This is a genomic window from Streptomyces sp. NPDC014861, assembly GCF_043081625.1.
In the GTDB taxonomy this organism is placed as follows: domain Bacteria; phylum Actinomycetota; class Actinomycetes; order Streptomycetales; family Streptomycetaceae; genus Streptomyces.
The window spans coordinates 1-200,950 of the sequence record NZ_JBIBWV010000011.1 but is presented as its reverse complement, the minus strand read 5'-3'; the positions used below and the strand labels follow the sequence as shown (position 1 = coordinate 200,950).

Annotated in this window: 178 protein-coding genes, 3 pseudogenes and 1 riboswitch; of the genes and pseudogenes, 90 read left to right on the top strand and 91 right to left on the bottom strand. The window is 74.9% G+C overall.

Features of this window, described 5'->3' with window-relative positions; all coding sequences use genetic code 11:
* Both ACF1BN_RS23010 and ACF1BN_RS23005 read left to right on the top strand, forming a co-directional pair.
* Positions 1–437 (top strand): transposase family protein (locus ACF1BN_RS23010; RefSeq protein ID WP_392333465.1); only part of this gene is annotated, 437 nt, incomplete at its 5' end.
* Between the two features lie 215 nt (positions 438–652).
* On the top strand, positions 653–2,044 hold the full coding sequence (locus ACF1BN_RS23005) for an FAD-dependent oxidoreductase (RefSeq protein WP_392333464.1): 1,392 nt from the start codon (positions 653–655) through the stop codon (positions 2,042–2,044).
* A 41-nt stretch (positions 2,045–2,085) separates the two neighbouring features.
* Here ACF1BN_RS23005 and ACF1BN_RS23000 read toward each other — a convergent pair whose 3' ends face one another.
* Positions 2,086–3,426: a DUF2252 domain-containing protein gene (locus ACF1BN_RS23000; RefSeq protein ID WP_392333463.1), complete on the bottom strand. Its 1,341-nt coding sequence runs from the start codon at positions 3,424–3,426 to the stop codon at positions 2,086–2,088.
* Between the two features lie 181 nt (positions 3,427–3,607).
* On the opposite strand from ACF1BN_RS23000, the gene ACF1BN_RS22995 reads away from it, so the two are divergent.
* Positions 3,608–4,618, top strand: a complete 1,011-nt coding sequence (locus tag ACF1BN_RS22995) for a GntR family transcriptional regulator (protein ID WP_392333462.1) — start codon at positions 3,608–3,610, stop codon at positions 4,616–4,618.
* 19 nt (positions 4,619–4,637) lie between these two features.
* On the opposite strand, the gene ACF1BN_RS22990 is transcribed toward ACF1BN_RS22995, so the two are convergent.
* A complete protein-coding gene (locus ACF1BN_RS22990; RefSeq protein WP_392333461.1) occupies positions 4,638–6,176 on the bottom strand; it encodes an amino acid permease in 1,539 nt (512 codons plus the stop codon).
* Positions 6,177–6,394: 218 nt separating this feature from the next.
* A complete protein-coding gene (locus ACF1BN_RS22985; RefSeq protein ID WP_392333460.1) occupies positions 6,395–7,378 on the bottom strand; it encodes a hypothetical protein in 984 nt (327 codons plus the stop codon).
* Between the two features lie 356 nt (positions 7,379–7,734).
* On the opposite strand from ACF1BN_RS22985, the gene ACF1BN_RS22980 reads away from it, so the two are divergent.
* From ACF1BN_RS22980 to ACF1BN_RS22955, 6 genes and pseudogenes are all read left to right on the top strand, one after another.
* Complete coding sequence (locus tag ACF1BN_RS22980) at positions 7,735–9,246, top strand: FGGY family carbohydrate kinase (RefSeq protein WP_392333459.1); 1,512 nt, start codon at positions 7,735–7,737, stop codon at positions 9,244–9,246.
* Positions 9,243–10,808 carry an FAD-dependent oxidoreductase gene (locus tag ACF1BN_RS22975; protein ID WP_392333458.1) on the top strand — a complete coding sequence of 522 codons (1,566 nt, stop codon included), beginning with the start codon at positions 9,243–9,245 and terminating at the stop codon, positions 10,806–10,808. Before ACF1BN_RS22980 ends, ACF1BN_RS22975 begins: the two co-directional genes overlap by 4 nt.
* Positions 10,805–11,761, top strand: a pseudogene (locus ACF1BN_RS22970) (FAD-dependent oxidoreductase); the annotation flags it as partial. The gene ACF1BN_RS22975 and the pseudogene ACF1BN_RS22970, both read left to right, overlap by 4 nt.
* Before the next feature lie 102 nt (positions 11,762–11,863).
* A complete protein-coding gene (locus tag ACF1BN_RS22965; protein WP_392333457.1) occupies positions 11,864–12,340 on the top strand; it encodes an NUDIX domain-containing protein in 477 nt (158 codons plus the stop codon).
* A gap of 62 nt (positions 12,341–12,402) precedes the next feature.
* Positions 12,403–12,675: a hypothetical protein gene (locus tag ACF1BN_RS22960; RefSeq protein WP_392333456.1), complete on the top strand. Its 273-nt coding sequence runs from the start codon at positions 12,403–12,405 to the stop codon at positions 12,673–12,675.
* A gap of 432 nt (positions 12,676–13,107) precedes the next feature.
* Entirely contained in the window at positions 13,108–14,439 is a 1,332-nt protein-coding gene (locus tag ACF1BN_RS22955) for a D-alanyl-D-alanine carboxypeptidase family protein (protein ID WP_392333455.1), read from the top strand.
* Between the two features lie 58 nt (positions 14,440–14,497).
* On the opposite strand, the gene ACF1BN_RS22950 is transcribed toward ACF1BN_RS22955, so the two are convergent.
* Positions 14,498–15,070 (bottom strand): CGNR zinc finger domain-containing protein, encoded by a 573-nt coding sequence (locus tag ACF1BN_RS22950; protein ID WP_392333454.1) that lies wholly within the window; start codon positions 15,068–15,070, stop codon positions 14,498–14,500.
* A 57-nt stretch (positions 15,071–15,127) separates the two neighbouring features.
* Here ACF1BN_RS22950 and ACF1BN_RS22945 point away from each other — a divergent pair, with 57 nt between their 5' ends.
* Positions 15,128–16,444 (top strand): MFS transporter, encoded by a 1,317-nt coding sequence (locus ACF1BN_RS22945; RefSeq protein WP_392333453.1) that lies wholly within the window; start codon positions 15,128–15,130, stop codon positions 16,442–16,444.
* On the opposite strand, the gene ACF1BN_RS22940 is transcribed toward ACF1BN_RS22945, so the two are convergent.
* Positions 16,353–16,580 (bottom strand): DUF5133 domain-containing protein, encoded by a 228-nt coding sequence (locus ACF1BN_RS22940; protein WP_392333452.1) that lies wholly within the window; start codon positions 16,578–16,580, stop codon positions 16,353–16,355. The genes ACF1BN_RS22945 and ACF1BN_RS22940 overlap by 92 nt on opposite strands.
* Before the next feature lie 140 nt (positions 16,581–16,720).
* Here ACF1BN_RS22940 and ACF1BN_RS22935 point away from each other — a divergent pair, with 140 nt between their 5' ends.
* Positions 16,721–17,758, top strand: coding sequence for an NAD-dependent epimerase/dehydratase family protein (locus ACF1BN_RS22935; protein ID WP_392333451.1), 1,038 nt, complete (start codon positions 16,721–16,723; stop codon positions 17,756–17,758).
* A 24-nt stretch (positions 17,759–17,782) separates the two neighbouring features.
* Here ACF1BN_RS22935 and ACF1BN_RS22930 read toward each other — a convergent pair whose 3' ends face one another.
* Both ACF1BN_RS22930 and ACF1BN_RS22925 read right to left on the bottom strand, forming a co-directional pair.
* The gene (locus ACF1BN_RS22930) at positions 17,783–18,670 is read right to left on the bottom strand and encodes a glutathione S-transferase C-terminal domain-containing protein (RefSeq protein ID WP_392333450.1); all 888 of its coding nucleotides are present in this window, start codon (positions 18,668–18,670) and stop codon (positions 17,783–17,785) included.
* 139 nt (positions 18,671–18,809) lie between these two features.
* Positions 18,810–18,932 (bottom strand): hypothetical protein, encoded by a 123-nt coding sequence (locus tag ACF1BN_RS22925; RefSeq protein WP_392333449.1) that lies wholly within the window; start codon positions 18,930–18,932, stop codon positions 18,810–18,812.
* 223 nt (positions 18,933–19,155) lie between these two features.
* Between ACF1BN_RS22925 and ACF1BN_RS22920 the strand changes: the two genes are divergently transcribed.
* Positions 19,156–19,611, top strand: a complete 456-nt coding sequence (locus ACF1BN_RS22920) for an RrF2 family transcriptional regulator (RefSeq protein ID WP_392333448.1) — start codon at positions 19,156–19,158, stop codon at positions 19,609–19,611.
* A 502-nt stretch (positions 19,612–20,113) separates the two neighbouring features.
* On the top strand, positions 20,114–21,397 hold the full coding sequence (locus ACF1BN_RS22915; protein ID WP_392333447.1) for an acyl-CoA dehydrogenase: 1,284 nt from the start codon (positions 20,114–20,116) through the stop codon (positions 21,395–21,397).
* Between the two features lie 7 nt (positions 21,398–21,404).
* Here the strand turns inward: ACF1BN_RS22915 and ACF1BN_RS22910 are convergent, their stop codons facing one another.
* A complete protein-coding gene (locus ACF1BN_RS22910; RefSeq protein ID WP_392333446.1) occupies positions 21,405–22,301 on the bottom strand; it encodes a hypothetical protein in 897 nt (298 codons plus the stop codon).
* A 198-nt stretch (positions 22,302–22,499) separates the two neighbouring features.
* On the opposite strand from ACF1BN_RS22910, the gene ACF1BN_RS22905 reads away from it, so the two are divergent.
* On the top strand, positions 22,500–23,399 hold the full coding sequence (locus ACF1BN_RS22905) for a universal stress protein (protein WP_392333445.1): 900 nt from the start codon (positions 22,500–22,502) through the stop codon (positions 23,397–23,399).
* A gap of 177 nt (positions 23,400–23,576) precedes the next feature.
* Positions 23,577–24,521 (top strand): CAP domain-containing protein, encoded by a 945-nt coding sequence (locus tag ACF1BN_RS22900; RefSeq protein WP_392333444.1) that lies wholly within the window; start codon positions 23,577–23,579, stop codon positions 24,519–24,521.
* Positions 24,522–24,528: 7 nt separating this feature from the next.
* Here the strand turns inward: ACF1BN_RS22900 and ACF1BN_RS22895 are convergent, their stop codons facing one another.
* The 7 genes from ACF1BN_RS22895 to ACF1BN_RS22865 all read right to left on the bottom strand — a co-directional run bounded on the left by ACF1BN_RS22895 (position 24,529) and on the right by ACF1BN_RS22865 (position 32,641).
* Positions 24,529–26,145, bottom strand: coding sequence for a sigma-70 family RNA polymerase sigma factor (locus ACF1BN_RS22895; RefSeq protein ID WP_392333443.1), 1,617 nt, complete (start codon positions 26,143–26,145; stop codon positions 24,529–24,531).
* A 189-nt stretch (positions 26,146–26,334) separates the two neighbouring features.
* The gene (locus ACF1BN_RS22890; protein ID WP_360320318.1) at positions 26,335–26,625 is read right to left on the bottom strand and encodes a hypothetical protein; all 291 of its coding nucleotides are present in this window, start codon (positions 26,623–26,625) and stop codon (positions 26,335–26,337) included.
* A gap of 96 nt (positions 26,626–26,721) precedes the next feature.
* A complete protein-coding gene (locus ACF1BN_RS22885; protein ID WP_392333442.1) occupies positions 26,722–28,941 on the bottom strand; it encodes an NADP-dependent isocitrate dehydrogenase in 2,220 nt (739 codons plus the stop codon).
* 43 nt (positions 28,942–28,984) lie between these two features.
* Entirely contained in the window at positions 28,985–30,055 is a 1,071-nt protein-coding gene (locus ACF1BN_RS22880) for a phosphatase PAP2 family protein (RefSeq protein WP_392333441.1), read from the bottom strand.
* 250 nt (positions 30,056–30,305) lie between these two features.
* Positions 30,306–31,340 carry a LacI family DNA-binding transcriptional regulator gene (locus tag ACF1BN_RS22875; protein WP_392333440.1) on the bottom strand — a complete coding sequence of 345 codons (1,035 nt, stop codon included), beginning with the start codon at positions 31,338–31,340 and terminating at the stop codon, positions 30,306–30,308.
* A 127-nt stretch (positions 31,341–31,467) separates the two neighbouring features.
* Entirely contained in the window at positions 31,468–31,794 is a 327-nt protein-coding gene (locus ACF1BN_RS22870; protein WP_392333439.1) for a putative quinol monooxygenase, read from the bottom strand.
* A gap of 46 nt (positions 31,795–31,840) precedes the next feature.
* Positions 31,841–32,641, bottom strand: a complete 801-nt coding sequence (locus ACF1BN_RS22865) for an IclR family transcriptional regulator (protein ID WP_392333438.1) — start codon at positions 32,639–32,641, stop codon at positions 31,841–31,843.
* Between the two features lie 458 nt (positions 32,642–33,099).
* On the opposite strand from ACF1BN_RS22865, the gene ACF1BN_RS22860 reads away from it, so the two are divergent.
* The 4 genes from ACF1BN_RS22860 (at position 33,100) to ACF1BN_RS22845 (ending at position 38,095) form a co-directional block, all read left to right on the top strand.
* Positions 33,100–34,839: a VanW family protein gene (locus ACF1BN_RS22860; RefSeq protein ID WP_392333437.1), complete on the top strand. Its 1,740-nt coding sequence runs from the start codon at positions 33,100–33,102 to the stop codon at positions 34,837–34,839.
* 97 nt (positions 34,840–34,936) lie between these two features.
* Positions 34,937–35,974, top strand: coding sequence for a serine hydrolase domain-containing protein (locus ACF1BN_RS22855; protein ID WP_392333436.1), 1,038 nt, complete (start codon positions 34,937–34,939; stop codon positions 35,972–35,974).
* A 36-nt stretch (positions 35,975–36,010) separates the two neighbouring features.
* On the top strand, positions 36,011–36,541 hold the full coding sequence (locus tag ACF1BN_RS22850) for a hypothetical protein (protein ID WP_392333435.1): 531 nt from the start codon (positions 36,011–36,013) through the stop codon (positions 36,539–36,541).
* A 108-nt stretch (positions 36,542–36,649) separates the two neighbouring features.
* Positions 36,650–38,095 (top strand): glyceraldehyde-3-phosphate dehydrogenase, encoded by a 1,446-nt coding sequence (locus ACF1BN_RS22845; RefSeq protein WP_392333434.1) that lies wholly within the window; start codon positions 36,650–36,652, stop codon positions 38,093–38,095.
* Between the two features lie 76 nt (positions 38,096–38,171).
* On the opposite strand, the gene ACF1BN_RS22840 is transcribed toward ACF1BN_RS22845, so the two are convergent.
* The 10 genes and pseudogenes from ACF1BN_RS22840 to ACF1BN_RS22795 form a co-directional block, all read right to left on the bottom strand.
* Positions 38,172–38,888, bottom strand: a complete 717-nt coding sequence (locus ACF1BN_RS22840; RefSeq protein WP_392333433.1) for a GntR family transcriptional regulator — start codon at positions 38,886–38,888, stop codon at positions 38,172–38,174.
* A 50-nt stretch (positions 38,889–38,938) separates the two neighbouring features.
* A complete protein-coding gene (locus ACF1BN_RS22835; protein ID WP_392333432.1) occupies positions 38,939–39,877 on the bottom strand; it encodes an ornithine cyclodeaminase family protein in 939 nt (312 codons plus the stop codon).
* Complete coding sequence (locus ACF1BN_RS22830) at positions 39,874–40,929, bottom strand: proline racemase family protein (RefSeq protein ID WP_392333474.1); 1,056 nt, start codon at positions 40,927–40,929, stop codon at positions 39,874–39,876. Before ACF1BN_RS22830 ends, ACF1BN_RS22835 begins: the two co-directional genes overlap by 4 nt.
* Positions 40,917–41,921: a proline racemase family protein gene (locus ACF1BN_RS22825; protein WP_392333431.1), complete on the bottom strand. Its 1,005-nt coding sequence runs from the start codon at positions 41,919–41,921 to the stop codon at positions 40,917–40,919. The genes ACF1BN_RS22830 and ACF1BN_RS22825 overlap by 13 nt, the downstream gene beginning before the upstream one ends.
* Before the next feature lie 19 nt (positions 41,922–41,940).
* Positions 41,941–42,840 carry a dihydrodipicolinate synthase family protein gene (locus tag ACF1BN_RS22820; RefSeq protein ID WP_392333430.1) on the bottom strand — a complete coding sequence of 300 codons (900 nt, stop codon included), beginning with the start codon at positions 42,838–42,840 and terminating at the stop codon, positions 41,941–41,943.
* An 80-nt stretch (positions 42,841–42,920) separates the two neighbouring features.
* On the bottom strand, positions 42,921–44,318 hold the full coding sequence (locus tag ACF1BN_RS22815; protein WP_392333429.1) for an FAD-dependent oxidoreductase: 1,398 nt from the start codon (positions 44,316–44,318) through the stop codon (positions 42,921–42,923).
* Positions 44,299–44,511: pseudogene (locus ACF1BN_RS22810) on the bottom strand ((2Fe-2S)-binding protein); the annotation flags it as partial. The pseudogene ACF1BN_RS22810 and the gene ACF1BN_RS22815, both read right to left, overlap by 20 nt.
* A 255-nt stretch (positions 44,512–44,766) precedes the next feature.
* A pseudogene (locus tag ACF1BN_RS22805) lies at positions 44,767–45,906 on the bottom strand (NAD(P)/FAD-dependent oxidoreductase); the annotation flags it as partial.
* Positions 45,907–45,995: 89 nt separating this feature from the next.
* The gene (locus tag ACF1BN_RS22800) at positions 45,996–48,371 is read right to left on the bottom strand and encodes a collagenase (RefSeq protein WP_392333428.1); all 2,376 of its coding nucleotides are present in this window, start codon (positions 48,369–48,371) and stop codon (positions 45,996–45,998) included.
* A gap of 228 nt (positions 48,372–48,599) precedes the next feature.
* Positions 48,600–50,060 carry a tetratricopeptide repeat protein gene (locus tag ACF1BN_RS22795; protein WP_392333427.1) on the bottom strand — a complete coding sequence of 487 codons (1,461 nt, stop codon included), beginning with the start codon at positions 50,058–50,060 and terminating at the stop codon, positions 48,600–48,602.
* Between the two features lie 280 nt (positions 50,061–50,340).
* On the opposite strand from ACF1BN_RS22795, the gene ACF1BN_RS22790 reads away from it, so the two are divergent.
* The 7 genes from ACF1BN_RS22790 to ACF1BN_RS22760 all read left to right on the top strand — a co-directional run bounded on the left by ACF1BN_RS22790 (position 50,341) and on the right by ACF1BN_RS22760 (position 56,238).
* Entirely contained in the window at positions 50,341–50,817 is a 477-nt protein-coding gene (locus tag ACF1BN_RS22790; protein ID WP_392333426.1) for a GNAT family N-acetyltransferase, read from the top strand.
* 300 nt (positions 50,818–51,117) lie between these two features.
* Positions 51,118–51,906: an IclR family transcriptional regulator gene (locus tag ACF1BN_RS22785; protein ID WP_392333425.1), complete on the top strand. Its 789-nt coding sequence runs from the start codon at positions 51,118–51,120 to the stop codon at positions 51,904–51,906.
* A gap of 273 nt (positions 51,907–52,179) precedes the next feature.
* Positions 52,180–53,565, top strand: a complete 1,386-nt coding sequence (locus ACF1BN_RS22780; protein ID WP_392333473.1) for a rhodanese-like domain-containing protein — start codon at positions 52,180–52,182, stop codon at positions 53,563–53,565.
* A 108-nt stretch (positions 53,566–53,673) separates the two neighbouring features.
* Positions 53,674–54,246, top strand: a complete 573-nt coding sequence (locus ACF1BN_RS22775) for a rhodanese-like domain-containing protein (protein WP_392333424.1) — start codon at positions 53,674–53,676, stop codon at positions 54,244–54,246.
* On the top strand, positions 54,243–55,097 hold the full coding sequence (locus ACF1BN_RS22770; RefSeq protein WP_392333423.1) for a sulfite exporter TauE/SafE family protein: 855 nt from the start codon (positions 54,243–54,245) through the stop codon (positions 55,095–55,097). The genes ACF1BN_RS22775 and ACF1BN_RS22770 overlap by 4 nt, the downstream gene beginning before the upstream one ends.
* Positions 55,098–55,190: 93 nt before the next feature.
* Positions 55,191–55,436 carry a metal-sensitive transcriptional regulator gene (locus ACF1BN_RS22765; protein WP_392333472.1) on the top strand — a complete coding sequence of 82 codons (246 nt, stop codon included), beginning with the start codon at positions 55,191–55,193 and terminating at the stop codon, positions 55,434–55,436.
* A gap of 211 nt (positions 55,437–55,647) precedes the next feature.
* Positions 55,648–56,238, top strand: coding sequence for a TetR/AcrR family transcriptional regulator (locus tag ACF1BN_RS22760; protein ID WP_392333422.1), 591 nt, complete (start codon positions 55,648–55,650; stop codon positions 56,236–56,238).
* On the opposite strand, the gene ACF1BN_RS22755 is transcribed toward ACF1BN_RS22760, so the two are convergent.
* Positions 56,228–58,018: a BCCT family transporter gene (locus tag ACF1BN_RS22755; RefSeq protein ID WP_392333421.1), complete on the bottom strand. Its 1,791-nt coding sequence runs from the start codon at positions 58,016–58,018 to the stop codon at positions 56,228–56,230. The genes ACF1BN_RS22760 and ACF1BN_RS22755 overlap by 11 nt on opposite strands.
* Positions 58,019–58,380: 362 nt before the next feature.
* Here ACF1BN_RS22755 and ACF1BN_RS22750 point away from each other — a divergent pair, with 362 nt between their 5' ends.
* Entirely contained in the window at positions 58,381–59,097 is a 717-nt protein-coding gene (locus tag ACF1BN_RS22750) for a DUF2470 domain-containing protein (RefSeq protein ID WP_392333420.1), read from the top strand.
* Positions 59,098–59,151: 54 nt separating this feature from the next.
* Positions 59,152–59,946, top strand: coding sequence for a DUF817 domain-containing protein (locus ACF1BN_RS22745; RefSeq protein ID WP_392333419.1), 795 nt, complete (start codon positions 59,152–59,154; stop codon positions 59,944–59,946).
* Here the strand turns inward: ACF1BN_RS22745 and ACF1BN_RS22740 are convergent.
* Positions 59,889–60,530 carry a transcriptional regulator gene (locus tag ACF1BN_RS22740; protein WP_392333418.1) on the bottom strand — a complete coding sequence of 214 codons (642 nt, stop codon included), beginning with the start codon at positions 60,528–60,530 and terminating at the stop codon, positions 59,889–59,891. The two genes, ACF1BN_RS22745 and ACF1BN_RS22740, sit on opposite strands and share 58 nt — an antisense overlap.
* Positions 60,531–60,610: 80 nt before the next feature.
* Here ACF1BN_RS22740 and ACF1BN_RS22735 point away from each other — a divergent pair, with 80 nt between their 5' ends.
* The 6 genes from ACF1BN_RS22735 to ACF1BN_RS22710 all read left to right on the top strand — a co-directional run bounded on the left by ACF1BN_RS22735 (position 60,611) and on the right by ACF1BN_RS22710 (position 66,810).
* Positions 60,611–60,862: an EF-hand domain-containing protein gene (locus ACF1BN_RS22735; protein WP_376600013.1), complete on the top strand. Its 252-nt coding sequence runs from the start codon at positions 60,611–60,613 to the stop codon at positions 60,860–60,862.
* Between the two features lie 246 nt (positions 60,863–61,108).
* Positions 61,109–62,863, top strand: a complete 1,755-nt coding sequence (locus tag ACF1BN_RS22730) for an ABC transporter substrate-binding protein (protein ID WP_392333417.1) — start codon at positions 61,109–61,111, stop codon at positions 62,861–62,863.
* Positions 62,860–63,816 carry an ABC transporter permease gene (locus ACF1BN_RS22725; protein ID WP_392333416.1) on the top strand — a complete coding sequence of 319 codons (957 nt, stop codon included), beginning with the start codon at positions 62,860–62,862 and terminating at the stop codon, positions 63,814–63,816. Before ACF1BN_RS22730 ends, ACF1BN_RS22725 begins: the two co-directional genes overlap by 4 nt.
* On the top strand, positions 63,813–64,799 hold the full coding sequence (locus ACF1BN_RS22720) for an ABC transporter permease (protein WP_392333415.1): 987 nt from the start codon (positions 63,813–63,815) through the stop codon (positions 64,797–64,799). Before ACF1BN_RS22725 ends, ACF1BN_RS22720 begins: the two co-directional genes overlap by 4 nt.
* Positions 64,799–65,812 (top strand): ABC transporter ATP-binding protein, encoded by a 1,014-nt coding sequence (locus ACF1BN_RS22715; protein WP_392333414.1) that lies wholly within the window; start codon positions 64,799–64,801, stop codon positions 65,810–65,812. The genes ACF1BN_RS22720 and ACF1BN_RS22715 overlap by 1 nt, the downstream gene beginning before the upstream one ends.
* 65 nt (positions 65,813–65,877) lie before the next feature.
* Positions 65,878–66,810 carry an ABC transporter ATP-binding protein gene (locus ACF1BN_RS22710; protein WP_392333471.1) on the top strand — a complete coding sequence of 311 codons (933 nt, stop codon included), beginning with the start codon at positions 65,878–65,880 and terminating at the stop codon, positions 66,808–66,810.
* Positions 66,811–67,011: 201 nt separating this feature from the next.
* Here the strand turns inward: ACF1BN_RS22710 and ACF1BN_RS22705 are convergent, their stop codons facing one another.
* Complete coding sequence (locus ACF1BN_RS22705; RefSeq protein WP_392333413.1) at positions 67,012–67,485, bottom strand: hypothetical protein; 474 nt, start codon at positions 67,483–67,485, stop codon at positions 67,012–67,014.
* Positions 67,486–67,488: 3 nt separating this feature from the next.
* On the opposite strand from ACF1BN_RS22705, the gene ACF1BN_RS22700 reads away from it, so the two are divergent.
* Both ACF1BN_RS22700 and ACF1BN_RS22695 read left to right on the top strand, forming a co-directional pair.
* The gene (locus ACF1BN_RS22700; protein ID WP_392333412.1) at positions 67,489–68,019 is read left to right on the top strand and encodes a hypothetical protein; all 531 of its coding nucleotides are present in this window, start codon (positions 67,489–67,491) and stop codon (positions 68,017–68,019) included.
* Positions 68,020–68,064: 45 nt separating this feature from the next.
* Positions 68,065–68,562: a carboxymuconolactone decarboxylase family protein gene (locus tag ACF1BN_RS22695; RefSeq protein WP_392333411.1), complete on the top strand. Its 498-nt coding sequence runs from the start codon at positions 68,065–68,067 to the stop codon at positions 68,560–68,562.
* Positions 68,563–68,583: 21 nt separating this feature from the next.
* On the opposite strand, the gene ACF1BN_RS22690 is transcribed toward ACF1BN_RS22695, so the two are convergent.
* Positions 68,584–69,993: an amidase gene (locus tag ACF1BN_RS22690; protein ID WP_392333410.1), complete on the bottom strand. Its 1,410-nt coding sequence runs from the start codon at positions 69,991–69,993 to the stop codon at positions 68,584–68,586.
* 159 nt (positions 69,994–70,152) lie between these two features.
* Positions 70,153–71,259 carry a chitinase gene (locus ACF1BN_RS22685; RefSeq protein ID WP_392333409.1) on the bottom strand — a complete coding sequence of 369 codons (1,107 nt, stop codon included), beginning with the start codon at positions 71,257–71,259 and terminating at the stop codon, positions 70,153–70,155.
* Between the two features lie 634 nt (positions 71,260–71,893).
* Between ACF1BN_RS22685 and ACF1BN_RS22680 the strand changes: the two genes are divergently transcribed.
* From ACF1BN_RS22680 to ACF1BN_RS22665, 4 genes are all read left to right on the top strand, one after another.
* Positions 71,894–72,412 carry a toxin-antitoxin system HicB family antitoxin gene (locus tag ACF1BN_RS22680; RefSeq protein WP_392333408.1) on the top strand — a complete coding sequence of 173 codons (519 nt, stop codon included), beginning with the start codon at positions 71,894–71,896 and terminating at the stop codon, positions 72,410–72,412.
* An 87-nt stretch (positions 72,413–72,499) separates the two neighbouring features.
* The gene (locus ACF1BN_RS22675; RefSeq protein ID WP_392333407.1) at positions 72,500–73,342 is read left to right on the top strand and encodes a DUF4097 domain-containing protein; all 843 of its coding nucleotides are present in this window, start codon (positions 72,500–72,502) and stop codon (positions 73,340–73,342) included.
* Between the two features lie 142 nt (positions 73,343–73,484).
* On the top strand, positions 73,485–74,495 hold the full coding sequence (locus ACF1BN_RS22670; protein WP_392333406.1) for an ATP-binding cassette domain-containing protein: 1,011 nt from the start codon (positions 73,485–73,487) through the stop codon (positions 74,493–74,495).
* Positions 74,492–75,280 carry an ABC transporter permease gene (locus ACF1BN_RS22665; RefSeq protein ID WP_392333405.1) on the top strand — a complete coding sequence of 263 codons (789 nt, stop codon included), beginning with the start codon at positions 74,492–74,494 and terminating at the stop codon, positions 75,278–75,280. Before ACF1BN_RS22670 ends, ACF1BN_RS22665 begins: the two co-directional genes overlap by 4 nt.
* Positions 75,281–75,362: 82 nt before the next feature.
* On the opposite strand, the gene ACF1BN_RS22660 is transcribed toward ACF1BN_RS22665, so the two are convergent.
* Positions 75,363–79,415 carry a HEAT repeat domain-containing protein gene (locus tag ACF1BN_RS22660; RefSeq protein WP_392333404.1) on the bottom strand — a complete coding sequence of 1,351 codons (4,053 nt, stop codon included), beginning with the start codon at positions 79,413–79,415 and terminating at the stop codon, positions 75,363–75,365.
* Positions 79,416–79,684: 269 nt separating this feature from the next.
* Here ACF1BN_RS22660 and ligA point away from each other — a divergent pair, with 269 nt between their 5' ends.
* The gene (ligA, locus tag ACF1BN_RS22655; protein ID WP_392333403.1) at positions 79,685–81,772 is read left to right on the top strand and encodes an NAD-dependent DNA ligase LigA; all 2,088 of its coding nucleotides are present in this window, start codon (positions 79,685–79,687) and stop codon (positions 81,770–81,772) included.
* Between the two features lie 88 nt (positions 81,773–81,860).
* Here ligA and ACF1BN_RS22650 read toward each other — a convergent pair whose 3' ends face one another.
* From ACF1BN_RS22650 to ACF1BN_RS22620, 7 genes are all read right to left on the bottom strand, one after another.
* On the bottom strand, positions 81,861–83,570 hold the full coding sequence (locus ACF1BN_RS22650) for a DEAD/DEAH box helicase (protein ID WP_392333402.1): 1,710 nt from the start codon (positions 83,568–83,570) through the stop codon (positions 81,861–81,863).
* Positions 83,571–83,657: 87 nt separating this feature from the next.
* Positions 83,658–83,861, bottom strand: a complete 204-nt coding sequence (locus tag ACF1BN_RS22645; RefSeq protein ID WP_007502648.1) for a cold-shock protein — start codon at positions 83,859–83,861, stop codon at positions 83,658–83,660.
* Positions 83,862–84,055: 194 nt separating this feature from the next.
* The gene (locus ACF1BN_RS22640; protein WP_392333401.1) at positions 84,056–85,948 is read right to left on the bottom strand and encodes a helix-turn-helix domain-containing protein; all 1,893 of its coding nucleotides are present in this window, start codon (positions 85,946–85,948) and stop codon (positions 84,056–84,058) included.
* 293 nt (positions 85,949–86,241) lie between these two features.
* Positions 86,242–86,724, bottom strand: coding sequence for an NUDIX domain-containing protein (locus ACF1BN_RS22635; RefSeq protein ID WP_392333400.1), 483 nt, complete (start codon positions 86,722–86,724; stop codon positions 86,242–86,244).
* A 52-nt stretch (positions 86,725–86,776) separates the two neighbouring features.
* Positions 86,777–88,390 carry an apolipoprotein N-acyltransferase gene (gene lnt, locus ACF1BN_RS22630; protein ID WP_392333399.1) on the bottom strand — a complete coding sequence of 538 codons (1,614 nt, stop codon included), beginning with the start codon at positions 88,388–88,390 and terminating at the stop codon, positions 86,777–86,779.
* A gap of 142 nt (positions 88,391–88,532) precedes the next feature.
* Positions 88,533–89,093, bottom strand: coding sequence for a hypothetical protein (locus tag ACF1BN_RS22625; RefSeq protein WP_392333398.1), 561 nt, complete (start codon positions 89,091–89,093; stop codon positions 88,533–88,535).
* A gap of 73 nt (positions 89,094–89,166) precedes the next feature.
* Entirely contained in the window at positions 89,167–89,964 is a 798-nt protein-coding gene (locus ACF1BN_RS22620) for a glutamate racemase (RefSeq protein ID WP_392333397.1), read from the bottom strand.
* 58 nt (positions 89,965–90,022) lie between these two features.
* Here ACF1BN_RS22620 and ACF1BN_RS22615 point away from each other — a divergent pair, with 58 nt between their 5' ends.
* The 5 genes from ACF1BN_RS22615 to ACF1BN_RS22595 all read left to right on the top strand — a co-directional run bounded on the left by ACF1BN_RS22615 (position 90,023) and on the right by ACF1BN_RS22595 (position 96,294).
* Positions 90,023–91,270 carry a glycosyltransferase gene (locus ACF1BN_RS22615; RefSeq protein WP_392333396.1) on the top strand — a complete coding sequence of 416 codons (1,248 nt, stop codon included), beginning with the start codon at positions 90,023–90,025 and terminating at the stop codon, positions 91,268–91,270.
* 315 nt (positions 91,271–91,585) lie between these two features.
* Positions 91,586–92,104, top strand: coding sequence for a DUF6643 family protein (locus ACF1BN_RS22610; protein ID WP_392333395.1), 519 nt, complete (start codon positions 91,586–91,588; stop codon positions 92,102–92,104).
* Positions 92,105–92,159: 55 nt separating this feature from the next.
* A complete protein-coding gene (locus tag ACF1BN_RS22605; RefSeq protein ID WP_392333394.1) occupies positions 92,160–92,984 on the top strand; it encodes an MOSC domain-containing protein in 825 nt (274 codons plus the stop codon).
* Between the two features lie 106 nt (positions 92,985–93,090).
* Positions 93,091–93,699, top strand: coding sequence for a hypothetical protein (locus tag ACF1BN_RS22600; RefSeq protein WP_392333393.1), 609 nt, complete (start codon positions 93,091–93,093; stop codon positions 93,697–93,699).
* A 156-nt stretch (positions 93,700–93,855) separates the two neighbouring features.
* Complete coding sequence (locus tag ACF1BN_RS22595; protein WP_392333392.1) at positions 93,856–96,294, top strand: right-handed parallel beta-helix repeat-containing protein; 2,439 nt, start codon at positions 93,856–93,858, stop codon at positions 96,292–96,294.
* Here ACF1BN_RS22595 and ACF1BN_RS22590 read toward each other — a convergent pair.
* Positions 96,264–98,678 carry a hypothetical protein gene (locus ACF1BN_RS22590; protein ID WP_392333391.1) on the bottom strand — a complete coding sequence of 805 codons (2,415 nt, stop codon included), beginning with the start codon at positions 98,676–98,678 and terminating at the stop codon, positions 96,264–96,266. The two genes, ACF1BN_RS22595 and ACF1BN_RS22590, sit on opposite strands and share 31 nt — an antisense overlap.
* A gap of 134 nt (positions 98,679–98,812) precedes the next feature.
* Here ACF1BN_RS22590 and ACF1BN_RS22585 point away from each other — a divergent pair, with 134 nt between their 5' ends.
* The 3 genes from ACF1BN_RS22585 to ACF1BN_RS22575 all read left to right on the top strand — a co-directional run bounded on the left by ACF1BN_RS22585 (position 98,813) and on the right by ACF1BN_RS22575 (position 100,679).
* On the top strand, positions 98,813–99,631 hold the full coding sequence (locus tag ACF1BN_RS22585; RefSeq protein ID WP_392333390.1) for a DeoR/GlpR family DNA-binding transcription regulator: 819 nt from the start codon (positions 98,813–98,815) through the stop codon (positions 99,629–99,631).
* Complete coding sequence (locus tag ACF1BN_RS22580; protein ID WP_392333389.1) at positions 99,628–100,074, top strand: SRPBCC family protein; 447 nt, start codon at positions 99,628–99,630, stop codon at positions 100,072–100,074. Before ACF1BN_RS22585 ends, ACF1BN_RS22580 begins: the two co-directional genes overlap by 4 nt.
* An 86-nt stretch (positions 100,075–100,160) precedes the next feature.
* Positions 100,161–100,679: an SRPBCC family protein gene (locus ACF1BN_RS22575; RefSeq protein ID WP_392333388.1), complete on the top strand. Its 519-nt coding sequence runs from the start codon at positions 100,161–100,163 to the stop codon at positions 100,677–100,679.
* Here ACF1BN_RS22575 and ACF1BN_RS22570 read toward each other — a convergent pair.
* Positions 100,621–101,748 carry a PLP-dependent cysteine synthase family protein gene (locus ACF1BN_RS22570; protein ID WP_392333387.1) on the bottom strand — a complete coding sequence of 376 codons (1,128 nt, stop codon included), beginning with the start codon at positions 101,746–101,748 and terminating at the stop codon, positions 100,621–100,623. The two genes, ACF1BN_RS22575 and ACF1BN_RS22570, sit on opposite strands and share 59 nt — an antisense overlap.
* A 193-nt stretch (positions 101,749–101,941) precedes the next feature.
* On the opposite strand from ACF1BN_RS22570, the gene ACF1BN_RS22565 reads away from it, so the two are divergent.
* Together ACF1BN_RS22565 and ACF1BN_RS22560 are read left to right on the top strand one after the other, a co-directional pair.
* Positions 101,942–102,259 (top strand): hypothetical protein, encoded by a 318-nt coding sequence (locus ACF1BN_RS22565; protein ID WP_392333386.1) that lies wholly within the window; start codon positions 101,942–101,944, stop codon positions 102,257–102,259.
* Positions 102,260–102,448: 189 nt separating this feature from the next.
* Entirely contained in the window at positions 102,449–103,027 is a 579-nt protein-coding gene (locus tag ACF1BN_RS22560) for an ATP-binding protein (protein ID WP_392333385.1), read from the top strand.
* Positions 103,028–103,168: 141 nt separating this feature from the next.
* Here ACF1BN_RS22560 and ACF1BN_RS22555 read toward each other — a convergent pair whose 3' ends face one another.
* The 3 genes from ACF1BN_RS22555 to ACF1BN_RS22545 form a co-directional block, all read right to left on the bottom strand.
* Complete coding sequence (locus ACF1BN_RS22555) at positions 103,169–103,939, bottom strand: SAM-dependent methyltransferase (RefSeq protein ID WP_392333384.1); 771 nt, start codon at positions 103,937–103,939, stop codon at positions 103,169–103,171.
* 89 nt (positions 103,940–104,028) lie between these two features.
* Positions 104,029–105,255, bottom strand: coding sequence for an ROK family protein (locus ACF1BN_RS22550; RefSeq protein WP_392333383.1), 1,227 nt, complete (start codon positions 105,253–105,255; stop codon positions 104,029–104,031).
* 260 nt (positions 105,256–105,515) lie between these two features.
* Positions 105,516–106,226, bottom strand: a complete 711-nt coding sequence (locus ACF1BN_RS22545) for a TetR/AcrR family transcriptional regulator (protein WP_392333382.1) — start codon at positions 106,224–106,226, stop codon at positions 105,516–105,518.
* 204 nt (positions 106,227–106,430) lie between these two features.
* Here ACF1BN_RS22545 and ACF1BN_RS22540 point away from each other — a divergent pair, with 204 nt between their 5' ends.
* Complete coding sequence (locus ACF1BN_RS22540; protein ID WP_392333470.1) at positions 106,431–106,871, top strand: nitroreductase family deazaflavin-dependent oxidoreductase; 441 nt, start codon at positions 106,431–106,433, stop codon at positions 106,869–106,871.
* 94 nt (positions 106,872–106,965) lie between these two features.
* On the opposite strand, the gene ACF1BN_RS22535 is transcribed toward ACF1BN_RS22540, so the two are convergent.
* Positions 106,966–108,261 (bottom strand): geranylgeranyl reductase family protein, encoded by a 1,296-nt coding sequence (locus tag ACF1BN_RS22535; protein ID WP_392333469.1) that lies wholly within the window; start codon positions 108,259–108,261, stop codon positions 106,966–106,968.
* Positions 108,262–108,676: 415 nt separating this feature from the next.
* Between ACF1BN_RS22535 and ACF1BN_RS22530 the strand changes: the two genes are divergently transcribed.
* Both ACF1BN_RS22530 and ACF1BN_RS22525 read left to right on the top strand, forming a co-directional pair.
* Positions 108,677–110,044, top strand: coding sequence for a dipeptidase (locus ACF1BN_RS22530; protein WP_392333381.1), 1,368 nt, complete (start codon positions 108,677–108,679; stop codon positions 110,042–110,044).
* Between the two features lie 118 nt (positions 110,045–110,162).
* Positions 110,163–110,849, top strand: coding sequence for an MBL fold metallo-hydrolase (locus tag ACF1BN_RS22525; protein WP_392333380.1), 687 nt, complete (start codon positions 110,163–110,165; stop codon positions 110,847–110,849).
* 10 nt (positions 110,850–110,859) lie between these two features.
* On the opposite strand, the gene ACF1BN_RS22520 is transcribed toward ACF1BN_RS22525, so the two are convergent.
* Positions 110,860–111,897, bottom strand: a complete 1,038-nt coding sequence (locus ACF1BN_RS22520) for an NUDIX domain-containing protein (protein WP_392333379.1) — start codon at positions 111,895–111,897, stop codon at positions 110,860–110,862.
* 137 nt (positions 111,898–112,034) lie between these two features.
* Here ACF1BN_RS22520 and ACF1BN_RS22515 point away from each other — a divergent pair, with 137 nt between their 5' ends.
* Positions 112,035–112,235: a hypothetical protein gene (locus ACF1BN_RS22515; RefSeq protein WP_392333378.1), complete on the top strand. Its 201-nt coding sequence runs from the start codon at positions 112,035–112,037 to the stop codon at positions 112,233–112,235.
* 13 nt (positions 112,236–112,248) lie between these two features.
* Here ACF1BN_RS22515 and ACF1BN_RS22510 read toward each other — a convergent pair whose 3' ends face one another.
* Positions 112,249–113,208 (bottom strand): ROK family protein, encoded by a 960-nt coding sequence (locus ACF1BN_RS22510; protein WP_392333377.1) that lies wholly within the window; start codon positions 113,206–113,208, stop codon positions 112,249–112,251.
* A gap of 173 nt (positions 113,209–113,381) precedes the next feature.
* On the opposite strand from ACF1BN_RS22510, the gene ACF1BN_RS22505 reads away from it, so the two are divergent.
* Positions 113,382–114,428, top strand: a complete 1,047-nt coding sequence (locus tag ACF1BN_RS22505; RefSeq protein WP_392333376.1) for a LacI family DNA-binding transcriptional regulator — start codon at positions 113,382–113,384, stop codon at positions 114,426–114,428.
* Positions 114,429–114,434: 6 nt separating this feature from the next.
* On the opposite strand, the gene ACF1BN_RS22500 is transcribed toward ACF1BN_RS22505, so the two are convergent.
* From ACF1BN_RS22500 to ACF1BN_RS22480, 5 genes are all read right to left on the bottom strand, one after another.
* A complete protein-coding gene (locus tag ACF1BN_RS22500; protein ID WP_392333375.1) occupies positions 114,435–115,724 on the bottom strand; it encodes a DUF6986 family protein in 1,290 nt (429 codons plus the stop codon).
* A 156-nt stretch (positions 115,725–115,880) separates the two neighbouring features.
* Positions 115,881–116,843, bottom strand: a complete 963-nt coding sequence (locus tag ACF1BN_RS22495; RefSeq protein WP_392333374.1) for an electron transfer flavoprotein subunit alpha/FixB family protein — start codon at positions 116,841–116,843, stop codon at positions 115,881–115,883.
* A 57-nt stretch (positions 116,844–116,900) separates the two neighbouring features.
* The gene (locus ACF1BN_RS22490; protein ID WP_392333373.1) at positions 116,901–117,686 is read right to left on the bottom strand and encodes an electron transfer flavoprotein subunit beta/FixA family protein; all 786 of its coding nucleotides are present in this window, start codon (positions 117,684–117,686) and stop codon (positions 116,901–116,903) included.
* Between the two features lie 199 nt (positions 117,687–117,885).
* A complete protein-coding gene (locus tag ACF1BN_RS22485; RefSeq protein ID WP_392333372.1) occupies positions 117,886–118,410 on the bottom strand; it encodes a flavin reductase family protein in 525 nt (174 codons plus the stop codon).
* Positions 118,411–118,625: 215 nt separating this feature from the next.
* Positions 118,626–118,952 (bottom strand): TlpA family protein disulfide reductase, encoded by a 327-nt coding sequence (locus ACF1BN_RS22480; protein WP_392333371.1) that lies wholly within the window; start codon positions 118,950–118,952, stop codon positions 118,626–118,628.
* A 229-nt stretch (positions 118,953–119,181) separates the two neighbouring features.
* Here ACF1BN_RS22480 and ACF1BN_RS22475 point away from each other — a divergent pair, with 229 nt between their 5' ends.
* Positions 119,182–119,907, top strand: coding sequence for a lysophospholipid acyltransferase family protein (locus ACF1BN_RS22475; protein ID WP_392333370.1), 726 nt, complete (start codon positions 119,182–119,184; stop codon positions 119,905–119,907).
* 13 nt (positions 119,908–119,920) lie between these two features.
* On the opposite strand, the gene ACF1BN_RS22470 is transcribed toward ACF1BN_RS22475, so the two are convergent.
* From ACF1BN_RS22470 to ACF1BN_RS22450, 5 genes are all read right to left on the bottom strand, one after another.
* Positions 119,921–120,613, bottom strand: coding sequence for a B3/4 domain-containing protein (locus tag ACF1BN_RS22470; protein ID WP_392333369.1), 693 nt, complete (start codon positions 120,611–120,613; stop codon positions 119,921–119,923).
* Between the two features lie 168 nt (positions 120,614–120,781).
* A complete protein-coding gene (locus tag ACF1BN_RS22465; RefSeq protein ID WP_376606049.1) occupies positions 120,782–121,861 on the bottom strand; it encodes a threonine aldolase family protein in 1,080 nt (359 codons plus the stop codon).
* On the bottom strand, positions 121,858–122,616 hold the full coding sequence (locus ACF1BN_RS22460; protein WP_392333368.1) for an SDR family NAD(P)-dependent oxidoreductase: 759 nt from the start codon (positions 122,614–122,616) through the stop codon (positions 121,858–121,860). The genes ACF1BN_RS22465 and ACF1BN_RS22460 overlap by 4 nt, the downstream gene beginning before the upstream one ends.
* A gap of 35 nt (positions 122,617–122,651) precedes the next feature.
* Entirely contained in the window at positions 122,652–124,058 is a 1,407-nt protein-coding gene (locus ACF1BN_RS22455; protein ID WP_392333367.1) for a DUF6421 family protein, read from the bottom strand.
* Between the two features lie 156 nt (positions 124,059–124,214).
* Entirely contained in the window at positions 124,215–124,799 is a 585-nt protein-coding gene (locus ACF1BN_RS22450) for a GNAT family N-acetyltransferase (protein WP_392333366.1), read from the bottom strand.
* A gap of 169 nt (positions 124,800–124,968) precedes the next feature.
* On the opposite strand from ACF1BN_RS22450, the gene ACF1BN_RS22445 reads away from it, so the two are divergent.
* The 4 genes from ACF1BN_RS22445 to ACF1BN_RS22430 all read left to right on the top strand — a co-directional run bounded on the left by ACF1BN_RS22445 (position 124,969) and on the right by ACF1BN_RS22430 (position 128,118).
* Positions 124,969–125,559: a DUF5134 domain-containing protein gene (locus ACF1BN_RS22445; RefSeq protein ID WP_392333365.1), complete on the top strand. Its 591-nt coding sequence runs from the start codon at positions 124,969–124,971 to the stop codon at positions 125,557–125,559.
* Positions 125,560–125,669: 110 nt separating this feature from the next.
* The gene (locus ACF1BN_RS22440; RefSeq protein WP_392333364.1) at positions 125,670–126,614 is read left to right on the top strand and encodes a M56 family metallopeptidase; all 945 of its coding nucleotides are present in this window, start codon (positions 125,670–125,672) and stop codon (positions 126,612–126,614) included.
* A gap of 85 nt (positions 126,615–126,699) precedes the next feature.
* Positions 126,700–127,368 (top strand): phosphatase PAP2 family protein, encoded by a 669-nt coding sequence (locus tag ACF1BN_RS22435; protein ID WP_392333363.1) that lies wholly within the window; start codon positions 126,700–126,702, stop codon positions 127,366–127,368.
* Between the two features lie 132 nt (positions 127,369–127,500).
* Positions 127,501–128,118 carry a TetR/AcrR family transcriptional regulator gene (locus tag ACF1BN_RS22430; protein ID WP_392333362.1) on the top strand — a complete coding sequence of 206 codons (618 nt, stop codon included), beginning with the start codon at positions 127,501–127,503 and terminating at the stop codon, positions 128,116–128,118.
* An 11-nt stretch (positions 128,119–128,129) separates the two neighbouring features.
* Here ACF1BN_RS22430 and ACF1BN_RS22425 read toward each other — a convergent pair whose 3' ends face one another.
* On the bottom strand, positions 128,130–129,698 hold the full coding sequence (locus tag ACF1BN_RS22425; RefSeq protein WP_392333361.1) for an LVIVD repeat-containing protein: 1,569 nt from the start codon (positions 129,696–129,698) through the stop codon (positions 128,130–128,132).
* 176 nt (positions 129,699–129,874) lie between these two features.
* On the opposite strand from ACF1BN_RS22425, the gene ACF1BN_RS22420 reads away from it, so the two are divergent.
* The gene (locus ACF1BN_RS22420) at positions 129,875–130,531 is read left to right on the top strand and encodes a DUF305 domain-containing protein (RefSeq protein WP_392333360.1); all 657 of its coding nucleotides are present in this window, start codon (positions 129,875–129,877) and stop codon (positions 130,529–130,531) included.
* Here ACF1BN_RS22420 and ACF1BN_RS22415 read toward each other — a convergent pair.
* Complete coding sequence (locus ACF1BN_RS22415) at positions 130,509–130,898, bottom strand: ArsR/SmtB family transcription factor (RefSeq protein ID WP_392333359.1); 390 nt, start codon at positions 130,896–130,898, stop codon at positions 130,509–130,511. The two genes, ACF1BN_RS22420 and ACF1BN_RS22415, sit on opposite strands and share 23 nt — an antisense overlap.
* Positions 130,899–131,099: 201 nt before the next feature.
* Here ACF1BN_RS22415 and ACF1BN_RS22410 point away from each other — a divergent pair, with 201 nt between their 5' ends.
* Together ACF1BN_RS22410 and ACF1BN_RS22405 are read left to right on the top strand one after the other, a co-directional pair.
* A complete protein-coding gene (locus ACF1BN_RS22410) occupies positions 131,100–132,179 on the top strand; it encodes an NADH:flavin oxidoreductase/NADH oxidase (RefSeq protein ID WP_392333358.1) in 1,080 nt (359 codons plus the stop codon).
* 125 nt (positions 132,180–132,304) lie between these two features.
* A complete protein-coding gene (locus ACF1BN_RS22405) occupies positions 132,305–133,387 on the top strand; it encodes a WD40/YVTN/BNR-like repeat-containing protein (protein WP_392333357.1) in 1,083 nt (360 codons plus the stop codon).
* 34 nt (positions 133,388–133,421) lie between these two features.
* Here the strand turns inward: ACF1BN_RS22405 and ACF1BN_RS22400 are convergent, their stop codons facing one another.
* Complete coding sequence (locus tag ACF1BN_RS22400) at positions 133,422–134,099, bottom strand: uracil-DNA glycosylase (RefSeq protein ID WP_392333356.1); 678 nt, start codon at positions 134,097–134,099, stop codon at positions 133,422–133,424.
* A gap of 90 nt (positions 134,100–134,189) precedes the next feature.
* Here ACF1BN_RS22400 and ACF1BN_RS22395 point away from each other — a divergent pair, with 90 nt between their 5' ends.
* Both ACF1BN_RS22395 and ACF1BN_RS22390 read left to right on the top strand, forming a co-directional pair.
* Entirely contained in the window at positions 134,190–135,209 is a 1,020-nt protein-coding gene (locus tag ACF1BN_RS22395; protein ID WP_392333355.1) for an N-acetylglucosamine kinase, read from the top strand.
* A 171-nt stretch (positions 135,210–135,380) separates the two neighbouring features.
* Positions 135,381–136,298 (top strand): sirohydrochlorin chelatase, encoded by a 918-nt coding sequence (locus tag ACF1BN_RS22390; RefSeq protein ID WP_392333354.1) that lies wholly within the window; start codon positions 135,381–135,383, stop codon positions 136,296–136,298.
* A gap of 223 nt (positions 136,299–136,521) precedes the next feature.
* Here the strand turns inward: ACF1BN_RS22390 and ACF1BN_RS22385 are convergent, their stop codons facing one another.
* The 4 genes from ACF1BN_RS22385 to ACF1BN_RS22370 all read right to left on the bottom strand — a co-directional run bounded on the left by ACF1BN_RS22385 (position 136,522) and on the right by ACF1BN_RS22370 (position 141,025).
* The gene (locus ACF1BN_RS22385; protein ID WP_392333353.1) at positions 136,522–137,583 is read right to left on the bottom strand and encodes a lactonase family protein; all 1,062 of its coding nucleotides are present in this window, start codon (positions 137,581–137,583) and stop codon (positions 136,522–136,524) included.
* Positions 137,584–137,683: 100 nt separating this feature from the next.
* The gene (locus tag ACF1BN_RS22380; protein ID WP_392333468.1) at positions 137,684–139,186 is read right to left on the bottom strand and encodes an FUSC family protein; all 1,503 of its coding nucleotides are present in this window, start codon (positions 139,184–139,186) and stop codon (positions 137,684–137,686) included.
* A 233-nt stretch (positions 139,187–139,419) separates the two neighbouring features.
* The gene (locus tag ACF1BN_RS22375) at positions 139,420–140,127 is read right to left on the bottom strand and encodes an ankyrin repeat domain-containing protein (protein WP_392333352.1); all 708 of its coding nucleotides are present in this window, start codon (positions 140,125–140,127) and stop codon (positions 139,420–139,422) included.
* Between the two features lie 340 nt (positions 140,128–140,467).
* A complete protein-coding gene (locus ACF1BN_RS22370; RefSeq protein ID WP_392333351.1) occupies positions 140,468–141,025 on the bottom strand; it encodes a heme-binding protein in 558 nt (185 codons plus the stop codon).
* A 358-nt stretch (positions 141,026–141,383) separates the two neighbouring features.
* On the opposite strand from ACF1BN_RS22370, the gene ACF1BN_RS22365 reads away from it, so the two are divergent.
* Together ACF1BN_RS22365 and ACF1BN_RS22360 are read left to right on the top strand one after the other, a co-directional pair.
* Complete coding sequence (locus tag ACF1BN_RS22365; protein WP_392333350.1) at positions 141,384–141,878, top strand: Lrp/AsnC family transcriptional regulator; 495 nt, start codon at positions 141,384–141,386, stop codon at positions 141,876–141,878.
* Positions 141,879–142,454: 576 nt separating this feature from the next.
* Complete coding sequence (locus tag ACF1BN_RS22360) at positions 142,455–143,075, top strand: DinB family protein (RefSeq protein ID WP_392333349.1); 621 nt, start codon at positions 142,455–142,457, stop codon at positions 143,073–143,075.
* 22 nt (positions 143,076–143,097) lie between these two features.
* Here ACF1BN_RS22360 and ACF1BN_RS22355 read toward each other — a convergent pair whose 3' ends face one another.
* The gene (locus tag ACF1BN_RS22355; RefSeq protein ID WP_392333348.1) at positions 143,098–145,272 is read right to left on the bottom strand and encodes a SpoIIE family protein phosphatase; all 2,175 of its coding nucleotides are present in this window, start codon (positions 145,270–145,272) and stop codon (positions 143,098–143,100) included.
* Between the two features lie 587 nt (positions 145,273–145,859).
* Entirely contained in the window at positions 145,860–146,333 is a 474-nt protein-coding gene (locus ACF1BN_RS22350) for an SSI family serine proteinase inhibitor (RefSeq protein ID WP_392333347.1), read from the bottom strand.
* A gap of 1,091 nt (positions 146,334–147,424) precedes the next feature.
* Here ACF1BN_RS22350 and ACF1BN_RS22345 point away from each other — a divergent pair.
* Positions 147,425–147,985, top strand: a complete 561-nt coding sequence (locus tag ACF1BN_RS22345; RefSeq protein ID WP_392333346.1) for a carboxymuconolactone decarboxylase family protein — start codon at positions 147,425–147,427, stop codon at positions 147,983–147,985.
* Here the strand turns inward: ACF1BN_RS22345 and ACF1BN_RS22340 are convergent.
* The 11 genes from ACF1BN_RS22340 to ACF1BN_RS22290 all read right to left on the bottom strand — a co-directional run bounded on the left by ACF1BN_RS22340 (position 147,982) and on the right by ACF1BN_RS22290 (position 158,318).
* Complete coding sequence (locus ACF1BN_RS22340; protein WP_392333345.1) at positions 147,982–148,548, bottom strand: GNAT family N-acetyltransferase; 567 nt, start codon at positions 148,546–148,548, stop codon at positions 147,982–147,984. The two genes, ACF1BN_RS22345 and ACF1BN_RS22340, sit on opposite strands and share 4 nt — an antisense overlap.
* Positions 148,545–149,162, bottom strand: a complete 618-nt coding sequence (locus ACF1BN_RS22335) for an isochorismatase family protein (RefSeq protein WP_392333344.1) — start codon at positions 149,160–149,162, stop codon at positions 148,545–148,547. Before ACF1BN_RS22335 ends, ACF1BN_RS22340 begins: the two co-directional genes overlap by 4 nt.
* A 72-nt stretch (positions 149,163–149,234) precedes the next feature.
* Entirely contained in the window at positions 149,235–150,128 is an 894-nt protein-coding gene (locus ACF1BN_RS22330; RefSeq protein ID WP_392333343.1) for a hypothetical protein, read from the bottom strand.
* Positions 150,125–151,300, bottom strand: a complete 1,176-nt coding sequence (locus ACF1BN_RS22325) for a DUF2306 domain-containing protein (protein ID WP_392333342.1) — start codon at positions 151,298–151,300, stop codon at positions 150,125–150,127. The genes ACF1BN_RS22330 and ACF1BN_RS22325 overlap by 4 nt, the downstream gene beginning before the upstream one ends.
* 125 nt (positions 151,301–151,425) lie before the next feature.
* Complete coding sequence (locus ACF1BN_RS22320; protein ID WP_392333341.1) at positions 151,426–151,983, bottom strand: PadR family transcriptional regulator; 558 nt, start codon at positions 151,981–151,983, stop codon at positions 151,426–151,428.
* Between the two features lie 22 nt (positions 151,984–152,005).
* Positions 152,006–152,395, bottom strand: a complete 390-nt coding sequence (locus ACF1BN_RS22315) for an STAS domain-containing protein (RefSeq protein ID WP_392333340.1) — start codon at positions 152,393–152,395, stop codon at positions 152,006–152,008.
* Positions 152,396–152,886: 491 nt separating this feature from the next.
* Positions 152,887–154,326, bottom strand: coding sequence for a rifampin monooxygenase (rox, locus tag ACF1BN_RS22310; RefSeq protein WP_392333339.1), 1,440 nt, complete (start codon positions 154,324–154,326; stop codon positions 152,887–152,889).
* A 145-nt stretch (positions 154,327–154,471) separates the two neighbouring features.
* The gene (locus ACF1BN_RS22305) at positions 154,472–155,044 is read right to left on the bottom strand and encodes a GNAT family N-acetyltransferase (protein ID WP_392333338.1); all 573 of its coding nucleotides are present in this window, start codon (positions 155,042–155,044) and stop codon (positions 154,472–154,474) included.
* 95 nt (positions 155,045–155,139) lie between these two features.
* Entirely contained in the window at positions 155,140–155,346 is a 207-nt protein-coding gene (locus ACF1BN_RS22300; RefSeq protein WP_392333337.1) for a cold shock domain-containing protein, read from the bottom strand.
* Positions 155,347–155,452: 106 nt separating this feature from the next.
* Entirely contained in the window at positions 155,453–156,370 is a 918-nt protein-coding gene (locus tag ACF1BN_RS22295; RefSeq protein WP_392333336.1) for a glutaminase, read from the bottom strand.
* A gap of 52 nt (positions 156,371–156,422) precedes the next feature.
* A complete protein-coding gene (locus ACF1BN_RS22290) occupies positions 156,423–158,318 on the bottom strand; it encodes a flavin monoamine oxidase family protein (RefSeq protein WP_392333467.1) in 1,896 nt (631 codons plus the stop codon).
* A gap of 232 nt (positions 158,319–158,550) precedes the next feature.
* Here ACF1BN_RS22290 and ACF1BN_RS22285 point away from each other — a divergent pair, with 232 nt between their 5' ends.
* Positions 158,551–159,378 (top strand): N-formylglutamate amidohydrolase, encoded by an 828-nt coding sequence (locus tag ACF1BN_RS22285; protein ID WP_392333335.1) that lies wholly within the window; start codon positions 158,551–158,553, stop codon positions 159,376–159,378.
* Between the two features lie 97 nt (positions 159,379–159,475).
* Here ACF1BN_RS22285 and ACF1BN_RS22280 read toward each other — a convergent pair whose 3' ends face one another.
* Positions 159,476–160,888 (bottom strand): aminopeptidase P family protein, encoded by a 1,413-nt coding sequence (locus tag ACF1BN_RS22280; protein WP_392333334.1) that lies wholly within the window; start codon positions 160,886–160,888, stop codon positions 159,476–159,478.
* A gap of 157 nt (positions 160,889–161,045) precedes the next feature.
* Between ACF1BN_RS22280 and ACF1BN_RS22275 the strand changes: the two genes are divergently transcribed.
* Positions 161,046–162,029 carry a LuxR family transcriptional regulator gene (locus ACF1BN_RS22275; RefSeq protein WP_392333333.1) on the top strand — a complete coding sequence of 328 codons (984 nt, stop codon included), beginning with the start codon at positions 161,046–161,048 and terminating at the stop codon, positions 162,027–162,029.
* A 9-nt stretch (positions 162,030–162,038) separates the two neighbouring features.
* Here ACF1BN_RS22275 and ACF1BN_RS22270 read toward each other — a convergent pair whose 3' ends face one another.
* The 4 genes from ACF1BN_RS22270 to ACF1BN_RS22255 form a co-directional block, all read right to left on the bottom strand.
* Positions 162,039–164,066 (bottom strand): prolyl oligopeptidase family protein, encoded by a 2,028-nt coding sequence (locus tag ACF1BN_RS22270; protein ID WP_392333332.1) that lies wholly within the window; start codon positions 164,064–164,066, stop codon positions 162,039–162,041.
* Positions 164,067–164,094: 28 nt separating this feature from the next.
* The gene (locus ACF1BN_RS22265) at positions 164,095–165,834 is read right to left on the bottom strand and encodes a serine/threonine-protein kinase (RefSeq protein ID WP_392333331.1); all 1,740 of its coding nucleotides are present in this window, start codon (positions 165,832–165,834) and stop codon (positions 164,095–164,097) included.
* Between the two features lie 79 nt (positions 165,835–165,913).
* Complete coding sequence (locus ACF1BN_RS22260; RefSeq protein ID WP_392333330.1) at positions 165,914–167,635, bottom strand: acyl-CoA dehydrogenase family protein; 1,722 nt, start codon at positions 167,633–167,635, stop codon at positions 165,914–165,916.
* A 138-nt stretch (positions 167,636–167,773) separates the two neighbouring features.
* Positions 167,774–168,400, bottom strand: a complete 627-nt coding sequence (locus ACF1BN_RS22255; protein WP_392333329.1) for a PadR family transcriptional regulator — start codon at positions 168,398–168,400, stop codon at positions 167,774–167,776.
* A 215-nt stretch (positions 168,401–168,615) separates the two neighbouring features.
* Here ACF1BN_RS22255 and ACF1BN_RS22250 point away from each other — a divergent pair, with 215 nt between their 5' ends.
* Positions 168,616–168,987: a hypothetical protein gene (locus ACF1BN_RS22250; RefSeq protein ID WP_392333328.1), complete on the top strand. Its 372-nt coding sequence runs from the start codon at positions 168,616–168,618 to the stop codon at positions 168,985–168,987.
* A gap of 96 nt (positions 168,988–169,083) precedes the next feature.
* Positions 169,084–169,240: riboswitch (cobalamin riboswitch) on the top strand.
* 70 nt (positions 169,241–169,310) lie between these two features.
* Positions 169,311–169,754: an acyl-CoA thioesterase gene (locus tag ACF1BN_RS22245; RefSeq protein WP_392333327.1), complete on the top strand. Its 444-nt coding sequence runs from the start codon at positions 169,311–169,313 to the stop codon at positions 169,752–169,754.
* Between the two features lie 49 nt (positions 169,755–169,803).
* Here ACF1BN_RS22245 and ACF1BN_RS22240 read toward each other — a convergent pair whose 3' ends face one another.
* From ACF1BN_RS22240 to ACF1BN_RS22230, 3 genes are all read right to left on the bottom strand, one after another.
* Positions 169,804–170,295 carry a DedA family protein gene (locus ACF1BN_RS22240; RefSeq protein ID WP_392333326.1) on the bottom strand — a complete coding sequence of 164 codons (492 nt, stop codon included), beginning with the start codon at positions 170,293–170,295 and terminating at the stop codon, positions 169,804–169,806.
* 335 nt (positions 170,296–170,630) lie between these two features.
* A complete protein-coding gene (locus tag ACF1BN_RS22235) occupies positions 170,631–171,335 on the bottom strand; it encodes a helix-turn-helix domain-containing protein (RefSeq protein ID WP_392333325.1) in 705 nt (234 codons plus the stop codon).
* A 108-nt stretch (positions 171,336–171,443) separates the two neighbouring features.
* Positions 171,444–172,670, bottom strand: a complete 1,227-nt coding sequence (locus tag ACF1BN_RS22230; protein WP_392333324.1) for a Cmx/CmrA family chloramphenicol efflux MFS transporter — start codon at positions 172,668–172,670, stop codon at positions 171,444–171,446.
* Between the two features lie 591 nt (positions 172,671–173,261).
* On the opposite strand from ACF1BN_RS22230, the gene ACF1BN_RS22225 reads away from it, so the two are divergent.
* A complete protein-coding gene (locus ACF1BN_RS22225) occupies positions 173,262–173,477 on the top strand; it encodes a hypothetical protein (protein WP_392333466.1) in 216 nt (71 codons plus the stop codon).
* A gap of 140 nt (positions 173,478–173,617) precedes the next feature.
* On the opposite strand, the gene ACF1BN_RS22220 is transcribed toward ACF1BN_RS22225, so the two are convergent.
* Positions 173,618–174,040 carry a YjbQ family protein gene (locus tag ACF1BN_RS22220; protein ID WP_392333323.1) on the bottom strand — a complete coding sequence of 141 codons (423 nt, stop codon included), beginning with the start codon at positions 174,038–174,040 and terminating at the stop codon, positions 173,618–173,620.
* A gap of 70 nt (positions 174,041–174,110) precedes the next feature.
* On the opposite strand from ACF1BN_RS22220, the gene ACF1BN_RS22215 reads away from it, so the two are divergent.
* From ACF1BN_RS22215 to ACF1BN_RS22190, 6 genes are all read left to right on the top strand, one after another.
* Positions 174,111–174,215: a putative leader peptide gene (locus tag ACF1BN_RS22215; RefSeq protein ID WP_392333322.1), complete on the top strand. Its 105-nt coding sequence runs from the start codon at positions 174,111–174,113 to the stop codon at positions 174,213–174,215.
* Positions 174,216–174,352: 137 nt separating this feature from the next.
* On the top strand, positions 174,353–175,222 hold the full coding sequence (locus ACF1BN_RS22210; RefSeq protein WP_392333321.1) for an ABC transporter permease: 870 nt from the start codon (positions 174,353–174,355) through the stop codon (positions 175,220–175,222).
* On the top strand, positions 175,195–176,007 hold the full coding sequence (locus ACF1BN_RS22205; RefSeq protein ID WP_392333320.1) for an ABC transporter ATP-binding protein: 813 nt from the start codon (positions 175,195–175,197) through the stop codon (positions 176,005–176,007). The genes ACF1BN_RS22210 and ACF1BN_RS22205 overlap by 28 nt, the downstream gene beginning before the upstream one ends.
* Positions 176,008–176,015: 8 nt before the next feature.
* Positions 176,016–177,053: an ABC transporter substrate-binding protein gene (locus tag ACF1BN_RS22200; protein ID WP_392333319.1), complete on the top strand. Its 1,038-nt coding sequence runs from the start codon at positions 176,016–176,018 to the stop codon at positions 177,051–177,053.
* A gap of 3 nt (positions 177,054–177,056) precedes the next feature.
* Positions 177,057–178,232 (top strand): LLM class flavin-dependent oxidoreductase, encoded by a 1,176-nt coding sequence (locus ACF1BN_RS22195; RefSeq protein WP_392333318.1) that lies wholly within the window; start codon positions 177,057–177,059, stop codon positions 178,230–178,232.
* Between the two features lie 229 nt (positions 178,233–178,461).
* Positions 178,462–179,538 carry an NAD(P)-binding domain-containing protein gene (locus ACF1BN_RS22190; protein WP_392333317.1) on the top strand — a complete coding sequence of 359 codons (1,077 nt, stop codon included), beginning with the start codon at positions 178,462–178,464 and terminating at the stop codon, positions 179,536–179,538.
* Positions 179,539–179,761: 223 nt separating this feature from the next.
* Here ACF1BN_RS22190 and ACF1BN_RS22185 read toward each other — a convergent pair whose 3' ends face one another.
* Both ACF1BN_RS22185 and ACF1BN_RS22180 read right to left on the bottom strand, forming a co-directional pair.
* Positions 179,762–180,052, bottom strand: a complete 291-nt coding sequence (locus ACF1BN_RS22185; RefSeq protein WP_392333316.1) for a hypothetical protein — start codon at positions 180,050–180,052, stop codon at positions 179,762–179,764.
* A 332-nt stretch (positions 180,053–180,384) separates the two neighbouring features.
* A complete protein-coding gene (locus ACF1BN_RS22180) occupies positions 180,385–182,220 on the bottom strand; it encodes an ABC transporter ATP-binding protein (RefSeq protein ID WP_392333315.1) in 1,836 nt (611 codons plus the stop codon).
* 96 nt (positions 182,221–182,316) lie between these two features.
* On the opposite strand from ACF1BN_RS22180, the gene ACF1BN_RS22175 reads away from it, so the two are divergent.
* The 5 genes from ACF1BN_RS22175 to ACF1BN_RS22155 all read left to right on the top strand — a co-directional run bounded on the left by ACF1BN_RS22175 (position 182,317) and on the right by ACF1BN_RS22155 (position 191,720).
* A complete protein-coding gene (locus ACF1BN_RS22175; RefSeq protein ID WP_392333314.1) occupies positions 182,317–182,778 on the top strand; it encodes a MarR family winged helix-turn-helix transcriptional regulator in 462 nt (153 codons plus the stop codon).
* Positions 182,779–182,812: 34 nt separating this feature from the next.
* Positions 182,813–185,737, top strand: a complete 2,925-nt coding sequence (locus tag ACF1BN_RS22170; protein WP_392333313.1) for an FAD-binding and (Fe-S)-binding domain-containing protein — start codon at positions 182,813–182,815, stop codon at positions 185,735–185,737.
* A gap of 211 nt (positions 185,738–185,948) precedes the next feature.
* The gene (locus ACF1BN_RS22165; protein ID WP_392333312.1) at positions 185,949–187,895 is read left to right on the top strand and encodes an ABC transporter ATP-binding protein; all 1,947 of its coding nucleotides are present in this window, start codon (positions 185,949–185,951) and stop codon (positions 187,893–187,895) included.
* Between the two features lie 211 nt (positions 187,896–188,106).
* On the top strand, positions 188,107–189,942 hold the full coding sequence (locus ACF1BN_RS22160; protein WP_392333311.1) for an ABC transporter transmembrane domain-containing protein: 1,836 nt from the start codon (positions 188,107–188,109) through the stop codon (positions 189,940–189,942).
* Entirely contained in the window at positions 189,939–191,720 is a 1,782-nt protein-coding gene (locus ACF1BN_RS22155; protein ID WP_392333310.1) for an ABC transporter ATP-binding protein, read from the top strand. Before ACF1BN_RS22160 ends, ACF1BN_RS22155 begins: the two co-directional genes overlap by 4 nt.
* 198 nt (positions 191,721–191,918) lie before the next feature.
* Here ACF1BN_RS22155 and ACF1BN_RS22150 read toward each other — a convergent pair whose 3' ends face one another.
* Together ACF1BN_RS22150 and ACF1BN_RS22145 are read right to left on the bottom strand one after the other, a co-directional pair.
* The gene (locus tag ACF1BN_RS22150; RefSeq protein WP_392333309.1) at positions 191,919–192,644 is read right to left on the bottom strand and encodes a S1 family peptidase; all 726 of its coding nucleotides are present in this window, start codon (positions 192,642–192,644) and stop codon (positions 191,919–191,921) included.
* Between the two features lie 143 nt (positions 192,645–192,787).
* The gene (locus ACF1BN_RS22145; protein ID WP_392333308.1) at positions 192,788–193,579 is read right to left on the bottom strand and encodes a metal-dependent hydrolase; all 792 of its coding nucleotides are present in this window, start codon (positions 193,577–193,579) and stop codon (positions 192,788–192,790) included.
* A gap of 132 nt (positions 193,580–193,711) precedes the next feature.
* Between ACF1BN_RS22145 and ACF1BN_RS22140 the strand changes: the two genes are divergently transcribed.
* Positions 193,712–196,225, top strand: coding sequence for a DEAD/DEAH box helicase (locus ACF1BN_RS22140; protein WP_392333307.1), 2,514 nt, complete (start codon positions 193,712–193,714; stop codon positions 196,223–196,225).
* A 12-nt stretch (positions 196,226–196,237) separates the two neighbouring features.
* Positions 196,238–197,104 carry an acyl-CoA thioesterase gene (locus ACF1BN_RS22135; RefSeq protein ID WP_392333306.1) on the top strand — a complete coding sequence of 289 codons (867 nt, stop codon included), beginning with the start codon at positions 196,238–196,240 and terminating at the stop codon, positions 197,102–197,104.
* Positions 197,105–197,108: 4 nt separating this feature from the next.
* On the opposite strand, the gene ACF1BN_RS22130 is transcribed toward ACF1BN_RS22135, so the two are convergent.
* The gene (locus tag ACF1BN_RS22130; protein ID WP_392333305.1) at positions 197,109–198,179 is read right to left on the bottom strand and encodes an RNA ligase (ATP); all 1,071 of its coding nucleotides are present in this window, start codon (positions 198,177–198,179) and stop codon (positions 197,109–197,111) included.
* Positions 198,180–198,335: 156 nt separating this feature from the next.
* Between ACF1BN_RS22130 and ACF1BN_RS22125 the strand changes: the two genes are divergently transcribed.
* Positions 198,336–199,082 (top strand): hypothetical protein, encoded by a 747-nt coding sequence (locus ACF1BN_RS22125; RefSeq protein ID WP_392333304.1) that lies wholly within the window; start codon positions 198,336–198,338, stop codon positions 199,080–199,082.
* A 20-nt stretch (positions 199,083–199,102) separates the two neighbouring features.
* Here the strand turns inward: ACF1BN_RS22125 and ACF1BN_RS22120 are convergent, their stop codons facing one another.
* A complete protein-coding gene (locus ACF1BN_RS22120; RefSeq protein WP_392333303.1) occupies positions 199,103–199,321 on the bottom strand; it encodes a DUF6011 domain-containing protein in 219 nt (72 codons plus the stop codon).
* Between the two features lie 40 nt (positions 199,322–199,361).
* On the opposite strand from ACF1BN_RS22120, the gene ACF1BN_RS22115 reads away from it, so the two are divergent.
* Together ACF1BN_RS22115 and ACF1BN_RS22110 are read left to right on the top strand one after the other, a co-directional pair.
* Complete coding sequence (locus ACF1BN_RS22115) at positions 199,362–199,844, top strand: glutathione peroxidase (protein ID WP_392333302.1); 483 nt, start codon at positions 199,362–199,364, stop codon at positions 199,842–199,844.
* A gap of 222 nt (positions 199,845–200,066) precedes the next feature.
* Positions 200,067–200,858, top strand: coding sequence for a putative protein N(5)-glutamine methyltransferase (locus tag ACF1BN_RS22110; RefSeq protein WP_392333301.1), 792 nt, complete (start codon positions 200,067–200,069; stop codon positions 200,856–200,858).
* Positions 200,859–200,950: the final 92 nt, after the last annotated feature.

Sequence of the window (200,950 nt, the reverse complement as noted above, 5' to 3'; positions counted from 1 at the left end):
ACGGAACCTTGATCCCGGTCCGCGACCGCACCGTGGGAGTCTCCCCCCGCAACTACCGGTTCTCGGCGAACGTGCAGGTCATCATCGACGCGGACAGCCGCCAGGTCATCGCCTCGGCCCGGCCCGCGCCGGGCACCAAGGCTGACGCCCACGTGTGGCGGGAGTCGGACCTGCCGGCCACCGCGGCCGGGACGACGGTGATCGCGGACGGCGCCTACCTGGGCACCGGTCTGATCGTCCCGCACCGCAAGAGAGCCGGCCGTCCCCTCCTGCGCGGGCAGGAGGAGGACAACACCGAAAACCGACGCGTCCGTGCCCGCGTCGAGCACACCTTTGCCCGGATGAAGAACTGGAAGATCCTCCGCGACTGCCGCCAGAAAGGAGACGGCCTCCACCACGCCGTCGCCACCATGCACAACCTCGCCATGACACGGTGAAACAGCAGGTCAGGCGCCACTTCAGCCTGCCCGAGCCCGGCCTTCTACAACACCCTTTAGGCGGGTCCGGGGGCGGGCGCGGGCCGTGGGGGCTGAAGGGCCGCCGCTCGCGCCCCCGCCCCGCGCCCTTCCGCCCCCGCCGAGCGCGGTCCGCGCCCTTCCCGCCATGGATACTGGTCGGTATCACGTCTTGTCCACGACACGAAAGGGCGGGTATGGCCGACGACTTGGGGCGCCGCGGGACTCGTCACGCGGTGGTCATCGGGGGAAGTCTCGCCGGACTCCTGGCGGCGCGGGTCCTCGCCGAACACGCGGAGCGGGTCACCGTCGTCGAACGCGACCGGCTGCCGGAGGGGCCGGACGCCCGGCCCGGTGTGCCGCAGGGCCGGCACCTGCACGTGCTCATCGCGGGCGGCCAGCAGGCACTGGACGGGCTGCTGCCCGGCTTCATGGACGAGCTGCGGGAACAGGGCGCGCCCAGGGTCGCCATGCCGACGGACATGGTCCAGTGGCAGGCCGGCCAGTGGTTCACCCGGCTTCCCGCCTCCGCGCACTTCTACAGCGGACCGCGGCCCCAGCTGGAGCGGCTGGTGCGGCAGCGGGTGCTCGCCGACCCCCGGATCGAACTCGTGGAGGGCAGCGAGACGGTGGGCCTCACCGGCACCGCCGCCCGGGTCACCGGGGTCCGGCTGCGGGAGCGCGGCGCAGGTGCCGGGCAGGAGCCCCGTACGCTCGCCGCCGACCTCGTGGTGGACGCCTCGGGCAGGTCGACCAAGGCGGCGGACTGGCTGGCCGCGATCGGTGCGGAGGCACCGCACGAGGAGACCCTCGACACCGGCCTCGCCTACAGCTCGCGGGTCTACCGGGCGACCGACGCGGTGCCGGCCACGGACGCGCTCGGCTACTACATCGTGCCGGGCCCGCGGCAGCCCTACGGCGGAGTGATCGTCCCCCTGGGCGACGGCCTGCACATGGTCACCTTCTCGGGCCTGCGCGGCGACGAACCGCCCACCGAGGAGGGGGAGTTCGAGGAGTACGCGAAGCGGTTCCCGCATCCGGTGATCAGCGAGTGGCTGGCCGGCGCGGAGCCGGTCAGCCCCGTCCACGGCTTCCGGCGGACCGCCAACATCCGCCGCAGGTACGACCGTCCGGGCCGCCGCCCGGCCGGCTTCCTCGCCACCGGTGACGCGCTCTGCGCGTTCAACCCGATCTACGGGCAGGGCATGGCGACCGCGGCGCTCGCCGCGGTGGCGCTGCGCCGGGCGCTCGCGGACACCCGGCGGGTCCCGACCACCCGGCGGGTGCAGCGGGCGGTGCTCGACGCGTCCCGGCAGGCCTGGGACATCTCGGCGGGTGCGGACAAGAAGATGCCGGGCGCGACGGGTGACGCGGCCCGGTCCCGGCCGATGGACCGGGTGACCGGCTGGTACCTGGCGCGGATCCAGGAGCGGGCGGCGGGCGACGCGACGGTCGGCGTCCCGTTCCGCGCGGCCCTGACGCTGACGGCGCCGCTGAACGGCCTGTTCGCTCCCTCGGTGATGCGGGCGGCACTGTTCTCACCGGTCCCCGAGACCCCGGCGGAGCCCCCGCTGCACCTCGGGGGCTGACGGATGGCGGAGGGCGTCGGGCGTCGGGCGTCGGACCGGGGTCAGACTCCCGGGGCCGCCGTGATCATGCCGGCGGCGATGGCGGCGCCGAGGCTCCCGTAGTCGTCGGCGTTCTGCCCGGCGTAGGCGAGGGAGAAGTCGGCGACCGCGCGGTCGAAGACGTCGGAGGAGCCCAGGTAGGCGGCGATGGCGACGCGGTCGCCGGAGCGGGCGTGCGCGCGGGCCAGGGCGCGCCCGCACAGCCGGGCGTACTCCCGGAGCATCGCCGGCGTCATCGACTCCACCTCGGCGGAGCCCTTCATGTCGCGCAACTGGCGCCAGTAGAAGTGGCGTTGCTCCGGTCCGGTCATCCAGCCGAGGAAGATGTCGCTGGCGGCCTGGGTGAGGCGCTGGCCGCAGACGACGCGCCGGCCCTGGTGCGGGTAGGCGGTGGGCGGCAGATACGCCTCCAGCACCGAGCGGCTCGCCTCCTTGATCTGGAGGATCAGCGGGTCGCGCTCGTCTCGGCCCTCCAGGAGGACGACGAAGCAGCGGGTGCCGACGCTGCCGACGCCGACGACCTTGCGGGCGGCGTCCCGGAAGCGGTAGCGGTCGAGGAGGAGGCGGCGCTCCTCGGAGAGCGAGCTGCGGTAGTCGCTGAAGATCTTGCCGAGGGTGACCCGGTCCAGGTCGGCGACGCGCTCCAGGAGCGGCGGGTCGTCCGCGATCCGTCGGCCGCCGTCGCCGTCGGCGACGGTGAGCTTGTCGAGGGCCTGGAGGCTGGTGCGGCGGCGCGCCTTGGCGAGGCCGCGCGCCACCCGGTCGCGTTCGCCGGGGCGGACGAGGCCGGCGAGCTCGTCGGCGTCGATCCGCTCGTACCAGACGGTGAGCTCCCCCAGGCCGGCGAGGCGTCGCATGGTGGTGCGGTACGACTCGGCGGCGACGAGCGCGGCGCGGTGGGCCTTGGGGCGGGAGCCGCCGTTCTGGAGGGCGGCGACGGTGATGCTGGCCGCGAGGCGCTTGACGTCCCACTCGAAGGGGCCGGGCAGGGTCTCGTCGAAGTCGTTGACGTCGAAGAGGAGCGTCCGTTCGGGTGAGGCGTAGACGCCGAAGTTGAGCAGGTGGGCGTCGCCGCAGAGCTGGACGGTGAGTCCGGTGTTGCGGGTGGCGGCGAGGTCGGCGGCCATGACGGCGGCGGCGCCGCGCAGGAACGCGAAGGGGGAGGCGGCCATCCGCCCGTACCGCACGGGGGCGAGGTCGGGCAGCCGGTCGGCGGCCTGCCGCTCCAGGACGGTCAGCGGGTCGGGGCGCTGGGAGCTCGGTATCCAGCGGCCGTGCGAGGAGCGCGGGACCCGCTTGCGGGCCGCGCGGCCCCGGCGGGCCTGCTCCGAGGGCGTCGTCATCCGGCCTCACCCCTGTTCCGTCACCGGCTGGGCCGGTGCTGTCGCCTGGTCCCCATTACAGGGTGCGACGCGGGTTTCGGCCACTCTGCACGGTCGCCCTAGCAAAATGGTTTAGACCAATGATAGGAATTGATCACCCATACGGCCCACGCTGTCACGCTGAGCGAAGAAGGGGTTGATCATGGCCGTCCCAGAAGCCGTACCCGATTTCCCGCCCGCCTACCGGCCCGATTCCCGGCCCGGCCTCCGGTCGAGCCCCCGGCCCGGTCCCGGGCCCGACTCCCGGCCCGGTCCCGGGCCCGACGACGGACCCGATCGCAGGCTCGAACCCGGGCACGAACCCGGCCTCGAAGCGAGGCATCGACCGACGCACGATCGCGGGCCCGACGCCGGGCGCGATCGCTGCCTCGAAGCCGGGACCGACTCCCGGCCCGCACCCGATTCCGCCGAGGGGGAGGTCCCGCGCTATCTGCGGGTCGCCGCCGCCCTGCGGGACGACCTCGGCCGCCGGGCGCTCGCCCCCGGCGGCCGGCTGCCCTCGGAGCGTTCCCTGGCGCAGCGGTACCACGTGAACCGGCAGACCGTCCGCAGCGCGCTCCAACTGCTGCGCGAGGAAAGGCTGGTGGTGACCGACCGGCGCGGCACCTTCGCCACGACCGGGCCGGCGCCCGACGAGGACGCGCCGCCCGAGCCGCCGTCGGCTTCCGCCGCCCGGCCGGTCTTCCCGGGCGGTTCGCGCGCGGCGGAGGCCCTGGTGCGGGCCTCGCTCGGCTGGGAGCCGCCGCCGACGGCGCTGGCCCCGCGGCTGCTGCTGGCGCCGGGCGAGCCGACGCTGGTCCACCGTCACCGCGTGCTGGCACCGCACGGCCGGGAGCTCCAGCGGGCGGTGTCCTGGTTCTCCCGGCCGGCGCTGGACGAGATCCCGCAGCTGGCCCGCTACCGGCGGGCCCGGCCCCTGGTCGGCCAGCCCGACCTGCGGCTCCTCTACCACTGGATGCACCAGGCGGGGCTGCGGGCCACCCACCGGGAGTCGGTCCGGGTGCCGTCCTCCGCCGCGGGGACGGTGGCCGGGGGCCCGGCCCGGCTGAGCGTCCACCGGGTGGTGAGCGACCAGCACGGGCACGTCCTGGAGGTCACGGACATCGACTTCTCGGCGCAGGAGGCGGCGTGGACGTACGAGTACAGCCTCTGACCGCCCGGACCCGCTGCCGTCAGACGAGACCCTCGGTGATCTCCGCCTCCTCGCGGGCGCTGCCGCCGTACGGCGTCGGCGTGCCGTACGAGCGGCGGGCGACGTACCACCACACGGTCGCCAGGAGCAGCACGACGACGAGGGCGATCACGGCGTAGTTCATGGTGTCGACGGTCACGGGACTCTTCTGGGGCAGGCAGAAGAGGACGGTCACGACCGCGACCCAGCCGACCGCCACCCAGCCGATCGGCTTGCTCCAGCGGCCGAGGCTCCACGGGCCGGGCGTGAAGTCGCGCCCGGCCCGCAGGCGGAGCAGGATCGGGATGGCGTAGGCGGGCGTGATGCCGATGACGTTGATCGCGGTGACCGCGCCGTACGCGGTCGCGGAGTACAGCGAGGGCAGCGCGAGCACGGCGGCGGCGCCGACGGAGAGCCACACGGCCGGCACCGGGGTCCGGGTGCGCCGGCTGACCTTCCGCCAGGTCGCGGAGGCGGGAAGGGCGTTGTCGCGGCTGAAGGCGAAGACCATGCGGCTGGCGGCGGCGACCTCGGCGTTGCCGCAGAAGAGCTGGGCGACGATAACGACGAGGAGCAGGGCGGTGGCACCGCCGGTGCCGAGGGCGTCGAGGAGGATCTGGGCGGGCGGGACGCCGGTGGCGCTGCCGACGGTGCCCGCGTAGTCCTGGATGGCGAAGGTGAGTCCGGCGAGGAGCGCGAAGCCGGCGATCCAGGAGACCCAGATGGCGCGGACGATGCCCTTGGCCGCCGTGACGGAGGCGTTCGCGGTCTCCTCGGAGAGGTGGGCGGAGGCGTCGTAGCCGGAGAAGGTGTACTGGGCGAGGAGCAGTCCGATCGCGGCGACGTAGAACGGGTTGGCCCAACCGGTGTCGTTGACGAACTCGGTGAAGACGAACTCGGCCGACTGGTGGCGGTCGGGGACGATCGCGAGCGCGCCCACGATCACGGCGACGCCGGTGAGGTGCCACCACACGCTGATCGAGTTGAGCACGCTGACGAGGCGGACGCCGAAGAGGTTGAGGACGGCGTGGAGCAGCAGGATCGCCAGGAAGATCAGGAAGGTGGAGCCGGGGGTGGGGGTGAAGCCCCACTGGAGGTTGAGGAAGGCGCCGGTGAAGAGGGCGGCGCCGTAGTCGATGCCGGCGATGGCGCCGAGCAGGCCGAGCAGGTTGAGCCAGCCGGTGTACCAGCCCCAGCGGCGGCCGCCGAGCCGGTCGGCCATGTAGTAGAGCGCCCCTGAGGTGGGATAGGCACTGGTGACCTCGGCGAGGGCGAGGCCGACGCAGAGCACGAAGAGGCCGACGCCCGCCCAGCCCCAGAGCATGACGGCGGGGCCGCCGGTGCCGAGCCCGAAGCCGTACAGGGTCATGCAGCCGGAGAGGACGGAGATGACCGAGAAGCTGATGGCGAAGTTGCCGAACCCGCCCATCCGGCGGGCCAGCACCGGCTGGTAGCCCAGCTCGCGCAGCCGGGCCTCCTCGTCGGGTAACGCGGCGGCGGACGCCTTGCGGCGCCCGTCCGTGGGGGCGGTGCGGGACATCGGGTCAACCTCCGGGGGACGGGGCGGGTGAGCGGTGGGGCCGAGCGGCCGTACGGAGTCGGTGGCAGGCAGGCGGCGGGTGGGACGGGTGGGACGGGAGTGGTCGTACGAGGTCGGTGGTTCGGGAGCGGCGGGAGCGGTCGTGCGGAGTCGGCGGTTCGGGAGCGGCGGGCGAGGTCGTGCCGTGGCGGCGGGACGGAGGGCGGGCGGGCCCGGGGTCAGTCGCCGAGACAGCGGGCGCGGGCGCGCAGGAAGACCTCCTCGGCGAGGACACGGTCGTCCGGGCGCGGGGTGCGGTGGGCCCAGGGCACGGGGGTGTAGTACGGGCCGAGGGCCTCGAAGACGCGCGCCGCCTCGGTGAAGCGGAGCGCGCCGGAGAGCGCGTGCGCCAGGTGGTTGAGGTCCAGTTGGGACGCCTCCGGCACCGCGCAGAAGAGGAACCAGGCGTCCATCGCCCGCCGCGCCTCGCGCACCGCGTCCTCGGCGATCCAGTGCAGGTCGAGGGCGTGCTCGTGTCCCCGGTCGCGCCGGTAGCGTTCGACCCGCACGTAGAGCGGCAGGGCGTGCAGGGCGGAGCCCCGGGGGGCCGTGGAGGCCGCCCACTGGGCGTAGTTGACCGCCTCGGAGAGCGGGCCGTCGCGGCGCGCGTAGAGGAACTGGAGCATGCGGTGGTACGCCTCGCGGTTGTACGGGTCGCGCTTCTCGGTCTCGGCGAGCAGCCCCCAGGGGCCGGGCGGCAGCATGGGCGCGGGCGGCGGGACGCGGTGTTCGGGGCCGGGCCTGCGGGCGTCGAGGACGGCGAGGGCGAGGAGCCCGATCCAGGGCACGGGGTCGGCGGGGGCGCGGTCGGCTGCCTCCCGGCATGCGTCCCACGCCTCCTGCCGGAGCGTCCGGGTCCGGGCGTGGCCCGCGCGGTGGGCACGGACGGCGCGTTCGACGGCGACCCGGCCGTGCATCACGGCGGCGGCGGGGCTGGCGGGCTCCTCGGCGCGCCACGCGTGGACGACGTCGGTGCCGGCGGCGACGGTGGCGAGGATCTGGGTGCGGCGGGTCCAGGCGTCCCAGTGACCGGAGTCGGCCGTGCCCCCCAGGAGCCGCGCCATCTCGCCCCAGCGGCCGGTGCGCAGGTCCTGGAGCGCGTGGCGCAGGGCGTGGTCGTGGCCCGCGGGGTGGAAGACGGGGCGGAAGCCGGGGGCGGGCATCAGCGGGTGGGGCCGGGCGGTGCGGGCCGGGCGGTGGGCGTCGTCATCGGTCCTCGGTGGGGCGCGGTCGGTCGGCGGACGGCCCGCGGTCCGTCGGCGAGCGGCGCGCTCACTATAGGCACGACCGAAGGTGATCGTCCGGCTCATCTTCGTGACCGTAACTATCAGGCCAGTGTCATTATTTGAACTACCGTCAGGTTCGGTTCACCGACCTGACAGCCTCTCCCGGGAAGACTTGACGAGCCGCCGTCCGCCCGCGAGCCTGACCCCTTTCCGTGACCGGACGATCACCCGGCGGCGGCCCGGCGGGCCTGCCCCGGCCGGCGTCCGGCGGACTCCAGGACGGGAGCAGGTTCATGACGGGCGGCCCGGTACTCGCCGTCGATCAAGGCACCTCCGGCACCAAGGCGCTCGTCCTGTGCCCCGCGCGCGGGGTGCTCGGCACCGGCACGGCACCGGTCGCCCCCCGCCATCTGCCGGGCGGGCGCGTCGAGGTGGACCCCGGCGAGCTGTACGGTTCCGTGGTCGCGGCGGGTCGCGCGGCGCTCGCCGAGGCGGGCGTCCCGGTGGTGGCCGTGGGTCTCGCCAACCAGGGCGAGACGGTGCTCGCCTGGGACCCCGCCACCGGCGCCCCGCTCACCGACGCGCTCGTCTGGCAGGACCGCAGAGCGGCCGGCGTCTGCGCGGAACTGGGCTCTCACGAGGCGGAGTTGACCGCGCTGACGGGTCTGCCCGTCGACCCCTACTTCGCCGCGCCCAAGATGGCCTGGATCCGCCGTCACGCGACCGGCGCCGGGGTGGTGACGACGAGCGACGCCTGGCTGGTCCACCGGCTGACGGGCGCCTTCGTCACCGACGCGGCCACCGCGGGCCGCACCGGGCTGCTCGACCCGGCCGCCGTCGCCTGGTCGGGGCCCGCCCTCGATCTCTACGGGCTCGGCGGCGAGCGCCTGCCCCGGATCGTCGACTGCGACGAACCGGTGGGCACCACCACGGCGTTCGGCCCACGGCTCCCGCTCACCGGGCTCGTCGTGGACCAGCAGGCCGCCCTCCTCACCCAGAGCGCCACCGCGCCGGCCGCCGCCAAGTGCACCTACGGCACCGGGGCGTTCCTGCTCGCCCGCACCGGTCCGCTCCCCCGCCGCACCACGACCGGACTCGTCGGCTGCGTGGCCTGGCGGCTGCGGGGCCGTACCGAGCACTGCCTCGACGGGCAGGTGTACACGGCCGCGTCCGCCGTGCGCTGGCTCACCGACCTCGGGGTCGTCTCCGGCGCCGGCGAACTCGACGCCGTCGGCGGATCGGTGCCCGACAGCGGCGGCGTCACGTTCGTCCCCGCCCTGGCCGGACTCGCCGCCCCCTGGTGGCGCGGCGAGGCCCGCGGCACCCTCACCGGCCTGGGGCTCGACACCGGGCGCGGGCATCTGGTGCGGGCCCTGGTCGAGGGCATCGCGGCGCAGGTCGTCGAGCTCGCCGGGGCCGCCGCCACCGACCGGGGCGCGACGCTGGACTCCCTGCGCGCCGACGGGGGGCTGACCCGCTCCGCGCTCCTCATGCAGACCCAGGCCGACCTGCTCCAGCTGCCGGTGGAGGTGGCCGCGCTGCCGGACGCCACCGCGCTCGGCGTCGGCGCGATGGCACGCCTCGGCCACGAACCGGGCCTCACCGTGCCGGAGGCCGTACCGCCCTGGAAGCCGTCCGCCGTGTACGAGCCGGCGATCTCGGCCGACGAGGCGGCGGAACGCCTGGGACGCTTCCGCGCGGAGGTCGCGGCGCTGCTGTCCCGCCCCCCGGACCGCGACGGGAATCCCGTCACGGCGCCGCCGGAGGCGTCCGGGACTCCGACGGCGCCGGAGGGTCCGGCATGACCCGGCACGGGCACGTCAGGGAGCACGGACACGCCGGGGAGCACGGGCACGTCAGGGAGCGCGGGCACGTCGGGGAGCACGGGCACGGCAGGGAGCACGGACACGTCGGGGAGCGCGGGCAGGTCAGCGGGCGCGGGCTCGTCAGCCGGCGCGGGCCCCTGCCGGACGGGGCGGGGGGCGCCTACGACGTCGTCGTGGTGGGAGCCGGGGTCGTGGGGTGCGCGATCGCCCGCGCGCTGGCGCGGTACCCGCTGCGGGTCGCGCTCGTCGAGGCGGCGGAGGACGTCGGCGAGGGGAGCTCCAAGGCCAACACCGCGATCCTGCACACCGGTTTCGACGCCGCCCCCGGCACTCTGGAGGCCGGTCTGGTCCGCGCCGGCCACCGGCTGCTCTCCGGCTACGCTGCCGAGGCGGGGATCCCCGTCGAGCCCGTCGGCGCCCTGCTCGTCGCCTGGGACGAGGAGCAGCGGGCCGCGCTCCCCGGCCTCGTCGCGAAGGCCGCCCGCAACGGCCATCACGCCACCCGGATCCTCGGCGCGGCCGAACTCCGCCGCCGCGAACCGCACCTCGGCCCCGGCGCGCTCGCCGCGCTCGCCGTGCCCGGAGAGTCGCTGATCTGCCCCTGGACCACCACCCTCGCCTACGCCACCCAGGCGGTCCGCTCCGGCGTCCACCTGCTGCTCGGCTGCCGGGTGACGGACGTCGTCACGGTCCCCGGGTCGCCCCACCGGCTGACCACCGGCCGCGGAACGCTCACCGCGCGGTACCTCGTCAACGCCTGCGGGCTGTACGCCGACCGCTTCGACGCGCTGCTCGGCGTCGGAGACTTCACGGTCACGCCCCGGCGCGGCCAGCTGCTCGTGTACGACAAGGCCGCCCGCGCGCTGGTGCGGCACATCCTGCTGCCCGTGCCCGGCCCGCTCGGGAAGGGCGTCCTCGTCGCGCCCACCGTGTACGGGAACGTCCTGCTCGGCCCGACCGCCGAGGACCTCGGCGACCGCACCGCGACCGGCACCACCGCCGACGGCCTCGGCGGACTGCGGGAGCGGGGCGCCCGGATCGTGCCCGCGCTCGCGGAGGAGGAGGTGACGGCCGCCTACGCCGGGCTGCGGGCCGCCACCGGCCGGGAGGACTACCGCTGCGCGGCGCGCCCCGCACTCCGGTACGTCACCGTCGGCGGAATCCGCTCCACGGGCCTGTCCGCCTCCCTCGCCCTCGCCGAACACGCCCTCGGGCTGCTCGCCGAGTGCGGACTGCGGACCGGCCCCGAGCGACCCCTCGCGCCGGTGCGGATGCCGAACCTCGGCGAGGCCTTCCCCCGCCCCTACCGGGACGCCGAGGCCATCGCCCGGGACCCCGGCCACGGCGCGGTCGTCTGCCACTGCGAGCACGTCACCCGGGGCGAGGTGCGGGCCGCACTCGCCTCGGTCGTCCCGCCCGCGAGCCTCGAAGGGCTGCGCCGCCGCACCCGCGCCGGGGCCGGGCGCTGCCAGGGCGGCCACTGCCGGCCCGCCCTGCGCGCCCTGTTCGAGGAGCACGCGAAGGGGACGGTGGCCCGGTGAACCGGGAGCGGGCCGGGGGACGGGTTGCCCGCGCGGTGGACGTGCTGGTCGTCGGCGCGGGCCCGGCCGGGCTCACCGCGGCGGCGCGGCTCGCGGCGGCGGGCGCCGGACGGGTCGAGGTCCTGGAGCGGGAGCCGGAGGCGGGCGGCGTGCCCCGCCACTGCCTCCGCCCGGGCTTCGGCGCGGACGCCCGGGCCCGCGCCCTGGACGGCCCCGGGTACGCCCGGCGGGCGGTCCGCGCGGCGCGCCTGGCCGGAGCCGTCCTGCGTACCGGCGTGTCGGCCACCGGCTGGGCGGGCCCGCTCCGGCTGGAGACCACCGCGCCGACCGGACTGGAGACGATCGAGGCGCGGGCCGTCCTCCTCGCGACCGGCGCCCGCGAGCGCGCCCGCCCGGCGCGGCTGCTGCCGGGCACCCGCGCGCCCGGGGTGCTGACGACCGGTGAGCTCCAGCGGACGGTGGGGCTCTTCGGGCGGCGACCGGAGCGGATCGGGCGGCGCGCCGTGGTCGTCGGCGGCGGCCCGGTGGCCGGACACGCCGTCCGGCTGCTGCGGAGCGCGGGCGTCACGATCGCGGCCGTGGTGTGCGAGGAGGCGCGGGCGGCGGTGGGCGTCGGAGGCGTCCCCGTGCTGACGCGGACGACGGTGACGGAGCTGACGGGGCGGGGGCGGCTGGCCGGGGTGACGGTACGGGGCCGGGACGGGCGGACGCGCTCGCTCCGGTGCGACACGCTCGTGCTCACCGGCGACTGGATCCCGGAGCACGAACTGGCCCGCGCGGGCGGCCTGCCCCTCGTTCCCGGCACCCGGGGCCCGCGCGTGGACACGGCCCTGCGGACCGGGGTGCCGGGCGTGTTCGCGGCGGGCGCCCTGCTCCACGGCGGCGAGCCGGCGCTCCGCGCCGCCGCCGGGGGCCGCGCGGTCGCCGACGCGATCCTGGCCCACCTGGCCGGCGGGGCCAACGGCGGGTTCCGGTCCGGGGCCGCGCGCCCGGCCTGATTCCCCTCCCGGGACGCCTCCCCTGCGGAGGCGGTCCGGTGCGGGCAGACTGGCGGCATGGCGGTCACACGCAGCGCGGGTCTGCTGGTCTTCCGACGGACGGGGAGCGGCGGGATCGAAGTGCTCATCGGGCACATGGGCGGGCCGTTCTGGGCACGCCGGGAGGAGGCCGCCTGGTCGGTGCCCAAGGGCGAGTACGGGGCGGACGAGACGCCGGAGGACGCGGCCCGCCGCGAGTTCCTGGAGGAGCTGGGGCTGCCCGTTCCGGACGGCGACTGGATCGACCTCGGGGAGGTCCGGCAGGCGGGCGGAAAGACCGTCACCGTGTGGGCGGTGGAGGGCGACCTCGACCCGGCCGCCGTCGTGCCCGGCACCTTCACCATGGAATGGCCGCCCCGCTCGGGCACCACCACCGAGTTCCCGGAGCTGGACCGGGTCGGCTGGTTCACCCCGGAGGCGGCGGAGCCGCTGCTCGTCGCGGCGCAGCGGGCGTTCCTGGAGCGGCTTGTCACGCGGGTGCGCGGGCGGGCCTGAGGGGCGTTGTCAGACCCGTACGAGAGGGTGGGGTGCGTCAAGCCGTCGAGAGGGAGCCCGACATGACCACCATCACCGCCACCGAGCGCGCCGCGGCCCAGGCGTATCTGCGCCTCCTCGAATCCACGCAGGCCGTGCTGACGGATCCGCGCCTCGCCCCGTACGCGGGGGTGATGCTGACGAACCCCATGGCGGAGGCCGACGAGGCGCTGCGCGCGGCGGGTCTCGCGGGCAACGAGGACCGGCTGCTCCGCCTGGTCTCCACCCTCCGCTCCTCCCCCGCGTCCCCTCCCGGCGCGCCGACCCGCACGGCGGACCGGGGCCGCCGCGCCTGACCCCGCGCGGCGCGCCGGCCGCCGGCCGGAGGGGGAGGCGGGCGGCCGGGGCGGGGGCGGGGCGCCGGGGCCGGCGCGGGCGTGCGAGCGGGCCCCGCGGCCGGCGTGCGGCGGGTTGAGGGCGTTCCGGCCGGACGGGGGCCGTCATCGCGGGACGGCACGCGTCACGGAGCCGGACGGCAGGGGGAAGGGGACCGGACGGCAGGGGAAAGGTGCCGGACGGCAGGGAGAACGGGCCGGGCGGAAGGGGAAAGGTGCCGGGCGGAAGGGGGAGTGGAGCCGGGCGGCAGGGGGTGTGACGCCGCTCGACAGAGTTGGCGTTCATACGACCACCCGACCGGCGGCACGACGCGCCCGCTCGACGTCGGGTTCTTTGGGCCGGGTGGCGCACTCCGCCCGGCGCGTTTTCCACCTCGTTCCTACGGTGGCTGAATGATCGTCACGTCAGCCCTTCGTCATACCGCCGCGGGCTCCGCCGCGATGCTGCTCGTGCTCTCCGCCCCGGTGTCCGGCGTCGCCGCGACCCCGCCCCGCGCCCCGGCCTCCGTCCCCGCCCTCGTGTCCGGCTCCGTCACCGAACCGACCCCTCCCGCGCGGCGGTTCGTGGACCGGGCCCGGCTCGACCGGTCCGGGACGCAGGTGCAGCCGCTGTCCGGCGCGCCGGACGTCCCCTCCCTCTCGGCGCTGTCGTGGGTGGTCGCCGACGCCGGGACGGGCGAGGTGCTCGCCGCGCGTTCGGCGCACCGGAGGCTGCCGCCGGCCAGCACGCTGAAGACCCTGTTCGCGCTGACCGCACTGCCGCACCACGAGGCGTCCGAGCAGCACACGGTGGCCGACGAGGAGCTGATGGGGATCGGCGAGGGCAGCAGCCTCGTGGGGGTGAAGGAGGGGTACACGTACCGCGTCTCCGACCTGTGGAACGGCGTCTTCCTCAGCTCGGGGAACGACGCCGTGCGCGTCCTCGCGTCGATGAGCGGCGGCTGGCGGTCGATGGCCCGCCAGATGCAGGACAAGGCGCGGTCGCTGGGGGCGGTGGACACCCACGTGGTCTCCCCGGACGGGTACGACGCGCCGGGCCAGGTCTCGTCCGCGTACGATCTCGCGGTCTTCGGCCGGGCGGGCGTCCAGGACCCGGACTTCGTCCGCTACTCCTCGACCGCGTACGCGGACTTCCCTGCGGGCTCGTGGTCCTTCGGCATCGCCAACACCAACCGGCTCGTGACCGGCGAGGACGGCGTCGGCCGCTACCCGGGCATCCTCGGCATCAAGAACGGCTACACCAGCAACGCGGGCAACACGCTCGTCGCCGCCGCCCGGCGGGGCGAGCGCACCCTCGTCGTGTCGGTGATGAACCCTCAGTCGGGCGGCGGCCTCGCCGTGTACGAGGAGGCGCGTGACCTGCTCGACTGGGGCTTCGAGGCGGCGGGCAAGGTCCAGCCGGTCGGTTCGCTGCTGCCGCCGAAGTCTCCGGAGCCGGAATCGGAGCAGGTCGGGGAGTCGGAGCAGGTCGCGAAGTCGGAGCGGGGGCCGGGATCGGAGCCGGTGACGAAGGCGGAGCCGGAGCGGCCGGACGCGCGGCCCGTGTCGGTACGCGGCGGGGCCGGGGGCCCGGCCGCCGCGCAGGCCGCGGTCGCCCCGGCCGCGGCGACCGCGGACCCCGAGGGCGACGGCCCGTCGGTGACGGTGCCGCTGGCGCTCGTCGCCTCGGCCGGCGCGGCGGCGCTCGCCCTGTGGGCCTGGCGCCGCTGGGTGTCGCGCGCCTGACGACGGATCGCTCGCGTACGGCGTGGCCCCGGTCGCGTCCACGGCCCCCGGCCGGGTCTCAGCCCGCGCCGGGGGCCGTCGGCGTACGGGAACGGCGGTGGGCGGCCACCCTCTCCCGGGTGGCGCAGCGGCGGGAGCAGTAGCGGCGCTCGGGTCCGCTGCCGTGCGTGACGAAGACGTTCCCGCACGACGGGGAGACGCAGGTCCGGCCGGGCGGGGCCTGCCGCTCCCAGAGGAGGAAGGTGAGCGCCAGGCAGCCGGAGGAGAGGAACCACGGGGTCCAGGGCGCGTCGTCGTCGGCGTCCGCGTGGGGGTGCCAGGGTGCGGTGCCGCCGTGCGAGGTCAGGCGGAGGGGGCCGGTGTGGGCGGCGAGCAGGGAGTTGAGGAGGGCGGCGGCCTCGTCGGCGGATCCGGCGGCGAACACCTCCCGGAGGAGCACGGCGGCCGCCCGCATCGGGGCGACCTCCCCCGGGGTGACGGCGGCGGGCGGCGGCTCGCCGTGGGCGAGGAGCACGGCGGTGACCTCGCGGGGTCCGGCCGCGGGGTCGGCCAGGGCGTTGACGAGGGCGGCGGTGCGCAGCGCCATGGCGACGGCGGAGTGCCGGGTGGACCGGTCGGGGAGCACGGGCATCGGCCGAATGTAACGCATATTGCGAGCTTTTCAGTTACCTCCGTAGTCTCGGGCGCCATGCGCGTCCGTCCTCCAACCACCCGCCGTCCGTCCGTCGCCGCTCATCTGGCGGGGGCGCTCGCGGCCAGGACCGGTGACGAGATGTCCGGTCCCGCCCTCGCCCTCGCCGGTTTCGCCGCCGCGGGCTCGACGTCCCGTGCGGGGGCGCTGCTGGCGTGTGTGACGGTCTCGGCGGCGGTGGGCGCGCCCCTGCTGGGCGGGCTCCTGGACCGGTCCCGCCGGCCCGGCCGGCTCCTCGCCGGCACGGCGGTCCTCTACGCGGCGGGGCTCGGCGCCGTCCTGTTCGGGCTCGACCGGCTGCCGTTCGCCGTGACGGCGCTGCTCGCGGTGGTCACCGGGCTGGTGGGTCCCGCGCTCTCGGGCGGCTGGACCGCGCAGCTCCCCCGGATCGCGCCCGCCGACCGGATGCCCCGTCTGCACGGGCTCGACGCGCTGACCTTCTCCGTGGCGGCGCTGGCCGGTCCGGCGCTCGCGGGCGGCGCCGCGCTGCTGCTCGACGCGCCGACGGCGGTCGTCCTCGCGGCGGCCCTGGTCGCGACGGCGGCACCGGTCGCCTGGTCGCTGCCGGCGGCGGTGCCGGACGCACCCGAGGCCGGCGCCGCACGGCACGCGGACGGCCGGGGGCCGCACCGGGCCGCCGCCGGAGCGCCCGGGCGGCGGGGCCGTGACGGCGTCGTGGCCGTGTTCCGCCGGGGTCCTCTCCTGCGCGCCACGGTCACCTCGGTCGGCTGCGCCACCGCTCAGGGCGCGGTGGCCGCCTGCCTCCCGGTGCTGGGGGCGCGGGCGCTCGGCGGTTCCGGCCGGGGCGCGCTGCTGCTCTCCGTGGCGGCGGCCACCGCCCTCGCGGCGACCGCGCTGCACGCCCGGCCGCCCCGCGCCGTACCGCCGGGGCGGGTGCTGTGGGGCGGGGCCCTGGTGCAGGCGAGCGCGTGGGCGACGGCCTCGACGTGCGGACCGGCGGCCCTGGTGGTGGCGTTCGCGGTCGCGGGCGCCGCCGAGGGTCCGCAGCTGACCGCCCTGTTCACCGTCCGGCACGAGGAGACCCCGAGCCGGCTGCGCGGCCGGGTGTTCACCACCGGAGCCGGCCTGAAGATCACCGGCTTCGCGGTGGGCGCGGCGGTGGCGGGGCCGGTGGCGGCCTGGTCCGTCCCGGCGGCGCTGCTGGGTGCCTCGGCGGTCTGCGCCGTGTCGGCACTCCCGTACGCGAGGGGCCGGAACGGGGTCAGAGCGGAGACCGGGGAACTCGGGCGACCCGCGGAGCGACGTACCGCTCGGCGGCGCGGAGGGCTTCCGGGGTCGAGCGGACGCCCATGAGCACGCACAGGGTGTACGCGGTGTCCTCGCAGCGGCGGCGGAGGGAGGGGTCGCCGGGAGCGGCGAGGACCGTGCGTTCCTGGGCCCGGTAGTGCCGGAGGAGCCGTTCGACGGTGTTGCGGTCGGGCAGCAGCATTCTTCCTCCGTGGCGGCCCCGTGTCGTGCGTCGCTCCATGGTGCTCGCGGCCGGCCACCCGCGCGACCCCTGTGGTCACGTTCCGTCATTTCGGGACGGCCGAGGTGCGAGCTCCGCCCGAATGGCCGAGGGTCGAAGACATGAACCCGAGTACGCGACTGAGGGTGGTCGTCACGGGCGCCACCGGGAACGTCGGCACGAGCGTGGTGCGGGCCCTGGCCCGCGAGGAGCGGGTCGGTTCCGTGCTGGGACTGGCCCGGCGGCTGCCCGAGCTCCGGCTGCCGGGGGTCGAGTGGGCCGCCGTCGACCTGTCCGAGGCCCGTGACGAGCCCCGGCTCGCCCGGTACCTGGCCGACGCGGACGCGGTCGTCCACCTGGCGTGGCGCTTCCAGCCGACGCACGATCCCGTGACGACCTGGAACACCAATGTGCTGGGCACCCTGCGGGTCTGCGCCGCGGTCGCGGAGGCGCATGTGCCGGCGCTCGTCTGTGCCTCCTCGGTCGGGGCCTACTCCCCCGGCCCGGACACCGGCGCGCCGGTGTCCGAGGCGTGGCCGACGGACGGCTGGCCGGGCGCCGCCTACAGCCGGGAGAAGGCCTATCTGGAGCGGGTCCTGGACACCTTCGAGCGCGACCGTCCGCAGACCCGGGTGGTCCGGATGCGGCCGGCCTTCCTCTTCAAGGAGGAGGCGGCGAGCGAACAGCGCCGGATCTTCGCCGGCCGGTTCCTGCCCGGACCGCTCGTCCGGCCCGATCTGCTGCCGGTGCTGCCGGAGTTCGAGGGTCTGCGCTTCCAGGTCCTGCACACCGACGACGCCGCCGACGCCTACCTGCGGGCCGTGCTGCGGGACGTGCGCGGCGCGTTCAACCTGGCCGCGGAGCCGGTGGTGGACGCGGCGCTGCTCGGCGACCTGTTCGACGCGCGGCCGGTGCGGGTCCCCGCGGGCGCGGTGCGGGGCGCGCTGGCCGCCGCCTGGCACCTGCGCCTCGCCCCGGCCTCCCCCGGGCTGTTCGACCTGCTGCGCCACATTCCGGTGATGTCCGTCGCCCGCGCGCGCGAGGAGCTGGAGTGGACCCCCCGGGCGACCTCGGTGGAGGCCCTGGAGGCGTTCCTGCGCGGGGTGCGGTCCGGCGCGGGCGACGACACGGCTCCCCTGGCCGGGCGCCGCGCCGCCTGATCCCCTCCCGGGTGCGGCGGGCCGTCAGCGGCCCGCCGCACCCGCCGCGTCCCAGTCGACGATCCGGATGGCCGCGCCGGCCGCCTCCCGTCCCTTGCAGTGGGCGCGGTGGCGGCGGAGCACCGCGTCGACGTCGAGGTGGCGGGCGAACGCCGGGTGGCCCGCGAGCCGCTGGGCGTACGCCCAGAGCGCCCGGTGTCCGGCGACCCGGTGCAGGGCGGCGGCGTCCAGGTGCCAGCGGTGGACGGTGTCCAGCTGCACCAGGGCGCCCCACACGTGCACGTCGGCGAGGGTCGGCGCGGCCCCGAAGAGGTACGGCCGGCCGGTGAGCCGCGCGTCGAGGGAGGCGAGGGCCCCGAAGAGCGTGGCGAGGGCCTCCTCGGACTCCCGCCGGGCCCCCGCCTCCGGGTCGAGGCCGAGGGCGCCGGCCCGCTGCGCGGCCCGGTGGACGCCGCCCGCGCAGAGCACGGCGAGGGCGTCGATCTCCTGGCGGTGCTCCTCCGGCAGCAGTTCGGGACCGTCGCCCCGGAAGCGGAGGGCGAGGTCGCGGAGGATGTCGGGGACGTGGGTGCTGACGATCCGTCCGGTCCAGGCGTCGGCGAGGACGGGCGCGGCGGCGGGCCCGGTGTAGAGGTGTGCGGTGGCCTCGTAGAGCGGGCGGAGCGCGGTGTACGAGCCGTCCGGGGCGTCGGGGATTTCGGGCAGGAGCCGCAGCGGCAGGGTGGCGTCGAGGCCGAGGAGTCCGTGGGTGACGGCGATGCTCAGACAGTCGGGGTCGGCCGCGGCGAGGTGGAGCCGGTAGCGGTGCGGCACGGCGTAGTGGCCGCTGTCGGCGGAGCGGCCGATCCGGCCGCGGAAGGCGGGTGCCGCGGAGGCGGCGGGCAGCAGCGAGGAGGGGACGACGACGGGCATGGTGCTCCCAGGGTTGCTCGGTGCTGGGTCCGTGCGGGCTTCGTCGAGGCGTGCGGGAACGCCCGTGCGGCGGCAGCAGAGTGACGGGAAGGCGGGAGGTGGCGGCCGTGGCCCGGAGGAGCGGGCCGGCCGGGCGCGGTCAGGCCGCGCTGCACACCCGCAGCAGGTCGATGTGGCGGCGCGAGGTGAGGGGCAGGGAGCGCGGCAGGGGACGCGACGACGGGCGGGCCGTCCGGCCGCCGAGCCCGTCACCGTGAAGCATGTGGTTCCCTACCCGTCCGCTCGGATTCCCTGTCCCGAGTGTCCGGCGGCCGGCGGACGCCGTCAAGGGCGCGGACAGGACCGGCCCCGGGCGTTCCGGCCCCGCCGCCCGGCCGGGAGCGGAACGGCCGGGCGGCCGGGCGGCGGGACCCCGCACCGGCGGAGGCGCGACCCGGGCGGCTGCCGTCCGGCACCCCTCGGAGCCGTACGGAATAATGCGCCGCATGCGCATTTCAGCCAGGGCCGACTACGCCGTGAGGGCCGCCCTCCAGCTCGCGGCCGCCGGAGACAGCGGGCCCTTGAAGGCCGAGGCGATCGCCGAGGGGCAGGGCATCTCGCACAAGTTCCTGGAGGGGATCCTGGGCGACATGCGCAAGGGCGGCCTGGTGGAGAGCCAGCGCGGCGGGCGGGGCGGCTACTGGCTGGCGCGGCCCGCCGAGACGATCTCGGTCGCGGACGTCATCCGCTGCGTGGACGGCCCGCTGGTCTCGGTGCGCGGCCAGCGCCCGCCGGACCTGGCGTACACGGGCCCCGCCGAGTCGCTGCTGCCACTGTGGATCGCGCTGCGGGCCGGCGTCCGCGAGGTGCTGGGCGTCTCGCTCGCGGAGGTCGCGTCGGCCCGCCTGCCGGCCGAGATCACCGCGAAGGCGGACGACCCGGAGGCCTGGACGAACCCCTGACGGACGGCCGGGCCACACCGCCCGCCACCGCGCGCCCTGGCGCGGACGTCACCGGCGCGGTAAGACGTCACCATGCCGCCCCCGCCAGACCGGCACGCCCTCGCCACGCCGCCCCGGCCAATCCGGTACACCCTCACCGCACCACCCGCGTCAGACCGGTACACCGCCACCACGCCGCCCCCGCCCAGCCGGTACACCCTCACCGCACCGCCCCCGCACCGCCGGCACCCCGCCACCCTTCCCCCGGCCGGCCCGCCCTGCCGTTCCCGACACGACCGACCCGCTCCGCCGTTCCCGAGCCGGCCGGCCCGCCCCGCCGTTCCCGAGTCGGCTCGGCGGGCAATCCGCCGCCACCTGCCTCGACTTGACGCCGTCCCGCCCACCGACACACCCCCATCCACATAGCGGACGCCCCTTGGGCCTCGCGGGCTCCCTCTGCCACTATCCCTAGTGATCCAGTGGGATTAGATCCGGTGGAATGACGGAGAGCAGGCGGGGTGGGATGAGCAAGCAGCAGACGGCGCCGAGGGACGACACGCTCTGGCGGCGGGTCGTCCGGGAACTCGCCGACGACCTGGCGGTCGACGCGCACGCCCGCGACCGGGCCGGCAAGGCCCCCTTCGACGAGGTCGAACGACTCCAGGAGGCGGGGCTCCCCGCCTTCCTCACGGCCTCCGACCCGGCGCTCGGCGGCGGCGGGCACGGCGCCGATCTCCGCACCGCGTGTTCCGCCGTACGGGAGCTCTCCGCCGCGGACAGCTCGGTCGGCGAACTCCTCGCCCACCACTACGCCCTGTCGTGGACGACCCGCTTCCTCGCCGGCCCCTCGGGCCGGACCGCCGAGAGCTTCCCGCGCCTCGACGCCCGCACCGCGGCCGAGGGGTGGCTGCTCGCCGGGGCGACCGAACCCGCGCCGCCCGGCACGGGCACCGGCCTCACCCTCACCCGCGCCGACCGGGGCGGCTGGCTCCTCGACGGGCGGCGCTCCTTCGACTCCGCCGTGACCGTCGCCGACCGGCTCGTGGTCGCCGCCCGCCCGGCCGGCACCGGCGACCTGCTGGTGGTCCTGGTGGACCCCGCCCACCCCGGGGTGTTCGCCGAGGGGGTGGCCGACCGGGTCGGGCAGCGGCTGACCGGCGCCGGCACGGTCGTCTTCGACCACGTGCCCGTCCCCCGGGCGGGGGTCCTCGGCACCCTCCCGTCCGACGAGCACGCCGTGGCGCCCTTCACCGCGCTCGCGCCGCTCGTGCTCCGCCTGCTGCTCGTGCACGTGGTGCTCGGCATCGCGGAGGGCGCGCTCGCCGAGGCCCGGGACGTGAACCGGACCATCGCCCCCGAGCCCGACCGCGTCCCCCGGGACGGCACGCCCCTCCACGCCCTGCCGGGCCTGGGGGACGACCCGTACCTGCTGCTCTCCTACGGGGAGTTGGCGACCGCCGCGCACACCGCGGCCGCCGTCGCCGAACGCGCCACCGACGCCCTCACCAGCGGACTGCGCGCCGGGTGGACGCTCGGCTTCGAGGACCGCGCCGACCTCGCGGTGCTGGTCGCCGCCGCGGAGACCGTCACCGGCCGGGCCGCGGTCCAGCTGACCACCCGGATCCTGGAGCTCGTCGAGGGCGCCCCGCCGGCCGTCCCCGGCGCCGGGGGCGGCGGCCCCGGCTTCGACCGCTTCTGGCGCAACGCCCGCGCCCTCACCGCCCGCACCCGCCCCTCCCACCGGCTCCGCGACATCGGCGACCACTACCTCAACGGCACCCACGCCCGACTCGCCCGCAGCGCCTGACCGCGCGTCACGGACCGTCGCCGGCGCGCGTCAGCTCGTACAGGTCACCGGAGTCCGGGTCGCCGACGTACTGGTAGAGCGTGACCCGCTCCGCCGTGCCGCCGACGTACCAGGTGCCGTCCGCGCAGGAGCCCACCCCGAGCCCGACCTGCAGGCCCGACGCGCCGGACCCCGGTTCGTATGTCCAGGTGCCGCGACCGCCGCACTCCCGCTCCTCGTCGTCCCCGTCCCAGGAGTCGTCGAGGCCCGCGGCGGTGGCGGTGCCGTCCGCGGCCAGCTCCATCGAGCCGCCGCGCCCGTCCGTCCAGGTTCCGACGATGGCGGCACGAGCCGGGCGAGGCGGCCGGTACTCCTCGACCAGGCCACTCGCGAAGACTGCCACGCCGAGTGCGAGGACGACGGCCACGGCCAGCGCGCCCCGGCCCAGGACGGCCCGCAGCAGACGCGGCCGGCGCGAGCCGGAGACCGCGGCGGCCACGGCGAGCGCCGCCCCGGCCGGCAGCCACAGGACGGCGCCGGCGACCGCTCCGGAGCAGCCGGCCGTCACCGCCGCGCCCAGCGGGACCGCGGCGACGAGCAGCCCGCCCGGCAGCAGCCCGGCCGCTCCGCCCCCGAGGCGGGCCCACCCTTGCCCGAGCACGCCCGCGAACCGCTCACCGAGCCACACCGTGGGCAGCACGAGCACGAGGGCGAGACCACCGGCGAAGGCGACGGCGAAGGGCAGCAGCACGAACAGGAGGAGGATGCCCAGGGCGGAACCCCCTCCGGCGCCGGGCGACGGCTGGGTGAAGCCGTACAGCGTCAGCAGGACGGCGGCGAGCACCCCCTCCACGAGGAGCACCGCCGCCGCCGGCACCAGTCTCTCGGCGGCGCCAATCCGCTGCGCCTCCCGCGTCGCCGCCATGGCGATCACCCCCTTCGGCGAGATCCTGCCAGACCCCTGAACACGTTCAAATGACGGGTCCCCAACCCGGCGGGACGAACGGTCCGGCATGTCGGGCCGTCCGGCCCTCTCCCGGAGCGGCCCAAGGGCCCAAGCTGGGAGGCGAGGAGGGACCGGCGTCCGGGCCGGGCCCTCGGATGGTGTCTGGGAGGACGTCGGATGAGTCGCGAGGCCGGGGAGTTCCGGGGCGGGGAGATCGTGGCCGGGGTGGACGGTTCGCCGGAGAGCCTGGCGGCCGCCGACTGGGCGGCGCGCGAGGCGGAGCACCGGGGCGTCCCGCTGCGGCTCGCGCACGCCTGGCGGTGGGAACCGCTCGACCTGCCGCTCGTCCAGGACCGCGAGACGCAGGAGCGGGCCGCCGAGGAGGTGGTCCGCGCGGCCGCGGCGGAGATCACGGAGCGGCACCCGGAACTGACCGTCACCTCGGGGGTGCTGACCGACACTCCGGTCGCCGCGCTGCTCGACACGGCCGAGGACGCCGAGATGCTGGTCATCGGCTCGCGCGGGCACGGGGCGGTGGCCGGATTCCTGCTCGGCTCGTACGGGCAGCAGGTCATCGCCGCCTCGACCCGCCCGGTCGTCGCGGTCCGGGCGCGCGACGACCGGGCAGCCGAACCGCCCACCGGCGAGATCCTGGTGGGCCAGCAGGGCACCCCCGAGGACAGCGAGGCGGTGCTGCGGTTCGCCTTCGAGACGGCGGCGGCCCGGGGCGCCGCGATCCGCGCGGTGCGGGCCTGGAGCCTGCCGCCGCTCTTCGCGTACAGCCCGACGTCGCTGCGGCTCGCCGACGACGCCGGCGGCCTCGTGCCCTTCGAGGAGAAGGCGCTCCGCGAGGCACTGGCGCCGTGGCGCGAGCGGTACCCGTACGTGCCGGTGACCGAGCACGTCGAGCTCGGCAGCGCCGGCCAGGTCCTGCTCACCACCTCCGGCGCGGCGCAGCTCCTGGTGGTGGGCCGCAGGGCGAAGCGCGGGGCGCTCGGACAGCGGATCGGCTCGGTGGCGCATGCCGCGCTCCACCTGGCGCCGTGCCCCGTGGCGGTGATCCCGCAGGGCGCCTGAGCGGATACGGGTCAGGCGGTCCCGTCAAGTCGACGCGGCGGGTCGACGCACGGAGTTGACCCGCCGGGTTGACACGGGGTGTCGGGGCGGCGGAGCGCGGAAAGCCTTGACCCCGTCGCCCCGGTGGCCGAACGCCCGGCCGCCGGCCCGACGGCGACGCCGAGAGAGCGGAGCTCCATGCGGTACGACGGCCCCGACCCATCAGACCCATCAGACCCGTCCGACCCCTTCGAACATCCCCACCCCGACCACCCCGCCCCCGGCGCCCCCGCCTCCCCTACCGGTTCCGGCCGTCACCGCCGCGGCGGCCCCGCGCTCCACCGCCCGCACCGGCGCCCGCTCCGGCGCACGTCCTTCCAGGCGGCCGTCCTCACCGCGGGCACGACCGCCGCCGCCGTCACCGTCCTCCTCGGTCTGTACGTGGCCGCCCCGCCCTCCTCCTCCGCTCCCCGCGCGGCCGGGCCCTCCTCCGCCGAGGCCCGACCCCCCGCCCCTCCCACCCCGGCCCCCGGCTCGCCCGACGCCCGGGCCGAGGCCCGCCGCACCCCGTCCGCGCCCCCGGCAGCGCCGGCGATCACCGCCCCGACCGCGCCCGCGACCACGCCCCCGGGCGCGAGCGCGGGTGCGGACGCGGGCGACGCCACCGGGACCGGGGCCGGGGCCGGCAGGGCGGACGGCGGGCTCGCCCCGCAGACCGGGTCCGTCCTCGCCGCCCCGGTGACGGCCCCGGCCCGCGCGGCCCGCTACGTGCGGGACGTCGTCGCGCTCGCCAACGCCGAGCGGGACCGGGCCGGCTGCGAGCCGCTGCGGACCGAGGCACGGCTCACCGAAGCGGCTCAGGGGCATGCCGACGACATGGCGGCCCGTGACTTCTACGCCCACGACAACCCCGAGGGACACGACGGGGGCGACCGGATCAAGGCCTCCGGCTACGCCTGGTCGGCGTGGGGCGAGAACATCCACAAGGGGCCGAAGACCCCGGAACTGGCCATGGACGACTGGATCGGGAGCCCGGCCCACCGGGCGAACATCGTGAACTGCGCCTTCCGCGACATCGGGGTCGGCGTCACCCTGACCGCCGACGGGCCCTGGTGGGTGCAGGACTTCGGCACCAAGGGCTGACGTCCGCTCAGTTCGCGGGCGCGGCCAGCTTCTGCACCCAGACCGTGCCGTCCGGGCCGGGCACGGCGGCCACACCGGTGTCGCGGTAGGCGCAGTCGAGCAGATTGCGTTCGTGGCCCGCGTCGTCCCGCCAGCTCTCCACGACGGTCGCGGGGTCCGGCTGGCCCTGGGCGAGGTTCTCGGCCCAGGCCGACCACTGGTATCCGGCCGCGGTCATGCGGCTGTCCGCGAACTCGCCCTCGGGGCTGGCGTGTCCGTAGTAGCCGCGGGCCGTCATGTCCCGGGCGTAGGCGCGGGCGGCGGCGGTCAGCCGGGCGTCGGTGCGCAGCGGGCCGCAGCCGGCCTTCGCGCGCAGCCGGTTGACCAGTTCCGTCACCCGCTCCCCCGGGTCGGCCGGGGTCGGTGCGACGCTGCGGCTCGGGGTCGGCGCGGTGGTGGTGGCGGTGCGGGTCGGGGTCGGCGTCGGGCGGGTGGGGGTCGCGGTGGTGGTGTCGGGTGTGGGGGCGGGGGTCCGGGGCGGGGTGGTCGCCGGGGGCGCGGCGACGGGCCCGGGGGGCGCGGGGCGGGGGTCGGTGGTCTCGGGGAGGGTGAGGACGAGCGCCCCGAGGACGGCGACGGCCGCGACGCCGGCCGTCCCGGCCCGGCGCCCGAGGGTCCAGTACGGGGCGGCGTGCCCGCCGGATCCGGCGGAGGCCGACGCCCCGGGCAGGGTGTGCGGGTCGGGTACGGGAGGCTGGCCGGCCGGCGGTGATGCCGCCGGGCCGGGCGGCACCGCTTCGGCGGCCACCGCCGGCTCCGCGCCGCCGACCGGCTCCGCCGCGAACGCCGGGGTGGTGCCGGCGTCGAGGAGGGCTCCGGCGACGGGCGGGACGAGGCCGATGCCGACCAGCAGACCCTCGACGGGGGCGAGTCCGCGGCGGGCGCGGCCGGTCGCGCAGGTGCGGCACTCGCGCAGGTGGCGGGCGAGGCGCTTGCGCCACAGCGGGGACGGCCGGCCGTCCCACGGGGTGAGGACGGTTTCGAGGCCGGGGCAGCGGGGACGGGCGTCGAGGGCTCCGACGACGGCCCGGCCGGTCTCCAGTCGCTCCTTCATCCGCTGCACGCGGACGGCGGCGTGGGCCGGGTCGAGGCCGAGGGCCTCGGCGAGTTCGGCGCGGGTGAGTTCGCCGGCGGCCTCCAGCCACCACAGGGAGAGGAGTTCGCGGTCGTCCTCGTCGAGCCAGCGAGTGGCCCGGGCGACGTCGCGGCGCTGTCCGGTGAGGCCGAGGCGGAGGATGGTGAGGTCGGTGAAGTCGCCCGCCGGGTCGGCGAGCTCGACGGCCCGGTCGAGGCCGGGGACGGGGGCCTGCCGGCGTTCCCGCCAGCGGCGGCGGACGCCGTTCATGGCGATGGCGACGAGCCAGGACCGGAAGCGGGCGGGGTCCCGCAGCCCGGGCAGCCCGTCGAGGGCCCGGACGAGGGTCTCCTGGACGATGTCGTCGGTGTCGGCGTGCCCGTCGAGGGCCCGCCCCACGATGTTGTGCACGAGCGGCAGGCAGGCGCGCACCAGTTCGTCCCTGGCGTGCGGATCGCCCGCGCGCGCCGCCTCCACCAGGGCGGTGGTGCGCTGCTCGTCGCTGTGCATGGATGGTGCTCCCTCGTGCCCGGTTCGCGTCCCCGTCCAGGTGGAGACCCGGGAGGCCGGGCAGGGATAACACTTTTTTCGCTCGGCGGTCCGGGCGGGCCGCCGCCGTGACGGCGGCCCGCCCGGACCGGAGGCCAGGCCGCCCCTCCGGATCGTGCCGGGTGCACGGCACGACCCGGAGGGGCCGGCCTAGCCGGTCGGGTGGGGCAGGCGCGGGACCGTGGCCCCGTGGCCCTCCCGGACGGCCTCCACGACGGCGTCGTGGAGTTCTCGGCTCTCCTCCTCCGAGGAGCAGGGGACGGGACTGCCCGACATGGTGAACCAGTCGGAGGCGCCGCTGTACTGCACGGCCACACGTGCCTCACCGTCGACGAAGGTCGTGTGCACGGTCAGGTCGCCCGTGACGATTCCGCCCTCGACGGTCAGCACCCCACCACGCCCGGTGTAGACACCGGCGGTCGTCCAAGATGCCCAGCTCATGCCCTCCAGGGTCACACCCGGATGGCCTACGCGCCACCGACGGGACCGCCCCGGCCGGAATCGTTCCGGCCGGGGCGGTACGCGTCGGCCGCCCGATCAGGCGAGGGTGGCGACGGCCTCGTTGAACGTGGCGGAGGGGCGCATCACGGCCGCGGCCTTGGCCGGGTCGGGCTGGAAGTAGCCGCCGATCTCGGCCGGGGAGCCCTGGACGGCGTTCAGCTCGTCGACGATCTTCTGCTCGTTCGCCGCGAGGTTCTCGGCGAGCGGGGCGAAGGCCTTGGCGAGCTCGGCGTCCTCGGTCTGCGCGGCCAGCTCCTGGGCCCAGTACAGGGACAGGTAGAAGTGGCTGCCGCGGTTGTCGATGCCGCCGACGCGACGGGTCGGCGACTTGTCCTCGTTGAGGAAGGTGCCGGTGGCGCGGTCCAGGGTGTCCGCGAGGACCTGGGCGCGGGCGTTGCCCGTGGTGGTGGCCAGGTGCTCGAAGGAGGCGGCCAGCGCGAAGAACTCGCCGAGGGAGTCCCAGCGGAGGTAGTTCTCCTTGACGAGCTGCTGGACGTGCTTCGGGGCGGAGCCGCCGGCGCCGGTCTCGAAGAGGCCGCCGCCCGCCATCAGCGGGACGACCGACAGCATCTTGGCGCTGGTGCCCAGCTCCAGGATGGGGAAGAGGTCGGTCAGGTAGTCGCGGAGGACGTTGCCGGTGACGGAGATGGTGTTCTCGCCGCGGCGGATGCGCTCCAGGGAGAACTTCGTCGCCTCGACCGGGGAGAGGATCTTGATCTCCAGGCCCTCGGTGTCGTGCTCCGGCAGGTACTGCTCGACCTTGGCGATCAGCCGGGCGTCGTGGGCGCGCTCGGCGTCGAGCCAGAAGACGGCCGGGTCGCCGGTGGCGCGGGCGCGGGTGACGGCGAGCTTGACCCAGTCCTGGATCGGGAGGTCCTTGGTCTGGCAGGCGCGGAAGATGTCGCCCTCGGCGACCTCCTGCTCCAGGACGGTGTCACCGGCGGCGTCGACGAGGCGGACGATGCCGGCCGCGGCGATCTCGAAGGTCTTGTCGTGGGAGCCGTACTCCTCGGCCTTCTGCGCCATGAGGCCGACGTTCGGGACGGAGCCCATGGTCGACGGGTCGAAGGCGCCGTGGGCCTTGCAGTCCTCGATGACGGCCTGGTAGACGCCGGCGTAGGAGCTGTCCGGGAGGACGGCGAGGGTGTCGGCCTCCTGGCCGTCCGGGCCCCACATGTGGCCGGAGGTGCGGATCATGGCCGGCATCGAGGCGTCGACGATGACGTCGGACGGCACGTGCAGGTTGGTGATGCCCTTGTCGGAGTCGACCATGGCGAGGGCCGGGCCCTCGGCGATCTCGGCGTCGAAGGACGCCTTGATCTCGGCGCCGTTCGGGAGGGCGTCCAGGCCCTTGAGGACGGTGCCGAGGCCGTCGTTGGCGGACAGGCCGGCGCCCGCGAGGACCTCGCCGTACTGCGCGAAGGTCTTCGGGAAGAAGGCGTGCACGACGTGGCCGAAGACGATCGGGTCGGAGACCTTCATCATCGTGGCCTTGAGGTGCACGGAGAAGAGGACGTCCTCGGCCTTGGCGCGGGCGACCTGCTCCGAGAGGAAGGTGCGCAGGGCGGCGGCGCGCATCACGGAGGCGTCGACGACCTCGCCGGCGAGGACCGGTACGGACTCGCGCAGCACGGTGGTGGTGCCGTCGGCGGCCACGTGCTCGATGCGGAGGCTGCCGGCCTCGGCGATCACGGTCGACTTCTCGGTGGACCGGAAGTCGTTCTGCCCCATGGTGGCGACCTCGGTCTTGGACTCGGAGGTCCAGGCGCCCATGCGGTGGGGGTGGTTCTTGGCGTAGTTCTTGACCGAGCCCGGGGCGCGGCGGTCCGAGTTGCCCTCGCGCAGGACCGGGTTCACGGCCGAGCCCTTGACCTTGTCGTAACGGGCGCGGACGTCCTTGTCCTGGTCCGTCTTCGGGTCGTCCGGGTAGTCCGGGAGGGCGTAGCCCTGCGCCTGGAGCTCGGCGACCGCGGCCTTCAGCTGCGGGATCGAGGCCGAGATGTTCGGCAGCTTGATGATGTTGGCCTCGGGGGTCTTGGCCAGTTCGCCCAGCTCGGCGAGGGCGTCGTTGATGCGCTGGCCCTCCTCGAGGAACTCGGGGAAGCTCGCGATGATGCGGCCCGCGAGCGAGATGTCACGCGTCTCGACCGTGACGCCGGCCGTGGAGGCATACGCCTGGATCACGGGCAGGAACGAGTACGTCGCCAGGGCAGGCGCCTCGTCGGTGTGGGTGTAGATGATGGTCGAGTCAGTCACCAGGTGCTCCGCTCCACGTCTGCGTATGCGAGATTGCTCGACATCAAGATATCTCGTGATCGCGGTTCTCCGTAAAGGGCCCCACGAGCTCGCCTTGGTCGGGGGCTCCGGAGTCCTCCACGAAGGGCCCTCCGAGCCGGTACGAGGCGGGTCCGCCGTCGAGCTCGACGTGGCGGACGAGGAGGAGCAGGGCGAGGCCGGCGGCGGCGCCGACACCGGCGGCGAGTGCCTGGCCGCAGCGGTGGGCGAGGCGGAGCTCGGCCGGGTCGTACGGGGCGGTGGCGGGCAGGCCGAGGGTGTCGCCGAGCAGCAGGAACCCGGCCGCGAGGCCGCCCGCGGCGAGCAGCCCGAGCGCCAGGCCGACCGGGAGGCCGCGCGCGGTGGTGCCGCGCCGGGTGCCGGGGCGGACCTTGCCGCGGCGGGCGAGCAGGGCGATCAGGCCGCACTGGACGGCGAGGGCGAGCAGGGCGGCGGCGATGACGTCGCCGGGGCGGTGGTCGCCGTCGGCGACCGAGTACGCGCCGACGGCGACGGCCCAGAGGGTGGCGGCGCCGGTCGCGAGCTCCCGGGAGCGGCGGGACACGACCAGGGGGAGGGCGAAGGCGACACCGAAGGCGAGGGTGGCGGTGGCGCTCGGGAAGCCGCTGGGGGCCAGGGCCCCGACTCCCTCGGCGGTCCGCGGGCGGGGCGCGTACAGCTGGAGCAGGCCGGTGACGGCGAGCGAGACGGCGACGGCTCCGACGGCGGCTCCGGTGAGCCCGTACCGCCTGCGCAGCACGCCGAGGCCGACCAGGAGGAGACAGGCGAGGACGAGGGAGAGGGTGACGGCCCCGTCCAGTGAGGGGTGGTCGCGCAGGAAGGCGGCGACGCGGGTGTCGGCGCGCCGGCCGGTGACGGCGGCGTCGCCCCAGCGGCGGCCGGTCGCCGTCAGCACGAGGCCCGCGTAGACGAGGGTGAGCAGCAGGACCGCGGCGAGGCAGGCGCGCCGGGTCCGGGTGCGGACCCGGGTGCTGAAGGAGTCCGCGGCCTCGCCCGCCACGGCGGCGTACCACCAGGTGTCACCGGCTCTGGGCGGCTTCGGGGAGCCGCCTATTCGCCTGTCGTAGGAAGCCATGCCCTGATTCGAACCCGGGCGCGAGCGGGACGCCCGCTGGGCGCACCCGAACGACGCTCGGGGGCGGGATTCAGCCGTCGCGGGGGTCCCGGAGCGTCGGGCCCGCTCCGGTGCCCGACGCGCCGCCGGCGCGTCGGGAGGGGCGAGCGCCCCCGGAACGACGTACCGGTCCCTGCGGTCCCCCGGTCGCCGCCGGCGGGGTGCCGACGGCGGCGCGGGCGTGCCGTGCGCGGGTGAACGGGAGGGGGCGTCAGGAGGAGGCGCGGACGACGAGGTCGGTGGGGAGCATCCGGCGGGGCTGGTCGTCGGGCTCGCTGGGGCCGGCGATCTCGGCCAGGAGGAGCCGGGCCATGGTGCGGCCCATCTCCTCGATGGGCTGGCGGACGCTGGTGAGCGGCGGGTCCATGAGGCGGGCGACGGCGGAGTCGTCGACGCCGACGAGGGCGACGTCCTCGGGGACCCGGCGGCCGGCCTCGCGGAGCACGGCCCGGGCGCCGGCGGCCATCACGTCGGAGGCGGCGAAGACGGCGTCCAGGTCGGGGGCGCGGTCGAGGAGTTCGCGCATGGCGCGCCGGCCGCCCTCCTCGGTGAAGTCGCCGGTGGCGACGAGGGCGTCGTCGGCGGGGAGGCCGGCCTCGGCCAGGCCCTCGCGGTAGCCGTCGAGGCGGCAGCGGGCACCGTACATGTCGAGGGGGCCGGTGATGGTGGCGACGCGGGTGCGGCCGCCGGCGGCGAGGTGGGCGACGGCGGTGCGGCCGGCTCCCGTGTTGTCGGAGTCGACGAAGGCGACGGGCTCGTCCTCGCGGCGGCGGCCGTTGAGCACGGCGGGCAGGCCGAGGGCGCGGACCTGGTCGGGCAGCGGGTCGTCGGCGTGCACGGAGACGAGGAGGACGCCGTCGACGCGCTGGGCGGCGAGGTACTGCTCGAAGCGCTGCCGCTCCTGGTCGCTGCGGATCAGGGTGAGCAGCAACTGCTTGTCGGCGGCGGCGAGTTCGCTGCTGACACCGCGAATGATGTCGAGGAAGTACGGTTCGGCGAAGAGCCGGGCCTCGGTCTCGGGGACGACGAGGGCGACGGCGTCGGTGCGGCTTCCGGCGAGGGCGCGGGCGGCCCGGTTGGGGACGTAGCCGAGTTCGGCGACGGCCTTCTCGACGGCCGCCTTGGCCTGCTCGCTCACCTTCGGCGAGCCGTTGATGACCCGGGAGACCGTGCCGCGGCCGACTCCGGCCCGGGCCGCGACCTCCTCCAGGGTGGGCCTGCCGGTCTGCCGCCCGCTCACCGCCATGTGTGGCTTCTCCCCTCGGCCCCGGGACACCGCCCGCCCGTGCTGTGCGGCGAACCTATCAGGCGGGCGGGCGGGTCCCGGCGGGATCGGCCGGCGGTGCCGGCGGCGGTGCGAGGGGTGGGTGGGATCAGGTGGTGGGCGTCAGTTCCGCCATGGGGCCCCAGCCCCGCTGCTCGGTCCTGACGTTGATGATCTCGGGGGTGGCGGCGACGGCGGGGGCCATCGCGGCGAGTCCGGCGGCGAAGTGGTCGGAGGCGACGTGGGCGGCGCCGGCCTCGTCGTCGGCGAAGCCCTCCAGGAGGGTGTACACGTTCGGGTCGTCGACGCTCCGGGACCAGTCGAAGAAGAGGTTGCCCGGCTCCTCGCGGGTGGCGCGGGTGAAGTCGGCGACCAGGTCGAGCCACTGGTCGGCGCGGTCGGGGCGGACGGTGAAGCGCACGGCGATGAAGATCATGCCCTCAGGCTGCGCCACGCCGCCCCGCCCGGGCCAGGCGCGCCTCTCAGGATTCCGGCAGGGCCGGAAAGTCCGGCACGGCGCGGGTGAGGGCGGCCCGGACGGCGCCCTGACGGCGGGCGAAGTCCGCGGTGGGCAGGGAGACGGAGAGGGCGTGCACGATGCCGTCGCCGCGGTCGGGCACGGCGACGGCGAGGCAGGTGTACGCGAGGTCGGCCTCGCCGACGGAGACGGCGTAGCCCTGGCCGCGGACGGTGGCCATCTCGGCCTCGAAGCGCTCGGCGCCGGTGATGGTGCGCTCGGTGAACCGGGCCATGCCGTGTTCGGCGAGGTAGCGGCGGCGCCGGGCGCGCGGCAGGGCGGCGAGGAGCGCCTTGCCGTGCGCGGTGGCGTGCGCGCGGGCCTCCGGGCCGGGGGTGAAGGGGTGGGCGGTGTCGGTGACGGGCGCGGTGGTGTCCACGACGGTGATCAGGCCGTCGCGGTAGGCGGTGTGGTACGACTCCGCGCCGGTCGCCCGGCGCAGCCGCCCGAGGAGTTCTCCGGTGGAGGCGCCGAGTCCGTGGTGGCGGAGATGGGCGCGGTGCAGGGCGGGGACGCGGGGGCCGGGCGCGTACCCCTCGGCGGTGCGCACGAGGTGGCCGCGCGCGAGGAGCGGCCCGGTGAGGTGGTAGACGGTCGAGAGCGAGCAGCCCAGCATCCGGGCGAGGGCTTTGGCGCCGACGGGCCGGCCGGCGTCGGCGACCAGGTCCAGCAGGTCGAGCGCCCGCTCCACGGACCGCGGCCCCGCGGCGGCCCGGTGCGGGTCGGCGGAGGGCTCGGGCAGCGGGTTCGGGGCGTCGGCGGGCATCCGGCCAGGGTAGCGGCGGGGACGGCCGGGCGGCCCGGGAACGGCCTCGCGCGGCGGTCCGGCACTCCCTCGCGGCGACCCGGGCGCGGCCTCGCGGCAGCCCCGGCACGGGCTCGCGGACGGCCCGGGCACGGGCTCGCGGACGGCCCCGGCACGGGCCGGCTCGCGGCGGTCCGGACGCGAGGCTCACCGCGGTCCGGGAATAGCCTCGCGGCGGCCCGGGAACGGCCTCGCGGCAGCCCCGGCGCGGCCTGCGGCAGCCCCGGCACGGGCTCGCGTACGGCCCCGGCACGGCCTCGCGGGCGGCCCGGGAACCGCCTCGCGGCGGGCGGGCACTCTGTGTAGTGGTGCGATATCGGGGGGTATTTCCGCAGGTCAACCGTACTTTATGTGCATTTGACACTCTTTCGGCGTACGGTCGTCTGGTTCCCCTTGTCCCCGACGCCCCGGGAGAGCGTGTGCCCCGCCCCACGACCGACCATGCCCCGACGCCCGCCGCCGGTGACCGCCCACGGTGGCGGACGGCCGCGATCGCCGCGGGCGTCGTCGCCGTCGCGGTGGGCGGACTGTACGTGGCCGGTCTGGCGACGACCGGGAACGACATATCCGCCGGCACCCGGGTCGCCGGCGTGGACATAGGCGGGCTGAGCAAGGCCGAGGCGGCCGAGCGGCTGCGGGCACAGGCCCCGGCGGCGTGGACGGCGCCGATCGTGGTGAAGGTCGGCGAGCGCACCGAGGACGTCAGCCCGGCCTCGGCCGGACTGACCGTCGACGCGGAGGCGACGGCCGAGCGGGCCGCCGACCCGTCCCGGGACCCCTTCACCGTCATCGGGCGTCTCTTCTCCTCCGGGGACCGCGAGATCGAGCCCGTCCTCGCCCACGACGCCGCCAGGACCGGCGCCGCCGTCGCCGCGCTGGCGAAGGAGAACGACCGGGCCGTCACGGAGGGCTCGGTCTCCTTCAAGGACGGCGAGGCGGTCTCCACGCGGTCCGTCGCCGGCCAGAAGCTCGACACCGCGAAGGCCGCCGAGGCCCTGCGGGCCGCCTATCCGGCCGCCCCCGGCGCCTCCGCCGTGACCCTGCCGGTCGCGGTGACCCAGCCGAAGCTGGCCGCCGCCGAGCTGACCCGCTTCCTCGACACGTACGCGAAGCCCGCCGTCTCGGGACCGGTGACGCTCACCGTGGGCGACCAGCGGCTGCGGATCTCCCCCGAGACGCTGGGCGACCACCTGACCGTGAAGAACGAGAACGGCCGGCTGAGCGGCTCCCTCGACTCCACCGCGCTGCTGCGCGACCCGGACGTGGCCCGCCCGCTCGCCGCCATGACGGGCGCCCCGGTGGAGGGCACCCTCGGGGTGCGGGACGGCAAGGTCGTCGTCGTGAAGGAGGGCAAGCCGGGTCGCGAGGTGACCGAGAAGTCGCTCGGCGCGGCGGTGGACCCGCTCCTCACCCGCACCGGCGACGCGGCCCGTACCGCCTCCGTGGCCACCAAGGTCACCGAGCCCCAGGTGAGCAGCGCCACCCTCGACTCGCTCGGCATCAAGGAGCAGATGTCGAGCTTCACGGTGAACTTCCCCACGGCCCCGTACCGGACGACGAACATCGGCCGGGCCGCCGAGCTGATCAACGGCTCGCTGGTGCAGCCGGGCGCGGTGTGGAGCTTCAACGAGACGGTGGGCGAGCGCACCGAGGAGAACGGCTTCGTCGACGGCACGATGATCCTCGACGGCCGCTACCAGGAGGCCCCCGGCGGCGGCGTCTCGGCGGTGGCGACCACCATGTTCAACGCGGTCTTCTTCGCGGGCGTGCAGCCGGTCGAGTACGGCGCCCACTCCTTCTACATCGAGCGCTACCCGGCCGGCCGGGAGGCGACCGTCGCCTGGGGCAGCCTGGACCAGAAGTTCCGCAACGACTCCGGCAAGCCGATCTACATCGCCGCGAGCGCCACCGACTCCTCGGTGACCATCACCTTCTACGGCACCAAGAAGTACGACTCCGTCGAGGCGGTGGCCGGTCCGCGCACCGACATCACCGAGCCGGAGAAGCGCGAGGCCACCGGCGAGAAGTGCGTGCCGCAGGAGCCGCTGGAGGGCTTCGACATCGCGGTCGACCGGGTCTTCAAGAACGGCGGCGAGGAAGTGAAGCGGCAGACCTTCAAGACCCACTACACCCCGCGCGACGAGGTCGTCTGCAACTGACCGGCGCCGCCGGAAGGGTGTCCTCCCGCGGGCGCCCGGGCATGCATGCCTGGTGCGGCCGGACCGGGCCGCGCCGGTCCGGTGTCGGAGGCGTGCCGTGGCGGAGCGCAGCGAGGTCCCCCCGTTCGCCCGGCTGCTGGCCGGGGCGGTCCAGGACGGAGTGTGCCCGGGGGCCGTGTGGGCGGTCGGCGATCCTTCCGGCACCCGCTCGGCGGGCGCGGTCGGCGTCCTCGACCCGGCACTGCCCGAGGAGCCGGTCCGCCCGGACACCCTCTTCGACGTCGCGAGCCTCACCAAGATCCTGACGGTCTGGGCGGTGACGGGCACCCTGGTCGACGCCGGGAAGCTGGACCTGTCGGAGCCGCTCGGCTCCTCCTGGCCGGCGGCGGCCGGACGCCCGGTGGGCGAGGTCACCGCGCGCCAGCTGCTCACCCACACCGCCGGGATGCCGCTCCGGGCCAATCTGCGCTTCCTGTACGGCTCCGACCCGCAGGACATCAGGGACGGGGTCCTCGCCGAGCCGCTGCGGCACCCGCCGGGCGCGGCCGTGGCGTACACCGACCGGGCGGCGCTCGTCCTCGGCTGGCTGGCCGAGCACCTGACCGGCCGCCCGCTGGCCGAGCTGGCGCGGGAGCGCGTCTGGGCGCCGCTCGGGATGCGGGAGACCCGCTGGGGCCCGCTGCCGCCGGAGGCGGCGGCCCGCTGCGCGCCCACCGAGTACGACGAGGAGAGCGGCCGTCATCTGAGGGGGACGGTCCACGACTTCTCCGCCCGGCTGCTCGGCGGCGCCTGCGGGATCGCCGGCGTCTTCACCACGGCCGGGGACACCGGCCGTTTCCTGCGCGGGGTGCTCTCCCCTCCCGCCGGCACCTTCTCGGCGGCCTGGACGGCCGCCTCCCTGCGCGTCGGCACCGGCCATCTCGCCCCGCCGCGCGGCCTGCTCTGGCACCCGGCGCCCGGCGCCGGACCCGGTGACGACGTGTGGGCCCACTTCGGCTTCACCGGTACGGCGATGTGGGTCTCTCCCGCCCGCGCGCGCTGGGCGGTCCTGCTGACCAACCGCCTGTACGTGACGCGGGATCCGGCCCCGCTGGCCCGGGTCCGGGAGCTGTTCCGGGCATACGCGTTCGCCTGAGTCCCCGCTGTCGGTGCCGGGCCCTACGGTGCCGCCATGGCGAATTCCTACACGACGCTGTGGACCGACGCCCTCTGCCGGGAGCTGAAGCGCTCCGGGGAGGAGGGCCTGCGGCTGACAATCCTCTTCGGGGGGCCCTACGGCTCGCAGCCCAGCTTCCTGCGGGCCGGGGTGCGGCCCGGTGACACGATCCACCCGGTGCGGGTCCACCGCACCCGGCTCCACGTGCTGGGGGCGATGGAGGTGTCGCGCGTCCTGACGCACGAGGAGGCGGGGGCCGAGCTCCACGACGACGACTACGCGAAGCTCATGTACTGGCGGCGGCTCAAGACCGGCTTCGTGTCGGAGGTGCTGATCGGCCCGCCGGGCTCCCCGCTCTCCTTCGACACGGTGGTCCCCGGCGAACTCCTGGAGCGGCTGACCTTCACCTCCCGCCGGGGCGAGCGGACCCTGAAGTACGTGGAGGACGGCCGGCTGCTGCGCTCCAACAGCCTCCAGGGGATCTACCGGCTGGCGCCCGCGTCGGCGGCCGAGCTGCGGCGGCTCGTGTCCGACCGCTTCGCCTGACCGGGGCCCGCGGGTGTGAGCTGGAGGACAGACGTTCGGGCCCCCTTGTGGGGGGCGAGGAGCAGCGGGTTACCATATGAGCGCCGTCTAGCTCGAAAGATAACTCTTGTGACTGTCAATGATGACTCGTTCACCAGCTGGAAGAACCGTGAGGAGATCGCGGAGTCGATGATCCCGATCATCGGGAAGCTGCACCGTGAGCAGGACGTCACCGTCCTCGTTCACAGCCGCTCCCTGGTGAACAAGTCGGTCGTCAGCATCCTCAAGACGCACCGCTTCGCCCGCCAGATCGCCGGCGAGGAGCTCTCGGTCACCGAGACGCTGCCTTTCCTGCAGACGCTCACCACGCTCGACCTCGGCCCCTCGCAGATCGACATCGGCATGCTCGCCGCCGAGTACAAGGCCGACTCGCGCGGCCTGACGGTCGCGGAGTTCACCGCGGAGGCCGTCGCCGGCGCCACGGGTGCGAACAAGATCGAGCGCCGTGACGGCCGGGACGTCGTCCTCTACGGCTTCGGCCGCATCGGCCGCCTGGTCGCCCGCCTCCTCATCGAGAAGGCCGGTTCGGGCAACGGCCTGCGCCTGCGCGCCATCGTGGTGCGCGGCGGCGGCGAGGCCGATCTCGTCAAGCGTGCCTCCCTGCTGCGCCGGGACTCGATCCACGGCCAGTTCCAGGGCACGATCACGGTCGACGAGGCGAACAGCACCATCGTCGCCAACGGCAACACGATCAAGGTGATCTACGCCGACGACCCCTCCGAGGTCGACTACACGGCGTACGGCATCGAGAACGCCATCCTGATCGACAACACCGGCAAGTGGCGGGACCGCCAGGGCCTGTCCAAGCACCTGCGCCCCGGCATCGACAAGGTCGTCCTGACCGCGCCCGGCAAGGGCGACGTGCCGAACATCGTGCACGGTGTCAACCACGACACGATCAAGCCGGACGAGAAGATCCTGTCCTGCGCCTCCTGCACCACCAACGCCATCGTCCCGCCGCTCAAGGCGATGGACGACGAGTACGGCGTGCTGCGCGGTCACGTGGAGACCGTCCACTCGTTCACGAACGACCAGAACCTGCTGGACAACTACCACAAGGCCGACCGCCGCGGCCGTTCCGCGCCGCTCAACATGGTGATCACCGAGACCGGTGCCGCCTCGGCCGTCGCCAAGGCGCTGCCGGAGCTGAAGGCCCCGATCACGGGCAGCTCGATCCGCGTCCCCGTCCCGGACGTCTCGATCGCCATCCTCAGCCTGCGCCTGGGCCGCGAGACCACCCGCGACGAGGTCCTGGAGTACCTGCGCGACGTCTCGCTGCACTCGCCGCTGAAGCGCCAGATCGACTTCACCACGGCTCCCGACGCCGTCTCGATGGACTTCGTGGGCTCGCGCCACGCCTCCATCGTGGACGCCGGCGCGACCAAGGTCGACGGCGACAACGCGATCCTCTACCTGTGGTACGACAACGAGTTCGGCTACTCCTGCCAGGTCATCCGCGTCGTCCAGCACGTCTCGGGCGTCGAGTACCCGACCTTCCCGGCCCCGGCGGTCTGATCCGCCCGCGCCACACGCGGCGAGGCGCGCCGCACTCCCCGCCAGGAGTGCGGCGCGCCTCGCCGCGTCGTACCGGTCAGCCCTTGCGCACGGAGCGGAGGGCACCCGTCGCCGGCTCGACCGGTTCGTCCCTGGCCTCGGCCCAGAGCGAGCGGACATGCCCGAGGTGGCGCATCATGCACGCCTCGGCGCCGGCCCGGTCGCGGGCGATCATGAGGTCGAGCAGTTCGACGTGCTCCTCGGCGGAGGAGACCAGCTTGCCCGCCTCGTCCAGTCCGGTCAGCCCGTAGAGCCGGGACCGCTTGCGCAGGTCCCCCACGGTCTCCACCAGCCGGTCGTTGCCGCACAGGCCGAGCAGGGTGAGGTGGAACTGCCGGTCGGCCTCCAGGTAGCCGATGAGGTTGTGCGCGCGGGCGTTGGTGACGATCTCCTCGGCCAGCGGACGCAGCGCCTCCAGCTCCTCGGTCGTCGCGCTCTCGGTGACCCGGCCGACCGTGGGCACCTCGATGAGCATGCGCAGTTCGGTGCACTGGTCGAGCTCGCGCTCGCTGACCTCGGTGATCCGGAAGCCCTTGTTGCGCACCGGCTCCACCAGTCCCTCGCGGGCGAGGTCGAGCATGGCCTCGCGGACCGGGGTGGCCGACACGCCCAGCTCGGCCGCCAGGCCCGGGGCCGAGTAGACGGTCCCGGGCTTGAGCTCGCCGGCCGTGAGGGCCGCGCGCAGCGCGTGGCCCACCTGGTCGCGAAGCCGCTCCTGGGCCTTGATGAGACTGTGCTGCTTCAGGTCACCCACGCCGTATCCTCCGAGAATCCGCAGGCGACCAGCGTACAATGTCACGTTTCTCAGCCGGTGGCCGCCCGGTGGACCGCGACGGCCACGGCGAGATCCTGCCAGGCCATGCCCACGCTCTTGAAGAGGCGGGGAGCCGGGCCCGGGGCGGGCAGCGCCGGGCCCCGGACGAGATCGGCGAGGGTGCCGGTGACATGGCCGGGCCCGATCGCCCCCTCCGCCTCGGGGATCAGCAGGTCACCGGCCTCCGCCAGGGCCGCCGTCCGCGCCTCGACCCACACCTCGGAGCGGCGGACGAGGGCGGTGTCGGTCTCCCGGGCGTCCGGCTCGTGCGAGCCGACCGCGACGACGACCGTCCCCGGCGCCGGCGACCGCCCGTCGAAGAGCGGTGTCCGGGCGGTGGTGCAGCACACCACCAGATCCGCCTCCCCCACGTCCCCGGCGGTACCGGTGCGGGCCTCGGGGACACCGGCCCCCCGGGCGTACGAGGCGAGCCCCTCGGCCCGCGCGGGGTCGCGGCCGACGACGGTGACGGAGGCGAGCTTCCGCACCGCGAGGAGCGCGTCGACGTGTCCGTACGCCTGGGGTCCCGACCCGAACAGAACCACCTTCAACGGCCGCTCCCCCGTGGTGAGGTGACGGACCGCCAGGGCGGAGACGGCCGGGGTGCGCAACGCGGTGAGCGCGGCGCCGTCGAGGAGGGCGCGGGGGCGCAGGGTGACGCCGTCGAGGAGGAGGTAGGCGCCGGTGATGCGGGGCAGTCCGAGGTCCGCGTTGCCGGGCGCCACCCCGGCGATCTTGACCCCGGCCCAGCTTCCGGCGGCGGCGGGCATGAGGAGCAGTTCGCCGGCCGGGACGGGGACGGCGGAGCGGGGTGGGCAGGTCTCGGGGTCGAGGCCTGCCCGCAGGACGTCCGCCAGGGCCTCGACGGCCGCCGCCGGGGTGAGCGCCCGGGTGACCGCGCCGCCGTCTAGGTACGGGAGCGCGGTCACAGGAGGAACCCCGCGCCGAGGGTGTCGTCCGGGTCGAGCGTGAAGCGCGCCTCGCCGGTGCGGTGGGCGGTGCCGGTGACCTCGGTGACGAGCCCGGCCGCCGGGTCTCCGCCGGGGACGACGCGGCCGGTGAAGACCGTGCCGGCGACGGACTCGTGGGTGAGGACCTGTCCCTCCTTCAGGAGTCCCTCGTCGGCGAGGAGGGCGAGTCGGGCGGAGGTGCCCGAGCCGCACGGCGAGCGGTCGATCTGGCCGTCGGCGAAGACGGTGACGTTCCGCCCGCGCGGCCCTTCGGGGGTGTCCGGCAGTTCCTCGTGGAGGATGACGCCGTAGACGCCGGAGAGCAGCGGCCCGTCGGGGTGCCAGGTGGCGGGGTGGCCGGCGAGCGCGGTGCGGATCTCCCGTCCCACCCGGGTGAGTTCGGGCAGGGAGGCCTTGTCCACGGTGAGGCCGAGGTCGCGGGCGGAGACGGAGGCGTAGCAGGCGCCGGCGTGGGCGAGGTCGACCTCGACGATGCCGAGGCCGGTGGCGACGGGCACCTTGCGGGCGGTGACCCGGGCGGGCACGTTGCGGAAGGTGACGCCGGTGGTGCGGCCGCCGGAGCGGTGCACGGTGGCGGTGACCCGCCCGGAGGGCACGTCGACCCGGACGGGCACGTCCCGGTCGCCGTCGCCGGCCGGGACGCGTCCGGTGTCGACGGCCCAGGCGGCGAGGGCGATGGTGCCGTGGCCGCAGGCGGTGGAGAAGCCGTCCTTGTGCCAGAAGAGGACGCCGAGGTGGGCGCCGTCGTCGTCGGGCGGGACGACGAACCCGCCGTACATGCCGGCGTGGCCGCGCGGTTCCTGGACGAGGAGGCGGCGCAGCGCGTCCAGGGGGCCGGGGCGGGGGGCGGTGCCGGAGCCGCCGGAGCCGATGGCGGTGGCGCACCGCTCGGCGACGGTGTCTCCGGGGGCGGGCGGCAGGCCGTCGGCGACGATCCGGAAGGGTTCGCCGGCGGTGTGGTAGTCGGTGACGCGGATCCCGTCCGCGGGGAGGGCGGTCACAGCAGGAATCCGGCGGGGAAGGGGTCGGTGGGGTCGAGGAAGTACTGGGCGGTGCCGGTGATCCAGGCCCGTCCGGTGACGGTCGGGACGACGGCGGGCCGGCCGCCGACGGTGGTCTCCGCGACGAGCCGTCCGGTGAACTCGGTGCCGATGAAGGACTCGTTGACGAAGTCGGTGTCCAGGGCGAGTTGTCCGCGGGCGTGCAACTGGGCCATCCGGGCGCTGGTGCCGGTGCCGCACGGGGAGCGGTCGAACCAGCCGGGGTGGATGGCCATGGCGTGCCGGGAGCGGGTGGCGTCGGAGCCGGGGGCGGCGAGGTAGACGTGCTTGACCCCGGCGACGGCGGGGTCCTCGGGGTGGACGGGCCGGTCGTCGCCCGCGTTGATCGCGTCCATGATCGCCAGTCCGGCGGTGATCAGTTCCTGCTTGTGGGCGCGGTCGAAGGGGAGGCCGAGGGCGTCGAGTTCGACGAAGGCGTAGAAGTTGCCGCCGTAGGCGAGGTCGTAGGTGACGGTGCCGAGGCCGGGGACGTCGGCCTTGAGGTCGAGTCCGACGCTGAAGGCGGGGACGTTGGTGAGGGTGACGGAGCGGGCGGCGCCGTCCTCGACGCGGACGTCGGCGGAGACGAGGCCGGCCGGGGTGTCGAGGCGGACGGTGGTGACCGGTTCGGTGACCGGCACCATGCCCGTCTCGACGAGGACGGTGGCGACGCCGATGGTGCCGTGGCCGCACATCGGCAGCAGGCCGGAGACCTCGACGAAGAGGACGCCGTAGTCGGCGTCGGGCCGGGTCGCGGGCTGGAGGATCGCGCCGCTCATGGCGGCGTGGCCGCGCGGCTCGTACATCAGCAGGGTGCGCAGGGAGTCGCGGTGCTCGATGAAGTGGAGCCGCTTCTCGGCCATGGTGGCGCCGGGGATCACCCCCACTCCGCCGGTGATCACCCGGGTGGGCATGCCCTCGGTGTGGGAGTCGACCGCGTGGTAGACGTGTCGGGTGCGCATGGGCTGTCTTCCCCTCTCTCTAGCGCAGGCCCTCGGCCAGGACCTTCTCGGTGGCGGCGCGGACGGCGGTCTCGACGGCGCCGGTGAGCGGGAGGCGCGGCGGGCGGGTGGGGCCGCCGGGGCGGCCGGCGAGGTCCATGGAGAGCTTGATGGCCTGGACGAACTCGGTCTTGGAGTCCCAGCGGTAGAGCGGGTGCAGCGCCTTGTAGAGCGGGAGCGCGGTGGTGAGGTCGCCGGTGACGGCGGCGCGGTAGAGGGTGGCGGCGGACTCCGGGAGGGCGTTGGGGTAGCCGGCGATCCAGCCGACGGCGCCCGCGACGGCCAGCTCCAGGAGGACGTCGTCGGCGCCGATGAGGAGGTCGAGTCCGGGGGCGAGTTCGGCGATCTCGTAGGCGCGGCGGACGTCGCCGCTGAACTCCTTGACGGCGACGATGTGCCCGTCGGCGTGGAGGCGGGCGAGGAGGGGCGGGGTGAGGTCGACCTTGGTATCGATGGGGTTGTTGTACGCGACGATCGGCAGGCCCGCCCGGGCGACCTCGGCGTAGTGGGCGCGGACGGCGTCCTCGTCGGCGCGGTAGGCGTTCGGGGGCAGGAGGAGGACGGAGCCGGCGCCGGCCTCCGCGGCCTGCTCGGCCCAGCGGCGGGACTCGGCGGAGCCGTAGGCGGCGACGCCGGGCATGACGCGGGCGCCGTCGCCCGCGGCCTCGACCGCGGTGCGGACGACGGCGGCGCGCTCGGTATCGGTGAGGGTCTGGTACTCGCCGAGCGAGCCGTTGGGCACGACGCCGTCGCAGCCGTTGGCGAGGAGCCAGCGGACGTGCTCGGCGTAGGCGTCGAGGTCGACGGAGAGGTCGTCGCGCAGCGGCAGGGTGGTGGCGACCATGATGCCGTGCCAGGGGCGGGTGCGGGTGTCGGTCATCGTGACGTACTCCTTTGTAGTGTGTGACATTTTACTAGGGGGTGTACGGCGGCCACAAGGGTGCGGTCGCCACGGAACGGCTAGTCGATCGGGAGCCCCGCGAGGTCGCCGAGGCGGACCGGGCAGGCCAGCGGGCGCCGGTCCGGGGCCGGTCCGCCGCCGGCGAGCGCGGCCACGGCGGGACCGCACATCCGGCCCTGGCACCAGCCCATCCCGGCCCGGGTCAGCAGCTTCACCGTGCGCGCGTCGCTCGCGCCCAGCTCCTCGACCGCCTCGCGGACGCGCCCGGCGGGGACCTCCTCGCAGCGGCAGACCGCGGTCCGCTCGCTCAGCCAGCCGGTCCAGCCGGGGCCGGGCCGGTGCGCGGCGCCCATGGCGTCGGCGAAGGCCCGCAGCCGTGCGCGGCGCCGTGCGAGGGCGGCGGGAACCGCCCGTCCGGCGATGCCGTGGGCGGCGATCTCGCCCTCGGTCAGGGCGAGCGGGGCGCCGCCGATCCCGCCGGTCTCGCCCGCGGCCCAGACGCCGGGGACCGAGGTGCGCAGCCCGGGGGTGAGGACGAGGGCGACGGTGTCGTCGGCGGCGGTGCGGGTGGCGCAGCCGAGGGCGGTGGCGAGGGAGAGTTCGGGGACCAGGCCGTGGCCGACGGCGAGCGCGTCGCAGGGGACGCGGCGCCCGGTGCCGGGCACCGGCCGCCAGTCGCGGTCGAGGCGCGCCACGGTGACCGCCTCGATCCGATCGGTGCCGTGCGCCTCGACGACGGCGTGCCGGAGCAGCGGCCGGACCTGGTGGCGCAGCAGCGCCCCGCCGTAGAGGGCGCCTTCGGCGAGTTTGGCGGGGTTGCGCAGCAGCGTGCCGGTGTGACGGACGTACCCGGCGTATCCGGCGGCCTCGACGACGGCGGGGACCCGTGCGCCGGCGGCGGCCAGCGAGGCGGCGACGGCGAGCAGCAGCGGTCCGCTGCCCGCGACGACCACGCGGCGGCCCGGAAGCACGAGCCCGCTCTTCAGCATGGCCTGCGCTCCCCCGGCGCCGACGACCCCGGGCAGGGTCCAGCCGGGGAAGGGCAGCTGGCGCTCGTACGCCCCGGTGGCGAGCAGCACCGCGCGGGCGCGCACCGGCTGCGCGGCGGTGTCGTCGGTCCGCGCGTGGACGGTCCACGCGGTGCCGGATCCGGTGACGCTCCACACCTGATGCTCCGCCAGATACCGTACGCGGCCCTCCTGTTCGTGCGCGCGCAGCTCGGCCTCCCGGCCCGCGAAGGCGGCCCAGTCGTGGTGCAGGACCTGGGGGCGGGTGGCGCCCAGGGCAGGGGCGGGATGGCGGTAGTACTGGCCTCCGGGGCGCGGCCCGGCGTCGAGCAGGGTGACGGTCAGGCCGAACGCGGCGGCGGTGACGGCGGCGGCGAGGCCGGCGGGTCCCGCGCCGACGACAGCGAGGTCGGCGGGCTCGGGCCGGGGGTCAGACGGCGAGGTCGTCATGGCCGGTTCCCTCCTGGCTGGTGACGAGGCCGCCGGGGCGGGCGGGGACGAGGCAGGCGCGGCGGTTGGGCGTGCCGTCGACGGTGACGAGGCAGTCGAAGCACTGCCCGATCCCGCAGAAGACGCCTCGGGGCTCGCCGCCGTGCCGGGTGGTGCGCCAGGCGAGGATCCCCGCGCCCCAGAGGGCGGCGGCGACGGTCTGACCGGCGGCGGCCGGGATCTCCCGGCCGTCGAAGCGGAAGGTGAAGGTCTCCTGCGGCGCGCCTCCGACGAGGGCGCGCGGGCTGCGGCGGCTCAAGCGGCTCAACTCTGCTGCTCCTGCGGGGGGGACGGTGGGTGCGGGGCTGTCGCCCGCGGGGCCGGTGGGCGCGGGGCCGGTGGGTGCGGGGCCGGTGGGTGCGGGGCCGGTGGGTGCGGGCCCCTCGTCCGCGGGACCGGTGTCCGCGGGGCCGAAGTCGCGCTCGGGGCGGAAGGGTGCCGGGTCGAGCGGGGGCGCGGCGCCGGTGAGGGCGGCGGCGAGGAGGACTCCGGTGGCGGGGGCCAGGCCGATGCCGGCGCCTTCGTGGCCGCAGGCGTGGTGGAGGCCGGGGACACGAGGGTCGGCGCCGATCGCCGGGAGGTGGTCGGGGAGGTAGGGGCGGAAGCCGTGGTAGGCGCGGAGCACCTGGACGTCGGCGAGGACCGGGAAGAGCGCGGCGGCCTGGGCGGCGAGCCTGCGCAGGGCCTCGGTGGACAGGCCGCGGTCGAAGCCGACCCGTTCGCGCGTGGCGCCGATGAGGACGGGGCCGCCGGGGGTGCCCTCGACGACGGCGGAGGACTGGAGCGCGGCGGAGCCGCTGGCCACGTCGGCGATGTAGTCGGCGGCGTAGACCTTGTGGCGGACGATCCGCGGGAGGGGTTCGGTGACGAGGACGAAGCCGCGGCGGGGCAGGACCGGGAGGTGGACGCCGGCCAGTCGGGCGAGCTCGCCGCCCCAGGTGCCGGCGGCGTTGACGACGGCGGGGGCGAGGAGTTCGCGGCGGGTGGTGCGCACGCCCCGGACGGCGCCGGCCGGACCGCGCAGGACGGCGGTGACCTCCTCGCCGAGGTGGAGGTGGGCGCCGGACGCGGCGAGCAGCCGGGCGGCGGCCTGGGCGGGCTGGACCTGGGCGTCCTGCGGGTAGTGGAAGCCGCCGGCGAGGCCGGGGGCGAGGTGGGGTTCGAGGTCGGCGAGCCGGTCGGCGGGGATCTCGGCGGCGGTGACGCCGGCCGCCCGCTGGCCCTCCGCGAAGGCGCGGAGGGCCTTGAGGGCGGGCTCGTCGGGCGCCACGACGAGCCCGCCCTTGGGCTCGTACTCGGTCTCCGGCGGGAGTGTCGCGGAGAGTTCGCGCCAGAGTCTCGTGGACAGCAGCGCGAGGTCGAGCTCGGGGCCCGCCTCCTTGTCGGAGACGAGCAGGTTGCCTTCCCCGGCACCGGTGGTGCCGCCCGCGACGGGACCGCGGTCGACCACGGCGACGGTGAGTCCGGAGCGGGCCGCGTAGTAGGCGCAGGCGGCGCCGACGACGCCGGCTCCGACGATCACCACGTCCGGGGAGTGTCTGTTGGGCACGGCAGTAATATGTCACATTCTTCTGGTGGTGCCCAGACCCTTTCGGGTCCGGGCACCGGAGCGTGCGGTGGAGACCGCCGGACGGGTCGTCAGCTGCGCAGCGGGCCCTCGCAGCGGAAGTCGGAGGTGCCCGCGACCCGGGTGGACCAGATGTCGACCGGGCCGAAGGAACAGTTCATGTCGGCCAGGTTGTTGGTGGCGGCGCCGGCCCGGTCGAGGATGAAGTAGTCGACGGTCTCGGACATGTCCTTGAAGACCTTGTCGGGGTTGTTCGCGTCCGCCAGGTTGGCGGTGATCCGGCCGGTGCAGACGAAGCGGCGCTTGCCGTACTCGCCCGCCTCGACGCAGGCGGGGGTGTTCTGGGTGGCGGCGGCGAAGGCGGAGCGGACGGCGGCGACGTCCCAGTCCCTCAGGTGGCCGTTGGCGGTGTAGGTGGTGTTCGGGACGAAGAGGCGGTCGACCTGGGCGATCTGGGCGTCCAGGAAGCGGTCGTACCCCTGCTGGAGGGCCGTGTCGGCGCTCAGCCGCTCGCGCCAGGCGTCGTACCCGGCGACGTCGTTCGCGCGCAGCCGGTCGTACATCTCGCGGATGAGGGAGGGGCGTTCGGTCCACAGGTACTCGAAGAAGGTGCCGGCGTAGTTGTAGAAGCGGAAGCCGTCGCCGTCGTAGGTGGCGTGCAGGATCTGCCGGACGCTCATGCGGGGTCCGCCGCCCGCGGTGTCGTTGATGACCCCCCGGACCAGGGACCTGCGGACGGCGATGCCGTCGTCGCGGGTGGCGCCGTCGAAGAACTCGGCCGTGCCCTCGTCCATGAAGGTGGTGCGGTCGCCCTGGTACCAGGGGCCCTGGCCGAAGAAGCCGGGGACGGCGAAGCGGCCGTTGAGGTAGTGCACGTACTCGTGGCGGAAGAGCTCTTCGAGGGTGAGCGAGGAGTCCTGCGGGACGCGCCGCTGGTACGTGTAGAAGGTGGCGCCGTTCTCGATGTAGATGCCGCCGTTGTTCGTGTCGTACCCGGTGAGGACCGGGTGGTAGTTCTCGTAGTCGGCGCGCGAGCCGTACAGGACGATGTTCAGCGTGGTGTTGGGGTCGCCGGCCAGCGGCTGCTCGCTGCCGACCACCCGGTGGAACTGCGCCTTGACCTGCTTGCTCGCGTAGTAGAGCTGGTCGACCGTGGCCCGGTCGAGGCCGGTGCGGACCTTCAGGGCGCCGTTGTCGTAGGTGTACGTGTACGGGAGGATCCGGGCCTCGATGTCGGCCTTGCAGACGCCGTAGGGGGCGCAGGCGTCGTAGAAGTTCAGCCAGGAGACGACCTTGGCCCAGGGCTGGCTGCCCGGACCCCAGGCGGACTCGACGGAGCCGATCAGGGCGCCGAGGTCCGCGACGACTCCGTCCCGCAGCCCGGCGACCTCGCCGAAGCGGCCGTACTCGCTGAGTGCGTCGCGGACGACCCAGGCGTTGGCGGTGCCCTTGAGGTGGGTGTGTCCGGCGAAGGCCTTGAAGACGGCCCGGTAGCCGGGGTCGGCGGCGACGGCGGCGTGGAAGGCGGCGTCCTGGTTGCCCGAGTGGATGCCCAGGTAGTTGACGGAGAGCGCGGCGAGCGCGGCACCGGCCCACGTCGGGTCCTTGTGCGTCGCGGTGTGTGCCGGGTCCATGGTGGCGAGGACCTTGGTGATGAGGCCCAGCTGGTGCTGACGCAGGCCGGGGGCGCTGCCGGCGTAGAGGGCCTCGCGGAGGGTGCGGGCGTTGCTGGGGGTGGCGTCGAAGGTGCGGGCCGCGGACCCGAAGGCGGCGACGGCGCGGCGGATCGCGTCGGCGGTCGGGGCGTCGGTGATGTCGATCTCGGTGCGCGAGAAGTCGTGGTAGGCGACGGCGTGGAGGTAGGTGAACATCTCCTCCAGGTGGGAGGAGTTGCGGCCGTCGTGGGCGGCGGCCAGGCCGGTGATCCGCTGGGCGACGGCCTGCACGTGGGCGTCGGACATGACCGGGGCGAGGCGGGCGTCCCAGCTCCAGACGAGGCCGCTCAGACAGCCGTCGGCGGTGACGGCGGGGTCGGCGAGGAAGTCGGCGAAGGCGGCCGGGGAGAGTCCGGTGACGCCGTCGAGGGTGCACGGGACACCGGCGGTCGTGGCGGTGGCGGCGGGCGCGGTCCGGACGCTCCGCTTCTCGGCGGCGGGCTGCGCGCCCTTCTTCGCCTGACCGGGGACGCGGGCCCGGGTGTCCCCGGTGCCGCCGGGCGCGGGCGCCGGGGCGGGTGCGGCGGTCCGCGCGGTGGCGAATCGTTCCACCTCGTCGAAGGGGTTCGGCTCGGCGGCTGCCGTGGGCGCGAAGGCGCCGGGGACGGCGGTGGCGGCGCTCGGGGCGGGGGCCTCGGCGGCCTGCGGAGACGCCTGGCCGGCGGAGGCCAGGAGGGTCACGGCTATCGCGGTGGTGAGGAGGGAGGAGCGCACGACTCTGTGCTGGGACACGAGGTCTCCTGGGTGGGGGTGGGGATGAGGGTGCGCGCGGCCGATCGGACGGACCTGAACGGGAGTTGACAGGGAGACATCCGGCACCGTGCGAGGTGTAACATAGTAATGTGAAATTGCACTGACAACCCCTGTGCGCGGGTCAGTTGCGCCGCCGGGTGTCCGCCTCCGCGAAGGGAACGGGGGAGGCGGACACCCGGCCCTTCCGCCGGGCGTCGAACCCGCCGGTCAGACCAGGGAGTTCGGTACGGGGCCGAGGCCGGGCGCCGTCGGCCGCAGCCCCTTCGCCGCGCCCTCCGCCCGCTCCCGCGCCACCGCCGCCCGGGCCGCGTCACCGATCGCGTCGGCCAGCCGGGCCCGGCCCAGCCAGTTGTACGGGCTGTCCGGGCGCAGCCCGTCCCGCTCGCTCAGCAGCAGCCGGGCCCGGTCGTGGTCGCCCGCGGCGAGCGCCGACTCCAGCAGCGTCCGCTGGACGGCGTCCCGCTGGGCGTGGCTGCCGCCGAAGGCCTGGATCCGCCGCCGTACCGGCCACAGCAGCTCCACCACGGCCGCGTGGTCGCCCCTCCCCTGCGCCACCAGCGCCTCGCAGACCGGGAGTCCGACCTCCGCCGTCATGGCGTGGTTGGAGACGGAGCGCCGGGCCGCGTCGGCGGCGCCCTCGACCAGCCACCGCCTGCGGTCGGCCACCAGCGCCTCCGCCTCCGCGATGCGGCCCGCCCCCACGTAGGCCATCACCGCGTGGGCGTCGTTGAAGGCGTAGAACGGCGGGTCGGCCCGCTCGGCCCAGGCGTCGGCGAGCCGCGCCCAGCGCTCCGGCTCCTCCCTTCCCGCCAGCCGCAGCCGCCAGAGCAGCGCGGCGGCGTCGAGGAGTTCCATCGCGAGACCCGCCGACTCCTCGTGGTGGACGGCCGCGTCGTAGACGCGCAGCGCGGTCTCCTCCGCGCCTGCCTCCAGGGCGTACAGGGCGTAGTGCCACCAGTTGTGCACCGTCAGGTAGTTGCCGCGCGTCCAGTCGTCCACCCGCGCGTCGAGGAAGGCGACGCCCTCGGCGATCCTGCCCCGCATCTCGTATGTGTGGGTGACGGCGTGCACCGCCCACACGTCCCCGGGATGCCGCTCGACCGCCGCGAGCCCGGTCTCCTCGGCGCGTCCGTAGTGCCCGCACTCCTCCAGGCCGAAGGCGTACATGCCGAGCAGCGGCCCCCGGTGCTCGTCCGCCCTCCCCCACGCCGACAGCGCGCCGCCGATCCGGTCCCGCAGCCGGACGGCGTCCCCGGTGAGGAAGTCCAGCTGGTGCCCGGCGAACAGCGCGAGCACATCCCGCGGATACGCCAGGGACAGCTCCTCCAGGAGGCCGGCCGCCCCGTGCAGGTCACCGGCGAGCAGGGCGCCGGAGGCCGCCAGGTGGAGCCGTTCGCGCGCGGGCAGAGCGCTCGTGTCGCGGCCCGCGAGATAGCCGTCGAAGCGGGCGCGGGCCCTGGTGGCCGCGGTGTGTTCGGTGCCGAGCACCCCCAGGTAGACGGCGAACGCCTGGGCGTCGGGCGAGTCGGGGCTCGCCGCCAGGGCGTCCTCGACGGCCGGGGACACCTCGGGCCGGAAGAAGAGAAGGGCCTCCACGGCCCGGTCCAGGTGATCCGCGCCCTCCGGGGTGCAGGCGTGCAGGGTGTTGCCGTGACGGTCGGTCGCCAATGCGGTTCCTCACCTCGGTTCCTCGGGTACTGCCGGACGGCCGGACGGGCACGGCCCGTCCGGAGGCGGAACGCACCGCTCCCCGCCGGCACCGGGAGCGTGCCCCGCCCGCCGCCGCGCCACGCCGCACACGCCTCCCCGCGCGCCCCGCGTGCCGCCGTCCGCCCCTCGCGCCCCGGACGCCCGCGGTCCGCTCCTCCCGCAGGCCCTCGCACCGGGCGTGGCGTGATCCACTTGCTGGTGCACCGCAGGGCGCGGTGCACGAGGAGAGTGAGGGTTCATGTCCGTCGCCGACGCCGCCGCCGTCCGGGTCCGTCCGGTCCTGGAGGAGGACTTCGACCAGTGGCGCGCCCTGTACCGCGGGTACGCCGAGTTCTACAAGGTCGAGCAGACCGAGGAGGCCGCCCGGCTCGTCTGGTCCTGGATCCGCGACCCCGGGCACGAGGTGGAGGGGCTGGTGGCGGAGGGCGCCGACGGCCGGCTCGTCGGGCTCGCGCACTTCCGTCCCTTCGCCCGGCCCCTCTCCGCGTCCGTCGGCGGCTGGCTCGACGACCTGTTCGTGGACCCCGCGAGCCGCGGCACCGGCGCGGCGGACCGACTGCTCGCGGCGCTGCGCGAGATCGGCGCGGAGCGCGGCTGGAGCGTCGTCCGCTGGATCACGGCCGACGACAACCACCGCGCCCGCTCCAAGTACGACCAGGTGGCCACGCGCACGATGTGGATCACGTACGACATGGCCCCGGGGTCCGGGACCTGATAGCGGGGATCCGGTATCGGGGATCCGGTATCGGGGATCCGGCGGCCGGGTTCCTCCGCGACGCCCGTCGCTGAGGCGACTTCGCCCACGGCGGCGGGTTCCGGGTTCCGGGGTTGCAGGGGTTCCGGGGTTTCAGGTCGGGAGGTCGACGCGCGCCCTTGCGGCTGCTCGCGGCGCTTCTCGCGGCGGTGGCGCGGCCTGTTCCGACACCCCGGGCTACCTGACGGTACGTGATTCCGCCTTCACTGTCCGATCATGGACCCCGGAGCACAGTGCTCCGCTCCGGGAGAGAGGACGCGTATGGCACATCGCGAGGGGGAAGGCGGCACGGCACCGACCCTGATCCAGTCGGTACGCCGGGCCGTACGACTGCTGGACGAGCTGGAACGGCGCGGGGGCGCGGGAAGCGCCAAGCAGCTGGCCCGCGAGGCGCTGCTGCCGCTGCCGACGGCGTACCACCTGCTCAGGACCCTGGTCCACGAGGGGCTCGTCCGCAACGACAACGGTGTCTACGCGCTCGTCTCGCCGCTGCGCCGGGACGCCGGGCACACGGCCCACGAGCCGGCGCTGCGCATCCAGGCCTGGATCGACACCCTGAGCCTGGACCTGGACGCGGCCGTGTACTTCGTCCAGTACCGGGACGGCGAGGTCGAGGTGGGCGCCGTGTCGGACAACCCGGCGCGCCCGCCGGTCCAGGAGTGGGCCGACTTCCGGGCGACGGCGCACGCCCACGCCGCCGGGCAGAGCCTGCTGCTCCAACTGGACCCGGAACAGCGCGGCGACCACCTGAGCCGCCACCCGGTGACGGCCCTCACCCCGCACACGGTCGAGGCGCGGCGCGACTTCGAGCGGCGGCTCGTCGCCCTGCCGCGCCGGCTGCCGGTCCTGGAGCACCAGGAGTACGCGCTCGGCGCGGCCTGCGCGGCGGTGCCGATCACCGTCGGCGCGGAGACGGCGGCGGTGGCGCTGTCGATCCCCGCCTCCGAGGGGGCCCGGCTGCGGGGGCTCGCGGACCGGCTCCAGCGACGGGCGGAGCAGGTCCTGCTCTCCCGGACCTTCGCGGTCGCCGCGCACAGCCACGAGCCTTGACCCGGCGTCCGCGGGGCGTGCGGGGAGTCCGGCGGAGGGAGGGCCGCGAGCGAGCTGCACGGGGGAAGCGAGAGGGGCACCACCGAGGGACCGGTGGTGCCCCTCTCGCTTCCCCCGTGCAGCTCAGAATACCCCCTCCCGTATACGGCACCTCACCTCCACCTTGTGATCCTCGATACCCAGGGGGGTATTTGACTCGGCGCGACGGCACGCCGTACGGTCGGACCCGTTCATACCCGGGGGGGTATCCAGACGTCCATGGGAGGCTCCGCCGTGTTCTTCGCCCAGTACTACCTCGACTGTCTCTCCCACGCCTCGTACCTGATCGGCGACGAGCGGACCGGGCAGGCCGTGGTCGTGGACCCTCGCCGCGACGTGTCCGAGTACCTCGCGGACGCCACCGCGCACGGCCTCACCGTCGTCGGCGTCGTCAACACCCACTTCCACGCCGACTTCGTCGCCGGTCACCTGGAACTGGCCGACAGCACCGGGGCGTGGATCGGCTACGGCCGGCGCGCGGAGACCGAGTACCCGATCCGCCCGCTCACCGACGGCGAGCGGATCCCCCTCGGCGACGTCGTCCTGGAGGTCATGGAGACCCCGGGCCACACCCCCGAGTCGATCAGCGTCCTGGTGTACGAACACACCGGGGACGCGGTGCCGTACGGGGTCCTGACCGGTGACGCCCTGTTCATCGGCGACGTCGGCAGGCCCGACCTCCTCGCCTCGGCCGGCGTGACCGCCGAGGAGCTGGGCGGGATGCTCCACCACAGCGTCCAGCACAAGCTCATGGGCCTCCCCGACGCGGTCCGCGTTTTCCCCGCCCACGGCGCCGGGTCCGCCTGCGGCAAGCACCTCTCCGCGGAGAGGTCCTCCACCGTCGGGGAGCAGCGGGCGACCAACTACGCCTGCGCGCCGATGGGCCGCGAGGAGTTCGTCGCCCTCGTCACCGCCGGACAGACCAGCGCCCCCGGATACTTCGCGCACGACGCCGCGCTCAACCGCAGGGACCGCCCGCGGTACGACTCCTCCACCGCCGCCCGGCCGCTCTCCCTCGCCGGGTTCACCGCGCTGCGGGACGCCGGGGCGGTCGTGGTCGACGCGCGCGATCCGCAGGAGTTCGCCGCCGGGCACCTGCGCGGCGCGGTCAACGTACCGGCCGACGGCCGCTTCGCCGAGCAGGCCGGAACCGTCCTCGACCCCGGCGACCGGCTCCTCGTCATCGCCCCCGAGGGGCGCGCGGAGGAAGTGCTCACCCGGCTCGCCCGCGTCGGCCTCGACCTCACCGAGGGTTACCTCCCCGAGCCGGAGGCCGCCCTGGAGGCGCTGGCCGCCGAAGCGGCGCCGGCGAGCAGGGTCACCGCCGCCAGGCTGCGGACCGCCCTGGCGGGCACCCGGCCGCCGCTCGTCGTGGACCTCCGCGGGGGCGACGAGCGCGCGGCGGACGGCGTCATCGACGCGGCCGTCCACATCCCGTTCAACGAACTCCCCCACCGCGACGGCGAACTCCCCTCCGACCGGCCCCTCGTCCTGCACTGCGCCGGCGGCCACCGCTCCTCGATCGCCGCCAGCCTCCTGCGCCGGCGCGGCTTCGAGGACGTCTCCGACCTCCTCGGCGGATACGCGGCCTGGGCCCTGACGGCGACCCCGGCCACCTGACCGGCCCGCACCCACCCCCGCCCCACCTCTCCGCCACCTCCTCCTCGGCCGCACCCGCACCCGCACCCGCACCCGCACCGACGAACGCACCCGCGAACGGAATCACCCATGGACACCTCCTCCTCCCTGTCCCCCGCCGTCCTGCACCGCCTCGTCCAGGAGGGCCGCGCCCCGCGCCTCCTCGACGTCCGCACCCCCGGCGAGTTCCGCACGGCCCACATCCCCGGCTCGTCCAACGTGCCGCTGCACACCCTCCGCGAGCACCGCGCCGAACTCGTCGGCCACCTCGACCAGGAGGTCGTGCTCGTGTGCCGCTCCGGGCAGCGGGCGAAGGAGGCCGAGCGGGCGCTCGCCGAGGCCGGCCTGCCGGACCTCCGCGTCCTCGACGGCGGGATCACCGGCTGGGAGGCGGCAGGCGCGCCGGTGGAGCGCGGGCCGGAGCGGTGGGACATGGAGCGCCAGGTCCGGCTCGTCGCCGGCTCGATCGTCCTGGTCACCGGCCTCGCGGGGATCGTCGTGCCGGGCGCGCACCTCGTCGGTACGGCGATCGGCGCCGGGCTGACCTTCGCCGCGCTCAGCAACTCCTGCGCCCTGGGCGTCCTGCTCTCCAGGCTCCCCTACAACCGGGGCCCCCGCACCGACATCCGTACCGTGATCGCGGAGCTCCGGAGCACCCGGTGACCGCTCTGGTCGTGGCGGCCTCGGTGCTCGTCGGCGTCAGCCTCGGCGTGCTCGGCGGCGGCGGATCGATCCTCACGGTCCCGATCCTGGTCCACCTCGCCGGGCAGGACCCGAAGGAGGCCATCGCCACCTCCCTGTTCGTCGTCGGCGTCACCAGCCTGGTGGCACTGGCCCCCCACGCGCGGGCGCGCCGGGTCCGGTGGCGGACCGGCCTCGTCCTCGGCGCGTTCAGCATGGCGGGGGCGTACGCGGGCGGCCGGGCGGCCGCCCTCGTGCCCGGCACGGCCCTCCTCGTCGCCTTCGCCCTGATGATGCTCGCGACCGCCTTCGCGATGCTGCGCGGACCGCGGCAGGGACGGGAGCCGAAGGCTCGGCGCGGTGGTCCGAAGCCGTGGCACATCGCCGTCGAGGGACTCGCGGTGGGCGCGGTGACCGGGTTCGTCGGCTCCGGCGGCGGCTTCCTGGTCGTGCCCGTCCTGGTCCTCCTGGGCGGGCTCCGGATGAGCGCCGCCGTCGGCACCTCGCTGCTCGTCATCGCCATGAACTCCTTCGCGGGACTGGCCGGGCACCTCTCCGGCGCCACCCTCGACCCCTGGCTCGCGCTCACGGTCACCGGCGCGGCCGTCGCCGGGAGCCTCGCCGGGGCGCGCCTCGCGGGCCGCGTCCCGCAGGACGGGCTCCGGACGGCCTTCGGCTGGTTCGTCGTGGTCATGGGTGCCTTCGTACTCGCCCGGGAGCTCGATCCCGCCGTCTGGACGCACCCCGCGACCTGGGCGGTGCCCGGGACGGCGGTGGGCGCGTGGGCGGTGCGGCGAGTCTGGAGCCGTACCCTCGCCACGGCCCGAGAGTAAGCGATATCGACCGTTTTCATACCCCTAGGGGTATAATGGCCCGAGGGGGGTGGGACGAGAAGGAGGACTGCCGTGCAGGTCGACGCGGAGGCGATGGCGCCGGTGCTGAACCGCCTGCGGCGCGCCCAGGGGCAGCTGGCCGGGGTGATCGCGATGGTCGAGGCGGGCCGCGACTGCAAGGACGTGGTGACCCAACTGGCCGCCGTCTCCCGGGCCCTGGACCGGGCCGGGTTCAAGATCGTGGCGAGCGGGATGCGGCAGTGCCTGGCCGACGACGGCGCGGACGGCCCGCCGATGACGGAGGCGGAGCTGGAGAAGTTGTTCCTGACCCTGGCCTGATCCCCCGCCCGTCACCCCTCGGCCCTGGGCCCTCGGCCGGTTCGCCCCTCGCCCGTCACCCCTCACCCCTCGGCCCTCGGCCCTCGGCAGGCTCGCCCCTCGCCCGTACCGACGCGGATCGGGGTCCGGCGGGTCCCGCGCCTCCTATGCTGACCAGGTACGGAACAGCAAGGCCAGGGATGGCCCGCGGACGAAGGGGGCACCCCGCTCGATGAGCCGGAAGCAGCAGCGCGGAGAAGCCACCGTCGAGCGCGTCCTCGACGCCGCGCTCGACCTCTACGCGCGCGAGGGTGAGCCGGGGCTCAACGTCTCCGCCCTGACCCGGGTCAGCGGGGTCAGCACCGGCAGCATCTACCACCACTTCGGCAACCTCCACGGGGTGATCAGCGCCCTCGCCCTGCGCTGGCTCGGCCGGCTCGTCGGCGAGCTGGCCACCGCGCTGACCTCCCATCAGGACGCCCGTTCCGGCATCGAGGCGGTGGTGCACGCCTACCTCGACTTCGTGCGCACCCATCCGGCCGCCGCCCGCCTGCTCCACTCCCCCTTCGCGGACCAGGAGGGCTCGGCCCGCGCCGGCGAGATCCGCGACAACCAGGAGGCCCGGCTCACCCCGATCGAGCACTGGCTGGACGGGCACCGCAAGGCCGGCGAACTCGCCGACCTGCCCAGTCCGATCATCGAGACGCTCGTCCTGGGCCCGGTGATCGGCCTCGCCCGCCGCTGGCTCACCCTCGGGGACGTGGACCTCGAAGAGGGCGCCCGGGTCCTCCCCGACCGCATCTGGCGCTCCGTCAGCCCTTGACCCCCGGGCCGTCCCGATCCCCGTCGGCACCGCCGCCGGGGGCGCCTTCGGCGGTGCCCGGACCGATGCGGAGCTCGAAGTCGCCGTCGTACTGCTCGTGCCCGGCGATCACCGCGACCTCGACGATCTCCTTGCCGACCCGGCCGCGCACGATCAGCGGATCCTCGCGCAGGTCACGCATGAGCGCCACGCACATCCCGATCATCACGAGGACGAACGGGGCGGCGACCAGGATCGTCAGGTTCTGCAGACCCGCCAGGGCGTCGCCCTGGCCGTCGCCGATCAGCAGCATGATCGCGGCGACGGCGCCGGTGACCACGCCCCAGAAGATCACCACCGGGCGGGTCGGCTCCATCGCCCCGCGCTGCGACAGGGTGCCCATGACGATGGAGGCGGCGTCCGCGCCGGAGACGAAGAAGATCCCGACGAGGACCATCACCAGCAGGCTCATCACGCCCGTCAGCGGGAACTCCTGGAGCAGCCCGAAGAGCTGCCCCTCCGGGGTGCTCTCGGCGCCCAGCGTGCCCTCCTCGCTCAGCCGCATCGCGGTGCCGCCGAAGATCGCGAACCACACCAGGCTGACCGTGCTCGGCACCAGGATGACGCCGCCGATGAACTGACGGATCGTCCGGCCGCGGCTGATCCGGGCGATGAACATGCCGACGAAGGGCGTCCAGGAGATCCACCACGCCCAGTAGAAGACGGTCCAGCTGCCGAGCCAGTCGTGGATGTTCTCGCCGCTGGTGGCCTCGGTGCGGCCGGCCAGCTGGGGCAGGTCGCCGACATAGGCGGCGATGGAGGTCGGCAGCAGGTCGAGGACGATGATGGTGGGGCCGGCGACGAAGACGAAGAGGGCGAGGAGCAGCGCCAGCACCATGTTGATGTTGGAGAGCCACTGGATGCCCTTCTCCACGCCGGAGACGGCGGAGAGCACGAAGGCCACGGTGAGCACGGCGATGATGGCCACGAGCAGCCCGGTGCCGGCCTTCTCCATCCAGCCCAGCTCCTCCACGCCGCTGCCGATCTGGAGGGCGCCGAGGCCCAGGGAGGCCGCGGAGCCGAAGAGCGTGGCGAAGATGGCGAGGATGTCGATGAACCGGCCCGGTCCGCCGAAGGCCCGGCGCTCGCCCATCAGCGGGACGAAGACGGCGCTGATGGTCTGCCGGCGCCGCCTGCGGAAGGTCGAGTACGCGATGGCGAGACCGACCACGGCGTAGATGGCCCACGGATGGAGCGTCCAGTGGAAGAGCGTGGTGGCCATCGCCGTCTCCATCCGCTCGGCCGAGTCGGCCGGGGAGGTGCCGGGCGGCGGGGTGCCGTAGTGGGCGAGCGGCTCGCTCACGCCGTAGAACATCAGGCCGATGCCCATGCCGGCGCTGAACATCATGGCGATCCACGAGACCGTGCGGAACTCCGGGCCCTCGTCCTCCTGGCCGAGGGTGATCCGCCCGTACCGGCTGATCGCCAGCCACAGCGCGAACACGACGAAGCCGGAGGCGGCCAGCATGAACGCCCAGCCGCCGTCCCGGATGAGCCCGTCGAGGAGACTGCTGGAGACCGATTCCAGGCTGCCCGTCGCCGTCGCGCCCCAGACGACGAAGGCGAGCGTCAGCACGGCGGTGACGCCGAAGACGATCGGGTCGGTGCGCGCCGGATGGCGACCGGTGTGGTCGGGCAGGTCCGCCGTCACCGGCAGGGCGCCTCGCCCGGCCCCGTCCTTGCCACCACCCGGCCCACCGTCGTCCCGTCGCTCCTCTGGACCCTGCCCGTCCTGCGCCATCTACGACTCCTTTCCCCACCTATCGGGACAAAGTTCTCATGTCCTGCCCCTGCAGTATCACAAGCACGGACGAAGGTGACGGACCAACAGGCCCCGCGCCCCGACCGTCGGTCCGCGCACCCGAACCGACCGGCTCCGCACCCGTGGACCGACAGGCCCCACACCCACGGACCGTCGCCCGGACCGACGGCCGCCCCACGCCCCGATCGATCGACTCCACACCCCGATCGATCCACTCCACTCCCGGACCGAACGACTCCACTCCCGTGACCGAACGGCGACGGGCGGGCCGGAGGTCCTGGACATCGCAGGGTCAGCGATGGTTAGGTAAGCCTTACCTAAACCTGACTGAGGAGAGTCACGTGAGCGTCGCCCCCTCCCCCGCCCTGCCCCAGCAGACCGCCGCGGAGCAGGTCCGCTCCGTGCTGGCCCGCGCCCTCTCCCTCTCGCTCACCCTGGAGGGACAGAGCTACGACCTCCTCGGCGCCCACAGCGTCGGCGCCCGCGGCCGGATCACCCTCCACCCTCCGGCCGACACCCCGCTCACCGACCACCTCGACCGCGCCCCGCTCGGCATCCTCGACGCCCGCGTCGACCTCACCGACATCGCGCCGACCGCCCTGCGCGACCGGGTCCGCGCCCGGGTCACCCTCACCGGCCGGCTCACCCCCGCCGCCCCCGGCGACCTCGGCGCCCTCCGGCTCGACCTCGCCAGGATCACCCTCAGCACCGGCACCGGGACGGAGGAGGTCGCCCCCTCCGCGTACGCCAACGCCACCCCGGACCCGCTCGCCCTCGAAGAGGCCGCGCTCCTCACCCACCTCGCCGACGCCCACCCCGACCTCGTCTCCGACCTGGTCGTCCTCGCCGGCTCCCGCCTCCCCTACGGCGTCGTCCGCGCCCTCCCGCTCGCCATGGACCGGCACGCCGTCTCGCTGCGCTGCGAGTACGGCGAGGGCCACTGCGACCTCCGCCTCCTCTTCCCCGCCGAGGCCCGGGACGCCGCCGCGGCCGGCGACATGGTCCGCCGCCTCCTCACCGCCCCGCAGTGCGCGCACCACCACCACGACCACCACTGACACCGGCGCCGCGGACCGGAAACCGCACACACGGGCGGGCGCGTCCCCTCCCGCATGGACCGGATCACCCACGGCCTCCGCCAGCTCCTGCGCTTCGCGCTCCTGGAGGCCCGCTGCTGCGCCTTCGCCGTCGCGCTCATCGGCGGCATCGCGGTGTCGTCGCTCCTGCCCGAGCTGCCGGTGGCCCGCTACGACCTGCTCCTCGGCTACGGGATCGCGCTCACCGCGGTGGCCTGGCGGCTCGGCTGGGACAGCGGGCGCGACATCGCCGTCATCGCCGTCTGCCATCTCATCGGCCTGCTCTTCGAGCTGGTCAAGGTCCGCATGGGCTCCTGGAGCTACCCGGAGGACGCGGCCACCAAGTTCGCCGGGGTCCCCCTCTACGGCGGCTTCCTCTACGCGGCCGTCGGGAGCTACGTCTGCCGCGCCTGGCACCTGTTCGACCTGCGCCTGACCGGCTACCGGCCCCGGATCATGGCGGTGCTCGCCGGGGCCGTCTACCTGAACTTCTTCAGCCACCACTGGCTGCCCGACGCCCGCTGGGTCCTCGCCGCCATGCTGCTGCTCGCCACGGCCGGCACCTGGGTGCGCTTCCGGGTCGGCGAGGAGGACCACCGGATGCCGCTCGCGCTCTCCTTCGTCCTGATCGGCTTCTTCCTCTGGATCGCCGAGAACGCGGCCACGTACGTCGGCGCCTGGAGCTATCCCGACCAGCTCGACGGCTGGCAGCCGGTCTCGGTCGCCAAGTTCGGCGCCTGGGCACTGCTGATCACCGTGACCTTCGTGCTGGCCTACGGAACGGGCTCCTCGCCCCGGCGGATGCCGAGGGTCGCGAGCAGGTCCTCGTGAAGCTCCATCCACACCGTGTGGCAGGAGTCGGCGCGCGGGCGGTCCACCCAGGACAGCTCACCGCGCCGCACCCGGGCCAGCGCGTCCGTGAAGCGCTCGCCGTAGCCGCCGAAACGGGGCAGCAGAGTGCCCAGTTCGGCGGAGAGCGTGTCGATCACCCCGCCGAGGAGGGTCAGCTCGTCGAGGACCCGCCGGTCCCAGTCCGGGTCCCCGTGCGTGTTCACGGCGAGCCGTCCGCCGCCGTCGGGCCGCAGCTGCCAGTCGGTGCAGGCCGTGAGGCAGCGGGCGTTGTGCGCCAGGAAGGTCTCGTACCGCTCCCGTACGAACGGTTCGAGCCCGGCCCCGGCCAGTTCCTCGGCGAGCAGCCGCTCGCCCTCCGCCCGCCCCCGGTCGGTCAGGCTCCAGCCGGAGGTGCCGGCGAACGAGGAGCGGGTGACCCGCCCGTACGCCTGGAGGTCGAGCAGCAGCTCGCCGACGGCCTCCGGGTCGAGCCCGAAGCGGGCCGCGGCCTCGGTCTCGGTGGTCATGCCCCGCAGCCGTACCGCGTGCAGGACGAGGAGTTCGGGAGTGGAAGGGTGCGCCATGGGGAGAGCCTAGGCAACCCGGACGGCGGATCGCGCGTCCTCTCCCACACGAAGCCCCCCGACCGACCCAAGGACTTGCCATGAGCGACAGGGCCCGCGTCCTCTTCGACGAGCTCGACCTCGACCAGGACGGCACGCTGACCCGCGTGGAGGTCATCCGGGCCCTGCGGGAGAAGGGCCCGACGCTGGCGGCGCGGGGCGTGATCCCCTTCTGGGGGGTGGGGGACGTGGACGACTCCGCCGCCCTCTTCGACGCGGCCGACCAGAACGGCGACCGCGTCCTCAGCTTCGAGGAGTTCGCCGTCGTGGTCGACCGCCGCTTCGGGTGGTGACGGAACGACACCGGGGATGACCCCCGCGCCCCGGAACGGGACCAGGCGGCGGGGGCGGGAGCGGGACGGTCCGCCGCGCGGCGGACACCCCTGAGCGGAAGCGCGCTCTCCGGGACACGGATGGATAACGGACGGGCCGAGTCCGACCTCACACCTTGTCAGTGCAATTTCACATTACTATGTTACGGGTCACATTCCGGCCGCTCTGGCTGTCCAACCGCTCTCCCGCTCTCCTCGGAGTGACCCATGAACCAGCGCAACCGCACCCTGGCCACCGCCCTGGTGTCGACCCTGACCCTCGCCCTCGCGGCCTGCACCGGCGGCGCGTCCGACGGCCGGGCCCCCGGCGGCGAGCGGAAGAACCCCGCGGCGGCCAACGCCGGCGCGGTCCTCGGCGGCACCCCGCAGAAGGGCGGCACCCTCAACGTCCTGTCCAACCAGGACTTCTCCCACCTCGACCCGGCCCGCAACTGGGTCATGCCCGACATGGACTTCGGCACCCGGCTGCTCTACCGCACCCTCGTCACCTACCGGGCCGCGCCCGGCGCCGAGGGCAGCGAGCTCGTCCCCGACCTGGCCGAGGACCTCGGCACCCCCTCGAACGGGGCGAAGACCTGGACCTTCCGCCTCAAGCCCGGCCTCCGGTACGAGGACGGCACCCCCGTCACCGCCCAGGACATCAAGCACAACATCGAGCGGTCCTTCTCCCCCGACCTGCCCGGCGGCCCCGACTACGCGGCCCGCTACCTGGCCGGCGCCGAGGGCTACCGGGGCCCTGCCGAAGGCAGGCATCTCGACTCGGTGAAGACGCCCGACGCGCGCACCCTCGTCCTCGAGTTCCACACCTCGTTCGCCGAGTTCCCCTTCGCCGCGACCCTGCCGACCTTCTCCCCGGTGCCGAAGGCCCGGGACAAGGGCCCCCGGTACGACAACCGCCCCTTCTCCTCCGGGCCGTACAAGATCGAGTCCTACGCCCGCGACAAGCGGCTCGTCCTGGTCCGCAACACCCACTGGGACCCGAAGACCGACTCCGTCCGCAAGGCCTACCCCGACCGGATCGTCGTCACCATGGGCCTCAAGGGCAATCAGGTCGACGACCGCCTCATCGCCTCCTCCGGCGCCGACGCCTCCGCGATCCCCTGGGCCGCCCTCCGCCCCGAGTCCACCTCCAAGGTGCTGACCAGGCCCGAGGTCAAGGCCCGCCTCCTCGCCGAGTCCAGCACCTGCAACGAGATGCTCCAGATGCACACCGGCCGCGCCCCCTTCACCGATCTGAAGGTCCGCCAGGCCGTGCAGTACGCGCTCGACCGCGAGGCGATCGTCACCGCCGCGGGCGGCCCCGCCCTCACCCAGGCGTCCACCGCCGCCATGCCCGGCGCCCTCTTCGCCGGCGGCGAGCAGCCCGACACCCTGAGGATCCCGCTCGCCGGCGACCCCGAGAAGGCGAAGCGACTGCTGGAGGAGGCCGGGAAGGCCGGCGGCTTCTCCACCAGCATCACCGTCTCCAGCGGCGACAAGGCCATCGGCGAGGCCATCCAGCAGTCCCTGGGCCGGGCCGGGATCGAGGTGACCATCGAGACCGTCGACCCGTCCGCCTTCTACGACACCATCGGCGACACCGAGAACCGCACCGACCTCGTCTACACCGGCTGGTGTCCCGACTTCCCGTCCGGCTCCACCTTCCTCCCCTTCGTCTTCGACGGGCGCTCCATCAAGCAGAAGGGCAACTCCGGCAACCACTCCCTCTTCCGCGACGACGCCACCCAGAAGCGGATCGACGAGATCGCCGCGATGACCGACGCCGCCGCCGCCAACAAGGCCTGGCAGGAGCTCGACGGGCGGATCCTCGCCCAGGCCCCCGTCGCCCCCGGCGCTGTCAAGCGCCGCCCCCTCGTCCTCGGCACCAACATCGCCGGCGCCTTCGGCCACACCTCGTGGGGCGGCCAGATCGACTACGCCACGGTCGGCCTCAAGGACCCGTCCAGGAGCACGACCCGATGACGCCCCCGCCCGTGACCACGACCGCCACCGAGGCCGCGTCGTCCCCGCCGGACGCCGGCGGCGGGGCGTGGCGGCTCGTCCGCGCCGAACTCCGGCACAGGGCCTCCCTCAAGGTCTCCCTCGCCGTCGTCGCCGTCTTCGCGCTGATGACCGTCGCCGCCCCGCTGATCAGCGCGCTGGGCGGCTGGGGCCCGGAGGAGTTCGACAAGTCGGCCGTCGACCCGTACCTCGGCGGACTGCCGATCGGGCCGCTCGGCGGCGTCTCCGCCGAGCACTGGCTCGGCGTCGAACCCGTCACCGGACGCGACCTGTTCGCCCGGGTCGTCCACGGCGCCCAGGTCTCGCTGCTCATCGCCTTCGCCGCCACCGCGATCGTCGTCGCCGCCGGCACCGCGGCCGGCGTCGCCGCCGGCTACTTCGGCGGACGCGTCGACACCGTGCTCTCCCGCCTCATGGACCTCACGATGTCCTTCCCCTCCCTCATCTTCATGATCGCGATGATGTCGGTGGCCAGGGACGTCGACCGGATCCTCCTGATGGTCCTCGTCATCGGCCTGTTCGGCTGGCCCGGCGTCGCCCGTGTCGTCCGCGGCCAGACCCTCTCCCTCAAGCACCGCGAGTACGTCGACGCCGCCCGCGTCGGCGGCTCGGGACCCTGGCGGATCCTCGCCCGCGACATCCTCCCGGGCGTCGCCGGCCCGGTCATCGCCTACACCACGCTCATGATCCCCGGCATGATCGCCACCGAGGCGGCGCTCAGCTACCTCGGCGTCGGGGTCCGCCCGCCCACCCCGTCCTGGGGCCAGATGATCGCCGAGAGCGTCGCGTACTACGACACGGACCCCATGTACTTCCTCGTCCCCAGCTTCTGCCTCTTCCTCACCGTCCTCGCCTTCACCCTCCTCGGCGACGCGCTGCGCGACGTCCTCGACCCCCGGGGGAGCCGTACGTGATCGTCTACCTCGGCCGCCGGCTCCTCGGGGTGCTCGGCGTCCTCCTGGCCATCGCCGCCGTCACCTTCACCATCTTCTACGTCCTGCCCTCGGACCCGGCCGCCGCCGCGTGCGGCAAGGCGTGCAGCGACGAGCGGCTGGAGGCGATCCGCGCCCACATGGGCCTGGACGCCCCGCTCTGGAGCCAGTTCGCCGACTTCGTCACCGGCGTCTTCACCGGCCGCACCATGGGCACCGGCCAGTACGCCCTCCAGTGCGACTTCCCCTGCCTCGGCTACTCCTACGAGAACAGCGAGAACGTCTGGGACCTGCTCGTCGACCGCCTCCCGGTCTCCGCCTCGCTCGCCGCCGGCGCCGCCGTGCTCTGGCTGACCCTCGGCCTGTCGGCCGGCATCACCGCTGCGCTCCGCAAGGACACCCTCACCGACCGGGCCCTGATGGTCGGCGCCGTCGCCGCCGCCTCCCTGCCCGTCTACTTCACCTCGGTCCTGCTCATCCACGGGCTGATCCGCCTCACCGGGCTGCTCCCCTACCCGCAGTACGTCCCGCTCACCACCGACCCGGTCTCCTGGGCGACGAACCTGCTGCTGCCGTGGCTGGCGCTCGCGGTCCTGTACGCCGCCATGTACGCCCGGCAGAGCCGCGGCGCGATGATCGAGTCCATGGCGGAGCCGTACATCCGCACCGCCCGCGCCAAGGGCCTGCCGCGCCGGACGGTCGTCGTCAAGCACGGCCTGCGCGCCGGCATGACCCCGGTCCTCACCATCTTCGGCATGGACCTCGGCGGGCTCCTCGCCGGCGCCGTCATCACCGAGTCCCTCTTCGGACTCCCCGGCGTCGGACGCCTCTTCTACGGCGCGCTCACCAGCGGCGACCAGCCCGTCATCCTCGGCGTGACGCTCCTTGCCGCCACCTTCATCGTCGTCGCCAACCTGGTCGTGGACCTGCTGTACGCCGTCGTCGACCCGCGAGTGAGGTACTGATGGCCGCCCTGTTGTCCGTACGGGACCTCACCGTCACCTTCCCCACGCCGCGCGGCCCCGTCCGGGCCGTGGACTCCCTCTCCTTCGACGTGCCGCACGGCCGCACCCTCGGCATCGTCGGCGAGTCCGGCTCCGGCAAGTCCGTGACCTCGCTCGCCGTCCTCGGCCTGCACACCGGCGCCGAGGTCACCGGCTCCGTCGCCCTCGACGGGCGCGAACTCGTCGGCCTCACCGACCGGGAGCTCCGCCCGCTGCGCGGCCGGAGGATGGCGATGATCTTCCAGGACCCGCTCTCCAGCCTCCACCCCTACTACACGGTCGGCGAGCAGATCGCCGAGCACCACCGGGTCCACTTCGGCACCCGGCGGGCCGCCGCCCGCGCCCGCGCGATCGAGGCGCTCGCCGAGGTCGGCATCCCCGAGCCGAGACGCCGGGCCGGGGAGTACCCGCACCAGTTCTCCGGCGGCATGCGCCAACGGGTGATGATCGCGATGGCGCTGGTCTGCGAACCCGACCTGCTCATCGCCGACGAGCCGACCACCGCCCTCGACGTCACCGTGCAGGCCCAGATCCTCGACCTGCTCGCCCGGCTCCAGCAGGAGCGCCGGCTCTCCATCGTGATGATCACCCACGACCTGGGCGTGGTGGCGCGGGTCGCCCACGAGGTCCTCGTCATGTACGGCGGGCGGGCCGCCGAACAGGCCCCGGTGGACACCCTGTTCGCTTCCCCCGCGCACCCCTACACCCGTGGGCTGCTCGACTCCCTGCCCCGCCTCGACGACCCCGACGACGTGCCCCTGCGGGCCATCCCCGGCAGCCCGCCGTCCCTCCTCGGCCCCGCACCCGGCTGCGCCTTCGCGCCCCGCTGCGCCCGCGCGGCGGCCGGCACCGCCGAGGAGCGGGACCGGTGCGCCACCGAGCGACCCGCGCTCGAAGGCCCCGAAGGCCACACCGCCGCCTGCCACTTCGCCGCCCTCCCGGCCCTGGCCGGACACGAAGGGACCGCCCCGTGACCACCACCACGACACCCTCCACCGCGGTGGGCGCGCCGCCGCTGCTGCGGGTCCGGGACCTCGCCATGACCTTCCCCGGCCGCCGCCGCTCGGCGCCCGTCCGGGCCGTCGACGGCGTCGGCTTCGACCTGACGGCGGGCGAGACCCTCGGCCTGGTCGGCGAGTCCGGCTGCGGCAAGTCGACCACTGGCCGCATGATCGTCCGGCTCCTGGAGCCGACCGCCGGCTCCGTCGAGTACGACGGACGGCCCATCGCCCACCTCCCGCAGCGGGCCCTGAAGCCGATCCGCCGCGAGATCCAGATGGTCTTCCAGGACCCGCACTCCTCCCTCAACCCCCGCCGCCCGGTGGCCCGGATCATCGCCGATCCCCTGCTGGTGCAGGGCACCGGACCGGCGGAGGCGCGCGAGCGGGCGCTGGAGCTGATGGAGCTGGTCGGCCTCATCCCGGAGCACGCCGACCGCTTCCCTCACGAGTTCTCCGGCGGTCAGGCGCAGCGCATCGGCATCGCCCGCGCGCTCGCCACCGGCCCCCGGCTGGTCGTCGCCGACGAACCCGTGTCCGCGCTCGACGTCTCCGTCCAGGCGCAGATCGTCAACCTGATGGAACGGCTCCAGGACGAACTCGGCCTCGCGTATCTGTTCATCGCCCACGACCTGTCGGTGGTGAAGCGGGTCTGCGACCGGGTCGCCGTCATGTACCTGGGCCGGATCGTCGAGATCGGCGCGAAGGAGCGGGTGTACGGGGCGCCCGCGCACCCCTACACGCGGGCGCTGCTCTCCGCCGTACCGCTGCCGGATCCGGCGGCGGAGCGGGCCCGGGAGCGCATCACCCTCCTCGGCGACCCGCCGAGCCCGGCCGCTCCCCCACCCGGCTGCACCTTCCACCCGCGCTGCCCGAAGGCCCGGTCGCTCTGCCGTACCGAGGCACCGCCGCTGCGCGTGCTCACGGCGGGCGAACCCCGGGAGGTGGCCTGCCACTTCCCCGAGGAGGGCTGAACCCCCCGGGCCGGCTCCTGATCGGCCGGAGGCCGTCGCCGGGCCCCTCGGGCCGGCCGTCGCCCAGGACGCCGGGACCGGCGGCGGGGCTGCCGACGCGGCGGTGATCCGCCCTGCCCGGCGCCCGGTCCGCCCGCCCGGCGGCGACCGCACAGGGGCGGTGCGCCCCGGTCGGGGCCGTACGCGAGGGCTCCCCAGGCCTCAGCCGTTCCGGGGCGACGGGTCGGCCTCGGTGCGGTCGACCGCCTTCCGGGCTCCGCCGAGGGCCGCCTCGGCCGCCCGGAGGGTCTTGGCGGCGTCCCGCGCGGTCCGCTCGGCCGCGGCGGCCTCTTCCCGCGCCTCGTCCCGTTCGCGCTCGGCGCGGCGCAGCCGGTCGGCGCTCTCCGCGACCGCCGACCGGGCGGCGGCCTCCGCTTCGCGCGCCGTGTCGCGCTCGCGCTCCGCGCGGGCGAGGGCGGCCCGCGCCTCCGCCGCCCTCGCGCGGGCCGCTTCGGCCTCCGCCGCTCCCTCTAGCTCCGCCCGCGTCCGGTCGGCTCGTTCCCGCGCGCGGGCGGCGGCCCTGGGCCGGGAGGCCGGGGTGCCGGGCGGTACGGCGGGGAAGCCGACGGCCGCCTCCGGCATCGCGGTGAGGCGGCCCCTCGCCCACGGGCCCGCGACGTCCGGTAGGGCGAGCACGGCGTGGAGGACCCGTTCGACGTCGGCGAGGACGGCGTCGCTCGCGGGCTGTCCGGCCTCCTCGGCGAGCTCGGCGGTGGTACGGACGAGCGCGGCGACCAGCCGGTGCTGCTGCCGGCTCGCCTCCCGCAGCCGGTCGCCGTCGAGCGTCCGGTGGGCCTCGCGCAGGGCCTCGCCCAGCGCGAGGAAGCGCTCGGCCTCCTGGGGCCGTTCCCGGGCCAGCAGGTTCGCCGCCCAGACACCGAGCGGCGGCCGGCGCAGCGCGGCGATCGCCTTCGCCGCGGCCGGGTCGTCGGCCCGCCGCGCCTCGGCCGCCTACGCGTCCCGGGCCGCCGTGAAATCGGACGGCCTCAGCCCGTACAGCGCGCCGGTGACCTCGTCGACATCCATCCGCCCACTCTGCTGCGCCGGGCGGGGCGGGCCGGGGCGAACCTCCGCCGGACGGCCGCCCGTCACCCGCACGGCAGGGCGGAGCGGAGAACCGAGGCGCCCGCCCCCGTCACACTTCCGCGCGCGGCTCCGTCAGTCCAGTGAAGGCGCCGGGCGGACCGGCGCCGCGAACCGAACCGAGGAGTCCTGATGACCGACGTCACCACCCCTTCGATCTCCCGCATGCCGAACCCGGGCGAGTTCGTGCCCGAGCTCGCCGACATCAGTGCCGCGCTGTTCCGGGCCACCGGCAACCGGTCCGTGCCGCGCACCACCATCGGCCTGGTCCACCTGCGGGCCGGCCAGATCGTGGGCAACACCTATCTGACCGTGCTCAACACCGGCTTCCTGCGCAAGGCGGGCGAGTCGGAGGAGCGCATCACGGCGGTGGCCTCCTGGCAGGACGCCCCCTGGTTCACCGAGGCCGAGCGCGCCGCCCTCGCCCTCGTCGAGGCCACCCTCCGGCCCGCGCCGCCCGGCCGGGAGCGCGTCACGGACGAGCTGTACGCGGAGGCGGCCCGGCACTACGACGACAAGGCCCTGGCGACGCTGACGATCGCCATCGGGCAGATCAACTTCTTCGTCGCCCTCGCCGTCATCGGCAAGCCCGCGCCGGTCGACTCCCTCGCCGACCGGCAGTGGGACTGACCCCGGCCCTCCCGGCGGGCGTCAGGCGTCCTGGAGACGCCGGAAAGGACGCTCGGACTCCAGGGCGAAGGCCGCCTCCAGCAGGGTGCGTTCGCTGCCCGGGCGGCCGGAGAGCAGGACGCCGACCGGCAGCCCGTCGGCCGTGGTGCGGGCGCTGGGCAGCGAGAGCGACGGGGTGCCCACCACGTTGTCGATCGGCGTGTAGGCCACGTACTCCAGGATCCGCTCGACCAGGACGGGGTACGGGACGGTGGGGGCGAGGTGTCCGATCGGCGGCGTCGTGCGGGCGAGGACCGGGGTGAGGACGAGGTCGTGGCCGCGCAGCGCCGCCGCGTAGGCGGACTTGGTGCGGCGCAGCCGGCGGACGACGCCCGGGGTGCCGCGCCAGCGCTTCACGTACTCCTCGCGCAGTCCTCGGCTGAGCCCGTCCATGCGGTGCCGGTCGAAATCGGCGCCGAAGGTGCGGCCGGAGGCGCCGAGGAGGAAGGAGAGCATGCCCCAGTAGGTGAGGAAGTCCTCGGTGAAGCGGGGGTCGATGTCCATGGTGACGGGCTCGACGGTGTGGCCGAGGCCGCGGAGCGTGGCGACGGTGTCGGTGACGGCGGCGCGCGTGTCGTCGTCGCAGCGGACGCCGTTGGGCGAGTCGAGCAGGTAGCCGATGCGGAGCCTGCGGTCCGAGGGGCCCTCGACGAGGCCGACCGGCGGCAGCTTCGGGTGGCGCCGGTGGCGTTCCGCGGCGGCGAGGAAGGCCGCCGAGTCGCGGACGGTGCGGGTGACGACGCCGTCGACGACGAGGTCCACCGGCAGGTGGCGGCTCTGGTCGTTGGCGACGACCCGGCCCCTGGTCGGCTTGAGGCCGACGAGTCCGCAGCAGGCGGCGGGGATCCGGATGGAGCCTCCGCCGTCGTTGGCGTGGGCGAGGGGGACGGCGCCGGCGGCGACGAGCGCGGCGGCGCCGCCGGAGGAACCGCCCGCGGAGTGGCCGGTGTGCCACGGGTTGCGCACCGGGGCGCCGGCCTCGTACTCCGTCGTCGGGCTGAAGCCGAACTCGGGCAGCCGGGTCTTGCCGACGACGGTGACGCCGGTGCTGAGCAGTTGCCGGACGAAGGGCGCGTGCCGGCGGGCCGGCCGGGGCGTGAAGGCGGCGCTGCCGTGGCCGGTGGGGAGGCCCGCGTAGTCGGTGTTGTCCTTGACGAGGGTCGGGACGCCGGCGAAGGCTCCGCCGGTGCCGCCGCGGAGTTCCGGCGGGTCGAGCGGGACCTGCACGGCGTTCAGTTCCGCGACCGCCCGCAGACGGGCGGCCGCGTCCCTGGCGACCTCGGCGGCGCCGACCTCGCCCCGCCGGATCGCCGCCGCGAGACCGACGGCGTCGTGCTCGCCGAGGGAGTCGTCCCGGAAGGCGTGCACCGTGGTCCGCTTCTCGTAAGTCACCGCTGCCTCAGCCCCCGGGGTCGTGGTTGGGTACCGCCGTCGACGCCATCATGGCGTACCCGCGGGTAACACGCGAGGGCCGGGCGGGCGGTCGACGGCCGGTGGCTGGCGGCCGGCAGCTGGTGGCTGGTGGCTGGTGACTGTCGGACGCGTGAGGCCCTATCGGCCCTGGAGCCGCTTGACGTTGTCGCCGAAGGTCCAGTTCCTCGACCCGTCCCAGTTGGCGGACCAGGTCATCAGGCCCTTGAGCCTGCCGCCGTAGTGGTTCCACGCCTGGGCGACGAGGGAGGGCGACATGTGGCCGCCGCCCGCGCCGGGCTGGGCCGGCAGGCCGGGGACCTGCTTGTCGTACGGGACGCGGATGGTGGTGCCCTGGATGACGAGGCCGCGGTCGAGACAGTCCGTCTGGGCGGTGAACCCGGCGACGGTCCCGGCGGAGTAGGAGTCGCCGGAGCAGCCGTACATGCTGCCGTTGTAGTACTGCATGTTGAGCCACCACAGACGCCCGTTGTCCGCGTACTTCTTGACGATCGGGAGGTAGGCGCCCCAGATCGAGCCGTACGCGACGCTGCCGCCGGTGACGTAGGCCGTCTCGGGCGCCATGGTGAGGCCGAAGCCGGCGGGCATGCGGGCGAGGACGCCGTCGATGATGCGGATCAGGTTGGCCTGGGAGGCGGAGAGCGTGGTGATGCTGCCGCTGCCGACGAGGCCGGTCTCGATGTCGATGTCGATGCCGTCGAAGTTGTACTTCTGGAGGATCGGCACGATCGTCGCGACGAACCGGTCCGCGACCGCCTGGGAGCTGAGGTCGATCCCGGCGGCCGCCCCGCCGATGGACATGAGGAGGGTGGCGCCCGCCGCCTTGGCGCGGCACATCTCGGCCGGGGTGGAGACGCGGACGGTGTTGTCCATGCCGTCCTCCCACAGCACGGTGCCGTCCGACCGGATGACGGGGAAGGCGGCGTTGATGACGTTGTACCCGTGGGCGGCGAGCCGGGGGTCGTCGATGGGAACCCAGCCGAAGGGCGGGTGGACGCCGTTGGCGGCGCCGTCCCAGTTCTCCCAGTAGCCCTGGAGGACCTTGCCGGTGGGGCGGGTCTTGAGGGCGCAGGTGTCCGCGGCCGAGGCGACCGGGACGGCGCCGCCGCGCCCGGTGCCGGCCTGGGCGGGTGCGGCCTGGGCAGGAGCGGCGGTGACGGTGGCGAGCAGGGCGGCGAGTGCGCCCAGTCCCGCTCCGAGGGCGCGGACGATCCGTGAGCCTGGCATGCGTGTGCTCCTTGGGACGTGGGGGGTCGGTCCGGGGCATGGCGCGCGCTTCCGCCGACCGTAGATTGGTCCAGACCTACCGTCAACCACCCACGCAAGGAAGTGAGTTGACCGGATGTACGGGCGCGGCGACGGAAGCCGTCCGCGGCGGCCCCGCGACCCGGCCCGCCCGCCAGGAGGGCGAGCCGGGTCCCACGAGCGAGGGGCCGGACGGGCGAGGGGCCGGACGGGCGCGACCCCCCGCCGGACCCGGTCGCCAGGGACGACGGCCGCCGAGGCGCCGCCGCGCCGCCTCGGCCGCCACGGCGCCGCATGGCGCCACACCCAGGCCGCATGACACCACTCCCGCTAGGCATGGCACCACTCCCACCACGCGTGACGCCACTCTCCGTCGCGCATGGCGCCGCCTCCGTCACGCGCGCCCACTCCCGTCGCACATGGCGCCACCCCCGCCGCGCATACTGCCGCCCCGTGGCGCATACCACCGCCTCCGTCTCACGTGGCGCCACCCCCGTCACGCATGGCGTCACGCGACACCATTCGGCGCCATCCATGGCACCATTCAGCGCCACTTGGGGCCACGCGGCGCCAAAGAGGGTTGCACATGGCGCCATCCTGGTGCCATGATGACGTCATGGACCTCACCCCGTACGTCGACAGCCTCCGCCGCGAACTCGCGGTGGCCGCCGAGGCCGGTGGCGACGAAGCGCGCGACCTGGCCGAGCGGCTCACCGCCCCCCTGGAGTCGGCGACCCGCCTCACCCTGCTCAACGTGCTCTCCGCCGCGATGGACGAGATCACCCGCGAGCTCGCCCCTGGCTCGGTCGACGTACGGCTGCGCGGCCTCGACCCCGACTTCGTGGTGACGCCGCCGCCGACCGGGGCCGCCGCCCCCGTGGAGCCGGCCCCGCCCGCCGAACCGCTCCCGGTCCCGGCGGTCGCCGAGGGCGACGAGGGCGGCACCGCCCGCGTCAACCTGCGGCTGCCGGCCCACCTCAAAGCCCGCGCCGAGGAGGCAGCCGCCCGCGAGGGCCTGTCGGTCAACGCCTGGCTGGTCCGGGCCGTCTCCGCGGCGGTCGGCGGCGGCACCGCTCCCCGCCCGCCGGAGAAGACCCGCACCATCGGACAGAGCATCACGGGCTGGGTCCGCTAGCCGGCGCACCGCACCCGCACCACTTCCTTCCCGAACACGGCCCCCACCCGCGGGGACGACCCGACGACCCAAGAGGACGGGACAGCCATGCCTTCTTTCGACACTCCCGCACCGATCTCCGTCACCGCGTTCGTGTACGCCGGCTCGCTCACGATCACCGCGGGCGACCGTCCCGACACCGTCGTCGAGGTCCGGCCGCGCAACGCGCAGAAGGACCTGGACGTCCGGGCGGCCGAGCAGACCGAGGTGACCTTCGCGAGCGGGACCCTGACCGTCAGGACGCCCAAGGCCAACCTGATCGGGCGCGGCGGCACCGTGGACGTGGCGCTGGACCTGCCCGCCGGCTCCCGCGTCGACGTGACCGGCACCGGCGCCTCGGTGATCGGTGGGGGACGGCTCGGCGAGACCAGCGTCAAGGTCTCGGCGGGCGAGGTCCGCCTCGACACCACCGGACCGCTGACCCTGGACGCGGCGCACGGCGCGACCACCGTCGACCGGGTCGAGGGCGCGGCCGAGATCACCAGCAGCACGGGCAGCCTGCGCGTGGGCACGATCGACGGACCCGCGGTCCTCAAGAACTCCCACGGCAGCACGATCGTCGACCGCGTCACCGGCGAGCTCCGGGTGAACGGCGCCCACGGCTCCGTCGAGATCGTGCGCGCCGACTCGGACGTCACCGGCACCACGACCCATGGCAACCTCCGCGTCTCCGAGGTCTCGCACGGCGAGGTCCACCTGGAGACGTCCAACGGCTCCATCGAGGTCGGCGTCCGCGAGGGCACCGCCGCCTGGCTCGACGTCAGCTCCCACCGCGGACAGGTGCGCAACACGCTCAGCGCGTCCGAGGCCCCGACGGAGACCGAGGACACCGTCACGATCCGGGCGCGCACCAACTGGGGCAACATCGACATCCGCCGCGCCCGCGCCTGACCTCCCGTCGCACCCCCTCCCCCAGGGGCGGCCCCTCGCCCCCGCCCCTCCCCAGCCTTCGCTCCTCCCCCACCTCACCCCCCAGCCTTCGCTCCTCCCTCACCTCACCCCTCGATCGGAGGGCCTCATGCCTTTTCCTGTCATGCCCATGCCCAACCGGAGCGACGGGCGCACCGCGCCTGCCGCCATCACCGCCACCGCTCTGCGCAAGTCGTACGGCGACAAGACCGTCCTCGACGGAGTCGACCTCCACGTGCCGGCCGGTTCGATCTTCGCCCTGCTGGGCCCGAACGGCGCCGGCAAGACCACCGCCGTCAAGATCCTCTCCACCCTCGTCACCGCCGACTCCGGCCAGGTGACGGTCGCCGGCCACGACCTGGCCCGCGCACCCCAGAAGATCCGCGCCGCGATCGGCGTCACCGGACAGTTCTCCGCCGTCGACGGCCTGATCACCGGCGAGGAGAACATGCTCCTCATGGCCGACCTGCACCACCTCCCCAAGGCCGAGGGCCGCCGCGTCGCCGCCGAACTCCTCGCCCGCTTCGACCTCGTGGAAGCGGCCAAGAAGCCCGCCTCCACCTACTCCGGCGGCATGAAACGACGCCTCGACATCGCCATGACCCTGGTCGGCAACCCCAGGATCATCTTCCTCGACGAACCCACCACCGGCCTCGACCCCCGCTCCCGCCACAACATGTGGCAGATCATCCGCGAACTCGTCGCCGACGGCGTCACCGTCCTGCTCACCACCCAGTACCTCGAAGAGGCCGACGAACTCGCCGACCGCATCGCCGTCCTCAACGGCGGCCGCATCGTCGCCGAAGGCACCGCCGAACAGCTCAAGCGCCAGATCCCCGGCGGCCACGTCCGCCTCCGCTTCACCGACCCCACCGCCTACCGCACCGCCGCCGCCACCCTCACCGAGGCAGCCCGCGACGACGAGGCGCTGACGCTCCAGATCGCCAGCGGCGCCGGACAGCGCGAGCTGCGCGCCATCCTCGACCGGCTGGACTCCACCGGCGTCGAGGCCGACGAGCTCACCGTCCACACCCCCGACCTCGACGACGTCTTCTTCGCCCTCACCGCGGGCGACGCCCCCCACCGGAGCGGCCGGCCCGGCCCGTCCGACCAGAAGCAGGAGTCTGCCCGATGAGCGCCCTCTCCCTCGCCGCCCGCGACTCGTCCACGATGCTGCGGCGCAACCTCCTCCACGCCCGCCGCTACCCGTCCCTGACGCTGAACCTGCTGCTCACCCCGGTGATGATGCTGCTGCTCTTCGTCTACGTCTTCGGCGACGTGATGAGCGCCGGCATGGGCGCGGGCGCCGACCGCGCCGCGTACGTCGCCTATGTGGTCCCCGGCATCCTGATGATGACCGTCGGCGGCACGGTCGTCGGCACCGCCGTCTCCGTCTCCAACGACATGACCGAGGGCATCATCGCCCGCTTCCGCACCATGGCGATCCACCGGCCCTCCATCCTCGTCGGGCACGTCGTCGGCAGCGTCCTCCAGTGCCTCATGAGCGTGGTCCTCGTCGGCGCCGTCGCCGTCGCCATCGGCTTCCGCTCCACCGACGCCACCGCCCTCGAATGGCTCGCCGCCTTCGGCCTCACCGCCCTGATCGCCATCGCGCTCACCTGGATCGCCGTCGGCATGGGCCTGGTCTCCCCCAACGCCGAGACCGCCTCCAACAACGCGCTCCCGCTGATCGTGCTCCCCCTGATCTCCAGCGCGTTCGTCCCGATCGACTCGATGCCCGGCTGGTTCCGGCCGATCGCCGAGTACCAGCCCTTCACCCCCGTCATCGAGACCCTCCGCGGCCTCCTCCTCGGCACCGAGATCGGCCACAACGGCTGGCTCGCGGTGGCCTGGTGCGTCGGCATCACCGTCCTCGGCCACCTGTGGTCGAAGTCGGTCTTCGACCGCGACCCGAGGTAGCCCCACCCTCCCCGGCCGCCAGGGCGGCGTACCCGACACCCGTCGGCGTGCGCCGCCCCCGCCGCGTTCCCCACGCGTCCGCCTACCGCGGCTCCGCCTCCCGGATGCGCTCCAGCAGGCGCTCGTAACCGGCCCGGCGGTCCGGGCGGGCGCGGGAGACGGACCGGCGCAGCAGGGGGACGGCGTCCGGGCCGGCGCGCAGGACGGCCTCCTCGGCCTCCCGCCGCACCGTGGGCCGCGCGTGGTCGAGGAGCGCGACGAACGCCGGGAGCGCCGGCTTCCACCGCGCCCGCGACAGCGCCCGGATCGCGCCGCGCACCACGTCGGACCGCGCGTCGCCGAGCAGGAGCTCGGTCAGCCGCAGGTGCGCCTCCCGGTCGAGCAGCGTCCGCGAGGTCCGGTGCGCGTGCAGCCGTACTCCGGTCTCCGGACGCGCCAGCAGCTCCCGCAACAGCTCTTCGAGGCGCGCCGGTTCGAGCACGGCGGAGCGCTCCGCCAACCGGGCCAGGGTGCGCCGGATCCGCGCGGGCTCGGGCGACCGCAGGAGGGCGACCAGTTCCTCGTCCGAGGAGGACGAGGAGGATCCCCCCGGTACGGGTACGGGCGCGCGCTCGCGCAGGGTGCGGAGCGCGGCGGCCCGGTGCTCGGCCGGCTCCGGGCCGGGCAGCGGGCCGTCGACGAGGGCGAGCCGCGCCTCGGGGTGCCGCTCGCTCAGCCGGTCGAGGAGCGGGGTGCGCTGGAGGGGCCGGTCCGCGAGCAGGTCGAGGAGGCCCGTCTCCCCCCGCGCGAGGCGGTCTTCGAGGTGCGCGGCCAGGAGGTCGGCCGGCACCCGGCGCAGCGCGCGGAAGGCGTCCGCCCGCGCGCTCTCCGGCCCGTGCCGCCACAGGTCGAGGAGGACCGGGAACAGGTCTCGGAGCTCCCGGGTGTCGAGTCCGGTGGCGGCGATCCGGGCCACCCGGTCGGGCCGGACGGGTCCCGCGCCGCCGAGGAGCGCTTCCGGGCCGGCTTCCGCCAGCGCGCGGCCGAGCGCGGCCGGGTGCGCGCGGGCGGCGGACTCGTCCGTACGGCCGCTCAGGTACGCGTCGAGGACGGCGGCCCGCGCCTCTGGTTCGGGCCAGGGGAGGAGGGCGCGCGCGGCCGTGTTCCGCTGCTCCGGGGTGCCGGAGGCGAGCAGGGCGAGCAGCCGTTCGCGCTGCGCGGCCGAGCGGGGCTGGTCCAGGTCCGCGGGGTGGACCACGCGCGGCGCGGCGCCCGCCGCGCGGGCGTCCTCGGCGAGGGTCCAGGGCGGGGCGCCCAGGGGCTGAAGGTCCGTCATCCAGTCGAGCAGTGCCGTCCGGACGTCCCGGGGCGCGTCCGCGTGGGCTTCGGCGAGGGCGGCGAGCAGGTCGCGCGACCCGGCCGCCGCGACCCGGGCGCGGTACGCGGACAGTGCGCGGACGTCCCTCGCGGCGGCGGTGAGTTCGCGGTGCGAGGCCTCCGGAGCGGTCGGCGGGGTGACCTCGAACGCCTCGCTCAGCAGCCGCGTACCCGCCCGGTCCGGGTCCGGGTCCAGGGCCGTGAAGGCGAGTTCGCGGTCGAGGTCGGCGCGGACGAGGACCGCGCCGGCGAGCCGGAGCAGTCTCAGCGTCGACCGCCGGCCGGGGCGGCGCGGGGGCGACGACCTGACGGCGGTGATGACGCGCGAGCGGACGGAGTCGCGCGGGGCGATGCTCTCCAGGAGGCCGATGAGCCCGTCCCTGGTCTCCCCTTCCGCTTCCGCGAGGCCGTCGAGCAGGACCGTGAGGTGCCGGGCGAGCGTGTCGCGTTCGTGGGCCGGGAGGGGGTCCGGGCAGAGGGAGCCGGGCAGCAGTCCGAGGACGGCCCGCCGGGCCCGCTCCGAACCGGCGGCGAGCGCCAGCCAGTCGGAGAGGTACGGGCGGGTCGCGCGGAGCCGCGCGGCGCGGGGGGCGGCGGGCCCGCCGGGTGCGTGGCGTTCGGCGAGGCGCAGGGCGGCGTCCGGGTCCCAGCCGTGCTCCGCCAGGCGTTCGAGGTCGGCCGTGTCCCGGTCGGGCTCGGGTGCGGCGAGCGCGGCGCGGAGGCGGTCGCGGGCGCGGGCGTCCGTCGTGCCGGTCGCGGCGGCGGCGACCGTGGCGTCGAGGGCGTCGCCGAGGAGGGCGCGGAGGGCGTCCAGGAGGAGGGAGCGCAGGCCGGGGTTGTCGTCGCGGCCGAGGCGGTGGAGGAGCCGGGGCACGGCTTGGGCGGTGCCGGCGGTCGCGAGGGCGCGGGCTGCCGTCTTGCGGACGTTCATGGCCGGGTGGTCGAGGCAGGCGGCGATCGCGTCGGACGCCCAGCGGGCCCCGGCGTCGCCGAGGGCTTCCACGGTCCGGCGTACGGTCTGCGGGTCGCGGTCCGGTCCGGTCAGCGCGAGCAGCGTCGCCGACACGGCTTCGACGCCGTCGCCCTCCGTGTCCCGCGCGAGCAGGACGACGGCGTGCTTGCGCACGTGCCGGTCGGGGTGGCGCAGGAGCGGGTGGACGCGGCGCCGGACCGCGGGGTGCGGCGCGCGCGGGAGGTCGGTCAGCAGGCGGAGCAGGACGGTCTGTTCGCCCGCCGTGAGCCCGGTCCTGTCCAGCAGGCCGAGGGCCAGGTCGGCGACGAGCGCCTGCCCGGCGGCGTCGGCGTCGGGGGCGTCCAGGAGGCACAGTGGACGGATCCGGCCGCGCTCGTACAGCCGTCGGCCGAGGTCGCGCAGCGCCTCCTCGGCCTCGGGCGGGACCACCGGTTCCGCGCCCGGTACGGGTTCCGCGCCGCCGGGCTCCCACGCGGCGGCGGCCTCCCCGGCGATCCGCAGCAGCAGGTCGGCGAGGACGGGCAGCAGGCCGGGGCCGGCGTGCGCGGCGAGCCGGGTGAGGGCGGCGACCGGCCTGGCGGGATCCAGGTGTGCGGCGAGGAGGGCGAGTTCGCCCTCGTCGGGCCCGCCGAGATCGGCGGCCATCCGGGCGGGCAGCTGGGCCGCGTCGACCCGGACGAGCAGCCGCCGCCGTACCCCGGGATCGGTGGCCAGCAGCCAGACCAGTTCCAGGGCCCGGTGCCGGAAGGCCCGTACCGCGCGCTCGGCCGACGTCGGCTCGGGCGGGCCGTCGAGGCCGAGGGCGGCGCCCAGGACGCGTACCGTCCGCTCCCCGCCGACGGCCTCCAGCGCGTCGAGCGCGTCGGCGGGGGCGTGCGGGAGGGCGGCGAGGACGGCGTCCTCGGTCCCGGGGTCGCGCAGCGCGCGCAGGGCCCGCAGGAACGGGCCGGGGGCGGAGGCGAGCGGCAGGACGCGGGCGATCTCCGCGGCCACCGGCAGGCCGCCGACGCCCTGCCCGTCCAGGGCGACGAGGAGGTCGAGGCGGCGGGGCCACAGGACGTCGTCCGGCGCGCTGTCCACCAGGAGGCGCAGCAGTGCGCGCCGGGCGGTGAAGAGGACGGTCGCCACGGTGCGGGCCGGGACCGTGTGGTCGGTGAGCGCGAGGGCCAGCACGGCCGGGACGTCGGGGTCCGTGACGAAGTGTCCGCGGCGGTGCATCGCGCGCAGGCAGTCGACCGCCGGCCCGGCGAGCAGCAGCGGGTCCTCCCCGGCGAGGTCGAGGACGGCGCGCACGTCCTCGCGCCGCGCGGTCTCCCCGTACAGCGCCAGGGCCCGCCTGCGTACGCCGGCCGTCCGGTCCGGATCGAGCGCGGCCCTCCACAGCACCTCGCCCAGCCCGTGCGCGGCGGCGGTGGTGAGCGCGGCGTCGGCGGTGAGCGGCCCGAGGAGGCCGGTGAGACGGGCGGCCGACAGCGGCTCGACGGCGGCCCAGGGTTCGGCGAGCGCCGCGAGGGCGGCGTTCACGACGTCTCCGGCACCCGCCCCGAGCAGACCCGTCAGCGTCTGCCGCACGAATCCCGGATCCAGGACGCGGCGACGCAGCCCCGCCCGGGCCAGCCGCACCGCCCCCCCCTCCAGCACGGCGTCCCCGCTCCCGGCCAGCGCGCGGACGAGCGCGGCGGCGTCCACGGTGTCGCCGATCTCGACCCGCCGCACGGCCTGGTACAGCGCCTCCCCCGGCTCCTCCCGCGCCGCCGCCCCCGGATCCCGTACGAGCTCCGCCGCCGACAGCGCGACCCGCACCACGGGCACCAGCACCTCACCGGGCCACTCGCGCCATCCTTCCGGCGGCCCGCCCCGGGCGGCCGATTCGAGCGCCGCCTCGGGGCTCGCGGGAGCGGGGCGGGAGGGTGAGGGGCGGTGACCCGCTGGGGTTCTCGATGTCGGACGCACTCCGGGATCGTAGGGTCCCCGACGCGTCCGTCCCACCTGCTTTCGTCCCGCTCGCCGGCCCGTCCGCCCCCCGGCTCCGCTGTCGGAGGGGCGTTGTCAGACCCTGGCGCCAAAATGGGTTCATGACCGCATCTCCCGCCGTCGAGGCGCACCTTGTCCTGTCCGGTTCCGTCGCGTACGAGGACGCGCTCGTGCGGTTGCGCACCGCGTCGCGCGCCTACTACGCCGGGGAGAACAGCCCGTTGGACGACGCCTCGTACGACGCGCTGCGGCTGGCCGTGCTGGCGTGGGAGGCGGAGCACCCGGGCGAGGCCCCCGGGTCGCCGACGGGGCTGGTGGCCGACGGCGCCGCGCCGGAGGGCGACGTCGCGCACACCTCGCGCCTGCTCAGTCTCGACAACGTCTTCGGACCCGAGCAGCTGGTCGCCTGGGGCGCCTCGCTCCAGCGGCGCCTCGGCCGGGCGGTCGAGGGCGGGTTCACGGTCGAGCCCAAGATGGACGGCGCGGCCGTCGCCGCCCGGTATCGGGACGGGCGGCTCACCCAGGTCGTCACCCGCGGCGACGGCACGCACGGCGAGGACGTCAGTCACGTCGTGGGATCGGTCGTCGGTCTGCCCGAGCGGCTGCCGCTGCCGGTGACCTTCGAGGTCCGGGGCGAAGTGCTGTTCACGCACCAGCAGTTCGAGACGGCGCAGGAGGTGCGCGCGGCGCACGGCGGGGCGCCTTTCGCGAATCCGCGGAACGCGGTCGCGGGCACCCTGCGGGCCAAGGACCGGCCGTACCGGCTGGAGATGACGTTCTGGGCGTACGGTGCCGTCGAGCTGGATGGCGGATCGTTTCTCCCCGCCGGGGCGACGCACGCCGAGGTGCTGGCCGCGGTCGCCGCGGCCGGCGTCCGGACGACGGCCGACACCCCGGCCGGGCTGCACGTGGTCGGCACCGTCGCGGAGGCGCAGGAGCGGGTGGACGCGATCGGCGCGCTCCGCGCCGGGCTGCCGTTCGGCATCGACGGTGTGGTCGTGAAGGCGAACAGCCGGGCCGAGCAGGCCGAGGCCGGGCTGGGGAGCCGCTTCCCCTACTGGGCGATCGCCTACAAGCTGTCGGCCGTGGAGCGCCAGACGGTGCTGCGGGAGGTCATCTGGGAGGTGGGCCGCACGGGCGTGCTCGCGCCGACCGCCGTCCTCGACCCGGTCGAGATCGACGGCTCCACGGTCTCCCGCGCCACCCTGCACAACCCGGCCGATATCGCCCGCCGCGACCTCCACCTCGGCGACACCGTCACCGTCCACAAGGCGGGCGACATCATCCCGCGCGTCCAGGCGCCCGTCGTGGAGCTCCGCCCGGCCGGCGCCGAGCCGGTCCCGCTGCCGGCCGTCTGCCCGAACTGCGCGGGCGGGATCGACCGGAGCCAGGAGCGGTGGCGGTGCGCGAAGGGCGCGGGCTGCGCGCTCGCCCCGCTGATCGAGTACGCGGCCGGGCGAGACGTCCTGGACATCGACGGCCTCGGCAGGACCTATGTGAAGGCGCTGATCGACGCCGGACTGGTCGCGGACGTGGCGGACCTCTTCACCCTCACCGAGGAGCAGCTGACGGCCGCGGCGGGCAGCGCCCGGCGCGGCGCGAAGCTCGTCGAGCAGTTCGAGCTGGCCCGCAGCCGCCCGCTCAGCCGGGTGTTCTGCGCCCTCGGCATCCGGGGCACCGGCCGTCGCATGTCGCGGCGGCTCGCGACCCACTTCGGCACGATGGAGGCGATCCGCGCGGCGAGCGCCGAGGACCTGCTGTCCGTCGAGGGCATCGGCCCGGAGAAGGCGCCCGTGGTCGTCGCCGAGCTGGCCGCTCTCGCCCCGGTCGTCGACAAGCTGATCGCGGCGGGCGTCAACATGACCGAGCCCGAGGCGCCCGGTGCTCCCGCCGGCACCGCCGCCGAGGGCTCCGCACCCGTGGAAGGGCCGCTGACCGGCAGGACGGTGGTGGTCACCGGAAAGATGACCGGCCGCCTGGAGGGCTACGGGCGCTCGCAGATGAACGAGCTCATCGAGCGCGCCGGCGGCCGGGCCGGCAGCAGCGTCAACGCCAGGACCAGCTGCCTGGTCGCCGCGCCCGCCGCCGGCGGCAGGCCCAGTTCGAAGGTGGTCGCCGCCGAGAAGCTCGGGGTGGAGGTCCTCACCCCGGAGGCCTTCGCCGAACTCGTCGCCGCCCACCTCGACTGACGGCGGCGGAACGGCACGGTGACGGCAACGGGCCCGGCCCCCCCGAGGGGGCCGGGCCCGTGCGCCCTTACAGACATGCCGGTGGGCGTCAGCGCTCCGACGTACCGCCCTGGGCGGAGGTGCGGCGGCGCGGACGGCGGTCGGCGCTCCGGCCGCCCGCCTTCGCCCCGGCCTCGCCGCCCTTGGCCGTCCCACCGGATCCCGTACGACGGGAGGGGACGCGGCCGCCGGCCGCGGCGCCGCCCGCGGTGGACGCCTTCGCGCCCGCGGTGGCCCGGCCGCCGGCGACGGCCTTCGCGCCGCCCGCGGCCCCGGTGGCACCGGCACCCGCCGCGGCGGTCCGGCGGCCGGTACCGCGGCCACCCGTACGCGCGGGGGCCTCGGCCTGCGCCGTCGCGCCGCCACCGCCGCCGCGCCGCCGCCGGGAGGGGCGGCCGCCTTCGGCGGTGGACTTGCGGGCCGGGCGGGAGGACGCGGGCGCGGTCGGCTGGGGCACCTCGATGGTGACCGCGACACCGGACGGCTCGCGGGCGCCGGTGAGGGTGGCCAGCTCGTCGTCGCTGGACTTGAGGCGGGTGGTCCGCGGGGCGATGCCCGCGTCCTTCATGAGCCGGCTGAACTCGTGCTTCTGCTCCGGCAGGACCAGCGTCACGACGCTGCCGGAACCGCCGGCCCGGGCCGTGCGGCCACCGCGGTGGAGGTAGTCCTTGTGGTCGGCCGGCGGGTCCACGTTCACGACGAGGTCGAGGTCGTCGATGTGGATGCCGCGGGCCGCGACGTTCGTCGCCACCAGCGCCGTGACCTGGCCGGTCTTGAACTGCTCCAGGGTCCGGTTCCGCTGCGGCTGGGTCCGGCCGCCGTGCAGGGCCGCCGCGCGGACGCCGACGGACAGCAGGCGCTTCGCGAGCCGGTCCGCCGACCGCTTGGTGTCGAGGAAGAGGATGACCCGGCCGTCACGGGCCGCGATCCGCGTGGTGACGGCCTTCTTGTCGGTCACGTCCTGCACGTGGAGGACGTGGTGCTCCATCGTGGTCACCGCGCCGGCGGACGGGTCCACCGAGTGCACCACGGGGTCGGTGAGGAAGCGCTTCACCAGCTGGTCGATGTTGCGGTCCAGCGTGGCGGAGAAGAGCATCCGCTGCCCGTCGGGCCGCACCTGCTTGATCAGCTTGGTGATCTGCGGCAGGAAGCCCATGTCGGTCATCTGATCGGCTTCGTCCAGCACCGTGATGCGGACGTCGTCGAGGACGCAGTCGCCCCGCTCGACGAGGTCGTTCAGACGGCCGGGGCTCGCCACGACCACCTCGACGCCACGCCGGAGCGTGGTGGCCTGCTTGGTGATCGACAGTCCGCCGACGACGGTGGTGAGCCGCACGTTCACCGCGGTCGCGTACGGCGCCAGGGCGTCGGTGACCTGCTGGGCCAGCTCGCGGGTCGGCACGAGCACCAGCGCGAGCGGCGCCTTGGGCTGCGCCCGCAGCCCGGCCGTGCGGGCGAGGAGCGCCAGACCGAACGCGAGGGTCTTGCCGGAACCCGTCCGCCCCCGCGCCAGCACGTCACGGCCGGCGAGCGAGTCGGGCAGGGTGGCGCCCTGGATGGGGAAGGGCGTGGTCACGCCCTGTGCGGTGAGGGTCGCCAGCAGCCCCGCGGGCATGTCCAGAGCGGCGAAGTCCTCCGCGGCGGGGAGGGCGGGCGTCGCGCTCTCGGGCATCCGGAACTCGCCGGGCGAAGCCGGGGACGAGGTCGGGGCCGAGGGGGCGGAGCCGCGCTTGCTCGGCTTCCGGGGCCTGCGGGACATAGGTTTCTCTGCCTTTCTTCGAACAGCACAAACCGGGGTCCGCACCGCGACGGTGCGAACCCCGGTGAGCGGAAAAACGTCCGGCTATCAGGCGGGGACGATGTTCTCCGCCTGCGGGCCCTTCTGGCCCTGCGTGACGTCGAACGAGACGCGCTGGCCCTCCTGGAGCTCACGGAAGCCCTGGGTGGCGATGTTCGAGTAGTGGGCGAAGACGTCCGGGCCGCCGCCGTCCTGCTCGATGAAGCCGAAGCCCTTTTCCGAGTTGAACCACTTCACGGTTCCCTGTGCCATGACCTTCTCCTTCTGTAGGCAGAGGCCCCATCCGGAGATGCCGGAAAAACGAAATATGCGCCTGCGGAAAAGCATTCCGGTCAGGCGCACATAGGTTCATGGGTACCACAACTGCAACAAGTCCACCGTAGCACGCTCCGGGCCTCCGTGCTGATCACCCGGGGGTGCGGCGCGCCGCACCCCCGGGTGAGAGGTCAGCGGCCGGCGGGCGGAGCCGACAGCGCGTGCAGGCGCAGGGCCAGCTGTATCTCCAGGGCGCGGGGCGGCGACTGCCAGTCCGGGCCGAGCAGGCGGCCCACCCGTTCCAGCCGCTGCGCGACCGTGTTCACGTGGACGTGCAGGTCCTCCTTGGTGCGGGCCGGACTCATGCCGCTGGCGAAGTAGGCGTCCAGGGTGCGCAGCAGGTCGGTGCCCCGGCGCCGGTCGTACGCGGCGACCTGGCCGATCGTCCGCTCCACGAAGCCGCCGATGTCCCGGGTGTCGGCGAGCAGCAGGCCGAGGAAGCCGAGGTCCTCGGCCGCCGCGCCCTCGCCCGCGCGGTGCAGCAGCCGCAGCGCGTCGAGGCAGCGGCGGGCCTCCTGGTACGCGCCCGCCACCTGGTCCGGGTGGTCGAGCGGGGCCCGGACCGGCGCGGAGGCTCCGACGGTGACGGGTTCGCGCAGGGCGCCGCCCAGGTGGGCGGCGGTCTGGCGGGCCACCTCTGCGGCGTCCTCGCCGGGGCCCAGCGGCAGCAGGAGGACCGCGCCGCCGTCGCGGTCGGACGCGAGGCCTCGGCGGGTGGCGGCGAGGTGGGAGGCGGCGGACCGGAGGCGTTGCCGGTCGGCGCTCTCGCGGCCGGGCGGCTCGCCGCCCTCGCCGGGGCCGGCCCGGTCGACGCGGGCGGCCAGGACCACGTGCGGGGCGTCGCTGTCGGTACGGAGGCGGGCGGCGCGCTCGCGGAAGAGGCGCCGGTCGCGGTCGGGTGCGTCGAGGAGGTCGTCGAGCAGCTCGCCCCGTACCCGCTGCTCGGCCTCGCCGGCCGAGCGGCGGGCGAGCAGGAGCAGGGAGGTGACGAGCGCGGCCCGCTCCAGGGTGCGCAGGTCGACGGGGTCGAGGCCGGGCCGGCCGCGCAGGACGAGCGCGCCCAGGTGCTCGCCGCCCGCGGAGACGGCGGCCACCCAGTCGTCGCCGTCGCGGACGGCGTGTCCGTCGGCGCGGCGGGCCGCGCCGGCGGGGGTCTCGGTGAACTCGACGGTGCCGCCGAGGACCTCGGAGACGGCCTCGGCGACGTCGTGGACGCCGCCGCCGCGCAGAACCAGCTCGGAGAGGCGGTCGTGGACCTCGGCGGCGCGCTCGATCACGGCGCTGTGGGTGCGGATGATGTCGTTGGCGCGCTCCAGTTCGGCGAGGGCGGAGCGGGTCTCGGCGAGCAGGTTGGCGGTGTCGATGGCGACGGCGGCGTGGGCGGCGAAGGAGCCGAGCAGAGCGACCTGCTCGCGTTCGAAGACCCTGGCCCGCCGGTCGGCGGCGAAGAGCACCCCGATGACCTGGCTGCCGAGGGTGAGCGGCACGCCGAGGATGGCGACCAGGCCCTCGTCGCGGACGGCGGTGTCGATCGTGCGGGTGTGCTGGAAGCGCGCGTCGCCGAAGTAGTCCTCGGTGACGTAGGGGCGGGCGGTCTGCGCGACGAGACCGCCGAGTCCTTCGCCCATGCCCAGCCGGACCTGCTGGAAGCGGGCGGAGACGGAGCCCTCGGTGACCCGCATGTAGGTGTCGCCGGCCTCGGGGTCGTTGAGGCTCAGATAGGAGACCTCGGTCCCGAGGAGGGCGCGGGCGCGCTGGACGATGGCGCGCAGCACCGCGTCGAGGTCGCGGAGGCCCGCGAGGTCGTGGGCGGTGGCGAAGAGGGCGGACAGCTCGGCCTCGCGGCGGCGCCGGCCCTCCAGTTCGGCGCGGACGCGCAGGGCGAGCTGCCTGGCCTCTTCGAGCCCTGCCAGCGTCTCGGGACCCGCGCCGCTCGCGCGGGCGAGGAGCGCGGGCCGGTCGTATGCCTCCGTGGCGGCTCCCCGGGCGAGGAGTTCCAGGTAGGAGACGTGTTCGTGCGACATGGGGACAGGGATACCCGGCGGAGGCGGGGCGCACCAGCCCTGTGGACGACTCCCGGGGACGGCTCCCGCGGACCACTCCCGCGGGCGACTCCTGTGGACGACGCGTGAGGCCGGCGCGAGGGGCCGACGCGCGGCCGGGTGCGCGGGAGAGAGCGGGTGCGCACGGGTGCTGCGAGCGCGGCCGGGTGCGCGCGCGAGAGCGGTCCGCACGGGCGCTGCGGGCGCGGCCGGGTGCGCGCGCGAGAGCGGTCCGCACGGGCGCTGCGGGCGCGGCCGGGTGCGCGCGACCGGCCTCAGCGCGCGTGGGCGGTGCGGAACGAGGCGGGCCCGTCGCCGAGCGCCTTCTCGATCCGCCGGTGGGAGAAGCGCTTCATCTCCGGGAGGGCGCCGATCTCGAACCAGCCGACGTCGATCGACTCGTCGTCGTTGACCCTGGCCTCGCCGCCGACGGCCCGGCAGGCGAAGGTCACGTCAAGGAACTGGCAGATGTCGCCGTTGGCGTACACGACAGGCTTGCGCAGGGTCTCGACGAGGATGATCCGCTCGGGCACGCACAGGACGCCTGTCTCCTCCTCGACCTCGCGGACGGCGCAGTCGGCGGGCTGCTCCCCCGGTTCGATGATGCCGCCGATCACGGCCCACGCCCCGGTGTCGGCGCGCCGTCCCAGCAGGACCCGGCCCCGGTCGTCGAACACGACGGCGCTGACGCCGGGCAGGAAGAGCAGCTGGTGCCCGGCGGTCTTGCGGAGTTCTCGGATGAAGTCAGGGATTGCCATGCGTTCGACCCTAGGTCATCCGACGATCACCCGACCGGGTCCGTCCCCGGCCTCAGGGCCGCGCGCGGCGAGCCCGTACGGCACGGGTCGCGGCCCAGCCGAGTCCGGCGGCGGCGACGGCGGCGAGCAGGGCCTCCGGGAGGGCGCCGAGCCGGGTCGCGGGCGTCTGCGTGGAGCGCAGGGGGACTTCCTCGACGAGGTAGTCGGGGGTGAACATCGCGGTCCGGGAGACGATCTCGCCGTCGGGGCGGATGACGGCGCTGACGCCGCTGGTCACGGGGACGACGACGGCCCGGCTGTGCTCGACGGCCCGCACCCGGGACATGGCGAGCTGCTGGTAGGTCATCTCGCTGCGGCCGAAGGTGGCGTTGTTGCTGGGGACGGTGAGCAGCTGGGCGCCGTGCGTGACGGTGTCGCGGACGGCCCAGTCGAAGGCGGCCTCGTAGCAGGTGGCGAGGCCGACCTTGGTGCCGGCGAGGTCGAAGACGCCGACCTTGTCTCCGGGGCCGAAGTCGCGGGCCACGCGGTCGACGTTGCTGTTGAAGAGGCGTACGACCGGGCGCAGGGGGATGTATTCGCCGAAGGGCTGCACGTGCCGCTTGTCGTAGGTGGCGACGGGTCCCTTGCCGGGTTCCCACTGGATGAGGGTGTTGCGGAGCTTCCCGGTGGGCGGGGCGATGACGGCGCCGATGACGGTGGGGGCCTTGATCGCGTCGACGGCGCCCTCGATGACGGCGGCGGCGTCGGGGTTGGCGTAGGGGTCGATGTCGGAGGAGTTCTCCGGCCAGAGGACGAAGTCGGGCTGCGGCCGGGTCCCGGCCTCGACCTCCTCGGCGAGTTCGCGGGTGCGGGCGGCGTGGTTGTCGAGGACCTGGCGGCGTTGGGAGTTGAAGTCGAGGCCGAGGCGGGGGACGTTGCCCTGGATGGCGGCGACGGTGGCGGTGCCGTCCTCGGCGGCGTCGCTGACGAGCGGCAGGGCGGCGAGGGCGCCGGTGACCGGGACGAGGACGGAGAGCGCGGCGGCGGCGAGCGGTCCGCGCGGGACGGTGCCGGCGGCGCGGTGGAGGCGGACGAGGCGGACCGCCTCGTAGAGGCCGAAACCGCAGAGGGCGACCGCGAAGCCGAGCACCGGGGTGCCGCCGACGGCGGCGAGGGGCAGGAAGACGCCGTCGGCCTGGCCGAAGGCGATCTTGCCCCAGGGGAAGCCGCCGAACGGCACGCGCGCGCGTGCCGCCTCGCCGAGGATCCAGACGCCCGCGGCGAAGACGGGCCACCAGGGGAGCCGGGAGACGGCGGCGATCCCGAGTCCCACGCAGGCGACGAAGAGGGCCTCGATCGCGGCGAGGGCGAGCCACGGCACGGGGCCGACCTCTTCTCCGGTCCAGACGAGGAGCGGCAGGAGGAAGCCGAGGCCGGCGAGGTGGCCGAGACCGAAGCCGGCGCGGAGGCGGCGCCCGTACAGGCTCCAGCCGAGGAGGGCGAAGGCCGGCAGCGCGAGCCACCACAGGGGGCGCGGCGGGAAGCTCAGGTAGAGCAGGACGCCGGAGAGCAGTGCGGCTCCGGGGCGGACGAACCGCGCGGCCCGGCCGGAGCGGCGCGGCCGGTCCTCGCTCGCGGCCGCGTCGTCGGCGGCTCCGGCGGCTTCGGGGGAGATGGTGGTGCTCACCTTGCGGAGTGTACGGGGCGTCCCTGTTGACGCCTGGTCCGGCACGGCACGGGGACGGCCCCGCGCCCCGGTGCGGTCGGCGGCGCCGAGGCGCACGCGCGGTCCGGTCGGCGGCGGCGACCCGTCTGCGCGCGCGTGCCGGTCAGGCGCCGGCGGGGGTCTGGGGCGGGGCGGGGCGGCGGAGGTGGCGGCGGATGGAGTCGACCGCGCCCTCGGCGCCGTCGACGGTGACGGTGAAGGTGCGCCCGTCGGCGAGCCGGAGCACCAGTCCCTCGCCCCGGCGGACGACGACGGCGGTGCCCCGGTCGGGGCGCCAGCGGTAGCCCCAGCCGCCCCAGTGGCGGGGGGTGACGCTGGGGTCGTAGTCGGCGCCGAGGACCTCGGTGAAGGGGATGGTCCGGCGCGGGACTCCGATGTGGCCGCAGCGGACCTCCATGGCGCTGTCGTCGACGCGGACCTCGACGTGGACGAAGGCGAGGGTGCCGAAGAGGACGAGGAGTCCGGCCGCGAGGCAGCCGACGACGGCCATGGCGAGGGCGAGGATGCCGGAGGTCCAGGCCGACTCGACGGCGATGGTGATGCCGAGCGCCATGAAGGCGGCGCCGGCGAGGGCGGCGATCCACTGGAAGCGGTTGGTGGCGCGCCCGGTCCACACGGCGGTCGGCGGGCGGCCACCGGTGTGCTGCTTCCTGGAATGCCTCATATCGGGAAGATTACCCAGCGGCGCGAGGTTCAGCGCGTCGGAGCGGAGCCGTCCGGTGACTCGCGGTGACGCTTCAGGCGGTGGGCGCGGGGGCGGCCGCGAGGAGGCGGCCGGCGGCGTAGTCGAGGGCGGCGACCGGGAGGGGTCCCGGGCGACCGCTGAGGAGGACGGATAGGGTGCCGGTCGGGTCGGCGTCGGGGGCCGGGGCGGCGCCGACGCGGCGAAGCGCCTGGGCGGCGACGGCGTCGGCGGAGCCGTGGAAGACGACCGGCGGCAGTCCGGGGCGGCGGCGGGGGGCCAGGGCGGCGAGGATGCGGTCCTCGACGAGTTCGTAGTGGGTGCAGCCGAGGACGAGGGCGCGGACGTCCGGCGGGGTCAACTCGGCGGCGGCGGCGACGGCCCGGTCCACGGCCTCGGGGTCGGCGTGCTCGACGGCGTCGGCGAGGCCGGGGCAGGGCACCTCGGTGACCTCGGCGCCGGCGGCGAACTCGCGGATCAGCCCGCGCTGGTAGGGACTGCCGGTGGTGGCGGGGGTCGCCCAGATGGCGACCTTGCCGCCGGCCGCGGCGGCCGGCTTGATCGCGGGGACGGTGCCGATGACCGGGATCCCCGGTTCGAGGGCGGCGCGCAGGGCGGGGAGGGCGTGGACGGAGGCGGTGTTGCACGCCACGATCAGGGCGTCCGGGCGGCGGTCGGCGGCGGCGCGCGCGACGGCGAGTGCCCGTCCGGTGAGGTCCTCGGCGGTACGCGGTCCCCAGGGCATGCCGTCGGGGTCGTTGGAGAGGAGCAGCTCGGCGTCCGGACGCAGCCGGCGCACCGCGGCGGCTGCCGGGAGGAGGCCGATTCCGGAGTCCATGAGCGCGATCTTCACCCGGTCACCCTAGCCGATGGCCCTTGCATCCCCGCCTTTCTGGGGCAGACTGCGGCAAATGAGCACCCTCGCCTGGTTCGCGTCCGCCTCTCTGGTCGTCTGGGTCTGGCTCCTGCTCGGCCAGGGCTTCTTCTGGCGCACGGACCAGCGGCTGCCACGGGGCGGCTCCGGCGCGCGGGCGGGCTCCTCCCCCGCGCCCGGGGGACCGGAGGGATGGCCCGGCGTCGTGGTGGTGGTGCCCGCGCGGGACGAGGCCGAGGTCCTGCCGCTGAGCCTGCCGTCGCTGCTGGTCCAGGACTATCCGGGCCGGGCCGAGGTGATCCTGGTCGACGACGGGAGCACGGACGGGACCGTGCGCCTCGCCGTCGACCTGGCCGCGCGCCACGGCGGGCTGCCGCTGTCGGTGGTGTCGGCGGGCGAGCCGGCTCCGGGGTGGACGGGGAAGCTGTGGGCGCTGCGGCGCGGGATGGCGCTGGCACGCGCGCGCGGGCCGGAGTTCCTGCTCCTCACGGACGCGGACATCGCCCACGAGCCGGACAGTCTGCGGCGGCTCGTGGCCGCCGCCGTGGGCGACGACCGGGACCTGGTGTCGCAGATGGCGCGCCTGCGGGTGGCCGGCGGCTGGGAGCGCCTGGTGGTCCCGGCCTTCGTCTACTTCTTCGCCCAGCTCTATCCGTTCCGTTGGATCAACGCCGCCCGGCCGCGGGCGACGGCGGCGGCCGGGGGCTGCGTGCTGCTGCGGACGGAGACGGCGGTGGCGGCCGGCGTGCCGGACGCGATCCGCTCGGCGGTCATCGACGACGTGGCGCTGGCGCGGGCGGTGCGGGCGGCGGGTGGCCGGATCTGGCTGGGGCTGGCCGAGCGGGTGGACTCGGTGCGCCCTTACCCGGGGCTCGGGGAACTGTGGCGGATGGTGGCGCGGAGCGCGTACGCCCAGCTGCGCCACAATCCGCTGCTGCTCCTGGGGACGGTCGCCGGGCTCGCGCTCGTCTACCTGGTGCCGCCGGTCGCGCTGGTGGCGGGCGTGGTGTCCGGGGACGCGCCGGCCGCGTGGGCGGGCGGGGCGGCGTGGGCGGTGATGGCGGGGACGTACCTGCCGATGCTCCGCTACTACCGTCTGACCCTGTGGTCGGCGCCGCTGCTGCCGTTCACGGCCTTCCTCTACCTGCTGATGACGGTCGATTCGGCGGTGCGGCACCACCGGGGGCGCGGCGGGGCCTGGAAGGGGCGTGTCCACTCGGGAAGCGGCGTCGCGGGGGGCGGTGGCGCGGGGGGCGGGGAATTCGCTTCCCGACACGGGGAGTAACGCGGTGAATTCGGCGCGTGCGCGACGCGTGCGAGGCGCGGGATTGACGATTCGGCATACCCAAGATCACTTCCCTCACTCCTTCCGGTCGCTTTTTCTTTATCCGTTCTTCATACCGGAGGTGCTTCTCGGTGCCGGACGGTCCAACCTGTCGGTAACCCCTTCCCAGCTCGGGTTTTACGCGATCATGGGACAGAAGTGTGCCCGTTTTTGACATGTTCGCTCTGGTTGGGGATCCACTGCCGTCAGAAGCCTGTCAAAGAAGGTGTTGAGCAGGCTCCCCAATCGGCAGATCGTGGGCTTAACTTATGTGCCATGACCTCCCCCCGCTCCAGCTATGGAGGCGGTTACCACACCGCGCCGTCCTTCCCGGACACCCCTATCTACGACTCCCTGGTCGCGGAGCGGGGCACGCCTCAGATCGCCCCGATCCGAGTGCCCGCCGCGTACGAGGCCCCCACCGGATACCCGGCCCCCGTCGGCTACCCGGCGCCCGCCCCTACGGGCTCCTACCTGCCGGCCCTGCCCGCCCTCCCGTCCGCGCCGTCCCCTCAGCCGGCGCCCGCCTACCAGGGCGGTGGGTACGGCTACCCGCACGGGGCCCCGCAGATGGCGCCCGCGCCGCTGCAGCCGGCGCCCACGCCGTACATCCCCCAGCAGCCCGTGCAGCCGCGCGGCTACCCGGGGGGACCGGTCCCGCAGCCGGCCCGCCCGATGGCCGGCGGCTACGAGGCGATGCGCCCGGCCGCCCCGCGCCCCGCACCGGCGCCGGTCCCGGCTCCCGCGCAGTACCAGGACCCGTACAACCGTCCGTATCAGGGCGGCGGTTACTGACGGGCCCGCTCGGCTCAGGTCTCACCGGGGGCGGAGCGGCTGGCAGGATGAGGACATGTCTGATCCCGTCCTCCGCTCCGTCCACGTCCACCCGGTGAAGTCCCTCCGCGCGCTCGACCGCGCGGAGGCGGAGGTGGAGCCCTGGGGTCTCGCGCACGACCGCCGCTGGGCCGTCGTCGACGCCCGGGGCACGGTCATGACCCAGCGCCGCCACCCCCGGCTGGCCCTCGCGACCGCCGAGCCCCTCGCCGACGGGGGCCTGCGGCTGACCGGGCCCGGCCGGGAACCCCTCGTGGTGGCGGTGCCGGAACCCTCGGCCACGCTCACCGCGGACATCTTCGACAAGCCCGTGGAGACGGTTCCCGCCGGTGAGGCGGCCGCCGCCTGGTTCTCCGCCTTCCTGGAGGCGGACGCGCGCCTGGTGCACCTGGACGCGCCCGAGCACCGGCGCCCCGTCGATCCCGCGTACGCGCTCCCCGGCGAGACCGTGAGCCTCGCCGACGGCTATCCGCTGCTCGTCGCCTCGGCCGCCTCCCTCGACGCGCTCAACGGGCTGATCGCGCGGGGCGACCACGCCGCCGAGGGCCCGCTTCCCATGAGCCGCTTCCGGCCGAACCTCGTCGTCGGCGGGACCGAGCCGTGGGCGGAGGACGGATGGACCCGCCTCACCGTCGGCGAGGTGACCTTCCGGGTGGCCAAGCCGTGCGGGCGGTGCGTCGTGACCACCACGGACCAGACCACCGCCGAACGCGGCAAGGAACCCCTGCGGACGCTCGCCGCGCACCGCCGGCGGGACGGCAAGCTCGTCTTCGGCCAGAACCTGATCCCCGAGCACCGCGGCACGGTCCGCGTCGGCGACCCGGTGAAGATCCTCGACTGACCCCACCGCCCCACCCCGTCTGATCTCCGCTCTCCGCTCTCGACAGGCGAACCCGGCGCCCCGCGGGCACACTCGTGCGAGGAACGACGAACGAGGGGGTTCCGGCATGCGCGCGATCACCGGACTCTGGCGCTGGCGGCGCAATCCCCTGCGCCGGACCACCGACCTGGTCGAGGCGTGGGTGGCACTCACCGCCCTCGTCGTGCTGTGCCTGGCGGTGCCGCTGGCCGGCTGGACGGCCGGCTCCTCCGCCCAGGCCTCCCTCCAGCGCGCGGTCCGCGCCCAGCAGCAGGGGCGTACCGAGACCACCGCCCGGGTCCTCCGCCCCGCTCCCCTCCCGCCCGGCGCCGCCCCGTCCGGCGCCCAGACGGCCGAACAGCGCTTCCGGCGCGCGGTCGTGGCCCGCTGGACCGCGCCCGACGGCACCCCCCGCACGGGAACCGTCACCACCTCCCGGGGCAGCACCGCGCCCGGCGACACCTTCCCGCTCTGGACCGACCGGGACGGCCGCGCCGTCGCGGCCCCCCTGGCGGGCGACACCGCCCGGGCCCACTCCTTCGTCGCCGGTCTGACGGCGGCCCTCCTCGCCGGGCTCGGCGTCGAGCTCGTCCGGCGGCTCGTGATGCGGCGGCTGCGCTTCCGCCGGTACGCGCGCCTCGACCGCGCCTGGGCATCGGTCGGACCGGACTGGGGCCGCACCGGCACCGGTAGCTGACGGCGACCGGAACACAGCCTTCCGTGCCCCGTACGGGTGCGGCTCGACGACCCGTCAACCCCGCGCCTCCACGCGCGCTACGGTGGGGCATCGGATCCACCATCCAGGAGACCGGATCCTGGATCCAATCGCACGAGGCGGGGGCAGAGCACACCCATGGCACACGGCACGGTCCAGGTGACGCACACCGGCACGTCGCGGTGGCGGCGCCGCACGGGCGAGTACGCCTCCCTCGCCGCCGCCCTGGAGGCGGCCGGCGACGGCGACGTCCTCACCGTCGCGCCCGGCACCTACCGCGAGAACCTCGTCGTGACCCGGGCGGTGACCCTGCGGGGGCCGGAGGACGGGACGGGCCCGGTGCGGATCGCGCCGCCGGACGGGGTGCCGCTGACGCTGCGCGCGTCCGCGATCGTCCAGGACCTGCACATCGAGGGCCAGGACGTGGCGGCGCCCGCGCTGCTCGTCGAGGACGGCACGCCGGAACTGCTCGACCTCCGGATCATGACCCGCTCCGCCGCCGGGATCGAGGTGCGCGGTCAGGCCCGCCCGACCGTCCGCCGCTGCACCGTGGACAACCCGGCCGGCGTCGGCATCGCGACCGTCGACGGCGCCGGCGGCGTCTTCGAGGAGTGCGAGGTCGTCTCCGCGGGCCAGGCCGGCGTCTCGGTGCGCGGCGGGGCCCACCCGCGGCTCGAACGCTGCCGGGTGCACCACGCCTCCGGCGCCGGGATCGCCGTCACCGGCGAGGGCAGCGCCCTGGAGGGCATCGGCTGCGAGGTCTACGAGATCAAGGGCGCCGGTGTGCAGATCGCGGGCCGCGGCAGCGCGCACCTCGTCGACTCCTCCGTCCACCGCACCTCCGCCGACGGCGTCACCCTGGACACGGACGCCGTGCTGACGCTCTCCGACTGCGACATCCACGACGTGCCGGAGAACGCGGTGGACCTGCGGTCCCGCTCGGTGCTCACGCTGACCCGCTCGACGGTGCGCCGCTTCGGGCGCAACGGCCTCTCCGTCTGGGACCCGGGCACGCGCGTGGACGCCCACCAGTCCGAGATCCACGACAGCACCGGGGACTATCCGGCGGTGTGGGTGAGCGACGGGGCGTGCGCCGTCCTCGACGCGTGCCGGGTGCACGACGTGCCCGACGCCCTCTTCGTGCTCGACCGCGGCTCCCGGGTGGACGTCGTGGACAGCGACCTCACCCAGGTGCGGAACACCGCCGTGTCGGTGAGCGACGGCGCCACCGCCCAGCTCGACGACTGCCGGATCAAGGAGGCGTCGACCGGCGCCTGGTTCCGCGACCACGGCAGCGGCGGCACCCTCGCCAACTGCACGATCGACACCGTGCAGACCGGCGTCATCGTCACCAAGGGCGCCGACCCCACGGTCGAGCGGTGCGTCGTCACCTCCCCCGCGGAGGCCGGCTTCTACGTGTCGGCCGAGGGCCGCGGCACCTTCCACGGCTGCCGGGTCGCCGGCAGCGGCGGCTACGGCTTCCACGTGATGGACGGCTGCCGGACCGTGCTGCGCCGCTGCCGGACCGAGCGCTGCGCGCGCGGCGGGTACGAGTTCCCCGAGGACGGGCCCGTGGTCGAGGACTGCACGGGCGACGAGAGCGCCGTCCGCACCCCGCAGACGCCCGAACCGGTCGTGCCGGCGCCGGTCCTGACGGACGCCCAGTACTCCCCCGGCCTGCTCGGCGCCTACCCCCCGCCGCGTACCTCCGCCGCACCGGCCCCGGCGGCGGCCCCGGCCCCCGTGTCCGCCGTCGTGCCCGCCCCCCGCTCCTCCGAGGACGTGCTCGGCGCGCTGGACGCTCTGGTCGGCCTGGACAGCGTCAAGCTGGAGGTGCGGACGCTCACCAACATGATCGAGGTGGGCCGCAAGCGGCAGGAGGCGGGCCTGAAGGCCGCCTCGGTCCGCCGCCACCTCGTCTTCACCGGCAACCCGGGCACCGGCAAGACCACCGTCGCCCGCCTCTACGGCGAGATCCTGGCCTCGCTCGGGGTGCTGGAGCGCGGGCACCTGGTGGAGGTCTCCCGGGTCGATCTGGTCGGCGAGCACATCGGCTCGACGGCGATCCGCACCCAGGAGGCCTTCGACCGGGCGCGCGGCGGCGTCCTCTTCGTCGACGAGGCGTACGCGCTGTCCCCGGAGGACTCGGGCCGGGACTTCGGGCGCGAGGCGATCGACACCCTGGTGAAGCTGATGGAGGACCACCGGGACGCGGTGGTCGTGATCGTCGCCGGCTACACCGCCGAGATGGAGCGGTTCCTGACCGTCAACCCCGGTGTGGCGTCCCGCTTCTCCCGGACCATCAGCTTCGGCGACTACACGCCGGAGGAGCTGCTGCGGATCGTGCGGCAGCAGACCGACGAGCACGAGTACCGGCTCGCGGACGGAGCGGACGACGCCCTTCTGAGGTACTTCGAGAAGCTGCCGAAGGGCCCGGCGTTCGGCAACGGGCGGACCGCGCGGCAGACCTTCGAGTCGATGGTCGAGCGGCACGCGGGCCGGGTCGCGGTGCTCGCCGAGGCGAACACCGACGACCTGACCCTGCTCTACCCGGAGGACCTGCCCGAACTCCCCTGATCCGCCGCCTCCTCCACCCCTCGCTGGCGGGGTATCGCGGGCAGCAGCCGGTCGAGGAGCGCGGTCCGGCAGAGCGGGAAGGCCGGGTCGGCCTGGTAGTCGGAGTGTCCGAGGAGCGGTTCGGGCAGCGGATGGGCACGAGTGCGCCCGTACGCGACGGGGTCGCGCAGCACCGGGGCGTCGACGCCCGGGCGGCCGTCCTCGGCCGGGACGCGGACCGGGCCGCCGATCGGGTCGGTGGCGCGGTGCAGATTGGTCCAGCAGTGCACGGCCCGGTGCAGGCCGCGCAGCGCGTCGGGGCCGAAGTAGGCGGGGAACCAGCGGCCGTAGAGCCGCTCCAGCGGAGAGCCGTACGTGAGCAGGGCGACCCGGGCGCGGGTGGCGGGCGGCAGCTGCCAGACGGCCGCGGCGGCGAGGACGCTGCCCTGCGAGTGGCCGGAGATGACGAGCCGGCCGCCGGTGTGCCGGGTCCAGGCGCGCATCCGCCAGGTGAGGTCGGGCACGGCCCGCTCGGCGTAGCAGGGCGGTGCGAAGGGGTGGGCGGCGCGCGGCCAGAAGGTGCCGACGTCCCAGAGGATGCCGATGGTGCGGCGGGCGTGGGCGTCGCGGTAGGCGCGGCGGCCCCAGGTCACGAACAGCAGGAAGCCGAAGCCGATCATCCAGGAGCCGAGCGCCTGGGTGGTGGTGGCGAGGGCGGCGATCGCGGGGTGGGCGCCGGAGAAGGCGTTGCCGGGGACCTCGTCGCTGGCCCAGGCGCCGGCGACGGATGCGGCGCCGAGCAGCAGGGCGGTGCCGGAGACGACGCCGACGAGGACGGGGGCGGAGTCGGTGAGCGAGGCGCGGGCGCGGCTCGCGGCGATCTGGCCGGTACGGACCGGATCGGGGAGCTCTCCGGCGTAGTCGGCCTCGACGGCGGCCCGCAGCCGGCGGCCGGCGAGCGCGGTGCGGACGCCGAGGAGGGCGGCGGGCGCGAGCAGCAGCAGGAGCAGGACCGGGATGACGGACGCCTGCCAGCTGAGGAGCACGGGAGGTCCGGCGAGCGGGCTGGCGTCGGTGCCGGGGGTGGCGCCGCCGTCGAGGCGGTCGGCGACCCACTGGGCGACGCCGCCGGACATCACCCCGGCCAGCGCGCAGGCCAGCATGGCGGTGGCGGGTCCGCCGAGTCCGGCGAGGGCGGTACGGGGGTCGCGCCGCTCCCTCTGGAGCAGCAGCGCGACGACGCCGAGGGCGACGACGAGGCCGCCCTGGGCGAGGGTGAGGATCCCGAAGACGCCGTTGCCGGGGAGGGTGCCGGCCGAGCTCCAGCCGGGCCGGGCCCAGCCGGTGTGCAGGACGGTCAGGGCGAGGAGGACGAGGGCGGTGGCGGGCAGCCGTGTGACGAGGGCGCTCTCGACGCGCCGGTCGAGCCGGCGTTCGCTGCGGCCCCGGGCGCAGACGGCCCACAGCACGAGCGCGGCGCACACCACCAGGGCGGCCCGCAGGGCGAGTCCGGTGGTGGCGAGGGCGCCGGTGTCGTGACGGGAGGGGGCGACGGCCAGCGCGCCCGCGACGGTGAGGAACCCGGCGGCGGTGTGCGCCGCGCGCAGCCGCGCGACGAGCCGCCTCCCGTACCAGAAGCCGGGCCGGCCGAGCACGGGGCGCGGATCCTCGGGCGGTACGGGGGCGGGACCGGAGTCCTCGCCGGGTGCGGGCGGCTCGGTGGGCGGGGGTGCGTCCGTGACCACGGGCGGGTCGGTGGGCGGGGGCGCGTCCTCGGTGGGCGGGCGCTGGGCCTCGTAGGCGCTCCAGGTGCGGCGGGAGAGGTACCAGAGCAGGGCGACGAGCGCGGCGGGGAGGACGGCGGCGAGGGCGAGGCGGCGGCCGGGCCCCGACCACCAGCCGGCCCGGTCGGCGGAGACGAAGCCGAGCCAGGCCCGTCCGTCGGCGCAGGCCGTGGTGCCGGCGCACTGCCAGGCCGTCAGGTCGAGGGCGACCTCGCAGGCGGCGGCGGTGAGCAGCACGGTGAGGCTGAGGGCGAGGAGGCGGACCAGGACGCCGTAGAGCCGGACGAGGCCGGGGCGCCCCGGGGCGGGCGGCCGCATCCAGTGGGCGAGGTTGACCACCATGAAGGGCAGGAGCAGCAGCCACAGGGCGCGGGCACCGTCGCCCGAGGTCAGGTTGGACCAGACGTACGCCTCGGGCACCGGCCCGGCGGCGTACCGGCCGGGATGGTCCTCGGCGTCGAGGTCGTCGGCGCGCCGGTGCACGGCGGCGGTCTCGTCGCCGGTGACCCGGACGGTCCTGGGGTCGTCCAGCATGGACTGGGGGGTGGCTCCGCCGACTCCGTGGACGAGGAGTTCGAGCGCCGCGCCCCCGTGCTCGGGGGCGGGTGTGGCAGGGGACACTTAGGAGCTTCCTCTCGTGAGTGGGAGGATGCGACGTCGGCTCCAGGATCGCGGACGAGCGTGTGCCTGCGCACGGTCTCTCACCGAATCCGACAGCCATCCCCTCGTCTCCTGCGGAAGGACCGGCCCCGGCGGTGACTGACAATCAGAACCTCCTCGCGGAGCAGCGGCGCGCCCTGATCCTCGACGAGGTGCGGCGGCGCGGCGGTGTGCGGGTCAACGAGCTGACCCGCCGGCTCGGCGTCTCCGACATGACGATCCGCCGCGACCTCGACGCGCTGGCCCGCCAGGGCGTGGTCGCGAAGGTGCACGGCGGGGCCGTGCCGGTGGCGGATCCGAGCACGCACGAGCCGGGGTTCGAGGCGAAGTCGGTGCTGGAGCCGAGTGCGAAGGACGAGATCGCGCGGGCGGCGGCGGCGCTGGTGGTGCCGGGTTCGGCGATCGCGCTCTCGGGCGGGACGACGACGTACGCGCTGGCGCGGCGGCTGCTCGACGTGCCGGACCTGACCGTGGTGACGAACTCGGTCCGGGTGGCGGACGTCTTCCACGAGGCGCGGCCGGCGTCGGGCGAGGGCCGGCGGGCGCCGACCGTGGTGCTGACCGGCGGGATGCGGACGCCGTCGGACGCGCTGGTGGGTCCGGTGGCGGACCGGGCGCTCCGCTCGCTCCACTTCGACCTGCTGTTTCTCGGGGTGCACGGTCTTTCGGTGGAGGCGGGTCTGTCGACGCCGAACCTGGCGGAGGCGGAGACCAACGGCTGTCTGATCCGTGCGGCGCGCCGGGTGGTGGTGGTCGCGGACCACACCAAGTGGGGGACGGTGGGTCTGAGTTCGTTCGGGACGCTGGACGAGGTGGACACCTGGGTGACGGACCGGGGCATGGCCGAAGGGGTGCGGTCCGAGGTCGCGGAGCATGTACCGGGTCTCCTCGTGGCCGGAGAGTCGGGGGCGTGAGCCGCTTCCGGGTGGTGCGCTCGGTGCCGCTGGGGCGCGATGAGGTGTGGCGGCGGCTCACCGACTGGCCGGCGCACGGCCGGCAGGTGCCGCTGACCCGGACGAGGGTCCTGACGCCGGGGCCGAGCCGGGTGGGTACGCGCTTCACCGCGCGCACCGGACTCGGCCCGCTGGGCTTCGACGACCCGATGGAGGTGGCCCGCTGGGAGCCGCCGCTCGGGGACCGGCCGGGGGTGTGCCGGCTGGAGAAGTACGGGCGGCTGGTGCGCGGCTGGGCGGAGATCGAGGTGGCGGCGGAGTCCGGCGGCTCGCGCGTGGTCTGGACGGAGGAGCTGACGGTACGGGGGGTGCCGAGGGCCTTCGACGGGGTGCTGTCGCGGGCCGGGAGGGTGGTCTTCGGGCGGGCCCTGGACGGCCTGCTGCGCGACGGCCGCCGGAACTGAGCCGACTCTTCTCGAACGGGCTTTCGCCCTGACGTGGTGTCAGTTAAGGTGCTGGCTCCCCTCGCTCCCTCCCGGAGGTCCGGTCCATGCCACGCAGCCTGCGGCCGGTGGAGCTCGGCTTCACCGCCACCGCGCCCGTCCGCCTCGCCTTCGAGGCCACGCTCCTGGCTCCTCCCCCTGCGGTGTACCGCTCGATAGCGGTCGAGGTCGGCAGCCTGCCCGCCTGGTTCACCCCGGTCGCCTCGGCCGTCCCCCTGGACGACGGGGCGCGCCGCACGATACGGCTGCGCGGCGGCGTCCGCTTCGAGGAGACGATCCTCGCCGCCGAGCCGGATCTGCGGTACGCCTACCGCGTCGACCTCACCAACGCGCCGGCCGTGTCCGCGCTGGCCGAGGAGTGGGCCATGGCCCCGCAGGGCCGGGGGACGCGGCTGCGCTGGACGATGGCGGCCGACGGCCCGGCCCCGTTCCGCGCGGGGATGCGGCTGGCGGCCCCGGGCCTGGGCCTGTCCTTCCGGCGGGCGGCGGCCCTGCTGGACCGGCGGCTCACTCCGGCCAGACGCCCGTCGCCAGGAACCGTTCGACAACCGCCGCGTACGGGGTGATGTCGAGGCCCTGCTCGGCCAGCCAGGCGTCCGAGTAGTACTTGTCGAGGTAGCGGTCCCCGGGGTCGCAGAGCAGGGTGACGACGCTGCCGGTGCGCTCCTCGGCGACCATCTCGGCGACGATCTTGAAGGCGCTCCACAGGCCGGTGCCGGTGGAGCCGCCCGCCTTGCGGCCGATCGCGGTCTCCAGGGCGCGGACGGCGGCGACGCTCGCCGCGTCCGGGACCTTCATCATCCGGTCGACGGCGCCGGGCACGAAGCTGGGCTCCATCCGGGGCCGGCCGATGCCCTCGATGCGCGAGCCGCAGTCGGAGGTGGCGTCGGGGTCGTGGTGCACCCAGCCGTCGAAGAAGCAGGAGTTCTCCGGGTCGGCCACACAGATCCGGGTGTCCTGCTGGGTGTAGTGGACGTAGCGGGCGATGGTGGCCGAGGTGCCGCCGGTGCCGGCGGTGGCGACGATCCAGGCCGGCTCCGGGTACCGCTCCAGGCGCAGCTGCTGGTAGATCGACTCGGCGATGTTGTTGTTGCCGCGCCAGTCGGTGGCCCGCTCGGCGTAGGTGAACTGGTCCATGTAGTGGCCGCCGGTGCGGGCCGCGAGTGCCGCCGACTCCTCGTACATCGTGCGCGGGTCGTCGACGAAGTGGCACTGCCCGCCGTGGAATTCGATCAGCCGGCACTTCTCGGGGCTGGTCGTGCGGGGCATGACGGCGACGAAGGGGACGCCGATCAGCTTGGCGAAGTACGCCTCGGAGACGGCGGTCGAGCCGCTGGACGCCTCGATGACGGGCTTGCCGGGGCGGATCCAGCCGTTGCAGAGCGCGTACAGGAAGAGCGAGCGGGCGAGGCGGTGCTTGAGGCTGCCGGTGGGGTGGGTGGACTCGTCCTTGAGGTAGAGGTCGATGCCCCACTTCTCGGGCAGCGGGAAGCGCAGGAGGTGGGTGTCGGCGGAGCGGTTGGCGTCGGCCTGGACCTTGCGGACGGCCTCCTTCAGCCACGCGCGGTAGGCCCGATCGCTGCGGTCGACGTCCACGGTGGCGATGGCGTCGACGGTGTGAGGGGTGGTGCTCAACGGTTTCTCCTCGCTGTCCCGCCGGGGCGGACCCTGGCTTCCCACCCTCGACGATACCGCTCTCACCTGGGCAAACGTTCTCTTTGACGTTCCATAGGATCGGCTTGGGGGACGGTCGGACGACGGTCCCTGGTGCCCGCGCCGACGGCCCGGCACACTGGGAGGGACGGGTACGCGGAAGGGGTGGACCGGCATGACGGAACCGGAGTTCAGCGCCAGGGGTGTACGCATCGCCCGCTGGCCGCGCTCGCTCACCCGGGCCGGGGAGGTCCGCATCGAGGACGGCCGGCTCGCCCTGCTGACGAGCTACGGCTCCGAGATCGACAGCGCGCCCGTGAAGGCGGTGCGTGCGGGCCGCCCGTGGTTCGCGAAGGCGGACGAGACGGTGGCGACGGTGAACGGCACGCGGTACCGCCTGACCATGGACGCGGCGGGGGAGGACGACGACCGGGACGCCGAGCAGGCGGGCCGCTTCCTCGACGCGCTGAAGCGGGCGGGCGGCGGCAGGTGAACGCCCGGCCGGGTCCCTGACCTGGGGAAGCTCGCGGCGGGTTGCGGGGCCGTGACGGCTGGTTCACGCTGGAAGAACCTCACTGAGGGTGGAACGGTGGTGACACTGTGCTCAGTGCGCCACCCTGCCGTACCGCATGACAGATCCGAATCTCCGTGTTCTTCTGGACCACTTCGGGGAGTCGCAGCCGTGATCAGCGAGCCGAGCAGGTATTACGCGGTGGAGCTCCAGGCTCTGCCGTCGCGGATCGGACAGATCCGCAGGATCGTCGCCGCCCATCTGCGCCACTGGCACCTCGACGATCTGGTCGATCCCGTCGCACTGGGAATGACCGAGCTGTTGAGCAATGTGCACCGCCACGCGCAGCCCGACAAGGACTGCACCGTCGAGCTGGAACTCCTTCTCGACCGGCTGACCGTCTCGGTCCGGGACAACGACCCCCGGATCCCGCCGGCGGCGGAGTCCCCCGCCGAGGACCCGTGGGGCGATCCGGAAGCGCTCGCCACCTCGGGCCGCGGCCTCGCCATCGTCGGGGCGCTCAGCGACAGCTGGGGCGTCCGCCCGCGGGGGGCGAGCGGCAAGGTCGTCTGGTTCACCCTGACCGCACCGCCGTGCGCCGGCGGACCGGCCGTGGCCGGCGCCGAGGCCGGGTTCGGATTCGACCTCGTGCCGCTCGCCCCGATCGTCTCGTACAGCCGCCTCGCGGGCGCCCCCCTGAGCACGCCCGTCGAGGCACCGGCGCTCGCGGCGAGCGGCGCCGGGGCCTGACGTCCCGGCGGCCGGCGGGCCCTGCGGTCGGGGCCCTCGGTCGGGGGCCCTGCGGACGGCGGGCACCTGCGGTCGGTGGCGCCGGTCAGAAGGCGCGGCGCGGTCAGAAGGCGCGGCGCCGGTCAGACGGTGCGGCGCCGGTCAGACGACGGCGACCAGGGTCAGGTACGCCATGCCGAGGACGGTCCGGTAGCCGTTCAGCCACCAGCCCCGCTGCCGGTCGACCCGCTCGCGGGTCTCGGCGGCCTGAGGGTGGTCCGGGTGGGCGGCGAGCCACAGCTCCACGTCGTACCGGTAGCCGGACTCGAACGCCTCCCACTCGTCGCGGCTCGCCGTCTCGATCCACGCCGGGCGGAACCCCGCCGCGATCGCCAGGTCGACGAGCTCCCCCAGCGGGAAGTGGTCGCCGGTGCTCGCGTCGGGCCACATCCCGGCGAGCTCCGCCTCCGTCGGCGTCCGCTCCCAGAAGCCCTCGCCGAGTACGACCAGACCGCCGGTCCGGACCAGCCGGCGCAGCTCGCGCAGCGCCTCCGCGGGATCGTGCGGCAGCTCCGGGTCGCACAGGGCCTGGCTGGAGCCGAGGCAGAGGATCGCGTCGACGGGGCCGCGCTCGCTGCCGCGCGCGGACTCCTCGACGAGGACGGCGCGGTCCGCGAGACCGCGCTCCGCCGCGAGGTCCCGGCCCCGGGCGAGGTCCTCGGCGTTGATGTCGATGCCGATGCCCTTCGCTCCGGGAGCCGCGTCGAGGATCCGGAGCAGCAGTTCGCCCCAGCCACAGCCGATGTCGAGGACGTCGGCGGGTGCCGAGTCGGCGATCCGGCGGACGAGGCTCTCGGCCCGCTCCTCGGAGAGCGGGCCGTGGAAGGTGAGGCTGCCCAGGCGGGGCGGGAGTTCGGCATCGGAAGTGATCATGGAGGGGGACGTTACCCGTCGGGGGCGGTCCCGCCCACTCCATATCCGGGCGCGTGCTCCCGGAAGACCGGCAGGTCCGCGCCCCGCGTTCAGACGGGGGCGCCGGCCAGGGCGGCCAGGGGGTCGTCGAGGACCGGCTGCCAGGCCAGTTCGGCGGCACCCACCAGGCTGTTGTGGTCCAGGGTGCAGGGCAGGATCGGTACGCCGCCGCTGCGGCCCCACAGGCTGCGGTCGGCGACGACCGCGCGCAGCCGTTCCGGGTCGGCGTCGAGCAGCTCGCGGTGCAGCCCGCCGAGGATGATCCGGTCCGGGTTGAGGATGTTCACCAGGCCGGCCAGCCCCAGGCCGAGGCGGTCGATCAGCTCCTCCACCGCGCCGCGCACCCCCGGGTCGTCCGGCGCGGTCCTGAGCAGGTCGCGGGCCTGCTGGAGCAGGGACACCTCGGGGCCGGGCGCCCGGCCGGCGACCGTGAGGAAGGCGAGCGGGTCGGTCTCGACGTCCAGGCAGCCGCGCCCGCCGCAGTGGCAGGGGCCGCCGTCCGGATTGACCGTCAGATGGCCCACCTCCAGGGCGAGACCCGAACTGCCCGTGTGGAGCCGCCCGTCGAGGACGAGCGCCCCGCCGACACCCCGGTGGCCGGTGGCCACGCAGAGCAGGTCGCGGGCGCCGCGCCCCGCCCCGTGCCGGTGCTCGGCGAGCGCGGCGAGGTTCACGTCGTTGCCGGTGAAGGCCGGACCCTCGATGCCGGCCTCCCGGATCCGGTCGGCGAAGATCTGGCGGACCGGCGCGCCGGCCGGCCAGGCGAGGTGGAGCGGGTTGAGCGCGGTGCCCTCCGGCTCCGCGACGGCCGACGGCACGGCCAGTCCCGCGCCGACGCAGCGCCGTCCGGACTCCTCCAGCAGCGCGGCGCCCGCGTCGACGACGGCACCGAGGACCTGCGCGGGGTCGGCGGAGACCGTCACCGAGCCGGGGACGGTGGCGACGAGCGTGCCGCCGAGCCCGACCAGCGCGGCCCGGAAACCGTCCGCGTGGACCTGGGCGGCGAGCACCACGGGTCCCTTGTCGTCGACGGCGAGGCGGTGCGAGGGCCGGCCCTGCCCACCCGCGCCGGCCCCCGGGTTGGAGTCGACCCGGATCAGCCCGAGGGCCTCCAGTTCGGCGGCGACGGCTCCGGCGGTGGCGCGGGTGACCCCGAGCTCGGCGGTGAGGACGGCCCGCGTCGGCGCCCGCCCGGTGTGCACCAGCTCCAGCGCGGGTCCGAGCGCGCCGCGCCCCCTGTCGAGTCGCGTGCGCGTCGTCGTCGCCTTGCCGTTCATGCGCCTGAGTCTGCCATGATCGGGGCCGCCCGCCGGACCGGGCCGAACCCGTCCAGGACGAGGCCGCGGACCCGCCGCGCGCGCCGGACCTGGGGCGCACCCGCCGAGTGCCCCAGGGCCCGCGGCGCACCCGCCGTGTCCCCCCAGGGCCCGGGGCGCACCCGCCGCACTCCCCGGCTCCGGGCGACCGGCACCGGCGACGCGTGGACGGCAGGGCTCCCGGCGGCGCCGCCCGTGAGGGGCCGGCCCTCCGTCGTCGCTCAGCGCCCCGGGCGCGACAGCAGACCGGTCTCGCGGCCGAGCCGTTCGGCGGCGGCGGCGAAGAAGGCGTCGCGGTCCTCGACGACCCGGTTGAACTGGCCGAAGACCTCGAAGGAGACCAGGCCGAAGAGCTGGGCCCAGGCGGAGACGAGGGCGACGGCGAGCGGCGGCGGCAGGTCGGGAGCGAGATCGGCGGCGAGCCGCGTCGCCTCCGGGGCGAGGCCGTCCGGGAGCGGCGGCAGCGCGACGCCCTCGTCCTGGTACGCGGCGCGGGCGACCGAGACCAGCAGCAGGCCGACCCGGGCGGCCGGTCCGACCGTGTCCTGCGGGGCGGTGTAGCCGGGAACCGGGGAGCCGTAGATCAGGGCGTACTCGTGGGGGTGGGCGAGGGCCCAGGCGCGGACGGCGCGGCCGACGCCGGTCCAGTGGGCGAGGTGGTCGCGGGGCCGGGCGCGTACGGCGGTGGCGTGGGCCGCCTCGGCGGCGGCGCCGACGGAGTCGTACGCGTCGATGATGAGCGCGGTCAGCAGTTCGTCGCGGCTGGGGAAGTAGCGGTAGAGCGCGGAGGACACCATGCCGAGTTCGCGGGCGACGGCGCGCAGCGAGAGCTTGGCGGCGCCCTCGGCGGCGAGCTGTCGGCGGGCCTCGTCCTTGATGGCGGCGGTGATCTCGATCCGGGCGCGGGCGCGGGCTCCTTGAACGGTGGTCATGGAGAGCAGTCTGCCATGTTTCGGAGCGTCGCACTGAGATGAGAGCACCGCTCTTGCCCGCGAACGCCGATCTGGTGCAGACTGTTCTCAAGCGAGAGCAGTGCTCACGGTTCGGAGAATCGATACGAACCAAGAGCATCGCTCCCGAAACAGATCCACGCTGCGCCTCAGGAGGCCCCCGTGTCCACCACCCCCGCCCACGTCATGAAGCCCGGCTGGATCACCGTCAACGTCCTGAACCCCACCGTCGCGTGGCTGACCCGGCGGGGCATCAGCGTCTGGGGCTCGCGGGTCCTCGCCGTGAAGGGCCGCAAGAGCGGCGCCTGGCGGACCACCCCGGTCAACGTCCTCACCCTCGACGGAGAGCGCTACCTCGTCGCCCCGCGCGGCCACGTCCAGTGGACCCGCAACATGCGGGCGGTCGGCGGCGGCGAGCTGCACCTCGGCAAGCAGGTCGAGGCGTTCACGGCGACCGAGGTCGCCGACGACGCCAAGGTCGAGGTGCTGCGTGCCTATCTCAAGCGCTGGAAGGCCGAGGTCGGCGTCTTCTTCGGCGGCGTCGGCCCGGACTCCACCGACGAGGAGCTGCGCGCCGTCGCGCCGAAGCACCCCGTCTTCCGCATCACCGCCGCCCCGAACGCGTGAGGGTGGGTACGGACCCCGGTCCGTACCCACCCTCACCACCGGCACTCACCACCGGCCCTCACCACCGGCCCTCACCACCGGACAGGCGCCCGCGTCAGGACGCCTCGCTCTCCCGCCGCTCGGCGGAGAGCTCCTCGCCGCCGCCGTCGCCGGCCGCACCCTCCCGGGCCGTGCCGTCCTCGTCCCTGCGGCCCACGCCCCGGCCCGCCGGGCCCACGCCCGACTCGGTGTCCATGCGCTTGTCGAGCACTTCGAGGGCCCGCCGCGCCAGACCGTTCGAGCGGACCATCCCGGCCAGCGTCGTCGAGCCCCGCGTGATGTCCGCGAACGCCTTCCAGGCCGGCCGGACGCCGGTGATCACGGCGTGCAGCAGCCCCGGACGACGCTCGAAGACGGCGAGCATCCGCCGCCCGACCGCCATCTCGACGCCGAGACCCGCCTTGATCGCGAAGGCGTAGTTGAGCGCCTGGCGGCGGGCGTCCACGGCGTCGCCGGCCTCCGCCACCCGCACCGCCCACTCACCGGCGAGGCGGCCGGAGCGGAGCGCGTACGAGATGCCCTCACGGGTCCACGGCTCCAGCAGGCCCGCCGCGTCGCCGCAGACCAGGACCCGGCCCCGGGAGAGCGGCGAGTCGTCGGCGCGGCAGCGGGTCAGATGGCCCGAGGAGATCGTGGGCTCGAAGCCGGCGAGGCCGAGCCGGGCGACGAAGTCCTCCAGGTACCGCTTGGTCGCCGCGCCCTCGCCGCGCGCCGAGATGACGCCGACCGTGAGCGTGTCGCCCTTCGGGAACACCCAGCCGTAACTGCCGGGCATCGGACCCCAGTCGATGAGGATGCGGCCCTTCCAGTCCTCCGCCACCGACGGCGGCACCGGGATCTCCGCCTCGAGTCCCAGGTCGACCTGGCCGAGCTTCACCCCGACATGGGCTCCTATCCGGCTGGCGCTGCCGTCCGCGCCGACCACGGCCCGCGCCAGCACGGTCTCGCCGTCGGCGAGGACCACCGCGACCGTCCGCCGGTCCGGCACCGCCGGGCCGTGCTGTTCCACCCGGACCACGGTGGCGCCGGTGCGCAGCTGGGCGCCGGCCTTCTGCGCGTGCTCGACGAGCTGGGCGTCGAACTCGGGCCTGTTGATGAGCCCGAAGAGCATCCGGCGGGAGCGGCGGGTGCGGGCGAAGCGGCCCTCCAGGGAGAAGGTGACGGCGTGCACCCGGTCCTGGAGCGGCAGTTCGAAGCCGGGCGGGAGGGAGTCGCGGGAGGGGCCGATGATGCCGCCGCCGCAGGTCTTGTACCGGGGCAGCTCGGCCTTCTCCAGGATCAGCACCCGGCGGCCGGCGACGGCCGCCGCGTACGCGGCGGACGCTCCGGCGGGGCCGGCGCCGACGACCACGACGTCCCAGACGTCGGGTCGGTCCGGATCGAGACCGTCGAGACCGTCCTCGACGTCCGGGCCGGTGCGGGTGCCGGTGTCGGTCCGCGTCTCCGACGCCGTCTCCGTCACCTCCGCCGCCTCCGTCGGCGCCGCGACGGGGCCGGGCTCCTCGCCCGCCGCCGCGTCGGACGGACCGGCGGCCGGGGCCGGCCCGCCGGGCACGAGCGGCTCGGTGTGCTCCGGACCGGCGTTCTCTGCGTGCTCGCTGCTCACGATGTGCTTCTGCTCCTGATCCGACCGGCGTCTGCTTCCCGCATCCTACGACTCGGTAGGCCGCAGCCCGGTCGTAGGATCGACGGTGCGATCGCCGTACCACCAGATACGCCGTTCGCTCCCTCATGCACTCAACGTCGCACCCACGAGGAGCGTGCCCATGACGCCGAATCCGATCGCCGAGACCGTCCGGTCCCTGATGCCTCGGGCCAGGACCGAGCTGGCGGAACTGGTCGCCTTCGAGTCGGTCGCGGACGAGGCCGTGGCGCCCCGCAGCGAGTGCGAGGCCGCCGCGAACTGGGTCGCCGACGCCCTGCGCGCCGAGGACTTCCGCGACGTGGCGCTGCTCGACACCCCGGACGGCTCGCAGTCGGTGTACGGCGTGCTGCCCGGCCCGGCGGGCGCGCCGACCGTCCTGCTCTACGCCCACTACGACGTGCAGCCGAAGCTCGACGAATCGGCGTGGCTGACCCCGCCGTTCCGGCTGACCGAGCGCGAGGACGGGCGCTGGTACGGGCGCGGCGCCGCCGACTGCAAGGGCGGCTTCATCCTCCACCTGCTGGCGCTCCGGGCCCTGAAGGCCAACGGCGGGGTGCCGGTGACCGTCAAGATGATCGTCGAGGGCTCCGAGGAGCAGGGCACCGGCGGGCTGGAGCGGTACGCCGAGCAGCACCCCGAGCTGCTGACCGCCGACACCATCGTGATCGGGGACGCGGGCAACTTCCGGGTCGGGCTGCCGACGGTGACCGCCACCCTGCGCGGCATGACGATGATCCGGGTCCAGATCGACACGCTGGAGGGCAATCTCCACTCCGGCCAGTTCGGCGGCGCCGCGCCCGACGCGCTCGCCGCGCTCATCCGGGTGCTGGACTCGCTGCGGGCCGAGGACGGCTCGACCGTGATCGACGGCCTGCCGGCCGACGCCGTGTGGGACGGCCTGCAGTACTCGGAGGAGCAGTTCCGCGCCGACGCCAAGGTGCTGCCGGGCGTGGACCTGCCGGGCGCCGGCTCGGTCGCGGACCGGATCTGGGCGCGTCCGGCCGTCACCGTCATCGGCATCGACTGCCACCCGGTGGCGGGCGCAACCCCGTCGATCCCGCGGACCGCCCGCGCCCAGATCAGCCTGCGGGTGCCGCCCGGCCAGGACGCGGCCGAGGCGACCAAGCTGCTGTTCGCGCACATCGAGGCGCACACGCCGTGGAACGCGCGCGTGACCCTGGAGCAGGTCGGCCAGGGCCAGCCCTTCCAGGCGGACACCGCCAGCCCGGCGTACGCGTCGATGGCGGAGGCGATGCGGGTCGCGTACCCGGGTCAGGAGATGCAGGCGGCCGGCATGGGCGGCTCGATCCCGCTCTGCAACACGCTCGCCACGCTCTACCCGGAGACGGAGATCCTGCTCATCGGTCTGAGCGAGCCGGAGGCGCGGATCCACGCGGTCAACGAGTCCGTCTCGCCGGAGGAGCTGGAGCGGCTCTCCGTCGCCGAGGCGCTGTTCCTCGTCAACTACGCGGCCGGCCGCCGCGCCTGACACCCGGACAGCCGCCGGAGCGGTCCCCGCGGACCGCTCCGGCGATTCAGCGTCGGGCGAAGCTCGCCGAGAGCGTAGAAGCTCCCGGCGGCCGGGGGACGGTGTCTACGTTCGGCGCATGGAACCCCTCAGGATCACGCCCCGGCTGCACCTGCTCGACTACTCGATCGGGCAGGCGTACCTGTGGCGGGACGACACGGAACTGACCCTGGTGGACGCCGGCTGGGCCGGAGCGGCGGACCGCACGACGGCGGCGATACGGGCGACGGGCCTCGATCCGGACCGGCTGGCCCGGATCGTCCTCACCCACGGCCACCGCGACCACGTGGGCGCGGCGCAGGAGCTGGCGGACCGGCACGGCGCGCAGATCGTCGCCCACCGGCTCGACGCGCCGTACGTGCGCGGTGAGCTGCCGGTGCCCGACCCCGACCTGTTGGAGTGGGAGCGCCCGATCTGGGCGCACGGCCTCACCTGCCCGGAGGCGCCCCCGACGCGGGTCGACCGGGAGGTCGAGGACGGCGACGCGCTCGGGTTCGGTGACGGCGCCGTCGCGGTCCACACGCCCGGGCACACGCCGGGCTCGATGGCCGTCCATCTCCCCCGCCACGGCGTGCTCTTCGCGGGCGACACCGTGGCGTCGGTGCGGGGCGTGACCTTCGGCGTGATGCACGTGGACCGCGCGCTCGCGCTCGCGTCGCTGCGCCGGCTGGCGGAGCTGCGTCCTTCGGTGCTGTGCTGCGGGCACGGGCCGGCGGTGACGGAGGGGACGGCGGAGCTGCTGTCGGCGGCGGCGGTCGCGCCCTGACGGCGGGCGGTCAGCCCACCGGGACGCCCGCCTCCAGGTTGAGCACGGTGCCGCGTTCTCGTGCGCGCAGGGCCCAACGGAGGCGGTCGTACCGGACGGGCGGGAGGAGGTCGGCGGCCTCCTGTTCGGTGACGAAGCGCCAGGCGCGCAGTTCGGCGCCGGGGAGCCGCAGCCGGGCGGTGTCGCGGGCGCCGAGCCGGCCGCCGTCGAAGAGGAGCCGGAGGCCGCCGAAGCCGGGTGGCTGGGGGCGTTCCCAGTCGACGAGGAGCAGCCGGGGGACGGTGTCGAGTTCCAGGCCGATCTCCTCGGCGACCTCGCGCATCCCGGCGCGGGCGGGCGGCTCGCCCGCCTCGACGACGCCGCCGGGGAACTCCCAGCCGGGTTTGTAGGTGGGGTCGACGAGGAGGAAGCGGTCCCGCTCGTCGAAGAGGAGGACGCCGGCGGCCAGGGTCTCGCGGGTGGGTTCCGGCGTCTGGACGATGCCGCAGGGGCCCGCGAGGCCGCCCTGGACCGCGTCGGCGACGGCCCGGGCGGTCTCGGCGACGGTGAGCGCCGTGGTGTCGACGGCGTGGGCGTCGGCGCCGAGCCAGCCGGCGACGGCCTCCCGGTAGGCGGGGAGGTGGTTGTGGCACCAGCGGCGGACCTCGGCGTCGACGTCCGGGTCGCCGTGGTCGGCGCGTCCGTCGATACGACTCCGCAGGATCGTTTCCTCCGGTGCCAGGAGCACATGCCGGACGTCGATCCGGCGGGCGGCGAGGCCGCCGAAGATCTCGTCGCGGTACTCCTGCCGGAGCAGCGTCATCGGGACGACGAGCACTCCGCCGACCTCGGCGTGCAGAGCGGCGGCCGTGTCCACGACGAGCCGGCGCCAGATGGGCAGGTCCTGGTAGTCGTCCACCTCGGCGAGGCGCTTGGCGGGGAGGAGCCGGCGCAGCTCCCCGCCGGTCGCCTCGGGGTCGTACAGCGTGCTGTGCGGGATCAGTCCGACCAGTTCGCGCGCGGTGCCGGACTTGCCCGCGCCGAAAGCACCGTTGATCCAGACGATCACGATTCCCCCCTCATCGACGGCCCCCTGTGGCTTGCCCGCAACACCCTGCCACGGAAACCACGAACACACGTCCGGGCCGCCGCGTAACGCTTCCGGCCCGGGCGTCGTTGAGAACGCGAGCACGAGGGGGTGCGGAAATGGACCGTACGGTTCTGGAACGGTTTCCGGCGGGCGGGCCGCGGGGTCACTGGCCCGCCGAGGAGTACGCGGGCGCGCGCCGCGAGGAGGGGGTGCCGGCGCGGGTCGTGATGGACCTGGCGTCCGACACCTTCCTGGTCGTGGTGGAGCAGCGCGCGCCGGAGCGGGCGGAGCCCCGGGCGTCTCCGGTACGCGAGTGAGCGCGACGCCCGGTCAGCGCGCCGCGTGGGCGGCCGCCGCGGCGCCGAGGAGGCCCGCGTCGGTGCCGGTGGCGGCGGGGACGACGGTCAGACCGCGCGCGAAGGAGAGCGTGGCGTAGTCGGCGAGGTCGCGCCGGAGCGGGGCGAAGAGGACGTCACCGGCGCCGGCCACTCCCCCGCCGATCACCGCGATGTCGATCTCCACCAGGTGCGCGGTGGCGGCGATGGCGGCCGCGAGGGCGCGGGCGGCCCGCTCGAAGGCGGCGACGGCGGCCGGGTGGCCGGCCCGCGCGGCCTCGGCCACCGCGGCGGCCGAGGTGTCGCCGTCGGGGCCGGGCCGCCAGCCCCCCTCGAGCGCGCGGCGGGCGATGTGCGGGCCCGCGGCGAGGCGTTCGACGCAGCCGCGGCCGCCGCAGGCGCAGGGGTCGCCGTCGAGCTCCACGCTGAGGTGGCCGATGTGGCCGGCGTTGCCGGTGGGACCGGGGTGCAGTCGGCCGCCGAGGACGAGGCCGCCGCCGACGCCGGTCGAGACGACCAGTCCCAGGGCGTCGGAGTGCCCCCGGGCGGCTCCGAGCCAGTGCTCGGCGGCGGTCATGGCGACGCCGTCGCCGACGAGGGTGACCGGCCGGCCGTCGGCGAGCCGCCGGACCCGCTCGACCAGGGGGAAGTCGCGCCAGCCGGGCACGTTGACCGGGCTGACCGTGCCCCGGGCGGCGTCCACGGGGCCGGCGCTGCCGATGCCGACGGCCTCGACGGTGTCCCAGAGCGGGGAGGTCGCGAGGGCGTCGAGCACCTCGCCGACCGCGCCCAGCACCGTCTCCGCGTCCTCCCGGGCCGGGGTGGGGCGCCGGGTGCGGGCCAGGATCCGCCCTCCGGCGTCGACCAGCGCCCCGGCGATCTTGGTGCCGCCGATGTCGAGCGCGGCGACGGGGCCGCGGGCCGGGCCTGAGGCGGGCGCGGGGGTGGTGGGCATGCGGGTAGGTTCTCACGCCGCCGCGCGCGGCCTCCGACCCGTACCGGCCGTGCGGGAACGGGAACCTGGACGGCCAGCTCTGACAACGTTTTCCAGGCTCTATGCTCGCTCCGGAGGCGCATGATCCGCCGGACGGCGCCCGCCGGCACCCCACAACGGAGGAACCCCGCACCGTGGCCGAGACCACCCGCTCCGAGCCCCGCTACGGCAACCGGCCCACGATGAAGGACGTGGCCGCCCGGGCCGGCGTCGGCCTCAAGACCGTCTCGCGGGTCGTGAACGGCGAGCCGGGGGTCACCCCCGAGACCGAGCGGCGGGTCCGTGAGGCGATCGACGCGCTCGGCTTCCGCCGCAACGACAGCGCGCGGGTGCTGCGGAAGGGGCGCACCGCGACCATCGGGCTCGTCCTGGAGGACCTGGCCGACCCGTTCTACGGGCAGCTCAGCCGGGCCGTGGAGGAGGTCGCGCGGGCGCACGACACCCTGCTGATCAACGGTTCGAGCGCGGAGGACCCGGAGCGCGAGCAGGAGTTGGCGCTGACGCTGTGCGCGCGCCGGGTGGACGGGCTGATCGTGATCCCGGCCGGGGACGACCACCGCTATCTGGAGCCGGAGATACGGGCGGGCGTGGCGACGGTCTTCGCCGACCGCCCGGCCGGGCTCATCGACGCGGACGCCGTCCTCTCGGACAGCTTCGGCGGGGCCAGGGCCGGGGTGGCGCACCTCGTCGCCCACGGGCACCGGCGGATCGGCTTCGTCGGCGACCGGCCGCGGATCCACACCGCGGCGGAGCGGCTGCGCGGCTACCGGGCGGCGATGGAGGACGCGGGGCTGCCGGTCGACGAGCGGTGGGTGGCGCCGGGCTCCACGGATCCGGAGCGGGTGGCGGCGGCGCTCGCCGGGATGCTCTCCGGGCCGGACCCGGTCACGGCGCTCTTCGCGGGCAACAACCGGGTCACCGTCACCGCCGTGCGGGTGCTCGCCGGGCGGACCGCCCGCGGCGGCGGGGCGCCGGTGGCGCTGGTCGGCTTCGACGACGTCGAACTCGGCGACGTGCTGGGCGTCACGGTGATCGCGCAGGACCCGGCGGCGCTCGGCAGGACCGCCGCCGAGCAGTTGTTCCGGCGCCTGGACGGGGCGGCCGAGCCGCCCCGTCGGGTCGTCATCGGGACGCGGCTCCTCGCCCGGGGTTCGGGCGAGGTGCCTCCGCCGTCCCGCTGAGCGGGGTCAGCCGGCGCTGGCCGTGAGGTCGCCGCGGCGCGGGGCGGCGAAGCGCTCCAGGGCGGCGCGGGTCATGCCGGTGAGGGCGTCGACCTCGGCGGTGTCGAGCGCGCCGCACTGGAGGCCGCGCAGCAGGTAGGAGGAGAGCGCCTTGGCGGTGGCGGGCTCGTCCATCACGTCGCCGCCGGCGTGGTTGGCGTAGGCCGAGAGGCGCTTGGCGGCGGTCTCGAAGCCCTCGCGGTAGAAGGCGAAGACCGCGGCGTAGCGGGTCGGGATGTGGCCCGGGTGCATGTCCCAGCCCTGGTAGTAGGCGCGGGCCAGGGCGCGGCGGGTGAGGCCGTAGTGGAGCCTCCACGCCTCGTGGACGTGGGCGGTCGAGCCGACCGGGAGGACGTTGGTGGAGCCGTCGGAGACGCGTACGCCGGTGCCGGCGGCGGCGACCTGCATGATCGCCTTGGCGTGGTCGGCGGCCGGGTGGTCGCTGGCCTGGTAGGCGGCGGAGACGCCGAGGCAGGCGCTGTAGTCGAAGGTGCCGTAGTGGAGGCCGGTGGCGCGGCCCTCGGCGGCGTCGATCATGCGGGCGACGGCGGCGGTGCCGTCGGCGGCGAGGATGGACTGGCTGGTCTCGATCTGGATCTCGAAGCCGAGGCGGCCGGCGTCGAGGCCGTGGGCCTTCTCGAAGGCTTCGAGGAGCCGGACGAAGGCGGTGACCTGCTCGGGGTAGGTGACCTTGGGGAGGGTGAGGACGAGCCCGTCGGGCAGGCCGCCGCTCTCCAGGAGGCCGGTGAGGAAGACGTCCGTGGTGCGGATGCCGCGGTCGCGGACGGCGGCCTCCATGCACTTCATCCGGATGCCCATGTACGGGGCGGCGGTGCCCTGCGCGTACGCCTCGTTGATCAGGCGCGCGGCGCGGGCCGCGTCCTGGTCCTCGTCCGCGCCGGCGTAGCCGTCCTCGAAGTCGACGCGCAGGTCCTCGATGGGCTCGCGCTCCAGCTTGGTCCGCACGCGGGTGTACACGTCCTGCGCGAGGTCGTCGGAGAGGCCGAGGACGGCGGCGAAGGAGGCCGCGTCCGGGGCGTGCTCGTCGAGCGCGGCGAGGGCCTGGTCGCCCCAGGAGCGGATGGTGCCGGCGTCGAAGACGTTGCCGGGGACGTAGACGGTGTGGACGGGCTGGCGGGTGCCGGGGTCACCCGGGTAGCGGCGGTCGAGCTCGGCGTCCACCGCGGCGAGGGAGGAGCTGATGCCCTCGCTGACCGCGCCCGCGAGGCTCGTCGACACCTTCTCCTGCTGACCCATCCCTGTTCCCTCCTGTTTTCCGCTGCACGGAATCAATAATCCGTATAGTGAAGTTAGTAGTCCGCCGGGACCTGCGTCAATGGTTGTCCGAAACGGCCGGGGGCCGCACGGCGAAACTCGCCGTGCGGCCCCCGGGACCTGCGGAAGCGCTGGTCGTCAGCCCTTGCGGGTCTGGACCTCCTGGGTCAGGACCGGGACGACGTCGAAGAGGTCGCCCACCACGCCGTAGTCGACGAGGTCGAAGATCGGCGCCTCGGCGTCCTTGTTGATGGCGACGATGGTCTTCGAGGTCTGCATGCCGGCGCGGTGCTGGATCGCGCCGGAGATGCCCGCGGCGATGTACAGCTGCGGGGAGACCGACTTGCCGGTCTGGCCGACCTGGTTGGAGTGCGGGTACCAGCCGGCGTCGACGGCGGCGCGGGAGGCGCCGACGGCCGCGCCGAGCGAGTCGGCGAGGGCCTCGATGACCGCGAAGTTCTCGGCGCCGTTGACGCCGCGGCCGCCGGAGACCACGATCGCGGCCTCGGTCAGCTCCGGGCGGCCGGTGGACTCGCGCGGGGTGCGGGCGGTCACCTTGGTGCCGGTGGCCAGCTCGCCGAAGGAGACCGCGAGGGCCTCGACGGCGCCGGCGGCCGGGGCCGCCTCGACCGGGGCGGAGTTCGGCTTGACGGTGATGACCGGGGTGCCTTTGGAGACACGGGACCTGGTCGTGTACGAGGCGGCGAACGCGGACTGCGTCGCGATCGGGCCCTCGTCACCGGCCTCCAGGTCCACGGCGTCGGTGATGATGCCGGAGCCGATGCGGACCGCGAGGCGGGCCGCGATCTCCTTGCCCTCGGCGGAGGACGGGACCAGCACGGCGGCCGGGGACACGGCCTCGTAGGCGGCCTGGAGGGCGTCGACCTTCGGGACGACCAGGTAGTCGGCGAACTCGGCGGCCTCGGCCGTCAGGACGCGGGTGGCACCGTGCTCGCCGAGGACGGCGGCGGTGTCGGCGGCGCCGTTGCCCAGCGCGACGGCGACCGGCTCACCGATGCGGCGGGCGAGGGTCAGCAGCTCCAGGGTGGGCTTGCGGACGGATCCGTCGACGTGGTCGACGAAGACGAGAATCTCAGCCATGGGACTTCAATCTCCTGCGAACGAAAAAGGGGGCGGTCTCGGCGGCTCGCGGGAGCCTCAGATGAACTTCTGGCTCGCGAGGTACTCGGCGAGCTGCTTGCCGCCCTCGCCCTCGTCCTTGACGATCGTGCCCGCGGTGCGCGCCGGACGCTCGTCGGCGGAGTCCACGGCGGTCCAGGAACCCTCCAGGCCGACCTCGTCCGCGTCGAACTCCAGGTCGTCGAGCTCCAGCTCCTCGACCGGCTTCTTCTTGGCGGCCATGATGCCCTTGAAGGACGGGTAGCGGGCCTCGCCCGACTGGTCCGTCACGGAGACGACGGCCGGGAGGGAGGCCTGAAGCGTCTCGGAGGCGGTGTCGCCGTCACGGCGGCCCGTCACCTTGCCGTCCTCGACCTTGACCTCGGAGAGCAGGGTGACCTGCGGGACGCCCAGGCGCTCGGCCAGGATCGCCGGGAGGACGCCCATGGTGCCGTCGGTGGAGGCCATGCCGGCGATGACCAGGTCGTAGCCGGTCTTCTCGATCGCCTTGGCGAGCACCAGGGAGGTGGCCATGACGTCCGAGCCGTGGATGTCCTCGTCGTCGACGTGGACGGCCTTGTCGGCGCCCATCGACAGCGCCTTGCGCAGCGCGTCGCGCGCGTCCTCGGGGCCGACGGTGAGGACGGTGACCTCGGCGTCGTCCGCCTCCTCGGCGATCTGCAGCGCCTGCTCGACCGCGTACTCGTCGAGCTCCGACAGGAGACCGTCGACGTCCTCGCGGTCGACCGTCAGGTCGTCGGCGAACTTCCGGTCGCCAGTGGCGTCCGGCACGTACTTCACACAGACAACGATCCTCAAGCTCACGCCGGCTCTCCTACTGCATCGTCATAACTGGGCTGCCTTGTTGCTCGCAGCATAGGCGCCTGAAGGGCGGGTTTCCCGGTCGGGGCGCCGGACGCCCCGACCAGATATTACTCGCCAGTACACCCAGTTCGTGACCATTGAGCAAGCGCTCAGGAATGTGACCTTGACAACGCGGCGAGCGCGGGCGTCACGGGAACCCTCAGTCCCGCAGCGCGTTGAAGCGCCCGTGGTGGTAGAGCAGGGGACGGCCCGCGCCCTCCGGGTCGCCCGCCACCGCCTGCGCTATGACGATCCGGTGGTCGCCGGCGGGCACCCGTGCCACCACCCGGCAGACCAGCCAGGCCAGGACGCCGTCGAGCACGGGCACGCCCTCAGGGCCCCGGCGCCAGCGGGTCGGCTCCGCGAACCGGTCGGCGCCGCTGCGCGCGAAGGTGGTCGCCAGCTCCTCCTGGTGGTCGCCCAGTATGTGCACGCCGATGTGGTCGGCCTCGGCGACCACGGGCCAGCTGGAGGAACCGGTGCCCACACCGAAGGAGATCAGCGGCGGGTCGGCCGCGACGGAGTTGAGCGAGGTGGCGGTGAATCCGACGGGGCGCTCCCCGTGGGCGGTGATCACGGCCACGCCGGCGGCGTGGCGGCGGAAGACGGAGCGGAGCAGGTCCGGGGAGGCGGACCTGGGGGCGCCGATCGTGGGTACGGTGCGGAGCTCGGGCGAAACCGTCATGGAGTTGTCCTTCGTGCGGGGCGGCATGGAGCGGGGTCCTGGGGTCTCAGACACCCGGACAGCGCGCGCTCGCATGACGGCCCAGGTCCACATGGGCCCGGCCGTAGAGAAGGAGTTCACCGGTCACTCCGTCAGGGTGACGACGGGTGACGGTCCGGGTCAAGTGCGTACCGGGATGTGGGAGATGTGTCACCGCGTCAGACCGCCGGGGACGCTCACAGCGCGTGACCGAGGGCGGCGATGACGTCGGCCCTGCGGGGCTGCCCCGCGGCCCTGCGGACGATCCGGCCGGCCGCGTCGAGGACGAGGACGGTGGGGGTACGGGTGATCCCCAGCGCGCGGACGAGGCCGAGGCGCTCCTCGGCGTCGATCTCCACGTGGGCGACGCCCGGCACCATCGCGGCCACCTCGGCGAGGGTGCGGCGGGTGGCGCGACAGGGCTGGCAGAAGGCGGTGGAGAACTGGACGAGGGTGGCCCGCTCCCCCAGCTCCGCGCCGCCGAGCTGCCCCGGCCCGAGCCGTTCCGTGGTGTCCGCCGTCATCCCTGTCCCCCGCTCCCGCGCGCCGCTGTCCCCGGTTGCAGCGTCGCACGGCACCGTCGCATTCCCGCCACGACCACCGCGAGTGACGAGAATCTCCCCGTACGAAGCCGCCTGGACTGGTCACGGCGGCCCACATGCGGCACGATCTGCCCAAAGCCGAAAACCTACGGCCGCGTAACTTCGCCGGGAGAGCCCTCCCGAAAGGCACAGACGAAGGGGTACCTCTCCCATGGCAGAACTCGTGTACCGACCGGTGGTCGGCGCAGCGCTCACCATGTTCAAGGCGCTCGACCTCAAGATCGACACACAGGGTTCGGAGCACATCCCGCGGACCGGCGGCGCTGTCCTGGTGAGCAATCACATCAGCTACCTGGACTTCGTCTTCAGTGGTCTGGCCGCGCTGCCGCAGAAGCGTCTGGTGCGTTTCATGGCGAAGGAGTCCGTCTTCCGGCACAAGGTCTCCGGACCGCTGATGCGCGCCATGAAGCACATCCCGGTGGACCGGGCACAGGGCGAGCACGCCTACCGGCACGCCCTGGAGGCGCTGCGGAAGGGCGAGATCATCGGCGTCTTCCCCGAGGCGACCATCTCGGAGTCCTTCACGCTGAAGAGCTTCAAGTCGGGCGCCGCCCGGCTCGCGCAGGAGGCCGGGGTGCCGCTCATCCCCATGGCGCTGTGGGGGACGCAGCGGGTCTGGACGAAGGGCCGGCCGCGGAACTTCAAGCGGGCCCACATCCCGGTGACGATCCGCGTCGGCGAGCCGGTCGAGGCCCCCGCGGACCAGTACGCGGGTGCCATCACCCGGCGGCTGCGCGAGCGCGTCCAGGAGCTCCTGGAGGCCGCGCAGCGCGCCTACCCGGTGCGCCCGAAGGACGCCGCGGACACCTGGTGGATCCCGGCGCACCTGGGCGGCACGGCGCCGACCCCGGAGCAGCTGAAGGCGTCCGGGAAGTAGCCCCCGGCCCGGTTCACGCGGGGTCGCGGACGGTGATCAGCGCTCCCGGGCTGACCTTCAGGAGCGCGTCGACGAGCTCCTGACCGGCCGTGAGCAGTTCCTCGCGGGTCATCGGGGCGAGGGATTCCAGCAGGAACAGCGCGTCGGTGGTGTCGTCGTCGATGCGGGTGCGCGGGCCCTGGCGCCAGTTCCAGCGGCGGCAGGTCACGCCCCGCTCGTCGCACCAGACGATCTCGCCCGGTTCGGGGTGCTCCACGGTCTCCTCGCCGCCCGCGACGGTGACGAACTCCTCCTCGCCGGTGGCCCGGACGAGCCGCATGCCGCCCTCGATCCGGTTCAGGTCCTCACCGCCCACCGGGATGAGGTGCGCGACGCTGATCGCGTTGTAGGCGTCGACCAGCCGGTTGATGCGGGGAAGTCCGCCGTCCGCCGACGCCCGGCGGGCGAGCGCCTCCGCGGAGTTGCGGGTACGGGAGGGCTTGGCGCCGAAGGCGGTGTACGCCGCGCGCCAGGCGGCGACGTGCGGGTCCTGGTCCGGGGTGCGGCCGTCGAGGCGGGCGGCGAGCCGGCCGGCGGCCTCGTCGAGGAGGGCCGAGCTGGTCGCGTCGCTCGGGCCGTTGACGAGCCCGCGGGCCTCGATGGCGAGGTGGGTGAAGCCGGGGACGAGGGCGCGCACCTCGTCGGAGACGGTGAGCTTCAGGGACATGGGCGCCGTTCCTTGCTGCCGTGGGTCACGTCCCGCGGCGGGGCCACCACGGGACGGGTCCAGCATAGAGCACCGTGCGATTCATTTCATTGCACCATGGAGAGCGGAGAACGGCCGGTCGGAGTCACTGGGTGACTCCGACCGGCCGTTCTCCGGTGCGGGCGGGCCTCAGCGGGCCAGCTCCTCCTTCAGCGCCTGGAGGAAGGCGTCGACGTCGTCCTCCGTGGTGTCGTAGGAGCACATCCAGCGCACGTCGCCGGCGGTCTCGTCCCAGAAGTAGAAGCGGAAGCGACGCTGGAGCCGGCGGCTGACCTCGTGCGGGAGGCGCGCGAAGACCGCGTTGGCCTGCACCGGGTAGAGGATCTCCACGCCGTCCAGGGAGCGCACGCCCTCGGCGAGGCGGGCGGCCATCGCGTTGGCGTGGCGGGCGTTGCGCAGCCACAGGTCCTTGGCGAGCAGCGCCTCCAGCTGCACCGACAGGAAGCGCATCTTGGACGCGAGCTGCATGGACAGCTTGCGCAGGTGCTTCATGTGGCTGACCGCGTCCGGGTTCAGGACGATCACGGCCTCGCCGAAGAGCATGCCGTTCTTGGTGCCGCCGTACGAGATGACGTCGACGCCCACCGCGTTGGTGAAGGCGCGCATCGGCACGTCGAGGGAGGCCGCCGCGTTGGCTATCCGGGCGCCGTCGAGGTGCACCTTCATGCCCTTGGAGTGGGCGTGCTCGACGATGGCGCGGATCTCGTCCACGGTGTAGACGGTGCCCAGCTCGGTGTTCTGGGTGATCGAGACGACCTGGGGCATCGCCCGGTGCTCGTCCTCCCAGCCCCAGGCCTGCCGGTCGATCAGCTCGGGGGTGAGCTTGCCGTCCGGGGTCGGGACGGTGAGCAGCTTGAGGCCGCCCATGCGCTCCGGCGCGCCGCCCTCGTCCACGTTGATGTGGGCGGACTCGGCGCAGATCACGGCGCCCCAGCGGTCGGTGAGCGCCTGGAGGGCGGTCACGTTCGCGCCGGTGCCGTTGAAGACCGGGAAGGCCTCCGCGAGCGGCCCGAAGTGACTGTGCACGATCCGCTGGAGGTGGTCGGTGTAGTCGTCCTCGCCGTAGGCGACCTGGTGGCCGCCGTTGGCGAGGGCGATCGCCGCGAGCACCTCGGGGTGGACTCCGGCATAGTTGTCGCTGGCGAAGCCCCGGACCGACGGGTCGTGGTGACGACGGGCGTCGGTCCGGTGTCCGAGGGCCGCGGTCACGGCTCGGGGGTCAGCCACAGGCGCTGTCCATTCACTTCCTGGGCGGGCCGCTCCCACAAGCCGGCGATCTCGTCGGCCAGGTCCTTGACGTCGGTGAAGCCCGCGAACTTCGCGTTGGGGCGTTCGGCGCGCATGGCGTCGTGCACCAATGCCTTGATCACCAGGATGGCAGCCGCGGCCTGCGGGCCGTCCTCGCCCCCCAGCTTGCGGAAGGAGTCCGCCATGGCGAGGGTCCACGCCTCGGCGGCGGCCTTGCCCGCGTTGTACGCCGCGTTGCCGGCCTGCGGCTTGTGCGCGCCGACCTGGCTGATCAGGGCGTAGCGGCCGCTGCCGCCGCTGCGGAGCAGGGCGTCGTGGAAGGCGAGCGAGGTGTGCTGGACCGTGCGGATCAGGAGCTTCTCCAGGAAGTCCCAGTCCTTGAGGTCGGTCTCGGTGAAGGAGGAGGCGCCGCGCCAGCCGCCCACGAGGTGGACGAGTCCGTCGACGCGCCCGAACTCCTTCTCCGTCTTGTCGGCCCACGCGCGCGTGGCGTCGAGGTCGAGGAGGTCCACGGTCTCGCCGACCACCTTGGCGCCGTGGGTCTCGCGGGCGGCCTCGACGGCCTCGGCGAGGCGGGCGGGGTCGGCGTCGGCGGCGACCACGGTCGCGCCGGCGCCGGCGAGGCGGAGCAGGGCCGCGCGGCCCGCGGGGCCGGCCGCGCCGGCCACGGCGATGACGAGCCCGTCGAGCGGGCCGCCGTTCGTCTCGGCGTTCATGGGTGCCGCCTCCTCCGTGTCCTGGCGGGCGTCGCTCACGCGGCGACCCGCTCGGTGCCCGTGACGTCCGCGGCCGTGATGCCCTTGGTCCCGGCGATCACGCCCTTGAGCTTCTTCGCGAGGGCCTCGAAGAACATGCTCAGCGGAAACTCGTCCGGAAGCACGTCGTCGACGAGCTTGCGCGGCGGGAGGGTGAGGTCCAGGGCGTCGGGGCCCTTGGCCCACTTGGAGCCCGGGTGCGGGGCGAGGTAGCCGGAGACGAACTCGTACGCCTTGAACCAGTGGACCAGCTTCGGGCGGTCGATGCCGTCGCGGTAGAGCTTCTCGATGTCGGCGCAGAGGCGGTTGGTGACCTCGGGCGCGCGCTCCCAGTCGATGGTGAGGACGTTGTCCGTCCAGCGCACCACGTCGTTCTTGTGGAGGTACGCGAAGAGGAGCTGGCCGCCGAGGCCGTCGTAGTTGCGGACGCGGTCGCCGGTGAGCGGGAAGCGGAACATCCGGTCGAAGAGGACCGCGTACTGCACGTCGCGGCCGTGCTCGTTGCCCTCGCCCTCCAGCTTCACGGCCTCCTTGAAGGCGGTGAGGTCGCAGCGGAGCTCCTCCAGGCCGTACATCCAGAACGGCTGGCGCTGCTTGATCATGAAGGGGTCGAAGGGCAGGTCGCCGCGGCTGTGGGCGCGGTCGTGGACCAGGTCCCAGAGGACGAAGGCCTGCTCGCAGCGGCTCTGGTCGTCGAGCATGGCGGCGATGTCGGCGGGCAGCTTCAGGCCCAGGGTGTCGACGGCGGCCTCGGTGACCTTGCGGAAGCGGGCGGCCTCGCGGTCGCAGAAGATGCCGCCCCAGGTGAAGCGCTCGGGGACCTCGCGGACGGCGACGGTCTCCGGGAAGAGCACGGCCGAGTTGGTGTCGTAACCGGCGGTGAAGTCCTCGAAGGTGATGCCGCAGAAGCCCGGGTTGTCGTAGCGGGTGCCCTCCAGCTCGGCGAGCCACTCGGGCCAGACCATGCGCAGGACGACGGCCTCGAAGTTGCGGTCCGGGTTGCCGTTCTGCGTGTACATCGGGAACAGCACGAGGTGCTGGAGCCCGTCGGCGCGGCCGGCGGCCGGGTGGAACTCCATGAGGGAGTCCAGGAAGTCCGGGACGGCGAAGCCGCCCTCGGACCACTTGCGCAGGTCGGCGACGAGCGCCCGGTGGTACGCGGCGTCGTGCGGCACGAGCGGGGAGAGCTGCTCGACGGCGGCGACCAGGCGGTCCACGGTGAGCTCGACGAGGGCGCGGGCGGGGGCGCCCTCGGCCTCGAGGTCCACGGAGCCGTCGGCGCGCTGCCAGACCCGGATCTCCTCCACGGCGTTCTTGAGCTCGGCCCACGCCGGATGGTCGATCACGGGGGCGTCGGCGGCTATCCCCTCACCGGTCACGTCCCGCACAAGAATTTCCGTCATGCCTCTTCCTCCACAGGAGAACCTTGCGTAAAGGAACCGTATCCACGCAGGGGTGATCCCCGCAAGAGGAGCAAGAGAAATTCTCTCGTGAGACACCCGCCCGACCGCATTTTTTCCTGTCAGCCGGGGGGTGAAGGCGAGCTTCCGCCGGAAGGATCAGACCAAGGGGTCGGCCAGGGGCTTCACCAGGAGCTCGAAGCGGAGGTCCTCGCGCCGGGGCAGGCCGAAGCGCTCGTCGCCGTACGGGAAGGGGCTCGTCTCGCCGGTGCGCCGGTAGCCGCGCCGCTCGTACCAGGCGATCAGCTCCGCCCGGGCGGTGATCACCGTCATGTGCATCTCGCGCACGTCCCACAGCGCGCGGACCCGCCGCTCGGCCTCCGCGATGATCGCCTTGCCGAGGCCGGCGCCCTGGAGCTCGGGACGGACCGCGAACATGCCGAAGTAGGCGGCCTCGCCGCGGTGCTCCAGCTGGCAGCACGCGACGGTCTCGCCGTCCCGCTCCACCAGGAGCAGCACGCTGCCCGGGGCGGAGATCACCGCCGCCACGCCCTGCGGGTCGGTCCGCTGCCCGTCGAGCAGGTCCGCCTCGGTGGTCCAGCCGGCCCGGCTCGCGTCGCCCCGGTAGGCGGACTCGACGAGCGGCACCACGACGGGGACGTCGTCGAGCACCGCCTGCCGGTACGTGACGGTGCCGGTCTCCCGGTGCTCTGCGGTGCCGGGAACGGGCGTGGCGGTGTCCATCGTGCGGGGCTCCCCTCGGGTGCTGCGGATCGGCGTACGCGATCGCCCCGAGCCTAACGCGCGCCTCCGCGCTCCCTTCCGTACACCTGTGCGCGCCCGTGCGCCCGCGTGCGCGCGCCACGCCGCGGGCACCTCCTCGGTGGGGGACGAGTCGAGGGGGAGGTGTGCCGTGCACGGACCGGCCCTGTCCGGGTGGCTGCTGGTCGCGGTCTGCGCGGCCGTCGGGGCGTACTGCCTGCTGCGGATGCGGACGTGCTCGGGCGAGGAGCGCCGGGCCGCCCGCGCGGAGGCGGTGATGGGCTTCGGGATGGCCGCGATGGCCCTGCCCTCGGCCGTCGTCGGCCCGCCGTCCTGGAGCTGGGCGGTGTACGCGGCGCTGTTCGGCGCGGTGGCCGCGGCGGACCTCCTCGCGACGCGCCGCCACGGGCACCGCCTGCACCACGCGGTCGGCTCCCTGGCCATGGTCTACATGGCGCTCGCGATGGCGCCGTCGGCCGGCGGCGCGGCGGCGCACACCGCGCACGGCGCGGGCGCGACCGGGGGCGTCCCCCTGCTCACCGGCGGACTGCTCCTCTATTTCATGGTGTACGTGCTCCGCACCGGCGCCCGGCTCGTCCCGGTCGCGCCGCACACACGCGCGGGCGACGCGACGGCGGGCGCGGCGGGCGGAGGCGGTCCCGCGTGGGCGACGCCCGAACTGACCCTGGTGTGCCGACTGTCGATGGGGCTGGCCATGCTCGCGATGCTCTCCACCCTCTGAGTGCCTTGCCCCGCACGGCCGTTCGGGTCGACGGGGCCGAAACCGTGGCGTGCGTCACTTGGCCGGTGAGGCCATACCCCCGGGGAGCACCCCCCTCATAGGCTGGCGCCATGTCGGTCTCCCTCGCACTGCTCCTGCTCGGCGTCCTGACCGCTCTCACCGCGCCGCGGATGCTCGCGCGGGCCCGGTGGGTCGAGCGAGAACCGGTCGTGGCGCTCTGGGTGTGGCAGTGCGTGGTGGCCGCGGTCCTGGTCAGTTTCGCGCTGTCGATGACGCTCAGCGCGGCGGCCTCCTGGCAGGCCGTGCGCGGGCAGGTCTTCGCGCCCGCGCCGCGCGCGGTGATCGACGCGTACCAGCTCTCCACCACCGACGGGCCCTGGTCGGCGGTGCTCGCCGTGGTCCTCGCGGCCGCCGGCCTGTGGTCCGGCGCGATGCTGGGGCGCGAGATCGGGCTCGCCCGCGCCCGCCGCCGGCAGCGCCGCGACGACCTGCTGGTCCGCGCCCCGCAGCTGCCCGGTGAGGAGGAGAGCGGCGGCGGCCTCGTCGTCCTGGAGGGCGAGCGGCCGGACGCCTGGTGGCTGCCCGGAACCCCTCCGCGGCTCGTCATCACCACCGCGGCCCTCCGCCGCCTGAAGGGCCGCCGGCTCGACGCGGTCCTCGCCCACGAGCAGGGCCACGCCCGCGCCCGGCACGACTGGCTGCTCAACTGCTCCGGAGCGCTGGCCGCCGGCTTCCCCGGCATCCCGGTCTTCACCGCCTTCCGCGAGGAGATGCACCGGCTCGTCGAGCTGGCCGCCGACGACATGGCCTCGCGCCGCTTCGGCCGGCTCACCGTCGCGCTCGCCCTGGTGGAACTGAACGAGGAGCGGGGGGTGTTCGCCGGCGCGCCGGGCAGCGGACCGGAGGCCGGACTCCCCCGGCGCGTCGACCGGCTGCTCACCGCCGCGCCCCGCCTCACCGCCGCCCACCGGCTCCGGCTGACCGCGACCGCCGCGCTGGTGCCGGTCGTGCCGCTGCTCGTCGCCTTCTATCCGGGCCTGGCGGCGCTGGGTTAGGAGCGTGTCCTCCCGAACGCCCGTCGACGGGCGTCCCGGTGTTGCGCGTGGGGGTGGGCGGCGACCTGTCGGGCAGGATCATGGAATGCGTACTTCCGCCCTGGTGTCCGGTGTTCTCGCCCTGTTGCTGCTCGTCCTCGTGGTGGCCGGCTGGTCCCCCCTGCTCTCCTTCGACCTGGCGGTCGTCGAGGCGCTGCACCGCAGTGCCCTGGCGCACCCCGGCTTCACCCGGGTCAACCGGGTGCTCAGCGACTGGGTGTGGGACCCCCTGACGCTGCGGGTGCTGGCGCTGGCCGTCGCCCTGACACTGTTCCGGTACGGGCGCCGGCGGCTGGCGCTGTGGGTGGCCGGCACCGTGGCGGTGGCGGCCGGCGTGCAGCAGGCGGTGAAGGCGCTGGTCGGCCGGGACCGGCCGGAGTGGCGGGACCCGGTGGACTCGGGCTCCTTCGCGGCCTTCCCTTCGGGGCACGCGATGACGGCGGCGGTCGTCTGCGGACTGCTGCTGTGGGTGCTCGCGGTGGTCGGACGGGAGCCGTGGCGGGGCTGGGGCACGCTCGCCGGGATCGCCGTCGTCTCGGTGCTCGGGGTCGGCTGGACCCGTCTCTACCTGGGTGTGCACTGGCCGTCGGACGTGCTGGCCGGCTGGCTGATGGGCTGGTGCTGCGTGGCCGTCGCGGTGGTGACGTACCGCCGGAGCCCCGACCGCGGACCGCTCCCGGGCCGTGAGCGCGCGGGCGACGGGAAGGACACATGACGAAGCCGCCCGGCCTGGACGATCCCCCGTGTCGCCCAGGGCAGGCGGCTTCCTCGCCGTCGCGCCACGAGGGCGGGGCGGCGAGCCACGCTGAGTATATTGGCCGAGAGCCAGTCAACGCAGGAGCCCAGCATGACGCCGCGTAGCCCATCGGTCAACGAAGAGCTTCGGCGACGCTCTCGGGAGCGGATCCTGGCGGCCACGGTCGAGCTGGTCGGGCGGCACGGCTACGAGGCCACCACCCTGGGCGACATCGCGGAACGGGCGGGGGTGGCCCGGGGTCTGGTCTCGTACTACTTCCCGGGCAAGCGGCAGCTGCTCCAGGCGGCCGTGCACCGGCTGATGCACCTCACGCTCGCCGAGGCGCTGGAGCGCGAGCCGCGCGCGGAGGACGGCGCGGAGCGGCTCGCCCGGGCGATCGACGCGGTCCTGGGCCTCGCGGTGGACCGGCCGACGCTGATGCGGACCCACATGGCCGGCATCCTCCAGGCCGAGGGCTTCGTGCAGTGCGAGGAGCAACAGCGGCTCGCGTTCCTGCTGCGGGACACGGTGGAGCGGTACGGCTCCGAGGACGTGGACCGGGACTACCCGCTGCTGCGGGCCCTGCTGATGGGCGCGGTGGTGGCGGTGCTGCTGCCGGGGGCGCCCATGCCGATGGCGCGGCTGCGCGCGGAGCTCTTCCACCGCTACGGGCTGGCGTGGGAGAGCGGCATGCCGCCGGACGGCGGACCGCCCGACGGCATGCGCTGACCCGTCCGGCGTCAGTCCCGGTCGTGTCCGTGGCCGTGACCGTGGCCGTGGTCGTGGTCGTGGTCGTCGAAGTCCTCGAAGTAGTCCGGCTGGGTCTGGACGTTGAGCTCGTCCATCCGGATCCGCTTGGCGGGGTCCGTGCGGCGGTCGGAGATCTTCAGGACGTCGAGGCCCCGGGCGATCTCGTTCGAGTAGACGTGGCCGTTGTAGTAGTACGCGGACCAGGAGCCGCCGGTGGTGAGCGCGGTGTCGGAGACCGGGCCGCGGTCGAAGTAGCCGATCTCCTTCGGGCGCGCGGAGTCGGTGAAGTCCCAGATCGAGACGCCGCCCTGGTACCACGCCTGGACCATGAGGTCCTTGCCCTTGACCGGGATCAGCGAGCCGTTGTGGGCGACGCAGTTCTCGGTGTCGGCCTGGTGCCGCGGGATCTTGAAGTAGCTGCGGAAGACGAGCCGGCTCTTCTTGCCCTTGCCGACGATGTCGTAGATGCCGTTGGCGCCGCGGTTCGGGCCGACGGCGGCGTTGCAGGTGGCGCCGCCACCGCCGCCGAGCTCGTCGGTGAAGACGACCTTGTTCGCCTTCTGGTTGAAGGTAGCGGAGTGCCAGAAGGCGAAGTTGACGTTGTCCTGGACCTGGTCGATCACCCGGGGGCGCTCGGGGTCGGAGACGTCGAAGAGGATGCCGTCGCCCATGCAGGCGCCGGCGGCGAGGTCCTTGCCGGGCAGCACGGTGATGTCGTGGCAGCCGGTGGTCCTGGAGACGCCCGGGTTGGTCGGGCTGCCGGGGTTGCCGCCGCCGTCGGGGCCCTCGCCGGGGAAGAGGACGGGGAAGGCGACGACACGGGCCTGCTGGGGCGCCTTGCGGGGCACCTTGATGACCGAGATGCCGTCGTGCGGCGGCTGGCAGTCGGGGAAGGCCGCGTTGGGCGAGTACGAGGAGACGTACACGTACACGTCCTTGCGCTGCGGCAGGATCGTGTGGGTGTGGGAGCCGCAGGCGGTCTCGACGGAGGCGACGTACCTCGGGTTCGTCACGTCGCTGATGTCGAAGATCTTCATGCCCTCCCAGGACTCCTTGACCGAGGCGGGCTGCGTCGTGCTGGCGCACGAGTCGTCGCTGCGGGAGGAGTCGGTGGAGAGGAAGAGGAGGTCCCCTGAGACGGAGATGTCGTTCTGGGAACCGGGGCAGAGGACCTGGGCGACGGTCTTCGGGGCCTTCGGGTCGCTGATGTCGAAGACGCGGAAGCCGTCGTAGTTTCCGGCGAAGGCGTACTTGCCCTGGAAGGCCAGGTCGGTGTTGATGCTCTTGAGGGCGTCCTTGGGGATGTTCGCCAGGTGCGTGATGTTGTCGGTGTGGACGATCTCGTCGACGCCGGGTATCTCGCCGCTCCGGATCGCGGCCCGCGCCTCCGCCGCCCGCTCCGCCGAGACCGGCGCCTGGACCGGCGCGTCTCCGGGGTCGGGGGTGGCGGTGGCCGTCCCGGTGGCGAGCAGCGCCGCCAGGAGGCCGGCGGCGGCGGTGGCCGCGCCGAGGCGTCTGATTCTGGACCTCGGACTCTGCGGGGTGTGCAACGAAGTCACTCCGTCCTCCGTGTTCTCCGTTCGGTGCTGAACGGTGCTTGGACCCCGGCAGTATGTTCCTTGGCGTGCACATCCCAATAGATGGCAACACAGATGTAATGAAGGATTCTGATCAACTCCCCCGCAAGAACTGCTAGGAACGGCTTCCGTACCGGCAAATCCCCCTGGAGGTACCGTTGCTGACCCGTCATCACCGGCGCGCCGCCGTCGCCGCCTCCCTCGCCGCACTGGCCGTACTCGCCCTGGGCGCCTGCGAGTCGGGATCCGAGGGCGCCGCGCCGAGACCGGCCGCGACCGGCGCGGCCGCCGAGGTCGTCGTTCCGGGCAGGCCCGGCGAGCCGGCCCGGCGGGTCTCACCGGAGGAGGCGGCGAGCCTGCTCCCCGACGAGCGGCCGAACGGCGCGGACTTCCGGTACGTGCAGATGATGATCGTCCACCACCGGCAGGCCCTGACGATGACCGCGCTGGCCCCGGGGCGGGCCGGCTCGCCCCGGGTCGAGAAGCTGGCGGAGCGGATCGCGGCGGCGCAGCAGCCGGAGATCGGCGCGATGGAGGGGTGGCTGACGGCCCACGGGGGCCCTCGGGACCAGGGCGGGCACGCCCATCACTCGATGCCGGGCATGGCGACCGAGGCGCAGCTCGCGGAGTTGAGGGCCGCGAAGGGCGCGGCCTTCGACAAGCTGTTCGTCGAGCTGATGGTGACGCACCACGAGGGCGCGGTGACGATGGCGGCCGAGGCGCTGGGTCAGGGCAACAACATCCAGGTGGAGGAGATGGCGAACGACGTGATCGCGCAGCAGACCGCGGAGATCAACCGGATGCGGTCGCTGTGACGGGGCCGGCCGCGGGGGCCTCCTCCCCGTGCCGGGCGGACTGGGCCTCGGCCGCCGCCAGGACGGTGTCGAGGAGGCCGGGGAAGAGGGCGTCGAGGGCGGCCCGGCGGAGCCCGTTGAGCTTGGCCGTGCCGCGGTAGCCCTGCCGGATGACGCCGGCCTCGCGGAGCACCCGGAAGTGGTGGGTGGTGGTCGACTTGGTGACCGGGAGGACGAAGTACGAGCAGCTCAGCTCGGTCTCCGAGGCGGCCAGTTCGCGCACGATCCGCAGCCGTACGGGGTCGGACAGCGCGTGCAGCACCGGCTCCAGGCGGATCTCCTCGCGCGCGGGGTGCTCCAGGAGGCGGTGGCTGGCGGGGGGCGTCATGGCGGCGGCTCCACTCTCTCCGACTGCTGCGGCCCCTCCGGCCGCGCCGGAGGGTGGGTCGGGGACGGTCGTCCCCGCACCGGTCTTCATTGTACGAGGATCCTCGTAGTTTGACAGTCGCCGTACTACGATGGGTATCGTACGAGCATCCCGCCGGGCCTCCCCCGTCCGGCCCCGGTCCTTCCCGAAACGGAGTCCCCGATGAGCGCCGCCCTCTTCGAGCCCTACACCCTCCGCTCGCTGACCGTGCCCAACCGCGTCTGGATGGCGCCGATGTGCCAGTACTCGGCGGAGGTCTTCGGGCCGAACGCCGGCGTCGCCGGCGACTGGCACTTCGCCCACTACGCCGCCCGCGCCACCGGCGGCGCCGGCCTGATCCTCGTCGAGGCCACCGCCGTCTCCCCCGAGGGCCGGATCAGCCCCGCCGACCTCGGCCTGTGGAACGACACCCAGACCGAGGCCCTGCGCCGGATCACCTCCTTCCTCAAGGCCCAGGGCACCGTCCCCGGCATCCAGATCGGGCACGCGGGCCGCAAGGCCGCCACCGAGCGCCCCTGGCTCGGCCGCGGCCCCGCGTCGCCCGAGGAGGCGTGGCAGCCGGTCGCCCCGAGCCCGGTCCCGTACGCCGACGACCACCAGGTGCCCACCGAGCTGACCGAGGAGGGCATCCGGGAGATCGTCGGGCAGTTCGCCGACGCGGCCCGCCGCGCCCTGGACGCCGGCTTCCAGGTCGTCGAGGTGCACGGCGCCCACGGCTACCTCATCGGCGAGTTCCTCTCCCCGCACAGCAACCACCGCACCGACGCCTACGGAGGCTCCTTCGAGAACCGCACCCGGCTCGCGCTGGAGGTCGTCGACGCGGTCCGGGCCGTCTGGCCCGAGGACCTGCCCGTCCTCTTCCGCGTCTCCGCCACCGACTGGCTGGAGGAGGCCGGGTGGACCCCGGACGAGACCGTGCGCTTCGCCGCGCTGCTCCGCGCGCACGGCGTCGACCTCCTGGACGTCTCCAGCGGCGGCAACGGCGGGCCCGCCCGGATCCCCGTCGGCCCCGGCTACCAGGTACCCTTCGCCGCCCGCGTCAGGGCCGAGACCGGGCTGCCGGTCGCCGCCGTCGGCCTCATCACCGAACCCGCGCAGGCCGAGAAGATCGTCGCCAACGGCGAGGCCGACGCCGTCCTGCTCGGCCGCGAGCTGCTCCGCGACGCCTCCTGGCCCCGCCGCGCCGCCCGCGAACTCGGCGCCTCGACCTTCGCGCCGCCGCAGTACGCCTGGGCGATCTGAAGCACTCCCGGCGCCGCCCCGGACACCCCGCGACCGCCCGGTCACGGGGTGTCCGGGCGCCGTTGTCAGTGGCCGGGTGCAGACTGGCCGGTATCCGCGACAACGACGTCCTGGAGGTGGGCCCCATGCCCGACGTACTTCTCACCGTAGGCACCCGCAAGGGACTCTTCATCGGCCGCAGGCACGACGGGCGCTGGGAGTTCGACGATCCGCACTTCCCGGCCCAGGCCGTCTACTCGGTGGCCATCGACACCCGGCCCGACACCCCGCGGCTGCTGGTCGGCGGCGACAGCGCCCACTGGGGCCCGTCCGTCTTCCACTCCGACGACCTCGGCCGGACCTGGGCCGAACCGCCCGCGCCCGCCGTCAAGTTCCCCCAGGACACCGGCGCCTCCCTGGAGCGCGTCTGGCAGCTCCACCCGGCCCCCGCCCACTCCCCCGGCGTCGTGTACGCGGGCACCGAACCGGCCGCGCTCTTCCGCTCCGACGACGGCGGCGAGTCCTTCGCGCTGGTCCGCCCGCTGTGGGAGCACCCCACCCGCTCCCGGTGGGAGCCGGGCGGAGGCGGCGAGGCCGTGCACACCGTCGTCACCGACCGCCGCGACCCCGGCGCCGTCACCGTGGCCGTCTCCACTGCCGGCGTCTTCCGCAGCCGGGACGGCGGCGCCTCCTGGGCCCCGTCCAACGAGGGCGTCTCCGCCGTCTTCCGGCCCGACCCGCACCCCGAGTTCGGCCAGTGCGTGCACAAGATCGCCCAGGACGCGGGCGACCTGGACCGGCTCTACCTCCAGAACCACTGGGGTGTCTACCGCAGCGACGACGCCGGCGGCAGCTGGACCGACATCGGCGGACCGCTCCCCTCCGACTTCGGCTTCGCCGTCGCCGCGCACCCGCACCGCCCCGACACCGCCTACGTCTTCCCCATCACCGCCGACTCCGACCGGGTCCCGGCGGAGCGCCGCTGCCGGGTCTACCGCACCAGGGACGCCGGCACGAGCTGGGAGCCGCTGGACAAGGGCCTCCCGCGGGGCGACCACTACGGCACCGTCCTCCGCGACGCCCTGTGCACGGACGACGCCGACCCGGCGGGCGTCTACTTCGGCAACCGCAACGGCGAGTTGTACGCCAGCGACGACGACGGCGACAGCTGGCGCCTCCTCGCCGACCACCTGCCGGACGTCCTCTGCGTCAGGGCGGCGGTGGTCTGAACACCCCGCCGCCCCGCGGCCGTCGGCGCACCGCTCAGGGCAGCAGCCAGTCCACCGGCTCGGCGCCCTGGGCGACCAGCATCTCGTTGGCCCGGCTGAAGGGCCGGGAGCCGAAGAAGCCCCGGTCCGCGGAGCGCGGGGACGGGTGCGCCGACTCGACGGCGGGCAGCCCGCCCAGCAGGGGACGGGCGTTGCGCGCGTCCCGGCCCCAGAGGATGGACACCAGCGGCTTGCCCCGGCCGGCGAGGGCGCGGATGGCCTGCTCGGTGACCTCCTCCCAGCCCTTGTTCCGGTGGGCGCCCGCGTTGCGCGGGGAGGTGGTGAGCGTCCTGTTGAGAAGCAGGACGCCCTGCCGGGTCCACGGCGTGAGGTCGCCGTTGGAGGGCCGGGGGTGGCCCAGGTCCTGGTGCATCTCCCAGAAGATGTTCAGGAGACTGGCCGGCAGCTGCCGCACCTCCGGCGCCACGGCGAAGCTCAGGCCGATCGCCATCCCCGGCGTGGGGTAGGGGTCCTGACCCACGATCAGGACCCGCACGTCGTCGAAGGGCTGCTGGAAGGCGCGCAGGACGTTCGCCCCCGACGGCAGGTACGTCCGGCCCGCGGCGACCTCCGCCCGCAGGAAGTCCCCCATCTCGGCCACCCGGCCCGCGACGGGCTCCAGAGCCTTCGCCCAACCGGGCTCCACCAGTTCGTTCAACGGTCTCGCAGTCACAGCCCGTCACTCTAGCGGCCTACACCGACAACACCCTCCGCCCTAGACTGCGGGCCCCAGACACCCCACCCGGTGAGGACGGTCGCGAGCGTGGAGTCCCGTAACGAGCCCCGGCACCCGACCGGCGGCGCGACCGCCGGCGGGCCGGCGGACGCGGTGGTCGTCGGCATCGACTCGGGCGGCTCCGGGCTGAGGGTCGCCCTCGCCCGCGCCTCCGACGGCACGGTGCTCGGCCGGGAGGCCGCGGCCGGCCCCGTGCGGACCGGGCCCGGCGGCATCTCCGCCGACCACTTCCTGGCGGCGGTGCTGCCGGCCGTCGCCGCGCTGCGGGCGCGCCACGCGGAGGGACGGCCGGTGCTCGCCGCCGCCGTGGGCGCCGCCGGCATGGCCACCCTCGGCGAGGAGCTGCGGGCGGTCCTCCCGAGGGCCTTCGCGGACGCCTGGGGGGTGCGCGGCACCGCACTCGCCGCCGACGCCGTCACCGCCTACGCCGGGGCGCTCGGCGCGCGGCCCGGCGCGGTCGTCGCGGGCGGCACCGGCCTCATCGCCCTCGGCACCGACCTGACCGGCTGGCGCCGGGCCGACGGCTGGGGCCACCTCCTGGGCGACTGCGGCAGCGGCGCCTGGATCGGCCGGGCCGGCCTGGAGGCCGCGATGCGGGCGTACGACGGAAGGCGCGGCGGTTCGGCGGAGCTGCTGGCCCGGGCGGAGTCGCTGCACGGCCCGGCGGCGGGGCTGCCCGCCGCGCTCTACCCGCGCGCCGACCGGCCCGCCGTCCTCGCCGCCTTCGCCCCGGAGGTCGCGGCCCGCGCCGGGACCGACCCGGTCGCCGCGGGCATCCTGGAACGGGCCGCCGAGCACATCGCCGACGCCGCGGAGGCGGCCTGCCCGCCGGGGCCCGGCTCCGTCGTGGCGCTGACCGGCGGCCTGTTCCGGCTCGGCGAACCGCTCCTCGTACCGCTGCGGGCGGCGCTCGCGGACCGGCTGCCCGGGGTCGGCGCCGTCGCCCCCTCGGGCGATCCGCTGGACGGCGCGGTGACGCTGGCCACCGGGCTCGCGGGCACCGGGATCCGGCTCCCCGAGGACCCCGCGCTCCTCCGGATCGCCTGACGACGGCACCCGGGCCGGAGGACATCGCCGCTGGTCGAAGGCGTGCCGGGGCTCCGCACGGGGTCCGAGTCCGCTATGCGGTGCACGACGGGCGGGACATACGGGGACAGAAGGCGCGGGGTGCCACCTCACCGAACGCCGTCGTCCGCAAAGCCAGTAGCATGCGGCGCCATGAGCTCCCCCACTGGGCCCGCCAACGGCCTGCCTGTACGAATGCCGCGCCCCCGCCCGTCCGGGCGGCACCGTCGCCCCGACCCGGCGGCGGCGCCCGAGGGCGCTCCCGCCCTGGTGCTCGCCGTTCCCGGCGCGCCCTCGGCCGCCATACGCTCACTCGCCGACGAGCTGGTCAGCATCGCCCGGTCCGAGCTGCCCGGCCTGGAGGCCGCGATCGGGTTCGTGGACGGAGACGGCGCGGAGTACCCGACGCTCGCCGGTGTGCTGACCGCCGCCGCGGAGCTGCGTGAGGAGCGGTACCGGATCGCCGTGGCGGCCGGCCGCGAGGTCGGGGCCCCCGAGGGCCCGGCCGCGATCGTCGTCCCGCTGCTCGCCGGCCCGGACAGCGCTGTGATGCGCCGGATCCGCCAGGCGATCATGGACAGCGGCAACACCGCCGAGCTGACCGACGTGCTCGGCCCGCACCCGCTGCTCGCCGAGGCGCTGCACGTGCGCCTGTCGGAGGCCGGGCTCGCCCGCGCCGACCGCGCACGGCTCTTCACCGTCGCCACGGCCGCGGACGGCATCGTCCTGGCCACCGTCGGCGGCGAGGAGGCCGTCCAGGCGGCGGGCATCACGGGCATGCTGCTCGCGGCCCGGCTCGCCGTGCCGGTGATGGCCGCCGCGCTCGACCAGGAGGGCTCGATCGCCTCCGTGGCCGAGCAGCTGCGCGAGGCGGGCGCGGTGCAGCTGGCGCTCGCCCCGTACCTGATCGGCCCGGAACTGGCCGACGGCCTGCTCGACGAGGCGTCGAAGGAGGCCGGCTGCCCCGCGGCCGAGGCCCTGGGCGCCTACCCGGCCATCGGCAAGCTGGTGCTCTCGCAGTACGCGTCCGTGCTCGGCCTCCCGCAGCAGGGCGCGGCCCCCGCGCTCTGACCCGCCAGGAACCGCAGAAAGGGCCCGCACCGGACATCCGATGCGGGCCCTTCGCGTACCCCACCGCCGGGGGCGGCCTTTCGCCCGCCCCTCTGGGGGTGGGCCTTCGCCTTCCGCTCCGGGGGCTCTTCACGTGCCCTTCCGGGGGTGGGCCTTCGCCTTCCCTCCGGGGGCCCTTCACGTGCCCTTCAGGGGGTGGGCCTTCGCCTTCCCCTCCGGGGTGTCAGCCGAAGACCACGCAGGTGACCGCCGGGGCCTCGACGGAGCCGGAGCGGACCGGCGTACCGGTGCCGGGGTCGATGTCGAACCAGGTGACGTCGCCGGAGCGCTCGTTCGCCGCGTACAGCCGCCGCCCGGACGGGTCGAGGGCGAGGTCGCGGGGCCAGCGGCCGCCGCAGGGCACCGTGGCGGAGCGGATCGCCTCGTCGCCCGCCGGGGAGAGGACGAGGACGGCGATCGTGTCGGTGCCGCGCACCGCCACCCACAGGAACCGCCCGTCGGGCGCCACGACGACGGCCGAGGGGTACGCCGGCCCCACGGTGTCCGCGTCGACGAGCGGGATCTCCGCGAGCGGCGTCAGCTCGCCGCGCTGGGCGTCCCAGCGGCAGACGGTGACGGCGGGCTCCAGCTCGCCGACCACGTAGGCGTGCCGGCCCGAGGGGTGGAAGGCGAGGTGGCGGGGGCCGTACCCGGGCCGCAGGGCGGTCTCCCTGTGCAGGCGGAGGCTGCCGTCGGCGGGGTCGAGGGCGCAGACGCGCACCGAGTCCGTGCCGAGGTCCACGCTGACCGTCCACCGGCCGCTCGGGTCGGGCACGACCTGGTGGGCGTGGGGCCCGGCCTGGCGGTCGGCGACCGGGCCGCCGCCCTCGTGGTGGAGGACGCCGGTGGCGGGGCCGGGCGTGCCGTCGGCGCCGAGGGGCAGGACGCTGACGCTTCCGGAGGTGTAGTTGGCGGTGAGGAGATGGCCGGCGGCGACGGTCAGGTGGGTGGGGCCGGAGCCGTCGACGGGCGCGGGGGCGCCGAGCGGGCGCGGCGCGGGCCCGTCGACGGCGAGGGCCGCGACGGCGCCCGACTCGGTCTCGGAGACGGCGTAGAGGACGCCGCCGGCGAGGGCGAGGTAGGAGGGGTCGGCGAGGGCGTCGGTCGCGCCGGTGACGGTGAGCGCGCCGGTCCCCGGGTCGACGTCGGCGGCGAGCACGCCGAGGCCGCCGGCCGAGGTGAAGGAGCCGAGGTAGGCCCTGGCCCGTCCCGCTCCCCGCTCACGTGTCTCGTCGGTCCCGCCCACGGCGCCTCCCTGCCCCTGGGCCGGTCGCTGCGACCGGCCGTCTCGGGGCGACGGTAGCAGGCGGTCTAGACCAAGTTCGATCAGCCGGCGGCAGGCGGCGTCAGGAACGGACCAGGAGGGAGCCCGGCGGGGTGCGGAGCGGTTCGTCGAGGGCGGCGAGCAGCCGTTCCAGGCCGCTGACGTGGCCGAGGGCGGCGGGGGCCGGGTGAGGGGCGGGCTCGGCCCCGTCGGCCTGCCGGACCGGGGCGGGCTCCGGCGCGCCGGGCGAGGTGAGCCCTTCGACGGCGGTCTCGACCCGCCAGCAGGCGGCGGCGAGGCGGGCGTCGTGGCTGGCGTCCGGGTCGGCGGCGACGGCGGCGAGGCCGCGCACCTCGGCGGCGCACTCGTCGAGCAGGGCGAGGACCTGGCGAGCGCGTCCCTTGCGCTCGCGGAACGGGCTGAGCGGGTGGACGAGCGGGGCGACGGAGAGCCGCACCCGGCCGAGCAGCAGGTCGAGCTCGGCGACGTGCGGGCTCGGGTCGGCCCGCTCGTCGCCGGCCAGCCGCCGCTCGGAGGCGGCCGTGGCGGCGTGCACGGCCCGCAGCGCGCGCTGGATCCAGGCGTCGTTGATGGCGTGGGTGGTGACCGGGAGGATCAGCAGGACGGCGAGGGCGGCGCAGACCGCGCCGACGACGGTCTCCTCAAGGCGCAGCACGAGGAGCGCCGGGTCGAGGACGCCGAGGAGGCCGTAGAGCAGCCCGGCCATCACGGTGACGGCCAGCATCATCCAGCTGTAGGAGAGCGGCGCGGTGTAGAAGATCCCGAAGACGCAGACGGCCACCAGGAGGGCGGTGGGCAGCGGGGCGCCGTGCAGCGGGATCGCGACGACCATGCCGACGGCGATGCCGAGGAGCGTGCCGAGGAAGCGGCGGAAGCCGCGGACGAGGGTCTCGCCGCGGGAGACGGTGTTCACGAAGATCCACCAGGTGGTGCCGACGGCCCAGTACCAGCGGTCCTCGGAGAGCACCTGGCCGATGCCGAGCGCCACCGCGCAGGCGGCGGTGGCCTGGACGGCCTGCCGGGTGGTGATCCGGGCGAGGCCCGTGCCGGGGAGCGGGGCGGGGGCGGCCGGCGGCGGGGTGCGCCGCTCGATCGGCCAGAGCGCGAAGCGCACGGTCCCGGCCGCCGCGAGGGCGATGCCGACGGCCGCGTACAGCTCGGGGAGCTGGCCGGGGACGGCGTGCAGGAACTGGGTGCTGAAGAAGTTCATGAAGGCGAAGATGCCGAGCGCGTGGCCGCGCGGGCCCCAACGCCGGGCGTAGACGCCGCAGAGGACGACGAGGAGGAAGGCCGTGTCCCTCAGGAGGGTGTGGTCGTGCAGCAGGGTGGCCAGGGCGAGCACCGGGAAGCCGGCGAGCGGGAGCAGCAGGGTGGTGACGGCCTGGCCGCGGACGGTGGCGTCGGTGACGGTGAACAGGGCGAGCAGCGCCGCCAGCCCTCCGGTGATCGACGCGGTCAGCGAGAAGCCGGCCAGCTCGGCCGCGGTCACCGCGAGCGCGATGCCGAGCACGGCGCGCAGGCCGGTCCTGAGCCGGAGAAGCCCCGGGTCCGGAGCCATGAACATCCTCTTCACGACGGTCGGCCGCCCCCTCGTCTTGCCGCTCGCCCGCCCGCGGGCGGTCCCCGGGGTGGTGGGGTGCGCACGGACACGACGAAGGCGCCGCCGTCCGGGGCGGCCTCGTCGCCGTCCCGGCGCCGCGGCGCCGAAGTTGTCTGATGGATACAAGGGAAACACCGACCGGGCCCTTGGCTCAAATCGCCGGAGAAGGACTGTGCCATCGGCCCGGTCTCCGCGCGTCACACCGGTCCGGGTGCGAGCCAGTGGACCAGGTCGGCGCCGGGCCGGGCGAGGGCGGCGCGAGCGGCCGGTACGGCCCGGGGGTGCCGCAGCAGGTCGGCGAGCGCGGTGTGGCCGCGCCGCTCGGCGTGCTCCCGGGCGGTGGTGCCGTGCGCGTCGGCCAGCCCGGGATCGGCGCCGGCGGCGAGCAGCAGCGCGACGACCTTCTGGTGGGCCGGACCTCCGTCGCCGAGGATGACCGCCGCCAGGAGCGCGGTCCAGCCCAGGTCGTCGACGTGGTCGACGTCGATCGGGGTCTCGCGCAGCACGGCGCGGACGTAGGACACGTGACCGCGTTCGGCGGCGGGGACGAGGCTGGTGCCGCCGAAACGGTTCGTCAGCCGGAGGTCGGGGGCGGGGTCACCGCCGAGCAGCACCCGCAGCATGGCGACGCTGCCGGTGGCGCCGGTCGCCAGCCAGGGGGTGTCGTGCCGGGCGTCCAGCGCGTTGACGTCGGCGCCCGCGACGACCAGCGCGCGGGCGGACTCGACGTGGTCGCCGGCCACGGCGAGCAGCAGCGGGGAGCGCAGCTCCTCGTCGCGGGTCTCGGTCCTGGCACCGTCGGCGAGCGCGGCGCGGACGCCGACGGCATCGCCCCGGCGGGCGGCGGCGAGGAGCCGGCGGTCGGGTGTGGCGGTCACGGCGGTCACAGCGGTCACAGCGGTCACGACGGTCTCCTCGGGCCGGGGCGGGGGCTGGGGGGCGGGGTCTGGGGGGAGGGGTCTCGGGGGCGGGGTCGGAGGCGGGGGCGAGTGGCGTGCGGGTCCGGTGGCGGCTGGGTACGGGGCCGGTGGCGGGTCCGGGACGGCGTGCGGGCCGACGGCGCGGGCGCATGCGCCGTCGGGTACGGGGCCGGTAGCGGCCGGGTGCGGGGTACGGGCCGGTGGCCGACGGGGTACCGGCCGGTGACGGCCGGGCGGGTGGCGGGTGCGGGACGGCGTGCGGGGCCGACGGCGGCCGGGCGGGCGTGCCCGGACGCCGTCGGGGTCGGGAGCCCCGGGCGCCGGCCTACTTGGCGAGGGCGTCGACGCCGGCCTGGGCGAACTTCTGGTCGAGGTCGCCGGAGGGGGCGCCGGCGACACCGATGCCGGCGACGGGGGCGTTCTTCGCGGTGACGGGGGCGCCGCCGCCGAGGAAGAGGGTGCCCGGGATGTCCTTGAGGTTGGGGGCCTGCTCCAGGCGCTTGACCAGCTCGGTGGTCGGGGCGTTCCAGGAGACGGCGGTGTACGCCTTCTTCTCGGCGGACTCGTAGGACTGCGGGCCCGCGCCCTCGCCGCGGAGGGTGACGAGGGTGTTGCCGTCGCGGTCCACGACGGCGACGGAGACGCGCTGGTTCTCCTTCTCGGCGGCGTCGAGCGCGGCCTGCGCGGCCTTGGTCGCGGCGTCGATCGTCAGGTGGGTGCTCGTGGTGGTGTTCTTCTTCTTCGCGTCGGCCTTGGCGACGGCGGCGGGAGCGGCGGCCGGGGTGGCGGCGTTGGCGGAGACCGCGCCGAAGGCGCCGGCGCCCAGGGCGACCAGGGCCGCGCCACCGGTCAGGACACGGGCACGCTTCGAGATCTGCTTCATGGTCGGTCACTCCTCGGACTGCTACGGGGCGGGATCGGGCCGGTGGAGACCGGCCCGTACGACCGGGAGGCCGTGTCGCCGTCCCGCTCTGCACTCCATCCTGGGCGCGGTCCCGGGCCCGTACGGTCGCCCCGGCGGATGGTCGTCCGGCCCCGCCCGGCGGACCGCGGGGTCAGCCGATCGGACGACCCCGAGGCGGCCGGGGACGGGGTAGGCGCACGGGGAGGGAGCCGTACGCGCCCCTCCGGAACGGCCGCCTCCGCGCCGGTTACAGTCGGGACCGTCCCGGCGGATCCGCCCGCCGGGCGGACCATCGCGCCGGGGCCGACCCGGCGGGGCACGGGGAGGCCGGCACGTCATGGCGGTGGACGAACTCGACACCCGCATCCTGCGGCTCCTGATCGAGCAGCCGCGCACCAGCGTGCGGGAGTACGCGCGGATCCTGGGCGTCGCCCGGGGCACCGTGCAGGCGCGCATCGACCGGCTCGAACGGGACGGCGTGATCACGGCCACCGGCCCGGTCCTCTCCCCCGCCGCGCTCGGGCATCCGGTGCTGGCCTTCGTACACGTGGAGGTCACCCAGGGGCATCTGGACGAGGTCGGCGACGCGCTCGCCTCCGTGCCGGAGATCGTCGAGGCGTTCTCCATCACCGGCGGGGGCGATCTCCTGACCAGGGTGGTGGCCCGGGACGCGGGCCACCTGGAGGACGTCATCCAGCGGCTGATCCAGCTGCCGGGCGTGGTCCGTACCCGTACCGAGATCGCGCTGCGCGAGCGGGTCCCCCACCGGATGCTGCCGCTGGTGGAGTCGATGGGCCGGGGCGGCACCGAGCGGCGGCCGAGGAGCCGGTGACGTGGGTGGGGGGCGGGCGGCGGCGACCGGCGCTTCGCGTGGGGGCGGGCGGCAGCCGGGGCTTCGGGTGCGGGCAAGCGGCGGCCGGGGCCTGCGGCTCGGGGCGAGGACGAGCAGCGGACGGGCCGGTGCCCAGGTTGCGGGGGCGGGCGGGGGTCGGGCGGGTGGCCCGGGTGTGACGGCGGGCGGCGGGCGCGTCCGGGGCTGAGTGGGGGCGGGCTGCGGGCCAGTGACTCGGGTGGGACGGCAGGCGGCGGGCGCGGCCGGGGACTGGGGTGAGGGCGGACTGCGGGCCGGTGGCCCGGGTAGGACGGCCGGCGGCTGGCGGCGGGCCCGGCCGGGGACTCGGGTGGGAGGAGCGAGCGGAAGGCCCTGCCGGTGACTGGGTCGCAGGGCGGGCTTTTCGCGCGCCGGTGACTCGGGCGCGGGCGCGAGGGCAGGCGCGGACGGCGCGGGGGCGGTCTTGGACGAGGGCGCGGGCGCGGGCGCGGGCTGCGGGCGGTAACTCGGGTGCGGGGACGGGTGGGGGCATGGCAGGGTACGGGCGACCTTTCCCCGTCCCTCCGGAGCCGCGCCATGGCGATCCCCGCCCGACTCGTCCCCCTCCTCGCCCAGTTCGACTTCGCGCGGCAGCGGCTGACGGACCGTCTGTCAGGGCCGGTGGTGGACAGCGGCAACGGCACGGACGTGCCGGTGGGCCCGATGACGGACGACGAGTACCTGTGGGAGCCGGTGCCCGGCTGCTGGTCGCTCCGGCGGACGGCCGACGGTCCCGGTCCCGCCGCCGAGCTGCTGACCGGCGCAGGCGCGTGGGGCCGGGAGTCCTCCCCGTACCCGCATCCCGTGCCGCCGCCCTTCACCACCCTCGCCTGGCGGCTGGCGCATCTGAGCGAGCTGCTGGCGCTCCGCGCCGACCACACGAACGGCACCCGGTCCCTGACCCGTGACGACCACCGGGCGGCCGGGGACGCCGCCGGTGCGATCGCCGCCTTCGACACGGCCGCCGAAGCGTGGCGCACGGCGCTGCTCTCGGTGGGCGACGAGGAGCTCGACACCGTCGGGCACTGCACCTACCCGCACGGCAGCGACGCGGAGGAGCCCTTCCTGGAGATCGTCTGGTGGGTCAACCAGGAACTCCTGCACCACGGCGCCGAGATCGCCCTCCTGCGCGACCTGTACCGGGTCCGGAGCCGGTGACGGCGGGCCCTCGGGAGGCTCGTCAGTCGGTCGTGGTCCGGGCGAGGACCAGCGCCACGTCGTCCTGCGCCGGGCCGCCGAGCAGTCGGCCGAGGACGGCGTCGCAGATCTCCTCCAGCGGGCCGTCGGCCCGGCCGAGGGCGCGGCCGAGCTGGCGCATGCCCTCGTCGAGGTCCCGGTCCCTGGCCTCGATCAGGCCGTCGGTGTAGAGCGTGAGCAGGCCCCCGGGAGGCAGCGGGAACTCCTCGGTGCCGAAGTCGTGCGCTCCGGTGCCCAGCGGTGTCCCGGGCGGTCCCTGGAGGAAGGAGACCGACCCGTCGGGGGTGACCACGGCGGGCGGCGGGTGGCCGGCGCGGGCGATCGTCCAGAGACCGGTGGCCGGGGAGTGCACCGCGTACAGGCAGGTCGCCATCGTGTCCTCGCCCAGGTCGGCGACGACGGCGTCGAGGGAGCGGAGCATCTCGATGGGCGGGATGTCGTGGCGCGCCAGGGTCCGCACGGCGGTGCGGAGCTGGCCCATGACGGCTGCGGCGTGGATGCCGTGGCCCATCACGTCGCCGATGACGAGGCCGGTGCGTCCCTCGGGCAGCGCGATCACGTCGAACCAGTCCCCGCCGACGTCGTGGGCGCTCGCGGGGAGGTAGCGACCGGTGAGTTCGAGGCCCGTGACGGCGGGCAGGGCGCTGTTGGTGAGGCTGCGCTGGAGGGCGAGGGCGGCGGCCCGCTGGGTGGTGTAGAGCCGGGCGTTGTCGATGTTGAGCGCGGCCCGGGCGACGACCTCGTCGATGAGCACCGCGTCCTGGTCGTCGAAGGGTTCACGGTTCTTGAGCCGGGTGACGGTGACGGCGCCGAGGACCTGGCCCCGGGCGACGAGCGGGACGGTACGGGCGGACCCGAAGCCGGTCGACAGGTAGTCGCGCAGCGACGCGGCGACCTTCCCGGGGAAAAGGACCGGGATGTCGGCGGCGCTGAGGAAGGTGGGCCGGCCGTCGAGGACGAGCCGCTCGTACGCGGAGTCGGCGGGCAGCTGGAAGGTCTGGCCGGGCGCCAGGAGCGGGCTCGGCGGCAGCGGTTCGGGGAAGACGGCGGCGATGCGGCGCAGCACGCCGCGTGAGGAGGCGGCCGGGTCGTCGGGCTCCAGGACGGATTCCAGCATCTGCACGTCGGCGGAGTCGCACAGCTGCGGCACGAGGAAGCGGACGACCTCCTCGGCGGTCTGCCGCAGGTCGAGGGTGGTGCCGATGCGCGCGCCGGCCTCGGAGAGCAGGGCGAAGCGGTGGCGGGCCCGCTCGACCTCGATGTGCGCCTCCTGGCTCTCGGTGATGTCGACGAGGGAGGCGATGAGCCCGAGGGGGCGTCCGGCCCGGCCCGTGGGATCGGCGGCGCCGTCGGCGTGGTGGACGCCGGGGGTGTGGTCGCCGGGGCGGGGGCGGCGGGCGCTGGTGCCCGAGGCCGCCGGCGCCGGGCGGCCGGCCCGCTCGACGAGCGGCGCGTAGGAGCAGGACCAGATGTGGTCGCGGTCGGGGTCGGCGGGGGTGCGGCCGACCCGCCGGGCGTCGATGACGGGCGTACGGGAGGCGAGGACCTGCCGCATCAGCGATTCCAGCGCGGCGGCGTTGACGCCGGGCACCACCTCGGTGAGGCGGCGGCCCACGTGTTCGGCGGCGGTGACGCCGTTCATCCGGGCCAGGGCGTCGTTGACCCGCAGGAAGCGCAGGTCGGGGCCGAGCAGGGCGAGCCCTATCGGCGACTGGGTGAAGAGGCTCTCCATGGCGGCGAGGTTCTCCCGCATCCGCAGGACCTCGGAGGTCTCCACCGCGATCAGCATGGCGCCGGGCCGGCCGGTGGGGTCGGCCGCGGGCACGATCCACATCTCCATCGGGACCGTGTGCCCGTCGCGGTGGCGGACCGGCAGCGTGCCGACCATCGTCTCGCCGGCCTGGACGCGGCGGGTGAGCCCCTCGGCGAGCTCCCGGTTGGCGTCCGGGACGAGGAGAGGGGCGGCGGGCAGGCCGAGCACGTGCTCGGGCCGGTGGCCGAGGAGGTCCTGGGCGGCGAGCGACCACTCGACGATGCGGCCCTCGGCGTCCTCGCGCCACAGCGCGATCGGCAGCAGTTCCCGGAGCACGCCCGCGTCCCCCACGGCCGCTCGCGGCGGCTGCGGAGCACTGCTCGGCGACGACTGATGAGCGTCCACGCATCGACCTACGCATCGGCTTGGCCCCGGGGGGCAATCCCTATCGAATCACCCTAGCCGAGGTGCCTTCGGCGGGCTTGCGCGGCGCATCCGTTCGGCTGCGCACCACTGGCCCCAGCCTGGGGTGGTGGGGTGGTGGGGCGGGGGGGGCGGGGGCCGGGGCCGGGGGCGGGCCAAGGCCCGGGGGGCGGGCCAAGGCCCGGGGGGCGGGCCAAGGCCCGGGGGGCGGGCCAAGACCCGGGGAGGGCCAAGGCCCGAGGGGCGAACTGGGCCGGAGCGTGGGACTGGGCCGGAGGGTGGAACTGGGCCGGGAGCGGGACACGGGGCCATGAGGGACGGGTGCCGAGGGGGCGGGGCCGGGTGGGGGCGAGGCCCCGGTGAAGGCTTGCCCGATGGGGGCGGGCGCGGGTGAGGGCGAGGCCGAGGCCGTCGCGAGGTACCGGTGGCGCGGACCGGTGGGGACGAGGCCGGGTGGGGGCTGGCCCGGGTGGGGCGGGGCCGGTGAGGGCGGGGCCGAGGTGGGCGCGAGGCCCAGGTGGCGCGGACCGATGGGGGCGGGCCCGGCTGGGGGTGGGGCCCGGGTGGGGTCAGAAGGCGAAGACGGCGCCGGTGCGGGCGTTCAGCTCACAGGTGTTGCCGTACTGGCGGGTGAAGGAGACCGGCCTGCCGCGCCACACGCCTTCGGCGTGAACCTCGACGGGGTCGTAGAGAAGGACGCAGGCGGTGTCGGAGGCGCGCTCGACGCGCCCCTGGCTCGCGTCGAGGTCGGCGCAGGCGGCCTCGACGCGAGGGTGGTCGCCGCCGGCCGGGTCGCACCGGAGGGTGACGGAACGGGCTGCGGGAGCGGAGGGAACGGTGGCGTCGGGCGAAGGCGCCGTGGTCGCGGGGGCGGGGCCGGAGACGGTGAGTCGGAGGGCGGTGGCGAAGGCGGAGGCTGATGCTGGGGCTGGGGCTGGGGCTGGGGCAGTGGGGGCGTCGGTGGCGCCGGGCGGGACCGCTCCGACCACGGGCGCGGCGAGGAACGGGGCGGCCAGCAGCGCGGCCGGGAGGTGCGCGTTCATGCCCGGCCAACGACCCGGGGCATCGGAGGTCACCGCCGGAGAGTCCGACGGCCGGGGCGTGGACGGGGGCCCTGAACGGCGGCGATGGGGGCGGGCTCGGGCGATGCGCGGTGCCACGGAGGGCGAGAGGACTCGTCTCGCGCGGACGGAAGCCCGGCCGGTGCGCGGGGCTATCGGTGGCGGGCACCCGCGGCACACGGGGCGGGGCCGACGCGATGCGCGGGGCCGCCCATGGCGGGCACCCGCCGCGCACGGGGGGGGGGCGGGGCTCGGCCCGCGCGCGGGGCCGCTCATGGCGGGCACCCGCCGTGCACGGGGGGGGGGGCGGGCCTCGGCCCGCGCGCGGGGAACACCCGCCCCGCACGACGGCGGGGCTCGGCTCATGCGCAGGGTCACTGATGGTGACCACTCACCGCGCGTGGGGCCGAGGGTCGACCCGGTGCGCGGGACCACTGGTGGCCATCGCCACCACCCACCGCGCACCAGGCCGAGGGGCGGCCCCGGGCGCGGGGCCGATGAGGGCGGGCACCCGCCGCGCACAAGGGCGGGGAAAGGCCCGGGCGCCGAGGCCGCCGGTGACGAGGATTCGCCACGTACGGGGGCGGGGTCGGCCCGCGCGCGGAGGCCGCCGGTGGCCAGGACTCGCCACGTACAAAAGCAGGGATCGACCCGTGCACGGGGACCGCCGGCGGCGAGGACTCGCCACGTACAAAGGCGAGGACCGACCCGGGCACGGAGACCGCCGGCGGCGAGGACTCGCCACCACAGAGGCGGGCCATGACCGCGCGCGGGACCCCGGTGGCGATGGCTCGCCACGCGCAAAGACGGGGGCCGGCCCGTACACGGGCGCCGCCTTCGGCGAGGACCCGCCACGCACCAAGACGCGGCCCGGCCCCTGCACAGGGACCGCCGGCAGCCAGGACTCGCCACGTACAAGGGCGCGGACAGACCCATACGCGGAGTCCGCCGGTGGCCAGGACTCGTCACGTACGGGAGCCGGGACTGGCCGTACACGGGGTCGGCGCCAGGTACGGGAACGATCTCCACCCTCCCCCCGTTATACCCCCCATGGGTATGACGAGGAGGATTTCATGACCACGACCGGTGCCACCGCCCGCCGCCTGCCGGCGCTCACCCCCGACCAGGCCCAGGGCCGGGCCCGCGAGCTGCTCGCGGACATCGTCGAACGGCACGGCTCGGCGGGCGAGATGGTCTCCACGATGGCCAACTCGCCCGCCGTGATCGAGGGTTATCTGAGCCTGTCGCGCGCGATGAAACGGGTGAAGATCCCGCGCGCGCTGAGCGAGAAGCTGTCGCTGGCCGTCCAGGAGTGGATCGGCTGCGGCACCTGCCGCGAGGCGCACGCGGCCGCGGGGCGGGCGGCGGGGCTGAGCGGGTCGGACATCGCCCTGGCCCGGCAGGGGACGTCCATCGACCCGCGCGAGGCCGCCCTCATCGCCCTCGCCCTGAAGGTCCTCGCCGAACCGGGCGGCCTCGGTGACGCGGACGTCGCCGAGGTGCGGGCCCACGGGTGGAGCGACCGGGTCATCGCCGAGGTCGTCGGCGTCGTCAGCCTCAACCTGCTCACCGGTGCCTTCAACCTCCTCGCCGGCATCCAGCCCGCCGCCGAGGAGGGCGACGAGGACTCCTAGACCGGCGCGAGGCTCGGCGACTCGCTCTCCACCAGCACCTTCTCCATCAGGGTGAAGGACTTCGGCGGGCCGCCCGGCTGCGGCTTGCCGTCCTTGCGCCCGACCGCGCGGTAGCCGGCGCGCTCGTAGTAGGCGGTGAGCGCGGTGTTGGTGCTCAGGCAGTCGAGGCGCAGGCGCGTGCGGCCCGCCTCGGTGGCGCGGTGCTCGGCGGCGGCCAGCAGCAGCCGTCCGGTTCCGGGCGCCGCGCCCCGGTCGACCATGAGCCGGTGGACGTAGCCGGCGACGGGCGGCTGCGGACCCCAGGCCGCCTCGTCGTCCCACCACAGCTCCCAGGCGCCGACCACGCGGCCGGTACTCCCGGGGCCGCCGGCGCTCTCGGCGAGCTCGGCGATCCAGACCTCGCCGTGGTCCATGATCCGGCGGAAGTGGTCCTCGCCCAGCTCGCCGGGGCTCCACTGGCCGGTGATGCCCCGGGACAGCATCCAGCGCGCGGCGTCGTCGCGGAGACGTACGAGGGTGGCGAGGTCGGCCTCTCCGGCCGGCCGGTGGCGCGGTGCGGTCACGCGGTCGCTCCTCGCACGGCGTCCGCCGGGCCGCGCGGGCCGGCCGGGGCGGTGAAGGAGACGGCGGCGGCGGGGGCGGTGACCTCCGCGTCGGAGCCGAGGGCGTAGGCGGCGACCCGGGAGACGACCGCCGCGGGGACGGTGTCGGCGACACCGGGGACGGCCGGGCAGTCCTGGGTGGCGTGGGCGTCGTACGGGACGACGACGCGGTAGCCCCGGTCGAGTGCCGTGCGGGCGGTCGCCTGGACGCACATCTCCGACATCACCCCGCAGACGGCGACGGCCCGGGAGCCGTGCCCGGTCAGCAGCCCGCCGAGCCCGGTCTCCCGGAAGCCGTCGTCGTACGGCTTGCGGACGACGGCCTCGGCGGGGCCGGGGACGACCGGGTGGTGCAACTCCCATCCGGGGGTGTGGGGTTCGTCCTCCGCGCCGGGCGGCCCGTCGTTCTGGAGGTGGACGACGAGCGCGCCGGCGGCACGGGCGCGGGCGAGCAGCCCCGCGGTGCGGTCGACGAGCCGGGCCGCGTCGGGCACGGCGCCGTCGCCGGTGACGAAGGCGGACTGGACGTCGACGACGATGAGCGTGTCCACGGGCGGAAGGGTCTGAGCGGTCATCCGGCCATCATCACGCTTCCGCCCCCGCCCCTCCAGGGGGTTTCGATCACCGGGCGCGGAGCCCGCGGGTCCTCAGGCCTGCCGGTCGGCCCGTCCCAGCAGCAGCTGTCCGGTCACGCCGGTCACCAGCAGCCCGGCGAGCAGGGCGAGGAGGGAGACGGCCCCGCCCGAGGTCCAGTCGACGGCGGGGGCGCGGACGGCGAGCACGACCCCGCAGACGACGGCGACGAGCGGCACGGCGCGGACGGCGGGGCGGCTGCGGGCCAGGTCGTCCTCGGCGAGCGAGGTGAGGACGCCGACGCCGAGCGAGAGCGCCCACACCCCGAGGCCTTGGGCGTCGGCGCGGTTCACCGTCCACGGTACGAAGGCGCTCCAGAAGCCCGGGAGGAGGAGAAGTCCCGCGCCGATGCCGAGCCATCCGGATCCGAGGACGGCCAGCAGCGGTTTGGACCAGCCGGGGACGGGGGCGAGCGGGGTGCGGGAGGGCTCGCCGGGCGGCTTGCGGTACTGGGCGGCGAGGCAGCCGACGGCGGCGAGCGCGAGGACGGCCACCACCGGCACCCAGCCGAGGCTGAAGAGCACCAGGAAGAGCGGACCGCCCTCGGCGACGCGGAGGGAGCCCGCGTTGAGCAGGGTGACGGCGAGCAGGCCGACCATGACGACGACCAGCGGCAGGTAGAGGCTCCGCACCTCCTCCCAGGTCGCGGCCCGGCGCAGGGTGAACAGCGCGGGCGCGACGCCGGCCATGGCCGCGCCGATGAGGGCGGGGCTGAGCGGTTCCGGCGAGGCCCAGGCCCCGACGGAGTGTCCGGCGGCGCCCGCGACGGCGAGGAGGGAGCCGACACCGAGGCTGACGACGGCGACGACGGTGCTCAGGACGGCCACGGCGGCGGAGAGTTCACGTCCGGGCGGGGGCGCGGTGGCGGCCGCGGGGGCGACGGCAGGGGTGGCGGCGGGCGTACTCATCGGGTCTCCTCCCCGGCCGGGCCGATGACGGCGGCTTCCGGTACGGGGGTGGCCGCCGGCGGGGGCTCCGGGCTCGGTCGGCGGCGGAGGATCTCGTGGCCCGCGAGGACACGGAGGCTGACGACGGTGACGGCGGTGTAGGCGAGCATGCCGCAGCCGATGCCGGCGGCGGCGACGAGGGCGGTCGCCCGGTCCAGGTCCATGGCCCGCTCCAGGACGGGCACCATGACCGCCGAGAAGGCCGGGGCGAGGAGCAGCGCGGAGAGGTGGAGGCGCCATTCCTCGCGGGCCCAGCCGTTTCCGGCGCGGCGCGCTCCGGCGGCGCGGGCGGCGAGGACGGCGTACATGACGGCGTACGGAAGCGCGTAGGCGAGGAGCAGCCGGCGGCCCTCGGCGCCCTGGTCGAGGAAGGCGGGGACGAGCGCGGCCAGGCCGGCGGCGCCCGCGAGGTGGGCGAGGACCAGGACCGGCCCGGGCGCCCAGCTGCCGGTGAGGCCGGGGACGGAGGTGCGGCGGTCGAGGGCGCGGGTGGCGAGCAGCGCGCCGAAGGAGACCAGGGCGCCGAGGTGCATGATCGCGACCCGGTTGATCTCCTGGATCGTCAGCCCCGGGTAGAGCGTCGGGAGGAAGCCCCATTCGAGGCGGAGCAGCGGGGCGGTCATGAGGAAGCCGTAGCAGAGCAGCAGCCAGCGCTGGTGGAGGTCCGGGTGGCCGGTGAGAGCGGCGAGGATGCCGAAGGTGACGCTGCCGACCGTGCCGACGAGGATGACGGCGAGGACGATCCAGAAGGCGGCGCCGCTGAACGCCTGCTCCGGCGGCGTCCGGACGAGGTAGAGCGCCGCGCCGGCCATCGACACGTACACGGTCGCGGCGAAGACGATGCCGAGGGCCCGGTGGAGGCGGATGCGGCGGCGGACGGCGGTGAGCAGCTGCACGGGGCCGAGCAGCATCAGCAGGCCGCCGAGGACGGAGTGGACGATGAGCGGCACGAGGCTGCGCTCGTACGGTCCCATCCGGTCGCGGACGGCCTCGGCGACGAACTCGGGCGAGACCGCGCGGCCGAGGACCCACTCGCCGAGGGCGGGTGATCCGGGCCGGGCGTAGGGCCAGAGCTCGGTGAAGGCGATCGGTGCGTACGCGAGGCAGACCGCCGTCAGCGCGACGATGGCCACCCTTCCGCGTCTGGTACTGGTCGGACGCCTCATGGCGGACCCCCCTCTGCGATAGTCCACTCTGGACTATGGAGGAACGTAGGGCCGGTCGGAGCCGGGGTCAACCGGTCGGTAACAAAGAGCTGTTACCGGGGGTCAGTGCTGATCGGCACGTCGGTGTCGCCGTCCCCCGGTTCGCGGTCGCCGACCCAGCGCCAGAAGTCGACCATCATCCGCTCGTACCGGATGCCGAACTCCAGCGCCTCGCGCTGCCCCCGGGAGAGGAGCGGGCCGACCTCCGCGGCGAGCCCCTCGTACTCCTCCAGGGTGCGCCGGTGCTCCTCGGACTGGACGGGGGCGTGGACGCCGGGGCTCGCCCCGAACCAGAGCTTGAGGATGCCCCGCTCGCGCGCCTCGACCGGGACGAAGGAGGGGTCGGCGAGCCAGCCCCGCAGGGCCGCCGACCCCTCCTCGGTGAGCCGCATGAGGCGTCGGTTGCGGCCGCCCTCCTGGCGCGCCTCCGACAGCAGTCCGGCCTTCAGGAGCCGGTCGCACTGCGCGTAGACCTGCGCGTGCGGCACGGACCAGAAGGGCGCCACGGTCCGGGCCGCCTCGACCTTGACGTCGTACGGGCTGGCCTCGCCCAGCTTGTCGATGATGCCGAGGACGAGGAAGGAGGACGTGGTCAGCCGGACTTCAGACATGGGCCGACCGTATCGCGGGGCCTCAGACCGGGTGCTCGGCCCGCGCGCGAGGACCGGAGGACAGCGGCGCGGGCAGCGGGCACAGGACGGGCCCGGGGGCCAGGAGGTCGTCGAGGCCGGTGAGGCGGACCAGGCGGAGGATCCACGGCTGGTCGCAGACGAGCTGCCAGTGCACCCCGCGCGCGCGGGCGCTCCGGGCACAGCGGGCGAGCAGGCCGAGGCCGGTGGCGTCACAGAAGGCGAGCGGGCGGATGTCGACGGCGAGGGCGTCGGCCTCGCGGACGAGGGCGTCGAGTTCGGGTCGCAGGCGGCGGACCAGGACGAGATCCAGTTCGCCGCTGAGGACGGCGACGGTCAGGGCGCCGGCCGAGCGGACGACGAGGTGGGGGTCGTGACGGGGGATCAGCTGCATCGGACGCTCCACAGGGCGGGTCCAAGTGTCACGTCGAGCGTGGCCGCCCGCGGGACGGGAGGGACGTTTCGCCTCGGCCTCAGTCACCTGATTCGGTGAATGTGCGGCCAAAGGTTGGCCGGTCGGGTGTGCGAGGGTGACCTGGGGCGTGGCTTCCGGCGGAGGTCCAGGGGCCGGGGGGCGGGGCCCGGGGACGAGCGGGCGGCAGGCGCCGGGCGGCGCGGCCGGGGGCGACGGCGCCGATCTTGTCGGCCGGTCCGGCCGTACCAGCCGTACCGGCCCCCGGCGCGGGGACGCGTGCGCGAGGGCGTCGGCGCGGGGGCCGCACGAGGGGGCCCGCCCTCCGCGTCGGCGGGGGCCGCACGAAGGGGCCCGCCCCCCACATCCACGCGCCGAGAGCCGCACGTCGGGCCCCGCCCCCACATCCACGCGCCGGGAGCCGCACGTCGGGCCCCGCCCTCCGCGTCCGCGCGCGGGGGCGGGCGGGGCGGTCAGCTCGGGGTCGGCGCCCCGAACCAGCGCTCCAGGCGCTCCCGCAGCTCCGCCGGGTCGTCGCCGACCCAGACGACGTGCCCGTCCGGCCGCAGCAGCGCCGCCGGTACGTCCGGCCCGCCGTCCGCCCCGGTGACGCGTACCACCCGGTCCTCCCAGCCCTCCGCCGAGAGCGTCCCGGTCCGGTCGACCAGGAGGCCGCGCCCGCTCCGCGCCGCCTCGAAGAGCCGTCCCTCCTTCAGCGGCACGTCCTTCAGCCGACGCCCGACCAGCGGGTCCTCCCCGTCCTCGGCGTAGGCGTAGCGGAGGTCGACGGCGGTGAGCTTCCCGATGAGGTGCCGGTTGACCTCGTCGAACTCCATCAGCTCCGCCAGCAGCCGGCGCACCGCCCGCGCCCCCGGCTCCTCGGACATCAGCTCCATCTGGGCGCGGGTGTTGTCGAGCACGGCGGCGGCGACCGGGTGCCGCTCGGAGTGGTACGTGTCGAGCAGCCCCTGCGGGGCCCAGCCCAGCACCTCCGCGGCGAGCTTCCAGCCGAGGTTGAAGGCGTCCTGCACGCCGAGGTTGAGGCCCTGGCCACCGGTCGGCGGGTGGATGTGCGCGGCGTCGCCGGCGAGCAACACCCGGCCCTCGCGGTACCGCTCGGCCTGCCGGGTGCCGTCGCCGAAGCGGGACAGCCAGCGGGGCTCGTGCACCCCGAAGTCGGTTCCTCCGACCGCGATCAGACGTTCCCTCAGTTCGTCGAGCGTCGGCGCGGAGCGGTCGCCGGACAGTCCGGCGGCGGGCACGATCACGCGGAACAGCCCCTCGCCGAGCGGCATCACGCCGTACCGCATCTGCGTCTTGCGCACCTCGGCCACCACGGGCACGACCTCCTCCCACGGAACCCCGATCCGCACCTCGGCGATCAGCGTCTCGTGGCGGGCGGGCACTCCCGGGAAGCCGATCCCGGTCAGGGCGCGCACGGTGCTGCGGCCGCCGTCGCAGCCGACCAGCCAGCGGGCGCGCAACCGGGTGCCGTCGGCGAGCTCCGCCGTCACGCCCTCCGCGTCCTGGTCGAACCCCACGAGCTCCCGGCCGCGCCGGATCTTCACGCCCACCTCGCGGGCGTGCTCGTCGAGCAGCTCCTCGGTGACGTTCTGCGGGATGCCGAGGACGTAGGAGTGGGCCGTGTCGAGGTCTTCGGGCCAGCTGGTGCCGAGCCCGGCGAAGAAGCCTCCCACCCGGTACTGCTGCCCCCGGGCGAGGAAGCGGTCGAGGAGACCGCGCTGGTCCATGACCTCGATGCTGCGGACGTGCAGTCCGAGCGCGCGGCTGTGCCCGCTGGGCTCGGCCGCCTTCTCCAGGACGAGCGGCCGCAGGCCCCACAGGCGCAGCTCGGACGCGAGCACGAGCCCGGTCGGACCGCCGCCGACCACCAGGACATCGGCATCGAACATGAAGTTCCCCCCTCTGTCTGTGCTGTTCAGCCGCCGATTCTGCGTCACACGGGGGGCCTTGCCGCAAGGCCCCCCGTGCGCTATACGTTGAAGAGGGCGAGGAGCCGTCGGATCCGTCCTCAGCGCAGGTCGAGACGCGTCGTCCTCAGCGCAGGTCGAGACGCATCAGGATCCGGGGGTGGCCGGCGAGCACCGAGGTGGTGTCCGCGGCCTTCACGAAGCCGGCCCGCTCGAAGTTCTTCCGCAGCCCGGCGTACGCCATGGTCATGTCCACCCGGGCGTCGCCGTTGTCCAGCGGGTACGCCTCCACCGCCGGCGCCCCGTGCGCCCGGGCGAAGTCGACCGCCCCCGCGATCAGGGCGTGGCTGACGCCCCGCTTGCGGTGGCCGGGACGGACCCGGACGCACCAGAGCGACCAGACCGGCAGGTCGTCGACGTGCGGGATCTTCCGGTTCCGGGCGAAGGTGGTCTCCGCGCGGGGCGCCACGGCGGCCCAGCCGGCCGGCTCGCCGTCCTCGTAGGCGAGGACGCCCGGCGGAGGCTCCCCGGCGCACAGGCCGGCGACGTGCTCGCCCCTGGCCGGACCGCGCAGCTCGTTGTTGAGCTTGGACGGGATGCGGTAGCTCAGGCAGAAACACACGTTGGCCGTGGGCGACTTGGGGCCGATCACGGCACGGACGTCCTCGTAGACGGAGGCCGGACGCACTTCGATGGTCATGTCTCCACCCTGGCACGGGCGCCGCCGTCCGGCGGACCGCACCGTGCCGGGGACGGCGGCGGCCGGCTGCTCCGTCCGGGGGCCCGCCCCGGGCGTCAGGTTCGGATCTCCCGCGCCTCGAACCGGCCCTCGCCGAGCACGAGGACGAAGGTGATCTGCTGGCCCTCGGAGAGGGAGCGGACACCGCCCTCGATGTCCTCCGCCCGGAAGTGGACGGGTTCCTCGGAGCCGACGGGCAGCACGAAGCCGTATCCGGCGCGGCGGTTGAAGGACTGCACGAATCCGGTGGTGCGGTTGTCCACGGCGACCTCCTCGCTCCGGGCGCGCACGGCGCCCCCATCGGATCTGTACCCCGTGGGGGACGTCCCCGCCAGCCGGGGCGGGGACGGCGACGGTGCGGGGCCCGGATCAGAAGACGGAGAGGCCGGTGATGGTGGTGAAGCGGTCGAGGGCGGCGACCCCGGCGACCGAGTTGCCCCGCTCGTCGAGGCCGGGGCTCCACACGCACAGGGTGCAGCGGCCGGGCACGACGGCGATGATCCCGCCGCCGACACCGCTCTTGCCAGGCAGGCCCACCCGGTAGGCGAAGTCGCCGGCGGCGTCGTAGGTGCCGCAGGTGAGCATGACGGCGTTGATCTGCTTGGCCTGGCTGCGGGTGAGGAGCCGGCTGCCGTCGGCACGGACGCCGTGCCGGGCGAGGAAGCCGGTGGCGACGGCGAGGTCGGCGCAGGACGCCTCGACCGAGCACTGCCGGAAGTACTCGCGCAGCAGGGTGGGGACGGGCGTGGTGATGTTGCCGTACGAGGCCATGAAGTGGGCGAGGGCCGCGTTGCGGTCGCCGTGCTCGCCCTCGGAGGCGGCCACGTCCCGGTCGAAGTCGAGGTCGTCGTTGCCGCTCTCGGCGCGGAGGAAGTCCCGCAGGACGCCGGAGGCGTCGCCGGTGAGCCGGTGGAGCCGGTCGGTGACGACGAGGGCGCCGGCGTTGATGAAGGGGTTGCGGGGGATGCCCTGTTCGTACTCCAGCTGCACGAGCGAGTTGAAGGGGTTGCCGGAGGGCTCGCGGCCCACGTGCTCCCACAGCTCCTCGCCCTCCTTGGCGAGGGCGAGGGCGAGGCTGAAGACCTTGGTGACGGACTGGGTGGAGAAGGGCCGCTGCCACTCCCCCACCCCGTACACGCTGCCGTCCACCTCGGCCACGGCCATCCCGAAGCTGCGGGGGTCGCCGGCCGCGAGCGCCGGGATGTAGTCGGCCGGGCGGCCCCGGCCGGCCAGGCCCTCGATCTCCTCGGCGACCCGTTCGAGGACGGGCAGGAACGACTGCATCATGATCGCATTGTGCCGTTCCCGCCGGCGGCCGGAGCGGCGGCCCGGCGGCGGCTCACCCGGCCTGGTGCACCTCCAGGGCCACCCGTACCGCCGACTCCAGGGCGCCCTCGATCCAGGCCGGCTTGACCGAGGTGTGGCAGCCGGCGAAGTGGAGGCGGCCCTCGGTGCCCCGGACGTGCGGGAAGAGCTCCGTGTGCTGGCCGGGGAGGAGCACGGACGCCTCGCCGTAGGCGTACGGGTCCCGCATCCAGGACTGGGTGCGCCCGACGCCGGTGTAGAAGACCTCCACCCGCTGCCCGTACAGCTCCGCGAGCCCGGCCAGGGCGCGCGGGTAGCGCTCGGCGTCGTCGAAGGAGTCCCACTTGAGGGCGTCGTCGGCCCAGCTGTAGGAGGCGAGGAGGACGCCGCCCTCGCTCCCCTCCACCGGGTGCGAGGGCTGGTAGGCGAAGCGGTTGGGGTTGTCGGTGGCGGAGCCGCCGCCGATCACGCCGGCCGCCTCGGGCTGGTCGCGGGCCACCGGCCGGCAGGCGGCGTAGTGGGCGCGCTGCGCGGGCGTGAGGTGGCCGCGCGGCACCGAGGAGTGGGAGCCGATCAGGGAGCCGTCGGTGGGGGTGCGGCCGAGGCGGTAGTCGGCGTACAGGCCGGGGCGGACGGAGTCCAGCTCGCGCCGCCAGTCGTCCTCGTCGAACTCCCACCAGCGGCGGCTGAATTCGAGGAGGACCTTGGTGGCGGCGTCGTAGTGCAGCTCGGTGACGGCGCGGCGCTTGTGGTACGAGAACGGCGGGCTGACCGGGATGTGGCGCAGTCCGGAGAACGGGACGGTGACGACGGCGACGTCGGCGGTGAAGCTCTCGCGGACGACGGGGGCGCCGCCGCGGCCCTCCGAGACGGTCTCCACGGTGACCGTGCCACGCTCCTCGTCCTGGACGATCCGGGTGGCCCTGCGGTCGAGGCGCACGAGGTCGCGGACCCGCTCGTACAGGGCGTCGACCAGGGTGCCGCTGCCGCCGGGGAGTTCGTGGAAGCGGGTGTCGGGGCTGATCAGGGCGGCGTTGACGAAGGAGTGGAGGAAGGTGAGGTGGAGCCGGGAGGTGAGGTTCTCGACGGTGCCGATCAGGTCGACGGTCCGCTCGTCGAGCTTCGCCTCGTCGGTGAGGAAGCGGTACATCGACATGTGGCCGTAGCGCTGGATCACCCGCGCCCAGCCCTCGACGAGCGCGGTCCCCTCCTTGCCGTCGATCTCGGCGCGGACCGGGGCGAGCGCGGCACGGACGAGCTGCGCGGCGGGCACGGTCTCGTACGCGGCGGGCACACCGAACGAGCGGTTGACCGCGCGCGGGTCGCGGGCGTAGTCGGCGCGGCGGACCCGGACGCCGTTGACGAGGAGCCAGGTGCGGGAGGCGGGGCGGCCCTCGGCGTCGACGTCGACGAGGTGGAAGGGGCGGAGGGTGAGGCCGAGGTCGGCGACGAGCCCGGTGACCAGGGGGTGGCTGCCCGGGATCCGCATGGCGCCGGCCTCGGCGTACTGGAGGGGGTCCGCGAAGGGCTGCGCGGCGTTCTCGTGGCCGCCGGTGCGGAAGGTCTTGATCCGGCCGCCGACCCGGTTGGCGTTGGCCTCCACGACGGTGACCCGGTGGCCGGCGGCGCGCAGCAGGTGGGCGGCGGTGAGTCCGGCGGGGCCCGCGCCGACGACGAGGACCCTCCTGCGCCGGCGGCCCGAGCGCGGCAGACCGCCGTTCACCAGGATGTCGAGGTAGCGCGGGACGAGGGGTTCGTCGTCCTCGTCCCGGACGAGGACGGCCCGGGCGACGGTGAGGCAGGTCTGCCAGTCGGCGGAGGGGGCGGAGGCGGGGGCCCGTCCGGGCGCGGCGGCGGGTGCCGGGGAGGAAGCGGCGGCGGCCGCGGGGACGGCGGACGCGGCGGCGAGGGCGGCCGTCCCGGCGAGCACGGCGCGGCGGGCCGGAGCGGTCCCGTGCGGGTCGTTCCGGGGGTTCTGGGGGGCGCGGAAGGTCTGGGGGTCACGGGGGGTCTGGGGGTTCACGGGCGTCACTCTCGCGGCTCGCGGGCCGGTCGTGATCACCGATCCGAGGAAGATCATCCGTAAACCACCCGGGTCCCGGAGTGTCATGATCATCGGGTTGACGCGCAGGTCCCGGTCCAGCAGCAGGGAGACGCACGCCGTGCCCGACACCCCCTCCGCCCCCCGCTCCCCCGCCGTCCCCTTCCGGCTCCGCCCGGGGGCGGACGACTCCCCTGTCCTCCTCCATGTCCCGCACTCCGCGCGGGAGATGCCGGCCGAGGTGAGGTCCGGGATCGTGCTGGACGACGCGGCTCTCGGCCGCGAACTCGACCACATCACCGACGCCCACACCGAGGAGATCGCCGCCCGTGCCGCCGCGTCGGCGGGGCTCGCGCCCTGGCGGTTCGTGAACGGCCTCTCCCGGCTCGTCGTGGATCCCGAGCGGTTCCCGGACGAGCGGGAGGAGATGCTCGCGAGCGGGATGGGCGCGGTGTACACGCGGACCACCCACGGCGAGGAGCTGCGGCCGGCCGGGTTCGACGGACGGCCGCTGATCGAGCGGTACTTCGAGCCGTACGCGCGGGCGATGACCGAGGCGGTCGACGGCCGGCTCGCCGCGACCGGGCGTGCGGTGGTCGTCGACGTCCACTCGTACCCGACCCTGGCCCTGCCGTACGAGCTGCGCGGCGCCGGACCGAGGCCGCCCGTCTGCCTGGGCACCGACCCCTTCCACACGCCCGCGTGGCTCCTGGAGGCGGCCCGGGAGGCGTTCGCGGGGTTCGGCGGGACGGGGGTCGACAGCCCCTTCGCGGGGACGTACGTGCCGCTGCGGCACCACGGGCGGGAGCCGCAGGTGACCGCCCTGATGGTGGAGATCCGCCGGGACCTGTACATGGCGGAGCCGGGCGGCCCGGCACATCCCGGGCTCGGCACCCTCGCGGACGCCCTGGCCGAGCTGGTCGACCGGGTGTCCGCGAGGGAACCGTGAGCCCGGCGGGGGCTCGGACGGCGGCCTCGCACGCGCGCGCGTGGCCGCCGCCGTCCCCGGCGGAGCCGTGCTCCGGCCCGCCGGGGAAGTGTCGGGCTCAGCCCGCGACGCGGGCCATCCACTCCTCCACCTCGGCGGAGGTGCGGGGCAGACCGTCCGACAGGTTCTCGTGGCCCGCCTCGGTGACCAGCAGGTCGTCCTCGATGCGGACGCCGATCCCGCGCCACTCGGCGGGCACCGTGAGGTCGTCGGGCTGGAAGTAGAGACCCGGTTCGACGGTGAGGACCATGCCCGGCACGAGGACGCCGTCGACGTACTCCTCGGTGCGGGCCGTGGCGCAGTCGTGCACGTCGAGACCGAGCATGTGGCCGGTTCCCGCCATGGTGAAGCGCCGCTGGAGGCCGAGCTCGTACGCGCGGTCCACCGGGCCCTCGATGAAGCCCCACTCCACGAGGCGGGCGGCCAGGTGTCGCTGGGCGGCCTCGTGGAAGGCGCGGTAGGGGGCGCCGGGCTTCACCGCGTCGAAGCCGGCCTGCTGGGCCTCGTACACGGCGTCGTACACCTGCCGCTGGACGGGGGTGAAGGTGCCGCTGATGGGGAGCGTGCGGGTGACGTCGGCGGTGTAGAGGGAGTTCGTCTCGACACCCGCGTCGAAGAGCAGCAGCTCGCCAGGGCGGACCGGGCCGTCGTTGGACGTCCAGTGCATGATCGTGGCGTGCTCGCCGGCGGCGCAGATGGAGCCGTAGCCGACCGAGTTGCCCTCCAGGCGGGCCCGGCGGAAGAAGGTGCCCTCGATCCAGCGCTCGGAGGTGGCGACCGCCGTGGACAGGTCGCCGATGGCGTCGGTGAAGCCGCGGACCGTGGAGTCGACGGCCTTGCGGAGCTCGCCGATCTCCCAGGCGTCCTTGACCAGGCGCAGCTCGCTGAGGACGTCCTCCAGGTCCGTGTCCCGCTCCTCGTCGGTGCTGACGGCCGCCTCCAGGGCGGGGTCGACGCCGCGGACGATCCGGGTGGGCACGGCGGCACCGGCGGCGAGCTCGGCGGCGGCCCCGCGGACGTCCCGGCAGGGCAGTCCGAGGACGGTCTCGGCCTCGGCGAGGGAGAGGCGGCGCCCCATCCAGAGCTCGGCGGTGTAGCCGATCCAGAAGGTGTCGTCGTCCCGGCCGTCGCGCGGCAGCTGGTAGCAGTGGGCGTCGTGGCCGCCGTCCTCGCGGGGTTCCAGCACGAGCGCGCAGTCGCGGGACCGGTCGCCGGTCATGTGGACGTAGCCGGAGTACGGGCGGAAGGGGTACGTGTCGTCGTTGGAGCGGACCTTGAGGTTGCCGGAGGGGATCACGAGGCGCTCGCCGGGGAACCGCGCGGAGAGCGCGGCACGGCGGGCGGCGGCGTACGGCGCCTGCTCGGAGAGCTGGAGGTCGTGCCGCTCGGTGTCGGCCCAGCCGGTCCGCATCAGCGCGGACAGCTCCTCGGAGATGCCGGTGTACAGGCCGTTCTTGCGACCCTTCGCCACGTCGGGCTCCTTCGTGCGTGGGGGTGTGTCAGGGAGGCCGCCGGTGCGTCGGCGGCTGTCACGGACCGTAGACCGCCGGGCACGGCCGTGGGGCCCGTCCGTGCCAGTGGCACCGATCGGACACCGGGCGGCGCCGGTCACGGCCAGAATGGGGGTCATGAGGAAGGCGAGACTGGGCGAGGCCCTGCGGCTCCTGGGCCTCGGCGAGCCGGCGGCGCGGGTGTACCACGCGCTCCTGGAGCGGGCTCCGGCGCCGCTGGAGGCGATCGGCGCGGCGGCCGGTCTGACCGGTCCCGAGCTGGCGGAGGCGTACGGGGAGCTGGTCGACACGGGGCTCGCGAGCCCGGTGGTGGAGCGCGGCGGGACGGTGGCGCCGGTGCCGCCGGCGGCGGGCCTGGAGATCCTGGGCCGGCACCGGGCCGCCGAGCTGGACGAGTCGCGGATCACGGTGGGCGGCGCCTTCGAGGCGTTCCGGCGGCAGCGGCTCGCCGGGTACGACGACCATCCGGTCGAGGTGGTGACCGGGGAGGCGATCGCGCCCCGGCTGCGCCAGGCCTGGGCGAGCGCGCGGCAGCGGATCAGGCAGATGGACTCGCCGCCGTACCTGGTGATCCCCGGCTCGACGGAGGACGCCCTCGCGACGCTCGCCCGGGGCGTCACCCAGCGGGTGATCTACTCGCGGGCCTCGCTGGAGCTGCCGGGGCACCTGGAGGAGTCGATCGAGCCGGTGATCGCGGCGGGCGAGCAGGCCCGGGTGCTGCCCTCGGTGCCGGTGAAGCTCCTGCTGATCGACGACGCCTACGCGCTGGTCTCGCTGTCGATCAGGGAGGCCGACGTGCACCACACGATGCTGGTGGTGCAGCCCTGCGGACTGCTCTCGGCGCTGGTGGCGCTCTTCGAGCAGTCCTGGCGGGACGCACTGCCGCTGCACGGCCGCACCGCGCTCCCGGGCGGGCTGCCGCCGGCCGACCGGCGGCTGCTGTGGCTGCTCGCCGGGGGCGCGGCGGACGAGGTGATCGCCCGGGAGATCGGGGTCAGCCGCCGCACCCTCTTCCGCCGGATCCAGGTGCTGATGGCCCGGCTGGGTGCGACCAACCGTTTCCAGCTGGCGCTCCAGGCCCAGCGGCACGGCTGGCTCTGATCCCCTCCCTCACGCCTCCGGGGCGAGGTGCCGGCGCAGGAAGGTGTACATCAGGGCCTTGTTGCGGGCGGCCTGCGCGTTGTCCGTGGCGCCCGCGTGGCCGCCGCCGGTGTTCTCGTGGAAGAGCACCGGGTGGCCCAGTTCGCGCAGCCGCGCCGCCGCCTTGCGCGCGTGCCCGGGGTGGACCCGGTCGTCGCGGGTGGAGGTGGTGAGCAGCACCGGCGGGTAGGGGGCGTCGGCGACGAGCCGGTGGTACGGGGAGAGCTCCCGCAGGTGCGGCAGGTCGGCCTCGTCGTCGGGGTCGCCGTACTCGGCGATCCAGGAGGCGCCGGCGAGCAGCTTGTGGAAGCGGACCATGTCGAGCAGCGGGACCTGGCAGACGATGGCGCCGAACAGCTCCGGGTAGCGGGTGAGCATGGCGCCCATCAGCAGGCCGCCGTTGCTGCCGCCGGCGGCGCCGAGCTGCGCCGGGGTGGTGAGACCGCGGGCGACGAGGTCCCGGGCAACGGCGGCGAAGTCCTCGAAGGCGCGGTGCCGGTGGGCGCCGAGGGCGGCCTGGTGCCAGTCGGGGCCGTACTCGCCGCCGCCGCGGATGTTGGCGATGACGTACGTGCCCCCGGTCTCCAGCCAGCCGCGGCCGGTGAGGGCCGCGTACGACGGGGTGAGGGAGACCTCGAAGCCGCCGTAGCCGTAGAGGAGCGTCGGGCCGGGGCCCTGGGCGCGGTCGGGGCCGATGACGAAGTAGGGGACGCGGGTGCCGTCGTCGGAGACGGCGAAGGCCTGCTCGACGGAGAGGCCCGAGGTGTCGAAGCGGGCCGGGGCCTGGCGGAGGATCTCGCTGTCGCCGCCGATGGTGCCGCGGGTGAGGGTGGAGGGCTGGAGGAAGCCGGAGACGTCGAGGAAGTACTCGTCGGAGACGTCCGGGTCGGTGTCGGTGACGGCGACCGCCGACAGGGGTGGTACGTCGGCGAGGGGGGAGCGCGACCAGCCGCCCTCCTCGCGCGGGGTGAGCACCTCGATGCGGGTGCTGACGTCGCGCATGGTTTCCAGGACCAGGTGGTGGCGGGTCCAGGAGTGGCCGGCGAGGGCGGTGTGCTCGTCGGGGGTGAAGAGCGCCTCCGCGGTGCGGTCGCCGGCGAGGAAGGCGTCGAAGCCGAAGGCGAGGAGGGCGCCGGCGGGGTGGCCGAGCCAGGGCGACTTGAGGGTGACGATCAGGTGCCGCCGGTGGGCGTAGACCTCGGCGTCCTCCGGGACCTCGATCCGGACGAGCCGGTCGTCCTCGGTGAGGAGGTGGGTCTCGCTGCGGAAGAAGTCGAGGGAGCGGCCGACGAAGGAGCGCTCGAAGCCGGGGGTGTCGTCGTGCCAGGCCCAGGCGGAGACGTCGGCGGCGGCGCCCTCGAAGACGGTGGGCGCCCCGGCGAGCGGGGTGCCGCGCCGCCAGCGGCGGACGGTGCGGGGGTAGCCGGAGTCGGTGAGCGAGCCGGGGCCGTGGTCGGTGCCGACGAAGACGGTGTCGGCGTCGATCCAGCCGATGCTGGTCTTGGCCTCGGGCACGGTGAAGGCGTCGTCCTCGACGAAGGCGAGGGACGTCAGGTCGAACTCGCGGACCACGACGGCGTCGCCGCCGTCCCGGGAGAGGCGGACCAGTGCCCGGTCGTGGGCGGGACGCCGCACCCCGGCCCCGGCCCACACCCACTTCTCGCCCTCGGCCTCGGCGAGCGCGTCCACGTCGAGCAGGGTCTCCCACTCGGGGGCGTCCTTGCGGTACTGCTCCAGGGTGGTGCGCCGCCACAGGCCCCGTACGTGCTCGGCGTCCTGCCAGAAGTTGTAGAGCCAGGGGCCGCGGCGGGTGGTGTACGGGATGCGGTCGACGGCGTCGAGCACCTCGCGCAGGCGGTCGGCGAAGGCGTCGAAGCCGGGCCCGGCGGCGAGCTCGGCCTCCGTCTCGGCGTTCCGCTCGGCCACCCAGGCGAGGGCCGCCTCGCCGTCGACGTCTTCCAGCCACAGGTACGGGTCGTCTTGGTTCACGCGGGCCATTGTCCCCCGTGCGCCCCGGGCGCGGCTCTCAGTCCTCGGCGGTCACCTTGTGCACCACCTTCCCGCTCGTGTCGACGGCCAGGTAGCCGGTGGCGCTGTACTCGTTGATGCGGTAGACGCGCAGGGTGGGCCGGTTCTCGTTGAAGGTCCAGCGGTCGATGATCAGGTACCGCATGGTGGGGTCCTCGACCTTGAGCTCGCGGTCGGCGCGCTTGCTCAGGGCGGGCAGGTCGTCCCAGGGCATGCCCTTGACGTCGAGCGGCTGCTCGTCCGGTGAGGAACTGATGGTGCCGCGGCCGAAGTCGGACTTCGTCACCTTGCCGTTCCGGTACTCGTACCGGTCGTAGGAGCGGGCTCCGGGGCGGGTGGGGATCTCGGCGAAGGCGTACTCGCCGTAGACGTTCATGTTCTTGAAGGTGGTGGTGCCGGTCGCCTGCTCGAAAGCCGCGATGACGGTCCGCACGCCGTCGGGGGTGAGGAGGTCGCCGGTGGCGACGGGGGTGACGGGCGGGGTGGTGGGAGTCGCGGAGGGGGCCGTCGCGGTGGTGGTCGTGGTGCCGGGGGTGCGGGAGGCGGTGGTCCCGCCCTTCGCGTCCCGGTTCCCGCTGTCGCCGTCGTCGTCCCCCAGCGGGAGGTACTGCGCGGCGAGGACCGTGAGGCCGGCGGCGACGGCGAGGCCGGCCGCGGCGGTCGTGATCCGGCGCTTCCGGGAGGGCCCGGGGGCGCGGCCCGCGGCGACGGTGTGCGGCGCGGGCGGCTGGTAGGCGGGGTGGGGCCGGGCGTACAGATGGGCCGGGGCGGGCGTGTACGTCGGCGGGGTCGGGGGGCCGAAGCCCGCGGGGGCGGCGTCGGCGGGGACGGCCGGAGCGGCGTCGGCGGGGACGGCCGGAGCGGCGTCGGCGGGGGTCCTGGGGTCCGCCGGCCCGTTCGCCGCCTCGGCCAGGAGGCGGTCGAGCTCGGCGCCGTCGGGGCGCCGCGCGGGGTCGCGGACGAGGAGCCGGGTGAGGACGGGCCCGAGGGCGCCGGAGCGGACCGGCGCCGGGATCGGGTCGTCGAGGACGGCGACGACGGTGGCGAGGCTGGTGGCGCGGCGCAGCGGGTGGTGGCCCTCGGTCGCCACGTACAGGAGCATGCCGAGGGACCACAGGTCGGAGGCCGGGTTGCCCTCCTCGCCGCGCACCCGCTCGGGGGCGATGAACTCGGCGGAGCCGATGAGGTCGCCGGAGGCGGTGAGCCGGGAGGTGGCCTCGTCGAGGACGGCGATGCCGAAGTCGGTGAGGACGGCGCCGCCGCCGGCGCGCAGCAGGACGTTGGCGGGCTTGACGTCGCGGTGCTGGATGCCGGCGGCGTGGGCGGCGCGCAGGGCGCCGAGGACCTGCCGGCCGAGGGTGACGGCCTCGGGGACGGAGAGCGGCCCGGCGGCGAGCCGGTCGGCGACGGAGTTCCCCTCGACCAGTTCCATGACGATCCACGGGGCGGAGCCGTCGGCGGGCTCGACGATGTGGTGGACGGTCACGACGTGCGGGTGGGAGAGGCGGGCGAGCGCCCTGGCCTCGCGGATCGCCCGGGCGCGCAGCTGGGCGGTGAGCCCGGGGTGGGCCGCCTCCGCGGCGGGATCCGGCGGTCGGACCTCTTTCAGGGCGACGTCCCGGTCGAGGGCGATGTCGCGGGCGCGCCAGACCGTGCCCATGCCGCCGCTGCCGAGGCGGGAGATCAGCCGGAACCGTCCGTCGACGAGAGGTCTGCCGTCGTCGTCACTCGTGCTCATGGGCGGTCATCGTAGGCGGTGGGGGTGACAGCCGGTGGCCCGGGCCGCGCGCCGGAGCGCGCCGCCCGGGCGGCGGGGGTCAGGGCCGCATCTCGTACGCGCCGGAGAGGGCTTCGACGCGGGACCAGACGCGGGCGGTGCGGGCCTCGTCGACGACGGGGCGCCGGACCGCGCCGAGCGCCCAGGTCTGCTGGGCCTCGGTGGCGGAGTCCTTGCCGTGGAGCTCGACGGCGTGGGCGGAGAAGTCCCGGACGAGGACGGCGAAGAGCTCGTCGAGGACGTCGTCGTCGAGACCGGTGAGGGCGGCCTGCTCCAGCACGAGCTGGGCGTGGACGACGAGCGCGAAGAGCTGGCCGACCGCGAGGAGCAGGTCGAGGTCGCGGCTCTGGGCCTCGTCGGGGGCGGCGGTGCGGACGAAGTCGCAGAGCGCGTCGGCCTGTTCGCGGAAGCGGACGACGTTCGGGAGCCGGTCGTACGCGTCGAAGGCGGGCCGCCAGTCGTGGAAGCGGACGGAGCCGAGGCCGCGGGCGGGGCCCTGGCGGAAGAGGAAGGCGTCGTCGGCGGCGTCGAGACGGGTGGGGACGGCCGGGTGGTCGACCGGGTCGAGGAGGTGGTTGCGGAGGAACTTGAGGATGAGGGCGAGGTTGACGTGGACCGTGCCCTCCAGCTTGGGCAGGCCGCGGATCTCGACGGCCGCCTGGGCGAAGTAGTTGTCCTTCTCGAAGCCCTTGGCGGCGAGGACGTCCCACATGAGGTCGACGACCTTCTCGCCCTCGGTGGTCACCTTCATCTTCGTCATCGGGTTGAAGAGGAGGTAGCGGCGGTCGTCGGGTCCGGCGGTGCGGAAGTAGTCGACGGCGCGGTCGCTGAAGAGCTTCATGCCGGCCAGCCGCACGTAGGCGTCGGTGAGTTCGCGCCGCACGTGCGGGAAGGCGGTGACGGGGCGGCCGTACAGGATCCGGTTCTGCGCGTGGGTGACGGCCTCGTACATCGCGTGCTCGCAGATGCCGATGGAGGCGGTGCAGAGGTTGAACTTGCCGACGTTGACGGTGTTGAGGGCGGCGTCGAAGGCGGCGCGGCCGGTGTGCAGGACGTCCTCGGCGGCGACCGGGTACTCCTCCAGGCGGAACTCGCTGACGAACTTGGAGGAGTCGACGACGTTCTTGACCAGGTGGTAGGCGGGGTGGCGGCTGTCCGCGGCGAAGAAGACGTAGCCGTCGGGGCCCTCGACGTCGGTGCGGCGGCCGAAGACGGAGACGAGCCCCGCCTTGTTGCCGTTGCCGATGTAGTACTTGGAGCCGGTGGCGCGGAAGCCGCCCTCGCCGTCGGGGGTGAGGAGCATGTCGGTGGAGTAGATGTCGGCGCCGTGCGCCTTCTCGGAGAGGCCGAAGGCGAACACCTCGCCCTGGTCGAGGAGTTCGGCGGCGCGGGCGCGGGCGGCGGCGTTGTCGCTCTGCCAGACCGGGCCGAGGCCGAGGATGGTGACCTGCCAGGCGTACCAGTAGTCGAGCCCGTAGAAGCCGAGGATCTCGTTGAGGGCGGCGATGCGGGCGGTGTCCCAGCGCTTGTCGGCGTGGTCGCCGGCCTCGGCGGCGGGGGTCAGGAAGGTGGCGAAGAGCCCTTCCTTCGCGGCGAAGTCGAGGAAGTCGCCGAGCCAGGCGCGGGTGCGGTAGTCCTCGATGATCCGGCGCTTGCCGCGCTCCTCGAACCAGTCGACGGTGGCGCGCAGCAGCCTGCGGGTCTCCGGGTCGAAGTGCGTGGGGTCGTAGGTGCGGGGGTTGAAGAGCAGCGCGTCGGCCATGGGTTCCGCCTTGAGGGAAGGAGGGGTGGGTGGGAGGGGCGAGGGCTTGGGGGTGGATGGGGGGAGCGCAGGCCCGGGGGTGGTGGGGAGGGCGAGGGCTTGGGGGTGGACCGGAAGGACGAGGGGTCTCGGGTGGTCTCAGAACCGGTGCAGGGTGGCGAGGACGTCGTCGAGCCACGCGATCATCATGCGTTCGTACGCGATGCCGCCCCGCAGCACGACGTGCTGGAGCTCGCGCTCGGCGTCCGGGGGCGCGGCGGGGCCGGCGTCCGGCGCTCCGCTCGTGGGCGCGGCGGCGGCGTGCGGGGGCGCGGGGGCGGCGTCCGGGGGCGTGGGCGCGGCGGCATGCGGCGGGAAGTCCCGGGCCTCGCCCGCGAGGTAGTGGGCGAGGCGGTCGGTGTGCGTCCGCCGGTGCCGCTCGACCTCGCGGACGAGACCGGCGGGGTCGTCGAAGGCGGCGCCGCGGATCTTGACGGCGAGGTCGTGCCGGACGCTCTCGGGTTCGATGGGTTCGTGCAGCCAGGAGCTGAGCGCCGCGTGCCCGAGGTCGGCGACGGAGTACTCCTTCTTGTCCGGCCGCCCCTGCTGCGGCACTTCGCGGGCGGCGACCCAGCCGTCGTTCTCCATCCGCTTGAGGACGCGGTAGATCTGCTGGTGGGTGGCGGTCCAGAAGTAGCCGATGGACCGGTCGAACCGCCGGGCCAGTTCGTATCCGGACCCCGGCTTCTCCAGCAGGGACACGAGGATCGCGTGTTCGAGCGCCATGCCTCCGATCTTGCTATGCAACTGGTTGCATAGCAAGAAGGGCGGACGCCGGTGAGACGCGCCTCACGGGCGCACGGCGGGGCGACGGGCGCGGGGAACCCGTAGCCGTGGCCGGTCCGGGCCGTACGCGACGGTCGCGGCGGACGTCGCGCCCGCCGCGTGCTGCGCCGCGCGGGGATGCGCCTCCTGCACCACCCCGGTAGGCGGCGCGCCCGATGCCGGACGGCAGCTCCCGGGGTGCGCCGGTCACCGCCGACGACACCGGCAGCCCGGCGTCCCGCACCCGTCCGGCCGGCGCGTCCAGCTGCTCCCGTCCCGTGGTGACGGTCCTCACCTCGGTCGCCGTGACCGGAACGGTCGCGGGCGCCCTGGGCGTACCTCTCGGGATGGTCCTGCACGGCCGGGTCGTGCCCGCGATGGCCGACAGCGTGGGGCTCCGCCTCCCCGCCTCCGTCCTCGACGTGTACGGCGCCGCCGAACTCGTCCCCCTGGCCCTCGGCGGCCTCCTCATCGCCGTCCTGGGCGCCCTCCTCCCCGCCGGCTGGGCGGCGAGGACCCGTACGGCCACGGCCCTGCGCACGGAGTAGCAGGTCGGGCCGGGGGGAGGGTCCGCGCGGGCGGGTGCGGCGCGTACGCTGGCGGGTGCAGCTGGTTCGCCCCCGTCCGCCGTACGGGAGGCGTCGTAAGAGGGAACCCGGTGGGAATCCGGGACTGCCCCGCAGCGGTGAGCGGGAACGACCGCCGTCATACGCACTGGGTCCGGGAGGACCTGGGAAGCGACGGCCAGTAGGGGTCCGCCGGGTGGAGATCCGGTGGGCGTGCCCGCGAGTCCGAAGACCTGCCCGCTGTCCGCGCGCCGGCGACCCGTGCGCGCGGTGCAGCCCGCCGCGACTCGCGAAGGAGAGTTGACGTGGCCGATCGTGCCGTCTCCGCATCCGCCCGCCCCGCCAAGACCCCGGACGACTCCCGGGTGGTGCTCGCCCACATCATGAGCGAGCACGACACGAACCTGTACGGCACCATCCACGGTGGCGTCATGATGAAGCTGATCGACGACGCCGCCGCCGCAGCGGCCGGGCGTCACGCCGACGGGCCGGCGGTGACCGTGTCGGTGGACCGGATGACCTTCCTCGCCCCGGTCCGGGCCGGGGACCTGCTCAGCGTGGAGGCCGGTCTGGAACGGGCGGGCCGGACCTCCATGACCGTCGGCGTCCGGGTGACCTCCGAGCGCTGGAACAGCTCCGGCCCCGCCACCGAGGTCGCGACCGCCTTCCTCACCTTCGTCGCCATCGACGCCGAAGGCTCCCCCCGCCCGGTGCCCGCCCTCCACGTGGTGAACGCCGGCGTCTCCTGACCCCGGCCGCGCAGCGGAGGATCCGCCGCCCCTCGGGGCGGCGGACGCTTCAGGACTGCCCGGCCGCCCCGGCGCCCGTGTCCGGGGCGTCCGCCGCCGCCCGTCGCCTGTGGTGGACCACGGCCCCGCACACGGCGAGGAGGAGGACGGCCACCCCGGCCACGCCGAGCGCCGTGTGCCGGGCGAACAGCGCGCCCAGCGCGGCGAGCGCGCCGATCCCGAAGACGGCGTAGATCACGGCCCAGGCCGCTCCGCCCACGAACAGCGCGGGCAGGTAGCGCGGCAGCGGCATCCGCATGGTGCCGGCGAGGAAGTTGGCGGCGGTCTGGAAGCCCACGGTCAGGAAGGAGACGGCCACGACGGGCGCGCCCCAGCGCTGGATGGCCCGTTCGGCGCGCTGGAACCTGGCGGTGGCCATCCGCTCGGCGAACCTGCCGCGCCTGGCGCCGGCGCCGGTGAGCCAGCCGACGGCGAAGGTCCCTCCGGCCCTGAGCAGAACGATCACGTACAGGGCTCCGGCCACGCGCAGGATCTCACCCACGGCGCCTCGTCCTGGTCACCCGCGGCGAGCGTCCCGCCCCAGCGGTCCCACGACGGGCACCAGCCCGGTCTCCGCCTGTCACCTGCGCTCCGCCTCTGCCCGTTCCGTCGCCTGGACCCCACCGTACCGACATCCGAACCCGCCCCCGTCACCGAGCCGGACATCCAGCAAGGCCACCCTAACCGAACGCGCGTACGCCGAATCGGGCGCACCCCCGACGCCCCATGAGCTACCCGTCCCGCCCGCTCCTCACCCCTCGACGCCCTGTCGGCCACGGACTCGGGCGGCACCGCGCGTCAGCGGCGGGGACCGGGCCCCCGCCCTCCTCCTCCGGCTCACGTGCCGGAGGAGGGCGTCCGGTGTGCGGGGCGGGCGCGGACGTGCATCCGCTCGCCCTGCCGCCCGAAGAGGCTCAGCACCTCGACCGGCCCCTGCCCCGTGGTGCCGAACCAGTGCGGCAGGCGGGTGCCGAACTCGGCCACCTCCCCCGGGTCGAGCACCAGATCGTGGTCGGCCAGCACGAGGCGGAGGCGGCCCGAGAGCACGTACAGCCACTCGAACCCCTCGTGCGTGCACACGTCGGGTGTGTCCCGGCCGGCGGGCAGGACCATCTTGTAGCTCTGCAGGGGTCCCGGCTGTCGTGTCAGGGGCAGCACGGTGTTCCCGCCGACCGCGTGCGGTGTGAGCCTGACCCGCGGGTCGCCCACCTCCGGCGCGCCCACCAGTTCGTCCAGCGGGACCCGGAACGCCTGGGCGATGGGCAGCAGCAGGTCCAGGCCGGGGCGCCGCTGCCCCGCCTCCAGGCGTGACAGCGTGCTCTTGGAGATGCCGGTCGTCCTCGCGAGCGCGGCGAGGGTGACGCCGCGGGCGGTGCGGGCCTTCCTGAGCCGGGGGCCGACGGCGGACACGACCTGGGCTGTGGTCGACGGCCGCTCCACGCCCGCGGCAGAGCGTCCGGCGGCGTGTGTCGCAGGCGCGGGTGCGCCGCCGGCGGGCGACATCGCCCGGGTGTCGAGCGGGTGGCCGGGTGCGGGGTGCATCAGGTGTTCCTCCCGGCGGGGAGCCCTGTCGGAGCTCCGGTGTGCGGACTGGCCGCGTCCCCGCGCCACGGATCGGGGGCGGGGCGCGGACGGGCGGCGGGCACGGTGTCACTCCTCGCCCGTGCGGAGGGCGCGCGCCCCGGTGCGGGTCATCCTCCGGTCGACCAGGACGACGGGGACGGTGAGGACGGCCAGGGCCGCCCCCAGCCAGGGGAGGGAGGCCGGTCCCGCGCCGGCGCCGAGCGCGACCCCCGCGAGGGCAGGCACGAGGCTGATGCCGAGCTGGAACATGGAGACGGCGGTGGCACCGGCGAGGGTCGGCGCGTCCGCCGCCACCGTGAACACCCGTCCGTAGACGGCCGGGTTGAGCACGAATCCGGCGACGCCCAGCAGCGGGACCAGGACGACGACCGGGATGGCGTGGTCGGCGAGGAGCGCGAGCGGCACCGAGGTGACCAGGATGCCGACAGCGCCGACGAGGAGCGCCAGGTGCGGACGGCCGTCGGCGATCCGGCCTCCGACGGAGAGGCCGACGAAGGCGCCGATGCCGAAGAGGACCAGGATCGGGGGCACCCACACCGCGTCGACGCCGGTGACGTCGGTGAGGAGGGCGGCGAGGTAGTTGTACGAGATCATGTACGCGGCGGTGCTCAGCAGCGTCGCGGCGTAGACGACCCACAGCTGCGGCTTGCGCATGGTGCGCAACTCCCGCCCGACACTGGGCTCCTGGGCCGGTCTGGTCGCCGGGACGGCGACGGCGGTCGCGACCGCGCCGAGGACGGTGAGGGCGACCACCGCCCAGAACCCGCCCCGCCAGCCGGTGTAGTGGCTGAGCAGGGCGCCGGCGGGGCCGCCTCCGACCATGGCGACGCTGAGTCCGCTGACGACGACTCCGGAGGCGCGCGCGGTGCGGTCGGGGGCGACCAGGCTGATCGCGGTGACGGCGGCGACCGCCCAGAACCCCGCGTAGGCGAGACCGCACACGAAGCGGGTGACGGTCAGCAGCGCGAAGCTGTCGGTGACCAGGCCGACGGCGACGCAGATCGCGAACACGGCCTGCGAGACCACCAGGGTGGTGCGGCGCGGCCAGCGCAGGGTGAGGACCGCGAGGGGCGGCCCTCCGATGACGACGCCGATCGCGAAGGCCGAGATCAGCACCCCGGCGGAGGACAGCGTGACGTCGAGGTCGTCGGCGACGTCCGGGAGGACGCCGGCGAGCAGGAACTCGGCGCTGCCCATGGCGAAGAGGCTGAACGCGAGCAGGTGGACCGCGAACGGCAGCCGGTCAGGGCCCTTCCCGGGAGTCGCCTCGGGGATGTCGGTGCGGACGCTCATCGGCTTCCGCCGGACGGCAGGGGGGTCGTGGGGCGCATGAACGAACTCCTGTCCTGTGACGAGGGGTCGGGCGGATCGGGGTGAGCGCTCATGCTGGAACCGGACGCGGCGGACGGACAACGTTTGTTGCCGGAACCGGGACAGCGGGGCCCCTGCGGGTCCTCGGGCCCGTACGGACCGGGAGGCCCTCCTCACCGTCGGGAGCGCGAGGCGCGGCTGTGGTGGCCCGCTTCAGGCGACCGGGGCGCGAGGCCGGGGCCGGGGGGCGTACCTGTTGCCGATTCAGAAACACCTCGTGACGGGCCGGGGCGGGGCCCGTACGGGGACGGCGCCACCGGCCGGGGCGGGACCGTACAGGGACGGCGGCCCCCGGCCGGGGCGGGGCCCGTACGGGGACGGCGGCCCCCGGCCGAGGCGGGGCCGTACAGGGACGGGCCCCCGTCGCGGAGCGCGGGGCCGGCCGGTGCTCCCCCGAACGGACCGCCCCGGGCGGGCGTGGGTTCCCCGCCACCGGGCATGACCCCTCCGTCCGCAGGAGGAGACGGCACGGGGCCGCCCCGGTGCGGGCGTGCTCAGGAAGGGCGTGTGGCGATGGCTGACATCGGTTCTCTGGAGCCCCTGGCGACGTTCTGCGGCAAGTGCGACTGCGGCTGCCCGCAGCTGTTCGTGGACGAGAGCGCACCCCCGGAGCGCCGGGTGGTGATCACCGACGACTTCGGGCAGAAGGTGGAGATGAGCGCGGACCAGTTCGCCTCGCTCGTCGAGGAGGCGAAGGCGGGCAGGTTGGACGCGGTCGCGACGGCCTGAGCGCCGGCCCCGCTCCCGGTCGTTCCGTCCGTGTCACAGGACGGACGGAACGACCCTCCCGACGGCCGTCCACTCCCCCGCGTGCGGCCGTCGGCCGCTGGGCCCCGTAGCCGCGACCGGGGCGATCCCGGGCGGCCCGCTCAGCCCAGGAAGCTCAGCCGCACCTGGCGCTCCGGGTTGTCGACGTTGGTGTCGACCAGGCAGACCGACTGCCAGGTGCCCAGGGCGAGGCGGCCCGCGACGACGGGGAGGGTGGCGTGGGGCGGGAGGAAGGCGGGGAGGACGTGGTCGCGGCCGTGGCCGGGGGTGCCGTGGCGGTGCTGCCAGCGGTCGTCGGCGGGGAGCAGGTGGTGGAGGGTGGAGAGGAGGTCGCTGTCGCTGCCGGCGCCGGTCTCCAGGACGGCGAGGCCGGCGGTGGCGTGGGGGACGAAGAGATTGAGGAGGCCGTCGCGGCCCGTGGCCGCCTCGGTCAGGAAGTCCTCGCAGACCTTGGTGAGGTCGGTGACGGTCTCGCGGGTGCCGGTGGTGAGGCCGAGGACGCGGGTGGTGAAGGAGTGTGACATGGGGTCATCCTGCCGTCCGAGGCGCAGGATCGCCCGTCCACGCTCCGAGACGCCGTTGACCGTGTCGGCGGTGGGTCGCTACGTTCGCGCCATGTCGCGTACAGCCCTGCTCACCACGCGTGGTCACATCGACCTGCTGCGGGTGGCCTCCGCCACCTGTTCCCGCGGCTGCTGACGCCTTCTTCCCTCCGGTCCGCCCGTCGGGCCGAGCCTGCTTCCTGACGCCCTGAACCCCTCACCGTACGCGTGTGCCTTCCGCGTGCGGTGACGTCGAGGCGTACCCCTCTTCCTTCCTCCCCTCGGAGTCTCCTCATGGCCGTCGGTCACTCGCCACCGCTCCCTGCGCCCTTGAAGCCGGATATATCGCATATTCCGGAGATCGAATCGCTCACCTCCACCCGCCGGACCGGTCGTCGGATCGTCGTGCCGCGGTGGCTGCGGCGGGCCGTCGGGCCCGTGCTGCTCCTGCTCGTCTGGCAGGTGTCGAGCGCCACCGGGGTGCTCGCGCCGGAGGTGCTCGCCTCGCCGGGCACGATCGCGCGGTCCGCCGGCGGGCTGATCGCGGACGGGACGCTGCCCACCGCGATGGGGGTCTCGCTCCAGCGGGTCGCGGCCGGACTGCTGATCGGCGGGGCCGTCGGCGTCACGCTCGCCCTGCTCTCCGGGCTCTCGCGGCTCGGCGAGGACCTGATCGACGCGACCGTGCAGATGCTGCGCACCGTCCCCTGGGTCGGGCTGATACCGCTGCTGATCATCTGGCTGGGCATCGGCGAGGCGCCGAAGGTCGCCCTGATCGCGCTGGGCACCGCCTTCCACCTCTATCTGAACGTGTACGCCGGGATCCGTGGCGTCGACGCCCAACTCGTGGAGGCCGGGCAGTCGTTGGGACTCGGGCGATGGGGTCTCGTCCGGCACGTGGTGCTGCCGGGCGCGCTCCCCGGGGCGATGACCGGGCTGCGGTACGCACTCGCCACCGCCTGGCTCGCCCTCGTCTTCGGCGAGTCCATCAACGCCGACGCCGGGATCGGCTTCCTGATGAACCAGGCGCGCGAGTTCTTCCGCACCGACGTGATCGTCGTCTGCCTGGTCGTCTACGCCTTCCTCGGCCTGCTCGCCGACGCCGTCGTCCGTACTCTCGAAAGGCTGCTGCTGCAATGGCGACCGACCTTCACCGGACAGTGACCGTCCAGGGCCTCACCCGCTCCTTCGACGGCCGGCCGGTCGTCGACGGGCTCGATCTCACCCTGGAACCGGGCCAGTTCACCGCACTGCTCGGGCACAGCGGCTGCGGGAAGTCCACCCTGCTGCGGGTGCTCGCCGGGCTCGACCGGGAGATCTCCGGCACCGTCCTCGTGCCCCGCCGTCGCGCGGTCGCCTTCCAGGCTCCCCGGCTGATGCCGTGGAAGCGGGTCTGGCGCAACGTGGTCCTCGGGCTGCCCGGCCGCCCGGACCGGACCGTCGCCGACGGCGCCCTCGCGGAGGTCGGGCTCGGCCACCGGGCGGGCGCCTGGCCCAAGACCCTGTCCGGCGGCGAGGCCCAACGAGCCTCCCTCGCACGTGCTCTGGTACGCGACCCGGACCTGCTGCTGCTCGACGAGCCGTTCGGCGCGCTCGACGCGCTGACCCGCATCAAGGCCCAGCGGCTCGTCGCCGAACTGTGGCGCCGGCGCGGCTGCACCGTCCTCCTCGTCACCCACGACGTGGACGAGGCGCTGCTCCTCGCGGACCGGGCGCTGGTGATGCGCGACGGCGTCATCGCGTACGACACCCCGGTCGCGCTCGACCGGCCCCGCTCACCCGCCGAGCCGGGGTTCGCCGCCCTCCGGAGCCGACTCCTCGCCGAACTCGGCGTGGAGGAGAGCGAATCCACCGGCGATCCCGCCCCCGTCCCCACCTCCGCCCCCGCCCCCGCCCCCACCTCCGCCTCTTCCGCCGCCCGCGTTCCCAGCGCGGTCGGCCAGTCCTAGGAGTCCCCGTGAAGTCCTTCCGCCAGGCCCTCTCCGCCGCGCTGCTCCTGCCGCTCGCGCTGCTCGCCGCCACCGCCTGCTCCCCCGCCTCCGGCGCCGACGCCGGCGGGAACGTCGACGGCAAGGGCGATCTCGTCCTGAACGTCGGCGACCAGAAGGGCGGCGCCGAGGCCGTGCTGCGCGCCGCAGGGGAGCTCGACGACCTGCCCTACCAGGTGAAATGGTCCACGTTCACCTCCGGGCCACCACTCCTCGAAGCCATCGGCGCCGGAGCCGTCGACATCGGCGGCGTCGGCAACACCCCGCCGGTCTTCGCCGCCGGCGCCGGATCGAAGATCACCGTCATCGCCGCGACCCACGGCGACTCGGCCGGCGAGGCGATCCTCGTCCCGAAGAGCTCGCCGCTCCGCTCCGCCCGCGACCTGAAGGGGAGGAAGGTCGCGGTGGCGCAAGGCAGTTCGGCGCACTTCCAGCTGATCGGGGCACTGGAGAAGGCCGGTCTCACGCTGAAGGACGTCCAGGTCACCCTCCTCCAGCCGGCCGACGCGCTCGCCGCCTTCACGAGCGGCCGGGTCGACGCGTGGGCGGTCTGGGACCCGTACACCTCCCAGGTGCTGCACAGCGGTACGGGGCGGGTCCTCACCGACGGACGCGGGGTCGTCAACGGGCTCGGCTTCCAGGTCGCCGCGCCCGCCGCACTCGCGGACCCGGAGAAGTCGAAGGCCGTCGGCGACTTCGTGGAGCGGCTGCGGCGCGCCCAGGAGTGGGTGTTCGGGCACCCGGAGGAGTGGGCGAAGGTCTGGGCGAAGGAGACCGGGCTGCCGTACGAGGTGGCGCTGGCCGCCGTGAAGCGCAGCAACGGCACCCGTATCCCGGTCGCCCTCGACGAGGCGGCGATCGCCTCCGAGCAGGAGATCGCCGACACCTTCGCCGGCCTCGGCCTCATCCCGAAGCGGTTCCGTTTCGCCGACTTCGTGGACAACCGCTTCGACAAGGACCTGCCGCCGTCGACCACCCCGGCGCGCTCCTACGGAAAGGACTCCTGAACCATGACGGTCCACCTGCACTGGTTCCTGCCCACCGGCGGCGACGGGCGCACCCTCGTCGACCGGCACGCCTACACCGACGGCGGCATCACCCGGAACCGCGCGGGCGCCACCGCCGGGGTCCGCGCGCCCGACATCGAGTACCTGGCGCAGATCGCCAAGGCGGCCGAACGGCTCGGCTTCGAGGCCGTGCTGACGCCCACCGGCACGTGGTGCGAGGACGCCTGGCTGACGACGGTCGCGCTGGCGCAGCACACCGAGCGGCTGAAGTTCCTGGTGGCCTTCCGACCGGGGGTGATCTCCCCGGTGCTCGCCGCCCAGATGGCCGCGACCTACCAGCGGATCACCCGGGGGAGGCTGCTGCTCAACGTGGTGACCGGCGGCGACTCGGTCGAGCAGCGGCGGTTCGGCGACCACCTGGACCACGACCAGCGGTACGCGCGGACCGCCGAGTTCCTGTCGATCGTCCGGGGCGCGTGGAGCGGACGCCCGTACGACTTCCACGGCGAGCACTACCAGGTGGAGGGCGGGCTCACCGCGCTGCCGCCGGACCCGCTGCCGGAGCTCTTCTTCGGCGGCTCGTCCCCCGCCGCCGGGCCGGTCGCGGCCGAACACGCGGACGTCTACCTCACCTGGGGCGAACCGCCGTGGCAGGTGAAGGAGAAGATCGACTGGATCCGCCGGCTCGCGGAGGAGCGCGGCCGGACCGTGCGCTTCGGCATCCGGCTGCACACCATCTCGCGCGACACCTCCCGCGAGGCGTGGACGACGGCCGAGCGACTGCTCTCCGATCTGGACGCCGAGACGGTCGCGGCGGCGCAGGCGGCGCTCGGCCGCAGTGAGTCCGTGGGCCAGCAGCGGATGCTCGCCCTGCACCGGGGCGGCGCGCTGGACCGGGACCGGCTGGAGATCTCGCCGAACCTGTGGGCGGGTGTGGGGCTCGTCCGGGGCGGGGCCGGCACGGCACTCGTCGGCAGCCACGCGGACGTCGCCGACCGCATCGAGGAGTACCACGACCTGGGCGTGGAGCACTTCGTGCTCTCCGGCTACCCGCACCTGGAGGAGGCGTACTGGTTCGGCGAGGGCGTCACCCCGCTGCTCGCGGAGCGCGGCCTCCTGACGACGATCCCCGCGTCGCCGCTGCTCGCGGGGGTGGCGGGGATCGGGGGCGGACGCTAGCCACCGCCCGGCGGGGGCGAGAGGGGGCCGGGACACGCCGCCCCCGCCCGGCGGGACGGGGGGGTGGAGGACGGGGGGTGAAGGACGGGGGGAGGACGGGGGGAGGACGGGGCGGACGCCGGCCACCGCCCTGAAGGTGGGGTCCGGGAAGATCCCGGCCCCCACCCCCGTTGGTAGAAACGTGAACGATTCTGGGGTCGAAACAGCGGTCGAAGCAACGGTCCGGGCGGTGGACGTCGTCGTGATCGGTGCCGGGCAGGCGGGTCTCTCCGCCGCCTTCCACCTGCGGCGCGTCGGTCTGGAGCCGGACCGGGACTTCGTCGTCCTCGACCACGCGCCCCGCCCCGGCGGCGCCTGGCAGTTCCGCTGGCCCTCGCTGACCTACGGCAAGGTGCACGGCATGCACGCGCTGCCCGGCATGGAGCTGACCGGGGCGGATCCCGCCCGGCCCTCCTCCGAGGTGATCGGCGCCTATTTCGACACGTACGAGCGGAACTTCGGCCTGCGCGTCCACCGGCCGGTGGACGTGACCGCCGTCCGGGAGGGCGAGGGTGGGCGGCTGCGGGTGGAGACCTCCGAGGGGGTGTACGCGACCCGGGCCCTGATCAACGCCACCGGCACCTGGGACCGGCCGTTCTGGCCGCGCTACCCCGGCCAGGAGACCTTCCGGGGCCTCCAGCTCCACACCGCGCGGTACCCCGGTCCCGAGGCGTTCGCCGGGCGGCGGGTGATCGTGGTGGGCGGCGGCGCCTCGGCCACCCAGCACCTGCTGGAGATCGCCGGGCACGCCGCCGCGACGACCTGGGTGACCCGGCGCGAGCCCGTCTTCCGGGAGGGCCCCTTCGGCGAGGCCGAGGGGCGCGCGGCCGTCGCCCTGGTCGAGGAGCGGGTACGGCAGGGGCTGCCGCCGCGCAGCGTGGTCTCGGTGACCGGTCTCCCGCTCAACGACGCCCTGCGCAAGGGGCTGGCCGACGGCGTCCTGGACCGGCAGCCGATGTTCGAGCGGATCACGCCGACCGGGGCCGTCTGGGCGGACGGGCGCACGGTGGAGGCGGACGTGATCCTGTGGGCGACCGGCTTCCGGCCGGCGATCGACCATCTGACCCCGCTGCGACTGCGGGACCCGGGCGGCGGGATCCGGATGGAGGGCACCCGCGCGCTCCTGGACGAGCGCGTCCACCTGGTGGGGTACGGGCCGTCGGCCTCGACGATCGGCGCCAACCGGGCGGGGCGGGCGGCGGTGAACGAGGTCCGCCGCTTCCTCGCCCGCGAGGAGCGGCACGCGGGTGAGCCGGTCACGGTCTGACCAGCCGGCCAGGGCCTGACCCGCCGGTCACGGTCTTGGCCCCTGAACCCCTCGCGCTCCGAGCGAACCGACCTCGGCCCCAGCGACCCAGTCCCGGTCCCGGTCCCGGTCCCGGCGAACCGATCACCGTCTCGACGAACCGGTCTCGGTCCCGGCGAACCAATCACCGCCTCGACGAACCGGTCTCGGTCCCGGCGAACCGATCACCGCCTCGGCGAACCGGTCACCGTCTCAGCGAACCGTCGCGCGGCCGCCAGCCGCTCTGCGGCGCCCATCGCGACCCCGTGTCCGGCACATGCCTCGCCCCCTCCTCCAGACAGACGGCGCTCCGGGCGAGCAGGACCTGGGTGAGTACGTCGTGGGCGAGCGCGAAGTGCCGCTCGTCCGGATGGGTGGTCAGCCGGATCTCGACCCAGGCGTCGTCGAAGTGCGCTCCGGTCACCCGGGCCAGCCGTCTGGCCTGCCAGGAGGTGATGGGAGACCAGATCCAGCGACGTCGTCTGAGCTGCTTCATGCGCTGCCCAACGATCCGCACGCCTTCTCGATACCGCGCAAATCGGTCGATATCGCCAGCCCGTCGAGCGCGACTTTCGCGGATCCGGCACACACGGCGGCGCCGCCGGCTCCCTGGGACGGGGAACCGGCGGCGCCGTGAACTGCGAGCGTCAGACGAGCCAGCCCAGGAAGTGGAGGACGCCGGCGAGCAGATCGGTGATGACGTTCATGGTGGTGCTTCTCCTCGTACAGGTGTTTCGTGGGACAGCGCAGTCGCGGTCTGCAGCCCGTCGCTTGCGCACCGTAATCCTGCGACGCCGTACGGGAGTTGGGCAACGAATCCCGGAACGATCACACGTTCGTGGGAACAACCGCTCCCACGTTCGCCTGTTCGTCACGGCGGACCAGGGCGGCGTACTTGCCGTCGGCGGCCATGAGCTCCGCGTGGGTGCCGCTCTCCTCGATCCGGCCCGCCTCCAGGACGACGATCCGGTCGGCGTCGCGGACCGTGGAGAGGCGGTGGGCGATGGTGATCGTGGTGCGGCCGGCCGAGAGGGCGTCGATGGCCTGCTGGACCGCGTGCTCGGTGCGGGTGTCGAGGGCGCTCGTCGCCTCGTCGAGGATGAGCACCGGCGGGTCGCGCAGGATCGTGCGGGCGATGGCCAGGCGCTGCTTCTCGCCGCCGGAGAAGCGGTAGCCGCGCTCGCCGACCAGGGTGTCGTACCCGTCGGGAAGCGAGGCGATGTGGTCGTGGATCTGGGCCGCCCGGGCGGCGGCCTCCAGCTCCGCGTCGGTGGCGTCGGGCTTGGCGAAGCGGAGGTTGTCGGCGACCGAGGCGTGGAAGAGGTACGTCTCCTGGGAGACGACGCCGATCGCGGCGGCGAGGGTGTCGAAGCCCAGGTCGCGCACGTCGACGCCGTCCAGGGTGACCCGGCCCTCGGTCACGTCGTAGAGCCGGGGGACGAGGTAGCTGAGCGTGGACTTGCCGGAGCCGGTGGGGCCGACCACGGCGAGGCTGCCGCCTGCGGGCACGGTCAGGTCGACGGAGTCGAGGGTGGGCCGGTCCGCTCGCTCGGGGTCGTAGTGGAAGCGGACCTTCTCGAAGCCGATCTCGCCGCGGACGGCGCCGATGCGGACGGGCTCCTCGGGCTCGGTGATGTCCACCGGGAGGTCGAGGTACTCGAAGATGCGCTGGAAGAGCGCGAGCGAGGTCTGGATCTGGACGCCGGTGGAGAGCAGGCTCACGGTGGGCCGGAAGAGGCCCTGCTGGAGGGTGACGAAGGCGACCAGGGTGCCGAGGGAGATCGCGGCGCCGCCGGCCTGCACGGCGAAGCCGGCCGCCCAGTACAGCAGGGCGGGCATGGCGGCCATGACGATGCCGATGACCGACATCCGCCAGCGTCCGGCCATGGAGGAGCGCACTTCGAGGTCGACGAGGCGCTCGGACTCCCGGGCGAAGGACTCGGTGAGCGAGTCCGCGCGGCCCATCGTGCGGCCGAGCAGGATGCCGCTGACGGAGAGCGACTCGGTGACGGTCGCCGCCATGGCGGCCATCTGCTTCTGCCGCCGGGTGGTGATCCGCTTCCGCTCGTCGCCGACCCGGCGGCTGATCCAGACGAAGACGGGGAGCAGGAGCAGGGAGAAGAGGGTGAGCCGCCAGTCGAGGGCGAGCATGGCGACGACGGTCGCGACGACGGCGGTGAGGTTGGAGACCAGGGAGGTGGCCGTGGAGGTGACGGTGGCCTGCATGCCGCCGATGTCGTTGGCGATCCGGGACTGGACCTCGCCGGTCCTGGTCCGGGTGAAGAAGGCCAGCGGCATCCGCTGGAGCCGGCCGTACACCGCGGTGCGCAGGTCGTGCATGACACGCTGGCCGACCGTGGTGGAGATCAGGGTCTGGAGCACCCCGAAGACGCCGGTGAGGACGGCGGTGGCGATCATGCCGAGGGCGAGCAGGCTGAGCAGCCCGGTGCGCCCCTCGGGGATCGCGGTGTCGAGGATCTCCCTGAGGAGGAACGGGGTGGCGACCGAGACCAGCGAGGCGGCGCCGACCAGGAGGCCGACGAGCGCGAGGCGGGCGCGGTAGGGGCGGAAGAGGCCGAGGATGCGGCGCAGCTGGGCGGGCTCCTGCGGCTGCGCGGGGTCGCGCGGCGGTGGTGTCCAGGTGGACTCGTCGTGGGGGCGCATGGGCTCCTTCGGGGAATGAGACATGAGCGTGCACATCGGACTGTAACTCACTCTTACCTATGTTCACAATGAACAAGGTCCTGATAATGTTCCCCCATGGACACCCCCGCCGCGAGCGCCCCCGACCCCGACGGGCTCCTCGCCGAGCAGCTGCTCCGGCTCACCCGCAGGCTCCACCGCATCCAGAAGCGCCATCTGGAGCCGGTCGGCATCACCCCGGCCCAGTCGCGGCTGCTGCGGGTGGTCGCCCACTACGGCGACGCGCCGCCCCGGATGGCGGATCTCGCGGCCCGCCTCGAAGTGGTGCCCCGCGCCGTGACCAGCCTCGTCGACGGCCTGCAGGCGGCCGGACGGGTGCGCCGGGTGCCCGATCCGGACAACCGCCGGGTGATCCGGATCGAGCTCACCGACGAGGGGCGCGCCACGCTGCGGGAGCTGCGCAGCGCGCGCCGGGCGGCCGCAGAGGACATCCTGGCTCCATTGACCGTCGACCAGCGCGAGGTGCTCGGAGGTCTGCTGACCGCCCTGGCCGGGCCCGTCCCGGAGGGCGGCCGCTGACGCCTCCGGGGCCCGCGCCGAGGGGAGCCGTGCCATGCCGCTGCTGGAACCGAACCCGCGGGCCCTCAGCCCGGGCCGGAAGCGGACCCCGGCTCCCGACCGGGTCCCGGACCTCCAGGCCAAGGGCACCCCGAGGCGGCTGCGCGAGGACCTGGCCGCGCTGATCGGGCCGGAGAAGGTGCTCTCGGGCGTCTCCGACCTGGTGCGGTACGCCTCCGACGCCAGCCCCTACCGGTTCCTGCCCCAGGTGGTCGTCGTCGCCGAGGACGTCGACGACATCTCGGCCGTGCTGTCCTACGCCCACGGCAAGGGCCGCGAAGTGGTCTTCCGGGCCGCCGGGACCAGCCTCAACGGGCAGGCGCAGGGTGAGGACATCCTCGTCGACGTCCGCCGCCACTGGGTGGGCGTGGAGGCCCTGGACGGCGGCGCGCGGGCCCGGATCCGCCCCGGCACGACCGTGGTCCGCGCCAACGCCGCCCTCGCGCCGCACGGACGGGTGCTCGGCCCCGACCCGGCCAGCGCGGTGGCCTGCACCATCGGCGGGGTCGTCGCCAACAACGCCTCGGGGATGACCGCCGGCACCACCCGCAACTCGTACCGGACGGTCTCCTCGCTCACCTTCGTCCTCCCGAGCGGCACGGTCGTCGACACCGCCGACCCCTCCGCCGACGAGGACCTGGCCCGCGCCGAGCCCCGGCTCTGCGCGGGGCTCCTCGCCCTCAAGGCCGAGATCGAGGCCGACGCCGCGCTGACGGCCCGGATCCGGGCCAAGTACGAGATCAAGAACACCAACGGCTACCGGCTCGACGCCTTCCTCGACGCCGCCACCCCGGTGGGCATCCTGCGCGGTCTGATGGTCGGCTCCGAGGGCACCCTCGGCTTCCTCTCCGAGGTCGTCTTCGACACCCTGCCGCTCGACCGGATGGTCTCCACCGCGCTGCTCTTCTTCCCCACCCTGCCCGCCGCCGCGGCGGCCGTGCCCCGCTTCAACGAGGCGGGGGCGCTCGCCGTCGAACTGATGGACGGCAACACCCTGCGGGCCTCGGTGCGGGTGCCCGGCGTCCCGGCCGACTGGGCGGAGCTGCCCAAGGACACCACGGCGCTGCTCGTCGAGTTCCGGGCCCCGGACGAGCCGTCCCTGACCGCGTACGAGCGGGCGGCGGGCGAGGTCCTGGCCGGACTCGACCTGGTCGCCCCGGTGCCCTCCGTGGACAACGCCTTCACCCGCGACCCGGCCGTCATCGGCGGCTACTGGAGGGCCCGCAAGGCGTTCGTGACCGCCGTCGGCGGCTCCCGCCCGTCCGGTACGACCCTCATCACCGAGGACTTCGCGGTGCCCCCCTCCCGGCTCGCCGAGGCCTGCGCGGAGCTGCTCGACCTCCAGGGCCGGCACGGCTTCGACGCGGCCGTCGCCGGCCACGCCGCCCACGGGAACCTGCACTTCCTCCTCGCCTTCGACGCCGCCGACCCGGCCGACGTCGAGCGCTACGCCTCCTTCATGGACGACTTCTGCAAGCTCACCGTCGAGCGCTTCGACGGCTCCCTGAAGGCCGAGCACGCCACCGGCCGCAACATCGCCCCCTTCCTGGAGCTGGAATGGGGCCCCAAGGCGACCGAGCTGATGTGGCGGACCAAGGAGCTCATCGACCCCGACGGGGTCCTCGCCCCCCGGATCGTCCTCGACCGCGACCCCCAGGCCCACCTGCGCGGCCTGAAGACCATCCCGTCGGTCGAGCGGATCGCCGACCCGTGCATCGAGTGCGGCTTCTGCGAGCCGACCTGTCCCAGCCACGACCTGACGACCACCCCGCGCCAGCGGATCGTGCTGCGCCGGGAGATGCTCCGGCAGGCCGACGGCTCCCCCGTCGAACAGCGGCTCCTGGAGGCGTACGGCTACGACGCCGTCGACACCTGCGCCGGCGACTCCACCTGCAAGCTGGCCTGCCCCGTCGGCATCGACACCGGCGCGCTGATGAAGGAGTTCCGGCACGAGCGGCACTCCCCGCGCGAGGAGCGGATCGCGGCCCTCGCCGCCCGGCACTTCCGGGCCGTGGAGAGCGCCGCCCGGCTCGCCGTCGGCGCCGCCGACCGGATGGGCGACGGCTTCCTGGAGCGGGTGACCGGCCTCGCCCGCAAGGCCGTCCGGCCCGACCTCGTACCGGAGTGGCTGCCCGAGATCCCCGGCGCGGCCCGGCACCGGCTGCCCCGCACCCACCGCCCGGCGGCCACCGCGGTCTACTACCCGGCCTGCGTCAACCGCATCTTCGGCAACCCCGACGGGGTGACGGGCCCCTCCCTGCCCGAGGCCGTCGTCGCCGTCTCCGCCCGGGCCGGCCGACCCGTCTGGATCCCCGACGACGTGGCCGGCACCTGCTGCGCCACCATCTGGCACTCCAAGGGCTACGCGTCGGGCAACGAGGTGATGGCCAACCGGATCGTCGAGGCCGCCTGGGGATGGACCGCCGGCGGCCGGCTCCCGCTGGTCGTCGACGCCTCCTCGTGCACCCTCGGCATCGCCCACGAGGTCGTCCCGTACCTCACCGACGACAACCGCGCGCTGCACGCCGAACTGACCGTGGTGGACTCCCTGGTGTGGGCCGCCGACGAACTCCTCCCCCGGCTCGACGCCCGCCGCAGGGTGGAGTCCGCGGTGGTGCACCCCACCTGCTCGATGCGGCACCTCGGCGACGCGGACAAGCTCACCGAGATCGCCGGGTTCTGCGCCGAGGAGGTCGTCGTCCCCGTCGACGCCGAATGCTGCGCCTTCGCCGGGGACCGGGGCATGCTCCATCCCGAACTGACCGCCTCCGCCACCGCCCGCGAGGCCGCCGAGGTCACCGCCCGCCCCTTCGACGCGCACCTCTCCGCCAACCGGATGTGCGAGATCGGCATGGACCGCGCCACCGGCCGCCGGTACGCCTCCGCCCTCCTGGCCCTGGAGCGCGCCACCCGCCCCTAGGGCCTCCTCCCGATCCCGCAGGATCCAGGGCTCACGGCGCGCTCCACGGACGCCCCCTGATTCGGCGGGAACGGGAGGAGACGCCCCGGCCGGCAGCTGTCCGGAAACGGATCCCCCCGGCGGGTGAACCGCCCGCCGGGCGGTGCTCCGGGGACCCGGCTGGGTAGCTCCCCCCTTCCGTGTCGCCACCCGGACGGGGGAACACACCACCGTGACCGCAGAGCAGACCACCGACAGCGCCGTGCCGGACCCGGCACCGCCCCAGGACCGGCCCCAGCGGCCCGCCGAGGAGTACCGCTTCCAGCAGGGCAAGCTCGCCGCACTCGAAGGCAGACCCACCTCGCCCTGGGTGATGGCCCGCCGGCTCCCGCAGCTCGTCCGCAGAGGGCTCGCGCTCGGCTGGCGGGTCGACCGCAGGGCCGTCACGCTGCTCCTCTCCTGCCAGGCCCTCTCCGCCGCCCTGGAGGCCACCGGCCTCGTCGCCACCGGCGCCACCCTCACCTCGCTCGTCGCCCCCGGCGACATCCGCGACCGGCTGGTCCAGGCCCTCCCCGCCATCACCCTCATCGCCGCCGCCGTGGGCCTGCGGGCCGTCCTCGGCATCGTGATCTCCGACGTCTCCTCGCGCCTCTCCCCCCGCATCTCCCGCGAGGCCGAGCTGGAGATGCTGCACGCGGCGGCCAACGCCGAGCTCACCGCGTACGACCACCCCGGCTTCAACGACAAGTGGGACCACGCCGACCGGGGCGCCGACGTCGCCAAGGACCTCATCACCGAGTCCCAGATGCTGATGTCCTGCCTCGCCTCGATCGTCGCGGCCGCCGGCGTCGTCGCCGTCCTCCACCCCGTGCTGCTGCCGCTCCTCGTCCTGGCCGTGCTCCCCCAGGCACTCGCCCGGATGAAGGGGGCGCACCTCCAGTGGGAGAGCAGCCGGGCCGTCTCCGCCGAGCGCCGCACCCTCGGCCATCTGCGCTGGTACATCGCCGACCGGCAGATCGCCGACCAGCTCCGCTCCGGCACCATGTTCGGCTTCCTCCTCGGCCGCTACCGCGAGATCGGCGCCCGCGTGGACGCCGTCACCGACCGGTCCATCCACCGCGGCTCGCGCTGGGCGATGGCCGGTTCGGTGGCGGGCGGCGCCGCCTCCGCCGTCATGTGGGGCGCGCTGGTGCTGCTGCTCGCCTCCGGGCGCATGACGCTCGCCTCGGCCGGCACCGCCGTCTTCGCCCTCCAGACCGTCGGCAACAACCTGTACGGGATCGTCGGCTACGGCACCCGGATCTTCCGCACCGGGCTGTACGTCGACGACTGGGCCGACTTCATCGCCGAGGCGGGCGGCCACCGCCTGGACCGCGGCGGGATCGTCCCCGATCCGCCGAGGACCGTCCGCGCCGAACGCCTCCACTACACCTACCCCGACGCCGACCGGGCCGCCCTGACCGACGTCACCCTGGAGGTGCGGGCGGGCGAGATCGTCGCCCTCGTCGGTGAGAACGGCTCCGGCAAGACGACCCTCTCCCGGCTGCTCACCGGCCTGTACCTGCCGACCGGGGGCACGGTGACCTGGGACGCCCGGGACGTCCGGGAGCTCGACGCGTACGCCATGTGGCGGCACACCGCGGTCGTCCCGCAGGTCTTCGCGCACTGGCCGCTGACCGCCGAGGAGAACGTGACCCTGGGGCAGCCGAGGGGCGGGCACGACGCGCTGCTGCGGGCCGCCGAGCGGTCCGGCGCGGGCGAGGTCGTGGACGGGCTGCGCAGCGGCTGGGGAACGCTCCTCGCCCGGGAGTGGTTCGGCGGGGTCGAGCTGTCCGGCGGGCAGTGGCAGCGACTCGCCATCGCCCGGGCGTTCTACCGGCCCGGGGTGCTCGTCCTCGACGAGCCCACCAGCGCCCTCGACGCCCGGGCCGAGCACCGCATCTTCGCCGGTCTGCGCGAGGTCGCCGAGGGGCGGCCCGTCGTGCTCGTGACCCACCGGCTGGCGAACGTGGCGGTCGCCGACCGGATCGTCGTGCTCGGCCACGGCCGGATCGTGCAGGAGGGCACCTTCGACGAACTCTCCGGCGCGCCGGGACTCTTCCGCGAGCTCCTGGAGCTCCAGAACGACCGGGGCGTCCCCGGGCAGCGGCGGCCGGAGGAGCCCTCGGAACAGGGGTGACGGGAGGTTCCCGACGGGGCGCATCGGTCCGCTCCGTCCCCTCGCAGCCGGAAAATCCGTTGCCCCGGTCCCGGCCGGGGGGCGAACCTGGCACGGACCCCGCACCCCGGGGTCCGTGCCCACGGGGTCCCTCGACGGGGCCCCGGCCGAGCCGCGCCCGCGTGCGCCGGCCCACCCCCTGTCCGCCCCCGAGCAACCCCTGGGGACGTCCATGCAGATCCATCAACTCCCCTACGCCGACCCGGGGGTGCCCGACGTCCGGTCGGGCACCCGGTTCCTGATCTGGCTCGGGCGCATGCAGCTCGGCGGGCAGGTGCGATCGCTGCTGTGGGGCCTGCTGCTCCAGCTGTCCATCGCCGGTCTGCCGATCGGCGTCGGCCTGGCCGTGCAGGCCGTCATCGACCGCGACGGCGGCGGCCTCGCGCTCGGCTGCGGTGTGCTCGTGGCGCTCGGCGCCGGCATCGCCGTCGGCGACACGATGCAGCACCGCACCGCCGTCACCAACTGGATCACCGCCGCCGCGCGGGTCCAGCAGCTCCTCGCCCGCAGGACCGCCGCGCTGGGCTCGCTGCTGACGCGGCGGGTCGCGGCCGGCGAGGTCGTCGCCGTCTCCACCGGAGACGTCGAGAAGATCGGCTGGTTCGTGGAGGCGTTCTCGCGGTTCTCCGCCGCCGTCCTCACCCTGCTGGCCGTCTGCGTCGGGCTCGTCGTCTACGAGCCCGCGCTCGGCGCCGTCATCGCGGTGGGCGTCCCGGCGCTCGCCCTGGCCGCGCTGCCACTGCTGCCGCGCGCGACCCGCCGGGCCGACGAGCAGCGCGAGAAGGCCGGCAAGGCCACCGAGCTGGCCTCCGACACCGTCGCCGGGCTGCGCGTGCTGCGCGGCATCGGCGGCGAGGAGCTGTTCCTCGCCCGCTACCGGGCCGCCTCCCAGGAGGTCCGCCGGACGGCCGTGCGCAGCGCCCGCATGTGGGCGCTGATCGCCGCCGTGCAGGTGCTGCTGCCGGGCCTGCTGCTGATCGCCGTGGTGGTGTACGGGGCGGGCCTGGCGCTCGACGGCCGGATCACGGTCGGCGCGCTGGTCACGGTCTACGGCGCGGTGGCGCTCACCCACCATCCGCTGCGGAACGTGGAGGAGATCGCCATGGCGTACGCCTTCTCCCGGCCTTCGGCGAAGCGCGCGGCGCGGGTCCTGGCGCTCAGCCGCACCACCGATCCCGGCGGCGGGTCCGGTGACCGCGCCCGCGAGGCGTCCGGCGACCTGTACGACCCGGTCACCGGTCTCATCGCCCCCGCCGGGCAGCTCACTGCCGTGGTGTGCGGGGACCCGGACGCGGCCGGCCGGCTCGCGGACCGGCTCGGCGGGCATCCGGCCGAGCCGGGCGACGACCACGTCTCCGTCCGGCTGGGCGGGGTGCCGCTGGACGAGCTGTCCCTCGACGCGGCCCGCACGGCCGTCCTCGTCCAGGACAAGGAGCCGGTGCTGCTGTCGGGCACCCTCCGCGAGCTGCTCGACGTGCCCTCGTCCGGCGGCGTCCGGCCGGAGGACGCGCTCGCCGCCGCCCAGTGCGACGACGTCCTCGACGCGCTCGCGCAGGCGTCGGCGGACAGCGAGGGCGACCCGATGCGGACCCCCATCACCGAGCGGGGCCGCTCGCTCTCCGGCGGGCAGCGCCAGCGTCTCGCCCTGGCCCGGTCCCTGGTGACCGACCCCGAGGTGCTCGTCCTCGACGAGCCGACCTCGGCGGTCGACTCGCACACCGAGTCCCGGGTCGCGGCCGGCGTCCGCAAGCTGCGCTCCGGCGCGACCACCGTGGTGCTGGCCTCGTCGCCGCTCCTCCTGGACCTGGCGGACCGGGTGGTCCTGGTCCACGAGGGCCGGGCCGTCGCCCACGGCACCCACCGCGCGCTCCTGGCGGACGAGCCCCGCTACCGGGCGGTCGTCACCCGGGAGACCGACGACGAGCACGCCGCGGCGACGCCGGAGGGGTCTCCCGACCGCTCCCGTACGGCCCGGCGTGTCGCAGCACTGGAAGGGGAAACCGCATGATCGGCCTGGCGCCGCCCGCGTACGACCCGGCGGCCCCCACCACCGCCACCACCCTCCCCGTCGCCGCCTCCGCGACGGTCCGCGCCTACGTCGGCGGCCTGCTGCGGCGGCACCGCAAGGCGTTCGCGCTGCTCGTCGGGGTGAACGCGGTCGCCGTGATCGCGTCGATGGCGGGGCCGTACGTCCTCGGCCAGGTGGTCGACCGGCTCGCCGACGGCGCCCGGGAGCTCCATCTGGGCGGCGCGGTGGCGGTGTTCGCCGTCGCGCTCGCGGTGCAGACGGTCTTCACGCGGCTGGTCCGGCTGCGCGGGGCGATGCTCGGCGAGGAGATGCTCGCCGACCTGCGGGAGGACTTCCTGGTCCGCGCGGTCGGACTGCCGCCGGGTGTCCTGGAGCGGGCCGGCACCGGCGATCTGCTCTCCCGGATCACCACCGACGTGGACCGGCTGTCCAACGCGATGCGGGAGGCCGTGCCGCAGCTCGTGATCGGCGTGGTCTGGGCGGGACTGCTCGTCGGCGGGCTCGCCCTCACGGCGCCGCCGCTCGCCCTGGCCGTGGTGATCGCGGCCCCGCTGCTGATCGCCGGCTGCCGCTGGTACTTCAGGCGGGCGCCCTCCGCCTACCGCTCGGAGGCGGCCGGGTACGCGGCGGTCGCCTCCGCGCTCGCCGAGACCGTCGACGCGGGCCGCACGGTCGAGGCGCACCGGCTCGGCGCGCGCCGGGTGGCGCTCTCGGACCGGCGGATCCAGGAGTGGACGCGCTGGGAGCGGTACACCCTCTTCCTGCGGTCGGTGCTCTTCCCGGTCGTCAACCTGACGCACATCGCGGTGCTGTGCGGCGTCCTCGCCATCGGCGGGGTGTGCGTCTTCCGGGGCTGGATGGACGTGGGGCAGCTGACGACCGGCGCGCTGCTCGCGCAGATGCTGGTGGACCCGGTCGGGATCGTGCTGCGCTGGTACGACGAGCTCCAGGTGGCGCAGGTGTCGCTGGCGCGGCTGGTGGGCGTGCGGGACATCGAGCCGGAGCCGGGCGACGCGGCGGTGCGGCCCGACGGCCGGTCGGTCGAGGCGGCCGACGTGCGCTTCGGGTACCGGGAGGGGGTGGACGTGCTGCACGGCGTGTCCCTCGCGGTGGCTCCGGGCACCCGGCTCGCGCTGGTCGGCCCCTCCGGGGCGGGCAAGTCGACGCTGGGCCGGCTCCTCGCGGGCATCTACGGCCCGCGCGCCGGCGAGGTCACGCTCGGCGGCGCCGAGCTGGCGCGGATGCCGGCCGAGCGGGTCCGCGAGCACGTGGCGCTGGTCAACCAGGAGCACCACGTCTTCGTCGGCACGCTCCGCGACAACCTGCTGCTCGCCCGTCCGGAGGCCGGTGACCCGGAGCTGTGGGCGGCGCTGGCGGCGGTGGACGCGGAGGAGTGGGCGCGGGGTCTCGACGCGGGCCTGGACACCGAGGTCGGTTCGGGCGGCCGGGCGCTGACCCCGGCGCAGGCCCAGCAGGTCGCGCTGGCCCGCCTGGTCCTGGCCGATCCGCACACCCTGGTCCTGGACGAGGCGACCTCGCTGCTGGACCCGCGCGCCGCGCGCCATCTGGAGCGCTCGCTCGCGCGGGTCCTGGACGGGCGGACGGTGGTGGCGATCGCGCACCGGCTGCACACCGCGCACGACGCCGATCTGATCGCGGTGGTCGAGCACGGCCGGATCAGCGAGCTGGGCAGCCACGACGACCTCGTCGGGGCGGACGGCGCGTACGCGGCGCTGTGGCGCTCCTGGCACGGCTGAGCCGGGCCAGGAGCGGGAGCCGGGGGGGGGGGGGGCGCCCGCCGCCCCGGGGCCCGCCCCCCCCCCCCCCCCGCCCCCCCCCCCCCCCCGGCCCAACCCCCGCGCCGGGGCCGCCGCCGCGGGGGGCGGGGGGGGGGGGGGGGGGGGGGGGGGGGGGGGGGGGGGGCCGGCCCCCCCCCCCCCCCCCCCGGTCCGCGGTCAGACGCCCGCGATCGACTGGATCCAGGAGCGGTAGGCCGTCACGTTGGTGTAGGCGGTGGTCGTCTGGCGGTCGCTGGTGGAGGCGACCCCGACCTGGATGCCGTTGGCCATCATCGGGCCGCCGGAGTCCCCGCCGGCGGTGATGCCGTTGCCGCGCCGGGCGCAGATGGCCGAGCCGTTGTACGCGTCACGGCAGCCCCCGGTCACCGTCACGTTGGCGACCTTGAGGTAGCGGGACTGGCAGTTGGCCTCGGAGCCGCACTGGGAGGTGGCGCCCCAGCCGTAGACCTGGACGCTCTGTCCGACGCTCACGGAGCCGGGCTGGCCGAGCCGGGCGTAGGTGGCCGTCACGGAGCGGTCCAGGCGCACCAGCGCGAGGTCGGAGCTGTGGGTGTAGGTCTGGACGCCGTTGGCGAGGGTCCCGCCGCTGTGCTGGTCGAGGCTGCCGATCCGGAAGGACAGTCCGCCCCCGGTGACGCAGTGCTTGGCCGTGAGGATCCAGGTGGGGGCGATGATCGTGGCCGAACAGGTCTCGCGGCCGTTGGAGAGGAGCCGGGCCGCCCAGGGGCCGCTCGTGGCCTGGCCGCCGCCGATGATCGGCTGCACGGCGACGGCGTCGGCGCGGGCGGGCGCCTGCTCCGACGCGGTGGCGGCGGGCGCGAAGAGGGCGAGCACGGAGAGCGCGGCGGCGGCGGCCGACGCCCATATGCGGTGCGTACGCAAGGTTCCTCGTCTCCGACGGCACACGGAAGTGCCGCCTGTGGGGGGGAGTGGGTGGAACCAGGGTCGTCACGCGCGGGGCCCCCGGGTAATCCCGTTCGGCCATAACACCGCGTTATCCCCGCGCGCGGGCCGCGTCGGAAGAATCAGAAGAAGCCGAGCGCGGAGGCTCCGCCGACCCCGCCGAGGAGCATGAAGACCGGCATGAGGACCTTCAGCTCCACCCAGCTGCCGGCCCGGAAGCGCATCCCCTTCGGCGGGCCGATGGGGTACCAGCGCTTGCGGGCGATGGGGATCGGCCAGAGGATCGGGCAGCCGGAGACGGTGAGCGCGTCGCCGATGTCGTGGACGAGGGCGCCGAGGACGACTGGCAGGCCCAGCCACAGGTACTCCTGGCCGGGGGCGGTGAAGAGCCAGTCCGAGCCGTTGCCCGGCTGGTCGAGGACGCCGGCGAGGATCCAGGCGCTGGTCGCGCCGAGCAGCCAGACCAGGATGTCGCTGGACATCCTGGCGGCCCGCCACAGCAGCCCCTCGACGGCGAGGACGAGGTGGACGAAGAGGATCGCGAGGACCGCCCAGCGCCCGCCGGTGACGGCCGCGGCCGAGCAGCCGCCGCCGATCAGGACGGCCCACAGCCAGGTGTGGGTGAGGGTGCGGTGGCCGCCGGTGCGGCGCGAGTCCTGGGGGCTGCGGGTCGCCTTGTAGACGGCGTACGACAGCTTGTCGACGACCTCGCACAGGATCCGGGAGACCGGGCCGAAGGCGCGCGAGATGGTGGCCGACTTGTGGTCGAGGTCGGGGGCGAGGGCCGCGCCGGCGCAGATCAGGGCGCCGACCAGGAGCACCGGCCAGGGCATCGGGTGGTCCAGGGCGGCCGCGGCGGCTCCCACGCCCAGCCAGGCCGCCGCTCCGGACAGCGAGTGCGCGGGTCCCATCATGGTCGGTGTCGCCCCGTTTCTCCCCTGCCGGCGCCGAGTTGACGACCGGTCGACGGAGCAGCCTATCGGGCGTGATCTTCGCGTTCGACGGCCGGTTCCCTCATCCGGGCGGAATGCAGGCAAGATGGGGACGTGACCCTTATCGATCAGCTGCCGCCGACCGCCGACCCCGACGCCCTCTTCGAGGCCTTCTCCGCCTGGGCCGAGGAGCGCGGCATCTCGCTCTACCCGGCACAGGAGGAGGCGCTGATCGAGGTGGTCTCGGGGGCGAACGTCATCCTGTCGACGCCCACGGGGTCCGGGAAGTCGCTGGTGGCCGCGGGGGCGCACTTCACGGCGCTCGCCAACGACCAGGTCACCTTCTACACGGCGCCGATCAAGGCGCTGGTGTCGGAGAAGTTCTTCGACCTGTGCAAGATCTTCGGCACCGAGAACGTCGGCATGCTGACCGGCGACGCGTCCGTGAACGCGGACGCGCCCGTCATCTGCTGTACGGCGGAGGTGCTGGCCTCGATCGCGCTGCGCGACGGCAAGGACGCGGACATCGGCCAGGTCGTCATGGACGAGTTCCACTTCTACGCCGAGGCGGACCGGGGGTGGGCCTGGCAGATCCCGCTGCTGGAACTCCCCCAGGCGCAGTTCGTGCTCATGTCGGCGACGCTCGGCGACGTGTCGATGTTCGAGAAGGACCTGACCCGGCGCACCGGCCGCCCCACCTCGGTGGTCCGTTCGGCGACCCGGCCGGTGCCGCTCTCGTACGAGTACCGGTTCACGCCCATCACCGACACGCTGACCGAGCTCCTGGAGACCAGGCAGGCGCCCGTCTACATCGTGCACTTCACGCAGGCGCAGGCGGTCGAGCGGGCGCAGTCGCTGATGAGCATCAACATGTGCACGCGCGAGGAGAAGGACAAGATCGCCGAGCTGATCGGCAACTTCCGCTTCACCACCAAGTTCGGCCAGAACCTCTCGCGGTACGTGCGGCACGGGATCGGTGTGCACCACGCCGGCATGCTGCCGAAGTACCGGCGGCTGGTGGAGAAGCTGGCGCAGGCGGGCCTGCTGAAGGTGATCTGCGGGACGGACACCCTCGGCGTCGGCGTGAACGTGCCGATCCGCACGGTGCTCTTCACCGCCCTCACCAAGTACGACGGCAACCGGGTGCGGACGCTGCGCGCCCGTGAGTTCCACCAGATCGCGGGCCGGGCCGGCCGGGCCGGCTTCGACACCGCCGGCTTCGTGGTGGCGCAGGCTCCCGAGCACGTCATCGAGAACGAGAAGGCGCTGGCGAAGGCCGGCGACGACCCGAAGAAGCGCCGCAAGGTGGTCCGGAAGAAGGCGCCCGAGGGCTTCGTCGCCTGGAGCGACACGACCTTCGAGAAGCTGCAGACCGCCGAGCCGGAGCCGCTGACCTCCCGCTTCAAGGTCACCAACATCATGCTGCTGTCGGTGATCGCCCGCCCGGGCAACGCCTTCGAGGCGATGCGCAAGCTCCTGGAGGACAACCACGAGCCGCGCCGCAACCAGCTCCGGCACATCCGCCGGGCCATCGCGATCTACCGCTCGCTGCTCGACGGCGGTGTGGTGGAGCAGTTGGAGACGCCGGACGCGGAGGGCCGCACGATCCGGCTGACCGTCGACCTCCAGCAGGACTTCGCGCTGAACCAGCCGCTGTCCACCTTCGCGCTGGCCGCGTTCGACCTGCTCGACCCGGAGTCCCCGTCGTACGCGCTCGACATGGTCTCGGTGGTGGAGTCGACGCTGGACGATCCGCGCCAGATCCTCGCCGCCATGCAGAACAAGGCGCGCGGGGAGGCCGTCGGGCAGATGAAGGCGGACGGCGTCGAGTACGAGGAGCGGATGGAGCGGCTCCAGGACGTCTCGTACCCGAAGCCGCTGGAGGAGCTGCTCTGGCACGCGTACAACGTGTACCGGAAGTCGCATCCGTGGGTCGGCGACCACCCGGTGTCGCCGAAGTCCGTCATCCGTGACATGTACGAACGGGCGATGACCTTCACCGAGTTCACCTCGCACTACGAGCTGGCGCGGACCGAGGGCATCGTGCTGCGGTACCTGGCGAGCGCGTACAAGGCGCTCGACCACACCATCCCGGACGACCTGAAGACGGACGACCTGGAGGACCTGATCGCCTGGCTGGGCGAGATGGTGCGCCAGGTGGACTCCTCGCTGCTCGACGAGTGGGAGCAGCTGGCGAACCCGGAGGTCCAGACGGCCGAGGAGGCGCAGGAGAAGGCCGACCAGGTCAAGCCGGTCACGGCGAACGCCCGCGCCTTCCGGGTGCTGGTGCGCAACGCGATGTTCCGGCGGGTGGAGCTGGCGGCGCTCGACAAGGTCGGCGAGCTGGGCGAGCTGGACGGCGAGTCCGGCTGGGACGCGGACGCGTGGGGCGAGGCGATGGACGCGTACTGGGACGAGTACGACGACCTGGGCACGGGCCCGGACGCGCGCGGTCCGAAGCTGCTCGCGATCGAGGAGGACGCGGCGCACGGCCTGTGGCGCGTCCGGCAGACCTTCGCCGACCCGAACGGCGACCATGACTGGGGCATCGGCGCGGAGGTGGATCTCGCCGCCTCCGACGAGGAGGGGCGGGCGGTCGTCCGCGTGACGTCCGTCGGACAGCTGTAGAGGAGTTCAGTCGTGACCAATCCCGCCGAGAGGCTGGTCGACCTGCTCGATCTGGAGCGGATCGAGGTGAACATCTTCCGCGGCCGCAGCCCGCAGGAGTCGCTCCAGCGGGTCTTCGGCGGGCGGGTCGCCGGCCAGGCGCTGGTGGCGGCCGGGCGGACGGTGGACGCGGACCGGCCGGTGCACTCGCTGCACGCCTACTTCCTGCGGCCGGGCCGGCCGGGCGTGCCGATCGTCTACCAGGTGGAGCGGGTGCGGGACGGGCGGTCGTTCACCACCCGCCGGGTCACGGCGGTCCAGGAGGGGCGGACGATCTTCAATCTGACGGCCTCCTTCCACCTGCCGGAGGAGGCGGGCTTCGAGCACCAGCTGCCGCCGAGGCACCTGGTGGACCCGGAGAGCCTGCCGAGGCTGGCGGACGAGGTCCGCGACCACCTCGGCGGGCTGCCGGAGTCGATGGAGCGGATGGCGCGGCGGATGCCCTTCGACATCCGCTACGTCGACCGGCTGCGCTGGACGAAGGACGAGGTCGAGGCCGCGGACCCGCGCAGCGCGGTGTGGATGCGCGCGGTGGGACCGCTGGGCGACGACCCGCTGGTGCACACCTGCGCGGTGACGTACGCCTCCGACATGACCCTGCTGGACGCGGTGCGGATCCCGGTCGAGCCGCTGTGGGGCCCGCGCGGCTTCGACATGGCCTCGCTGGACCACGCGATGTGGTTCCACCGTCCCTTCCGGGCCGACGAGTGGTTCCTGTACGAGCAGGAGTCCCCGGTCGCGACCGGCGGCCGGGGACTGGCCCGGGGCCGGATCTACGACCGGGAGGGCCGGATGCTCGTCTCGGTGGTCCAGGAGGGCCTGTTCCGCTCCCTGGGCTGACCGGTCACTCGTACTCGGTGCCGCCCTTGCGGGTCAGGTAGGCCGGGCTGACCGCCTTGGCGACGGCCCGGCCCCCGGTGACCGGGCTGTACCGCTCGACGGCCGGCCGGACGACGACGCCCTCCCGCAGGTGGGCGGAGCCGCCGGAGACGGTCTCGGCGCCGCTCGCGTGGGCGAGGACGGTGTCGAGGTCGTACGGGCCCTCGTACAGGCGCGGCACGAGCGGGACCTCGCCGGGCTCCAGGACCTGGACCGGGTCGAGCCAGCGGACCTGTCCGTCGATCTCCGCGGAGATGTCGAAGAGGGCGTAGCCGACGGCCTCGCGGCGGGCGTCGGCGCCGTAGGCGAGGTCCTGCACGCCGGAGCCGTACACCTCGCCGAAGAAGCCGACGCGGGTGGCGCCCAGGCGGGCGGCGAGCCGCTCGGCGACGGCGGGCAGGCCGTGCGCGTGGACGGCGCGCCAGTACAGGTTGCGCGGGTCCTCCTGGAGTGCGAGCCCCTTGGCGCCGAAGCCCTTGGACGAGACGTGCGTCCGGCCGCCGTCGGCGACGTGGGTGAGCAGGCAGGCGGTGCCGTGGATCTTCTCGGTGAGGACGACCTCCTCGCCGGGCTCGAAGATGCCCGGGTAGCGGTGGAGGTTCTCGATGTCCACCCAGGGCAGCAGATCGGGGGCGACCTCGACGTCCCCGCTCATGGTCGGCGGGATCGGCGGCACCCACTTGGTGATCCCGAGCGTCTCCGCGAAGTCGGTGCCGTCGGCGGCGGCCCGGTCCAGGTCGACGCCGGACAGGGCGCCGGGCCGGCAGACGATCCCCTGCGACAGCTCCCCGCGCAGCCGCACCGCCTTCACCCGGTCCGAGGCCTTCCCGGCCAGCCGCCCGGTCAGCCCGAGCTCGTCGACGAGCGCGGCGGGCAGCACGGCCTGCTCCGGGATGTAGACGGCGGTGTCCCCGCTCCGGTACGCGCCCTTGGCGACGACGGCCCGGTAGAGCCCGACCTGCGCCAGTTCGAGGGCGTCGGCGTTCGGGTGCGGATGGACGGTGAGGACTTCGGCGGTGACGCGCAGGGTGGACATGGTGTCAGGACTCCGGTCGTTCGGCTGGCTCGGGTTTCGCTCTCATCGCCGATCATCCTGACGGACCGTGAAATCCCTGCCCACGGCTTTTGCCGTCTGGTAACGTCGCGATCTTCGCCGGGCGCCGCCCGGACGGAGTCCCGTCAGGACCACGCCGTGGCCTCTCCCGCACTGACCTCCGCCCTCCGTCGCGTCGACGCCGTCTTCGGCGGCATGACGGCCCCCGCCGAGGGGTGCACGTACTGCTACGGGGAGGAGCACCTGGCGCTGCTGGCGGTGCCGGGCGCGCCGCTGGGGGACGACCTGCTGGGCCCGTTCTTCCACGAGGTGCCCAGCCACTTCCCCGACCATCCGGCGGTGGTCCGGCGGCTGCTGCCGGAGGTCTTCGCCCGTCTCGCGGCCGGGCGGGTGGACGGCATGGGGTTCATGCCCACCGGGCTCGGCCGGGTCGCCTGGCAGACGTGGCCGGCCGAGCAGGCCGCGGCGATCGCGGGCTTCCTCGACACGTGGTGGCGGGAGACCCTCGCCGATCCGGCACCCCGGCAGGGCGTGAACGCGGTGTGGGAGCTGTCCGTGGACTTCCACCAGGCGGTCGCCCCGCTCCTCGACGTGTGGGCCGCCGCGCCCCGGGGCGGCGTCGAGGAGCAGCACCTGGCGGACTTCGTGGAGCGCTGGATCGACGACCTGCTCTGGGACCAGGTCATCGGTTGGTCGGCGGACGAGTCCCTCCTCGACGAGCTCCGGGTCTGGCTCGTCGGGCACGCCGTCGACCGGCTCTCCGGTCACCCCGACCCGCTGCTCGTCCGCAAGGTCGCGCTGCTGGCACTCGGCGAGGAGGAGCGGGACGCCGCCTTCGCGGAGCTGGTCGCCCCGGCCGGGCGGGGCGGGCCCGCCGCCACGTGACGTAAGCGGGGCGAGAGGGTCTAGGACTCCAGGCCCGGGAGGGTGTCCTGGTCGACCTCGTGGCGGCGGGCGCGGATGTCGGGGGCCGGGGGGTGGAGCTTGGCGTCGCAGGTGGGCCCCAGTCCCGTACGGCGGGAGTCCGCTCCGGTCAGCGGACGGCCGCAGAGGCGGCAGCGGACGAGGCGCCGCGACGCGCCCGGGGCGGAATCGACCGCGATTGCCAGGTGTTCTTCACTCATGTTGTCATCTACGCCTTAGTCTCGACGAGGAGCTCCCCCCATGAGTCTGTACGACATCCCGCTGAAGAACCTGGCCGGTGAGCCGGTCTCCCTGGCCGACTACCGGGACAAGGCCGTGCTGGTCGTGAACGTGGCGTCCAAGTGCGGTCTCACCCCGCAGTACGAGGGGCTGGAGCGGCTGCAGAAGGCGTACGGGGAGCGCGGGCTGACCGTGGTCGGCGTCCCCTGCAACCAGTTCCTCGGTCAGGAGCCCGGTTCGGCGGAGGAGATCCAGAGCTTCTGCTCGACGACGTACGGCGTCACCTTCCCGCTGCTGGAGAAGATCGAGGTCAACGGCGACGGCCGGCACCCGCTCTACACCGAGCTGACCCGCGTCGCGGACGCCGACGGCGAGGCCGGCGACGTGCAGTGGAACTTCGAGAAGTTCCTGATCTCCGCCGACGGCACCGTCACCCGCTTCCGTCCGCGCACCGAGCCGGAGGCCGCCGAGGTCGTCGCGGCGATCGAGGCGCTCCTCGTCTGAGGCCCTCCGAGGCCTTCGCGGGGTGGTGCCGGGCCGGGGTCCGGCACCACCCCTGGGGTACGATCATCGGGTTCCGCACACGGCGACCGGAGGAGGTGGGTTCCATCCGCACGACGCAGGCAGGATGCTCCCTCTCGACGGCCGTTCCGGCGGTCCGCTCGTAGCGGTGGTTCGGTCGTGGTGACCGAGGGAGCCTCCCCGTGGCTTCCCGGAAGGTCTTTCATGACGCTCGACCCCGCTCTCCCCCTCCGCTCCTCCACCGTCTCCCGACTCCGCGCCGCGGGCTGCGTGTTCGCCGAGGACGAGGCGGAACTCCTCTTCTCCGCCGCCCGTGACGCCGCCGAGCTCGACATCCTCGTCGAGCGGCGCGCGGCCGGCCTCCCCCTGGAACACGTCGTCGGCTGGGCGGACTTCGCCGGCCTGCGCATCACCGTCGAACCGGGCGTGTTCGTGCCCCGGCGGCGCACCGAGTTCCTGGTCGAACGGGCCGTCGCACTGGCCGCGCCCGGCGCGCTCTGTGTCGACCTGTGCTGCGGCTCGGGCGCGGCCGGCGCGGTGCTCCTCTCCGCGGTGCCGGACGCCCGCGTGTACGCGGCGGACATCGAGCCCGCGGCGGTGGCGTGCGCGCGCCGCAACATCGAGCCGCGCGGCGGCCTGGTCCTAGGCGGCGACCTCTTCGACCCGCTGCCCGCGCAGCTGCGCGGGCGGGTCGAGGTGCTGGTCGCCAACGTGCCGTACGTCCCGACCGAGGAGGTCGGGCTGCTGCCGCCCGAGGCGCGCGACCACGAACCGCTCGTGGCGCTCGACGGCGGGCCCGACGGGCTCGACGTGCTGCGCCGGGTGGCCGCCGAGGCGCCGCGGTGGCTGGCGCCGGGAGGGCACCTGCTGGTCGAGACGAGCGAGCGGCAGACCGGCGCGGCGGCCGACGCCGTCGCCGCGCACGGGCTGACGCCCCGGTTCGTCTCCTGCGAGGAGCGGTACGCGACCGTCCTCGTCGCGACCCGGCCGGTCTAGGCGGTGTTTTAGAACGCGGTGACCTGCCTGTTTGGCCGTCCGGGGAAGTCTCGGGCGGCCATCCAGATGGTGAGGTCACGGGCGATGTCGTT

Coding starts and splice junctions, on each gene's coding strand:
- ACF1BN_RS23005 (WP_392333464.1), top strand. CDS start 653: ATGGCCGACGACTTGGGGCGCCGCGGGACTCGTCACGCGGTGGTCATC.
- ACF1BN_RS23000 (WP_392333463.1), bottom strand. CDS start 3,426: ATGACGACGCCCTCGGAGCAGGCCCGCCGGGGCCGCGCGGCCCGCAAG.
- ACF1BN_RS22995 (WP_392333462.1), top strand. CDS start 3,608: ATGGCCGTCCCAGAAGCCGTACCCGATTTCCCGCCCGCCTACCGGCCC.
- ACF1BN_RS22990 (WP_392333461.1), bottom strand. CDS start 6,176: ATGTCCCGCACCGCCCCCACGGACGGGCGCCGCAAGGCGTCCGCCGCC.
- ACF1BN_RS22985 (WP_392333460.1), bottom strand. CDS start 7,378: ATGCCCGCCCCCGGCTTCCGCCCCGTCTTCCACCCCGCGGGCCACGAC.
- ACF1BN_RS22980 (WP_392333459.1), top strand. CDS start 7,735: ATGACGGGCGGCCCGGTACTCGCCGTCGATCAAGGCACCTCCGGCACC.
- ACF1BN_RS22975 (WP_392333458.1), top strand. CDS start 9,243: ATGACCCGGCACGGGCACGTCAGGGAGCACGGACACGCCGGGGAGCAC.
- ACF1BN_RS22965 (WP_392333457.1), top strand. CDS start 11,864: ATGGCGGTCACACGCAGCGCGGGTCTGCTGGTCTTCCGACGGACGGGG.
- ACF1BN_RS22960 (WP_392333456.1), top strand. CDS start 12,403: ATGACCACCATCACCGCCACCGAGCGCGCCGCGGCCCAGGCGTATCTG.
- ACF1BN_RS22955 (WP_392333455.1), top strand. CDS start 13,108: ATGATCGTCACGTCAGCCCTTCGTCATACCGCCGCGGGCTCCGCCGCG.
- ACF1BN_RS22950 (WP_392333454.1), bottom strand. CDS start 15,070: ATGCCCGTGCTCCCCGACCGGTCCACCCGGCACTCCGCCGTCGCCATG.
- ACF1BN_RS22945 (WP_392333453.1), top strand. CDS start 15,128: ATGCGCGTCCGTCCTCCAACCACCCGCCGTCCGTCCGTCGCCGCTCAT.
- ACF1BN_RS22940 (WP_392333452.1), bottom strand. CDS start 16,580: ATGCTGCTGCCCGACCGCAACACCGTCGAACGGCTCCTCCGGCACTAC.
- ACF1BN_RS22935 (WP_392333451.1), top strand. CDS start 16,721: ATGAACCCGAGTACGCGACTGAGGGTGGTCGTCACGGGCGCCACCGGG.
- ACF1BN_RS22930 (WP_392333450.1), bottom strand. CDS start 18,670: ATGCCCGTCGTCGTCCCCTCCTCGCTGCTGCCCGCCGCCTCCGCGGCA.
- ACF1BN_RS22925 (WP_392333449.1), bottom strand. CDS start 18,932: ATGCTTCACGGTGACGGGCTCGGCGGCCGGACGGCCCGCCCGTCGTCG.
- ACF1BN_RS22920 (WP_392333448.1), top strand. CDS start 19,156: ATGCGCATTTCAGCCAGGGCCGACTACGCCGTGAGGGCCGCCCTCCAG.
- ACF1BN_RS22915 (WP_392333447.1), top strand. CDS start 20,114: ATGAGCAAGCAGCAGACGGCGCCGAGGGACGACACGCTCTGGCGGCGG.
- ACF1BN_RS22910 (WP_392333446.1), bottom strand. CDS start 22,301: ATGGCGGCGACGCGGGAGGCGCAGCGGATTGGCGCCGCCGAGAGACTG.
- ACF1BN_RS22905 (WP_392333445.1), top strand. CDS start 22,500: ATGAGTCGCGAGGCCGGGGAGTTCCGGGGCGGGGAGATCGTGGCCGGG.
- ACF1BN_RS22900 (WP_392333444.1), top strand. CDS start 23,577: ATGCGGTACGACGGCCCCGACCCATCAGACCCATCAGACCCGTCCGAC.
- ACF1BN_RS22895 (WP_392333443.1), bottom strand. CDS start 26,145: ATGCACAGCGACGAGCAGCGCACCACCGCCCTGGTGGAGGCGGCGCGC.
- ACF1BN_RS22890 (WP_360320318.1), bottom strand. CDS start 26,625: ATGAGCTGGGCATCTTGGACGACCGCCGGTGTCTACACCGGGCGTGGT.
- ACF1BN_RS22880 (WP_392333441.1), bottom strand. CDS start 30,055: ATGGCTTCCTACGACAGGCGAATAGGCGGCTCCCCGAAGCCGCCCAGA.
- ACF1BN_RS22875 (WP_392333440.1), bottom strand. CDS start 31,340: ATGGCGGTGAGCGGGCGGCAGACCGGCAGGCCCACCCTGGAGGAGGTC.
- ACF1BN_RS22870 (WP_392333439.1), bottom strand. CDS start 31,794: ATGATCTTCATCGCCGTGCGCTTCACCGTCCGCCCCGACCGCGCCGAC.
- ACF1BN_RS22865 (WP_392333438.1), bottom strand. CDS start 32,641: ATGCCCGCCGACGCCCCGAACCCGCTGCCCGAGCCCTCCGCCGACCCG.
- ACF1BN_RS22850 (WP_392333435.1), top strand. CDS start 36,011: ATGGCGAATTCCTACACGACGCTGTGGACCGACGCCCTCTGCCGGGAG.
- ACF1BN_RS22825 (WP_392333431.1), bottom strand. CDS start 41,921: ATGCGCACCCGACACGTCTACCACGCGGTCGACTCCCACACCGAGGGC.
- ACF1BN_RS22820 (WP_392333430.1), bottom strand. CDS start 42,840: ATGACCGACACCCGCACCCGCCCCTGGCACGGCATCATGGTCGCCACC.
- ACF1BN_RS22815 (WP_392333429.1), bottom strand. CDS start 44,318: ATGACGACCTCGCCGTCTGACCCCCGGCCCGAGCCCGCCGACCTCGCT.
- ACF1BN_RS22790 (WP_392333426.1), top strand. CDS start 50,341: ATGTCCGTCGCCGACGCCGCCGCCGTCCGGGTCCGTCCGGTCCTGGAG.
- ACF1BN_RS22785 (WP_392333425.1), top strand. CDS start 51,118: ATGGCACATCGCGAGGGGGAAGGCGGCACGGCACCGACCCTGATCCAG.
- ACF1BN_RS22775 (WP_392333424.1), top strand. CDS start 53,674: ATGGACACCTCCTCCTCCCTGTCCCCCGCCGTCCTGCACCGCCTCGTC.
- ACF1BN_RS22765 (WP_392333472.1), top strand. CDS start 55,191: ATGGCGCCGGTGCTGAACCGCCTGCGGCGCGCCCAGGGGCAGCTGGCC.
- ACF1BN_RS22760 (WP_392333422.1), top strand. CDS start 55,648: ATGAGCCGGAAGCAGCAGCGCGGAGAAGCCACCGTCGAGCGCGTCCTC.
- ACF1BN_RS22755 (WP_392333421.1), bottom strand. CDS start 58,018: ATGGCGCAGGACGGGCAGGGTCCAGAGGAGCGACGGGACGACGGTGGG.
- ACF1BN_RS22745 (WP_392333419.1), top strand. CDS start 59,152: ATGGACCGGATCACCCACGGCCTCCGCCAGCTCCTGCGCTTCGCGCTC.
- ACF1BN_RS22740 (WP_392333418.1), bottom strand. CDS start 60,530: ATGGCGCACCCTTCCACTCCCGAACTCCTCGTCCTGCACGCGGTACGG.
- ACF1BN_RS22735 (WP_376600013.1), top strand. CDS start 60,611: ATGAGCGACAGGGCCCGCGTCCTCTTCGACGAGCTCGACCTCGACCAG.
- ACF1BN_RS22730 (WP_392333417.1), top strand. CDS start 61,109: ATGAACCAGCGCAACCGCACCCTGGCCACCGCCCTGGTGTCGACCCTG.
- ACF1BN_RS22725 (WP_392333416.1), top strand. CDS start 62,860: ATGACGCCCCCGCCCGTGACCACGACCGCCACCGAGGCCGCGTCGTCC.
- ACF1BN_RS22715 (WP_392333414.1), top strand. CDS start 64,799: ATGGCCGCCCTGTTGTCCGTACGGGACCTCACCGTCACCTTCCCCACG.
- ACF1BN_RS22710 (WP_392333471.1), top strand. CDS start 65,878: ATGACCTTCCCCGGCCGCCGCCGCTCGGCGCCCGTCCGGGCCGTCGAC.
- ACF1BN_RS22695 (WP_392333411.1), top strand. CDS start 68,065: ATGACCGACGTCACCACCCCTTCGATCTCCCGCATGCCGAACCCGGGC.
- ACF1BN_RS22685 (WP_392333409.1), bottom strand. CDS start 71,259: ATGCCAGGCTCACGGATCGTCCGCGCCCTCGGAGCGGGACTGGGCGCA.
- ACF1BN_RS22680 (WP_392333408.1), top strand. CDS start 71,894: ATGGACCTCACCCCGTACGTCGACAGCCTCCGCCGCGAACTCGCGGTG.
- ACF1BN_RS22675 (WP_392333407.1), top strand. CDS start 72,500: ATGCCTTCTTTCGACACTCCCGCACCGATCTCCGTCACCGCGTTCGTG.
- ACF1BN_RS22670 (WP_392333406.1), top strand. CDS start 73,485: ATGCCCATGCCCAACCGGAGCGACGGGCGCACCGCGCCTGCCGCCATC.
- ACF1BN_RS22665 (WP_392333405.1), top strand. CDS start 74,492: ATGAGCGCCCTCTCCCTCGCCGCCCGCGACTCGTCCACGATGCTGCGG.
- ligA (WP_392333403.1), top strand. CDS start 79,685: ATGACCGCATCTCCCGCCGTCGAGGCGCACCTTGTCCTGTCCGGTTCC.
- ACF1BN_RS22650 (WP_392333402.1), bottom strand. CDS start 83,570: ATGTCCCGCAGGCCCCGGAAGCCGAGCAAGCGCGGCTCCGCCCCCTCG.
- ACF1BN_RS22645 (WP_007502648.1), bottom strand. CDS start 83,861: ATGGCACAGGGAACCGTGAAGTGGTTCAACTCGGAAAAGGGCTTCGGC.
- ACF1BN_RS22640 (WP_392333401.1), bottom strand. CDS start 85,948: ATGTCGCACGAACACGTCTCCTACCTGGAACTCCTCGCCCGGGGAGCC.
- ACF1BN_RS22635 (WP_392333400.1), bottom strand. CDS start 86,724: ATGGCAATCCCTGACTTCATCCGAGAACTCCGCAAGACCGCCGGGCAC.
- ACF1BN_RS22625 (WP_392333398.1), bottom strand. CDS start 89,093: ATGAGGCATTCCAGGAAGCAGCACACCGGTGGCCGCCCGCCGACCGCC.
- ACF1BN_RS22615 (WP_392333396.1), top strand. CDS start 90,023: ATGAGCACCCTCGCCTGGTTCGCGTCCGCCTCTCTGGTCGTCTGGGTC.
- ACF1BN_RS22610 (WP_392333395.1), top strand. CDS start 91,586: ATGACCTCCCCCCGCTCCAGCTATGGAGGCGGTTACCACACCGCGCCG.
- ACF1BN_RS22605 (WP_392333394.1), top strand. CDS start 92,160: ATGTCTGATCCCGTCCTCCGCTCCGTCCACGTCCACCCGGTGAAGTCC.
- ACF1BN_RS22600 (WP_392333393.1), top strand. CDS start 93,091: ATGCGCGCGATCACCGGACTCTGGCGCTGGCGGCGCAATCCCCTGCGC.
- ACF1BN_RS22595 (WP_392333392.1), top strand. CDS start 93,856: ATGGCACACGGCACGGTCCAGGTGACGCACACCGGCACGTCGCGGTGG.
- ACF1BN_RS22575 (WP_392333388.1), top strand. CDS start 100,161: ATGCCACGCAGCCTGCGGCCGGTGGAGCTCGGCTTCACCGCCACCGCG.
- ACF1BN_RS22565 (WP_392333386.1), top strand. CDS start 101,942: ATGACGGAACCGGAGTTCAGCGCCAGGGGTGTACGCATCGCCCGCTGG.
- ACF1BN_RS22555 (WP_392333384.1), bottom strand. CDS start 103,939: ATGATCACTTCCGATGCCGAACTCCCGCCCCGCCTGGGCAGCCTCACC.
- ACF1BN_RS22550 (WP_392333383.1), bottom strand. CDS start 105,255: ATGAACGGCAAGGCGACGACGACGCGCACGCGACTCGACAGGGGGCGC.
- ACF1BN_RS22545 (WP_392333382.1), bottom strand. CDS start 106,226: ATGACCACCGTTCAAGGAGCCCGCGCCCGCGCCCGGATCGAGATCACC.
- ACF1BN_RS22540 (WP_392333470.1), top strand. CDS start 106,431: ATGAAGCCCGGCTGGATCACCGTCAACGTCCTGAACCCCACCGTCGCG.
- ACF1BN_RS22530 (WP_392333381.1), top strand. CDS start 108,677: ATGACGCCGAATCCGATCGCCGAGACCGTCCGGTCCCTGATGCCTCGG.
- ACF1BN_RS22525 (WP_392333380.1), top strand. CDS start 110,163: ATGGAACCCCTCAGGATCACGCCCCGGCTGCACCTGCTCGACTACTCG.
- ACF1BN_RS22515 (WP_392333378.1), top strand. CDS start 112,035: ATGGACCGTACGGTTCTGGAACGGTTTCCGGCGGGCGGGCCGCGGGGT.
- ACF1BN_RS22510 (WP_392333377.1), bottom strand. CDS start 113,208: ATGCCCACCACCCCCGCGCCCGCCTCAGGCCCGGCCCGCGGCCCCGTC.
- ACF1BN_RS22500 (WP_392333375.1), bottom strand. CDS start 115,724: ATGGGTCAGCAGGAGAAGGTGTCGACGAGCCTCGCGGGCGCGGTCAGC.
- ACF1BN_RS22495 (WP_392333374.1), bottom strand. CDS start 116,843: ATGGCTGAGATTCTCGTCTTCGTCGACCACGTCGACGGATCCGTCCGC.
- ACF1BN_RS22485 (WP_392333372.1), bottom strand. CDS start 118,410: ATGACGGTTTCGCCCGAGCTCCGCACCGTACCCACGATCGGCGCCCCC.
- ACF1BN_RS22480 (WP_392333371.1), bottom strand. CDS start 118,952: ATGACGGCGGACACCACGGAACGGCTCGGGCCGGGGCAGCTCGGCGGC.
- ACF1BN_RS22475 (WP_392333370.1), top strand. CDS start 119,182: ATGGCAGAACTCGTGTACCGACCGGTGGTCGGCGCAGCGCTCACCATG.
- ACF1BN_RS22470 (WP_392333369.1), bottom strand. CDS start 120,613: ATGTCCCTGAAGCTCACCGTCTCCGACGAGGTGCGCGCCCTCGTCCCC.
- ACF1BN_RS22460 (WP_392333368.1), bottom strand. CDS start 122,616: ATGAACGCCGAGACGAACGGCGGCCCGCTCGACGGGCTCGTCATCGCC.
- ACF1BN_RS22455 (WP_392333367.1), bottom strand. CDS start 124,058: ATGACGGAAATTCTTGTGCGGGACGTGACCGGTGAGGGGATAGCCGCC.
- ACF1BN_RS22450 (WP_392333366.1), bottom strand. CDS start 124,799: ATGGACACCGCCACGCCCGTTCCCGGCACCGCAGAGCACCGGGAGACC.
- ACF1BN_RS22440 (WP_392333364.1), top strand. CDS start 125,670: ATGTCGGTCTCCCTCGCACTGCTCCTGCTCGGCGTCCTGACCGCTCTC.
- ACF1BN_RS22435 (WP_392333363.1), top strand. CDS start 126,700: ATGCGTACTTCCGCCCTGGTGTCCGGTGTTCTCGCCCTGTTGCTGCTC.
- ACF1BN_RS22430 (WP_392333362.1), top strand. CDS start 127,501: ATGACGCCGCGTAGCCCATCGGTCAACGAAGAGCTTCGGCGACGCTCT.
- ACF1BN_RS22415 (WP_392333359.1), bottom strand. CDS start 130,898: ATGACGCCCCCCGCCAGCCACCGCCTCCTGGAGCACCCCGCGCGCGAG.
- ACF1BN_RS22410 (WP_392333358.1), top strand. CDS start 131,100: ATGAGCGCCGCCCTCTTCGAGCCCTACACCCTCCGCTCGCTGACCGTG.
- ACF1BN_RS22405 (WP_392333357.1), top strand. CDS start 132,305: ATGCCCGACGTACTTCTCACCGTAGGCACCCGCAAGGGACTCTTCATC.
- ACF1BN_RS22390 (WP_392333354.1), top strand. CDS start 135,381: ATGAGCTCCCCCACTGGGCCCGCCAACGGCCTGCCTGTACGAATGCCG.
- ACF1BN_RS22380 (WP_392333468.1), bottom strand. CDS start 139,186: ATGTTCATGGCTCCGGACCCGGGGCTTCTCCGGCTCAGGACCGGCCTG.
- ACF1BN_RS22370 (WP_392333351.1), bottom strand. CDS start 141,025: ATGAAGCAGATCTCGAAGCGTGCCCGTGTCCTGACCGGTGGCGCGGCC.
- ACF1BN_RS22365 (WP_392333350.1), top strand. CDS start 141,384: ATGGCGGTGGACGAACTCGACACCCGCATCCTGCGGCTCCTGATCGAG.
- ACF1BN_RS22360 (WP_392333349.1), top strand. CDS start 142,455: ATGGCGATCCCCGCCCGACTCGTCCCCCTCCTCGCCCAGTTCGACTTC.
- ACF1BN_RS22350 (WP_392333347.1), bottom strand. CDS start 146,333: ATGAACGCGCACCTCCCGGCCGCGCTGCTGGCCGCCCCGTTCCTCGCC.
- ACF1BN_RS22345 (WP_392333346.1), top strand. CDS start 147,425: ATGACCACGACCGGTGCCACCGCCCGCCGCCTGCCGGCGCTCACCCCC.
- ACF1BN_RS22335 (WP_392333344.1), bottom strand. CDS start 149,162: ATGACCGCTCAGACCCTTCCGCCCGTGGACACGCTCATCGTCGTCGAC.
- ACF1BN_RS22330 (WP_392333343.1), bottom strand. CDS start 150,128: ATGAGTACGCCCGCCGCCACCCCTGCCGTCGCCCCCGCGGCCGCCACC.
- ACF1BN_RS22320 (WP_392333341.1), bottom strand. CDS start 151,983: ATGTCTGAAGTCCGGCTGACCACGTCCTCCTTCCTCGTCCTCGGCATC.
- ACF1BN_RS22315 (WP_392333340.1), bottom strand. CDS start 152,395: ATGCAGCTGATCCCCCGTCACGACCCCCACCTCGTCGTCCGCTCGGCC.
- rox (WP_392333339.1), bottom strand. CDS start 154,326: ATGTTCGATGCCGATGTCCTGGTGGTCGGCGGCGGTCCGACCGGGCTC.
- ACF1BN_RS22305 (WP_392333338.1), bottom strand. CDS start 155,044: ATGACCATCGAAGTGCGTCCGGCCTCCGTCTACGAGGACGTCCGTGCC.
- ACF1BN_RS22295 (WP_392333336.1), bottom strand. CDS start 156,370: ATGATGCAGTCGTTCCTGCCCGTCCTCGAACGGGTCGCCGAGGAGATC.
- ACF1BN_RS22275 (WP_392333333.1), top strand. CDS start 161,046: ATGAGGAAGGCGAGACTGGGCGAGGCCCTGCGGCTCCTGGGCCTCGGC.
- ACF1BN_RS22270 (WP_392333332.1), bottom strand. CDS start 164,066: ATGGCCCGCGTGAACCAAGACGACCCGTACCTGTGGCTGGAAGACGTC.
- ACF1BN_RS22265 (WP_392333331.1), bottom strand. CDS start 165,834: ATGAGCACGAGTGACGACGACGGCAGACCTCTCGTCGACGGACGGTTC.
- ACF1BN_RS22260 (WP_392333330.1), bottom strand. CDS start 167,635: ATGGCCGACGCGCTGCTCTTCAACCCCCGCACCTACGACCCCACGCAC.
- ACF1BN_RS22255 (WP_392333329.1), bottom strand. CDS start 168,400: ATGGCGCTCGAACACGCGATCCTCGTGTCCCTGCTGGAGAAGCCGGGG.
- ACF1BN_RS22250 (WP_392333328.1), top strand. CDS start 168,616: ATGCCGGACGGCAGCTCCCGGGGTGCGCCGGTCACCGCCGACGACACC.
- ACF1BN_RS22235 (WP_392333325.1), bottom strand. CDS start 171,335: ATGCACCCCGCACCCGGCCACCCGCTCGACACCCGGGCGATGTCGCCC.
- ACF1BN_RS22230 (WP_392333324.1), bottom strand. CDS start 172,670: ATGAGCGTCCGCACCGACATCCCCGAGGCGACTCCCGGGAAGGGCCCT.
- ACF1BN_RS22225 (WP_392333466.1), top strand. CDS start 173,262: ATGGCTGACATCGGTTCTCTGGAGCCCCTGGCGACGTTCTGCGGCAAG.
- ACF1BN_RS22220 (WP_392333323.1), bottom strand. CDS start 174,040: ATGTCACACTCCTTCACCACCCGCGTCCTCGGCCTCACCACCGGCACC.
- ACF1BN_RS22210 (WP_392333321.1), top strand. CDS start 174,353: ATGGCCGTCGGTCACTCGCCACCGCTCCCTGCGCCCTTGAAGCCGGAT.
- ACF1BN_RS22205 (WP_392333320.1), top strand. CDS start 175,195: ATGGCGACCGACCTTCACCGGACAGTGACCGTCCAGGGCCTCACCCGC.
- ACF1BN_RS22195 (WP_392333318.1), top strand. CDS start 177,057: ATGACGGTCCACCTGCACTGGTTCCTGCCCACCGGCGGCGACGGGCGC.
- ACF1BN_RS22185 (WP_392333316.1), bottom strand. CDS start 180,052: ATGAAGCAGCTCAGACGACGTCGCTGGATCTGGTCTCCCATCACCTCC.
- ACF1BN_RS22180 (WP_392333315.1), bottom strand. CDS start 182,220: ATGCGCCCCCACGACGAGTCCACCTGGACACCACCGCCGCGCGACCCC.
- ACF1BN_RS22175 (WP_392333314.1), top strand. CDS start 182,317: ATGGACACCCCCGCCGCGAGCGCCCCCGACCCCGACGGGCTCCTCGCC.
- ACF1BN_RS22170 (WP_392333313.1), top strand. CDS start 182,813: ATGCCGCTGCTGGAACCGAACCCGCGGGCCCTCAGCCCGGGCCGGAAG.
- ACF1BN_RS22160 (WP_392333311.1), top strand. CDS start 188,107: ATGCAGATCCATCAACTCCCCTACGCCGACCCGGGGGTGCCCGACGTC.
- ACF1BN_RS22155 (WP_392333310.1), top strand. CDS start 189,939: ATGATCGGCCTGGCGCCGCCCGCGTACGACCCGGCGGCCCCCACCACC.
- ACF1BN_RS22145 (WP_392333308.1), bottom strand. CDS start 193,579: ATGATGGGACCCGCGCACTCGCTGTCCGGAGCGGCGGCCTGGCTGGGC.
- ACF1BN_RS22130 (WP_392333305.1), bottom strand. CDS start 198,179: ATGTCCACCCTGCGCGTCACCGCCGAAGTCCTCACCGTCCATCCGCAC.
- ACF1BN_RS22120 (WP_392333303.1), bottom strand. CDS start 199,321: ATGAGTGAAGAACACCTGGCAATCGCGGTCGATTCCGCCCCGGGCGCG.
- ACF1BN_RS22115 (WP_392333302.1), top strand. CDS start 199,362: ATGAGTCTGTACGACATCCCGCTGAAGAACCTGGCCGGTGAGCCGGTC.
- ACF1BN_RS22110 (WP_392333301.1), top strand. CDS start 200,067: ATGACGCTCGACCCCGCTCTCCCCCTCCGCTCCTCCACCGTCTCCCGA.